Consider the following 226,986-nt stretch of genomic DNA (forward strand, 5'->3'; position numbering starts at 1 on the left):
CCCCATCTCCAACGCCGACCCCCACCCCGACACCGTCTCCAACCCCGACGCCCACCCCCACACCGTCTCCAACCTCGACCGCGGATCCGAATGAACACACCGCCGTCGTCGTCCGCATCATCGACGGGGACACCGTGGAGCTGGATTCCGGAGACACCGTGCGGGTCAGCGGGATCGACACGCCTGAACGCGGCGAGTGTCACTTCGACACCGCCTCCGCTCGGATGAGTGAACTCGTGCTGGGCAAGACGGTCACCCTGACCCGCGATGGCGAGGACACCGATCGCTATGACCGGATCCTGCGCTATGTCGACGTCGACGGCGACGACGCCGGCATCACGCTGATCCAGGAGGGCCTCGCCACCGCCCGCTATGACTCGCGGGACGGCTACGGCTTCCACACTCGCGAGCCGGACTACATCTCCGCCGACGACGGCGCTCCGCTGCAGACCTGCGCCCCAGAGCCGGCACCGGCACCCGCTCCAGCCCCGGCACCTGCCCCCGGCCCGGCCCAGCAGGGCGCGAACTGCGATCCCAACTACACCCCCTGCATCCCGGTCTTCCCGCCGGACATCAACTGCGGCGATCTCGATGTCTCGGTCCGAGTCATCGGCATCGACGTCCATGGCCTGGACGGCGATGGCGACGGCTTCGGATGCGAGGCCAATGGCTGAGGCACTATCGTGCTGACATGGCACAACGGCCCACATCCAGCGAAAATCAACCTGTGGAGCAGTTCACCGCTGATCCCGCTGTGCTCGAGTGGGCCACCGGCGGAAGGTTCTGGACCCGCTGGCAGAGCGCGGTCGCGATCATGGGCATCCCACTCATCGCGTGGATGTACCTCGCCCCCTCGGAGCTGCAGCTGACCCCGGTCTGGTACCTGGTGTCCTGGGTGGCGATCTTCCTGGTCGCCACCGTCGCGGGCCGGGTGCGTCGACGCTTCTGAGCCTGCGCCTGCGCCTGAGTCTGCGCCTGAGTCTCAGCCGCGTCGCATCGGCACGTGCGGGATGTCGTCTTCCAGGAACGGCTCCCCCGACCGGGAGAACCCGAAGGACTCATACCAGCTCTGCAGCGGGGCCTGCGCGTCGAGCGTCACCGAAGACTCGGCCGACTGCGCGGCGCAGAGCTCCAGCGCTCGACGCATCAGCTCCCCCGCCACCCCGGTCCCGCGCACCGCAGGACTCGCCACCACACGTCCGATCCGGAAACCCTCCGGCTCCCGGAGCACCCGCAGCGTGGCGGTGGGTGCGCCGTCGTCCTCGGTGGCCGGCTCGGCAGACGTCCCGCCGACCGCCCAGAGCATCACCGCTCCCGGTTCGAGGTCCCGGCCATCGAGCTCCGGATACGGGCACTGCTGCTCGACCACGAACACGTCGGTGCGCAGCTGCAGGATCCGGTAGAGCGTGATGGGATCCATCTGGGCCACCGGGGCGGCGTGAAACGAGGCAGGCATGGGATCCATCCTAGGGTTGCCGGTAGTCTCGGGCGTATGACCATCACCGCCCTGGCCATTGGCAAGAAGCACGAGAAATGGGCCGTGGAGGGGATCGAGCGCTACACCAAGCGGCTGCGCAAGCCCTATGACCTGGACTGGAAGCTGCTCCCGCATTCCTCCCGCGAGCACGATGCCGCCCGGCAGGAGGAGTCCGAGCGGATCCTCGCCGCGCTCAAGCCGAAGGACCACGTCATCCTGCTCGACGAGCGCGGCAAGAACATCAGTTCCACCAGCCTGGCCGAGCACCTCCAGGGCAGCTTCGACGCCGGGCAACACGTGGTGGTGATCATCGGCGGGGCCTACGGGGTCACCGATGAGCTGAATCACCGCGCCGACTTCGTCTGGTCGCTCTCCAGACTCGTGTTCCCGCACCAGCTGGTGCGGATGCTCCTCGCCGAGCAGGTCTACCGCGCCCAGGAGATCTCCGGTGGACGGTCCTATCACCATGTCTGAGCCCGAAGCAGTCGTCGGGATCCTTGGTGCCGGCCGGGCCGGCACCGCCTTCGCCCGGGCACTGCTGCGCGCCGGGATCGACGTGGACATCGCTTCGACCCGACCGCCCCGCGCGCTGCAGCATCATCTCAAGATCTACGCCCCGGGCGCGACGCCGGTGGTGGCCGAGGACATCGCCGAGCGCGCGCGGGACTCCAGCGGCCTGGTGATTCTGGCCGTGCCGCAGGAGGAGCTCGATGAGGTCGCCCCGGCCTGGGTGGCCGGGACCGTGCTGGTCGACGCGACCAACACCTGGCAGGACGAGCTGCTCCCGAGTTGGCTGCAGGCCGCCGTGGATGAACAGCTGCCCACCTCGATGGCGCTGGCCGGCCGGTTCGGCTCCGCCCGGGTGGTCAAGGCGCTGAACCACATCGCCCACTCCGAGATCGACGACGCCGCCATGCCCGAGGCCGAGCTCTCCCAACGCCGCGCACTCGCCGTGGCCGGAGACGACGACGCCGCCCGAGGGCTGGTCATGGGGCTGCTGGTCCGCATGGGCTTCGACCCGGTCTCGCTCGGCGCGCTGGCCGCGGGCCGGGTCATGGAGCCTGATGGGCCGCTGTTCAACCGCCCGCTGCGCCGCGAGGATCTGCTGCGCTTCGCTCGCTGAGCCCCCGGTGTTCTGGATCCCCTCACCGGGTGCGACGGGTGAAGATCAGATGCACGACTCCGCTCGGTGACGGGGTCGCTTCCACCTCGAAGCGCGCTTCGATGCCCTCGAGCCCGTCCCAGAGCCGTTCGCCGCGGCCAAGAATGATCGGCACCAGGACCAGGTGCATGACGTCGACCAGATCCGCCTCAAGGAACTGCCGCAGCGTGGCGACCCCGCCGCCGATCCGGACGTCCAGGCCCCCGGCGAGGTCCCGGGCCTGGGCCAGGGCGGAGACCGGGTCGGCGTCCACGAAGTGGAAGGTCGTGCCGCCGTCCATCTCGAGCATCGGCCGCGGATGGTGGGTCAGCACGACCACCGGGGTATGGAAGACCGGGTTCTCACCCCACCAACCCCGCCATTCCTCGTCCGCCCAGGGGCCGCGCTGCGGACCGAACTTATGCCGTCCCATGATCTCGGCACCGATCCGGGTTCCCCACTGGCTGGCGAACGCCTCGTCGACCCCGCGGGATCCCTGGGTCTTCCCCGGCAGGCCCATCTCCCGGAAGGTCCGGGTCTCGAAGGCCCACTCCATCAGGCGCATCCCGGCGTGACCGAAGGGCGCCTCCAACGACTGACCCTCCCCTGCGCCGAAGCCGTCGAGGGAGATCGAGAAGTTGTGCACGCGGACCAGTGACATGGCATCTCCCGAGCCTTCTCTCACGTCTTCACTCCCGCGTGATCGCCTGCCGGTGATCACGCCAGCCTTCTCGAGCCTCAAGCTACTCGCGCTCAGGTGCGGATGACCATGGTGGGAACGCTGGCAGATCGTGGGCGGCTCACGGGGAAATGGGTGCTGCGGCGAGCGCGCACTCCACCGCCTCGGCACCGATCGACCTGTGGCGAGATGCGTCAGGCGATGTCCGTGGCGGCCTCTAGAGTTAGACCATGACCGCCCTGGCCCCTTTCACCGAGCCCACCCGGCGTTGGTTCCAGGCATCCTTCGGGCAGCCCACGTCCGCGCAGGCCGGTGCCTGGGACGCGGTGGCGCGGGGCAAGAACGCGCTGGTGGTCGCGCCCACCGGTTCGGGCAAGACGCTCTCAGCCTTCCTGTGGTCGATCGACCAGCTCTTCGCCGCACCCACCGCGGGCACCTCGGTGCTCTACATCTCCCCGCTGAAGGCGCTCGGCGTGGACATCGAACGGAACCTGCGCAGCCCGCTGGTCGGGATCGCGCACACCGCCCGTCGGCTCGCCGCCGAGGGCTCCGCCCAGGAGCCGGCGGAGATCACGGTGGGGGTGCGCACCGGTGACTCCACGCCCAAGGAGCGCCGGGACCTGGTCCGGAAGCCCCCGCAGATCCTGATCACCACCCCCGAATCGCTCTACCTGATGCTCACCTCACAGGCACGCAACACCCTGTCCGGGGTCAAGACCGTGATCCTGGACGAGGTGCACGCCCTGGCCGGCACCAAGCGCGGCGCCCACCTGGCGGTCTCGCTGGAACGGCTGAATAACCTGCTGGAGACCCCGGCCCAGCGGATCGGACTCTCCGCCACAGTGGAACCCCGGGAAGAGGTGGCCCGCTTCCTCGGCGGCACCGCAGCGGTGGAGATCGTGGCGCCGAAGTCGGAGAAGACCTGGGACATCACCGTCTCGGTGCCGGTGGAGGACCTCGCCTCCCCCAGCACCGCGCCGCCCGAGAGCGCAGCTGCCCTCTCCGGCGCCGCCTCGAACGGGCGCGCAGAGCCCGAGTCTGCGGCGGAGATCCCCGCCCTCGGTGCTGGAATCGAGGTCCTGCCGGAGGACGTCCTGTCCAGCGACCAGCCGCTGCAGCCCAGCATCTGGCCGCATGTGGAGCACCGGGTGGTGGACCTGGTCACCGAGAACCGCTCGACCATCGTCTTTGTGAACTCCCGCCGGCTCGCTGAGAAGCTCACGGGCCGGATCAATGAGATCTGGTCCGAGCGCCAGCCCCCTGCCGCCCACGACGAGGCCTCGACCTCGGCCTCCGGGGGCGAGTCGGAGACCGAGGAGCCGGCCCCGCTGGCCCGGTCGCACCACGGCTCGGTCTCGAAGGAACAGCGCAAGCTCACCGAGGAGGCGCTGAAATCCGGCCAGCTGCGCTGCGTTGTGGCCACCTCCTCCCTGGAGCTCGGCATCGATATGGGCGCCGTGGATCTGGTGATCCAGGTGGAGGCGCCCTTCGCCGTCTCGGCCGGGCTGCAGCGGATCGGCCGCGCCGGACACCAGGTGGGTGAGGTCTCGGTGGGCTGGTTCTTCCCCAAGCACCGCGGAGACCTGGTGAGCACCGCCGTCATCGTGGAACGGATGCTCGCCGGGCAGATCGAAGCGCTGCACATCCCGCGCAACCCGCTGGACATCCTGGCCCAGCAGACCGTGGCCGCCGCCGCGATGGACCCGCTGGATGTGGAGTCCTGGTTCGAGACGCTGCGCCGCAGCGCCCCCTTCGCGACCCTGCCCCGCTCCGCCTATGAGGCCACCCTGGACCTGCTCGCCGGCAAATACCCCTCCGACCGGTTCGCCGAGCTGCGCCCCCGGGTGGTCTGGGACCGCGACGCCGGCACCGTCACCGGGCGCCCGGGCGCGCAGCGGATCGCGGTCACCTCCGGCGGCACCATCCCCGACCGAGGGCTCTTCGGGGTCTACCTCGCCGGCGGAGAGGACTCCGGCTCGGCCCGCTCCGGCGGTCGCCGGGTCGGGGAGCTCGATGAAGAGATGGTCTACGAGTCCCGAGTCGGTGACGTCTTCGCGCTGGGGGCCACCAGCTGGCGGATCCAGGAGATCACCTTCGATCGGGTGCTGGTCGTGCCGGCCTTCGGGCAGCCCGCCTCGCTGCCGTTCTGGCGCGGGGACGGCTTCGGCCGCCCGGCCGAGCTCGGCCGCGCACTGGGCCGGTTCACTCGCGAGGTCCACTCCGGAGCGGCCGAGCCCACCGCGGAACGGCTCACCGCGCTGGGCATGGACACCTGGGCGCAGGAGAACCTGCTGCGCTACTTCACCGAACAGCAGGAAGCCGCCGGGGTGCTCCCCAGCGACACCACCCTGGTGGTGGAACAGACCAAGGACGAGCTCGGCGACTGGCGGATCGTGCTGCTCTCCCCCTACGGCCTGCAGGTCCACGCCCCCTGGGCGCTCGCGGTCGGCGAGCGCCTGCATGATCGGTTCGGCCTCGACGGCTCGGCCATGGCCAGCGACGACGGAATCGTGCTGCGGGTCCCGATGATGGACGAGGATCCACCCGGCGCGGAGCTCTTCGCCTTCGACCCCGACGAGCTCGAGGACCTGGTCACCGGCCAGGTCAGCTCCTCGGCCCTGTTCGCCGGCCGGTTCCGGGAGGCCGCCGCCAGGGCCCTGCTGCTGCCCAAGCAGAACCCCGGTCAGCGGACCCCGCTGTGGCAGCAGCGCCAGCGCTCCTCCCAGCTGCTGGAGGTCGCCTCCGGGTATCCCGACTTCCCGGTGATCATGGAGGCCATGCGGGAGGTGCTGCAGGACGTCTACGACATGCCGGCGCTGCTGGAGCTGCTGCGCAGCATCGCCCAGCGCGGGGTCAAGATCGTGGAGACCACCACCTCCAAGCCCTCCCCCTTCGCCCAGTCGATCCTCTTCGGCTACATCGCCCAGTTCCTCTACGAGGGGGACTCTCCGCTGGCCGAACGCCGGGCCGCCGCACTCTCGGTGGACCCGGCGCTGCTGGGAGAGCTGCTGGGCAGGGTGGAGCTGCGCGAGTTCCTCGACGCCGCGATCATCGCCGAATCCGAGGCCTACGCCCAACGGCTGATCCCCTCCCGGCACCTGCGCGGAGAAGAGGGCGTCGCGGACCTGCTGCGCCTGCTCGGTCCGCTGACCTCCGAGCAGCTCGCCGCCCGACTCGAAGACGGCGAGCCGGCCGAGGAGCACGCCGAAGCGCTGGTCTCCCACCAGCGCGCCTTCCGGGTCATGTGGCGCACCGGCACGGCCGGGGCCGGGGAGTCCGAGCAGGACCAGACCGAGCAGCGCTACGCCGCGATCGAGGACGCCTCCCGGCTGCGTGACGGGCTGGGCACCCCGATGCCGGTCGGCATCCCCTACGCCTTCCTCGACCCGGTGGAGGACCCGCTCGGGGACCTCCTCGGCCGCTATGCCCGCACCCACGGGCCCTTCCTGGTGGAGGAGGCGGCCGCCGAGCTGGGGCTCAGCCGCGCCGTCGTGGTGGACACGCTGAACCGTCTGGTCCGTGAGCACCGGGTGGTGGAGGGGCTGTTCCGGCCCGACCGGGTCATCCCCGCCGACGCGCGCCCCGGGACGGTGGAGTACTGCGACACCGAGATGCTGCGCAGGATCCGGCGCCGCTCGCTGGCGGCCCTGCGCGCCCAGGTGGAGCCGGTGCCGACACCCGCCTACGCCCAGTTCCTGCTCGAGTGGCAGGGCATCACCGCCGCCCGGGGGAAGGGCTCCTCGGCCTCGGGGGTCTCAGCCGTGGCGGAATCTCTGGCCCAGCTCTCGGGGGCCGCGGCCCCGGCCAGCGCGTGGGAGTCCTATATCCTCCCGGCCCGGGTCCCCGACTACCGTCCGGGAATGCTCGATGAGCTGCTCTCCGCCGGGGAGTTCCTCGCCGTGGGCAAGGGCGCGCTCAGCGGACATGACGGCTGGCTGGCCTTCTACCCCCGCGAGGACGCCGAGGCGCTGCTGAATCAGCCCGGCAGCGCAGGGCTGGGCAGCAACGGTGAGGATTTCAGCCCCACCGCGCTGCAGGCCGCGATCCTCGAGGTTCTCACCCGGGGCGGCGCCTGGTTCATCGAGGCGCTGCACGACCAGCTCGACCCTGAGCTCACCGGCTCTCGAGAGACCACCAAGAACGCGCTCTGGGAGCTGTTCTGGGCCGGCCGGGTCGCCCCCGACAGCTTCACCGCGCTGCGCCGCTTCATGTCCACCGGGACCACTGCGCACAAGAAGCAGCCCACTCCGGCAAGGCCGAGGCACAGCTCCCGGCGAATGGCGCTGCGCCGAGCCACCGAATCCCACCGCGCCCGGGTCGGTGGGTCCGCAGCCTCCGGGCCGGGCGGGGCGGGCGGCCGCTGGCAGCTGGTCCCGACCGGGTCGGTGGATGCCACCGTTGCCGCGCACACTCGTGCCGAGATCCTGCTGGATCGCTACGGGGTGGTCACCCGCGGCTCGGTGATGTCCGAGCAGCAGTCAGGACTCGGCGCCTCCGCCAAGGGCGGTTTCGCGGCGGTCTACAAGGTGCTCTCGGCGGCCGAGGACTCCGGGCAGATCCGGCGCGGCTATTTCATCGAACAGCTCGGCGCCGCCCAGTTCACCTCCTCGGCGACCATCGATCAGCTGCGCTGGATCTCTGAACGCCTCGAGGACGCCGCCGAGCAGGACCGCGCAGAATCGGAGTCCGGGTCGCCCCGGGCGGGGAGCACCGGGACCTCGGGCGCCCGGAAGCAGCAGGACGCGGCCGTGGTGCTCGCGGCCACCGACCCGGCCAACCCCTACGGGGCCGCCCTGGACTGGCCGGAGCTGGAGAACTCCACGCACCTGCCCGGACGCAAGGCGGGCGCCGTCGTCGTGCTCTACCGCGGCCAGCTGGTACTCTACATGGAACGCGGAGGCCGCACCCTGCTGCTCTTCACCGAGGAGGAGTCCACCATGGATCTGATCTCCCGGGCCCTGGTGCCGGCGCTGCGCGCCGCGAAGACCGGTCGGATCGCGGTGGAGCGGGTCAATGGCGACCGCATCCTGACCCACCCGCTGGGACAGCTGCTGCGCGACGCCGGTTTCAACTCCTCCCCCTCCGGGCTGAGATTCGCGCCCTGACCATCCCCCATGAGCACCCCCACGGAGCACCCCCATGCCAGCTCACCCGCGCCGAGCCCGGTCACAGAGAACTCAGAAATTCCGGCTAGGCTGAAGCCATGACTCTTTGCATTCCGTTTCTGATGTTCCAGGGTCAGGCCCAAGAAGCGATCGAGCACTACCTCAAGGTCTTCCCGGACGCTGAGCTCTTGGAGATCGTGCACCACCCCGAGGGCACCGAGATCTATGACCCGGCCCCGCCGGCCTCCGCCGAGGACCTCGACGACGCCGTGGCGGTGGATCTCGCCGAGGTGGACCTCCCAGAGGACACCGAGGCCGGGGAAGCAAGCCACGCCGCAGCAGAGTCCGAGCCGGGGGACACCGGTGACCTGCCCGAGCCGACCCAGCCTGACTCGGGTGAACCCGAGTCCACTGAGACCACGCTGATCACGGTCGAGCATGCCGAGGACGCGTCAGATCCGGACGAGGTCCCGATCGCTCCGGTGCCTCTCGTGGCCACCGCGCAGCTGAAGATCGGCGGGCAGGTGCTGATGATCCAGGACAGCCTGATGAAGCACGAGTTCGGCTTCACCCCCTCGATCTCGGTGGCCGTGGTGGTGGACTCCACCGCAGAGTTCCATCAGATCGTGGACAGCCTGGCTCCGGGTGGGGAGTTCCTCATGGAACCCGGCGACTACGACTTCGCGGCCAACTTCGCCTGGATCAAGGACCGCTTCGGCATGTCCTGGCAGGTCAACCAGCCCCTGGGCCAGCCCGAGCCCACCGCGCAGGCCGAGGCGCCGGTCTGGGGCTGAGCCTCCCCGGCTCGCCGACCTGCACAGACCCTGACCTGTGACGCAGAAGTCTCCTCTCCCCGTGCGCGATGGCGTCAATGCCACGCGCCTGCGGGTACCGCTGACCGGGCCCTGGCCCACCGTCCATGACTACGTGCTGGAGACCTTCGGCCACATCGACCATGGCGGGATCACGCAGCGCTTCCACGACGGCGAGGTGGTCGATGTCCATGGCGCGCCGCTGAGCACCTCCACCCCGCTCGGGGAGCTTGAGTTCCTCTGGTACTACCGCTCGGTGAGCCACGAGGTCCGACTCCCCGTGACCGAGGAGCTCATCAATCAGGACGAACACCTGGTCGTGGTGGACAAGCCGCACTTCCTGCCCACCACACCCGCAGGACGCTACGTCCAGGAATCGCTGCTGGTCCGGCTGCGCAATACGCTGAACCTCCCGGACCTGGTGCCGATCCACCGACTGGACCGGGGTACCGCCGGCGTCGTGCTGTTCTCCAAGCAGCCTGACACTCGCGGGGCATACCAGCTGCTCTTCGAGAACCGGGTGGTGCAGAAGTCCTACGAATGTGTCAGCGCGATCCCGGCGGGGATGAGCCCCGAGACCATGGCCTCGCGGTTCCCACTCACCGTGCGCAACAAGATCGAAAAGACCAAGGGCGTGGTGGTCTCCCAGCTCGCCTCCTATGCCCCGGAGCACTCCGGGAAGCGCCCGCACGACCGCACGGCACGGCAGGGCAAGCGACGTACCGAGGCCATTCCCGGGGCGAACTCCTCCTCCCAGATCGAGCTGCTGAGCACCGGAGGCAGTCCCTCCGGGCACGAGGTCGGGCACTTCCGTCTCAATCCGCATACCGGAAAGACTCATCAACTGCGCATCCACATGGCGCTGCTGGGTCTGGGTATCCTGAATGATCGTTTCTATCCCGAACTACTTGATGACGCCCCTGATGAGTTCGACAAGCCGCTCCAGCTCCTGGCCAAGACGCTTGACTTCACCGATCCGCTGACCGGGGTGCCCCGCAGCTTCATCTCGTCTCGAACCCTCCAGGAGTCCCCGCAGTGAACCACCCTCCGATCGCCCTCGGCATCAATGACCTCGGCGATCCGGCGCTCTATCAGGAGTGGGGGCTGTACTACTTCGTGGTCCTGGCGGTGGCGGTGGCGTTCACCGCGATCGTGCCGCCGTTCCCCTCCGAGGTCATGGTGATCGCCTCCGGCACGATGGCCGCCGAGGAGATCTTCCCGCTCCTGCTGGTCCTCACCGTGACCTTCATCGGCTGCCTCACCGGTGACATCGGGGTCTACCTGCTCTTCCGCTATAAACTCATCCGGCTGCTCTACAGGTGGCGATGGGGACGTCGGCTGCACCGAAAGATGCTGCGGATCTCGCTGCGCGCCGGCGGCGCATCGACCTGGGCGGGCCTGCTGCTCATCCGAGGAATCCCCGGGGGTCGCTCCGCCTCCATGGCCACCGCGGGGATCATGCGGCTCGGCGGCCGCTCGATCGTGGCGCTGTGCCTGCTGGGAGCGCTCACCTGGAGCCTGTGGCTGGTCGGATTAGGTTACATTACGGGAACAACTACCGGGCTCCCACCCTGGGCGAGCACGGCGGCCGCCATCGTTGTGGGTACCCTGGTGGGGTTGGGAATCACCGTGCTGATGACCCGGCAGCGTTCGCGTCAGGGGGCCGAACGCGAGTCGGTCGCCCGTTGACCAGCAACGATCCGAGGACCGGGATCCAGCACCGAGTGCACATGACAGCCATGACCTAGAGGAGGAACACGGGCTTGACCGAGAAGTCCCAGGACGAGTCCGTCGAGACGCTCGCCGACGCCACGGATACAGGCGCCGAGACCGAGAGCTCAGCTGCGTCCACCGAGGACAGCTCCGCCGCGGATCACGCGGCCGAGCCCGCAGCCTCTGCCCGAAAACCGGCCCCCTCGCGCGAGTCGGGTGCCTCTGACGCATCGGCCTCCCCTGAGCCGTCCGCACCTTCTGAGCCCTCCTCAGCGTCTGAGCCGTCCTCCGCATCTGAGTCCTCCGCGCCTTCAGAAGCTTCCGTGCCTTCTGAAGCTTCCGCGCCTTCTGAGTCCTCCGCGCCCTCCAAGCCGTCGAGACCCTCGGTGCGCTGGAGCCGACCCACGCCGGCCCGGCCCACCCCATCCAAGACCGACTCCCCCAACACGGATCTCAGCAGCTTCTTCGACGACCTCGACGAGAAGTTCCTGGGCGCGGCCCGCCGAGTCGGTGCCGCCTTCCGCCGGTCCCCCGCTCCGGAGCAGCCCAGTCCTGCCTCGACTAGAGCCGCCCAGCGCCCGGCGGCTCCCACCGAGAACGTGGACAGCGCCCCGTTCGCCTTCGTGCACCCCGCGCCCGGGACGGAGTCGTCCCCGCTGAGTCTTCCTCGGCCTCGACGCGGTCTGGATGAGCAGCGGCAGCGCGAGGTGATCTTGGAGAAGGCTGCGGCGATCGAGGCGGCCACCGCGTGGAACCACCAGCCCAATGATCGTGAAGTCCTCGAGTCCGCTGACGACGAAGAGGACCTCTTCACCTACATCCCGCCCTACAACATGCCCTCCAGGGACCCTGATCCCGCACCGGTGCGCAGTGATCTCTACCGTCAGATCTTCGTGACCACGGGCGCCCTGGCCGCGCTGGCCTCGGTCCTCTGGATGTTCGGGATCTTCCCGGCGTCACCGGCCATCTTGGGCGGCAACGGGCTCGACGAGCTCGCAGGCGGCTGGTACTCCGGCGGACAGGCGCTGCTCTCTCCGAACGCGAACTTCTACTGGCTCTGGCCGGTCATCGTGCTGGGCCTGCTCGCGCACGCGGTCCACCAGTGGACCACCACCCAGATCTCCACTCCGCGGCAGCGCCGCTCCGGCTGGCAGGTCGGCTCGGCCTCGCTGTTCATGCTGCTCTGGACCTTCGCGGTGCACCAGGACATGCTCACCCTCGCGGTGCTTGCTTCGCTCGCCGCGGCACTGGCCCTGATCGACGCGATCCGGCAGTTCACCTTCCGCACCGCCCGGACCGGCATGGAACGCCGCTTCTCCGATACCACCACCGGGCTCTTCACCGGCTGGGCGATGGTCGCCGCCATGTCTTCGCTCTCGGTCTGGCTGACCGCCATGGGCTGGCGAGTGCCAGGCATCCCGGCGGTGCTCTGGGCGCTGCTGGGACTGGGCATCTGCATCTGGGCCGCGGCCTACTATGCAATGACCGAACGCGGCAGGATCGCAGTGGCCCTCGGCATGGGCTGGGGCATGTTCTGGCTGGTCTTCCCCCGTCTGCTCTCCGAGGTCACCTCCGTGTGGGTCGCGATCTCGGCAGCGATGGGCGCCTTCGTCGTCATCCTCGCGACCGAATCTCGACGACACAAGATCAACCACGCGGAGCGACGCGCCGCTATGGGGCGTCCGCTCGAAGACATCATCTGACCCAGCCTGGCGCGATCAACGCACAGACTGGACCACCGCACAGGAGGCACGATGAGGCACCCGCACCCAAGCCAGATCACCGCAATGGGAGCAGCCACCCTGCTCCTGCTCTCCTCCTGCGGCTCCCCCGAGGGAACTCAAGACCCCGCTCCCGCCGAGGACACGCAGCAGGCCGACCAGCCCACGCCGTCCTCTGAGTCCGACCCGGCTGACCAGACTGGCCAGCCGGACGAGACAGCCGAGCCCGAACAGCCAGAAGAGTCCGAGCAGGCGGAGGAGTCCGAGACCCCGGCACCGGCCGAGGACCAGGAGCCGGATCAGGCCGAGGACGCGGCCTCCGCCGACTTCCGGACCGACGCCCAGGAGTCTGAGGGCTTCCCGGGGGAGTTCACCCGCGGCGAAGACCCCAACCATCTGATCGACGTCCGTTCCGGCATCCACGAGGGCTACGACCGAGTGGTGTTCGAGTACACCGGTGACGGCGTCCCCAGCTGGCGTGGAGAGTACACCGACTCCGCGGCGGAGCTGGGCCGCGGCGAGCCTATCGAGGTCGCCGGCGACCACATCCTGGAGATCAACGTCAACGGGCCTTCCTGGGCGCCGGAAGACCCGCCAGAGGATGAGCTTCCCTCACAGGAATACTACGAACGCGATACTGGCGGGTCCTTCGAAGAGATCTTCATCCAGGGCCCGTACGAGGCTCACTCGCAATACCTGATCGGACTGGACCAGGAACGACCCTTCCAGGTTCAGCTGCTCGAGGACCCGACCCGACTTGTGGTGGACATCGCCAACGACGAATGACCCCAGGCCGAGCCCCGATCGGCGGCACGCCCCGTTGTGGTGCATGATGGGACTATGAGCATTCGAACCCCAGATCCGAACCCCGGATGGTTGAACGAGGATGACCTCTACGAGGCACGACGACGGCTGCCCATGGTCTACGTCGAGGCGATCCCGGTCCGGCTGGATCCCCTCGGCTGCATCACCGAGCTGGGGCTGCTCTACACCGCAGACGCCGAGGGCCACTTCTACCGCACCGTGGTCTCAGGACGGGTGATCTACCGCGAGACGATCCGCGCCGCGCTGCTGCGTAACATCGAGAAGGATCTCGGGTCCATGGTGATGCCGCAGATCCCCGCCTCACCGGTGCCGTTCGCCGTGGCTGAATACTTCCCCTACCCCTCCGAGACCGGGCTGGTCGATGACCGGCAGCATGCGGTCTCCATGGCGTACATCGTGCCGGTCTCCGGGGAGTGCTCACCGCGCCAGGATGCCCTGGAGCTGAGCTGGATGACGCCAGACCAGGTGCTCAGCCCAGATGTGCAGGCAGAGTTCCTCGGCGGCCGTGAGAAGCTCATCCGCCAGGCCCTGGCCCACCTAGGTCACACCGGCTGACCCTCACCGGCTGCGGCCGGTAGAATCAGGCCAATGACCACTCCCGCCCCAGAGAAGTCCGCCCGCCGCAGAAGGCCCTCCCGCAAGCAGGACGCTTCATCCCGTCCGGTGCTGCGGCTCGGCCTCACCGGGTGGATCGTCTCCTGGCTGGTGCCCACTGCCGTGATGGGTGGCCTGCTGCTCGCACTGGGCTTCCTCCCCGGCCTGAATGACGAGGGATTCCTGGCCCCGCTGATCCCCCTGATCGCGGCCGCGGCCGTAGTCGTCGGCATCCCCGGGACCCTCCTGGTGAGCTGGCTCTACCGGCACCAGCTGCGCCCGACCGTGCACATCCTCGGCTACGTCCTCGTGGGACTGCTCTATGGCCCTGTGGTGCTCGTGGTCGGGGCTTCAGGACTGATCCCGATGCTCATCCCGCTGATCGGGTTCCCAGCCGGCATCCTGCTCGGGATCGGCCGGTGGATGGCGCAGCCGCTCGCGCGGGTGGAGAACCCCGACGACGACTCTGAGCACCTCGAAACCCCCGAACCTAAGGACCCTGAGCATGCCTGAGACCAATGCGAAGCCCGCGATGACCTTGAGCATCGCCGGATCCGAAGCCACCGGCGGCGCCGGAGCACAGGCGGATCTGAAGACCTTCCAGGAGCTGGGCACATTCGGCATGGTCGCGCTGACCTGCATCGTGTCCTTCAACCCGCGTGACGAGTGGAATCACCGGTTCATCCCGGTGGAGACCCAGGTGGTGCAGGACCAGCTCGACGCGATCTTCGGCACCTACGGGCCCGAGGCCCTGGACACCGTCAAGCTCGGGATGATGGGCTCGCCCGCCATGATCTCCACCGTCGCCGCCGAGATGGCCGCAAGGAATCCTGGGCATCTCGTGCTGGATCCGGTGCTGATCTGCAAGGGCCAGGAGCCCGGTCACGCGCAGGACACCGATAACGCGCTGAAAGCCGAGCTGCTTCCGCTGGCCACCTTCGTCACGCCGAACCATTTCGAGACCGAGCAGCTCTCAGGAATGAAGGTCGAGACCCTGGAGGACCTGCAGGCAGCGGCCGCGGAGATCCACCGCCTCTCTGGAGCGGCGGTGCTCGCCAAGGGCGGGGTCCGGCTCGCCGGAAGCGAGGCCGTGGACGTCTTCGTCGACGCGGAGGGCATCGAGGTGCTCAGCGCGCCGAAGATCGGTGAGCATGCGGTCTCCGGGGCGGGCTGCTCCCTCGCCGCCGCGGTCACCGCGGAACTGGCCAAGGGCAGTTCGGCCCGTGACGCCGCACGTCGGGCCAAGGAATTCGTCACCGCGGGCATTCGCCAGCGCGTGGCCGGCAATACTCCGTTCGACGCGCTGTGGCAGGGCGGCCTGCGCGGTTGAGCCGCTCACACCACGCCGATGATCTTCGGCAGTTGACTGCTCGGCGCACCGAGCCCCGCGCAATCTTCGTACTGGGCCCTAGCCTTCCTGGCCCTCTTCGAGCTGTGGCTCGATCAGTCCCAGCTGGGTCGCCCGGATCAACAGCTGAACCCGGTCTCGCACCCCGAAGCGCGCGCAGAGCCGACCCAGGTGCGCCTTGACTGCTCCTTCGGTCAGCACCATGCGCAGCGCGATCTCTCGATTGCTGAACCCTCGTGCCAGAAGGTTCAGGACCTCCGTCTCCCGGGGCGGTATCCGCGGCAGGTAGTCGGAACCGGCGAGGGCTGCGGAGAACTCCCCCGCCTCACTGACCTCATTGAACTCGAGCTTGCGAGCCACGTCCGGCGAGATCGGCACCGAGCTGCCGTGCACCTGGCGAACAGCTTCCAAGACCTGCTCCGCCGTGGCGTCCTTGACGATGTAGCCCTTGGCTCCGGCGTTCAGGGCCTGCAGCGCATGGCCCTCTGAGCTGAACGTGGTGACCGCCAAGACCGAGGTCTCCGGGGCGATCGCCATGACCGCAGCGGTGGCCTCGACCCCGCCCATCACCGGCATCTTGAGGTCCATGATCACCACGTCGGGCTTCTCCTCCCGCACCCGTTCGATGACTTCGACCCCGTTCTGCGCTTCGCCCACGCAGACCATATCGGGGGCGGAGTCCACATAGGCGCGCAGGGCTGCACGCATGATCGGGTGATCGTCTGCGACAACAAGTCGGAGCATGGTTGCACCTGTTCTTCCTCGGCCTTTTTGGACTCGGCGCGGCTTCCTAGATTATCCGACCTCATCGCGGGCATCCCGCTTCGAGTCCTGCCAGGGCGGGATCCCTGCCAAATTCAAGCGCCACCACGTAAATTAGATACTTTAGTCTACTATGCCTAAATCTAGGCACACCCTAATCTAAGTGTACGCACTAAAACTTTGCAGGTACACCCTTGGAAGGAACAAAAAAATGTCGCTCGCTTTGTTTGCTTACCGAATCGCCATGGTTTCTACTTTAGTTCTTACCACTATTCTAGGATTCTTTGACATATCAGGTACGGTCGAGGTTGAAGGTTTTCTTCGTTCGTTCTTCTGCGCAGCCTTCCCAAGATCTTCATCCTGCTAACCCCTCCCCAGCCCAGGGCGTCAGGACGTATCCTTGAGAGTGACTTTTTCGAGTGATGTAGCGCCAAGCCGCCGAGTCCTGAGCATCCTCACTCTTGCCACCATCGGCGGAATCTCCGCAGACGTCGGTCTTGCTCTGATCTTCGACCCCGAGTACGGCAGCCCGACACTTCAGTACGGGTACGTGATCTGGATCCTCGCAGCCTCCTTGTTCTGGCTGCATCCAGCGGCGGGAGCCCTTGTTGCTTTGATCGGTGCGGCCATCGGGACCACAGTGCTCCCGGGACCGCCGCTCGAAAGTGTCATGCTGGTCGCACTCTTCAGCGGCCTGTGTGCGCTGTACTGCTCACCCTGGGTTCGACACCTCTATCTGGTGATGAGCCTGCTGATCGCCGTCAGCGTGGGTCTCTCAGAGAGCGTTCGAGTACTCGCCGTCGGACTGAGCCTGACATCAGGGATCTTGATGGGCTTGTCGTACCTTGCCGGTCGAGCCACTCGGAGACACCTCGCTTCGCGCCTGTCAGCCGAGCGCGAGCTCGGTGAGCTGCGCGCGGCACACGAGGAGGCGCTCTCCGGGGAGCGCCGCTCGATCGCCAGGGATCTCCACGACATCCTGGCCCACGACCTCACCGTCATCTCCATGCAGACTCAGGTGGCGACGGCCACCGGAACCCCGGAATCGCGCGCTGCGGCACTGGCCCAGATCTCCCAGTCCGCCAGCGCCGCGCTCCACGATCTGCGTCGCGTGCTGTTAGTGCTGCAGCGCGAGAACATCATCGGCTCCGGCCCAGGCGATGCGCCCGAACTCGATCTGGAGTCCGGCCTGCAACGCTTCACCGGGCGCCTGCAGGACCTCGGATTCTCCGTGGACACCTCGGTACACGGGGACCTCAGCTCGATCCCGCAGTCTGTGGAGGCCTGCCTCTACCGGATCCTGCAGGAGTGCACCACGAACGTGGTCAAGCACGGAGCTCGCGGCCACGCGATCAACGACTGCAGCATCGAACTCGAGGTCAAGGAGGCCACCGTGGACCTCGCCGTGACGAACCGGACCGACCCGAGTCAGGCACCGGCCCCGAAGTACGCCACCTCAGGAACCGGACTGATCAGCATGGAGGACCGCGCGGCCACGTTTGGTGGCACGATCGAGGCAGGCGCACCTGCTGACGGGATCTGGAGCGTGCAGGTCACTGGAATCCAGATGCGGCTGCTGCGCTGAGCGGGCCACCCTCGGGCCGCTGCCGAACCGAAAGGCCCTCAGACACAGAGAGGCTCGGGCGGTGCCGTTCCCACCGCCCGAGCATTAACACCCGCCGAGGTCCTGCTCCGAACCCTTGCACCGTAACTCGGAGCGCCTCAAGGCAGATGCCCTCTCCCTGAATCATGCACCTGTGGTGCACGTCCAGTTACTATTCTCCGGGCACTGAACCCGCCGCGTAAGTGGACTTATGTCTACAGTTTGCAGGTTCAACTAAGCCCCCCCCCTTGTGACTATCGAGTAACATGTGTGCCATGACACATCACGCTCCCGATGCCTCCGTTGATCCGATCTACGACGTCTCCACTGCACAAGATCTCGACTACTACGGCGTCTTCGATGACCTTCCCGCCGCGGACCGGCAGTGGTGGACCCGCGCCCGTGAGTTCTCCGCCGGCCTGGAGACTCGGATGGCCCAGCACTGGGAGCATGCCGAGTACCCCGTGGACCTGGTGCGCAAGGCCGGCGGGATGGGCCTGCTCACCGACGGCGTCGATGTCTCCGAGGCCTCGATGGAGACCCTCTCCCCCATGGCAGCCGGCCTGGTGAACATGGAGACCTCCCGGACGGACGGCTCCCTGGGCACCGCACTGGCGGTCCAGGGTGGGCTCGCACTGCGCACCCTGGCACTCTTCGGCTCGGCTGACCAGAAGGCGGAGCATTTCACCAAGCTGGCCACGGCGCAGACGCTGGGGTCCTTCGCGCTCACCGAGCCGACACACGGCTCCGACTCGGTCTCACTGGAGACCACCGCCCGGCTGGTGGGCGATGAGGACTCCGGGTACTACGTGATCAACGGGGCCAAGAAGTGGATCGGCAACGGCGCCTCGGGCGGGCTGACGTTCACCTGGGCCCGGGTGGCCGGCGGCATCCACGACGGCAATGTCCGCTGCTTCATGATCGATCAGGACACCCGTGGCTACCGGGCCGAGGTGATCCAGGGCAAGGCCTCGCTGCGCGCGATCCACCAGGCGCTGATCCAGTACGAAGACGTCGAGGTCCCCGCCCACGCCGTCCTGCCGGGGTCAAAGACCTTCAAGGATGCCTCCAAGGTGCTCTTCGCGACCCGGCTGGGGGTGGCCTGGTCCGCCGTCGGCCACGCCTCGGCGCTGGTCGAGGCGGCGCTGAGCTATTCCAAGCAGCGGGAGCAGTTCAGCCGTCCGCTGGCCAGCTTCCAGCTGGTGCAGGAGCGGCTGACCTGGATGGTCTCGGAGCTGACCTCCATGCAGCTGCATGTTCGAGCGGTCACCGAACGTGACATCGCCGGGACTCTGACCGGGCCGCAGGCCTCGCTGGCGAAGTATCACAACACCCGGAAGGCCCGGGCGATCGCCCAGGTCGCCCGGGACATGCTCGGCGGCAACGGGATCCTGCTCAAGAACAAGGTCCCGCGCCATATGGCCGACATCGAGGCGATCCACACCTATGAGGGCACCGAGTCCGTCCAGAGCCTGATCATCGGGCGCGACCTGACCGGGTATTCGGCCTTCGCCTAGGTCTGGTGTGCGGCGGCGCCTACGAGGCGGCGCCGCACGACAAGCCTCTGAGCCTCAGCACTCGACGACGTTGACCGCCAGCCCGCCCAGGGCGGTCTCCTTATACTTTGAGGACATGTCCTTGCCGGTCTCGCGCATGGTCACGATGACCTCGTCCAGGGAGACCCGGTGGTCGCCGTCGCCCATCAGCGCCATCCGCGCGGCGTTGACCGCCTTGGTCGCGCCCATGGCGTTGCGCTCGATGCAGGGCACCTGCACCAGTCCGCCGATCGGATCGCAGGTGAGCCCGAGGTTGTGCTCCATCGCGATCTCGGCGGCGTTCTCCACCTGTTTCGCGGTCCCGCCCAGGACCTCGCAGAGCCCGGCGGCGGCCATCGATGCGGCCGATCCGACCTCACCCTGACAGCCGACCTCGGCACCGGAGATCGAGGCCTGTTCCTTATAGAGCACCCCGATGGCGGCGGCGGTGAGCAGGAACCGCACGGCGATGTCCTCGCGGTCCTCCTCCCCCGCGTAGCTCGCGCCGGGCCCGTAGTGGGTGGCGTAGAACCCGACGGCAGGAATGATCCCGGCGGCACCATTGGTGGGCGCGGTGACCACCCGTCCACCGGAGGCGTTCTCCTCGTTGACCGCCAGCGCCACCAGGTTCACCCATTCCTGCCAGTAGGCGTGGGTGCGGCCCGGATCGTCCTTCCACATCCGGGCGTGCCAGTCGGGAGCGCGACGTCGGACCTTGAGTCCGCCCGGCAGGTGCCCCTCCCGCTCCAAGGCGGAGTTCTTGCAGTCCTCCATGACCTGCCAGAGGTGCAGCACCTTCGCCGTGATCTCGGCGTCGGCCTCTTCCGCGGTGCCGCCGTGGCGGGCGCGGTGCAGGGCGCGCTCATTGGCGAACATCACTCGGGAGACCGGAAGGCCTGAACGGGCGCAGTGCTCCATGAGCTGCGCCCCGGTGGTGAAGGGGTAGGGCACCTCGGCATCCGGGGTGGCGAGCGCCTCACCCAGCGAGGCGTCGGAGGCCACCGCATCGGATTCAGAGAGCACGAAGCCGCCACCGATGGAGTAGAAGATCTCCTTCGCGAGCTGGTCTCCCTCGGCATCGAATGCGGTGAGCGTCATCGCGTTGGTGTGCCGGTCCATGACCGTGAGCGGGCGCTGGATGAAGTCCTCCACCCGCAGCCGGATCTCCCGTCCGGCTTCCGGCGCGGTATCCGACGCGGTATCCGACGCCGGGTCCTGCCCCGGGTCCGTCGCCGGGTCCTGCGCTGGCTGCGCGCCGGCAGGATCGGACTCCACGCCGGCGTGCTCGCGCCGGGCTCCGAGCTGGATCATGCCGGAGGCTTCCATCGCGGCAAGCCGCGAGTCGACCTGCTCGGGCAGTATGGTCTCCGGGTCCCAGCCCTCCAGACCGAGCAGCACCGCGGTGAAGGTGCCGTGACCGCGTCCGGTGGCCGAGAGCGACCCGTAGAGGTCCACCTGCACCGTCTCGGTCCGGGCCAGCGCTTCAGCGCTGCCGAGCTGCTCGGTCACGAAGCGCCGCGCGGCGCGCATCGGCCCCACGGTGTGCGAGGAGGACGGGCCGATGCCGACCCGGAGCAGGTCGAAGATGCTGATGGTCATGGTGAGTCTCGAATCCTGTCCCGCTCAGCGGGCGCGGCGGTAGAAGGGCAGCGGGACCACTTCGAAGGGCTGGGGCTTGCCGCGCAGATCGATATCGAGCCGGGTGCCGGGCTCGGTGTGCTCCACGTCGACATAGGCCATCGCGATCGGGAAGCCCAAGGTCGGGCTGGGCAGCCCGGAGGTCACCGCACCCACGGTCTCACCGGCAGCCTCTCCCTCGACGGCGAGCACCGGGTAGCCGCCGCGGCCGGCCCGCCTGCCCAGTCCCTTGAGCCCGACCAGACGCTGACCCGAGGTCTTGCCGCGACCCTCGGCCTTGGCCGCCTCCAGGGCGGCGCGGCCGACGAAGTTCTCCGCCTTGCTGAAGGAGACCACCGGCAGCCCGGCCTCGAAGCTGACCCGTTCGGTGGAGAGCTCGTTGCCGTAGAGCGGCATGCCGGCCTCCAGGCGCAGCGAATCCCGGCAGGCCAGTCCGCAGGGCACCAGGCCGTCATCCGAGCCGGCCTCCAGCAGCGCCAGCCACAGGGCGTGGGCCTTCTCGTTGGGCAGGAACAGCTCGAACCCGTCCTCCCCGGTGTAGCCGGTGCGGGCCAGCAGGATCTCGTCGCCGCCGATGCTCACCGTGGTGAACGCGTAATAGCCCAGCTCTTCGACCAGGAAGGTCTCATTCGCGCGCACCACGGAGCTGATGATCTTCTGCGCGGCGGGTCCCTGCACCGCGATCAGGCTGATCCCCTCGGATTCGTCCCAGACCTCGACGTCGAAGCCGGCGCCGCCCGGGCCCGCGGCGGCACGTTCGCTGAGCGCGGCGGCGACCACCTCGCGGTTCGAGGCATTGGGCACCAGCAGGTACTCGTCCTCATCGATCCGATACGCGATCAGGTCATCGAGGATCCCGCCGTCCTCGCGGCAGATCAGCGAGTACTTCGCCTTGCCGATCTTCACCGCGGCGAGGTTGCCGACCAGCGCGGTGTTCAGGAAGGTCGCGGCGTCGGGGCCCACGATCCGGATCTCGCCCATATGGGAGAGGTCGAAGAGCCCGGCGGTGGTGCGCACCGCGTGGTGTTCCTCGAGTTCGGAGCTGTACTTCAGCGGCATCTTCCAGCCGCCGAAGTCGGTGAAGCTGGCGCCCAGTTCGGCGTGGGCGGCGCTCAGCGCGGTCTCTCTCATGCGGTGCTCTCCTCGAGCTCGAAGGCCTCCGGCGGTGGGCAGGAGCAGACCAGGTTGCGGTCCCCGTGGGCGCCGTCGATCCGGCTCACCGGCGGGAAGTACTTATCCTGGAGCAGGTTGCGCACCGGGAAGGCCGCCTGCTCACGGGGATAGGCCCGGTCCCAGGCGTCGCCGGCGACGACGGCGGCAGGGTGCGGGGCCAGACGCAGCGGGGATTCCGCGGCGCTGATCTTCTCCTCGATGATGTCCTGGATCTCGGCGCGCACCCCGATCATCGCGGCGATGAACCGGTCGATCTCGGCCAGATCCTCGGACTCGGTGGGCTCCACCATCAGCGTCCCGTTCACCGGGAAGGCCAGGGTGGGTGCGTGGAAGCCGTAGTCGATGAGCCGCTTGCAGACGTCTTCGGCGGTGATCCCCGAGGCCTTGGTGAGCTCGCGCAGATCCAGGATGCACTCGTGGGCGATCAGCCCGTGCTCCCCGGTGTAGAGGGTCGGGAAATGCTCCTTGAGCTTCGCTGCGATGTAGTTCGCACTCAGCAGCGCATGGGCGGTGGCGCTGGTGAGTCCCTCGGAGCCCATCATCGCCAGGTATGCCCAGGAGATCGGCAGCACTCCGGCGGAGCCGAAGGGGGTGGCGGTGACGGGGGCGCCGTCGCGGCCTTCTCCCTCATGCTCCCCGGTGGCCCAGGAGGCACCCACGGAGGTGCTGGGCAGGAACGGCTTGAGGTGCTCGGCCACGGCCACCGGGCCGACGCCGGGCCCGCCGCCGCCGTGCGGGATGCAGAAGGTCTTGTGCAGGTTCAGGTGTGAGACGTCGCCGCCGAACTCGCCGGGCTGAGCGAGCCCGACCAGGGCGTTGAGGTTCGCCCCGTCGATGTAGACCTGGCCGCCGGTGGCGTGGATCTTCGCGCAGACCTCGCGCACCTCGGTCTCATAGACGCCGTGGGTGGAGGGGTAGGTGAGCATGATCGCGGCGATCCGGTCCGGGTGCGCGGCGATCTTGGCGTCCATATCGGCCATGTCGATGGTCCCGTCCTCCGCGGTGGCGACGACGACGACCTGCAGTCCGGCGAGCACCGCCGAGGAGGCGTTGGTGCCGTGGGCCGAGGCCGGGATCAGGCAGATGTCCCGCGCGGCGTCGCCCTGGGCGAGGTGGTACTGCCGGATGGCCAGCAGTCCGGCGTACTCGCCCTGGGAGCCGGCGTTGGGCTGGATGGAGACCGCGGCGTAACCGGTGACCTCGGCGAGCCGGGATTCCAGGTCCGCGATCATCTCCCGCCAGCCGGTGGTCTGCGCCGCCGGGGCATAGGGGTGGATCCCGGCGAACTCGGGCCAGGAGATGGCTTCCATCTCGGTGGCGGCGTTGAGCTTCATGGTGCAGGAGCCCAGCGGGATCATGGTCCGGTCCAGGGCGAGGTCGCGGTCCGAGAGCCGGCGCAGGTAGCGCATCATCTGGGTCTCGGAGCGGATCTCGTGGAAGATCGGGTGGGTCATGAACTCGGAGGTGCGGGTCAGGGACTCGGGGAACGCGAAGCCCGGTTCCTGGGCGGCGGACTCTGCCTGCGCGGAGGTTGCGGACGGATCCGCGACCGGCAGGGCGTCCTTGACGCCGAAGGCCTGTGCCACGGCGGTGAGCTGCGCCGGCGTCGTCGTCTCGTCTACGGAGATCCCGACGACGTCCTCGCTGACCCGGCGCAGGTTGACCTCTGCGGCGTCGGCGGCGGCGATGACCTCTTCGGCACGATCGTGGGAGTCCAGACGGACCTGGACGGTGTCGAAGAAGGACTCGGCGACCAGCTCATGGCCTTCCTTGCTCAGCACTGTCGCGATCATCCGGGCGTGGCCGTGGACCCGCTTCGCGATCCGGGTGAGCCCTTCGGGGCCGTGGTAGACGGCGTACATCGAGGCCGCCACGGCCAGAAGCGCCTGGGCGGTGCAGATGTTCGAGGTGGCCTTCTCGCGGCGGATGTGCTGCTCGCGGGTCTGCAGGGCCAGCCGGTAGGCCGGGCGGCCCTCGGCGTCCTTGGAGACCCCGACCAGTCGGCCCGGGAGCTGGCGCTGCAGGCCGGACTTCACGGCCATGAAGGCCGCATGCGGGCCGCCGAAGAACAGCGGGACCCCGAAGCGCTGGGAGCTGCCCACCGCGATGTCGGCGCCCTGCTCGCCGGGCGAGGTGATCAGGGTCAGCGCGAGCAGGTCCGCGGCGATGGTGACCATCGCGCCGCGCTCCTTGGCCTCGGCGATGACCGCGCGGTGGTCCACGACGGCGCCGGAGTTCGCCGGCTGCTGCAGCACCAGTCCGCAGATCTCCCCCTCGGGCAGACCCTCGGCGGCGATGTCCACGGTCTGGAGCTCGATGCCCAGCGCCTCGGCCCGGCCGGCGACCACGGCGAGTGTCTGCGGGAAGATGTCCGCGTCGAGCACGATCTTCGCGGTGGCCCGCTTCTTGTTGCCGCGGCGCATCAGCAGGATGGCCTCGGCCACGGCGGAGGACTCGTCCAGCAGCGAGGCGTTGGCGATGTCCAGGCCGGTGAGGTCGGCGACCATGGTCTGGAAGTTCAGCAGCGCCTCGAGCCGACCCTGCGAGATCTCCGGCTGATACGGCGTGTAGGCGGTGTACCAGGCGGGGTTCTGCAGCACGTTGCGCAGGATCACCTGCGGGGTGTGGGTGTCGTAGAAGCCCTGCCCGATCATCTGGGCGTGCGGCTGGTTCTTCTGCGCGTAGCCCCGCAGCGCCTGCAGCGTCTCGGCCTCGGTGAGCGCCTCGGGAAGGTTCAACGGTCCGGGCTGGCGGATCGCCTCGGGCACCGCGGCGTCGAGCAGGTCGGCCAGCGAGTCGTAGCCGAGGGCCTCGAGCATGGTGGCTGCGGTCTCGGCAGTGGGTCCGATGTGCCGGGCGGAGAACTCGGTGGCATCGGGGGCGAGCGTGGAGCTGCGTCGGACGGATGTGACGGTCATAGAGGAACCTTCCAGGCATGGAGATGGCGCGGGTTCCTCCCCCGCTCTGTGATGGACCTGAGAGATTCACCGGTCACCGCTCCCGTCAGACGGGGCAGAGCCGGCTTGCACCTTCGGTGAGCCAGCCAGGACATCGTCCTGACGGGCTGCTTTCCAGAGTTGCCACCCCTGCACGGTACTGAGTGCCTGAGAGATTCCCGGGGAGGATATTGCTCCTTCGGCGCCGGATCCGCGTCCAGGGCTGCGGTGTGATCGCTGCTCTGGATGCCAGCCGGACTCTCCCACACAGGGGACATGGCGATGATTCAGTTTCCCTTCATTGTGCCACAGCAGTGTTTTCGGCCACGTTTCGGAATGCCCTCACCGGGATCCTGCGACAGGGGTGCGCGCGTGTTCCGGGAGCAGGCCTACCCCGATCAGGCGTGCGGTGATCCGGCGCGGCACCGGTGAACCGAGCCGAAGCAGGGCTGCGCCGGCGCGCGGGACGATGCGGCGGCCCTCGGTGGAGCGCGCAATCACTCGATGCCCCCGGCCCTGAATGGCCTGCATGAGCTTCACCGGGCGCTCTCGACGGGCTTGGACTCCCGCCAGCGTGCGGTCCGGGACCACCCCTTGCCGCAGTTCTGTCCCGACCGCGTTGGCGAGCGCGACAGCGTCCTGGATGGCGTAGTTCACGCCGACCCCGAACATCGGGGACATGGCGTGGGCAGCGTCGCCGATCGCGATGAATCCAGGCCGGTGCCAGCGTGGAAGCCGGTTGATCTGCACGGTGAGCAGCTTGATCTGCTCCCATTCGGTGAGGGTGTCCGCGACTCCGGCGAGCACCGGAGCCGCCTTCACCAGCCGGGTGCGGAACGCCTTGATCCCGGCCCGCTGCAGCGCGGGGAACGTGCCCTTCTTGATGATCAGACCGGATTGGTAGGTGTCGCCGCGATCGATGGTGATCACCATGCCGGCTGAGGAGAGGTGGCCCAGGGTGGCCGGCGGCGGGTCGGAGGGCTTCGGAAGGCTGAACCAGAGCACGTCGATGGGCACCCCGGCCTCGACCGGTCGCAGCCCGGCGGCCTTCCGCAGCGCCGAGTCTCGGCCGTCGGCGGCCACCGTGAGTCTGGCCCGAATCTGCTGCTCACCGGACGCCGAGCGGACGCGCACTCCGGCGACGGGGCCCTCCTCGCCGGCCGGGTCTTCGCCCGGCGGCGAGGGCTGATGCACCAGGCCGATCACCTCGGTGTCCATCCGCAGGTCGAACCCGGGCAGCCTCTGGGCCTCCCGGGCGAGGAAGTCCAGGAAGTCCCATTGCGGAGCGAAGACCAGGAAGTTATCCGGTGGGCGCAGCACTCCGAAGTCCACCAGAGTCATCCGCTCCCCCTCGATGACGGCGTCCAGGGTCGAGAGCCGGGTGAGGGGCAGGGACAGGAACTTCTCACGCAGCCCCAGCTCGCCCAGGAGCCTGATCGTGGAGGGGTGGATGGTGTCACCGCGGAAGTCACGGAAGAAATCGGCGTGCTTCTCGACCACGGTGACCTCCAGCCCGGCGCGGGCCAGCAGGTAGCCCAGCATCATCCCGGCAGGTCCTCCCCCGGCGATCACACAGTCACGCTGTGGCTGGATCATCGGTCTCGCCTCCTCGTGGCCCACGCTCAGGCAGGAGCCGGGCGGACCGGTTGAACCACGGAGGAGTCTGCGGGGACACCGTGCCAGATCACCGCGGTCTCACCGCTGCGAATCTGCTCCTGGAAGTCGCGGAACATGATCGGCACGCCCTGGGCCGATTCAAGGTCGAGGCGGTCCATGGCCTGGAGATGGATATGTGGCTGGGTGGAGTTTCCGCTGTTGCCGCATTCGGCGAGGATCTCCCCGGAGCTGAGCCGCTGGCCGGTGTGGACCCGGATCGAGCCGCGGCGCAGGTGCACCAGGGCGATGAAGCTCTGGCTGCGCGGATCCTCGATGATCACGTGGTTTCCCGCCACCGCAGCCGGTCCTTGCCGGACCCGGGAGGGCTGCCCCAGCATGTAGGGGATCATGCTCAGCTGCGAGCGCCTGGCCGAGTGGTCCTCCTCGCCGTCGTGGATCACCCGCACGGTGCCCTCACATGGCGCCAGCACCTTCTTTCCGAAGCCCAAGAACAGCTCCGGACGCTCGGTGGCGAGCAGACTGCGCCAGCTCCGCGAGTCGGCGGACCGACCGCGGGCGTTGACCGCGACGAAATCGATGGCGTAACGGATGCCGAAGAGGTCGGTCCCGTGGCTCGGAACGTGTGAGGCCGGACTGTTCTGCACCTTCCAGCTGCCGGTGAAGGGCAGGGAAAGCTCCAGGGGGTGCGACGCAGAGGACGCGGACCGCAGCGGCATGGTCCAAGCGTAGACCTGCACGGGTCTGAAGTCTTCAGGACCTGACCCGCTCGATCTCTCGATCGCGTTCCGTCACGACACCCCTTGTCAGGAGGCCAGACTCTGCGAGAATCGCGTCATGACGCTCCATGACTTCGTCCCTGCAGCGAACCAGGGCGGTGACCAGGCCGTCCATGAGCTCGAGAACGGCGCGATCGATCCGCAGGGGACGCTGTGGGAGGCACTTCGACGAGCCGCGGACTGGCGGCACAAGGTGCTGGTGGATCTCGGCTGCGGCGCGGGCTACTGGCTGCCGAAGTACTCCGAGGCGGAGAAGACCATCGGGATCGAACCCGACAGCAGCCTGCTGGAGGCCGCCCGGGCCCGCACCCGACGCGCCGCGGTCTTCCAAGGCTCGGCCGAACATATTCCGCTGGCGGATTCCAGCGTCGACGTGGTCCACGCCCGCTTCGCGTACTTCTTCCCCTCAGAGCACTTCGACCCCGCGGCCGGGCTGAAGGAGGTCGCTCGGGTCCTGCGGCCCGGGGGCAAGCTGGTGGTGATCGATCATGATCATGCGCTCGGCGAGTTCGCCGCACTGTTGCGCGCCGGCCCTCCCGCCGCCACACAGGGCCGGGACAGCTACCCCTCGATCTGGTGGCAGGAACAGGGCGCGCGCACCACCGCGGTGATGAGCCGCTGGCAGTTCCACCGCCGGAGTGACCTCGAGCGGGTTCTGCACCTGGAGTTCCCCACCGAGGTGGCCGAGGACTGGCTGCGTCGCCACCCGGATCGACTCGGCCTCTCCTATGGCTGCCTGCTGCATATCTGGACCAAGCCCTGAACCCCTGACATGCGCCGAGTCGGGCCGGCCCGCAGAGCCGAGTCCAGCCCGCTGCGACTGCCGCTGCCCCAGGTCACATTTCGAAGGCGGAGAGTTCCGACGCCGCTGCGCAGGCTATCTTTCAGAGCAGGGCACCGAGCCCAGCACCTTTGAAAGGTTTTCCGTTGACTCAATACCGTGTAGCTCTGACCATGGACCGCTCCCTGGATGAACAGGAGATCCGAAACCTCCGTGAACAGCGCAGCGAGCTGATCTCGGACTACGAGATGGATGGCGACAACGTGGTCCTGGCGAGCCTCGATGCCGCAGACTCGCTGGCCGCCCGTGACACCGCCGAGGTGCAGGTCTCACGCGCCACGGGGGTGGCGATCCGCGCCGCGCAGCTCATCCCCTGATCGCTCCCGAGACGGAGGAAGACGCCGATCCGGCTGGTAGATCAGACCCAGCGTGAAGAGTGTGACCGCCGCCGAGAGGTGCAGCAGCAGCCCCATCAGCGGAACCAGCCCAGGACCGATGCTCTCGGTGGGCATGGCGCGCACGAGTGCGTCGCCGCCGATGAAGAACACCGCGGCCAGCAGCGCCACCCCGCCCAGGAGCACCCGGAGGACCCTGCGCAGCGAGGCCAGATACAGCGCATAGATCGAGCACAGCGCCGCGGCGAGGGACCCGGTGCCGGCCACGAGGCTGAACTGCTCGTAGCTGAGGATGAAGAAGGCCAGCAGCAAGAAGGCCACGGCCGGCAGCAGGTTCAGCGCGGCGGCGATCAGCAGCAGCGCACGGGGCCGCCGGCCTGCCGCCGTCGTCGTGCTGCGCATCGGCGGTCTGGCCCCGGGGCTCGCCATCGCTAGCGCGCCTGGCGCTGGGACAACCGGTAGTCCAGCAGCACCAGCACCAGCACCACGGCGAACCCTGCGGCGCCCAGTCCCAGTGCCAGTCCCAGGTTCTCACCCGGGCCCAGCAGACCGCGGCCCTCGTCCTGCCAGGGCCACAGCGTGCGCAGTGCACCGACCATCACCCCGGCGAGCACCACCATGGTGATCCGGTGCCGGTGATCCAGCAGCCACTTCAAGCCCTTCACGATGGAGATCACGCCGAGCGCCAGGCCCAGCGCGAAGATGCCCAGGTAGGCGAGGTCGAAATCTGCCGCGGCGCGCAGCGTGGGCTCATACAGACCGAAGGTCAGCAGCAGGAAGGATCCCGAGAGCCCCGGCAGCAGCAGCGCCGAGACGGCGATGGCGGCTGCCGGCAGGATCACGTACCAGGTGGGCTCCACCGCGGTGGGCGGCAGCGAGACCAGCCAGAAGGTCAGACCGGCGGCGGCGATGCCGGCCACGAGGTGCGAGATCTTCAGCGGCCCCGACCGGTCGAACCAGGCCATCTGCAGCGGCACGAAGATCGAGGCGAGCACCATCCCGAAGAAGGTCGCCCGGGTGAGCTCGGGGTAGGTCTCCACGGCCTGGGACATCGGGCCGGCGACGGTGAAGACCGCGATGATCATCCCGATCATGACCGGCAGGATGATCTTCCAGTCCACCAGGCGCAGGTGACCCATGAAGCCGGCCCGGCGATCCGGTCCGGTGATCAGCGCCCGACCGGCGGAGACCACATGGGAGGCGGAGTCGATGAGCTGCCGGTAGATCCCGACCACCAGCGCCACGGTGCCTCCGGAGACTCCGGGGACGGTCTCCACGGTGCCGATCATGGCGCCGCGGATCAGGTTCCCCGGCAACGAGGTGCGACGCGCCGGAGGCGGGCCGACGGGGCCCTGGTGTGCGACGGCGGGAGCGACGTCGCCCCGACGGCTGGTCTGGGAGGCGGAAGACTCGGCAGAGATGATGGACTCCTCGGTCAGGCAGATAGGGGGAAGCGGGTCTGATGACCGCACCGGGGCACCACGACGTCGGCCATTATCTCACCGAGTGCTGCGCGCGCCCAGCGTCTCGGGGTCCACCGCCTGGAACCGCACCTCGGCGCCGGGTGAGAGCTGCGCCGCCAGTGAGAGATCCTCACGCACCACGACGCCCAGCACCGGTTCTGCACTGGTCACCGGGTGCTCCGCCAGCGCCACCGAGGGCTGACCGGATGCGGCGATGCTGATGGCCCCGCGCAGCAGCGGTTCCGCCGGCAGCGCCTCGGGCTGGGTCCGTGTGAGGGGATCATCGCCGTCCAGCAGCAGGCTGGACCGGTCAGAGCCGGCCAGGACCTCCCAGGGCTGTCCCTCGAGCCGGGACAGGCCCGCGGCCCCGGCGCGGCGGGTGCCGAAGTACTCGACCCTGGGGCCGGGCACGTAGCGCAGCACGGTGGCCTCCCCCGGCAGCGGCAGCGGGGTGGGCGCCACGGAGGCGATGCCCACGAACCGCGAGGCCGCGCCGGCCAGCCCGAAGCGATCCCCCACCTGCACCGGGGCCGGCCCGATCCCTGCCACCGTGTCCGTGGCGGAGCTGCCCAGGACCACCGGCGCCGCCAGGCCGCCGGAGATCCCCAGGTAGCTGAAGACCCCGCGACGTGGCGGTCCCAGGTGCAGCACCTCGCCGGGGAAGACCCAGAACGGGGCGCGGCCCGGGGCGGTGCGGCTGCGCTGGGTGGTCTGGGCCACCTCGGTGCCTCCCCGGGAGATCGGCACGGGTTCCTGCGTGAGGATCTCCAGGGAGACCTCGGCCCCGGTCACAGCGAGGATGGAGGTCTGGCACAGGCGCAGGCTGAGCCCTCCCCCGCAGATCTCCAGGACCGCAGCGGAGTCATCATTGCCGATCAAACGGTTCGCCTGACGCGCGGCGGAGAAATCGGCCGGTCCCGCGCGGCCGATGCCCAGGCCGCCGAAGCCATAGCGGCCCAGGTCCTGGATCAGGACCTGGCCCGGAGACTCGCAGGTAGCGTTCGGCAGCACCTCCACCACGGCCTCGCGCTCCTGAGGCCGCAGGCCTTCGGCGTAGGACTGCGGGATCTCGACGGCCGGGCCCCCGAGGTCCAGGGGCTCCTCGGGCGCCTCCCCGTCAGCTTCCGTGGCCGCGGAGCCGCTGGAAGCAGCAGACCTGCGCCGACGCAGCTTCAGCCGCTTGGCCTGCTTCAGCGCGGTCTGCGCGTCGCGGCGTCGGCGGAAGTCCACCAGGACCGTCCGAACCCCGGGAATCGCATCCAGCTGACCGGGGAAGGGCTGTCCGGCCAGGTGCGCCATCAGAAGAGAGCGATCTCTCTCCGCGGTGACCTCGAGGAGCAGGGCCCGCTGCCCTACTTCCCGGACGCTGTGAATCATCCCCCCAGCGTGCCACACCCAGGCGGCCATCCCCTGACCTGGATCATGAGCCAGAACACGCGCACCGGCGGTCGTTTCCCCTGCGAACCATGAAACAATCGGCCTGTGATCGCCGCCAAGAAGACTGCCGCCGCGCCGAAGGAACCGCTCTTCACCAAGGACTTCCTGCTGGCGATCGTGATCAACCTCTTCCTGGCGATCGTGTTCTTCGTCCTGGTCACCGGTCTGGCGGTCTACGCCGCCGAGGAATTCTCCGCCGGCGAGACCGCCGCCGGGTTCGCCGCCTCCGCCTTCGTGGTCGGCGCACTCACCGCCCGGATCTTCGCGGGAAAGTACGTGAACTTCTTAGGCCGGCGCCGCACGGTGCTGGCCTGCCTGGTGGTCTACGTGCTCGCCGGTCTGGCCTACCTCGTGGTGGACAGCTACGAGATGCTCATCGCGCTGCGCGCGGTGCATGGAATTTCTTTCGGCTTCGGGCAGACCGCGCTCAACGCCGGGGTCTTCGCGATGATCCCGCGCACGCGTCGCGGCGAGGGCGCTGGCTACTACCTGCTGGCGAACTCGCTGCCCCCCGCGATCGGTCCGCTGGCGGCGATCCAGCTGACCCAGCGCTATGACTTCTGGGCGATGTTCCTCGCGGTCACCATCGTCTCGGTGATCGCGCTGATCTTCTCGCTGTTCCTGCGTCTGCCCGAGGACAAGCCCTGGCGCACCAGTCTGCTCGAGAAGCTGACCCTGCGCCCGCGGGACATCATCGAGCCCCGCGCCTTCAAGATCTCCCTGGTGGCGATGCTGCTGGGCATCGGCTTCGCCTCGGTGATGACGTTCCTCAACGGCTACGCCCGAAGCCTCGACATGGTGGACGCCGCTTCGCTGTTCTTCGTGATCTACGCCGGCGCGGTGCTGGTCTCCCGGTTGTTCATGGGCAAGGTCCAGGACCGCTACGGGGACAACGCGGCGGTGTACCCGGCGGTCATCTTCTACATCATCGCCATGGGACTGCTCGCCTGGGCGCCGAATCAGGGGGTGCTGCTCACCGCCGGGGTGCTGGCCGGCTTCGGCTTCGGCTCGCTGCTGCCGGTGCTCCAGGCGATCATCGCCTCGGATCTGCCCGCGCACCGCACCAGCATCGGGATCTCGACCTTCTTCATCATGCTCGACGCCGGGTTCGGCTTCTCCCCGCTGTTGCTGGGCCCGCTGGTGAGCTTCGCGGACTACCGCTTCATGTACGCGGCCTGCGCCGGCGTCGTCGTGCTCTCGCTGGTGCTCTACTGGCTGGTCCACGGCCGTCACGACGTCCACCAGGGTGTGGCGCGCCGGATCCCCCGCTCGGGTCCGCGGGGTAAGGACGCCGACGACGCCGGGTCAGGTCCGTCGAGCAGCTGACCCGGGCGTCGGCGCACCGGCGGAGAGAGCTCCGCGGCGGCGTCAGGGTGTGGGCGTGCCGCCGTTGGCGTTGAGGGTCTCACCGCTGACGTAGCTGGACTCCGGCGAGGCCAGGAAGACGAAGGCCGGCGCCATCTCCACCGGCTGCCCCGGACGGCCCAGCGGCGTGTCGTGGCCGAACTCCGGCAGCTTCTCCTTGGGCTGACCCTGGGTGGGCTGGATGATCGTCCAGACCGGACCGGGGGCCACGGCGTTGACGCGGATGCCCCGGGGGCCGAGCTGCTGGGCGAGCCCCTTGGTGAAGTTGTTGATCGCGGCCTTGGTGGCGGCGTAGTCCAGCAGCATCGGGTTGGGCTGGTAGGCCTGGACCGAGGTGGAGTTCACGATCGTCGAGCCCGGGCCCATGTGCTTCAGCGCCGAGCGGCTCAGCGTGTACATCGACTTGATGTTGATCTGGAAGGCCTCATCGACCTGTTCGTCGGTCAGCTCCTCCAGGGAGTCGTTGACGATCTGCTTGCCGGCGTTGTTGACCAGGATGTCGAGTCCACCCAGCTGCTCGGCGGCGGAGTCGACCACGCTCTCGCGGTACGTCTGGTCCATCAGGTCACCGGGCAGCGCGACCGCGGTGCGCCCGGCATCCTCGATCGCGGCGATGACACGCTCGGCGTCCTTGCCCTCGGCAGGGAGGTAGGCGATCGCCACATCGGCGCCCTCGCGGGCGAAGGCGACGGCGGTGGCCGCACCGATGCCCGAGTCGCCGCCTGTCACCAGGGCTTTGCGGCCCTGCAGCCGACCAAGCCCGCGGTAGGACTCCAGGCCGATGTCCGGGACCGGCTCTGCGTCCACCTCGAGGCCCGGCTCGGGCTGGTCCTGCTTCGGCGGGGAGATCTTGCTGTGACGGGTGGTCGGATCGTCGAAGGCCAGCTGAGTGCCCTGCAGCTCAGCGGCGTCGGGAAAGGAAGCGGGAGTCGAATGAGTGCTCATGATTCCGACCCTATGACTGCACCCGAGTGACCCGCAAGGACCGTCATCCACTGAAGCTCATGAGGTTTCCCACACCGGGATCGGGAATGAATTCCCGCCCCGAGGCCCGCCCGAGGCCCGGTCCGGCGGGGCGTCCAGCTCGGGGTCGGCTGCGGCTCAGGGCACCTGGAGCGCGGCGTTGGGCAGGTCGGTGATCAGCATGTGCCCGGGGGCGTGGCTGATCGCGAGCTCCGGCCGGGACTCCATCACCGCCGCCTGCGGGGTGACCCCGCAGGCCCAGAACACCGGGGTCCATCCGGCGGGGATCTGCACCGGATCCCCGAAGTCCGGGTCGCCGAGATCGGTGATCCCCAGGTCTGCGGGGCTGCCGATGTGCACCGGGGCGCCGTGGACCCCGGGATAGCGCGAGGTGATCCGGACCGCGTCGGCGATCAGGTCCGCGGGCAGCGGGCGCATCGAGACCACGAGGGGTCCGCTGAGCCGTCCCGCCGGGGCGCAGCGAAGTGCCGTCTTGTACATCGGCACGTTCACACCCTGCTCGATGTGCGCGATCGGGATGCCAGCCTCGAGCAGCGGGGCCTCGAAGGTGAAGCTGCACCCGATCAGGAAGGCCACCAGGTCCTCGCGCCAGTACTCGAGCGCGTCGTCGGGTTCCGCGACCAGCTCCCCCTCGCGGTAGACCCGGTAGGCCGGGATGTCGGTGCGCAGATCGCCCTGCGCCAGCAGCGGTCTGCCGGCCCCGGCGTCGTGGAACTCTCCGGGCTCGAACACGCCGAGCACCGGGCAGGACTTCGGGTTGCGCTGGGCGAAGAGCAGCATGTCGAAGGCCAGTTCTCGGGGCAGCGCCAGCAGGTTGACCTGGGCGAAGCCCGGGCTGATCCCGCTGGTGGGCCGCCGCAGCCCGGCGCGGAACTGCGCGCGGGCCGCGGCTGGACTCAGCTGGGGCGTTGACCCTGGGGGGTGGCTCATCCTTCGGTCCAGAGGCTGGCCAGACCGCCCAGCGAGCTGTAGCCCATGAAGATGGTCAGCAGCCAGACCAGGACACCGAGGATCAGCAGCCACTTGGGGTACTTATAGCCCTGCAGCAGGTCCCGACGGCGCCAGGCGGCGTAGAGGATCACGGCGAAGCCCAGCGGAAGCACGGTGCCGTTGAAGGCGCCTGCCATGATCAGCAGGGTCTGCGGGGCCTGACCCAGAAGCAGGAACACCGTGGTGGTGAGCACCAGGAAGCCGAGGAAGTACCAGCTCTTGGTGCTGTCCTTGGTGTTCTTCGTGGTCAGGAAGGACACCGTGGTGTAGGTGCAGCCCAGGACCGAGGTGATCGCGGCGACCCAGAAGACCGCTCCGAAGACGCGCAGCCCGATCTCGCCGAGCGCCACCGAGAACGCGTCCGCGGCGACGTTGTCCTCAGCCAGGACCACACCGGTGGAGACCACTCCGAGCACGGCCAGGAAGAGCAGGAAGCGGATGATGGTCGCCACGACGATTCCCAGAATGGAGGTCTGGGAGATCGCCTTGACGTTCTCCACCCCGGTGTTGCCCGAGGCGATCAGCCGGTGCGCGCCGGCGTAGGTGATGTAGCCGCCGACGGTGCCGCCGATCAGCGTGGTGATCACCAGGAACTCCACCTCATCGGGGACGAAGGTCTGGCGCAGCGCCTCGCCCAGCGGCGGGGCGGTGGTGATCGCCATGAAGATCATCAGCAGGATCAGCACCGCGCCACAGGCGACGACGATCCGGTCCAGGGCGACCCCGGCCTTCTTGGAGAGGAAGATCAGCAGCGCGAGGATCACCGAGAGGCCGCCGCCGATCCGGGCGTCCATGCCGGTCATCGCGTTCAGGCCCAGACCCGCGCCGGCGATGTTGCCGATGTTGAAGACCACGCCGCCGAAGAAGATCAGCGCGGCGAGCGCCCAGCCGAGGCCAGGCAGGATCCGGTTGCCCAGGGTCTGGGCGTAGAGCCCGGAGACCCCGAGCACCCGCCAGACGTTGAGCTGCACGGCGATGTCCACCAGCACCGAGATCAGGATGGCGAAGCCGAAGGCGGCTCCGAGCTGGTAGGTGAAGGTGGCGGTCTGGGTGATGAAGCCCGGTCCCACCGCGCTGGTGGCCATCAGGAACATCGCGCCCAGCAGCGCGGTGCGGCGGGTGCGGATCAGCACCGGACCCTTGGAGTCCGTGCCGCTGGAGCCCGGGCCGCCGGAGCCCGGGCCGACCTCTGGGCCTGAGAGGTCTGCATGCTGCGGGCGCTCTTCGTGCTTCGGGCTGCGGGGTGCATCCGCAGAGGATCTGGGGGTTGAGGCGTCAGCCACAGGAGCCCTCCGTGAGTGAGTAGGGGGAACAACGCGGACACCGTGCGCAGTGCACATGTGACGTACGTCTATTCCGTGGATCACAGCTCACAGTACTGTTGTTCAACAATCCAAGCAAGGAATTGTGGAACAATCCGCCGACCTTTTACATGACTGTCACATGCGTCGGCCTCAGGTGTCGGCGAGGATCCGCCGATTGATCTCGTGTCCGAAGCCGAACCAGACGAGCGTGCCCCCGATCGGGAATCCGACCAGCACGATCACCCAGCACACCGTGAGCACCGGTGGCAGCCTGGGCTCCCGGGCCACCTGGATCAGCGCGATCACGATGAAGCCGATGATGGCGGCCACGGCCGCCGTTCCCAGGAGCATGAACAGGATGGACAGGACGCTGACGTTCATGCCGATGACCCTACGTCGGCGGCCAGCTCACCCTCAAGGGTCAACTGACCTGCAGTGACCCGGCGGTTCGGAATGCGGGTAGCGTTGAATCGGTTGTGGCCTGTGGGCTCGACGGTGCCGTCGCAGCCAGCCCGGCACCACGGAAGATCTTGGGGGTTTGTGCGTGAGCATGGAACGCGCGGCATGGGGCTCGCTCTACAGCATGACCCATGCGAAGAAGGACTATCGGCCGTTCAACCGGGAGACGCTGAGCCGCATCGGCCGGTTCGCTCGTCCACACCGGACCCGGCTGATCTGGTTCCTGATCCTCTCGGTGGTCACCGCGGCACTGGCCGTGGCGACCCCGCTGCTGGCCGGTCAGGTGGTCAACGCGATCACCAGCTCCGCGGAGGTGGCGGTCGTGATCCGACTGGCCGTGCTGATCGCGCTCATCGCCGTGGCCGATGCGGGGTTCAACATCCTGAGCCGCTGGCTCTCCTCACGGATCGGCGAGGGCCTGATCCTGGATCTGCGCACCGCCGTGTTCGACCACGTGCAGAAGATGCCGATCGCGTTCTTCACCCGCACCCGCACCGGTGCGCTGGTGAGCCGGTTGAACAACGACGTCATCGGCGCCCAGCGCGCGTTCAGCGGCACCCTCTCCGGCGTCGTCGGGAACCTGGTGATGGTCCTGCTCACCATCATCGCGATGCTCTCACTGTCCTGGCAGGTCACCCTGCTGGCCCTGGTCCTGCTGCCGGTGTTCGTGGTGCCTGCTCGTCTGATGGGCGGCCGGCTGGCCAAGCTGCAGCGCGAGGCGGCGAACCACAACGCCACCATGGGCACCCAGATGACCGAACGCTTCTCCGCCCCGGGCGCCACGCTGATCAAGCTGTTCGGACGCCCCGAGGAGGAGTCGGCGGAGTTCGAACGGCGCGCCCGCCGGGTCCAGGACATCGGGGTCAAGACCGCGATGCTGCAGTCCACCTTCATCACCGCGCTGACCCTGGTCTCCGCCCTGGCTCTGGCGCTGGTCTATGGCCTGGGCGGGTTCTACGCGATCCTCGGCGAGCTCGAGGCCGGCGCCGTGGTCTCCCTGGCGCTGCTGCTCACCAGGCTCTATGCGCCGCTGACCGCCCTGGCAAGCGCCAGGGTCGAGGTCATGAGTGCGCTGGTCAGCTTTGAACGCGTCTTCGAGGTACTGGACCTCAAGCCGCTGATCACCGAGAAGGAAGACGCCCAGCCGCTGCCCGAGGGCCCCACCGCCGTCGAGTTCGAGAATGTCACCTTCTCCTACCCCTCCGCGGAGAAGGTCTCACTGGCCTCCCTCGAGGAGGTCGCCACACTGGACCAGCGCGGCGGCGAGGAGGTGCTCCACGGCATCAGCCTGCGCGTGGAACCGGGCCAGACCGTGGCCATCGTGGGCTCTTCCGGGGCCGGCAAGTCCACCATCGCCGCGCTGCTGGCCCGGCTCTACGACGTGGACTCCGGTGCGGTGCGCATGGCGGGTGTGGACCTGCGTGACACCACCTTCGAGTCGCTGCGGGCCACCCTCGGTGTGGTCACCCAGGACGGACATCTGTTCCATGACACGATCCGGGCCAACCTCACGCTGCCGGCGCCAGATTCCACCGATGAGCAGGTCTGGGACGCGATCCGCCGGGCCCGGCTGGAGGCGGTGGTGCATTCCATGCCCGATGGCCTCGACACCGTGGTCGGGGAACGCGGCTACCGGCTCTCCGGCGGCGAGCGCCAGCGGATGACCCTGGCCCGGCTGCTCCTGGCCCAGCCGCAGGTGGTGATCCTCGATGAGGCCACCGCCGCGCTGGACTCCACCTCTGAGGCCGCCGTGCAGGCCGCGCTGACCGAGGCGCTGGTGGGTCGGACCGCCCTGGTGATCGCCCACCGGCTCTCCACCGTGCGCGCAGCAGATGCGATCCTGGTGGTCGAGGCCGGGAAGATCGTCGAGCGTGGCACGCACACCGAGCTGCTGGCTGCGGATGGGCGCTATGCCGAGCTCTACCGGACCCAGTTCGCCACCGAGGACTCCTGAGCAGCTCCCTGCCCAGGACCGACATTCGATCAAGGAGAGACCCCCGCATGAGTGCACGGTTCGAAGAGCTCGACTGGCAGCAGACGCCGATGGGCGAGCTGATGCTGCGCCGGCGCGCCGAGCCCGGCACCGGCACTCAGATCTATGAGGTGAAGCTCGGCGAGGAGTTCCTCATGTCGAGCCTGTTCACCGTGGCAGAGGAGCAGATGTCGCTTCTGGGCCTCGCCGCGACCAGGGGCGAGAAGCTCGACGTCGTCGTCGGCGGTCTCGGCCTGGGCTACACCGCGGTCACCGCGCTCGGCGACGCGCGGGTCCATCGGCTCGAGGTCATCGATGCGCTCCCGGCCGTCATCGACTGGCACCAGCGCAAGCTGCTGCCGGTCTCCGCGCAGCTCGTGGAGGACCCCCGGAGCAGCCTGCGCCAGGATGACTTCTTCGCCGTGATGCGGACACCCCCGGCACCGGAGGCACCCCGGCATGACCTGATCCTGCTCGACGTCGACCACTCGCCCCGGCACACCCTGCACCCCAGTCATTCGGACCTCTACACCACCGAGGGGCTCACCGCGCTCGCAGCGCACCTCGCCGATCACGGGGTCTTCACGCTGTGGTCCGACGATGCCCCGGACCAGGAGTTCATGGCCACGCTCGCCACGGTCTTCGATGACTGCCAGGCTCACCTCGTAGAGTTCGCCAACCACCTGACCGGCGGAGTCTCCTCGAACACCGTCTATGTGGGGATCAAGCCCGAACCGAGCAACGAGGCAACGCGTAATACAGCGTAATGTGTGATCAGCGGCACGTGAGGTCTTCCAAAAGCGGCTTCTGCGGGTGAAGATGACGGTGAGTGAGAGCTCACCCATCACCTGCCCCGCAGCGATGCGGAGCCGATACTGTTCAGGAGACACCGCCATGACCGAGAGCACCCGCACCGAGAGCGTGAACCCACAGGGAAACCAGCCCCACCAGATCGGCGACTGGGCCGATCTCGGCCAAGAGATGTGGTCCTATCTCACCGGCCGGGGCGCCGTGGTGAACTACACGCTCCAGGACATGACCGTGGAGGTCCCCCGCGACATCGGACCGGACGCGCCCCGGGCGGTCTGGAAGTTCAACGGCACGCTGCGGGTGACCACCAGTGACGACGCCAGCTGAGCATGTTCGGCTGCGGTGGAGACCGGAGGAGCCATGCGTCTAGACATCGACCTCGCCTTCAACGTCACCCAGGTGGAGCCGGATGGGACCTCGTCTGAACCGATCAACGCGACCATCACCGCGGCGGGCCGGCACATCGAGGTCCGCACCGAGGACTCTTCACTCCTCGACGGGATGCCGCGCTCGATCACCCGCGCGGCCGATGCCTTGGCCACCCAGTTGGCGGCGCAAGATCTGACGCTCAGCGTGATCGGTCCGGCGGGAGAGATCGTCTCCCTTGGTGCGGTGAAGACCACCATGCTGAGCCGAGCGCTCACCCGGTCGAAGCACATTCGGCTGGGTTCGCTGAAGTCGCTGCCCCGCTTCGCGGGCAGCGGTTCATCGGAGGCCCAGGGGTCCGGGTCGCTGATCCCGCCGGAGACGCCGTGGCCCCCGGCACCGACGTTCAACCGCAGGATCCGGCGACGGGTCACCACCACGCATGCTCCGCGCGGCGCCGGCCGTCCGCGGCTGGTGATGAGTCGCACCGATCAGCCCGGCGCAGGCCCGCTGGAGTTCAACCTGGTGGCCGATCGCACGCTGATCGGCAGTGACGAGTCCTCCGATCTGCTGCTGGCGGGTCTGGAGCCGCTGCACGCGGAGATCCTGCACGACGAGTTCGACGAGTTCGTGATCGTCCGCCATGGGTCCATCGGTGGCAGCCGCAGCGCCGAGCCCGGGGCGCCGGTCACGCTGCGCACCGGGTCCCGGATCGACCTCGGGATCTGGCGGCTGGTGTTCCTGCGCGCGGAGTATGCCGATCACGGCAGACCCTATGGAGGACGCCAGGGCGGGGAGTATGCGTATCAGAAGCCGCAGTACGATCCGTATCGACAGCGAAGCTGATCCGTCGACGGCAGTCACCGCACGCTGAAGGATCCGGGGCCAGGCTCGGTCGAGTCTGGCCCCGCCCTGCGTGGCGGGCCAGCTGGACTCAGCCGCCCAGGTGTTCGAGCAGCTCGGCCTCGGCCGCATCGAGGTAGCGCAGCAGGTGCGTCTCCGCGGCCTGCCGGTCCCCCAGCGCGAGCAGCCGGGCCAGTTCCCGGTTTCGGTCGATATAGGCGTGATGGAAGCTGGGCTGCTCGGACTTGGCATAGAACGCCAGACGCATCCGCGCCAGCACCTGCTCCATGAGCGCGTCGATCATCGCGCTGCGCACCTGCGCGGCAATGGTCCGGTGGAAGACCTGGTTCGCCTGGGCCATCGCGGGGATGTCCCCGCGCTCCCTCGCCAGCTCCGCGGCGGAGACGATCCGGTGCAGGTGCTCGAGCTCCTCGGCGGGGAATGCTGCGGTGCGCACCGCGCCGACCTCCAGCACCCGGCGCACCCGGTAGACCTCGGCGATGTCTTCCGCCGAGGGCTGGTGCACGAAGACGCCGCGGTTGGGATGCCGCTCCACGAGCCCCTCGGAGGCCAGGATCTGGAATCCGCTGCGCAGCGTGTGCCGCGAGATGTCGAGCTGTCGGGTCAGCTCGACCTCGGGAAGCTTGGTTCCTGGCCTGATGGTTCCGGCGGAGATCGCCCCGCGCAGCAGCTCCGCGACGCGTTCCGGCACCTGAGCATGCTCGCTGAGGCCCTTGGGGGATAAGGAGCTCCACATCACATCGGTCATGACATCAATCTAGCCGACACCGCAAAACTGCACCTCAACCTGGCATCACGTAGGTCATTCGATGGCGCCCAGCGCCTGGCCGGCGCGCAGCGCCGCACCGGGGGCAAGGTCCTCACGCCGGAAGCGTCCGCCGCGCGGGGCGGCCACGGTGGACTCCATCTTCATCGCCTCCACCACCGCGACCGGGTCCCCGGCGGAGACCTCGGCGCCGTCCTCCACCGCGAAGTTGACCAGGCTGCCGGCCAGCTTCGTCACCACGGCGCCGGGCGCGGCGTCGGTGGGGGCGTCCCTGGCGTCGTCGTCGGTGGCGTCGTGACCGGCCCCGGCACCTGCGCCGCCGCCGCTGCCGCCGCCGCTGCCGCTGCCGAGCAGGTTCAGCAGGGCGGCCGGCAGTCCCAGGCTCACCGCGCGGCCGTCGATCTCCACGGTGGTGCGACGCATCCGCTGCTCCCGGTGGCGCAGCGCGGCGACGAGATGCTCGGAGTCGACCATGGACTCGCCGTAGGCTTCCTCGAACTCGGTCTCGATCCAGCGGGTGTGGACCCGGAAGGTCTCCGCCCCGTCGGCGGCGAGGAAGTCCTCGGCCTCGAGCACCTGCCGGTGGAAGGGCAGCACGGTGGGCAGACCCTCGATGCGCATCTCGGCCAGAGCCATCCGGGCCCGGCGCAGCGTGGTGTCCCGGTCCGGTCCGGTGACCACGAGCTTGGCCAGCATCGAATCGAAGGCGCCGGAGATCTCATCTCCACTGCGCACCCCGGTGTCGACCCGGATGCCGGGGCCGGTGGGCGGGGCGAAGAGCGTCACCGGTCCGGGGGTGGGCAGGAATCCCTGGGCCGGCTCCTCAGCGTTGAGCCGGAACTCGATGGAGTGCCCGTGCGGCTGCGGGTCTTCTGTGAGGCGCAGCGGCTGCCCTTCGGCGATGCGCAGCTGTTCGGCCACCAGGTCCACCCCGGAGGTCTCCTCGGTGACGGGGTGTTCCACCTGGAGCCGGGTGTTGACCTCCAGGAAGCTCAGCAGGCCGGGTGTCTCGCCCTGGCCGGGGCTGAGCAGGTATTCCACGGTGCCGGCTCCGAGGTATCCGGCCTCGGCGCAGATCGCTCGGGCGGAGCGGTGGATGTCGGCGCGCTGGTCCTCGCTGAGGAACGGCGCGGGCGCCTCTTCCACGAGCTTCTGGTTCCGCCGCTGCAGCGAGCAGTCTCGGGTGCCGACGACGACGACGTTGCCCTGGGCGTCCGCGAGGACCTGGGCCTCCACGTGCCGTGGCCGGTCCAGGAACCGTTCCACGAAGCATTCTCCGCGGCCGAAGGCGGATTCGGCCTCGCGCGTCGCCGAGGCGAAGGCCTCATCGATCTCGGACTCCTCGCGCACGATGCGCATCCCGCGGCCCCCGCCGCCATGGGCGGCCTTGATCGCCACCGGCAGTCCGTGCTCGGCCACGAACTCGCGGATCTCCTCGCCGCCGGAGACCGGGCCGTCGGTGCCCGGGACCAGCGGGGCGCCGACCTTGACCGCGAGCGCCCGGGCGGTGACCTTGTTCCCGAGGGCTTCAATGGTCTCGGGCTTCGGGCCGATCCAGGTCAGTCCGGCGTCGATCACGGCGCGGGCGAAGTCGGCGTTCTCCGAGAGGAAGCCGTAGCCGGGGTGGATCGCGTCGGCGTCGAGCTCGCGGGCGGCGGCGAGGAGCTTCTGCTGGTCCAGGTAGGTCTGCGCCGGGGTGGTGCCGTGCAGCGCCACCGCCGCGTCGGCCAGCTGGACATGCAGCGAGTCCGCGTCCTGGTCGGCGTAGACCGCGGCGGCGCTGTAGCCGGATTCGCGGGCGCTGCGGATGATGCGGACGGCGATCTCGCCACGGTTGGCGATCAGGATTCGCTTCATGATGAGGGCTTCTTTTCTGCGTCAGGGGTCGCGGTGGTCTGGGGCAGCGGGGTCAGCGTGTCGGGATCCACGGGGACCAGGGTGATCTGGTCTCCGGGGGCGAGCTGGGCGGCACGCGGGAGGTCTTGGTCGATGACGACGCCGATCACCGGGTATCCCCCGGTCACCGGGTGGTCGTTGAGGAAGAGCACCGGGGTGCCGGCGGGGGGCATCTGCAGCGAACCGCGGACCACGCCCTCACTGGGAAGCTCACCCTCCTTGATCCGGCGCAGCGGGCGCGGGGAGTCCGGTGCGGGAGTCTCCGGTGCAGGAGTCTCCGGCTCGGGGACATCGAGCCGGATCCCGATCCGGTTCGAGGACTGGGAGACCGCCCAGGGCTGCGCCGCCAGCCGAGCGGCCTCCTCGGGGCTGAACCAGTCGGCCCGCGGACCGTAGGTGAAGCGCAGCGCGGTCGGCAGCCTGAGGGTGGGCGACTCAGCCGCGGAAGGCTCAGACCGAGGCTCGGCCACGGCGCCGGTGGCGACCCCGGCGGTGCGCAGCCGGTCTCCGGCCGCGAGCGGAGCCGGGCCCAACCCGGACATGGTGTCAGCGGAGACGCTGCCGAGCACCGGCGCGGCGGCGATGCCTCCGCGCAGCCCGATCACGCTGCGCAGTCCCCGTTCGGGGGCGCCGAGGCTCAGGGTCTCCCCCGCGGCGAGGGCGAAAGCGGTGCCCAGCGGGGCTCCCCGGCCGGACCCATCGGGGGCGGTGATGGTCAGCGGCGCCTGTGCCCCGGCGACCGCGAGCACCACGGTGGCTTCGGCGTGCAGGCTGAGTCCGCCATGCAGCGCTTCGAGCACTGCGGCCTGCGCGGGATTGCCCAGAAGCCGGTTCACCTCTCGGGCGGCGGCTTCATCGGCGACCCCGGCGCGGGAGACTCCGAGGTCGCTGAGTCCGCTGCGGCCGAGATCCTGGATCAGGGTCTGCAGACCCGGGTCCAGCACGGTGAGCGCGAGGTCCTCGCGACCGTGGGAGCCCTCGGTCGCGGTGTTCTCGGTTGCGGTGTCCTCGGTCGCGGCATCCTGCGGGTTCAGCGGGCCCGGCGGGTTCAGCGGGTTCGAGGGTGCATCGCGCGCGGTGGACTCGGTGGTCACCGCGCGGGCCGTGACGGGCTTGTACCGCACCGAGTCCCCTGGCCGGACCAGCGCCGGGGATTCGCCGTGGGCTTCTCGGGAGAGGTCCCACATGGTGGCCGGGGTGTGACCGATCAGCTGCCAGCCGCCCGGCGAGACCCGCGGGTAGACCGCAGAGAACTCACCGGCCAGCGCCACGGCACCGGCCGGCACCGCCGTGCGGGGGCTGCTGCGACGCGGCACATCGAAGGCGCCCGCAGGGCCGGAATCAGCGCGGCCGGAATCAGCGCGGCCGGAGTCGGCGCTGGAGTCGTTTCCGGAGCTGCGTTGAGCGGGCTCCCCCGAGGCCGGAACAGGCACGCAATAGGTGAACCCGGGGGCGAATCCGCCGAAGGCTCCGGTCCACGAGGTGGAACTGTGCCAGTCGATCAACGCCTCGACGCTCATCTCCAGATGCGAGGCCAGCTCCTGGAGGTCCTCCCCGTCGTAGACGATCTCCAGCTCCACGTGGCGAGAGTCTGCGGTCGAGAACTCCCCCAGCTCCAGGCTGGGCAGCCGGGTCCGGGCTTCGCGCAGGGCAGGGCGGGCGGTGAAGCGCAGCAAGATGGTGCGAGCCGCCGCCACCGCCTCGACCTGGCCGGGCAGCGGGTCTCGGCGCAGCTGCTGATGCCAGGTCAGCACCTGGTCCAGGGTGTCGAACTCCAGCAGCAGCGCGCGGGGGCCGGCCTCTCGGATGGCGCGGATCATGCGAAGCTGCGGATCTCGACTCCGGCGCCTTCCAGCGCGGTGCGCACCGCCTGGGCCATCGCCACCGCACCGGGGGTATCGCCGTGGGTGCAGATGGACTCTGCCTGGGTCTCGATGCGGGTGCCATCGCGGGCGATCAGCACCGACTCCTCGGCCAGGCGCAGCATGTTCTCCACGATCTGGTCGGTGTCATGCAGGACGGCGTCGGGCTCGCGCCGGGAGACCAGGGTGCCGTCGGGGTTGTAGCTGCGATCGGCGAAGGCCTCGGAGATCCCGCGCAGGCCGGCCTCGGCGGCGTAGTCCAGAGCGATCGAGCCGGGCAGCAGCAGCACCGGGAGGTCGCGCCCGGTGCTCTCGCGGTAGGCCGCGATGGTGTCGATGACCGCGTGGGCGTGCCCGGTGTGGGAGATCATCGCGTGATACAGCGCGCCGTGCGGCTTCACGTACCGGATGTGGGACCCCAGCCCCAGGGCGATCCCTTCCAGGGCGCCGAGCTGATAGAGCACGTCGGCGGCGAGCTCCTCGGGAGAACACTCCAGGTGACGGCGACCGAAGCCGGCGAGGTCGCGGTAGCCGATATGGGCTCCGATGACGACGTCGTTGGCCACTGCCTCGCTGGCGGTGGCCCGGATGGTCAGCGGGTCCCCCGCGTGGAAGCCGCAGGCGATGTTCGCGCTGGAGACGGTGCGCAGGATGGCGGCGTCGTCCCCGCTGGTCCAGTTGCCGAAGGACTCTCCGACGTCGCTGTTCAGGTCGATCTGTGCCACGTGAACCTCCTCGAGCCGATGTAGCCCACGTCTCAGTGTGAGCTGAGTCAAGGATGCCTGACTCGAGAGGATTGTTCAACAATCTGAGCGAGATTCATGGTCACCGTCCCCGCGCCGGACGGCGCTCAATCCTGACGCGAGTGCCGCTCCAGGAACTCGTAGACCTCCGTGGTGTCCACTCCGGGGAAGGCGCCCTGGGGCATGGCGGCGAGCAGGTGACTGTTGGCGCGCGCCGCCGGCCAGGCCTGGCCCTCCCAGCGGGCCGCAAGCGCCGCAGGGGGCTGACGGCAGCAGGTCGGGTCATCGGGGCAGCGCGAGGAGGATCGCGAGGTCGTGTCGGAGCCGCGGAACCATTTCACGTGCTCGAAGGGCACCCCGATGGAGAGCGAGTAGAGCCCGGAGGAGTGCGCCTCGGTCCGTGCGGTGCACCAGAACGTGCCGACCGTGGTGTCGGTGTACTGGTGGAAGGACCGGAACTTGTCGTCGACCTCGAAGACCTGCCGCGAGGTCCATTGCCGGCAGATCGTCTGGCCCTCGATGGCCCCGGAATGGTCCGCCGGGAAGTTCACCCCGTCGTTCTCATAGGCCTTGTGCAGGATCCCGGACTCATGGACCTTCTGGAAGTGACACGTGATGCCCAGATGCTCCGTGGCGAGATTCGTGAACCGGTGGGCTGCCGACTCATAGGAGACCGCAAAGGCGTCGCGCAGATCCTCGATAGCGATCTCCTTGCGCGCCTTGGACTCCTTGAGGAAGCGCACCGTGGTGGCCTGGGGCATCAGCAGGCTTGCGGCGAAGTAATTGGTATAGACGCGCTGTCGCAGGAACTCGGAATAGTCCTGGGGCTCGGTGTGGCCCAGCACCTGATGACCCAGCGCCTGAAGCAGCACCGAACGGGCGTCCCACTGCCGCGAGGTGCCCTGGGTCAGGTAGATGATCCGGTTCTTCTGATCCGTGACCGAGCGGGTGGATTCGGGCAGATTCTTCACGAAGCGCAGCGAGAACCCCAGGTGCGCGGCGATGTCGGCGGCCACATGGTGGGACAGCGGACCCTCGCGGTGGGCTACCGCGTCCAGCAGTCCTTGGGCGGCCGCCTCGATCTCAGGGTAATAGTTGTTCTTGGCGCGCATCTCCTCGCGCAGCTCGGTATTGGCCCGCCGCGCCTCCTCCGGAGTGGCGGCCTGCTCCTCGAGCTGACGGCGCAGCTCGCGCTGCAGAGCCACCAGTGATTCGAGCACATCCATGGGCAGCCGATTGCTGATCCGCACCGCAGGCAGGTTCAAGGCGGCATAGAGCGGGCCCCGCTGAGCCTTCTCCAGCTCGATCTCCAGGGCGGCGCGCTTCGAGGGCGGCTCGGCACCGAAGAGGTCGTCGAAGCTGACCTCCAACGCCTTGGCCAGCTGCTGCAGCTGAGAGAGCTTGGGCTCGCGGCGGCCGTTCTCCAGCAGCGAGAGCTGGCTGGGCGCGGTGCCCAACGCCTCGGCGAGCGCGTCGAGGGTCATTCCGGCCTGTTTGCGCAGGTGGCGCACGCGTCGACCGAGTGCGATCAGGTCGAATCCCTCGTCCTGGGCGTCCACCGAGGCGCGCTCAAGCGAGCGCAGCTGGGTGCGGTGGGACGCTTCCCTCGCCGTCGAGGTCTCTCGGACTGTCCGCATACCTATGGAGCATACCGCCCGGAGTCACATGGCCGGTGATGCACACCACTGCTGAGTGTACGCGAGTAGCGTGGAACACACCGCCGCATTCGACGTGCTGAAATCGCTCGTTAACAGGTTGTAAACAGGTTATATGCGGCTCCTGGTAAGGTCGAAGACCATTACTTCAACGGGGGAGAATCTTGAATTCCAGCACCACCGAGCCCGTAGTCCGAGCGCGGAACGTGTTCAAAGCCTTCGGCAAGCGCCCCGATGAGATCGTGCGGCGTATCAAGGACGGTGCCGATCGTGAGGACGTCAAGGACCTGGGCACCGCCGCGGTCATCGACGCGAGCTTCGACGTCCAGCCCGGCGAGGTCTTCGTCGTGATGGGCCTCTCCGGCTCAGGAAAGTCCACGCTGATCCGCATGGTCAACGGCCTGCTGCCGGCCACCTCCGGGAGCATCGAGGTCGGCGGTGAAGACATCGCGCGACTCTCGGCCAAGGAGCTGCGCCGGGTGCGCCGCGAGAAGGTCTCCATGGTGTTCCAGCACTTCGCGCTGCTCCCGCACCGCACGGTCGGGCAGAACGCCGCCTACGCACTGGAGGTCCAGGGCCTTAACCGCTCGGATCGGGAGCGCAAGGCCGAAGAGGCCCTGCAGATGGTCGGCCTCGACGGGTGGGGCGGATCCATGCCGGACGAGCTCTCCGGAGGCATGCGCCAACGAGTAGGTCTGGCCCGCGCCCTGGCGGCCGGCACCGACGTGATGCTCATGGACGAGGCCTTCAGCGCACTGGATCCCCTCATCAGGCGGGAGATGCAGGACCAGCTCGTGGAACTCCAGGAGCAGCTGGGCAAGACCATCCTGTTCATCACCCACGACCTCAACGAGGCCATGCGGCTCGGCGACCGGATCGCCATGATGCGCGACGGTCGAACAGTCCAGATCGGCACCTCGGAACAGATCCTCAACGACCCGGCCAACGACTACGTGGCCCAGTTCGTCCAGGACGTGGACCGCACCCGGGTCCTCACCGCAGGGGCCATCATGGAGCCTCCGGTGGCGGTGCTCGGCACGGAGCAGGGTCCCCGCACCGCGCACAAGCTGATGCGCGAACACCAGACCAACGTGCTCGCGGTCGTGGACCGAGGCAAGAAGCTGCATGGCTTCGTCCATGAAGCAGCTGTCGCTGCCGCGGTGGCGCAGGGCACGAACACTCTCGAGGGACTCCTGCAGCCGGCGCCCTCGGTGCACGCCGAGACCCCGCTGGCCGAGCTGATGACCCAGGCCGCGCAGAGCGAAGCCGGACTGGCCGTGATCGATGACGCCGGCCGGCTGGAAGGAATCATCGCCCGCGTGACTCTGCTCAACGCCCTGGCCGAGCCGAAGCACACCACCCACGACACTCCGGAGGCGGTGACGGCCCCATGATCACGACTGCAGAAGAGACCGAAGGAGTCGGGGTTCCCCGGCTGAACGTCGGCGAATGGATCGAGACCGGCTTCGACTGGATCAACGACAACCTCGGATGGCTTTTCGACATCATCCAGACGGTGGTCTCGACACTGACCGGCGGTCTGGACGGGGCGCTCAACACTCCCGATGCACTCCTGCTCGCGCTGGTGTTCTCCCTGCTCGGCTGGCTGGTCAAGGACTGGAAGCTCGGCCTGCTCTCGATCGTGATGCTGGTCTTCGTGATCAGCATCGATCAGTGGGAGAACGCAATGACCACGCTGGCGCTGGTGGCCGTGGCGGCCGCCATCGCCCTGGTGATCGCGATCCCGCTCGGCATCTGGGCCGCCCGGTCAGACCGGGTCAGTCAGACGATCCGGCCCGTGATGGACCTGATGCAGACCATGCCGGCGTTCGTCTGGCTGGTCCCGGTGGTGACCATGTTCAGCATCGGGGTGACCAGCGGCGTCGTCGCCACCATCATCTTCGCGCTCCCTCCCGGCGTGCGTTTCACCGAGCTCGGCATCCGCGGGGTCGACTCCGAGGTGGTGGAGGCGGGCCACGCGTTCGGCAGCACGCCCGGGCAGATCTTGCTGCGCATCCAGCTTCCGCTGGCGCTGAAGACCATCATGGCCGGCGTCAATCAGGTCATCATGCTGGCGCTGTCCATGGCTGTCATCGCCGGCCTGGTCGGAGCCGGAGGGCTCGGTGGCGAGGTCATGCGAGCCATCGGCAGCCTGGACATCGGTCTGGCGTTCGAGGCCGGGCTGGCCGTCGTCGTCCTGGCCATCTATCTGGACCGGGTCACCTCCGCCATCGGTCACGGCGGCATGGCCATGGGCCGGATGTCGAAGCTGCTGCGTCGGGGCCGTCCTCGACGAAGCCCTGAGCCCGTCCCCACGAACACCGCCTGATCCGGCCTCGCCCGCGCGCGAAGCCACTCCCGAGGCCACAGACCAGACACCGCACCGCACACAACAGATTGAGGCACATCATGAGTACACGCACTGGCACAGCATCGAAATTCATCGGCCTGACCGCCGCGGCAGCCCTCGCGCTGACCGCCTGCGGCGGTGGAGACGACGCCGCAGAGAACGGGGACGCTGCCGAGAGCTCCGGCACCATCACCCTGGGCATCATTCCCAGCTGGACCGATGGACTGAGCATGGCCTACCTCTGGCAGGCCATCCTCGAAGACGAAGGCTACGAGGTCGAGATCGAAGAGATCAATGACGCCGCCCCGCTCTACACGGGTGTCGCGCAGGGCGATCTCGACGTGTATCCCTCCGCATGGCCGGAGGTCACCCACGCCGAGTACATGGAGGAATACGGTGACGATCTGGAAGACCTCGGCGCCTATTACGAAGGCGCCGTGCTGACTCTGGCGGTCCCCGCATACACCGAGATCGACTCCATCGAAGAGCTGCCTGAGAATGCCGAGGACTTCAACGGTCAGGTCATCGGCATCGAGCCCGGCTCCGGTCATATGGGCGTGACCGCCAACGATGTGTTCCCTGCCTATGAATTGGATGCAGACTTCGAGCTCGTCGAATCCTCCACTGCCGCGATGCTGACCGAACTGGGCTCGGCGATCGATGCTGAGGAAGACATCGTCGTGACCCTGTGGCGTCCGTTCTACGCCTACGGCGACTTCGACCTGAAGGACCTTGAGGACCCGGAAGGCGCGCTGGGCGAGCCCGAGACGCTGAACTTCATCGCCAACTCCGAGTTCTCCGGGGAGTTCCCGGACGTGGCCGAGTGGATGGGCAACTTCACGCTCTCCGACGAGGAGTACGCGGAGCTCGAGGACATGATGGTCAACGAGTACGCCGACAACGAGGAAGAGGGCGCAGCAGCCTGGATGGAAGACAACGCCGAGCTGATCGACTCACTCAAGGAGTGATCTGCAGACGTTGATCAGCAGCGGCTGCTCAGCACCCGAAGACGGAGACCCCCGGCCCCGCGGCGAGTCATGGACTCGAGCGTGGGACCGGGGGTCTCCGTCTGTCGTGCCACGGCCAGCCGAGGTTCAGCGGGCCCGCTTCTGCAGCAGGACGGCGCCGCCGGCGTCGTCCTGCTCGGCGCTGAAGGTGATGGCCCGGATGGTGCCGGCCGGGAGGCCGACCAGCTCCTCGGCCCGGGTGAACATCTCCTGCCAGATCTCCAGCTCCGATTCGCCCTCGATGCCGAGCAGCGAGATGAACGGAGCCCTGCCCTCCGAGACCAGGCGGCGGGCCCGACGCTGGATGTGCAGCGCGAAGTCGACCAGCCCGGCCGAGAGCGGCTGCCCCTGCGAGAAGATCCGGTCCTCGGGCCGGGTCAGTCGCCGGGGAGTCGCAAAGGCCGCGGGAGGTTCCACCAGGTACCGCTCGACCAGCGCCTTCCAGGAGGCCTCGGCCTCCTCCGCACTTCCGCGCCGCCCCGTCGGGCTCGGCGCGAAGTTCCGCTGCGGCTGGAGCTCCGGTGCCTGGAGTTCGGCGATCCGTGTGCCGAATTCGCGGTGCAGGGTGCTCAGGAAGGTCAGCGCATCCGCGGTGAACACCTCGTTCTGCCGCGGTGCCCGCGGTGCCGTGAGGGTGATCCCGTTGATCGTGATGCCGCTGCTCGCACTGGCCTCGGTCGGATCGGTGATGCTTTCATTCCGGGGTTCGGTGCTGGAGTGCAAGGATGTGCTGGTCTGGGCGTTCATGGCTGACTCCTTTGTCAATGCCGGTGGATCAGTGGAATTGTCCTGCTTCGGTGGAACCCTTATAGGCCACCGTCGAGGACTCGGGGTTCAACGTGGTCGAGATGGCATCGAAGTATCCGGTGCCGACCTCGCGCTGGTGCTTGGTGGCGGTGTAGCCGTCTGCTTCGGCGGCGAACTCCTTCTCCTGCAGCTCCACGTAGGCCTTCATCTGGTTGTCCTTATAGCCGCGCGCCAGCTCGAACATCGAGTAGTTCAGCGCGTGGAAGCCGGCCAGGGTGATGAACTGGAAGGTGAAGCCCATGGCGCCCAGCTCACGCTGGAACTTCGCGATGGTCTCGTCGTCGAGGTGCTTCTTCCAGTTGAACGAGGGTGAGCAGTTATAGGCCAGCATCTGGTCCGGGAAGTCGGCCTTGACCGCCTCGGCGAACTGCTTGGCGTACTCCAGGTCCGGGGTGCCGGTCTCCATCCAGATCAGGTCCGCGTAGGGCGCATAGGCCTTCGCCCGGGAGATGCAGGGCTCGATGCCGTTGCGCACCTTGTAGAAGCCCTCGGCGGTGCGCTCCCCGGTGATGAAGGCCTGGTCGCGCTCGTCGACGTCGGAGGTGATCAGCGTGGCCGCCTCGGCGTCGGTGCGGGCGATGACCACGCTGGGGGTGTTGTGCACATCGGCGGCCAGGCGGGCTGACTGCAGCGTGCGCACGTGCTGTCCGGTGGGGATCAGCACCTTGCCGCCGAGGTGTCCACACTTCTTCTCCGAGGCGAGCTGATCCTCCCAGTGCACGCCGGCCGCGCCGGAGGCGATCATGGACTTCATCAGCTCGTAGGCGTTCAGCGGTCCGCCGAACCCGGCCTCGGCGTCGGCGATGATCGGGACCATGTAGTCCTCCACCGTGCGGGTGTTCTCGAGGTAGTCGATCTGATCCGCGCGCAGCAGAGCGTTGTTGATCCGGCGCACCACGGAAGGCACCGAGTTCGCCGGGTAGAGCGACTGGTCCGGGTAGGTGTGGCCCGAGAGGTTGGCGTCACCGGCGACCTGCCAGCCGGAGAGGTAGATGGCGCGCAGCCCGGCCTTGACCTGCTGGACGGCCATGTTGCCGGTCAGCGCACCCAGGGAATTCGTGTACTTGCCCTCGGCGTGCTCTGCGGTGAGCTGGCTCCAGAGCTTCTCGGAGCCGCGCTTGGCCAGGGTGTGCTCCTCCTGGACGTTGCCCTGCAGCTTGATGACCTCGGCTGCGGAGTAGTCGCGGGTGGTGTGTTCCCAACGGGGGTTGGTGTCCCAGTCCTGCTGCAGCGCGTCGACCTTCTGCTGGAAGACCTCTTTGGTCTCGGGGCTGAGCGTGCCCTGGGGCTGCGAGGTCTGCGATGTCTCGGACTGCGGAGTAAGTGTGTCGGTCATCTGAATCTCCTTTGAATCGTGGACCGTTTTTCGGGGACAACCCCAGTTCACGCCCTGTGCAACCCAAACGCCAGGGTTTTCTCATCAAAGATCCTCACTTCTTTGCGCAATCGAAGAAACGTCGAAAGATGCGGAGGACCCCCATCTTCTACACTGTGTAGAAGAGACAGGACACAGCACACCCGCACCACACCACCCGAGGAGGAGCACCATGACCAACCCCGCAACACCGCGGAACCCCACGACATCGACGACGACGGCCCCCGCCGCTCCGGCCAGCCCGATGCCGCGCCTGACCCTGATCGTCGGCGGCCTGCTGGTGGTGATCGGCATCGCCGGCTATGTGGCCACCAGCTTCGCCAGCGCGACCGCGCTGATCCCCTCAGTGGTCGGCGTGCTGCTGCTGATCAGCGGCGGCATCGCGCTGAAGAACCGCAAGCTCGGCGTGCACATCGCCCTGGTGGTCGCGCTGCTGGGCGCCTTCGGCATGATCATGCCGCTGATGAGCCTGCCCGAGCTCTTCGCCGGCGAGTCAGAGAACCCGGGAGCCGTGATCTCCTCGCTGGTCACCGTGATCGTGCTCGTGGTCTACATCGTCCTGGGCGTGCGCAGCTTCATCGCTGCCCGCCGATGGAAGAGCGCGCACTGAACTGACGCGGGCTGAGCTGGACGGGACTGAGCCGGCTCAGTCCGCAGAGCAGCGCAGGAGGCCGGGGACCAGATCGAGGTCCTCGGCCTCTTCCATGTCCTGGACCTCGAAATCGGAGCCCAGGATCAGGTCCACGCTGAAGTCACCGCGGTCATCGAGGTCCACCATGCTGCCGGGGATGTGCTGCTGCAGGGTGTAGGCCTGTCGCAGGCCCCGGTCCCCCACTCGGATGATCCCGGCGAAGCCCGTGTCGGCGAAGTAGTCGTTGTCGACCTCAGCCACCCGGAAGCCGCGAAGGCTGAGCTCGTCGGCCACCTGATGGGCCAGCCCGGGCGCGTTGGTGGTGTTGAACACCGAGATCCGGACCCGTTCGGGCACCACCGGCTGCTGGGTGCCGGAGGGGCACTGGTCCGCCGCGGGGATCGAGCCGCGGCCGAAGATGCTCACCGGCAGCGTTCCATTGATCATGAGCCAACTGGTCCCGCTGATCAGCCCGATCACGGCGAAGGTGCCCAGCCAGATCAGCAGCCGCTGGGTACGCGTGCTCGCAGGCCGGTGATCCATGGGACAAGTCTAGAAGCTTGCCGGGTGTGGAAGATTCATCAGACGGATGCGGCGAGCCGCGGCTCACCCTCTGCGATGCCGACGCGTCTCCCTTGCTGCTCCGGGGCGCCCCCGGTGGCTCCTGCGACCAGACCGCCCAGCACGGCCATCACGATCCGTGGCCGCGCGACGCCGAGTTCACGCAGCTTGTCCTCTATGGCGCCATCAGCCCACAGCGAGAAGCGCATGTACCCGTAGACCGATGCTCCGACGGTCAGCCCGACGCACCATAGCGCCATCCTGCCCCGAGGGGTCAAGGGCGGCTTCTGGTCCTGCGTTGCCTGGTCCTCCGGGGCCGGCGGCTCACCCCGCTCCCCCTGCTCAGGTTCCCCCTGTTCGTTCGTCCGATCCTCGGGCGACGTCCGGCCAGCGTCGGCCATGGCCTCCCAGATTCGCGGCGTGACCAGGACTGTGGTGATGCCCGCCGCAGGGACCCACATGATGGCTTGGCGCAGCCATTCCGGATACTTGCGCACCGGCACCAGGGTGAGGACGCCGGCAGCGGTCCCCTGGACCCATCGATTCTGGATCCAGGCTGGAACTCGACTCGGTGGCCGGTCAGAGAGGCGGGAAGCAGTCGCAGAAGAGTCCGCAGTCGGTGAAGTCATGCTCCCAGAGTAGGAATGCGGCGCCGACCGGGCATCCGCCCAGAGGCTGATCCTGCCGGGATGGTCTAGCCGATGGTGAGCTGCTGGAGACATTAAGAGCCCCACGTGCACCTGCCAGAGCCCACTTACCCTTGCTACCTTCCGGTCCTGGGGGAGTTCAGCAGGATGGCACCGCACGTGGGGCCAGGAGTCATCGTATCTCGGTCTCAGCCTCGAAGGCCAATGGAGCTCAGCGCTTGAGCGCGTTGGCCACGTCCTGGAGCAGCTGCGGGATGTCATCGCGGTCGGTGATCGCCTCGATGAAGACCAGCTTCTCGCGGTTGCTCATGGTGTCCTTGCAGGCCGCCAGCAGCTCTGCCTCGGTGCTGACCCGGCGGTAGAGGTAGTCCTCCTCCTCGGCGCCGAAGAGGCGGGGCACCAGTTCCCAGCGCCACGGGGCGATGTCGTTGTAGACCTCGTCGGGGCCGTGGATGGCGCGTTCCACGGTGTACCCGTCGTTGTTGACCAGCACCACGACCACAGGCAGCTTCTCCCGGATCATCACGCCCATCTCCTGGATGGTCAGCTGGGCTGAGCCGTCACCGATGAGCAGCACCGGCCGACGGCTGCGGTCAGCCAGCCCGGCACCGATGATCGCCGGCAAGGTATAGCCGATCGAACCCCACATGGGCTGCCCGATGAACGTGGACTTCGCCGGGAAGCGGTGGGAAGCCATCCCGAAGTAGCTGGTCCCCTGGTCGGCGGCGACGATATTGGCCGACTCCAGCTGTGAGGCCAGCACCGACCAGAGGCCGTCCTGGGTCAGCGGCCCCTCGGAGGGCTCCCGTGGGGTCTCCGTCGCCGGAGCCTCTGCAGCGGGCATGGGGACGACGTCGTCGAGCTCGGTGGTGACCCGATGCAGGACCGCGAGCGCGTCCTGCAGCGAGATCGGGGTGAAGACCTCATCACCGACCCGGGCGCCGAAGCGGGAGACGTCGATCATCCGGGCGGGATCGAGATCCATCGAGAACCCGGCGGTGGTGTTGTCGGTGTATTCCACACCGAGGGTGATCAGCGCATCGGCACCCTCGATGACCTCGCGCACCCGATCCTGAGATGCAGCTCCGGCGTAGATGCCCACGAAGTTCGGGTCCGACTCATCGACCAGGGTCTTGCCCCAGGCCAGGGTCGCGAAGGGGAGCTCGGACTCGGTGAGGAAGGAAGCCAGCTCCTCGGTGGCGCCGAGCCGGTGGACCAGCAGGTCGGCGAGCACCGCGGTGCGCCGCCCGGGCAGGAAGCGGCGCACCGCGTCTTCGAAGGCGGCGACGGCGCGCGGGGTGGTCACCGGCAGGTCGGTGGTCAGCGGTTCCGAGGGCGGGTAGGCGGCAACCTCGGCGACGTCGGCGGCCAGCATCAGATAGCCGGGGCGTCGGCGGAAGACCACATCGCGCAGGACCCGGTCGATCTCCCAGGTGGCGGTGGGGGCGTCGAGGTCGGCGTGCGCACAGGTGACCTCTTCGGCCATGCGCAGGAAGTGCTTGAAGTCGCCGTCGCCCAGCGAGTGGTGGATCTTGCGACCCGAGGCCTGGGTCTCCTTGGGCGGGGCGCCGACGATCTGGACCACCGGCACGGACTCGGCGTAGGAGCCGGCCACGGCGTTGATCGCGGAGAGCTCCCCGACCCCGTAAGTGGTCAGGAAGGCGCCGATGCCGCGGATCCGGGCGTAGCCGTCGGCGCTGTAGCCGGCGTTGAGCTCATTGGCGGAACCAACCCAGCGGATGCCGCGGTGGGCCACCACGTGGTCCAGGAAATGGAGGTTGAAGTCTCCGGGGACCCCGAACAGCTCGGTCAGGCCGAGTTCGGCCAACCGGTCCAGCAGGTAGTCACCGATGGTGTAGTTCTCCAGGGACGCATCCTGGGCGGCTTCGGACTGTACTTCTTCGGGCATGGGTCTCGCCTTCTGGTCGTGGCAGGCTCCAGCGATGCGGGTGGTTCGACTGGGCGGCCAACGGTCTACGGTGCGTTCAGTCTACGTGGGAGCCGTCACAGCAGGTCCTGATCAGGCCGCCGGGCGGGACGGTGAACGGAATAGCCCGCGGCGCAAAGCCGTTCCTCCACGCGTGACGCACGGACAGCATCGGCGTCACCGGCATCATGCAGCAGCACCCTACGGAAGGCAGAACATCATGCGCGCAGTCACCCAGAAGACCTTCGGCGAGCCATGGGACGTCCTCGACGTCGAGGAGGTCCCCACCCCGGACCCCGGCGCCGGAGAGGTGCGGGTGCGGACCCTGCTCTCCCCCATCCACAACCACGACCTGTGGACCATCCGCGGGTCCTACGGCTTCAAGCCGGAGCTGCCGGCTCGCACCGGGTCCGAGGCGGTCGGTGTCATCGATGCCCTCGGAGAGGGCGTGGAGAACCTTGCAGTGGGTCAGCGGGTAGCTGTCGGCGGCGCCTTCGGCGCCTGGGCCGAGTACTTCACCGCCCCGGCCGCGGGCCTGATCCCGGTGGATGAGAACGCCGCCGACGAGGTCGCCGCCCAGCTGGTCGCGATGCCCTTCTCCACCATCGCGCTGCTGGACTGGTTGGACCTGAACGAGGGTGATTGGATCATCCAGAACGCCGCCAACGGCGCCGTCGGCCGGATGCTCGCCCAGCTGGCCCCGACCCGAGGCATCAACGTGCTCGGCCTGGTGCGTCGCGACGCCGGCGTCGAGGAGCTCAGCGCCCAGGGCATCGACCGGGTCGTCTCCACGGAGTCAGCCGGCTGGCAGGACCGCGTCGCCGAGATCACCGGCGGCGCGAAGATCATCGCAGGCATCGACTCCGTGGGCGGAGACGCCAGCAACGATGTGCTCTCCCAGCTGGGCGAGGACGCCACGCTGGTGATCTTCGGCGCCATGGCAGGTGGCACGATGGCGCTGAACTCCGGGGCGATCATCTTCAAGAACGTCACGATCAAGGGATTCTGGGGCTCCCGGGTGATGAGCGATCTCGCGCCCCAGCGTCGAGGAGAGCTGTTCACCGAGCTGCTCACCCGGGTCGCGGACGGCACGCTTTCACTCACCGCCGAGGCGACCTATCCCTTCGATCAGGCACGCGAGGCGGCGAAGGCGAACTTCGTCCCGGGCCGCAAGGGCAAGATCCTGCTGCGCCCCTGAGCGCCTGCACGCGCTGACCGGGCGCGCTCAGCTGCCCGGCGGCTGGAACACCCAGGGCTCGCTGGGCAGCGCCTGGGGGTCGAAGGACCCCAGCGCCTGGTCCAGCGGGCCGGCCGGGAGGCCCAGCGAGACCAGCAGCAGGTCCCGCAGGGCCTCGGCATCGATCCCCTGCTCCTTCAGGGCAGCAAGGGTCACGGCACCGTCCCGCTTCGCCAGGCGCTCACCCTCGGTGTTGAGCACCAGCGGGACATGCGCGTACTGCACCTTCGCGGCCGCCTCCGTGCCGTAGAGCAGTCCGCGCAGATAGGCCTGGCTCGGTGTCGAGGAGGCCAGGTCGTCGCCGCGCACCACCTGGTCCACACCGGTGAGCTGATCATCGACCACCACGGCGAGGTTGTAGGCGGCGGCGCCGTCGTTGCGCTGGATCACGAAGTCGTCGACCTCGGTGGCGAGCTGGCCCAGCAGCATGTCTTCGACGGCGAACCGTTGCGCCGCCCCGGTCTCGGTGCGCGGGGTGCGCAGCCGCACCGCCGCGGGGCGCTGCGCTCGCCGTCGCGCCCGCTCGGCGGCGTCTAGGTCGCGACAGGTGCCCGGGTAGGCGCCGGTCGGCCCATGCGGGGCCCGCGCGGCCTCTCGAATCTCCCGGCGCGAGCAGAAGCACTCATAGGTCAGACCCGCCTGCTCCAGCGCCGCGATGGCTGCGGCATAGCGATCCGTCCGCTCGGACTGCCAGATCATCTCGGCGCCGTCCTGCGCGTCGAAGCTCAGTCCCATGGCCTGGAGGTCCTGGAGCTGCTGTTCCGCAGACCCGGGGACGGTGCGGGCGGCGTCGAGGTCTTCGAAGCGCAGCAGGAACGCCCGTCCGGTGGAGCGGGCGAAGAGCCAGGCGAGCATCCCGGTGCGCAGATTGCCCAGGTGCAGCTCCCCCGAGGGGCTGGGTGCATAGCGTCCAGCGGGCATCGGTGTCCCCTTTCCTCAGGTCAGATCGCGGCAGTGATCCATCCTACGGGGGCTCGATGTGCATTATGCGTCGGTTCTCCGCTAGTATGAAGTCTGCTCTCGAGGGCCGTGCCGATCAGGCAGGCCAGCGGAAGCAGCCAGGAGGATTCGCCTAGCGGCCTATGGCGCACGCTTGGAACGCGTGTTGGGTTCACGCCCTCGGGGGTTCAAATCCCCCATCCTCCGCCAGTTGAGGCCCGGAATCCCGCGGAAGTAGCGGGGTCCGGGCCTCTTTTCTCCCCAAAAGTCTCGAATCTGTCCCCACGGGCTCCGCAGACTGGCCTTATGGCAAGCATTGAAGTGCGTTCAGGGATCGCCGGAGACTCTTTCAGGGTCATCCGGCGGGTGAAGATCCGGGGCAAGTGGGTCAAGAATTCCGCCAGCGCGCTCCCAGACAAGCCGGCAGCCCAGCTGGCACCAGGGACTCATCGAGTCCCTCGACGGGGACCAAGAGGCCGCAGACCGACTGCTGATGGCGCACGCCTCCGAGGCTCCCTTGCTCTCCACGATCGCGGCCGAGCACATCGCCCGGCTGATCGACGTTGCCCCATACACGCGGCACAAGTATCGAAACCACATCCAGCACCACCTCCCCCACCTCGACATCCCGGTGGACCAGATCACCGAGGACGACGTCGCCCGCTGGGCCGCATGGCTGTCGAACGAGGCGCAGGTCCGCGGCCGCAAGACCCCCGGGTACGCGGCCAAGACGATCCACCACGCGCACGGCTTCCTCTACAGCGTGCTCGCCTACGCGGTGAAGCGAAGCTACTGCGCGAGCAACGCGGCCACCGACACGCATTTGCCGAGCACAGACGACGGCGACGGCGGCGAGAAGTTCCTCACCGCCGAAGAGGCCGGGGCACTGCTCCCCCACATCGCGCCCAAGTACCAGCCATATGCCCGATTCCTGTTTGCCACCGGGCTGCGCGCCGGAGAGCTCCTCGGCCTCAAGCCGGAGGAATTGACCGCCGTGGATGGCACCGCCTGCGTGCACGTGCTGCGGGCCATGAAGCAGGACGCGGACGGTGTGGGAGGTGCACGAGGGGGCACCCAAGACGAGGCAGTCACGGCGCACCCTCGAGATCGACGCGGAGACCATGCGGCACGTGTGGCCGCTCATCCGGGCGGCCGGCCACGGGAACTACGCCTTCCCCGCCGGGACGACGAAGGCGACACCGCGGTTGCGGCAGAACATGATCGAGGGCGCCCAGACCCGGGCGGCCAAGGCAGGGTTCTCCAAGAGGTTCGGGCTACACACGTTCCGCCACTCCCACGCCGCCCACATGCTCGCGCTCGGGTTGCCGATCCATGAGCTGCAGTGGAGGTTCGGGCACTCCAGCATTCAGGTCACAATCGACCGCTACGGTCGCCTGACGGCTCAGCGGCGCGGGACTGCCTCCCGCCTGTGCGCGGATGGCACGCGGGCGCTCAGCGCCGCCCACCCCGTGGCGCAGCTGGAACGGGCGTGAGTCAGTAACTACTTTCGTCTTCACTCTTTCTAATAGCTGAAGGAGTCGCCGATGATTGCCGTAGTTGCTGTTGCTCTCCCGCTTGTTGCCACCCTGGTGACCATCGGCGCGATCGGAGCTTCTCTGTTGGCGTGGCACTACTGGGGCCCACGCAAAGGTGAATGGGATGTCCCTCTGCGTTTAGGCCTGGCCGACGGCAAGACCGTTGACGAGTCGCACTCCTCGATGTTGGTCGTCTTTCGCGTGGCATGATGTCTCCGTGAACGCTCCTCGCCCGCTCCCGGAGCTGTTGATCTACGGAGAGCGCAGCATCCCCCCGGAAGAGGTGCAGTCTACCCCGTATCGTCGTGAGCCCTACGTCCGTGTGGAGCTCCCGGACCTTGGGGCGGTGGATGCGAAGGCGACCCGCTGGACGGACAGCCGCGTGCTGATCCGGTGGGTGGATGACGCCCACGACACCCGGGGCGCATGGGTGCCGGCCGAATGGGTGACCCGGATCAACGGGAGTGAGTCGTGTTGGCGGGATCCGTATGATCATGGTGAACGGAAAGAACTGCTCTAGCCACTCGACCTGGAGGCTTGCACGGTTCGGAAGGTTTGCATAGGATTCATATCGGTTGCAGGGATATTCCAGATCCCAGAGCGCCAATTCGTGAAGCCCACGCCCTTCCAGGCGTGGGCTTTTGCGTTACACGAAAGGTGCGGACTTGCTACTTGCCTACATCGATGAGATTGGTGAGCCTGGCGCGTTCGTGTCACGTGACCACGCCCGTTACAAGACCAGCGCCGCGTTCGGCTATGCGGGCTTCATCCTGCCGGACTGGAGTGCTCGCCTCTTTGGGCAAACCTTCACGAATGAGAAGCGCACCGCATTCAAGACTGAGGTCGGAGCCGCGCCGAACCCCGGTGCATGGGAGAAGAAGGGCTCAGACATCTTTCGTGCCAAGATGAAACCTGAGTATGCGTACCAGCTCCGAGTGGTCAACGGGCTCGTGGGTGCCCTACGTGCCCGCAAGGGGCACCTGTTCTACTACGCAGCCGAGAAGAATCGGGGCACCCCCAAGCAAGTGACCATCTCCGTGGAGGAGCGCAGGATGAATGCTCTCCGACAAACGGTTAATAGGCTCGCTAGGTATGCCGACAAGAAGCAGGAGAACCTGCTCGTCATGATGGACTCGGTGCAGGAGAAGGAGCGCCGGGACAACGTACAGCAGATGTACGCCCACATTTTTAGCCGGAGCGCCTCCCATCGGGAGATGGCACGCGTATCTGAGCCCCCAATGCATATCGATAGCGCTCTGTCATCCAATATCCAGTTCGCAGACTGGATTGCATCGTTAGTCGGGCGAGCGATTGACTACCAGCTCATCCACGACTCCGCCTTCGACTGGGTCGCATCCGGCAGTCACTTTCCGAACGTTTTTCGGAGCTTCACGTACGAGTCGAAATTGGATCTGTGGCAGAGATCCGTCCCTCATCTCCATCACTCTGAGGTCTTCCATCGAGAGCGACCGCTTTACCCGACCGTGACAGGTCAAGCACTTGGATCAGCTGTTAGCGACGACCGTATTGCAAAGATGCAGGCCATCGCACTGGCTTCTTCTCAATAGGCCTTATGCACGAAAACCGCCCCACCCTCGTCTGAGGATGGGCGGCTCTGTGTGATGCGGTGGTTAGTCTCCGAGTGCCGCGGGGATCTCGGTCACGGGCTTGGGCTCGTCGTCGCTGAGATTCAGCACTGCCAGTGCGTGCGGGACCAGTGCGGCGAGGGCGGCCGCGACCAGACCGATCTCGACCACCACGGTCTCGGTAGCCTGCCGAATCTGCTGGACACTCCCCGGCTCGAGGAGCTCCGCGACAACGGCGCCGACCAACACGAGGATGGCGACACCACCGATCGCGTAGAGGACCGTGCGTGGGGTCTTGGTGAGTAGGTGCTTCGTCGCCATGGTCTATCCCTTTCCATGGATGATGTCGGCCTGCCAGTTGAGCCAGTCGACGGTGGCGTTGGCGGTCTGCGGGCCCCGCTTGCCGTCGATGCGCCCGGTGTAGAAGCGGCGCCCGGTCTTGGGGTTGGTGCGCCGGGAGAGGCTGGTCTGCCACGCCCGGGTGCTGGATGGTCCCACCACGCTGATGTGAGTGATGAGTCCTCGGTAGGTGCCGTCCTTCTTGCACCACTTCTGGAGCCGCTGGGCGAAGGTACCCGTGTACCCGACCCGGCCGAGGAGGTCGTGCAGCGCCTTGTCCTGGTGCTTGTTCCGCTTGCCGGCGCGTGAGAGGTACGCGTCGGGCCAGGGGCGGCGGCCAGAGGGCCACGGCTTCGAGCTCTTCGCGGCGGGCTTGGACGCGGCAGGCTTGACCGGTGCGGGCTTCGTAGCGGCAGGCCTGGCCGCGGACCACGATCCGCGCTTGATAGCGGCACGGAGCGCAGACCAGCCACCGGGCACCCGCGTGGGGTCAGACCGGTCGGTGGGGTTCCAATCGCCGTGCATCATGTGCACCAGGTTGCCGCCCCAGTCTTCGGTCATAGCCTTCCCGACCTTCGCGGCCGACTCGAGCTGTGCCGCGGTGACCGGGTACTTGGAGCTGTTGGCGTCGAAGCTGAACGCGATCGCCTCACGGTTGACGTCGTCGCGGTCATGCCACCACGGGAACCCCGGCCAGCGTGGGCGCACGAGCCAGCGGCGACGATGTACGCCTTGCCGGAGCGGCCATAGAGCACGTTGTAGAGCGGATACCCCTGGCCGTCGACCACGTACCCCAGGGTCGGTGCGTCCTTGCCGCTGGCGAAGGCCGAGTCAACGGTCTCCGTGGTGTGATACGTCGCGGCCTTGATCTCATCGGCGAGGCCAGCGCGCCACAGACTGCGCTTCTCCCGGCCCGGCACCACCTCATACTCCACCCCCGCAGGCTGCGTAATCCGGATAAGTCCTGTGACGAACATGCATGCCTCTTGGGCATAGGAAAGGCCCCGACCAGTTGGTGCGGGGCCCTAACCAATGCGCGCTTGTTCTACTCCGTAAAGTTCACGGTGTTGAGGTGTTGCGCAAGGGCCTCCATGTCGGGATAGATGTAAGACCGGGTGAATCCGAACCGACTCTCGAGATAGGAGCGGATCTCGTTCTTAGCCTCCGCAGCGATTCTGAATCCGAATGTCGGAGCTAAGTTGTTTTTCCTCGGAACTGGCTTCCGGGAAGGCGAGTCCGCCTTCATGTAGATGGAGGAAACCGCTAGAAGGTCGGCACGCCGATAGTACTTTCCCAGCGCCTGGTCAGGTTGGGAGTTTTTGTGTGGCCAGAAGTAGCTCGACATTTTGTGGGACGTGATCGGGACTCCGTCCAGGAGGAAGCCTGCATTCTGGACAGTGATGCGCGAGTGGTAAGCAGGTGGGATCCAGTGCCACCTCCGGGAGCCAGTTCCCCAGTCGAATTCCTGCCTGGCTACATTGTCCGTCCACTGGTGCCATAAGGGTGTGTATCCGCCCCACGCAGGGTCCAGGCTGACCCGTGAGCTTACGGCAGCTTCATCCTCTACTGCTCGCACCGGTTCAGCGGAGAACGCCAGCAGGCGACTGTCGTGCTCATCGGTTTCTTCGTGGCGTTCGACAGCGAACCACGCCGCGACATACGGATTCAGTGTTATATCCAGCAATCTGGTTGGTCCTCCAAAGTGCTGAATTCGCGCAAAAATTTCCAGTGCCGACATGCCGTCGAATCGCCAGTCGTTTCTTGCGGTGGTGAGGATGCGCCGTTCAGCCTCGACCATCTGATCTTCATCGGGATAGTCCTGTTCACCCCTTGGGGAATCCCCGGGTGCAACTACACCGTTCTCTTTCATGAGCCGCCTAAAGAGCCCGCTGTGCACTCCCCACGAGACGCTCCTGGCTCCCCTCCAAAGTAACCTGAGGTCTGGGGCTCGTTTCACCAGGTTCTCGATTTCCTTGTTGAGATCGGAGACCGAACCAATAGTGGCCTCTCGCCCCTCGAAGTAACCCTCTACTCCATTCTTCAAGTGACCTGAGTACGGTCCACTCGGAGAATCCGGATTCCTGAAGTTCTTTTCTTCGCTGAGAGTTATCCACTTATCGATCAATTCCCGGAATCGATCGTTGTATGGTCTCAGAATCCGACTAGTCAATTCGGGACTGGCGACGCCCTTTACCAACTCAGACATCTGCCGAGTTACCCGGTCTGCACCGGTCATTTTCGACCAGTCGAAGTTGCCGTAGGGCCCCTCAGGAGTATCAGTCGACATAGGAGAACCCTAACCGGTCGCGGTCTCCGAGGGCAGTAATGGTGTGGGTGTACTCCGAGTGATTTACTGGGCTGTCAAAGGCACGCTGTGCCCTTTTCTGCGTCCCCGGGGAGAAGATCGGGCAGGGGTACCCCGACACCCCGTGACGTGTCCGACCTGGGCGTTACTGTCCAGTAGATGTGGATCTCGAACACTACGCACATGCTCTCGGCGTCCGCGTGGTGCGGCAGATCCCGGCAGGCAACCGCTGGGGCTCCTACTCGCATCACATGCGAGCCATCCGGCTCTACCCCGGCCTGTCCCCGATCCAAGAGCCGTACGTCCTTAGCCACGAGATCGCCCACGCCTACTACGGTCACGACGACCGCCTTCCCCGCTGGAATCATGACGCCGATGCATTCACCGCGACCCTGCTCATCCGGCGGCAGGATTGGCGCCGAGCCACACAGATGCACGCGACACTCGACGCCGTGACGCACGAGCTCGATGTGCATCCCCATGTGGCGATGATCTACTCCTCGCACGTGACCCACACACCCACCGAATCCATCTCCCCAGTGGGGACAGAATATGGGTCACAGAGGGTCGATACGTTCGTAGAAGATCGTCATGACCGTGGGCCTTCAATGCCCCTGCATCCCTTCATTTTCAAGGGATGCAGGGCGTCTGAGGTGGTCGTAACGTTGGTGGTTCAAATCCCCCATCCTCCGCCGAGTGAAGCCCGTCAGTCTGGACACCAGACCGGCGGGCTTCTTCGTGTCCGGCGGCACTGTGCGTCAAGGACCCGGGGTACCGTTGGCATGCGCGCCCTGCGGCATCCGCCGACACCCATCACTCACCCCTGGAGGGGTCATGCACAAGCCAGCCGCTGCCGGGATCGGTGTCCTCGCGATCCTTGGCCTGGTCAGCTGCGCCGGGGAGCCCGAGGAATCGGCGGGACCCGACGAGCAGCCGACCGCCCAGGCCACAGCCACGGCGACGCCGGGGCCCGGACAAGGCTCAGCGGCCGAGGCACCGGGCGCTGCCTGGTTGGCCGAGGCCCGGGATCTCCACCTGGACGAGCTCGAAGCATGGCACCGCGAGTACCTCCAGGCCGACTGCGTGGCCGCGGAACCCCGGTGCCACGACCTCTTCGCCGAGGCTCTGCCGCTCATGGCCGATTACAGCTACTGGATCCGAAATCAGACCGCGGACCTCCCCGAGTACGTCCCGGGGTCCTACCCCTCGGATCTCGGGGCGGCCGCGCGCGGCCTGGTCTCCTGGTCCTACGCCTGCCCCGAGGGCGAGGACTGCGCGGAGATCGCCCGAGACGCCGAATCCCGAGCATCTCAGGTGATCACGGAGGTTTCGGACTGGCCAGAGCAGTGAGCGTTGCCTGGCTGACCTGAGGGGCGACTCTCAGGCGACGCTCCAACGACCCTCAGCGACGCTCAGCGGCTGAAGAGCCTGCTGAGGAATCCGCCGGAGCGCGTGGGCTCATGTCCCGGGCAGCGCTGGGCGGGACTGACCCCGCGCATCACCTGATCGACATGCTGGCCGCATCCGGCCCAGGTGGTCTTGTGACAGGTCTGGCAGGTCACGGCTCGACACATGGTGGCTCCTCTGCTTGGTTGAACGGTACCCCATTATACCCCCGGGGGTATATTCTGCGCACCCTCATCATCCTCCCGCCCCGTGCTGCGCCGTCATCCTTGCAGGTCACATGCGGTGCTGGGTTTCCTCATCTGTAGCACGCCGTTCACATGACCCTGCTTGGATTCGATGGTGGGCTGGGTCTGCGGCGCTCTCTGCACGGCGGCCCGGTCCACGCTGACACCACTGACGTGACCATCGGTGAGCGCACGAGACGATCACCTCGAATGGAAGAAGACTCCACCTTGATGAGCATCCCCCACCAGACCGCCCCACCCGGGCGAGGACGTCCGCTGCCGCGGGCACTCGCCGCCCTGGGGCTCAGCGCAGCCCTGCTGGCCCCCGCCCCCGCCTTCGGCTCCACCGACTCCCCTGCCCCTGAGGAGGGCAGTCCCGCGGGTGCCGACTGCGTCGTGATCAACGAGGCCTTCCCGAACGGCGGGAGCGGATCCGCCGCCCTCTCCCACCGGTTCGTGGAGCTGCTGAACACGTGTGAGTACGCCGTGGACCTCAGCGACTGGTCGCTGCAGTACCGCGCCCGGACCTCCACGGGCGCCCCGAGCTCCACCGTCGAGCTCAGCGGCGAGATCGAACCCGGGGGGCACTATCTGATCCAGGGCGGCGGGAACAACGGCGACGGCGCAGCCCTGCCCACCCCGGACGCCCAGACCGGTGCGGCCATCGGCGCCGCCGCGGGAGGCACGTTCATCCTGGCCACGACATCCGAGGCGCTGGAGGAACTGCCGCTGGACTCGGTGGTGGACCACGACCAGGTGGCGGACCTGCTGGGCTTCGGCACCAGCAACACGTTCGAGACCGCACCGGCCACCGCCGCGACGAACACGACCTCGATCGGCAGGGCCGAGGGCGTGGACACCGATGACAACTCCGTGGACTTCACCCGCGGCGAGCCCTCCCCGACCAATGCCGCTGGAGAGACCCTCGGCGCGACGGAACCGACGGATCCCGAGCCCAGCGACCCGGCAGATCCCGAGCCGACCGATCCTGCAGATCCTGCAGATCCCGAGCCGACCGATCCTGCAGATCCTGAGCCCACAGACCCTGAGACTCCGACCGAGCCCAGCGAGCTGGAGATCGCCGAGATCAACGCCGCACTGGACTCCGATGGCGAGGACCGCCCGGTGACCACCCGTGGCGTGGTGACCGCGGTCTACCCCGCCGAGCAGAGCTTCAACGGCTTCTACCTGCAGACCGCAGGCTCCGGCGGCGATGTGGATCTGAGCAGCCACGAGACCTCGGAGGCGATCTTCGTGTACTCCCCGGACGCGATCTCCCAGGAACTCGTGCAGATCGGGGACTTCGTGGAGATCACCGGAGACGCCGAGATCTATTACGACGCTCCGCAGATCAGTCTCTATCCGGAGTCCACCCAGACCCCGCACCACGAGCTGGCGCTCATCGAGGACGAACCCTTCGAAGCGGTCAAGCCGGCCTCTCTCGAGGTTCCGGAGGATCCGCAGCAGCGCGAATCGCTGCTGGGCATGCTGCTGGACCCGCAGGGCAGCTACACGGTCACCGATCACTACACGCTGAACCAGTACGGCGAGATCGGCATCGTCCTGGGTGAGGAGCCGCTGATCAATCCCACCTCAGCCTTCCGCCCGGGCGCCGAGGCCGAGGCGCTGGCGGCGGAGAACGATGAGCGTGTGATCTATCTGGACGACGCGGCGTCGACCTCTTGGCAGGCCTGGAGCGATGATCGGGACCAGCCGCTGCCGTATCTGAGCATCGAGGATCCGATCCGGATCGGCGCCGAGGTGCTCTGGCAGACCGATGTGATCATGGACTACCGGTTCGAGGAATGGCGGCTCCAGCCGCTGAGCAAGCTCACGCCCGAGACGGCCGAGCAGGTCCAGCCGGCGCAGTTCGAGAACACCCGCGAAGGCAACGAGTCCCCTGCCGAGCGCGCCGGCGATGTGCGCATCGCCGGGTTCAACGTGCTGAACTACTTCGTCTCGCTGGGTGAGGACGAGCCCGGATGCGAGTTCTACACCGATATCGACGGCAATCCCACCACGAATGACTACTGCGACGCCCGCGGCGCCTACAACCAGGCCAGCTTCGAGCGCCAGGAGGACAAGATCGTGACCGCCATCAGCGGACTCGATGCCGACGTCGTGGCACTGCAGGAGATCGAGAACAGCCGCTACTTCGTGGAAGACGGTGATCGTGACCGCGCGCTGGCCGCACTGGTCGAGGCGCTCAACGGCGCCGAGGGCACCGCCGGCACCTGGGACTACGTCGAATCCCCCGAGGAGGTGCCCGCTGACGAGGATGTGATCCGCAACGGATTCATCTATCGCACCGATCGCGTGGCACCCGAGGGCGATTCACGGATCCTCTTCGAGGACGGGGTCGAGGACCTCGATCAGGAGGCCTTCGCCGGATTGGACCTCGAGGAGATCTTCTCCAACGCACGGGAGCCGCTGGCCCAGGAGTTCACCGCGGTCGAGGGCGGAGCCCAGAACGGCGGAACACAGGAGGACGAGAGCTTCCTCGCGATCGTCAACCACTTCAAGTCCAAGGGCGGCAGCGGCACCGGCGAGAACGCCGACACCACCGGGCAGGGCTCCTTCAACGGGGACCGCGTCCAGCAGGCGCGGGCGCTGGTGGCCTTCGCCGATGCGCTCGAGGAGGAGGTCGAGACCGAGAAGACCTTCCTGATGGGCGACTTCAACTCCTACGAGATGGAGGACCCGCTGCAGGTCATCGCCGAGGCCGGTTATACGAACCTCTCGGCTGAGACCGGTGGGTACAGCTACATGTTCGACGGCGCGGTGGGGTCCCTGGATCACCTCTTCGCCTCCGAGGCCGCCGTGGCCGATGTCGTGCAGACCGAGATCTGGAACATCAACTCCGTGGAGCCGCTGGCGCTGGAGTACAGCCGCTATAACTCCGTGGGCACCCTGCTCTACTCCCCGGACCAGTGGCGCTCCTCAGACCACGACCCGATCCTCGCTGACCTGGTGCTCTCAGGCTCCGAGGCTCCCGGGGACGGGGACCAGGACGAGGAGGAGTCTCCGGAGCACGAAGCCTGGAGCTCCGGGGCGGTCTACACCCACGGTGACACCGTGAGCCATGACGGCGGCGTCTACCGGGCGCTCTGGTACACCCAGAACCAGGAGCCCGGGGCCTCCCCATGGAGCGCCTGGTCCCAGATCGGCGCCCCCACCGCCTGCTCCGGTGAGACCTGGGCGCAGTGGGCGCCGAGCTCACAGTTCGACGGCGGCGAGACCGTCGTCCACGACGGGGTCCGCTACACCGCGAAGTGGCACACCCGGAACCAGGAGCCCGGAGGCCGCTACGGTCCCTGGGAGGAGTCCGGCAGCTGCTGAGCCGACCCGCCCCGACGTGAAAAAATCGTAGGGCTGGGGGATGTCGTAGAGCCCACGCCCTGCGACATCCCCACAGCCCTACGATTTTTTTGCCGAGAAGCAGGCTCAGCGGGTCTGCTGGCCCATCGGGGAGACGATCGCGTCCACACGCTGGAAGGACTTCAGATCCACGTAGCCGGTGGAGGCCATCGCGTGGCGCAGGCCGCCCATCAGGTTTGAGGAGCCGTCGGTGTGATGCGCGGGCCCCCAGAGCACCTCCTGCAGCGGTCCCACGGTCCCGACCCGGGTGCGATGGCCGCGCGGGAAGTCCTGGTGCACCGCCTCGAGTCCCCAGTGCCAGCCTTGCCCCGGCGCCTCTTCGGCGCGGGCGAGGGTGGTGCCGAGCATCACGGCGTCGGCGCCCATCGCAAGGGCCTTGACCAGGTCTCCGGAGGAGCCCATGCCGCCGTCGGCGATGACGTGGACGTAGCGGCCGCCGGACTCATCCAGGTAGTCCCGGCGTGCCGCGGCGACGTCGCTGATCGCGGTGGCCATCGGCACCCGGATGCCCATGGCGCGGCGGGTGGTGGTGGCGGCCCCGCCGCCGAAGCCCACCAGCACGCCGGCAGCGCCGGTGCGCATCAGGTGCAGCGCCGGGGTGTACCCCGCGACGCCCCCGACGATGACCGGCACATCGAGCTCGTAGATGAACTCCTTGAGGTTCAGCGGCTCACCGTTCTGCGCCACGTGCTCGGCCGAGACGGTGGTGCCGCGGATCACGAACATGTCCACCCCCGCCTCGATGACGGTGCTGTAGAACTCCTGGGTGCGCTGGGGAGTCAGCGAGCCGGAGACGACGACGCCGGCCTCCCGGATCTCGGCCAGCCGTGCGGTGATCAGCTCGGCCTTGATCGGCTCGGCGTAGAGCTGCTGGAGCCGGCGGGTGTTCTGCGCCGAGACCTCCTCGGCGCCCAGCGCCGCGATCTCGGCGAGCACCGGCTCCGGGTTCTCGTAGCGGGTCCAGAGGCCCTCCAGGTTGAGGACCCCGAGGCCGCCCTGCCGGCCGAGCTCGATGGCGGTGGCCGGGGACATCACCGAGTCCATGGGGGCGCCGACCACGGGCATGGAGAAGGAGTACGCGTCGATGCGCCAGTCCAGACTCACATCCGCGGGGCTGCGGGTGCGTCGATTCGGGACGATGGCGACATCGTCCAGCGCCCAGGCCCGACGGCCGTTCTTGGCCAGGCCGATGGGGATCTCGTTGCTCAAAGCTGCTCCTTTACTAGCGCCGGTAGTTCGGCGCTTCCACCGTCATCATGATGTCATGAGGGTGCGATTCCTTGAGTCCGGCGGAGGTGATCCGCACGAACTTGCCCTTGTACTTGAGCTGGTCGATGGTGTGCGCCCCCACGTAGAACATGGTCTGGCGCAGACCGCCGGTGAGCTGGTGGAACACCACCTCGAGCGGGCCGCGGTAAGGCACCTGCCCCTCGATGCCCTCGGGGATGAGCTTCTCATCGGTGGGGACGTCGGCCTGGAAGTAGCGGTCCTTGGAGAAGGAGGTGTTCTTCCCGCGGGTCTGCATCGCGCCCATGGAGCCCATGCCGCGGTAGGCCTTGAACTGCTTGCCGTTGTAGAAGACCAGGTCTCCGGGGGACTCGGCGGAGCCTGCCAGCAGCGAGCCGAGCATCACCGAGTCGGCCCCGGCGACCATCGCCTTGCCGATGTCCCCGGAGTGCTGCAGGCCACCGTCGGCGATCAGCGGCACCCCTGCCGGGATGGTCGCCTTGGATGATTCGTAGATCGCGGTGACCTGGGGAACCCCGACGCCGGCGACGATGCGGGTGGTGCAGATGGAGCCCGGGCCGACGCCGACCTTGACCGCGTCGGCTCCGGCGTCGACGATCGCCTGGGCTCCCTCGCGAGTGGCCGCCTGACCGCCGATCACATCGACCCCGGCCGCGGCCGGTTCGGCCTTGAGCCGGGCGATCATGTCCAGCACGCCGCGGGTGTGGCCGTTGGCGGTGTCCACCACCAGGGCGTCGACTCCGGCGTCGATCAGGGTCATGGCGCGCTCGAAGCCCTCACCGAAGAAGCCCACGGCCGCACCGACGCGCAGCCGGCCCTCTTCGTCCTTGGTGGCCTGCGGGTAGCGGTCGGCCTTGTCGAAGTCCTTGATGGTGATCAATCCCTGCAGCACGCCCTGGTCATCGACCAGGGGCAGCTTCTCCACCCGGTGCTCGGAGAAGATCCGCAGCACCTCCTCGTTGGGGATGCCCACGTGGGCGGTGATCAGCGGCTGCGGGGTCATCTTCTCGTAGACCTTGGTGGTCAGGTACTGCTCACGCGGGATGAACCGGGTGTCGCGGTTGGTGATGATGCCCAGCAGCTTGGACTCGGCATCGACCACGGGAAGTCCGGAGACCCGGTAGTGCGCGCAGAGCTCGTCGAGATCGGCGATGGTCGCGTCCGGGGTGATCGTCACCGGATCGCTGATCATGCCGGACTCGGAGCGCTTGACCTTGTCCACCTGCCGGGCCTGATCCTCGATGGAGAGGTTGCGGTGCAGGATGCCGATGCCGCCCTGGCGCGCCATGGCGATGGCCATCGGCGCCTCGGTGACGGTATCCATCGCGGCCGAGGCCACCGGGGACTGCAGCACGATGTTGCGTGAGAAACGGGTGGCGGTATCTGCTTCTGAGGGGATGACGTCGGTCGCGCCGGGGAGCAGCAGGACGTCGTCGTAGGTCAGTCCGACGAAGCCGAAGGGATCATGCTCCGGGCCTCCGGCCGCGCTCGGCTGCTGATGAGGTTCAGTCACGGTGGTGCCTCTCGGGGTCAAAAGCGGGTGGCTCGGGCCCAAGTCTACGTGTCGTCCACGTCCGCCCGGAGCCAAAGGCTTAGCACTCTGCTTGACCGAGTGCTAAGCCCGTCTATAAAGTTTCGTCTAGCACTCGAGACCCTCGGGTGCCAGCTTGTCCGCGGGTCGTCAACCCGCGGAGATCAGCCTGACGGGGCACCATCCGGCACCGCGACGACGGTTGGCCACTCCCAAGGCGTGCGACAGATCTCGGCTCGTCGAGCACCCCGGAAGCACCGGGAGTCTCTGGACGGGTCTGTGCTGATAAACCGAATCCACACCACGCAAAGGAGAGTACTGACGTGTCAGTCTCTATCAAGCCTCTCGAGGATCGCATCGTTGTTCGCCCCCTGGAAGCAGAGCAGACCACCGCTTCCGGGCTGGTCATCCCCGACACCGCGAAGGAGAAGCCCCAGGAGGGCAAGGTCATCGCGGTGGGCCCAGGTCGCTTCGACGAAAAGGGCAAGCGCATCCCGGTTGACGTCTCCGAGGGCGACGTCGTCATCTACTCCAAGTTCGGCGGCACCGAGGTCAAGGTCAGCGGCGAGGAGTACCTCGTGCTCAACGCTCGCGATGTCCTGGCCATCATCGAGAAGTAAGAACGGACCACTGAAGGTTCTTCACGGACCCGATCACGATCCGATTCTCACACTCTCAAAGGAGCACTAACCCATGGCAAAGCAGCTTGAATTCAGTGATGCTGCACGCCGCGCTCTGGAAGCCGGCATCGATAAGCTTGCAGACACGGTCAAGGTCACGCTCGGCCCGAAAGGCCGCAATGTAGTCCTGGACAAGTCCTGGGGCGCACCGACCATCACCAACGACGGCGTCACCATCGCCCGCGAGGTGGAGGTCGAAGACCCGTACGAGAACCTTGGCGTGCAGCTGGCCAAGGAGGTCGCCACCAAGACCAACGACGTCGCAGGCGACGGCACCACCACCGCAACGGTCCTGGCCCAGGCGCTGGTCAAGGAAGGCCTGCGCAACGTGGCCGCCGGTGCGGCACCGAGCGAGATCAAGCGCGGCATCGAGACCTCGGTCGCCGCCGTGACCCGCCGACTGCGCGAGAACGCCCGTGAGGTCGAGGGCCAGCAGGTCGCCAACGTGGCCGCGATCTCCGCACAGAACGACGAGGTCGGTGAACTCCTGGCTCGTGCATTCGACGCCGTGGGCACCGACGGTGTGATCACCATCGAAGAGGGGTCCTCGACCTCCACCGAGCTGGAGATCACCGAGGGCATGCAGTTCGACAAGGGCTACCTGTCCCCGCACTTCGTCACCGATCCTGAGCGCCAGGAAGCGATCCTCGAAGATCCGCTGATCCTGATCAACCAGGGCAAGATCTCCAACATGGCGGAGTTCCTGCCCGTGCTGGAGAAGGTCCTGCAGGCCAAGCGCCCGCTGTTCATCATCGCCGAGGACGTTGAGGGCGAGGCCCTCTCCACTCTGGTGGTCAACAAGCTGCGCGGCACGCTCAATGTGGTCGCGGTCAAGGCTCCCGGCTTCGGGGACCGCCGCAAGGCCATGCTCGAGGACATCGCCGTGCTCACCGGCGGACAGGTCATCTCTCCTGATCTGGGCCTGAAGCTCGATCAGGTGGATCTGGAATCACTGGGCACCGCACGTCGGGTGACCGTGACCAAGGACGCCACCACCATCGTCGACGGCGCCGGGTCCAAGGAGGATGTGGACGCTCGCGCGGCCACCATCAAGGCCCAGGCCGACGCCTCTGACTCCGAGTGGGATCGCGAGAAGCTCCAGGAGCGTCTCGCGAAGCTCTCCGGCGGCATCGGCGTCATCAAGGTCGGCGCTGCCACCGAGGTGGAGCTCAAGGAGCGCAAGCACCGCATCGAAGATGCCGTCTCCTCCACCCGTGCGGCTCTGGAAGAGGGCATCGTGGCCGGCGGCGGCACCGCGCTGATCAACGCCCTCTCCGTGCTGGACGAGGACGAAGACGTGCAGGCGCTCTCCGGGGATGCCGCAGCCGCTGTGGGCATCGTCCGCCGCGCGCTGGTCCAGCCGCTGCGCTGGATCGCTCAGAACGCCGGGGAGGACGGCTTCGTCGTCGCCTCCAAGGTCGCGGAGCTGGAGCCGAACCACGGCTTCAACGCCAAGACCGGCGTCTACGGCGATCTGATCGCCGACGGCGTCATCGACCCTGTGAAGGTCACGCGCTCTGCTCTGCAGAACGCCGCCTCCATCGCGGCCCTGGTGCTGACCACCGAGACCCTCGTGGTCGAGAAGCAGGAGGAGGAAGACGATCACTGATCGTCTCTGAGTCTTCCCTCACAGCTGGGGCCCTGACCGTTCTCGGTCAGGGCCCCAGCTGCGTTCGGGCTAGGAGAGCGCGATGAGCTGCAGCACCAGCGGGAAGGCCAGGAACGCGACCACGTCCAGCAGCAGGTGCGCGATCACCAGCGGCATCACACGGCCGTAGCGGTGGTAGATCCAGCCGAAGATGATGCCCATCAGCAGGTTCCCGATGCCCGGCCCGAAGCCCTGGTAGAGGTGGTAGGCCCCGCGCAGCAGCGCCGCCGCGAGGATGATCAGCCAGATGCTCACCCGGGGCCAGATCCGGCGGGCCCGGTCGAAGAGGTACGCGACCATGATCACCTCTTCGAGCAGCGAATGCCGCAGCGCGGCCAGGATCAGCACCGGAGTGGTCCACCAGTGCTCGCCGACGTCGGCCGGGATGATCTCGGTGGTGATCCCCGCCGCCCGACCCAGCCCGTAGACCACCAGCGTGCCCAGCCCGATGATCAGAAACAGTCCGACGCCGAGGCTGAGGTCCCGCACGGGACGGCGCAGGTCCAGCCCGAAGCGGCGGAACGGGTTCATCCCCTGCAGGAAGAACAGATAGCAGACCAACACCACCGGGAAGAGCGCGAACACCGAGTCCAGCACCTGGTAGCTGAAGTCGAAGAACTCCGCCCGGGATCGCGAGGACTGCACCGTGGCGCTCTGCTCGGACAGCGGCGCCAGGCTCAGCCGTTCCATGAGCCGCAGCACCGCGTAGACGGCGGAGCGGCCCAGCGAGAGGCCGAGCACGATCGCGAGCTCCCAGCCCAGGAACCGCCGACTCATCGGAGTGGGCGCTCCCTGCGCGCGCACAGGGAGCGCCGATCCCGATGAGTCGGTGGACTGCGGACCGGAGACCTCCGGCGTCGTTGGCTTCACGCTCAAGAGTCTAGATCTGACCAGCGTCGAGGAGTGTGGTCAGATGGAAGCCATGACTGAGACTTACACCCTGCTCGCCGTCTGCACCGGCAATATCTGCCGCTCCCCCGCCATGGACCGGCTGCTCGCCCATGAGTTGGGTTCCGAGCCTGGCATCACCGTGGGCTCCGCGGGCACCCACGCCCATGTCGGAGACGACATGGAGGCGCAGATGAAGGATCGGCTGGTGGAATACGGCGCCGACACCGAGAATTTCGAGGCCCAGCAGCTGGAGCCCGCGCTGGTCCGCAGCGCCGATCTGGTGCTCACCGCCACCCGGGGACATGTGCGCGACATCCTCGCCGATGTCCCCGAGAGCGGGCAGAAGGTGTTCACGCTGCGCGAGTTCGTCCGGCTCCTCGATTCCCTGGACCCCACCGCTCGTGCCGAGGCCCTGGAGAGCTCACAGACCGTGGCGGGGAAGCTTGCAGCCCTGCTGCCGCTGGTGGCAGACCAGCGCGATCAGACCCAGTCGCCCACGGCGCAGGACGATGTGGTGGACCCGTACATGATGCCCGAGGACGTCTTCGATGAGTCCTTCGCCCAGGTGCGCGAACCGATCACGACGCTGCGCGAGACCCTGCGAGGCTGAGCGGCCGGTCTCAACCTCCCGCGGCCCGCCCAGCGCACCGGCCCAGCGCCTGCGCTCCGCAGGTTCGCCCCGCAGGTTCGTGCCACTCAGAGCCGGAGCACGGCCTCGGCGGCGTTCAGCGTGGCCCCGCGATAGCTGGCTCCGAAGAGCAGCCAGTGCACCTCGAGGCAGAAGAGCTGGTGCAGCGGGATCCGCTCTCGCCAGCCCTCCCGCAGCGCGTGCTCCTGCTGATAGCCGCTGATCACCGCGTCCAGCTCAGGCAGCCCGAAGAGGTGCAGCAGCGCGATGTCGGTCTCCCGATGTCCGGCGTGGGCTGCCGGGTCGATCAGCACCGCCTCCACGGCGCCGGCCTCGGTGCTGGTCCAGAGCACGTTGCCGGCCCAGAGGTCCCCGTGGATCAGCGCGGGCGGCTCGTCGTCATCGAGCACCCCGGAGCCGATCCGGTCTCGCGCGGCGCGCAGCAGCTTCGCATCCTCTGCCGTGATGCTCGGCTCCAGGGCCTGCAGCACCGGGTCCAGCCGCTCGGTCGCGGTGAAGGCACCCCAGGAGTTGTGCACCCCGATCCCCAGGGCCAGCGGCCGCTCGGCGGGTCCGAAATAGGCCGGGGTGCCGACGGGATGCTCGGGGGGCAGCGCGCCGAAGCCAGCGGCTCCGGGGCGGGAGGCGAGCCAGGCATGGGTGCGGGCCAGTGCGGCGCCGAAGCGCTGCGCAGAAGCGGCATCCGGGGTCCTCGAGCTGAGCTCCTCCAGCTCCAGCGCGCCGCGTCGCGCATCGGATCCGGCTCCGGGCCCAGACCCGGGCTCGGTCCCCGGCGAGGCCCTGAGCACCGGCACCACCGGTGCCCCGGCGGCCTGGGCGAGCCAGCGCAGCCCGGCGGCCTCCACCATGGTGGCCTGCGGGTGAGCTGCGGGGGCGTGCTTGATGAAGACCATGTGCCACACCCTAGTCACGACTAGACTCAGACGAGTGAGCGAAACAACCCAGAACCCCGCCGCTGACTCCTCCGAGGCCGCCGCCGAGGCGGTTCCGTCACACGCGCTGCGCGCGGAGTACGTGGAGCTGGTGGAAGAAGTGCGCAAGCACCGGATCGCCTACTACCAGGACAACGATCCGATCATCTCCGACGCCGAGTTCGACGTCCTCTTCGAACGCCTGGAGCAGATCGAGGCGGAGCACCCAGAGATCATCGCCGCAGACTCCCCCACCCAGGAGGTCGGTGGCGAGGTGGCCGAGGCCTTCTCCCCGGTGCAGCACCTGCAGCGGCTGTACTCCCTCGAAGACGTCTTCACCGCCTCGGAGCTGCGCACCTGGTATGACCGGGCGAGCGCCTCGCTGGCCGCCCAGCGCCCCGAGGAGACCGTGAATTGGCTGGTCGAGGTCAAGATCGACGGCCTGGCGATCAACCTGCTCTACCGCCACGGCAAGCTGATCCGCGCGGCCACCCGCGGCGACGGCACCACCGGTGAGGACGTCACCCATAACGTGCTCACCATCAAGGACATCCCCGCCGAGCTCGCCGGAACGGACCACCCGGAAGAGCTCGAGGTCCGCGGCGAGATCTTCATGCCCACCGCGGAGTTCCATGCCTTCAACACCGGGCTCACCGAGGCCGGCAAGGCTCCGCTGGCGAACCCACGCAACGCCGCGGCCGGTTCGCTGCGGCAGAAGGATCCCGCCAAGACCGCCGAGCGGCCGCTGTCGATGTTCGTCCACGGCATCGGCGCGCGCACCGGCTTCGAGCCCGGCAGCCAGCACGCCGCCTATGACCAGCTCGCCGCCTGGGGGCTGCCGGTCAGCCCCTACACCGCCCTGCTGGAGGACTACGCGCAGATCGAGGCGTATCTCGACGAACATCAGGCCAAGCGGCACTCGCTGGTCCATGAGATCGACGGGGTGGTCATCAAGGTCGATGACTTCGCCCAGCAGCGCGGCCTGGGACACACCTCCCGGGTGCCGCGCTGGGCCGCGGCGTATAAATACCCGCCCGAAGAGGTCCACACCCGGCTGCTCGACATCATGGTCCACGTCGGACGCACCGGCCGGGTCACTCCCTTCGCCGTGCTGGAGCCCAAGAAGGTCGCCGGCTCGGTGGTCTCCCGCGCCACCCTGCACAACCGCGACGTGGTCAAGGCCAAGGGGGTGCTGATCGGCGACGACGTCATCGTCCGCAAGGCCGGGGACGTGATCCCGGAGGTGGTCGGACCGGTGCTGCCGGCGCGGAAGAACCGGGAGGACGAGCTCTTCGAGTTCAGCTTCCCCACCCACTGCCCGGTCTGCGGCACCGAGCTCGCTCCCGCCAAGGAGGGCGACGTCGACTACCGCTGCCCCAATGCCGAAAGCTGCCCCGCCCAGGTCAGCGAGCGAGTCATCCACATCGGTTCCCGCGGCGCCCTGGACATCGAGGCGCTCGGCGAGGAGGCCGGACTGGCGCTGACCAACCCGGACCTGCGCCGGCCCATCCCGGAGCTGATCGACTGGGCGGAGACCCGCGCCTCGGGCATCGGCCTGGAGCTCGACGAGGAGGGTGCCCCGACCCCGCAGGAGCCGGTGCTCCACGGTGAGGCCGGACTCTTCGACCTTCGGCTCCAGGACCTCAAGGACGTCTACGTCTGGCGCGAGACCCGACGCAAGAACGCCGAGACCGGGCAGCGTGAGTCCACCGGGAAGTGGGCGCCGTCGCTGTACTTCTTCACCAAGGCGCAGCTCGCCAAGGATGGAACGGTGAAGAAGGCCTCCGAGCCCACGGCCAACACCGTCCAGCTCTTCGCCGAGCTCGAGAAGGCCAAGGCCCAGCCGCTGTGGCGGGTGCTGGTCGCGCTCTCGATCCGGCATGTCGGACCCAGCGCCTCCCGTGCGCTGGCCAACGCCTACGGCTCCATGGCGAAGATCCGGGCGGCCAGCGAGGAGGAGCTCGCCGGGATCGACGGGGTCGGCCCCAGAATGGCGTCCACGCTCGTCGACTGGTTCAGCACCGACTGGCACTGCCGGATCGTGGATCGCTGGGCCGCCGCCGGAGTCCGGATGGTCGATGAGATCGACGAGTCCGCTCCGCGCACCCTGGAGGGACTCAGCGTGGTCGTCACCGGATCCCTGGAGGGCTACTCCCGGGATGAGTCCAAGGAGGCGATCATCACCCGAGGCGGCCGGGCCGCCGGATCGGTCTCGAAGAAGACCGACTACGTGGTGGCCGGCGCGAATGCCGGCACCAAGCTCGAGAAGGCCGAGGCGCTGGGCGTCCCGGTGCTCGACGAAGAAGCGTTCACTGTACTGCTGAACAAGGGTCCCGACGGATTGGACGATGCCTGACTATGCCGAAGCCTGAGAACGTGAACCCCGAAAGCGTGGACCCAGCGATCGTTGCCCCACAGAAGCTGAGCCCGCAGAAGCTGCAGGACCTGTTGGAGATCGCCCATGAGGCCGCCGCCGCCGGTGCCGGGGTCCTGGCCGAACGCCAGGACGTCTCCCCCTCCGGGCTGGTCCTGGGTCAGGAGCACTCCGGGGTGCAGACCAAGTCCTCGGCCTCGGATCTGGTCACCGACTTCGATCGGCGCGCCGAACAGGCCGTGCGCGAGGTGATCAACCGGCGTCGACCCTCCGATGAGGTCTCCGGTGAGGAGTACGGCACCACCACACCGGCTGAGCCCAGCGGCTACCGGTGGTCCATCGACCCGCTCGACGGCACCACGAACTTCATCCGCGGGATCGTCTACTACGGAACCTCGGTGGGTCTGCAGGGCCCGGACGGCAGCTGGCTGGCCGGCGTCGTCGTGGCTCCGGCGCTCTCCCGCATCTGGTGGGCCAGCGCCGGAGCCGGCGCCTGGAGCACCCACGGGGACTCCGAGCCGACCCGGCTGGGCGGACCCACCGGCGAGCTCGACGCCGGGCTGCTCTCCACCGGCTTCGGCTATGACCCCGCCCGACGCGCCGAGCAGACCCGTGCGGTCAGCGCGATGCTGCCGCACTTCGGCAATATGCGCCGACTCGGGGCCGCCGCTCTGGACATCTGCATGGTGGCCGATGGCACCCAGAACGCCTACGCCGAGTACGGCATCTGGGAGCACGACTGGGCCGCCGGGGCGCTGATCGCCGAAGAGGCCGGGGTCTTCGTGCGCCGCCCGATCGCGGCAGACAGCAGCAAGACCCCGGATTGGACCGTGATCGGGGACATCGGCATCGACCCCAGCGAGCTCTCCCCGGCTCCGCTGACCCGCTGAGCGCCATGGACCGGAACCACTCGCAGCCCAGCGGCGCCCGAACCGACTCGGGGTCGATGCACATCCGCCCCGCCGCCGTCGCCGACTGGGACCGGATCGCGGAGCTGACCGTGGCCGCCTATGTCGACGGCGGCTTCCTCAGCGCAGGAGACTCCTACGTCTCACACCTGAGCGACGTCGAGACCCGCGCCCGCGGCTCGCAGCTTCTGGTCGCCGAGGTGGACACCCTCGAGGGCCCCGCGGTGGCCGCCTCCGTGGCGGTCGCCGATGCCGGAGGCCCGATGGCCGAGGTGGCCCGGGCCGGGGAGATGGAGTTCAGGATGCTCGCCGTCGCGCCGGAGCATCAGGGCCGGGGCATCGCACGGGCCCTGGTGCGTCACATCATCGGCCTGGCCGAGTCGCGCCCGGAGATCCACGCGCTGACCCTGTGCAGCCTGACCTCGATGACCACTGCGCACGCGCTCTACCGCTCCGAGGGCTTCCGCCCGATGCCGGAGCGGGACTTCTACCTGCCCGAGAAGTCAGCACGGTTCCCGTTCTTTCGGCGTGAGGTCTGAGCCCGGCGCATGCAGGCACGAGAAAGCCCGGTGGTTCCTCTCCCCTCGAGAGGCACCACCGGGCTTCATCGTTCATCGCGACGTGTCGCGAAGAGCTGCTGGGATCAGCGGCGCTCTGCCAGCTCGTGGGGCAGCGGCTCCGGATCCTCCAGCAGACGACCCGCCTTGCGGTCCGCCAGGTACTGCTTCATCTCTTCCTTGACCTTCGGCGCCAGGATGACCAGGCCGATGACGTTGATGAAGATGCACATGAACAGCGCCGAGTCGGCGAAGTCGAAGATGTTCTGCGTGGAGACCAGGCAGCCCAGGACCACCAGGGTCAGTGCGATGATCCGGAAGATCGTGTCACCGACCTTGGTGGTGCCGAAGAGGTGCCGCCAGGCCTGGATGCCGTAGTACGCCCAGGTGATGAGCGTGGAGAAGGCGAAGAGCAGCACCGCGACGGTCAGCACGATGTTGAAGCCGGGCAGGAAGGAGTCGAAGGCCGCCGAGGTCAGGCCCACGGGGTTGTCTGCGCCACCGGCGTCCAGTGCTTCCTGGTACTCGGGGGTCCAGGCGAAGATGATGACCAGTGCGGTCATGGTGCAGATCAGGACCGTGTCGATGAACGGCTCGAGAGCAGCGTTGAAGCCCTCGGAGATCGGACGGCGCGTCTTCACGGCGGAGTGGGCGATCGGTGCGGAACCGATGCCGGCCTCGTTGGAGAAGGCCGCGCGGGTCACACCGATGATGATGACGCCGAGCACGCCGCCGGAGATGCCCTCAGGGGAGAAGGCGCCGCCGATGATCGCGCTGAAGGCCTCGCCGATGTTGGAGAAGTTCACCCCGATGACGATGAGGCAGGCCACCACGTAGATGATGGCCATGGCGGGAACCAGCTTGGCGGTGACCGCACCGATGGACTTGATGCCGCCGATGATCACCACGCCGACCAGTCCTGCGAAGACCAGGCCGAAGATCAGTGCGGCGAGGTCCGAGCCGAAGAGGCCTTCCTCTCCGCCGGTGGCGGCGCGCAGCTGGCCGAAGGCCTGGTTGGACTGGAACATGCCGCCGCCGACCACGCCGAAGAGCATGATGGCGATGGCGAAGAGGCCGGTGATGATGGCCACCGGGATGCGACCGAGCTTGTGGTAGGCGACCTTGAGGTACTGGAAGGGTCCGCCATGGACGATCCCGTTCTCATCGATGTAGCGGTACTTCACGCCCAGCGTGCACTCCACGAACTTGGTGCACATGCCGAAGAGACCAGCGACGATCATCCAGAAGGTGGCGCCGGGGCCGCCCAGTGAGACCGCGGCGGCCACACCGGCGATATTGCCGAGACCCACGGTCGCCGAGACCGCTGAGGTCAGCGCCTGGAAGTGGGAGACCTCGCCGGGGTCCTTCTCGGTGGTCCACTTGCCGCGGAGCACCTCGAGGCTGACCTGCGGGGTGCGGAACTGCACAAAGCCGAAGTAGATGGTGAAGCCGATGGCGGCCAGGATCGACCAGAGCACCACGACGGGTGCGTCGAAGCCGCCCAGTGGAACGGTGGCGAAGATGATTCCGGAGAAGAACTCCGTGATTCCGGCGAACCAGCCGTCCACGGTGTTGGCGGCCCCCTGCAGCGCGGATTCCTCCGTGGCTGCCGCCGAGATGTATGCACTCATGGTGCTCATGTGATTCCCTCACTCGATGATCGGTGCAAAGCGCGTGTGATGTGTTGGTGCGAAGCGCGTGTGATGTGACGGTCCGAGGTCAGGCCTCGGGTTGCGCAATAATCTACTCCCCCACTGTTACGGCCAGTTTGCGACACGCAATGATTGTGTATCGAGCATGTTGCCAGGTGGTGGAATATTGCACAAGAGAGAATTGTGCCATAGAACACAAAAACGGCCCAGAATCGCGCTCAGGGAGCGGATTCTGGGCCGTCTGTCAGGGTCTCGGTGGTGTGCCGGGGCGGCTGCGGCGCCGCGATGCGGCGGGCCGGTTCAGCCCTCGATCCCCAGCTTGGCCAGCACGATCTCGCGGACCTTGCCGGCGTCTGCCTGACCCCGGGTCTCCTTCATCACCGGGCCGATGAGCGCCCCGATGGCCTTGAGCTTGCCGGCGGCGATCTTCTCCACCACGTCAGGGTTCCCAGCCATCGCCTTCTCCACCGCAGCGGTGAGCGCACCGGAGTCATCCGAGACGACCTCCAGTCCGCGGACAGTGACGATTTCCTCCGGGGTTCCCTCCCCGGCGATCACGTGCTCCAGAACCTGGCGGGCGATCTTGTCGTTGATCCGACCCTGGGTGATCAGCCCGTTGAGCGCGCTGATCGTGCCGGGCTCCACGCCGAGGGCGGCGGGTTCGAGGTCGCGCGCGTTGGCCAGTCGGGAGATCTCCCCCATCCACCATTTGCGGGCCACGCTCGGGGAGACCCCGGCGGCCACGGTCTCATCGATCTCATCGAGCAGACCGGCGGCGACCACGTCGCGGAACTCCTGCTCGGAGAAGCCCCAGGCGGCGAGCAGTCGACGCTTGCGATCGGCGGGCGGCTCGGGCAGCTGCGCGCGCAGCTCCTCGACCCAGGCGGCGGTGGTCACGATCGGGACCAGATCCGGCTCCGGGAAGTAGCGGTAGTCATCGGCGTCGGATTTCGGGCGGCCCGAGCTGGTGGTGCGGCTGCCCTCCTGCCAGTGCCGGGTCTCCTGCACGATGGTGCCGCCGGCGGCCAGGATCCCGGCGTGGCGGCGCATCTCGTAGGTGACCGCATGCTCCACGGCGCGCAGCGAGTTCACGTTCTTGGTCTCCGAGCGGGTGCCGAAGGTGGTGGTGCCCTTGGGCATCATCGAGACGTTGGCGTCGCAGCGGACGTTGCCGCGCTCCATCTTCGCGTCGGAGATGTCGAGGCCCTTGACGATGTCGCGCACCGCGGAGACGTAGGCCCGCGCGAGCTCCGGCGCCCGAGCACCGGCACCGACGATGGGCTTGGTGACGATCTCCACCAGCGGGATCCCGGAGCGGTTGTAGTCCACCAGGGAATAGTCCGCGCCCTGGATCCGCCCGGAGGTGCCGGCGTGGGTCAGCTTGCCCGCATCCTCCTCCATGTGGGCGCGTTCGATCTCCACGCGGAAGACCTCCCCGTCGTCGAGCTCGATGTCGAGGTAGCCGTCGAAGGCGATCGGCTCGTCGTACTGCGAGGTCTGCCAGTTCTTCGGGGTGTCCGGGTAGAAGTACTGCTTGCGGGCGAAGCGGCAGCGTTCGGCGATCTCGCAGTTCAGCGCGAGCCCGAGCTTGACCGCGTACTCCACGGCCTTGCCGTTGACCACCGGCAGGGTGCCCGGGAGTCCCAGGCAGACCTCGTTGACGTTGGTGTTGGGCTCGTCGCCGAAGGCATTGGGCGCCGAGGAGAACATCTTGGTCTTGGTGTTGAGCTCCACGTGGACCTCGAAGCCGAGCACCGGGTCGAACCGCTCCAGTGCCTCCTCGAAGCTCAGCGGGGACGCGTCGGTCAGCGTGTCAGTCATGTCTTCCTTCACTTCCCGGCGGCGTGAGCCGCCGCTTCCGCAGTCTCCGCCAGCTCTGGGGCCTGGGCCCAGAGTGGTTCAGCGTCCTGGGTCAGCAGCTTCTCCAGCGCCGCGCCGGCGCGGTAGACCCGGGCGTCCTCTCGGATCGGGGCGAGGAACTGGATCCCCACCGGCAGGCCTTCGGAGAGTCCGCCGGGCACCGAGAGGCCGGGGATCCCGGCGAGGTTGGCGGGGATGGTGGCCACATCGTTGAGGTACATCGCCAGCGGGTCGTCGTCCTTCTCTCCCAGTGGGAACGCCACGGTGGGCGAGGTCGGGGAGATCAGCACGTCGGCCTTGGTGAAGGCCGCGTCGAAGTCCTGCTGGATCAGCGTGCGGACCTTCTGGGCGGACCCGTAGTAGGCGTCGTAGTAGCCCGCGGAGAGCGCGTAGGTGCCCAGGATGATGCGACGCTTGACCTCGTCGCCGAACCCGGCGGCCCGCGTGGAGCCCATGACCCGTTCGATGGTCAGCGGCCCGGCCTCAGGCAGCACCCGGGTGCCGTAGCGCACGCCGTCGAACTTCGCGAGGTTGGAGGAGGCCTCCGAGGGCATGATCAGGTAGTAGGCGCCCAGCGCGTATTCGAAGCTGGGGCAGTCGACCTCCACGATCTCGGCCCCGGCGGCGCGCAGCGCGTCCAGCGCTTCGTGGAAGCGGGCCAGCACGCCCTCCTGGTATCCCTCGCCCTGCAGCTGCTTGATCACCCCGACCCGCAGACCGGACACATCGGCGCCGCGGACGGTCTCGGCCAGGGCCGGGACCTCTCCGGTGAGCGAGGTGGAGTCCTTCGGGTCGTGTCCTGCGATCAGCTCGTGGAGCAGCGCGGCATCTTCGGTGGTTCGCGCCACCGGGCCGATCTGGTCCAGCGAGGAGGCCATCGCGATGGCCCCGTAGCGGGAGACCGCGCCGTAGGTCGGCTTGCCGCCCACGGTCCCGGTCATCGCGCCGGGCTGGCGGATCGAGCCCCCGGTGTCGGTGCCCAGGGCCAGCGGCGCCTCGAAGGCGGCGACCGCGGCCGCGGAGCCTCCCCCGGAGCCGCCGGGGATGCGGGTGATGTCCCAGGGGTTGCGGGTCACCCCGTAGGCGGAGTGCTCGGTGGAGGAGCCCATCGCGAACTCGTCCAGGTTGGTCTTGCCCAGGATCGGCAGCTTCGCGTCGCGCAGCCTGGTCACCACGGTGGCGTCGTAGGGGCTCATCCAGCCGTCGAGCATCTTGGACCCGGCGGTGGTGGGCTGGCCCTGCGTGACGATCAGGTCCTTGACCGCGATCGGCACCCCGGCCAGCGGGTGCAAGGCCTCAGCCTCGGCGCCGCCGGCGGCGCGGATCGCGTCGACCTCGGCGGCGGTGCGCAGCGCCTCCTCCTCGGAGACATGCAGGAAGGCGTTGATCCCGCGCTCGCCGCCGTCGACGGCGGCGATCCGGTCCAGGTGCGCCTGGGTCAGCGCCACGGAGGTGATCTCCCCGGCGCGCAGCTTCGCGGCCATCTCGGCGGCGGTGAGCCGGATCAGCTCATGGGTGTGGGTGGTCATATCGGGGGTCACTCCTCGTCCAGGATCGCCGGGACCTTGAAACGGCCGGCTTCAGCGTCAGGTGCATTGAGCAGCGACTGTTCAGCGGTGAAGACATGCCCGACCTCGTCCTCGCGGAAGACGTTGGTCAGCGGCAGCGGATGACTGGTGGCGGGGATCTCGCCGGAGACGGCCTCGGAGACGGTCGCCACGGAATCCACGATGACGGCCAGCTCGTGCGCCATCTTCTCCAGCTCCTGCTCAGTCATGCTGATGTGCGCGAGTTTTGCAAGATGCTCAACGTCTGCGCGCGAGATCTCAGACATGCAGCTCCCTCGGGGATCGGTGGTGGATGAACTCGGTCCAGTCTATCGGCCAGCACGACGACGGCGGCCGCGTCGAGCGACCACCCGCGAGGAGGCTGCCGAGATCACCTCCCGGGTCGAGCAGGTGGGCGGCCGCCGTCGTGGTGCCGGGCTGATCAGTCGATTCGACCGATGACTCGGTCAAGCTGGTCAGCCAGCCGGGTGGTGCTGGGGTGTCTGCTCAGTCGGCGACGTCCTGGACCGGGGCCTCGTAGCGCAGGACCGCGGCCGCGGCGCCGGAGACCGGCGCGCCGACCAGGCCGAAGGAGGCGCCGCTGGCGGAAGCGTCCGCCAGCAGCTGGTCCTCGCCCTCGGCGCGCTCATCCTGGCGCAGCAGAAGCGTGTCCACCGCGCCGAGCCGGATGGCCGCGCGGACCTCCTCGACGCCCTCTGCGGAGCGGCCGTGTCCGGTCGCCTCGCCGTAGCGGTCGGTCTGCTCGTTGCCGCGGGCGATGACGACGCGACGAGCGATCACGGTCAGCTCATCGCGCAGCGCCTGCTCGGTGCCTTCGTCTGCGTGGCCGGCGGGGATTCCGCCGCCGGTCTCGGCCTCGACGGTGAGCTCCTGGAGCGCCTTGGGCAGCTCCTCGTGCAGGGTCCGACGGCCCTGGGTCTCGCCGGCGACCACGATCACGTCCGGGTTCCAGGAGTCGGCGATCTTGGCGACCCGCTGGGTGATGTCCCGAATGTTCTGCGTGGCGGCCTCGTCGGCGGATCGCTGGATCTGCTTATGGCTCAGCGCACCCTGGCGGGGCTTGTGCACCGACTCGACGCTGCTGCCCTGGACCGACTCCTCTTCTCCTGACGCGAGCAGGTCCTCGCCGGAGACGACCAGGCGGCGGATGACGGCCTGCTGCTGGTCAGCGATGACCACCAGCATCCGGGCGGCCCCCAGGCGGTGGCGGACATAGTCGCCGAGCTGCGGCGGCTCGCCGACCGTAGCCAGGTCACCGGAGCCCTGGGCGGCGTCGAAGTGCTCGTTGAGGACCACACGGGTCTGATCGGCCACGAGGACGCGACCCTCGGTGTGGACCTCGGTAGGGGCTGGCCCGGTGACGGCCTCATCCAGCGCGGTCAGCGCGACATCGGGGGTTCCCGCGTCGGCCAGCTGAGTGCGAAGGTCCTGCCAGCGGAGCCGAAGCTGGTCCTCGGCATCGGCGGCGGGGGAACGTGCTTCAAGGTAGACGGTGGCGAACGGGCCCTGGGCCTCGTAGACGCCTCGGAGATTGGTCAGCTGCAACGGTGCTCCTTCCTGCATCCGACGGCGACGGAGACGCTGCTCCAGATCGCCGCCCGACGCGAGCTGTTGGTGACAACAGGTGACTGTCTCCGACGCTATCGACGACGGAAAGGCAGGGTCAAGCGATCTGTTCCTGCACGTCCACGACGACGACGGTGACGTTGTCGCGGCCACCGGCGCGCAGCGCCTGGTGGATCAGCCAATCCACGGTGTCCTGGGCGTTGCGGCCGGCGCCGAGGATGCGTTCCATCTCGGAGTCGTTCAGCTCTCCGCTGAGTCCGTCGGAGCAGATCATCAGCCGCTGACCGGCGCGCACCTCGGAGGTGAAGTAGTCCGCGTCCCACATGTCTCCAGCGCCCAGGGCGCGGGTGATGACATTGCGCTGCGGGTGGGTGTGCAGCTCCTCGGCGGTGATCAGGCCGGATTCGAACATGTCCTGGACCTGGGAGTGGTCGCGGCTGAGCTGCCGCAGCTGGGACTGCTCGAAGAGGTAGGTGCGGGAGTCCCCGATGTTGAAGACGATCCAGTTCAGTCCGGCGCCCTCGTCGGCCAGCAGCGCCCCGGAGACGGTGGTGCCGGCCTTGGAGTCGGTGGCCTCGCGGATCCGCTGATCGGCCTCGGCCAGAAAGGTCTGGATCTGGTCCCGGGCCACGTGTCCTTCGGCCCGGTTCCAGCCATCGGCGAGGGTCTGCACGGCAAGCGCCGAGGCGACCTCTCCTGCCTCGTGGCCGCCCATGCCATCGGCCACGGCGAAGAGCGTGTCGGTGATCACCGAAGAGTCTTCGTTGAGTTCCCGGCGCAGGCCCACATGGGACCCGTACCCATAGTCGAGGTAGAGGCCTGCGGGCGGGGTCTGCTGGACCCGGGGTTCCTCTGGACTTTCTGCGCTGGCTGCCACATCACCATCTTGTCACGGGGCCGGTCGCTGTGGTGACGATAGGGCGCGTTTCGCTCCACTCGGGCGCGGGTCGCGCACGGTTCGAGCGCTGCCGTCGTGAGCACCGGGTCTCGGCGCGGGTCGGGTCAGCGGCGCTCGGTGACGATCCCGGCGCCCTGGCCGCGCAGCAGCATATTGGGCTGGACCTCGCCGAAGCCGCGCACGATCCGGGGCGGCTGCGGCACCAGCAGATAGTCGGGATTGGACTCCAGCGTCTGGGCGGTGACCTGGTCCACCAGGATCGTGCCCGGATCCGCCAGTGAGGTGAGCCGGGCGGCGAGGTTCACGGTGGGTCCGTAGATGTCCCCCATCCGGGAGAGGACCCGTCCCCAGACCACCGAGACCCGCGCCTCGGGCAGGACGTCGTCGGCGGCGATGGACTCGGCCAGGGCGAGCGCGATCTCGGCGCCGGCCTCGGGGGTCTCGGCGTTGTAGAGCACCTCGTCCCCGACGGTCTTGACCAGCCGGCCGCCGCCGATGGAGATGATCTCGGCACATTTGGACTCGAAGTGCTGCACCATATGGGCCAGGGTGCGCTCGTTCATCTGCCGGGAGAGCGAGGTATAGGAGACCAGGTCGGCGAAGCCCACGGCGCGGGCCAGCGGCAGGGCGGCGTCGTCCTCGGCGCCGGTGCGTCCGTGCGCGGTGGCGGCCAGCCCGGATTCGACCCGGACGGTGAGCCGCTGCAGGGCCGCCGAGAGCTGGCGGCGCCAGGTGTAGCCCATGAGCTTTTGGATCGGTTCGATCAGCTGGGGCAGCGTCCCCACGACCTGGGTGCGCGCCACGGCGTCGGAGAGCTGGCCGTTGGCGATCTTGTCCTCCACCAGGGCCTCGATCTGCCAGACCACCATGCGGTCGGTCATCTGACCCACCGAGCGGGTCAGCGAGATCGCGGTCTCCTCGTTGAGGTGCCCGTCCCGGACCAGCTCGATCATTGTGGCCAGCGCCTCGACGTCGGTCTTGGTGAACGCCTTGACGTCGTCGTCGAGGTTGGGGAAGCCCAGCGCCCGCCAGAGCCGGCGGGCGGATCGGGTGGAGACGCCCAGCTGATGCGCCATCTCCCGGTAGGTCAGGGTGCGTTCAGCCCCGAGCAGCCGGTGTTCCAGTTCCCGGATGGTCCGGTGCCACTCCCGCTGCTCCATGCTCGGGATCGGGATCGCGGCGGTCTCCGGGGCACGCTCATGGCCGGTGAGCGGCGTGGCGCTCCGACTCGTCGCGGCGGCGGCCCCGGCGCTCTCGAACTGGGCGTCGCGCCCGTCGGGCGCCTCGCGGTCCGCGCGGCCGGCGCTCCGGTCGGCCAGTCCTTCGACGGGGACGGCGAGGTCGGGGCCGTCGGTGATGCTGCTCTCCCCCGCCTCCTGCAGCACGGTCTGGCGGACCTGACCCTGCAGCCGCGGAGAATTGAAGTCCGACCAGTCCTGGCGGGCGGCTTCGAGCTCGGCGGCAGAGTAGTGCGCCGACACCTCGGCGGGCGGCGCCGCGGCTCCCGCCGCCTCGGCCGATCCGGCGGCCTCCGGGGTGAGACGGGTGGGCTCGCCGCTGAGCTCGAGTCCGCGGCTGGCTCCTGGAGGCGTGTAGCGCACCGCCCGCCATGAGGCGTCGGTGTCCTCGCCGCCGAGGTAGACCGGTCTGCGGTCGGGTCCTGGCGGGTTCTCAGGCATAGTGCGCCTCTCCGTATCCTCCAGGAGCAGGAGCCTGGTTCGCGTATTGCGCCGCGACGTGACGCCGGTATTCACCCAGCTCCTCGGCGATGACGGTCTGGAAGTGCGCGGCATCGGGCATATTGGACAGCCGGGTCCGCTGGTGCTGGCCGTAGGCGCCGTGGAGCAGGATCAGGTCCCCAGCCTCGGACATGGACTGGATGCGGGACTGCTTGAGCTGCACCTCGGAGAGCAGCCCCAGCGGCACGACGCTGGCCTGGGCGGCCCCCAGCAGGTTCTTCTGCACCAGGCGATGGCTGGTCAGGTAGGTCATGCGGTTGCCCCAGCTCAGCAGGGGCTTGAGCGTGCCGAACGCGAACGCGAGGAGTCCGCCCGCCCAGATCAGGAAGACCCCGATGTGCTGGTAGTGCTCGACGAACGCGGGCTGGTCGGCCCGGGAGATATAGCCCAGCAGGAAGCTCATCACCGTCACGGTGACGAGCAGGTTCAGCAGGGCGGGCAGCAGCGCGCGGTAGTGCGCGCGGGTCCGGATGACCACCTGTTCGCCGTCGACCAGCTTGAGCTTCATCGTGAGCCACAGCCTCCTGCCGGTCTTCGTCCACGCCCCCTGAGCCCAGGGCGCGCCAGTAGTGCCGATGTCGATCGCCAGTCTACCGGCACAGCCCTGGGGTTCGTCCGGGAGGCCCACAAGCTGAATAGTTCGGGATCCCGCTCGTGCCACCTGCATGGCCAGAGAACTGCCTGGCGTGCACTGACCGCTGAATCTTGCATTCGGCTCAATCGAGCCACAGGTGACTCCTCAGCCAGACAGGTCCAAGCGGTCTGCTCAGCGGCTGCAGTTGATCGGGGTATAGGTCGTGGACGACCGATTCCAAGACATCGAGTCCCCGGTATTAACGGTTGTGCGCTGGTACAGGTCACACCCTCGGTACACGGCGTCCGAGAATTCACTGGGCCACTGCAACGTGTAGGCGACCTGGCAGGCATGACTGTAGCCAGCTGGAAGTCGGGTGCATGCCACGCGACCCAATGAACCGGCATTGTGAGCCGCTACAACCTCTTCATTGGGGAGGTAGTGGGTGATGACGTTGGGTGGGTTATCAACCCCGCCACCAGCCCAGTCCGCGGCACTGGCAGGCGCCGCTGCACCGAAGATCGCTCCAGCTCCAAGGACCCCTGCGGAGAACATCGATATTATTCGCTTCTTCATGAGTCTCAACTCCAAAACCAGTTTTGAATCATTATCAACCGTATAATCTCGTGCGTTCAACATAATATGCACGGTGGCCCAGTATTTCAACAGGTCCCATTATTTCTAATTCTAATTAATCCCTGATGCCGAATGGATCGAAACGACGCAGATGAACTACGTCGCCGGCCGAGAAGGCCTTGGGCTCCGGCATGCAGGACTGCCATCCCTGCTCGGTGGTGGCGCGCCGGGCAGTGACCTCCACCTGGAGCGCCCCCTGGGAGGTCAGCCGCTGCGCCACTCCGCGCTCGGCGCTGCCGTCGGGGAGCTCCACGCGGACCTGTTGACCCAGGGTGCTCAGCACCTGGGACACCATGGTGACCAGCACCTCCGAGACCGTCTCGGGAGCCCGTCGCGCAGCCGCTTCGACGGGGCCCAAGAGATCCGCGAAGCGCTCCAGGAAGCAGCACAGCAGCTCGGTGCGCAGCGCCCCGGGCTCCTGGCTCTCCGGTCCCTGGGCAGCCGAACCCTGGCCCTCCGGCCCCTGAGCGCTCTCAGCGAGCCTCGGGTCGAGCTGCGCCGCGCGGCGGCGCAGTTCGATCAGCACCGAGGTGGAGCCCTCGATGGGGAGCTGCTCGGGCGTGAGCAGCACGTTGATCCCGACTCCCAGCACGACGGTGCCCGGCGCTGCGGGGCGCCCGGGGACGGCGGAGGCGAGAATCCCGCTGATCTTCTTCTCCGGCCCCTCGGTCTGGGTCACCTGTACGTCATTGGGCCACTTGAGCACCGCGCGCTGGTCTGCGGCATCGAGTCCGAAGTCCTGGCGCAGCGTGTCCACCAGTGCCCGACCGGCGAGCATCGAGAGCCAGCCCAGGTGTTCCGCCGCCAGCTGCGGGCGCAGCACGATCGAGGTCGAGAGAGACGCCCCTTTCGGCGAGCTCCAGGCGCGCCCCAGCCGGCCGCGGCCGCCGGTCTGTTCCTCCGCGGTGAGCACCGAGAGGTGCGGCCACGCCGTCGGAACCTGCCGTCGCGGCGGCGTGTCCGAGTGCGAGCCCGGCTGCGCCTGCGTCTCGGCGGCCAGCGCTCGAGTCAGCCATTCATTGGTGGAACCGACGGACTCCACCCGTTGGATCCGCGCGTAGGCCCCTCCGGCCTCGCTGAGGAGTCGCCGGGCGAGCAGGGCGTCGTCGAGTGGTGGCAGTGCGGCGGTCATCAGCTCAGGCTAAGCCACCGGATCCTGGGTTCGCCGCGCAGCCGCAGCGCAGCGGTTGGGGCAGCCGCGGTGACAGTCGTGGTGGCAGCAGGGGTCGCAGTCGCCGTCGGGGTCGCAGGCTCAGCCGGGGTCGCAGGCTCAGAGGAAGGCGTCGGGGATCAGCTCGGCCTCGGGGTCCACCGCATAGTCGGTGAAGTCCTCGACGCCCAGCTGGCGCAGCACCTGCTCGTCGGTGAGGAAGGCCCCGCTGATCGGGTGCGGCGTCCCATCGGCCCCGGGGGTGCTCACCTGCCCGGAGAGCAGCGCCACAGCGGCGTCGGCCACGATCTCCACGCGGCGGGCCCCACGGATCATGGTCTCGCCCTGCTCACCGGCGAGCGCGGCGAGGTTGCGGATCGCTGCGGTGTCAATATAGGTGGCGGGCCAGAGCGAGTTCACCGCCACGCCGTCGGGCTCGAGCTCAGCGGCCAGGCCCACGGTGGTCATCGACATTCCGTATTTGGACATCGTGTAGCCCAGGTGCCGGCCCAGCCAGACCGGATCCAGCCCGGCCGAACTCAGCGCCAGCGGCGGGGAGAGGGTCAGGATCTGCGGGGTGAAGCCCGGCTCGGAGCCTTTTGAGGAGACGGCGTCTGCCGCCGCGCCCTCCGCGGCGGCCTGGTGCTTCGCGGCGCTGGTGCGCAGGTGCGGGGCCGCGGTCTTGGAGAGCAGGAAGGTGCCGCGGACGTTGATGTCGTGCATCAGGTCGTAGCGCTTCATGTCCAGCACCTCGGTGGGCGAGAGGTCGATCGCGGAGGCGTTGTTGATGACGATGTCGATCCCGCCGAAGGTCTCCACGGTGCGCTCCACGGCGGCGAGCACATCCTCGTCGCGGCGCACATCGCCGACCACGGCGAGTCCCTGGCCGCCGGCCGCACGGATGTCCTCGACCGCGGTGTGGACGGTGCCGGCGAGCTTCGGGTGCGGGGTGTCGGTCTTGGCCAGCAGCGCCACATTCGCACCGCGGGCGGCCAGAGCGACCGCAATGGCATGTCCGATGCCGCGGGACCCGCCGGAGATCAGAACAGTCCGCCCCCTGAGGTTCCCGGCGCGCTCGGCCGGTCCGGTGGCGGCGGGATCGGTGTGGGTATCGGTGTCGGGGTTGGTGTCGGCGGCGGGCTCAGACGTTGTGAACTGGGTCATAGCAGCACACTACCGGTGAGTAACCACGGGTGGAAGCAGGCAGCTCCGTCCAAGCCTGCAAGTCCGGGCCGGCTTTTTGTAGAGAGTCCACAGCGGAACCACCCTCTGCCGTGGATAGACTGGCCGCTGAATTGTGGACTTCCTCCAGCCTGCGATCGGAAAGGTGCCACCGCGCAGCCATGACGTCAGATCTCACCACCACCGCCGGCAAACTGGCAGACTTCCGCCGGCGACGCGACAAGACCCATGCCCCTGCCGGGGAGGAAGCCGTGGCCAAGCAGCACAGCCGCGGGAAGAACACCGCCCGGGAGCGCATCGACATGCTGCTGGACCCGGACTCCTTCGTCGAGCTCGACGCCATGGCGGTGCACCGCTCCACCTCCTTCGGGATGGAGACGCGCCACCCGCTGGGCGACGGCCTGGTCTCGGGCTACGGCACCATCGACGGCCGGCTCGTCGCGGTGTACTCCCAGGACTTCACCGTCTTCGGCGGCTCCCTCTCCAAGGTCAACGGCGAGAAGATCGTCAAGGTCCAGGAGTTCGCCGCGCGCAACGGCTGCCCGGTGATCGGGATCAACGACGGCGGCGGCGCGCGCATCCAGGAGGGCGTGTCCTCGCTGGCGATGTTCGCCGACATCTTCCGGAACAACGTCCACGCCTCGGGCGTGGTCCCGCAGATCACCCTGATCATGGGCCCTGCCGCGGGCGGCGCCGCCTACTCCCCCGCGCTGACCGACTTCGTGATCATGGTGGACAAGACCTCGCACATGTTCATCACCGGACCCGATGTCATCAAGTCCGTGACCGGTGAGGACGTCGATATGGAGACCCTGGGCGGAGCACGCTCGCACTCCACGGTCACCGGCACCGCGGCCTATATGGCCTCCGACGAGGCCGACGCGGTGGAGTTCGCCAAGGAGCTGCTGGAGTTCCTGCCGCTGAACAACCTGGCCGAGGCGCCCATCGAGGACCACGAGGAGCGGCCCAAGATCGAGGCTGGGGACGAGGCGTTGAACGCGCTGATCCCAGACTCCTCCTCCGCCCCCTACGACATGCGGATCCTGATCGAGCAGATCCTCGACGAGGGCCATTTCCTGGAGCTGCAGAGCCTCTACGCGCCCAACGTCAGCATCGGCTTCGGCCGGGTGGAGGGCCGCTCGGTCGGGGTGGTGGCGAACCAGCCCACGCAGTTCGCCGGCACCTTGGACATCGCCGCCTCCGAGAAGGCCGCCCGGTTCGTCCGCTTCTGCGACTCCTTCAACATCCCGATCCTGACCCTGGTGGACGTCCCGGGCTTCCTGCCCGGCACCGACCAGGAGTTCAACGGGATCATCCGGCGCGGGGCCAAGCTGCTCTACGCCTACGCCGAGGCCACGGTCCCGAAGATCACGGTGATCACCCGCAAGGCCTTCGGCGGCGCCTACATCGTGATGGGCTCCAAGAAGCTCGGCGCGGATGTGAACCTGGCCTGGCCCACCGCGCAGATCGGCGTGATGGGCGCCCAAGGCGCGGTGAACATCCTCTACCGCCGCGACCTGGCGGCGGTGGAGAAGTCCGGTGGGGACGTGGAGGGCCGGCGCAGATCCTTGATCGCCGACTATGAGGCCGAGCTGCTCAATCCCTACCAGGCGGCCGAGCTGGGGTACATCGACGCGGTGATCGAACCGGCGGAGACCCGCTGGCAGATCGCCAACGCGCTGCGCGCCACCCAGCACAAGCGTGAGGCGCTGCCGGCCAAGAAGCACGGAAACATTCCGCTCTAGAAGGGCTTCAGACCATGACTCACGCAACTCTGAGCACCGACCCGGTCCCCGGGACCGACGCTGCGGCCACCGACTCGACCGACCGGTCCGAGACGGTCGGGGCGGCCGATCCCGTGACGCCCGCCGAGGCAGAGCAGGGCTCCGAGAACCGGCAGGACGCGGAGAACCGGGAGGACTCTGAGCCCGAGTCGGATTCCGACGCTGAGTCGGATGCCGAGGACCTGACGGATCCGGCGGGCTCGGACCTGCAGCTGGCGGGAGGCTCCCTGACCGATGAAGAGCTCGCCGCGGTCACCGCCGTGCTGGGCACCCTCGCCGGGTCCCCGGAGGTCGAGCACAACGGCGCCGGCAGCGCCGGGCCCAGTGACCGCACCCTGCAGCGACGCCGTCGGCTCGGCCTGTGGGGACGCCCGGGGCCGGACTCCTGGAAGCATGCGGCGGGCCTGCGATGACCCGCCTGATCCTCGGCTCCGCCTCGACCAGCCGTGCCCGGATCCTGACCCAGGCCGATGTGCGCTTCACCGTGCGCGTCTCCGATGTGGACGAGCCCGCCGCGGTGGCGGCCGCTCAGGAGAAGCTCGGCGAGGAGCAGCTCACCCCGGCCCTGGAGGCTCAGCTGCTGGCTGACCTGAAGGCCGCCGCCGTCGCGGACCTGCCTGGCATCAACAGCCGGCCCTCCGTGATGGTGTTGGGCTGCGACTCGGTCTTCGAGCTCGACGGGGTCAGCTATGGCAAGCCCTATGAGGTCGACGTGGCGGTGCAGCGCTGGAAGCAGATGCGCGGACGCACCGGGGTGCTCCACACCGGCCACGCCCTGGTCGACGCCGCCACCGGCGCCCGAGCCCAGCGCACGGTCTCCACCCGGGTCAGCTTCGGGGAGCCCAGCGACGCCGAGATCCAGGCCTATGCGGAATCCGGGGAGCCGCTGAACTGCGCCGGGGGGTTCACCATCGACGGTCGCGGCTCAGCCTTCGTGGACCGCATCGAGGGCGATCACCTCTCCGTCATCGGAGTCTCCCCGGAGGCGCTGCACTCGATGCTCGCCGAACTGGGCCATTCCATCATCGACCTGTGGTCTCCGCCTCCGCGGTGAGCCACACCTGAGACACCCCAGGGGCGGCACTTCCCGCACCTGCAGACCCACCGAGCCAAGGTGGGTGACAGCGAAAGCAGAGAGAGGAACCATGACCGAGTTCACCAAGGTCCTGATCGCCAATCGCGGCGAGATCGCCGTCCGCGTGATCCGCGCCGCCCAGGATGAGGGGCTGGCCGCCGTCGCCGTCTATGCCGACCCGGACCGTGACTCGGTGCATGTGCGCATGGCCGACGAGGCCTATGCGCTCGGCGGCGCCAGCGCCGCCGAGAGCTACCTGAGCATCCCCAAGATCCTCGCCGCGGCCCGCGCCACCGGCGCCGACGCCGTGCACCCGGGCTATGGGTTCCTCTCCGAGAACGCCGAGTTCGCCCAGGCCGTGATCGACGCCGGACTGACCTGGATCGGTCCCCCTCCCAAGGCGATCGACACCCTCGGGGACAAGGTCTCCGCGCGGCAGCTGGCCGAACGGGTCGGCGCGCCGCTGGCACCGGGGACCAAGGAGCCGGTCAAGGATGCCAAGGAGGTCATGCGCTTCGCCGAGAAGCAGGGGCTGCCGCTGGCCATCAAGGCCGCCTACGGCGGCGGCGGACGCGGCATCAAGGTGGTCCGCGAACGTGACGAGATCGCCGAGCTCTTCGAATCCGCGGTGCGTGAGGCGGTCTCCGCCTTCGGCCGCGGCGAATGCTTCATCGAACGCTTCCTGGACTCCCCACGCCACGTCGAGACCCAGTGCCTGGCCGACGAACACGGCAACGTCGTCGTAGTCTCCACGCGCGACTGCTCGCTGCAGCGGCGCAACCAGAAGCTCGTCGAGGAGGCTCCGGCGCCGTTCCTGACCCGGGCGCAGAACCGGCAGCTCTACCGGGCCTCGAAGGCCATCATGCGCGAGGCCGGTTACGTCGGCGCCGGCACCTGCGAGTTCCTCATCGGTCAGGACGGCACCATCAGCTTCCTGGAGGTCAACACCCGGCTGCAGGTCGAGCACCCGGTCTCCGAGGAGGTCACCGGTATCGACCTGGTCCGGGAACAGTTCCGGATCGCCCGCGGCGAGCGCCTGGGCTACGAGGACCCTGAGATCCGCGGACACAGCATCGAGTTCCGGATCAACGGCGAGGATCCGGGCCGGAACTTCATGCCCGCACCGGGCACCCTGGAGACCTTCGACCTGCCGCACGGACCCGGGGTCCGGGTGGACTCCGGCGTCCACGCCGGGGAGACCATCTCCGGGGCCTTCGACTCGATGATCGCGAAGGTCATCATCACCGGCGCCACCCGGGAGCAGGCGCTGCGCCGGGCCCGGCGTGCGCTGAAGGAGATGAAGATCGAGGGCATGCCCACGGTGCTGCCCTTCCACCGCGCGGTGCTCGAAGACCCCGCCTTCGCCCCGGAGCTGGCTCCGGCCGCCCAGCCCGCCTCTGCACCCGGTGCGACGGCAGGCTCCGGCAGCCCGGTCTCCCAGGCCGCCGAGCGGCTGGCTCGACGCCGGGCCTCCGCCCCGGAGAACTTCCACGTGCACACCCGGTGGATCGAGACCGAGTTCGACAACCAGATCCCGCCGTATAACGCGCTGATGGCGCACCCGGCCCATGACCACGAGGAGCCGCGCGAGTCGGTGGTCATGGAGGTCAACGGCAAGCGCATCACCGTGAACCTGCCCGCCGCGCTGGCCGGCGGCAAGCTCGGCGGCAAGCCCGCCGGGGGCAAGAAGCGGCGCAAGTCACGCAGCAGCTCCGCCGCTGCGGTCTCCGGTGATGACCTGACCTCACCGATGCAGGGCACGATCGTGAAGGTCGCCGCGAAGGACGGCTCCAAGGTTGCCGAAGGGGACCTGGTGCTGGTGCTGGAGGCGATGAAGATGGAACAGCCGATCACGGCGCATAAGGCCGGCCGGCTCAAGGGGCTCAAGGCCAAGGCCGGGTCCACCGTGACCGCAGGCCAGGTCGTGGCCAGCATCGTCGACTGAGCCTCCCCACCCCGCGATCCCCCAGCCTGCCCCCACCCCACGGTCCGTCTGTCGAGGCCGCGGGAGAGGGGGCAGGAGCGGGGGCAGGTGGAGGACGCTCCTCGCGGCCCCGCCGCTAGCCCTGCCGCGCGGCGACCAGCTCGCGGACCCTGCCGTAGAGCGGATCCTCCGGCCGCAGCCCGGTGACCTGGGTGGTCAGTGCGTCGGCGTCAAGCTCGGTCAGCAGCTTCTGCAGCTGCTGGGTCTGCTCATCGGCGGCGGACTCGAAGTACAGTGCAGCCTCGACGACGGCGAGCAGCCCCGCCACGCTCAGCCCGCGCTCTTCGGCCTCCGCCGCAGGACCGACGAGCCGTTCGTTCCGGGAGAGCTTGCGCAGCGGCTGCCGGCCCACCCGGTCCACGGTGTCGGGCAGCTCCGGGTTACGGAAGCGCTCCAGGATGGTCTCGCGGTAGGCCGCCATCTCCTCGGCGGCGAAGCCGTGCTTGGCCACCAGCAGCGCCGAGGTCTCCTGAAGTGCCGCCCGGACTCCGGCGAAGACGGTCTCATCGGCCAGCGCTTCGGCGATCTTTCTGCGTCCGGCGCGGAAGCCCAGATACGCCGCAGCGGCATGCCCGGTGTTCACGGTGAAGAGCTTGCGTTCGATATACGGTCCGAGGTCCTCCACGAAATGGGCGCCAGGAATGTGAGGCCGGTCGGCACCGAACGGACCGGCCTCGATGGCCCATTCATAGAACGGCTCCACGGTGACGTCGACTCCCCCGTCGGCGGGCTGTCCCGGGACGATCCGGTCCACCGCAGTGTTGGCGAAGACCGCTCGGGCGGAGAGCTGCTCCCACTGGTCCCCAGCGAGCTCCTGCACGTGCCCACGCAGGGTGTCGGTGGCGCCCAACGCGTTCTCACAGGCCATCACCTGCAGCGGCTTGGCCTCGGCGGGACGCTGCTGCAGCCCGGCGAGGACATGCGGGGCGATGAATTTCAGGATGGCCGGGCCCACCGCGGTGGTGACCACATCGGCTGCGGCCACCTCGGCGGCGACCGTCTGCGGGTGCTCCGCGCTGTTGATCGCCCGGAAGTTCGTCACCTGCCGGTCCACGCCCCCGGCTCCGACCTCATGGACGGTGTAGCTCTCCGCTGCTGTGAGTGCATCCACCAGAGGTGCGGCGACGTCGGAGAAGACCACCTCGTAGCCTCCTTCGTGCAGCAGGGTTCCTACGAAGCCTCGACCGATGTTTCCCGCACCGAAATGGACTGCCAGCATGTTGACTCCCGAAGATTGAGTGCTCAGATTCATGTCGTGTGTACAGAGTCGAAGGGGGTGCGCCACCGGGTGATCCCGTGACACACCCCCTTCGACTCAACGGATGCCCGCAGGCACCTGTGTCAGCGGACTCAGCCCGCGTTGACCGCCGAGAGCAGCTCCAGCAGCTCCTCCTCGGAGGAGGCCCGCTTGAGCTTGGCGACCTCGGCCTCGTCGGAGAAGAGCTCCGCGATCTTGGAGAGGATCTCGAGGTGCTCGTCGCCGACCCCGGCGATGCCGATCACGAAGGTGACCGTCTCCCCGGACCAGTCCACGCCGCCGTCGTAGCGGGTCACCGACAGGGCCGAGGCCAGAATCGCTGACTTCGCGTCGTTGGTGCCGTGCGGGATGGCCAGCTCGTTGCCCATGTAGGTGGAGACCGTGGCCTCGCGCTCCTTCATGGCCGAGAGGTACTCACCGGTCACCGCGCCGGCCGCGCCGAGGATCTCGGCGGCTTCGGTGAGCGCCTCGTCCTGGCTGGCGGAACCGGAGTGGATCCGGACCTGTGAGCGGGTGAGGATCTGTGCCTCGCTGCGCACCCGGGTGTCCGTGGCGACGCCCCAGGCGGAGGACTCGCGTGATTCCGTGGTGTCATCGGCGCCGGCCACCGAACCGGAGCCCGAGGCGTTGGCCTCACTCTCGCGAATCAGCGTGACGACGTCGTCGTACTCCGGTGCGTTCATGAAGCTGTCCACGGAGACATGCACCGCCTGGGGCTCCTTGGCCCGTGCCCGATCGGTGAGCTGCTGCTGGGTGATGACCAGGTCAGCGTTGCCGGGCAGCGAGGCGACGGCCTTGTTGGTGACCGTGACGCCCTCGATGCCGGCGCCGCTGATCTTCTTGCGCAGCACCGAGGCGCCCATGGCGGAGGAGCCCATGCCGGCGTCGCAGGCGAAGATCACGTTGGTGATCTTCTGTGCCGGGACCTGGGTCGCAGCGGAGAGGTTCGCCAGATGCGAGGAGGACTTGCCCTTATTGGCCTCGGTCTTGGCCACCGCGGCGGAGAAGCTGTCCACCTCCATCTCGAGGTCGCGCTTGCGACTGGCGAGCAGGATCGCCGCAGCGACGGCGAAGGTGACACCCGCGGAGAGGATCACCGAGAGGGTGACACCCACGTAGGAGCCCGGGGCGGTCAGCAGCATCACGGAGATGATCGAGCCTGGTGCCGCAGCTGACTGCAGACCGGAGTCGAAGACCATGTTGGTGCCCACGCCGGTGGCGCCGCCGGCGACGACTGCCAGCAGCAGCGCCGGCTTCATCAGCACATAGGGGAAGTAGACCTCGTGGATGCCGCCGACGAACTGGATGAGCAGAGCGCCAGGGGCGGTAGCGCGTGCGACGCCGGTGCCAAAGATGGTGAAAGCGAGCAGCACCCCGAAGCCGGGGCCGGGGTTGGCCTCGAGCAGGAAGAGGATCGACTTGCCGTTCTCGGCCGCGTCCGCGACGCCCAGCGGGGTCAGCACTCCGTGGTTGATGGCGTTGTTGAGGAAGAAGACCTTCGCCGGTTCGATGATGATAGAGGTCAGCGGCAGCAGGTTCGTCTCGATCAGCCAGCGCACACCGTTGCCCATGACCTCCATGAGAGCGTTGATCACCGGCGCGACCCAGTAGAAGCCGGCGATGGCCAGCAACAGACCGCCCAGCCCCGCGGAGAACATGTTCACCAGCATCTCGAAGCCGGACTTGATCTTGTTCTCCCACAGCCCATCCAACGCCTTGATCGCATAAGCACCGAGCGGGCCCATGATCATGGCGCCGATGAACATATGCACCGGGTTGAGTGTGTCGGCACCCTCGGGAAGCGCGGCATTGAACTCGGCGACTAGCCAGTCGGAGCCGGCGATGACGCCCATGGTGGCGATCGCGCCGACCACGGCGCCGCGGCCCTCATAGACCATTCGGCCACCCTGCATCGCGATCAGCAGCGGCAGCAGGTAGTGGATCATCGGGTCCACGATCGAGGCGAGTGCCTCGTTCGGCAGGAATCCGACCTCGATGAACAGTGCGGTGATGACGCCCCAGGCGATCAGGGCTGGAATGTTGGGCATGATCATGCCCGATAGGAATGAGCCGAATCGCTGGACGGCCACACGTGCGCCGCCCCGATCCTTCGTCTCAGCTGACACCGTTGTCATGACGGAGCCTCTTTCTTATGGTGACGCCCCTTGTGGTGCGTCCAAGGTGGTGGACCCTCTGCTGAGAGACCAGTTAGGAGTGATTCAGCGGGTGGTTCAGGACTTCTGCGCCGCCCCCTGCGCGGCTTCCCGGGCCTGCGCCGCCGTGGCGGCGGTCAGCGCGGCGGCCGCGATGGAGCGTGCCTGCTCCAAGGTGTGCAGCTTCAGCTCGGCGCGCACCTCGGCGAGCGCGGCCGGGGACATCGACAGCGTGTTCACGCCGAGCCCGACCAGGACGACGGCGAGCAGCGGATCCGCGGCGGCCTCGCCACAGACTCCGACCGGCTTCTCCGAGGCGATGCCCGCCGCGCCGACTGTACGGATGAGCCGCAGCACCGCGGGGTGCCAGGGATCCTGCAGGGACGCCACGGAACCAAGCAGCCGGTCGGCCGCCATCGTGTACTGGGTCAGGTCGTTGGTGCCGATCGAGGCGAAGTCGGTGCGCGAGAGCAGCTCATCGGCCATCAGTGCGATGGAGGGAACCTCCACCATGACCCCTGCGGTGGCCAGACCGTGCTCCTTGGCCAGGGCGGTGAACGCCTCGGCCTCCTCCACGGTGGAGACCATCGGAGCCATCACCCAGACATCGGCCTCGGTGTTCTCCTGGGCCTGGGCCAGGGCCGTGAGCTGGTCGCGAAGGATCTGCTCATTGGCCATCAGTGCGCGCAGTCCGCGCAGTCCCAGTGCCGGGTTCTCCTCGTGTGCGTCGTTGAGGAAGCTCAGCGGCTTGTCAGCACCGGCGTCGAGGGCTCGGACCACGACCTTCTGGCCTGGGAAGGCCTCGAGCACCGACTGGTAGGCCTCGCGCTGCTCCTGCACCGAGGGCGCCTCGTCGGCGCTGAGGAACAGGAACTCGGTCCGGAAGAGCCCCACGCCTTCGGCACCGAGCGCCACGGCCTTCTCGGTGCTCTTGGCGGAACCGAGGTTCGCCAGCAGCGGCACCGCGGTGCCGTCTGCCAGGGCGCCGGGGGTGATCGGTGCCGTGGCCTGTGCGGCGTGTGCCGCGCGGCGGGCCTGGGCCTCGTCGAGCTGCTCCTGGCTGGGATCGGTGATCACGGTGCCGGCTCCGGCGTCGACGATCACCTGCTGGCCCTCGGTGAGGCTCTCGGCCTCGGCGACACCGACGATGGCGGTGATGGACTTCTCGCGCGCCAGGATCGCGGTGTGCGAGGTGGGACCGCCCTGGATGGTCACCAGGGCCTGGACCTGGTCCAGGTTCAGCAGCGCGGTGTCTGCCGGGGCCAGATCCTCGGCCACCAGGATGAACGGGTGGCCGGGGTCTGGCACGCCGGGGGCGGGGAGCCCGCGCAGGCTGGCGATCACCCTCTGGGAGACGTCGGAGAGGTCTGAGGCGCGCTCGCCGAGGTAGCCGCCGAGCTCCTCGAGCGTGGCGCGAAACTCAGCGAAGGCCTCATGCACGGCGTATTCGCCGGTCTTGCCCGCCTGCAGCCGAGTCGCGACCGCGTCATGCAGGGTGGGGTCCTGGGCCATCATGGCCTGGGCCTCAAGCACGTCGCGTGCCATGCCGCCAGCGGTGCGACCGCGGGCTTCCAGCTCGGCAGCCACCTCGGCGACCGCCCCCTGCACACGCTGCGTCTCAGCCTCGGCGCTCAGCGCGGAGGCTTCGTCGGCAGGTGCTGGCGGAGGAGGGGACATCCGGGCCACAGGCCCCGCAGCGATGCCCCTTCCCACGCCGATCCCGGAGAGCTCCGGCATCAGGAGGCCTCGTCGTGGTCGGTGGTGAGGAACGTCTCCAGGCTGTCCAGGGTCTGCTCCTCGTTCTCACCCTCGGCGGTGAGCAGCACCTGGTCATCGCGCTCCACGCCCAGCGAGAGCACCCCGAGGATGCTGGCCGCGTTCACGGACTTCTCGCCCTTGGCGATCGTCACCTGGGCGCCGGAGGCCTGGGCGGCCTCGACGAACAGCTTGGCCGGACGGGCGTGCAGTCCCTGCGAGGAGGCGACGGTGACAGTGCGAGTGGAGCTCATGAGAGTCCCTTTCGGGTTGATGCGGCGGCAGCCGCGTCGGGCATGGGGAAGACCTCGAGGATCAGCGCCAGGGCGCTGGTGCCCTCGAGGTCGGTGTAGATGTCTTCAGGAAGGAGCCTCACCACGGTGCCTGCCGGCGCGGTGAGTCCTCGGATGTCCTGAAGCGAGTCCGCGAGGTGCGGGCCGAGCAGGATCAGATCCGCGGAGTCGAGATCATGGAGCAGGGAGGCCTGATTTCCGGCGCGCACCGCGTAGGGGACGCCGCAGCGGCGCATCGCCAGCTTCAGGCGCTGTGCCACGAAGGTGCTGGACGCGCCAGCACCGCAGACCACCAGGATCTCCATTGATCGCACTCTCCTTCCTCCTCGATTGTGCAGTGATTCAGGGCACACTGCACCGGCCTGGGGCCGAGAGTTCTTTCCGCTGGGGAGGAAAAACGGGTGCCTCGAGAGGGCCGCCCGGTAAGGTTTGAGCGTGGACCGGATGAGCAAGCGCCAGGAGCAGCTGATCAATGTGCTCCTGCGTGAGCCCGGGTGGATCACCGCCGGTTCTCTCGCTGACCTGCTCGGGGTCACCCCGCGCAGCGTCCGGTCCTATATCGCGCAGCTCAATGCACGCGTCCCCGCCGGCGCACCTGCGGCGGATCCGCAGACGACTCCGATCGAATCCGGGCCCGCGGGATACCGAGCGGACCGGGCCGCGCTGGCGGCGCTGCGCAGCGACTCCGGCCGCGCCTCGACCCGGGACCGGCTCCACGGCCTGGTGCGCGAGCTGCTCGAGGCGCAGAACGGGGTCGATCTGCGCCGCGCTGCCGAACGGCTCTATGTCTCGGTGGCCACGCTGGAAGCAGATCTGGTGCGGGTGCGCGAGCTCCTCGCCGGAACCGGCAACACCGTCCAACGCTCAGGCTCGCGTGCGCTGCTCATCGGCGATGAGCTGGCCCAGCGTCGGCTGGTCTCGAAGCTCGCCCACGAGGAGATGGAGCACGGTTCCTTCGACGGGGAGGGCCTGCGCCGCGCGGCGGGGCTGGGCTCGTTGGAGGCGGAGGCCTTTGGTCCGTTCAAGCGGGAGCTGGCGACGCAGCTGGCCGAGCAGGGCTACTACGTCAACGAGTTCGCCTCCACGGACGTGGTCCTGCATGTGGCGATCGCCGCGGATCGGGTCAGTCACGGACACCCCTTGGCGGGCACCCACCTCGAGCCCAGCGCCCAGCAGGAGCGGCTGGCCGGCGTCGTCGGCAGGCTGGCCTCGGCGCATTTCGGAGTGAGTCTGGGGCAGGGCGACCTGCAGCATCTGGCCTCGCTGGTGCTGACCCGGGTGGTCGCCTCCGACGGCAGCGCCGGCACCGAGGTGCCGCTGGACGCCGAGGTGGAACGGGCGGTGATCCGCGCCGTGGGCCACGCCGCGGAGGAGTATCTGGTGGACATCGCTCACGAGGACTTCATCCGCCGGCTGAGCCTGCACGTGCAGAACCTGGTCCACCGGGCACGCGAGCAGGCGTTCTCCCGCAATCCGCTGACCAAGTCGCTGAAGTCCAGCTATCCGATGATCTTCCAGGTGGCGGTCTCCATCGCCAGCGACGTCTCGGAGCAGCTCGACGTGCTGATCCGCGAGGATGAGATCGCCTATATCGCCATGCATGTGGGCGGCCGGCTGGAGCGCAGCCGCCGCACCGAGGCGGCGCTGACCGCGACCATCGTGTGTCCTGGCTACTACGAGCTGCATGACCTGCTGCGCTCCCGGCTCGATGAATCCCTCGGTCCGGGCATCGAGGTCACCGCGGTGGAGACCCGGACCGATCCTGACTGGGCCGGAATGGACACCGATCTGGTGCTGACCACGATCGAGCCGCCGATGCCCGATGAGCGCACGGTGCAGCTGGCCCCGTTCATCACCGACGCGGACATCCAACGCATCGCTGCGGTGGCTTCGAAGCGGCGTCGCGCCCGGCGGCTCACCCGGCTGCGCGGAGAGCTTGAGCGCTATTTCAGTCCCGAGGCCTTCATCCGCCCGCTGAAGGCCAGAGATGAAGTGGACGCGATCCGCCAGCTCAGCGCGCCGCTGCTCGTGCAGGGCATCATCGATGAGGACTATGTGCTTGGCACCATCGAGCGCGAACGCCTCTCCTCCACGGCCTTCACCGAATCGCTCGCGGTCCCGCACGCGCTGACCATGACCGCTCGGCGCACCGCGCTCTCCATCGGGATCGCCGAGGGCTCGATCCGCTGGGGCGAAGGACGGATCCAGGTGGTCGCCCTGGCGGCGTTCTCCGAGTCCGAGCGCGAGGCGTTCCAGACCGTCTTCGAACAGCTCGTCGAGGTGCTCAGCGAACGCGAGTCGCTGCAGCGGATCCTGCGCCGCGGCACCGACTTCGGCGGATTCCTCGACGAGCTGGTCGCCGTCATCGACGGCTGATCCTGCCCGGCTGGCCCGGGGCCGGACACAGAACTGCCCCGTCCCTGACTCATGAGTCGGCGACGGGGCAGCTGGAGCCGTCTGACTACTTGGCGGCCTCGGTGTAGAGCGACTTCTTCGAGGTCTCCGGGGCCAGGATCAGCGCGATCAGCGTCAGCACGCCCAGGCCGGCCAGGTAGAGCCCGACCGCTCCGACGCCGAAGGCCTGGACGAGCCAGGCCGCCACGAAGGGGGTCAGCGCCGCGCCCAGGATGGAGGCGGCGTTATAGGCCACGCCCGATCCGGTGTAGCGGGTGTTCGTGGGGAACAGCTCCGGCAGCACCGCGGACATCGGTCCGAAGGTGAGCCCCATCAGGGTCATGCCGACGGCGAGGAAGGCCAGCATCTGCCAGACGTTGAGGTCCTCCCCCGTGCCCATGGAGTCTGCGGAGAGCCAGTAGCGGAAGCTCAGTCCGAAGGCCATGATCGCCAGGGTGACCACGATCAGCATCGGGCGGCGGCCGAAGCGGTCGGCCAGTCGGCCGGCCACCGGGACGAAGATCGCGAAGAAGGTGATCGCGATGATCTGCAGCACCAGGAAGTCCTGGTACCCGTAGCTCAGCCCGCCGACCTCGGCGCTGCCGATGGCGTAGGAGAGCACCCAGGTGGTCATCAGGTAGAACAGTCCGTAGGTGGCCAGCATGATGAAGGTGCCCAGGATGATCTCCCACCAGTTGCGCCGGAAGACCTCCCCGATGGGGGCCTTGACCCGCTCGTTGCTGGCCATGGCCTTGGCGAAGACCGGGGTCTCCTCGATCCGGAGCCGGACATAGAGTCCGACGGCGACCATGATCACCGAGAGCAGGAACGGCAGGCGCCAGCCCCAGACCAGGAACGGGTCGTTGAGGTCGCGTGCCGTGGAGTCGTAGGCGAACAGGGTGGCCAGCAGCAGGAAGAGCCCGTTGGCGAGCATGAAGCCGAAGGGGGCACCCAGCTGTGGCCACATGGCCGCCTGCGCTCGCTTGCCCGGCCGGGCGGTCTCGGAGGCCAGCAGCGCGGCACCGGACCATTCGCCGCCCAGGCCGAGGCCCTGGCAGAAACGCAGGATGGTCAGCATCGCCGGCGCCCAGAGCCCGACCTGGTGATAGGTGGGCAGCGCGCCGATCAGGAAGGTGGCGATGCCCATGGTCAGCAGCGCACCCACCAGGGTGGCCTTGCGCCCGATCTTGTCCCCATAGTGGCCGAAGATGATGGCACCCAGCGGCCGGGCCACGAAGGCCGCACCAAAGGTGGCCATCGAGGCCAGCAGCGCGGAACCCTCATCGCCGTAGAAGAAGAGCAGCGGGAAGATCGACACGGCCGCGGTGGCGTAGATATAGAAGTCGTAGAACTCGATCGTGGTCCCGATCAGCGAGGCCATGATGATCCGGCGGCGCGGGACTGTCAGGTTCTCATCCGCCACGCCGTCGACTTTTCGTTTCGAGGCGCCGGGCGCTGAGGGGTCAACAGAGGTAGACATTGCTGGGCATCTCCACAGAAGGGTTGATGGTGAGCGGCGCCGAGTGCGGCGCAGACCAGAAATGATAGGTCGGGGCCAGGAGCGTGCTGTACCCGGGTCACGGCAGTCTCAGCAGTTGAGACTTCAGGGACATCTCCCGGGGCCCGACCTACAACGAAGAGCGGTGCGAATTCACCGATTCGCCCGCAGCTTCCTCAGTAAATCTAGAGTTCGGTATTGCAAAGGACGCACCACCGTGAAGGCACCTCAGGCGCTGGTCGAACCGTGGATTTGGGCGAAGGTAAATTGTAGTTTCGGGGACTCCAGGCCGCGCCTGAAGAGCGTAGCTGCCAACCAAGTTGTGCGGCAGAAGTAGGTGAACCTTCAGGGTGCGCGGCCATCGAAGCGATCTTAGAAAGCTCCAAGCGCCTAAGCTGTACCAAATATTCATGAGCAAGGTAGTGATCGGCGCCATTCCTGTCGCGCTACCACAATGCGCATTCGACTAGGAGGCTTACATGTCCGGCACCGAAGCGCATGGAATCGTTCTGACAGACGAATTTAGAACGGCGCTTTCACTGCTTGAGCAGGGTGAAAGTATTTTCCTCACCGGAAAGGCCGGCACGGGCAAATCAACGTTGATCCGAGAGTTTCTCTCTCTAACTGCACGGACAGCGATAGTCGCCGCACCAACCGGAATCGCCGCACTGAATGTCAACGGATACACGATTCACCGTTTATTTTCGTTCTGGCCTGGTGTGACTGTCGAGCACGTCCGTTCAGATGCCTACTACCCGAAAAGGTTCGGACGAGTCCTTTCGAAGATCGACACACTGGTTATTGATGAGGCATCGATGGTCCGTGCCGACCTTTTCGATTGCCTGACGACTGCGCTTGAGCGCTTCGGCCCACGTCCAGGGGAACGTTTCGGTGGCGTCCAGGTAGTGCTTGTGGGCGACCTATTTCAGCTACCTCCAGTAGTAGTGGAAGCGGAGGAGCATTACTTCTCTGAGGTCTACGACTCGCCCTTCTTCTTCTCTGCTCGGAGCTACGAAGAGCATCGGTTCCCGGTTGTAGAGCTGACCACGGTCTTCAGACAAGTCGGCGATACACAGTTGGTCGACATACTTAATTCCGTCCGGAACGGATCTCTCGGCGACTACGAGCGGCAGGTGCTCAATCAAAGAGTGAATCCCTCGTTCGACCCACCGCTTGACGAATACTGGCTGACTCTCACCACTACGAATCGGATCGCGACTGCTCGGAACAAGGCAATGCTTGATCAGATCAGAGCGGAGACGTCGACCAGTTACGCCGTGATCACCGGCGAGCTGGATGGGTTCGACATTCCCACTGACGAGACGCTTGAGTTCAAGGTCGGGACCCAGGTAATGCTTCTGACCAATGATGGCGCAGATCGTTGGGTCAACGGCAGCATCGGCAAGATCGTGGAAGTCTTCGATGACACGGATGACCCCTCCATCTCTGTTCAACTAAACGACGGAAACACGGTTCGTGTGGAGCGACATGTCTGGGAAGTCACTCGACCTGTCGTAAACGGAAGTCGCCTCCAGCACGAGGTGGTGGGCTCGTTTACTCAGCTGCCCTTTCGACTTGCCTGGGCCATCACGATCCACAAGAGCCAGGGACAGACTCTAGACCAATGCCGTGTGGACCTATCGGGCGGCATCTTCGCTGACGGACAACTGTATGTAGCACTAAGCCGATGCACCTCTCTGAACGGACTCGTCCTGGCCCGAGCCGTGGAACCTAAACACCTTCGGGTCAATCAACGGATCCGTCGGTTCCTCGATACGGGCGGTCGATTGACGGGATCAAAAGGAGGAGCGTATCTAGGCGTGTCCCTCGTAGGAGATGTCGGTCGACAGTGGAAGCCCAGGATCGTAGAGCTTGCCGTCGTGACCGATGACGGACAAGAAGCCACGACCCTGGTGGCCCCGGGCCGTGATGTGGGAGATTCTCAGCAACGGTACGGAATCACGGCAACAGATGTGCATCTGGCTCCAACTCTGCATGAGGCTTGGAACGCGCTTTCTCCGCTGCTGGAAGGCAGGACTCCGGTTGGCGTCCGTATCGATGAGACCCTCGAGTACATCGACTTCGAACTTAAGCGCGGCGGGCTGGTCACCCACATCCCCGTGGGAGATGACGTCGCAGAGCTGATTTCCGAAGCAGCCGGCGCCAATTTCGAGTCGCTTCCGGCCATCGAGAAGGCGAGATCTGTTCGAGAGTTGGCCCTCGAAAATGGGGTCGCTTCCTCCTCAGATGTGTTCACCCCAGCGAAGCACACACCCGGTTTTCTCAAGGGTCGCGATCGAAGTTCTACCGGCATCGACTTCAGAGTCCGGTGTTCTCCTTCCGAGAACCCAGTGCAAGTTCTCGCCGAGCTCCTCAGCGAGCGGCCCCACCTGGCACACAGCGGCGTGCCCGACAGTGTCGAGATCCTCCGACAGCTTCAGGACGAGTCTGGCGTTGTCCTTGCGGCTGGTCTACACGAGGACGCACCCGACATTCGAATCGCGGACGTGTTGCAGCCAGGGGTACGGGTTTGCTTCACGGGTTCGGCCACGGATCGTGAGGGGAGGAAGATCCCCCGCGATGATCTAGAGGCGCAAGCTTCCTCAAGGGGCTTGGAAGCAGTAGATACCGTCACGAAAACCCGCTGCGACGTACTCGTAGTTGCCGAACGAGGAACCCAATCGGGCAAAGCGCGGCAAGCAGGTAAATTCGGGAAGCCGATCTTCACGGTTGACGAGTTCATCGACTGGCTCGAGGGAAACGTCGTCCCCCGTGAGAGACCAGCCGAAGGCAAGGCACAATTCACTATCGAACGGATATCAACCACAGAGGCGGAACCAAAGGACATCGCTCAGGTCCTCACCGGGGCTAGCGATCGCGTCGCCAACGAACGCCACTCCCCCGAACGAGACCGCATCACCGAATCCGAAGGAAGACCAGGAGCGCCGAACTCATTCAAGCAGGACGCAGTAGAGACGTATGAGGCACTTACGGCGAACGTCCAGAGACGTGAGCCTTTCGCCGTGGCTTACACAGATTCGAACCTAGATGAACTCCTCAGCCCAGGTTCAATAATCGCGTTCTCGGGAATCATCACCTCTCCCCGAACCGGACAGAGACTCACGCGCCCGGAGTTGGCAGGGCTCGTAGAACCAAGGGGACTCGTCGTAGATACTGCAGTAACCAAGGCAAGGACGAGCGTCCTCATTCACGTCGGTGCCAACCCTGACTCGGTCCAGGTGAGGGCAGCGGTCAAGTACGGAAAACCCATCGTTCCAGTGGGCGCCTTCTTCGCTTGGCTGGACCTCGCTGAACCGGCTTCGCACCCTCAGGGAGCTGACTGGAAGTCGGGCTCAGACCAGGGTGAAGCACCCCTTGCGCCTCGGTCTTCGGCGCCGCAAGTCCCGACAGACTCCCAGTTGATCGACTCCACCTCTTCGTTGCCAACATCTACCCATGACCACAGGCACCTGACGCCAAGCAGTAGGAACTTCGACGAGGCGGCGCGGACTGAACCTTGTGAGTCGGACGACTCTTCTGCCCCGAAACCGCACCGGCCTGCTCCGCGGTTCCATCTGAAGATGCTTGGACTTCTGCTCGCTCTCCTGGTTGCTCTGCCGTTCGTAGGTGCACTTATCGCCATCTCAGTTCCAGCGGTTGACACCGTGATGGCGGTGCTAGTATTCGCGTCCTTTCTGGCAGGGGCGCTTCTCATTCCCATATGGATAGTTATAGCTATCAGACGCTTGCGAAGAAGTCGTCGATAGTGAATGCAGGGTCAATCGACCGCAGCACGGGAAGGAACCCGTCCTCGTAGGGCGGGGTAGGTAGGCCGGCGGTCTGACTCCGACTACCCTCACAGGGGCATAGCTGCGTCCGAAGGGCAACAGCAACTTCGTTGACTTGTGATGCCTCGATCAACGCCAGTCAGCCGCGGCGAAAAGGAAATCCTAGCTCTGTCGAGTCTTGGTCGCCCACGGAGGCTCAGTAATACACCGCCAGCGGCCCGCGAGGACCCTCGATCACCGTGACCTCGGTGTCGAAGACCCGGGTCAGCACCGCATCCTGCATGATCTCCGCCGGTGTTCCGTGCTCGATGACCACGCCGTCCTTCATCGCCAGGATCTTGTCCGAGTAGCGGGCGGCGAAGTTGATGTCATGCAGCACGATCACCACGGTGCGGCCCAGCTCGTCGGCGGCGCGGCGCAGCTGCTGCATCATCTGCACCGCGTGCTGCATGTCCAAGTTGTTCAGCGGCTCATCGAGCAGCACATAGTCGGTGTCCTGGGCCAGCACCATGGCCACATAGGCCCGCTGACGCTGACCACCCGAGAGCTGATCCAGGTAGCGGCCCTCCAGCGCGGTGAGGTCCAGGAAATCGATGGCCTCGGAGATGTGCCGCTCGTCCTGGAGGGTGAGCCGGCCCCGGGAGTGTGGGAACCGGCCGAAGCCCACCAGCTGACGCACCGTGAGCCGGGTGACGAAGTGGTTCTCCTGGCGCAGGATGGAGAGAATCTTCGCGATGGTCTTCGAGGGCGAGCTCACAACGTCATGCCCGGCCACCTCGATCCGCCCGGAGTCCACATCGAGCAGCCGCCCGATCATGGTCAGGATGGTGGACTTTCCGGCACCGTTGGGACCCACCAGGGCGGTGATGCCGCCGGCGGCGATGTCCACGCTGACCGGGCCGATGGCCACGGTGTCGCTGGCCCCTTCTGTGCCGTAGTTCTTGGCGACCTCGGTGAGGCTGATCACAGGCGACCCTTTCGCATCAGGACTATCAGGAAGACGATTCCGCCGAGGAGCTCGATGATCAGGGTCACCGCGCCCTGGGCGTAGAAGATGTTGCGCATGATGAAGTACGCCCCGGTCAGGACGGCGTACCCGATGAGTATGGCCATCGGGAACAGCATCCGGTGCGAGTAGGTGTCGGCGAACTGGTAGGCCAGGGTCGCGACCAGGAAGCCCAGGAAGGTCATCGGGCCGACCAGGGAGGTGCTCATCGCCATCAGCACCGAGACCAGCGCCAGGATGATCAGCACTTCGCGCCTGTGGTGGACCCCGAGGTTGTTCGCGTTGTCACGTCCCAGCGCGACCACGTTGAGCCGTCGCGCCCGCCACCACAGCACCCCTGCGGCCACCAGCGCGATCGGGATCGCGTAGGGCAGGTACTCCCCGCGGGCGTTGCCGATATTGCCGAAGAGCCGCGCGGTGAGCACGTCGAACTCGCTGGGGGTCAGCACCCGCTGCATGAAGGTCGACAGCGAGCCCAGTCCCCCGCCGATCACCACACCCACCAGCAGCATGATGTGGATGTTGGAGAACTTCCCGCTGAGCAGCCAGGAGTAGAGGATCGTCGCGAAGAGCACCATCGCCCCGGCCTGCATCAGGAACTGCGGCAGCCCGGTGACCAGGGTGACCCCGGCGATGCCGAAGAAGAACACCGCACCGGTCTGGATCGCCACATACAGCGATTCGAATCCCATGATCGAGGGCGTGAGGATCCGGTTGTTGGTCGCGGTCTGGAACGACACCGTGGCCATCGCCTGGCAGAAGACGACGACGCCGATCACCAGCACGGTCTCTGCGCGCATCTTGGCGATCAGCCAGTACCCCTCGGAGCCCAACGGCATCGGGTTCTCGTAGCTGAGGATCCCCGCGGTGAAGAGCACCGAGAGACCGGCGAGCAGCGCCATGATGCCCCAGTAGCGCAGGCCGTGGCGCGTGGTGGTGATTGCCCCGGAGCGCCGGCCGTCCCGGTGCCGCGACCTGGGTGCCGCTGACCCGGCACCTCCGGCCGGGTCAGATGTGGCGCGGTGTTCGCGGTCGAGCTGCGTGGTCATGCGGGAAGCCCCCCTTTCTTGCGCTGCCGCAGCAGCAGTCCGACGAACACCACAGCGCCGACCAGGCCCAGCACCAGTCCGACAGGAATCTCGAACGGTGCGCGGATGGTGCGACCGATCAGGTCGCAGACGGTCACGGTCGCGATCCCGAGCAGCGCGACCCATGGCAGGTTGCTGCGCAGGTCATCGCCGCGGAAGAGTGAGACGATATTGGGCACCACGAGCCCCAGGAAAGGCAGCGTGCCGACCACTGTGGCGGTGACCCCGGTGGCCACCGCGACCATTGCGGTGCCCATGAAGAGCACGGCGGTGTAGTTCAGGCCCACGTTGGTGGCCATGTCCTTGCCGAGTCCGGCGACCGTGAACTGGTCGGCGGTGACGAACACCAGGATGCTCACCCCCAGCACCAGGAACATCAGCTCGTAGCGCCCCTCGACCACTCGGGTGAAGGAGCCCGCGAACCAGATGCCCAGGGTCTGCAGGTGGTCGGTCATCAGCGCGATATAGGTCGTGAAGGAGCTGACCACGGCGCCGAGCATGATCCCGATGATCGGCACGATCAGCGAGGACTTCAGGGTGACCCGTTGCAGGAAGAGGAAGAAGATGACGGTGCCGATGAAGGCCATCGTCACGGCCCCGCCCATCCGGGCGAGCATCGAGGCTCCGGGGAATAGCCAGAGCACCAGTATCAGCCCCAGTCCCGCCCACTCGGTGGTGCCGGTGGTGGTGGGCTCCACGAAGCGGTTCTGCGTGAGCAGCTGCATGATCAGCCCGCACATGGCCATCGAGGCGCCGGCCAGCACCAGTGCGATGGTGCGCGGGACCCGGGTGATGCCGAACATCCAGAACCCGTCTGCGGAGAAGACGTCGTACTGCCCGGTGGTCAGCGAGAGCACCAGCAGCCCTGAGGTGATCAGCGCGGCGATCAGCAGCGCCGGGGTGAGGAGTCGCTGTCGGCGAGTCTCGCGGGGGCCATGTGCGTCCGGAGTCGCGAGGTCCTCCCGACTCGGCGCCGCAGAGGGAGTGTCGGGCATCGAAGGGGCTTTCTATGATGAGCCGGAACTATGCAGTGGTCTGCATACTCCGCCCGCGGCGGGCCTGAATAGGTGATACAGGTATTTCGTATTGGAGACGGTCCCGCGCAGGTTGTCCAGGCCTGCGCGGGACCGTCGATCGACCATCATTCACCGACTGGCAAGAGAGTGAACTGCGGTCATTCCGCGGCTTCGAGTGCGTCTGCGAAGTCGCGGAAGAATTCGGTGTAGGCCTGGATGTCTTCGGTGAGGTAGAAGTTCTCCGGCAGGTACACGATCTGGTCGTTCTCCACGGCGGAGACGTTGGCCAGTGCGGCTGACTCCTCGACGATCTCGGCCGCGGGGCTGTACTCCTCCCCCTCGTCCAGGGAGAGCCGGGCATCGCGGTCCAGCACGAGCATCCAGTCTGGGTTCGCGGTGGCGATGGCCTCCACAGAGATGTCATCGCCGTGGGACTCGTTCTCACCCTCCTGCTCCAGGGCGGGAGTGAGGTCGAAGGTGTCGAAGACCGGACCGATGGCACGACCCTCAGGTCCTGGTGCCACGTAGCTCATGTCACCGCCGGAGGTGAGCAGCCCCATCACCGTGGACTCGCCGTCGTAGGCGTCCTGGACCCGCGCCATCTCGGCTTCGAGCTCTTCTACGAGCTCCGTGGCGACACCCTCCTCGCCGAAGACCTCGCCGAGCGATTCAGTCTTCCGAATCAGCTCTTCGACCAGGTCAGCGTCCTCCTGTGGCTCGAATTCCAGAACGGTGGCCTCGGGCGCAAGACCGCTGAGGTCCTGGTAGTACTGCTGGAAGCGCTGCCCGTTGATGATCAGATCGGGCTCCGCCGCGACCACATTCTCCAGGTCCGGCTCACGGTGATTGCCCAGGTCCAGGATGGACTCATCCTGGGCCCAGTCATGGGTCTGCGCGTCCATCAGGCTGCGCGCGGCGGCAGTGGGCTCGACGCCGAAAGCCTCCAAGGTCCGGTAGGACCTGTTGTCGGTGACGACGACGCTCTGGGGATCGGTGGAGACCTCGTGGGTGCCGTGGTCATCCTCGATGGTGACCGTGGCAGCGGCTTCACCCTCCGCCTCACCCTCGGCATCCTCCGCATCGGCCGCTTCCGCTTCGGTGGCCCCGGCCTCGGGCTCCTCAGCCTCGGCCTGCGAGCCGCAGGCCCCCAGGGCGAAGATCGCGATGAGACCCAGAGAGAGCGCACCCACGGTTCGGGAACGCGACGTCGGCGCCGCGCTGCGCGCCATGGGCTCAGGTGCTGCGGCCCCGACAGCGGGGCTCTTGGGCACAGTGCTCTCGGAGGCGGTGCCCTCGGGTGCGAAGTCTTCAGTGGGCATGGCCCTGCCTTTCACGGTGATTGCTCCGGGTACCCCGGAAGGAGATGTGGACTTAGTGTCCCCTAAGCTAAATAGAAACTACCGACTTATCTAATTGAGCGCAAATGGGGTGCAAATATGACGGGAGTGTGAGATTCGGTCATCAGTTCGTGATGTATTGCTTGGGATGAGGTCTCCAGTGCGCGGATTCACCCGGATCGGCAGGAAGCTACCGGTACCGTAGGAGCGGTGTCCTCCCCCACCGCTGATCCGCTCTCCCCAGTCCTCACCCCGGAGGGGTGGGAGCTGCTGAACTCGCTGCCGCCCTATGACGAGGAGTCGGCCTTCGGCCTGAACCTTCGACTGCGCGAGGCCGGCCACCCGCCGGACCGGGTGGCGGCGGCCCTGACCCAGTCCCGGCTTCGCGCGGCGGCGCGCAAGAAGTTCGGCGAGTTCGCCGGCCGGATGCTCTTCACCCACGAGGGTCTGCAGCAGTCGACCCGGCTGCCGGTGGCAGCGCGCCACGCCCAGCGTTTCCGCACCGCCGGTCTGGACCGGGTGATCGATCTCGGCTGCGGCTTGGGCGGTGATGCCATGGCAGCGGCCTCTCTGGGACTGGCCGTGACGGCGGTGGAGGCCGATGAGCGCATCGCGGCAGCGGCCACGATGAACCTGCACCCCTTCCCGGAGGCGGCGGTGGAGCACGGCACCGCCGAGGACTTCGCCGCGACCTTTGATCTGCTCGGCGCCGGGGCTCCCCCAGGCTGGGGCCTGTGGTTGGATCCGGCACGCCGCGACCCGCACGCGGCCCAGGATGCCGCCTCGACCGGGCCCTCTCGGCTCTGGGACCCGGAGTCCTTCTCGCCCCCGCTGAGCTTCGTGACCGCCCTGGCGAGCACCGGCGCCCCGATGGGGGTCAAGCTGGGCCCGGGGCTGCCGCATGACCTGATCCCCGCCGACTGTGAGGCCGAATGGGTCTCTGTGGATGGAGATCTGGTGGAGGTGGTGCTCTGGTTCAACGCCCTGGCCCGTCCCGGGGTCCGCCGTGCCGCGACGCTGCTGCCTGGCGACGGCGCCGCGCCCGTGGAGCTGATCAGCGAGACCGACTTCGGCTCCGGCGCGCAGCTGGAACCCGAGGGGCGAGCCGGGCTCTCCGGGGTGCTGCATGAACCGGACCCGGCGGTGATCCGTTCCGGGCTCGTCGCCGAGCTCGCCGACGCGTTGGATGCTCATCTGCTCGATGAGCACATCGCCTATTTCTGCGCCGAGGAGCCCGTGGGGGACCCCGCCTATCGGTTCTCCCGGCAGTTCCGGGTGCTCGAGGTCAGGCCCTACAACGTCAAGTCGCTCAAGGCCTGGGTGGCCGATTCCGGGGTGACGACCCTGGAGATCAAGAAGCGAGGGGTCGACGTCGTCCCGGAACAGCTCCGCCAGCAGGTCCTGCCGAAGAAACGCGCCAAGGGGCCCCGGCACCGGGCCACCGTGGTGGTCACCCGGCTGGGCGAGGAGCGGGTCTTCGCCGTGGTGGAACCGCTGTAGCCGCTCAGCAGGCGGAGTGGCCGCGGGGCAGCTCGCCCACCTCCACGGGGAGCGCTCCGGGCGCCTCGGCGCCGGCGAGCACCGCGGCGAGCGCCTCGAAGGATTCCTGGGTCCGGCCGTAGAGCGCGATCTGGGTGGGGGCGTCGGCCCCGGCCAGCACCTCGGGACGGTCCAGGGCCACGGCGACGTCACCGCCGGCGGCGCTGGACTCCCCGACCAGGTTCACCACCGCGCCGGTGCCCACGGTGAGCCCGGCCGCCTCGGCGGCCGCGGTCAGCCGGGAGCGGTCCTGTTCGCTGCCGCCGAGGATGGTGATCCCGGCATCGGCCAGATCTGCCTCACACTCTCCAGCGACAAGGGTCACCGCGGATTCGCTCAGCTCCGTCGCGGTCTCTTCGGGGCTGCCGGATTCTGATTCCTGGTCGGCGTCTGCTTCAGCATCTTCACCGCGCAGCTGCTCGGGCAGCTGAGCCCCGGGGCCGGCGGCGAGCTCTCCGGCGGCCAGCTCGGCCTGCCAGAGCTGCAGCGCGGCCACGCGTTCGGCCGCCTCCTGAAGGCGAGAGCGGTCGAGCTCGCCCGACTCCACCGCCGCGACGATGCCGGTGTGGGCGCCGCGGAGGTCAGCGGGCATCAGCAGCAGGTCCGCGCCTGCGCTCAGCGCGGTCACGGCGGCCTGGTCGCCGCCGTAGCCCTGGACGATGGCACCCATGTTCAGCGCATCGGTGACCACCACGCCCTCATGGCCCAGCTCGCGCAGCTCGGTGTAGGCGGCGGCGGAGAGCGAGGAGGGAACGCCTGCTTCCAGCGCGGGCACCTCGATGTGGCCCATCATGACCATCGGAACACCGGCCTCGGCAGCCTCGGCGAAGGGCGCCCAGTCGCGGGCACGCAGCTCCTCGAGGCTGGCGCCCTGGACGGGGAGTGTCTGGTGGGAATCCTCGGTCACGGAACCATGCCCGGGAAAGTGCTTGACCGAACCCGCAAGCCCGCCCTCGGCGAGACCCCGGATGCCCTCCATACTCAGTTCGGCCACGGACCCGGCATCCGATCCGAAGGACCGGGAGCCGATGGTCGGATCGGAGGCCCCGACGGTGACGTCGCCGTTGGGCGCGAAGCTGGTGGTGAACCCCAGGTCAGCCAGCTCAGCGGCGAGGAAGCGGTGTCCAGACCGGGTGAGCGCGCCGTCGTCGTCCTGCGCGTCCGCCTCCGGCTGTTCCTGCTCCGGATCGTCCTGGCCTGAGGCGGCGGCTCCGTAGGCCATCGGGGTGGGCCATTCGGTGAGCGGGGCGCCGACCCGGGTGACCAGGCCGCCCTCCTGGTCCACGCTGATCATCGGGGGCACCTCACGCTCCCCGGCGGCCTCGCCGAGTGTGCTCAGCGCGGCGGCCAGCTCCTGCGTGTCGACACCTCTCTGGGCGAGCGGGACGTTGGCGCCCATGATGATGGCACCGCCGAGGTGCAGCTCCTCGATCAGGGCCGCCATGCCCGAAGCATCGGGGGTCGCGTACTCCCCCACCAGCACGGATCCGGCCAGCTCGCTGAGGGAGTACTCCGCCACGAGCTCGGCGGCCCGTTCCTGGTGGTCCTCTCCGGGCCCGGCGAGCGCGGCCTCCTGGGCCTGCTCGGCCTCGACGCGGCGCTGCTCCTCGGCCTCCGCCGCGGCATCCTCGGCGCTCTGCTGGCTCGGCTCGCTCGGGTCCGACGGATCCCCGGAGGCCTCCGGATCGGAGCCTCCGGCGCAGGAGCTCAGCAGCAGGGAAGACAGCAGCACCGCCGCCACGAGGGGGCGAGGACGTGAGGAACCGGCAGAAGACATGTCAGCCAGGATATCCGCGCCGCCTGGACGGCCCAGCCGGACCTCGGACGCGAGTCCCGGGGGCCCGGGCCTCCAGGGGAACTTCGGGCCGTGCATCGGGGATCGTCCAGCCGGGGCAGTATTCTGTGTGTTGATGTGGCCGCCGGCCCTGACACCCTGAGGAGCCAAGTTGGAATTACCCTTCGCGCAGTCACGACGTTCCACCCTGGGCCTTGAGTGGGAGCTGGCCCTGGTGGATCGGCAGTCCGGAGATCTCCGGTCCGTGGCGGACCAGATCCTCAGGTCCTGCCACGCGGACCTGCCGGATCTGAGCCCGGAGGAGGAACACCCCTATGTGAAGCAGGAGCTGCTGACCAACACCGTGGAGCTGATCACCGATGTCTGCCCGGATGTGAACACCGGGGTGGATCAGCTGCGCGAGACCGCCAGCAACGTGATGCGCCACTGTGAGCCGCTCGACGTCGAGCTCTACTGCCAGGGCTCCCATCCCTTCGCCGCACCCACCGAGCAGGAGGTGACGGATAAGGAGCGCTACGCGGAGCTGATCCGGCGCACCCAGTGGTGGGGCCGGCAGATGGTGATCTACGGGGTGCACGTGCACGTGGGTCTCGATGACGTGGCTCAGGCGATGCCGGCGGTCAACGCCCTGTGCAACTACAACGCCCACTTCCAGGCGCTCACCGCCTCCTCGCCCTATTGGTCGGGTGAGGACACCGGATACGCGTCGCAGCGGGCGCTGGTCTTCCAGCAGCTGCCCACCGCCGGCGCGTCCTTCCAGTTCGAGGAATGGTCCGGCTATGAGCGGGCCGTCAGCGACCTGGAGCACACCGGCGTGATCAACGATGTCACCGAGGTCCGCTGGGACGTGCGTGCGGTGCCGCGGCTGGGCACCGTGGAGCTGCGGGTCTGTGACGGTCTCGCCACGCTCGAAGAGATCGCCGGGGTCGCGGCGCTGACCCAGTGCATCGTGCACTCCACGGTCAAGGACCTGGAGAACGGCGGCAAGGTGGTCTCGATGCCGCCGTGGTTCGTGCAGGAGAACAAATGGCGCGCCGCGCGCTACGGCCTGGACGCCGAGATCATTCTCAACGCCGAGGGCGACGAGATGCTGGTCACCGATCACCTTCAGCAGGAGCTGAACCGGCTGGAACCGGTGGCCAAGGAGCTCGGCTGCGCCGATGAGCTCGCCCTGGTCGAGCAGATGATGCGCGACGGCGCGGGCTATATCCGTCAGCGTCAGGTCGCGGAGACCCACCAGGGGGACCTGCGGCAGGTGGTGCTCGACGCGGCCGCCCGGACCCGGATGTCGATCAACGGTCCGCGGCGGGTCTGATCAGACGCTGATCCGCTGCACCGGTTGGGAGGAGTCGGCCGGGATCTGCAGCGAGGAGGGCGTGACTCCGGCGGCGACGAGCTGCGCGCCCAGGGCCGCGACCATGGCACCGTTGTCCGTGCACAGGCTCACCGGTGGAATCCGAAGCTCGATGTCGGCCTCCGCGCAGCGCTGGGTGAGCAGCTCGCGCAGCCGCTTGTTCGCCGCGACTCCCCCGCCCAGCATCAGCGTGGTGATGCCGTGTTCGCGGCTGGCGCGCACCGCCTTGGCGGTGATCACATCCACCACCGCCTCCTGGAAGCTGGCGGCGATGTCTGCCACCGGGACCGGCCGGCCGGCGACCTCAAACTGCTCCACCGCGCGCGCCACCGCGGTCTTGAGCCCGGAGAAGGACCAGTTGTGCCGATGCTTACCCGGGGTCTGCGCAGAGCCTTCGAACTTCGGCATGGTCAGGCCGCGCGGGAAGCGGAAGGCGTGTGGATCCCCGGCCACCGCGGCGGCGTCGATCGCTGGGCCGCCGGGGTAGCCCAGTCCCAGCAGCCGGGCGGTCTTGTCGAAGGCCTCACCGGCCGCGTCGTCGATCGTCGAGCCCAGCAGCTCCACGTCGCTGGTCAGCGAGCCGACTCGAAGGATCTCGGTGTGGCCGCCGGAGACCAGCAGCGCCCCGGTGTTCTCCGGCAGCCTGCGCATGCCGCCCGGCTCGGGCTCGGGCTCCGCATCCGGCTCTGCGTCGGGGCCTTCGGCGCGGTGCCCGGAGGGGTTCCCGTGGGAGTCCCCGTGGGAGTTCGCGTGGGGCTCGAGCAGCCCGACGCCCACGTGGGCGACCAGGTGATTGACTCCATAGAGCGGCTTGTCCGCGGCCAGGGCGAGCCCCTTCGCGGCGGAGAGCCCGACCATCAGCGCCCCGGAGAGCCCGGGGCCGGAGGTGACGGCGATCGCGTCCACCTCGTGCAGCTCGATCCCGGCGGTCTCCAGCGCCTCTCGCAGCGTCGGGAGGAAGGCCTCGAGGTGGGCGCGGGCCGCGATCTCCGGAATCACCCCGCCGAAGCGGACGTGTTCCTCCATCGAGGAGGCGACGGTGTTCGCCAGCAGCTCGGTCCCGCGGACGATCCCGATCCCGGTCTCGTCGCAGGAGGTCTCGATGCCGAGCACCAGCGGGGCCCTGCGGGCTGAGAGGGTCTCGCTCATGTGAAGGGGCTCCTGAGGTCTGCGGCCGAGCTGGGTGCGGTGAGGTCGATCAGCGGCTTCGCCATGATCAGCGCATCCTCGCCGTCCGGGTAGTACTGCGCGCGGGTATGGATGTGGCTGAAGCCCTCCCGGCGATACAGCGCCTGGGCCCCCGGGTTGTCGGAACGGACCTCGAGCAGGATCTGCTCGGCGGACTGCTCTCGGGCCGAGCTGATCAGCAGGCGCAGCAGCCGGGTGCCGAGTCCGTGACCCTGGGACTCGGGGGCCACTGCCAGGGTCTGCACATCGGCCAGCGGCAGCACGCACATCATGCCGGCGTAGCCGGCGAGCCGACCCTCGGCGTCTCGGGCCACCCAGTATCGACGGGTGGGCTCGGTCCCCGGGCCCGAGACGGTATGTGCCAGTTCGTCGTAGAAGAAGCTCTCGGGCCAGGCGTCCTGCGGGAAGAGCCGGCGCTCCAGGGCGAGCACCTCATCCACGTCAAGCGCCGTCATCGGGGTGAGGCCGTAAGCCTCGGCGGCAGGGTTGACGGGGTGCGGCGGGGTCGTGTCGGTCATGACGTCTGCTTCGCGCGCATGTGGGCCGGGACCTTGGCGTCGGATTCGCGCAGGTACAGCGGAAGCGGTTCGAGCAGCCCCGCCCCGACGGCTGTCGCGGCCGGTTCCCCGCGGCGCTGCGGCTCCGGGATCTGCCCCAGCCGACGCTGGGCGAGCTGGCCCAGCTCCACGGCATCGGGCAGCCAGTGCGATTCCGCCGTCCCACGGGCGGCGAGGTCCTGCGGATACAGGCTGGCACCCACCCCGACCACAGGGAGCTCCGGCAGCTCGCTGGCGGCGCTGACCCGGGGGCCCTCGAGCAGCTCGGCGAATCCCTGAGGCTCGGCACGGTAGCGCGCCCAGTAGACCTCGCGGCGGCGGGCGTCGCTGGCGACCAGGAACTCGTGCGATGTCGAGGTTCCCGAATCCGCCGGCTGGTTCACGGCGCGCTGCGCCAAGGAGTCCAGGCTGCACACTCCATAGAGCGCGACGCCCCAGACCTCGGCGAGCGACTGCGCGAGCGCGAGACCGACCCGCAGCCCGGTGAACGGGCCCGGGCCCACTCCGACGACGACGCCGCGGAGCCCGGCACCGGTCGCCTCGGCGTCGCGCATCGTGAGCGCCACCGCCTCGGCGAGCACCTCGGCATGGGTCGTGGTCTCGGCGGTGCGCCATTGGGCGCGCACCCCATCGGCGTCGAGCACCGCCACGGAGGCGCCGGCGGAGGAGTCGATCGCAAGAATCACCCCTCCATGGTAGTTCCTCACAGCTGCGGGGGCTGAACCCAGGCAGGCCCGTAGCCGCGCAGCACTGCGCGCCGCCGGGACCCCAGCACATCGGCCTCGGTTTCGGAGAAGTCGGTGATGATCTCGGCCGCCCGGTGGGCATCCTGCGGGGCGGCTTCCGTATGTGAATCCCTGATCAGCTCGAGATCCAGCCAGGACCCCGCCGTTCCGACCAGTGCCGCCTCGACCATTCCGCGGCCCCATTCCACCACGGTCACGGAATCGGCCATGGTGGAGCTCAGATCCAGAGATTCCAGGCCCTGCGCGTCGGTGCGGTAGGCGTCCACATGGACCAGGTCGGGTCCGAAACCCTGCGCACGGTGGATGCGGCTGAGGGTGAAGGTCGGGGAACTGATCATCCCGCTGACGCCCAGTGCGTCGCCCAGGGACTGGGTGAAGGTGGTCTTGCCCGCCCCGAGGCCTCCGGTGAGCACCAGCAGCGTGCCCGGCGTCAGCTGTCCGGCGAGATCTGCGGCGAACCTGGCTGTGGCCTGCAGATCCTCCAGGACCACCTCGATGCTCCACCGCTGCCCCTCCAGGGGGGCGGCGGGGCTCTGCAGGCCGCTCATGCGGAGCCCTGCTGCGAGGTGGCGGCGGCGGGTGCCTGCTCGGAGTCCAAGACCAGGCGGGGCACGCGTTCCCCGATCCGGGTGATGATCTCGTAGTTGATCGTGCCGGCCGCGCTGGCCCAGTCCGCGGCCTCGATCCCGGAGTCTCCCCCGAAGATCACCACCTCGTCCCCGACCTGGACCGGGGTGTCGAGCTCCTCGAGGTCCACCACGAACTGGTCCATCGCCACTCGGCCCACCGACTGGTAGCGCCGGCCGTTGATCCACACCGGGGCGTGGACCGCCACCCGGGGGATCCCGTCGGCATAGCCCAGCGGAACCAGCGCCAGGCTGGTCGGCCGGTCCACCCGGTGGGTGAGTCCATAGCTGATCCCCTGGCCGGTCGGGACCTGCTTGACGTTGGCCACGGTGGTGCGCAGCTCCATCGCCGGACGCAGTCCCAGGTCTTCTGCGGTCCGGTCCGCGAAGGGGCTGTGCCCGTAGACCCCGACCCCGACCCGCACCATGTCGAAATGCGCGTCCGGACGGGAGAAGGCGCCGGGCGTGTTCGCCACATGGCGAAGGTCCGGCACGATCCGGTGCTCCTGCGCCACCTCGAGCGCGTGGCGGTACACCTCCAGCTGGTCATCGGTCTCCCGACGGTCAGGCTCGTCGGCCACGGCGAGATGGGTGAAGATGCCCTCCACGCTGATCAGACCGCGCTCCTGGCACTGCGCGGCGAGGCTCAGCAGCTCGGGCCACTGCTCCACGGTGCAGCCGTTGCGGCCCAGTCCGGTGTCGATCTTCAGGTGCACGCGGGCCGGCTTCTGCAGGGCCTCTGCCGCACGCGCCACGTGGTGGATCTCCCAGCCGGAGATCCCCAGATCGATGTGTTCGGTGATGGCCGCGGCGAAGTCGGTCCCGCGGGTATGCAGCCAGGCCAGGATCGGCGCCTCGATGCCGGCTGCACGCAGCGCCAGCGCCTCGGTGACATGGGCGGTGCCCAGCCAGTCTGCTCCACCCTCGAGTGCGGCCCGCGCCGCGGTGACCGCTCCGTGCCCGTAGCCCTCGGCCTTCACAGCCACCAGCACCTTGGCCGGCTGCACGTAGGAGGCGATGGTGCGCACGTTGTGCCGGATCGCGGCGGGGTCGATCACGGCCGCACGCTCGGCGGCCTCGGGAAGACGGGGGGTGGCGCGGGGGTCGCCGATGATGCTCATGGAACCACCCTATCGAGAGCCACGGACACAGATGCGGTGCGGCGGCTACTCGCGCAGCGCGCCGATGAGCGCGCTGGCTCCGAACTGTCCCCGACCGTGGGGATCCAGACGCTGGGCCGCGGCGGCGTGCAGCCGGGCGCCCTCGGCGGCGATCCGGGAGAAGTCCAGGTCCTGCGCGCTCGAGGCGGTGGCCAACAGCGCCCCGATGATCCCGGTCAGGACGTCGCCGGTGCCTGCGGTGGCCAGACCGGGGGTCGCGGAGCGCACGATCAGCGGGGCGGCGCCGTCGGGACCGGCCACCACGGTGCTGGGTCCCTTGAGCAGGACCGTGGCGCCGAGGGTCTCGGCCAGCGCACGGGCGGACTCCAGGGTGTCAGGCTCCCCGGCGAGCAGCCGCTGCAGGGTCTGGTCCTCCAACGCCTCGGCGATTCGACGGGCCTCGCCCAGGTGTGGGGTCAGGATCAGCTGGGCGCCGAGTCCGCCGGAGCTGAGCAGGTCGCCGCGGAGCAGCTCCAGCCCGGTGGCGTCGAGCACGCAGGGCATCTGGGCCTCCACGGTGGCGCGCAGCATCGTCTCGGCCTCCACCTGGCGGGAGCGGTCGCGTCCGAGGCCCGGTCCGATCGCGGCGGCGGTGGCGCCCTCGATGGCCTTCTCGGCCCGGCCCTGACTCATCACGGCCTCGGGCCAGGACTGCAGCACTGCGGAGGAGACGCTGGGCTCGGCCTTCAGCCGGACCATCCCGACCCCGGAGGTGATGGCCGCACCCACGGTCAGCTCGGCGGCCCCGGGGAACTGCGCGGAGCCGGCCACCACCTGCAGGGTGCCGCGACTGTACTTATGGTCCCCTGGGCGTGGCCGCGGGGCGCTGGGCTCGGGACCGGTCAGGTCCCAGGCGGCGGGGGCTGGCAGCTGGTCGTCAAGCCCGATGTCCACGGTGTGGATCTCCCCGCTGAGCAGGCCTCCCTCCCCCAGCAGCAGTCCCAGCTTCGCGGCGCCGAAGCTGACGGTGTGCTGGGCGGGGATCGCGTCCCCGGGGCAGCGTCCCGTGTCCGCCTCGACCCCGGAGGGGATGTCGCAGGCGACGACGGTGCTGGTGCTCGCCGCGGCGCTCAGCCCTGGGACCTCAGGCAGGCTGAGCCCGCCGCGGGCGCCGGTGCCCACGATCGCGTCGATCAGCACCGTGGTATTCGCCGGGACATCCGCGCGCAGTCGGCCCCCGGCGCGAAGGAAGGCTTCCAGCGCCTGCGGGTGGGCACGCTCGGCCACCAGCACCGCCGCTGCGTCGACGCCGCGGGAACGCAGCTCGGCCAGCGCGAAGAGTCCATCGCCGCCGTTGTTTCCGGAGCCGATCAGGCCCACGACCCGGGCTCCGTAGATCCCGCCGCCGCGGCGCAGCAGTTCCAGGACCCGGCTGGCCAGTCCGTAGGCGGCCCGCCGCATCAGGGCAGGCCCCTGCCCGGCCTCGACCAGGGGCAGCTCGGCGGCGCGGACCTGGGTGCCGGAGTAGAGCGGAAGCGAGGCAGCGGTCATGATCAGCCCTCCGCGACCACCATGGCGGTGGCCACGTCGCCGTCGTGGGAGAGCGAGAGGTGCCAGCGTTTGACGCCCTTGGACTCGGCCACCTTTTCCACGGTCCCGGAGACCTTGACATGGGGTGCTCCGGCGGAGTCCATGACCACCTGGCAGTCCTGCCAGTTCATGCCCGCCGGGGCGCCCAGCGCCTTGGCCACGGCCTCCTTCGCCGCGAAGCGCGCGGCGAGCGAGCGGGTGTTGAGCTCACGCTCGGCGGGGACGAAGAGTCGCTGCCGCAGCGCCGGGGTCCGGCGCAGCTGATGTTCGAACCTGGTCACCAGGACGACGTCGACCCCTATTCCGACGATCATGTGCTGCTCCTTCTTCCGCAGGATCACGCTCAGCTGCAGGGGCACCCCCGCTGTACGGCTCGCGCCGCACAGCGGATCACCCCGTCTTGATGGTCACTCCACGGTGACCGACTTGGCCAGGTTGCGCGGCTGGTCGACGTCGTAGCCCTTCTCGGCGGCCAGAGCGCAGGCGAAGATCTGCAGCGGAACGGTGGTCAGCAGCGGCATCAGCAGCGGCTGGGTCTCCGGGACGTAGAAGACCGTCTCGGAGTAGTCCACGACGTCGGCGTCGCCGACCTCGGCCACGGTGATCGTCTTGGCGCCGCGGGCGCGGACCTCCTGAATGTTGGAGACCACCTTGGCGTGCAGCGAGTCGCGGCCGTGCGGGGAGGGGACCACCACGAAGACCGGCTGGCCCTCGTCGATGAGCGCGATCGGACCGTGCTTGAGCTCGCCGGCGGCGAAGCCCTCGGCGTGGATGTAGGCGATCTCCTTGAGCTTCAGCGCGCCCTCCATCGCGACCGGGTAGCCGACGTGGCGTCCGAGGAAGAGCACCGAGGGGGCCTGGGCCATCTCGCGAGCGAGCTCGCGGATCTGCTCGCCGCCGTCCAGGACTTCCTGGATCTTGGCGGGGATCTTGTGCAGGTCAGCCAGAATGTCCTCGATCTCGCCCTGGAAGAGCTTTCCGCGCAGCTGCGCCATGTAGAGGCCCAGCAGGTAGGAGGCGGTGATCTGAGCGAGGAAGGCCTTGGTGGAGGCCACCGCAATCTCGGGTCCGGCGTGGGTGTAGAGCACCGCGTCGGATTCACGCGGGATGGTGGATCCGTTGGTGTTGCAGATCGCCAGGGTCCGGGCGCCCTGCTCCTTGGCGTAGCGGACCGCCATCAGGGTGTCCATGGTCTCTCCGGACTGGGAGAGCGAGACGATCAGCGTGGAGTCATCGATGATCGGGTCGCGGTAGCGGAACTCGTGGCTGAGCTCCACCTCCACGGGCACGCGCACCCAGTGCTCGATGGCGTACTTGGCGACCATGCCGGCGTAGGCGGAGGTGCCGCAGGCCAGCACGATGATCTTGGAGATGGACTTGAGCTCTTCTGGGTCGATGCGCAGCTCGTCGAGCACCAGGCGGCCGGAGGCGTCGGTGCGGCCCAGCAGGGTGTCCTCCACGGCCTTGGGCTGGTCGTGGATCTCCTTCTCCATGAAGGTGCCGTAGCCGCCCTTCTCGGCGGCGGCGGCGTCCCAGTTCACCGAGAAGCGCTTGCCCTCCGCGGGGGTGCCGTCGAAGTTGATGATCGCGACGTCGTCGGTGGTGATGGTCACGACCTGGTCCTGCTCGAGCTCCACGGCTTCACGGGTGAAGTCGATGAAGCCGGAGACGTCGGAGCCGAGGAAGTTCTCTCCCTCGCCCAGGCCCACCACCAGGGGTGAGTTCCGGCGCGAGGCGACCACGCGGTCGGGCTGATCGGCGTGGACCGCGAGCAGCGTGAAGGCTCCTTCGAGCTCGCTGGCGGCCAGGCGCATCGCCTCGGTCAGGTCACCCGCGGCTGTGCCGGTGAAGTACTGACCGATCAGCTTCGCGGCCACCTCGGTGTCGGTCTGGGAGCTGAACTCCTCGCCGGTGGCCACGAGCTTGGCCTTGAGCTGTGCGAAGTTCTCGATGATGCCGTTGTGGATCACGGCGAGCTTGCCGCCGTCGGCCAGGTGCGGGTGCGCGTTCGCGTCGTTGGGCGCCCCGTGAGTGGCCCAGCGGGTGTGTCCGATGCCCACCGAGGCCTCGGGCATCGGGGCCTCCTCGATCTCCGCCAGGAGGTTGGCGAGCTTGCCGGACTTCTTCCGCGTCGAGACGCTCCCGGCCGTCACGGTCGCCACGCCCGCGGAGTCGTATCCGCGGTACTCCAGACGACGGAGGCCCTCTAGGAGCACGTCAAGTGCTGAGTGCTGACTGGTCTTCTCGGGCAGGCCTATATAGCCGACGATTCCACACATGAGGGATAGCGTATCGTGTCAACGTGTCTGAACGCCCATCCGAAGATCCTCATCCGCGCGCCTCCACGGGACCTCTGCCGGCCCTGGTGGCGGGCACCGCACCCTGGGCGGGCTCGCCGTTCAAGCAGGATCAGGCGAACACCTCGCACTCGCCCTTCGCGGAGCTTGACCGCCAGGCCTGGGCCCGGTTGGCCGACACCATAGAACAGCCGCTGAACCAGGACGACGTGGACCGGCTGCGCGGCATCGGTGAGCACCTCTCGCTCAACGAGGTCGAGCAGATCTACCTGCCGCTGAGTCGGCTGCTCTCGATCTATGTGGAGTCCGCCGCGCAGCTGCGCTCCGCGGCGAACGAATTCCTCGGCGAGCAGACCCTGCGCACCCCCTTCGTCATCGGGGTGGCCGGATCGGTGGCGGTGGGCAAATCCACCACCGCCCGCGTGCTTCAGGAGATGCTGCGCCGCTGGCCCTCGACCCCCCGGGTGGAGCTGGTGACCACCGACGGCTTCCTGTATCCCAACGCCGAGCTGCAGCGCCGCGGCCTGATGGACCGCAAGGGCTTCCCGGAGGCCTACGACCGCAGGGCGCTGCTGCGCATGGTCTCGGAGGTGAAGTCCGGCAAGCCCGAGGTGCGCGCTCCGTGGTACTCCCACCTGGTCTATGACATCGTCCCGGACCGTGAAGTGGTGATTCGCCAACCCGATGTGCTCATCGTGGAGGGCCTCAATGTGCTGCAGCCGGCGCGGGTGCGTGAGGACGGGACCACAGGTCTGGCGCTGAGCGACTTCTTCGACTTCTCGATCTATGTCGATGCCAAGCCCAAGCACATCGAGCAGTGGTACGTGGATCGGTTCATGCGCTGGCGCGACGGCGCGTTCGCCGATCCGCAGAGCTACTTCCACCAGTACTCCTTCCTCGACGACGAGCAGGCGCAGGCGCGCGCCTCCGAGATCTGGAACCGGATCAACGGCCCGAACCTGCGCGCCAACATCGCCCCGACCCGCTCCCGGGCGCGGCTCGTGATGGCCAAGGGCGAAGATCACTCGGTCTCCCGCGTCCTGCTGCGCAAGGTCTGACGCCTCGACCATGGTTCTGCCCCGCTTCGCCTGCACCCTTGACGTCTTCACCGCCTGCTCCTTCACCGCCTGTGCCTTCAGCACCGGTGCCCTGCTGTCCGGTCCTCGCCGAGGGGCCGCCTGATGTCGAAAGCACGGTTGGGCCCGGACCGGGGTCGTCAGTACCAGCAGCAGCAGGCCCGCCGTGCCCGGATGTACCGGCGACGTCGCATGGTCGTGGCCCTGCTGATCCTCAGCGTGCTCGCGCTGATCGGCTTCCTGCTGCCCCGGGCCTGGGACGGGATGCGTGCCGCGCTGGACGTGGACCAGACGCTCGCCGAGGTGCGCGGGGACCAGCTGCCGGAGGCCCCGGATGCGTCCCGGGACTCCGAGCAGACCCCCGAGCCCACTCCGGAGCCAAGCGCAGAGCCCGCACCAGAGCCGTCCCCCGAGCGCGCCAGCGAGCCCTCCTGGGACCCGGACTCCGTCCACGTGCTGGTGAACCCGCAGAACCCGCTGGAGCCCGAGGACTACGCCCCCACAGATCTGGAGGTTCCGGAGGTCCGCACGACCACCGAGAACCAGCTGATGCTGCGCGCACCCGCCGCCGAGGCGCTCGAGCAGCTCATCGCCGCCGCCGCCGAGGACGGTCAGGTCCTCGCCATGACCAGCGGCTACCGGTCCTACGACGCGCAGGTGAGCTTATATGCGAACCGCCACGCGGCGGTGGGCACCGAAGCCACGGACGAGCTCGTGGCCCGGCCCGGCTACTCGGAGCACCAGACCGGGCTGGCGGCCGATGTGATCAGCATCGAGAACCCCGAATGCATCCAGGGGCACTGCTTCGCGGAGACCCCGGAGGGCCAGTGGGTGGCGGAGCACGCCGCAGACCATGGATTCGTGGTGAGGTATCTGGAAGGGGCCGAGCAGATCACCGGCTATGAGTTCGAACCCTGGCACCTGCGCTATGTCGGCGAGCAGACCGCGCAGGAGGTCGCCGCCGAGGGTCTCACCCTGGAGGAATACTGGGACCAGCCGGGCGCCGCGGAGTACGACGACGCCGGGCCGGCCCTGCCCTGAGGCGCGCCGCGGGCCACCGCTGAGCACCTCCGGGAGCGCCCGCTGCCGATCCGGCCAGCGGGTTCTGGTGTCCTAGACTTCTTCCATGCTCAAGGGATTCAGACACTTCATCACGCGCGGAAACGTTGTGGACCTGGCCACCGCGGTGGTCATCGGCACCGCGTTCACCGCGGTCGTCACCGCACTGGTGGAGAGCGTGCTGATGCCGCTGATCTCCGCGCTGGTGGGCACCCCCGACTTCGATGACTTCGCGGTGGTGATGCTCAACGACACTCCGATCCGCTTCGGCGTGCTGCTGACCGCCCTGGTGAACTTCCTGCTGATCGCCGGCGCCGTCTACTTCGTGATCATCGCGCCGATGACGCGCATGATCGAGGCCAGGGAGCGCCGATCCAGGGCTGCTCCGCCGGCGGCGGAGGATGAGAACATCTCACTGCTGCGCGAGATCCGGGATCAGCTCAAGGCCCAGACCGAGGTCACCAATCCGGCGTTCCTGGCCTCCCTGGCGGAGGCTCAGCGGCAGGCGGCCGAGGACGCGGAGCAGCAGAGCACCCAGGGACCCAGGCGCCATCCGGTGCTGGGCAAGGCCAAGGACGTGGTCTGGGGCAAGGACTAGCCCCACCCCACCCTGCGTTGAGGGGCGGATTCTCCGACCAGTTGAGGCCTTTCCAGGGCTCAGATGCTCGGAGAATCGGCCCCTCAACGAAAGAGGGCACGCCCCTCAACGAAAGAGGACACGCCCCTCAACGAAAGGGGGCTATGGGGTCACAGCGCGAGTTCGGCCTTCACGACGTCGGCCAGCGCCTCGGACTCGGCCCGGGCGAGGTCTGCCGTCGGGGCCTCCACCATGACCCGGACCACCGGCTCCGTGCCCGAGGGACGCAGCAGCACCCGGCCGGTGGCGCCCAGTCGGGCCTCCACCTGCGCCACGGCCTCCTGGACCGACTGGTGCGTCTTGACCCGGGTTCGGTCCACACCCTTGACGTTGATCAGCACCTGCGGCAGCCGAGTCATCGACTCCGCCGCGAGGGTCCGGACCGACCTGCCGGTGGCCGCGACCCGGGCGGCGAGCTGCAGCCCGGTGAGCAGTCCGTCACCGGTGGTGGCGTAGTCCGCGAAGATCAGGTGCCCCGACTGCTCGCCCCCGAGGTTATAGCCCGCTGCGCGCATCGCGGCGAGCACGTAGCGGTCCCCGACCGCGGTCTCCACAAGCTTGATCCCTGCGGCCTCCATGCCGAGCTTCAGGCCGAGGTTCGACATCACCGTGACGACCAGGGTGTCATCGACCAGGGTGCCGGCTTCCTGCTGCGCGATCGCCAGGACCCCCATGATCTGGTCACCGTCGATGATCTCTCCGGTGTGGTCCACCGCCAGGCAGCGGTCGGCGTCGCCGTCGTGGGCGATGCCCAGGTCGGCTCCATGCTCGCGCACCGCGTCCTGCAGCGGACCCAGGTGGGTGGAGCCGTAGCCATCGTTGATGTTCAGACCGTCGGGCTCGGCCCCGATGACGATCACCTCGGCCCCGGCGTCGGTGAAGGCCTGCGGCGAGACCCCGGCGGCGGCACCATGGGCGCAGTCGAGCACGATCTTGAGTCCCTTGAGGCTCACACCGTTCAACGAGCGCAGCAGATGCACCAGGTAGCGGTCCTCCGCATCGGCGAATCGGCTGATCCGCCCGACGTCGGCTCCGGTGGGCCGCGGAGGCGTGCGCCCCATCTCGGTCTCGATGGCGTCCTCGGCGGCGTCGTCGAGCTTGTGCCCGCCCCGGGCCAGGAACTTGATCCCGTTGTCCGGGGCCGGGTTGTGCGAGGCGGAGATCATCACGCCGAAGTCCGCGCCGATGTCGGCGACCAGGAACGCCGCCGCCGGGGTGGGCAGCACGCCGGCGTCGAAGACGTCGACCCCGCTGCTGGCGATGCCGGCCTGCACCGCGGCGGAGATGAACTCCCCGGAGATGCGAGGGTCCCGCGCCACCACTGCGGTGGGCCGGGTGCCGGGGGTCACCTGCTGGTGGCCGAGGACGGTTGCTGCTGACTGGGAGAGGGTGAGGGCGAGTTCAGCGGTGAGCAGCTCGTTGGCCACACCGCGCACGCCGTCAGTGCCGAAAAGTCGTGCCATGATGTCGGCCAGTCTACTGGGCAGATCCCGCACAGACGCGAAGAACCCCGCCGGAGAGTCTCCGGCGGGGTTCTTCGAGCAGCTGGGGTCAGCACTGAGAACAGTGCTGGTTGATCAGCGCTTGGAGTACTGCGGTGCCTTGCGAGCCTTCTTCAGACCGGCCTTCTTGCGCTCCACCGCACGGGCGTCGCGAGTCAGGAATCCGGCCTTCTTCAGTGCCGCGCGGTTGTGGTCGCGGTCGATCTCGTTCAGTGCCCGGGAGATGCCGAGCCGCAGCGCGCCGGACTGGCCCGAGGGGCCGCCGCCGTCGATGCGGGCAATGACGTCGTAGGCGCCCTTGAGGTCGAGCAGGGTGAAGGGATCGTTCACTTCCTGCTGGTGCAGCTTGTTGGGGAAGTACTCCTCCAGGCTGCGACCGTTGAGGGTCCAGTTGCCGGTGCCCGGGGTGATGCGGACACGAGCACGTGCGCGCTTGCGTCGACCGATGGCGGCTCCGCCGACGGTCAACGGTGCACGCTCGGACTCGCCGGCGGTCTCCTCGGTGGGTGTTGATTCCGAGGTGTAGCTTGAAAGCTCCTCGGTTTCGGTGAGCTCTTCAGTGTTCTGAGCCACGATTCTCCTTGAAAATTCTAGTGTCGGGTGGCCAGGACTACTGAGTGACCTGGGAGATGTCGAACGGCTTCGGCTGCTGCGCGACGTGCGGGTGCTCTGCACCTGCATAGACGCGCAGCTTCTTCAGCTGGGCCGTTCCGAGCTTGTTATGCGGCAACATGCCCTTGACCGCCTGGTAGGCGGCGCGGGTGGGGTAGCGCTCGACCATCTCGTTGAAGGTCAGCGACTTGATGCCGCCGGGAAAGCCGGAGTGGCGCCAGTAGCGCTTCTTCTCGGCCTTGTCGCCGGTCATGGCGACCTTCTCGGCGTTGATGATGATGACGAAGTCGCCCATGTCCTGGTGTGGGACGAAGGTCGGCTTGTGCTTGCCGCGCAGCAGCGCAGCAGTCTGGGAAGCGAGCCGGCCCAGCACGACGTCAGTCGCGTCGATGACGTGCCACTGGGCGTCGGCGTCGCCAGGCTTCGGGGTGTACGTACGCACGTTGGTATGCCTTCGGTCGATGTTCTACGGTTCAGTGCACTGGACTCTCCGGTGTGTGAGAGGCACCGAGTGTCAGTGACTGTTTCTTCGCGAGTGCGACATCCGGATTCCCAGGTGAGGACTGGGAAAAGACCGGGCCCGTGAGTTCCCCTGCAGTCCGCGGAGGCTGACGACCATGCAACTGAGCCGCCTCGACACGAACCCACGCAAGGGTGGACACGCACAACAACCAACAACTATACAGAGCGCCCCCGCCTTTGAGCAAAGTCACCCTCAGATCGTCCAGCGGTGACCCTCGCTCCAGGCGGGGGCGACGCTCCCCCACGGGCGCTTCAGCGCCCGGAACGGGCGTGGCTTCAGCACCCATCCCAGGCGTGGCTTCAGCACCCATCCCAGGCGTGGCTTCTGCGCCCAGGATGGGCGTGGCCTCAGCGCCGGCTCAGCGGGCCTTCGTGGCCCGTGGAGCCTTCTCGTAGGCGCCGTCTGACATGTCTTCCAGCTCACGCCCATTGGTCTCGGGCACCCATTTGAGCACGAAGAACATCGAGAGCAGCGCCGAGACGGCGTAGAAGCCGTAGGCGAAGACCAGCGAGAACGCCGCCATCTCGGGGAACAGCATCGAGATCAGGAAGTTCGCGGCCCAGTTGGCCGAGGCGGTGACGCCCAGTGCCACCGCGCGGACCCGGTTGGGGAACATCTCACCCAGCAGGACCCACATGAACGGTCCCCAGGTGGCGCCGAAGAAGAGCACGAAGACATTCGCGGAGACCAGCGCGATCATGCCCCAGGCGCCTGGCAGGGAGACCAGCTCCTCGCCGTCGGCTCCGATCGTGATGATGGCCCGGCTGAATGCCACCGCCATCATGCCCAGGCCCAGGGCCATGCCGGCCGAGCCGACGGCCAGCGGGATCCGGCGGCCCACCTTGTCCACGATGATGATGCCGATGACGGTGGCCACGATGTTCACGCTCGTGGTGATGATCTGGACCAGGAACGCCTGATCCTCCGCGATGCCCACGGCCTGCCAGAGGGTGTTGGAGTAGTAGAAGATGACATTGATGCCGACGAACTGCTGGAAGACCGCCAGGCCCAGGCCCACCCAGACGATGGGGGTGAGTCTGCCGCTGACGATGAGGTCACGGAACTTCTGCCGCGCCTCGAGGTTGATCGTCTCCCGGACCTCCTTGATCTTCTGCGCGATCGCCGATTCACCCCGAACGCCCACGATCTCTTCGAGGACCTTCGCGGCCTGCTTCTCCCGGCCGCGGGAGATCAGGTAGCGCGGTGATTCGGGGATCGAGGAGGCCAGCAGGCCGTAGAGCAGCGCTGGGCCGGCCTCGAGCAGGAACATCCAGCGCCAGGCCTCCAGCCCGAGCCAGAGCTCCTCTGCCGCGCCGTCGGCGACATTGGCGACGAAGGCGTTGGAGGAGGCGGCCATGAAGATGCCGACCACGATGGCGAGCTGCCAGGTGGAGCCGAGGCGTCCACGCAGGTGGGTCGGGGCGACCTCGGCGATGTAGGCCGGGGCGATCACCGAGGCCATGCCGACGCCGATGCCGCCGAGCACGCGCCAGAGCACCAGGTCCACGGCGCCGAAGGCCAGCCCGGAACCGATCGCGGAGAAGCAGAACAGTGCGGCGGCGACCATCATGGCCCGCTGGCGGCCGATCCGGTCCGAGAGGCTGCCACCGGCCCAGGCGCCGATCATGCAGCCCAGCAGCGCGGAGGAGACCGTGAAGCCCACCGCGAGGTCAGAGAGGCCGAACTCGGCCTGGATGGGGCCCACGGCCCCATTGATCACGGCGGTGTCGAAGCCGAAGAGGAAGCCGCCGAACGCGGCCACCAGGACGACCCATGCGACGCCGCCGATTCCGGATTCCTGCGAACGAGAGGTGGTGCTCATCTGTGGTGGGTTCCTTTGCAGGTCAGGGATGAGGGCCTTCATCGGTGAAGGCGAGCCCGAACGAGTATGGCCCTCAACCGTGTTCCATGCCACCCCGGAACCCTGCAGCAGGCTGCCCGGGAAGCCCTGACAAGGCTCTGAAGCCCAGCAATGACAGGACCTCCAGGGTTCGAGGAACTGTCTGACACGATACCCGGCTGTGCCTGAGATCACAGCCGGGTAGCGTCATCCGTCCTGTTCTGCGTGCTGTTCTGCGTGCTGCCGGCGCGCTCGGGTCTGGGCCGAGCGGTGCCCCAGCTGCTCGTGCGGCGGATACGCGACGGACTCCAGGACCAGGCCACCGGGTGGGGCCAGTCGGACCCGCTGGTCCCAGATCGGCTCCTGGAGCCGGTGCATCAGCCAGCCGGGGGGCCGGCGCCCCTCCCCCACGTCCAGGCAGGCTCCCATCAGGGCGCGGACCATATGGTGGCAGAACGCATCGGCGGTGAGCTCGGCGATGATCACCCCGTCGACGTCGCGGCGGATGCTGAAGTCATGCAGCTCCCGGATCGTGGTGCTGCGCTCCCGAGGTCGGCAGAAGCTCCCATAGTCCTGGAGACCGGCCACTGAGGCCGCCTCAAGGCGCATCAGCTCGGCGTCCAGCGGCACCCGGTGCCACGCCGTCTCGACCCGGCGCAGCGGGTCCCGGCGGGCCGGAGCATCGGCGATCCGGTAGCGGTAGGTGCGGCTCAGCGCGGAGAACCTCGCGTCGAAGTCCTGCGGGACGATGGCAGCCGCGAAGACGACGACGGCTCCGCGCTCACCGTGCAGCACCCCGGCCAGACGGCGCACCAGCGCCTCCTCCGGGGCGATCCAGCGATCCCGACCCAGCTCGGTGTACTCGGCCTCGGTGAGGTCCAGGTGGACCACCTGGCCTCGGGCGTGGACGCCGGCGTCGGTGCGCCCGGCCACGATCAGCGGCACCTCGCGTCGAAGCAGGGTCGCCAGCCCCGAGCGCAGGGCACCTTCCACGGTGCGCAGCCCCGGCTGCATCGCCCACCCGTGGAAGGCGCTTCCGTCGTAGGCCAGGTCCAGACGTACCCGGAGGGTCGGGGTCTGGGGGTCTTCACGGAGGTTCATGGGCTCCCTCTGTCCATGCGAGATCAAGGTCTGAATATGAGGTGGATCTGGGCACAGACACGTCAGGCGCCCGCGATCGGTGAGATCGGGGGCGCCTGAGCGGTGCGTGCTGTGGGGTCTACTTCTGGCCCTCGGCCTCAGTGGACTCGACCTCTGAGGACTGCGCCTCAGTGGACTCGACCTCTGGGGTCTGCGCCTCAGTGGACTCGGCCTCGGGGGCCTGCGCGGCGGGGGTCGCGGTGGCCTGTTCGGCCTCCTTGACCACTGCCTGCTTCGGCGAGACCGGCTCCATGACGAGCTCGATGACAGCCATCGGGGCGTTGTCGCCCTTGCGGTTGCCGATCTTCACGATCCGGGTGTAGCCGCCTTCACGCTCGGCCATGGCCGGGGCGATGACGGTGAACAGCTCGTGGACGATCGCCTGGTTGGTCGCGCTGTTGGCGCTGATCTTGCCGACCACGCGGCGACGGGCGGCGATGTCGCCCTGCTTCGCCATCGTGATCAGACGCTCCGCATAGGGGCGCAGGCGCTTGGCCTTGGTCAGCGTGGTGGTGATCGAGCGGTGCTCGAACAGGTTGGCGGAAAGGTTCGCCAACATCATCTTCTCGTGCGACGGGCTGCCGCCCAGGCGCGGACCCTTGGTGGGGGTAGGCATGGTCTGGTTCTCCTTGAGTGGTGCGCAGTCAGTTCAGTTGAACGTCAGCGCGAATAGTTGTCGTGGGCCGCAGTTCTTCAGAACCGCTGCTGCTCTTCTTCGACGTAGTCCTCGTCGCCAGCTTCCTGGAAGCGAGCCGCGGTCGGGTCGAAGCCTGCCGGGGAGTCCTTGAGGCTCAGGCCAAGCTCGACGAGCTTGTCCTTGACCTCGTCGATGGACTTGGCACCGAAGTTGCGGATGTCCATCAGATCGGCCTCGGAACGAGCCACGAGCTCACCCACGCTGTGGATGCCCTCGCGCTTGAGGCAGTTGTAGGACCGCACGGTCAGTTCCAGATCCTCGATGGGCAGAGCCATGTCGGCGGCCAGTGCGGCGTCGGTCGGCGAGGGGCCGATCTCGATGCCCTCAGCGGCCACGTTGAGCTCGCGAGCCAGCGAGAACAGCTCGACCAGGGTGGTGCCTGCCGATGCCAGGGCATCGCGGGGCTCCATGGACGGCTTGGTCTCGACGTCGACGGTGAGCTTGTCGAAGTCGGTGCGCTGCTCCACACGAGTCGCCTCGACCTTGAAGGAGACCTTCAGGACCGGGGAGTAGATGGAGTCGACCGGGATCCGGCCGATCTCGGCGTCGGCCATCTTGTTCTGTGCCGCCGAGACGTAGCCGCGTCCGCGTTCCACGGTCAGCTCCATGTCGAGCTTGCCGTGCTCGTTCAGCGTGGCGAGGTGCAGCTCCGGGTTGTGGAACTCCACGCCAGCTGGCGGAGTGATGTCGGCCGCGGTCACAGGACCGGGGCCCTCCTTGCGGAGGTAGGCGACCACGGGCTCGTCATGCTCGGAAGAGACCGAGAGCCGCTTCACGTTCAGGATGAGCTCGGTGACGTCTTCCTTGGTGCCGGCGATGGTGGTGAACTCGTGGAGCACACCGTCGATCCGGACGCTGGTGACGGCCGCACCGGGGATGGAGGAGAGCAGGGTCCGGCGCATGGAGTTGCCGAGGGTGTAGCCGAAGCCCGGCTCGAGAGGCTCGATGACGAAGCGGGAGCGATTGTCGGCGACAACTTCTTCGGTCAGCGTGGGGCGCTGTGCAATGAGCACTGATTGTTCCTTTCAGAGTGCGTCCGCTATATGACGCATTCTCACTGAGTAATGATGCTCGGCCTGCCCCCGGCGTTGCGGCCAGGGGCAGGCTCTAATGTCTTGTAAAGAAGTTCTCGCTCAGACGCGACGGCGCTTGGGCGGGCGGCAGCCGTTGTGCGCGCTCGGGGTGACGTCCGAGATGGAGCCGACCTCGAGGCCTGCGGCCTGCAGCGAGCGGATCGCGGTCTCGCGTCCCGAACCGGGTCCCTTGACGAAGACCTCGACCTTCTTCATCCCGTGCTCCTGGGCCCGCTTGGCGGCCTGCTCGGCGGCCAGCTGTGCGGCGAAGGGAGTGGACTTGCGTGAACCCTTGAATCCGACCTCACCTGAGGACGCCCAGGACACTACGGCACCCTGGGGATCGGTGATGGAGACGATGGTGTTGTTGAAGGTCGACTTGATGTGAGCCTGACCCTGGGTGATGTTCTTGCTGACTTTGCGGCGCGGTTTGCGTGCCGCTGCGCGTGACTTTGGTGGCATTTCTTCTCCGTGACTAAGTTCTTCGGATCAACTGCTGACTCGCTGCGAGTCGGCGCTGCTGAACTACTTCTTCTTACCTGCGACGGTCTTCTTCGAGCCCTTACGGGTACGAGCGTTGGTCTTGGTGCGCTGACCGCGGACCGGAAGGCCGCGACGGTGGCGGATGCCCTCGTAGGAGCCGATCTCGACCTTGCGGCGGATGTCAGCAGCGACCTCACGACGAAGGTCACCCTCGACGGTGAGATTGCTCTCGATGTAGTCACGCAGAGAGATCAGCTGATCATCAGTCAGATCCTTCACGCGGGTACCAGCTTCGATACCGGTTGCTTCAACGGCTGCTTCGGCGCTGGTGCGCCCGACGCCGTAGATATAAGTGAGTGCGATCACCGTGCGCTTTTCGCGCGGGATGTCTACACCTGCCAGACGTGCCACAGTGGCAGTCCTCCTTGTTGTATTCCGAAGGTCTTCAGCAGTGCAATTCCCTCTGGGACCGGTGTGGTCCGACATCGGAGGTGATGTCATCAGCGGGTCCCCGGCCTTCGGAAACCGGGGGTGTGCTCGTCCAGCTCAGTGACGGGCTGCACTGCATATGATGTGAGCTGTCCAGCGCGGGTGCGCCCTCACTTACAGGTGTAAGTGAAGGACTCAGCCCTGGCGCTGCTTGTGGCGTGGGTTTGACTTGCAGATCACGCGGATCACGCCGCTGCGGCGGATGACTTTGCAGTCGGTGCAGATCTGCTTCACGCTCGGCTGAACCTTCATGGGTTCTCCTCTTATTCGGTCGCGTGCGACAGGTTTTTACGTTGACCGACGCGTTCGTCTGCTCACTTATAGCGGTAGACGATGCGCCCACGGTTGAGGTCATACGGGCTCATCTCCACCACTACGCGATCCTCGGGGAGGATGCGAATGTAGTGCTGGCGCATCTTGCCCGAAATGGTCGCGAGGACGACGTGCTCGTTCTCCAGACGCACGCGGAACATTGCATTCGGCAGAGCTTCAGAAACCCGGCCCTCTACTTCGATGACGCCTTCTTTTTTACCCATATGCTCCACATACCGTTCGCGACCCCCGAGGCCTCCGATGCCGACACTGCGGCGCAGTGCGATCTCGGGCGACCCAGGTGGTCTGATTCGATTGCTGCGGCGTCTCTCCCCGATGCGTACCGGCACTGGATGCAGGCACGCAGAACGACAGAGACAACCAGCAGTAAAGCCTACAGGACGGGTTCGCCCTGGACAACTTCGGAATTCTGCCGCGCTGAACCTCCGACGGCGCGGATGTTCCGGAGAGGTTCAGGCCGCGGGCAGCGGCACGGGCGTCACGCCCAGCGGTGCCAGCGCGGCCGCCCCACCGTCTGCAGCGGTCAACACCCAGATGCCCTCTTCGTGGCGGGCCACCGAGTGTTCCCATTGACTGGCTCGGGAGCCGTCGCTGGTCACCACGGTCCAGTCGTCGTCCAGGACCTTGGTCTCGATGCCACCGCGGGTGAGCATGGGCTCGATGGCCAGCGCCATGCCGGGGCGGATCTTCGTGCCCTTGGCGCCGGTGGAATAGTTGAACACATCCGGGGGCATGTGCATCTGCGAGCCGATGCCGTGGCCCACGTAGTCCTCCAGGATGCCGAGCTTCTTGCCGGGCTGGGCCGACACGTAGTCCTCGATGGCCTCGCCGATCTCTCCGGTGGCCTTGGCGTTGGCGAAGGCCGCGATCCCGCGCCACATCGCCGCCTCGGTGATCGCCGAGAGTCGCTCGTCCTCAGGATCTGCGGTGCCCTCCTGGGAGGAGCCCAGGATGCGGGTGCGCGCCGAGTCCGAGTGCCAGCCCTCGATGATGCAGCCGCCGTCGATCTTCAGCACATCCCCGGGGGCGAGGACCCGCTCCCCCGGGATGCCGTGGACGACCTCCTCGTTGACGGAGGCGCAGATATAGCCGGGGAACCCGTGGTAGTTCAAGAAGTTCGGCTTCGCGCCGCGGGCGGTGATGATCTCGGCGAACACATCGTTGAGCGCGCCGGTGCTCACCCCCGGGGCGGCTGCGGCGAGCGTGGCCTCCAGAGCCTCGTTGAGGATCGCGCCCGCAGCAGCCATATGGCCCAGCTGCTCCTCGGACTTCAGCTCGATCCGTGTGCGCGAGAACATCAGGGCTTCAGGGCTTCCATGATGCGTGCGTTGACCTCGTCCATCGGGCCCAGCCCGTCGACTCGGCGCACGAGTCCGCGTGATTCGTACTCCGCGATCATCGGCGCGGTCTCGGACTCGAAGATCTCGAGTCGACGACGAATGGCGGCTTCGTCCGCGTCGTCCTCTCGGCCCTCGATCTCCGCGCGCTTCTTGAGCCGGGAGATCAGCTCCTCGCGGTCTGCGGTGAGCTCCAGGACCACGTCGAGGCTCACGTCGAGACGGGAGAGCATCTCGTCCAGCGCGGCGACCTGCGTGCGGTTGCGCGGATACCCGTCGAGCAGGAAGCCGTTCTCGGCGTCCGCCCAGGTGAGGCGATCTTCGACCATCCGGTTGGTGACGGAGTCCGGCACCAGGTTCCCGGCGTCCACGTAGCCCTGAGCCTCGCGTCCGAGCTCGGTCTGCTCCTTGATGTTCACTCGGAAGATGTCACCGGTGGAGATGGCGACGATCCCGAGGTCCTCGGAGATCCGCTTCGACTGGGTGCCCTTGCCTGAACCGGCGGGTCCGACTATCAACATGCGCGTCATCGCAGCAACCCTTCATAGTTCCGTTGTTCCATCTGTGCGTTGATCTGTTTCACCGTGGTGAGTCCCACGCCGACCATGATCAGGATCGAGGTGCCGCCGAACGGGAAGTTCTGGTTCGCGCCGATCAGCACGAAGGCGATCAGCGGGATCAGCGCGATCAGGCCCAGGTAGAGCGCGCCGGGGAAGGTGATCCGGGAGATCACATAGGCCAGGTAGCTCTCGGTGGGCTTGCCCGCGCGGATGCCGGGGATGAACCCTCCGAACTTGCGCATGTTCTCGGCGACCTCGTTCGGGTTGAACGTGATCGTGACGTAGAAGTAGGTGAAGAAGATGGTCATCAGGAAGAACGCGGCCATGTACAGCGGATGGGTGCCGCCGACGAAGTACGTCTGGATGAACTGGATGAACCCCGAGGGCTCCTCGCCGGGTCCGGGCTGGTTGAACTGGGCCAGCACCGAGGGGAGCATCAGCACCGAGGAGGCGAAGATGACCGGGATGACCCCGGCCATGTTGACCTTGATCGGGATGTAGGTGGAGGTCCCGCCGACGGTGCGGCGACCCACCTGCCGCTTGGCGTACTGCACCGGCACGCGGCGCTGGGACTGCTCGACGAAGACCACTGCGGCGATGGTGACCAGACCGATCAGCATCACCATGCCGAAGGTGCGCCATCCCTGGGTGGTCCAGATCTCGCCCATGGCGCCGGGGAAGCCCGCAGCGATGGAGACGAAGATCAGGATGGACATGCCATTGCCGACGCCGCGTTCGGTGATCTGCTCGCCGAGCCACATGATCAGCGCGACACCGGTGACCATCGCCAGGATCATCAGCAGCACGACAGGAAGCACGTCGTTGGTGATGATCGGGATGTCACAGCCCAGCAGGGCGCCGGTGCGGGCCATGGAGACCAGAGTGGTGGCATTGAGCAGCGCCAGCGCGATGGTGAGATAGCGGGTGTACTGGGTGAGCTTGGACTGACCCTGGGCGCCCTCGCGCTGGAGGTTCTCGAAGCGCGGGATGACCACGCGCAGCAGCTGCACGATGATCGCCGCGGTGATGTAGGGCATGATCCCCAGCGCGAAGATGGACACCTGGAGCATTGCTCCGCCGGAGAACATGTTCACGAACGAGTAGAGGCCGCCCTCAGTGGTTCCCAGTGCCAGGCACTGCTGCACTGCTGAGTAGTCCACCCCGGGTGCCGGGATGAATGCGCCGATGCGGTAGATCGCGATGATCGCGATGGTGAACCAGATCTTTCGACGCAGGTCGGGTGTCTTGAACACCCTTGCGATCGCGCTGAACAAGCGGCCTCCTGAAGCGTGAATTGCCGTCGCGCGGCCTTCGGCCGCACAGTCAGTCATACTAACGCGCGGTGCGCACGGGGAAAGAATCCATGGCCGGGACCGGCCGGGACATGACAGGCCGGAACCGGCCTGGATATGACAAGACCCCCGTGGGAACCACGGGGGTCTTGATCATGGAGAGCCGATCAGGCCTGCTTGGAGGCGGCCTTCAGCGGGAGCTGCTCGGTGGAACCACCGGCAGCCTTGATCTTCTCCTCGGCGCTGGCCGAGAAGGCGTGAGCCTTCACGGTCACGGCCACGGAGATCTCCCCGGAGCCGAGGACCTTCACCGGGCGGCCCTTGCGAGCAGCCCCCTTGGCGATCAGGTCATCGGCATCGACGGTGCCGCCCTCGGGGAACATCTCGCCGAGCTTGGTCAGATTGACCGGCGAGTACTCCACGCGGAACGGGTTCTTGAAGCCGCGCAGCTTCGGAAGGCGCATGTGCAGCGGAAGCTGACCACCCTCGAAGCCGGCGCGGACCTGGTAACGGGCCTTCGTGCCCTTGGTACCACGGCCTGCGGTCTTGCCCTTGGAGGCTTCACCACGTCCCACACGGGTGCGGGACTTCTTGGCGCCGCGTGCTGGACGCAGATCGTGGACCTTGAGGACGTTGGAATCGTCAGCGGTGTTCTCTGGCATCCTTAGTTCGCCTCCTCAGCCTGCACTAGATGCTTCACACTGTTGAGCATGCCCACGGTCACGGCGTCGGCTTCACGGACCACGGTGTGGCCGATCCGCTTCAGACCAAGCGAGCGAACAGTCTCGCGGTGCTTGGGGTTGGCGCCGATCAGGGACTTCACCTGAGTGACGGTGAGCTTGTGCTCGCCGACCTTCAGGTTGCGCGCGGTGTTGTAATTGACGGTACTGCGCAAAGTCATGCACCTGCCTTCTGTGCACGGGCTTCGCGGTCAGCCGCCATGGTGCGCAGCATCCGGGCCGGTGCGATCTCGTCGAGAGCCTTGCCGCGGCGGGCTGCCACGGATTCGGGCTCTTCGAGCTGCTTGAGGGCATCGATGGTGCCGTGAACGATGTTGATGGCGTTCACCGAGCCCATGGACTTGGTCAGCACGTCATGGATGCCTGCGCACTCCAGGACTGCGCGGACCGGACCGCCGGCGATCACACCGGTACCGGGTGAGGCCGGACGAAGCAGGACGACGCCGGCAGCATCCTCACCCTTGACCAGGTGCGGGATGGTGGAGCCGACGCGCGGGACGCGGAAGAAGCTCTTCTTGGCCTCTTCCACACCCTTGGCGATGGCCGCCGGGACTTCCTTGGCCTTGCCGTAGCCGACGCCGACCAGTCCGTCGCCGTCTCCGACGATCACCAGGGCGGTGAAGCTGAAGCGTCGACCACCCTTGACGACCTTGGAGACGCGGTTGATGGTCACGACGCGCTCGAGGAACTTGTCCTTCTCCTCTTCACGTCCGCCACGGCCGCCACGACCGCCGCGGCCGCCGCTTTCGCTGCGACCACCACGACCGCCGCGGTTGTCACCGCGGCCGCCGCGCTCACCGCCAGCATTGCTCTTCTCACCGGCGGCCTGAGTCTGCGATGCAGTCTCGGGAGCGGCGGTTTCCTTGGCCTCAGTCACAGACGAGTCCTTCTCAGGGTTGTTTGCGTTCTCACTCACAGCTTCAGACCACCTTCCCGGGCGCCGTCGGCGACGGCTGCCACGCGACCGTGGTACTTGTTGCCGCCGCGGTCAAAGACCACAGCGTCGATGCCGGCTGCCTTGGCGCGCTCGGCGACCAGCTCGCCGATCTTCTTCGCCTTGGCGGTCTTGTCGCCGTCGAAGCTGCGCAGGTCTGCCTCCATAGTGGTGGCGGAGACCAGGGTCGTGCCCTCCAGGTCGTTGACGACCTGAGCGACCATGTGACGAGCAGAGCGGTTGACCACCAGGCGCGGACGCTCGGCGGAACCGTTGAGCTTCTTGCGCAGGCGCAGGTGGCGGCGGCCGCGGGCAGCGGACTTGGACTTGCCCTTGATACCAATAGCCATGGTTTACTTACCTGCCTTTCCAGCCTTGCGGCGAACCTGCTCGCCCTCGTAGCGCACGCCCTTGCCCTTGTACGGGTCAGGCCTGCGCAGTTTGCGGATGTTGGCGGCGACCTCGCCGACCTGCTGCTTGTCGATTCCGCTGACAGACAGCTTGGTGGCGCTCGCAACCTCGAAGGTGATGCCCTGAGGGGCCTTCACCGGGACCGGGTGCGAGTAGCCGAGTGCGAACTCCAGGTCTGAGCCCTTGGCCAGCACGCGGTAACCGGTGCCGACGATCTCGAGCTTCTTGGAGTAGCCCTCGGTGACACCGATGATCATGTTGTTGATCAGGGTGCGGGTCAGGCCGTGGAGTGAACGCGATTCGCGCTCATCGTTGGGACGGGACACCGTGAGGGTGCCGTCCTCTTCTGAGACGGTGATGCCTTCGGCAAGAGTGCGGGAGAGTTCGCCCTTGGGCCCCTTGACGGAGACCTGGCGACCTTCCAGCTTGACCTCGACGCCGGCAGGGATGGTGATCGGAAGACGACCGATGCGTGACATAGTGCTTCGACTCCTTCCGGTTACCAGACGTAGGCGAGGACTTCCCCACCTACACCCTTCTTGGCTGCCTGCCGGTCTGTGAGGAGACCGGAGGACGTGGACAGGATCGCGATGCCGAGGCCGCCCAGGACGTGCGGGAGGTTCGTGGACTTCGCGTAGACCCGGAGACCGGGCTTGGAGATGCGGCGCAGGCCGGCGATCGAACGCTCACGGTTCGGGCCGAACTTGAGGTCGATGGCCAGGGTCTTGCCGACCTCGGCCTCCTCTTCGCGCCATTCGGAGATGTAGCCTTCCGCCTTCAGGATGTCAGCCAAGCGAACCTTCAGCTTGGAGCTGGGCATTGAGACCTGATCGTGGAAAGCCGAGTTGGCATTGCGCAGACGGGTCAACATGTCTGCGACGGGGTCAGTCATTGTCATGAGGGGCTTCTGCCCTTCCTCGCCGTGGTTTCAGATCTCCGAAGGAACTCGATCCCCCGAGATGAGTCGGAAGGAGTCGGAACCTTTGGTGAAAGGACCTGCGGCGTAGTTGCTGTTATTCGGTCTTGAAGGGGAAGCCCAGCGCCTTGAGCAGCGCGCGGCCTTCCTCGTCAGTCTTCGCGGTGGTCACCACAGTGATGTCCATGCCGCGAGGGCGATCGATCTTGTCCTGATCGATCTCGTGGAACACCGACTGTTCGGTCAGACCGAAGGTGTAGTTGCCGTTTCCGTCGAACTGCTTGCCGCTGAGTCCGCGGAAGTCGCGGATACGGGGCAGCGCCAGGGTCACCAGGCGGTCCACGAACTCCCACATGCGATCGCCGCGCAGCGTGGTGTGCGTGCCGATCGGCTGTCCTTCGCGCAGCTTGAACTGGGCGATGGACTTCCGGGCGCGAGTCACCTTGGGCTTCTGACCGGTGATCTTGGTCAGGTCCTCGATGGCGCCCTGGATGAGCTTGGAGTCACGAGCCGCCTCGCCGACGCCCATGTTGACCACGACCTTGACCAGGCCGGGGACCTCCATGACGTTGGAGTATCCGAACTCCTCCTGCAGCGTGGAGCGGATCTCTGCGCGGTACTTGCCCTTGAGCCGGGGGGTGGTCTTCTCAGTCTCGCTCTGAACCTCAGTCATCACAGGTCCTTTCCGGAAGCTTTGGCGAAGCGGATGCGCACGGTCTTGCTGACGCCATCCCGCTCCACGGTCTCCTGCCGGTAGCCGACGCGAGTGGGCTTGCCCGTCTCGGGGTCGACCACGGCGACGTTGGAGATGTGGATAGCAGCCTCGGACTCCACGATGCCGCCCTCGGTGCTGCCGAACTGGCCGGCACGGAGGTGGCGCTTGACGCGGTTGACGCCTTCGACGATGACGCGTTCCTTGGCTGGCAGGACCTGCAGGACCTTGCCCTGCTTGCCCTTGTCTTTACCGGTGAGGATCTGGACGAGGTCGTCCTTCTTGATCTTGGCCATGGGTCAGAGCACCTCCGGAGCGAGCGAGACGATCTTCATGAACTTCTTCTCGCGCAGCTCGCGACCGACGGGCCCGAAGATACGGGTTCCGCGCGGCTCAGGAGTCTCACCCTTGAGGATCACAGCAGCGTTCTCGTCGAAGCTGATGTAGGACCCGTCGTTACGACGGATCTTCTTCTTGGTGCGCACGACAACAGCCTTGATGACGTCGCCCTTCTTGACGTTTCCGCCCGGAATTGCGTCCTTGACGGTGGCGACGAATGTGTCGCCGATACCTGCATAGCGGCGTCCCGATCCACCGAGCACCCGAATGACAAGGACTTCCTTGGCACCGGTGTTGTCGGCGATCTTGAGCCGCGATTCCTGTTGAATCACTTGTTTTCTCCTGTCGTCTCACTGGTTCTCGGACTCGTGCCGAGCCTTGTGGAACTTCTAGCCTGAGTCGGACACCCGTGGCGGCGATCAAACCGCTGCGGGCCTGTGGTCCGACTTACCTGACAAGTCCCCTGGCCGCTTACCCACACACTCTCCATCCCGTGAAGGGACGGGCAGTTGAATGCATGGCCGAGGCGGCGTTTCCCGGGGCCCCGGGGGGCCCTTTCGGGGACGTGCGCTGTCCTCTGAGGTGGATAGCCTCATCTACAAGGGCGCACAGCCTCAATATCCTACACGAGAGACGCCAAGGGCCCAACTTCTGCACCGGGAGGGTGCAGGAGTCGGGCCCTTGGAGGCACGCGGAGCGTGCACGCTGAGCGCGGCGGCAGCAGCTGCTGCCACTGCGCTCAGCGTGGGATCACTCGGCCTTCTCGACGATCTCGGCCAGCCGCCAGCGCTTGGCTGCGGACAGCGGGCGGGTCTCGGCGATCACCACGGTGTCGCCGATGCCTGCCTGCTCGTTCTCATCGTGAGCCATGAACTTCGTGTGCCGCTTCATGATCTTGCCGTAGAGACCATGCTTACGACGGTCCTCGACCTCGACGACGATGGTTTTATTCATCTTGTCGGAGACGACGACGCCGCGCAGGGTCTTGCGGTCATTGCGGGTCTCTGCAGTTGCTTCACTCATGCTCAGTCCTCAGTCTTCTTCTCGTTCTGCTCATCAGCCGAATCCGAGGAGTCCGCAGCGGCATCGACATTCTCGCGAATGCCCAGCTCCCGCTCACGCACCACGGTGTAGATCCGGGCGATGTCGCGCTTGATGTCCTTCAACCGGCTGGAGCTCTCAAGCTGGCCGGTGGCGGACTGGAAGCGGAGGTTGAACAGCTCTTCCTTGGAAGAGCGCAGCGCCTCTGCAAGGCCTGCTGAGTCCATCTCTGCGAGCTTCTCAACGGTCAGCTCTTTGGTTCCAACTGCCATTGTCACTCACCACTCTCTCGGCTGATCACGCGTGCCCTCATGGGCAGCTTGTGGATTGCCAGGCGGAGCGCCTCTTTGGCGACTTCCTCCGTGACACCGGACAGCTCGAACATGATCCGTCCGGGCTTGACGTTGGCGATCCACCACTCCGGGGAACCCTTGCCGGAGCCCATGCGGACCTCGGCAGGCTTCTTGGTGAGCGGCTGGTCCGGGTAGATGTTGATCCAGACCTTGCCGCCACGCTTGATGTGGCGGGTCATGGCGATACGCGCAGATTCGATCTGGCGGTTCGTCACGTAGGCGGGATCAAGGGCCTGGATGCCGTACTCGCCGAAGGCGAGCTCGGTTCCACCCTTGGCCCGCCCGCGGCGCTTGGGCCGGTGCGGCTTGCGGTACTTGACTCGGCGGGGCATCAACATCAGTTCTGCCCTCCTTCAGCACCAGATCCGGCTTCGGCGGGTGCCTGGGCACCAGCTTCGCGGCCGCGGCCCGGGCCACGACGACGACGCTCTTCGCCGCCTCCGCGGGGTCCACCACGACCGCCACGGGCTCCACCGCGACCTGAAGGCTGTGCAGCCTGCTGCGCGGCGAGCTCCTTGGCGGTGAGATCGCCCTTGTAGACCCAGACCTTCACGCCGATGCGGCCGAAGGTGGTCTTGGCCTCGTGCTTGCCGAAGTCGATGTTCGCGCGCAGGGTGTGCAGCGGAACGCGACCTTCGCGGTAGAACTCGGAGCGGGACATCTCTGCACCGCCGAGGCGTCCGGCGCACTGGATACGAATACCCTTTGCCCCTGAACGCATCGCCGAGGTGATGGCCTTCTTCATCGCGCGGCGGAACGCCACACGAGCGGCGAGCTGCTCGGCAACACCCTGGGCGACCAGCTGAGCATCGGTCTCGGGGCTCTTGACCTCGAGGATGTTCAGCTGGATCTGCTTGGCGGTGAGCTTCTCCAGCTCGCTGCGGATCCGGTCCGCCTCGGCGCCGCGGCGACCGATGACGATGCCTGGCCGCGCCGTGTGGATATCCACCCGGACGCGGTCGCGGGTGCGCTCGATCTCAACCTTCGAGATGCCGGCGCGCTCCACGGACTTGGCCAGGAGTTCACGAATCTGGACATCCTCTTTCACGAAGTCCTTGTAACGCTGACCGGCCTTGGTCGAGTCGGCGTACCAGTGCGAAACGTGGTCAGTGGTGATGCCCAGACGGAAACCATTGGGGTTGATCTTCTGTCCCACTACTGATCCCCACCTTTCTCTTCGGCGCCGACCACGATGGTCACGTGGCTGGTGCGCTTGTTGATGCGGAACGCCCGGCCTTGAGCCCTGGGACGGAACCGCTTCATGGTCGGGCCTTCATCGACGCGTGCCTCGGTGATGAAGAAGGCGTCCTCGTTAAAGGCGACTCCTTCCTTGTCTGCGTGCTGGCGAGCATTCGCCAGCGCAGAAGCGACCACCTTGGCCACCGGCTCTGTAGCGCCCTGAGGGGCGAACTTCAGAATTGCCAGTGCTTCGTTGGCCTGCTTGCCGCGGACAAGGTCGACGACGCGCCGGGCCTTCATAGGCGTCACACGCAGGTAGCGCGCAATTGCCTTGGCTTCCATTGCTTTCCTTCTCTCGTCTTGTGACACGAAGTACAAGCTCGCAGATCGTTCCTCCAAGGAGGAAGCGATCAGCGGCGCTTGCCCTTCTTGTCGTCCTTCACATGGCCGCGGAATGTACGCGTCGGAGCGAACTCGCCGAGCTTGTGCCCGACCATCGACTCAGTGATGAACACGGGGATGTGCTTGCGTCCGTCGTGCACGGCCAGGGTGTGGCCGAGCATGTCGGGGATGATCATGGAACGGCGGGACCATGTCTTGATGACATTCTTGGTGCCCTTTTCGTTCTCAGCGACGACCTTGAGGTACAGGTGCTGATCTACGAAGGGGCCCTTCTTCAAGCTGCGTGGCATGTCTCCAGGCTCCTATCGCTTGTTCTTGGTACGACGGCGACGCACGATGAGCTTGTCGCTTTCCTTGTTCGGACGGCGGGTGCGCCCTTCCGGCTTGCCATTCGGGTTGACCGGATGACGACCGCCGGAGGTCTTGCCCTCGCCACCACCGTGCGGGTGGTCGACCGGGTTCATCACAACACCGCGGACGGTCGGACGAACGCCCTTCCAGCGCATGCGTCCAGCCTTGCCCCAGTTGATGTTGGACTGCTCGGCGTTGCCCACCTGACCGATGGTCGCGCGGCAGCGAACATCGACGTTGCGGACCTCGCCGGAGGGCAGACGCAGCTGGGCGAACTTGCCCTCGCGGGCCACCAGCTGGATCCCTGCGCCTGCGGAGCGGCCAAGCTTGGCGCCGCCTGCTGGACGCAGCTCCACTGCATGCACCACGGTGCCGAGCGGGATGTTGCGCAGCGGCAGGTTGTTGCCGGGCTTGATGTCGGCGTTGGGGCCGGACTCCACGGCAGCACCCTGCTCCAGCTTGGCCGGGGCCAGGATGTAGCGCTTGGTGCCGTCGATGAAGTGCAGCAGCGCGATACGAGCGGTGCGGTTCGGGTCGTACTCGATATGAGCGACCTTCGCCGGCACTCCGTCCTTGTCTGCGCGACGGAAATCGATCACACGGTACTGGCGCTTGTGGCCACCACCCTTGTGACGTGTGGTGATCTTGCCCGAGCTGTTTCGGCCGCCGGTCTTGGACAGCGGACGCAGCAAGGACTTCTCCGGGGTGTCCCGGGTGATCTCTGCAAAGTCGGCCACAGACGAGCCGCGTTGGCCCGGTGTGTTCGGCTTGAGGTTACGGATAGCCATATTCTTCTTCCTCGATCAAGTGGTTCCGATCAGCCGATCAGGCTGCGGATCCTCCGAAGATGTCAATGTTGTGTCCCTCTTTGAGGGTGATGATCGCACGCTTGGTACCGGTGCGTGAGCCCCATCCGAACTTGGTGCGCTTGCGCTTGCCAGCTCGGTTGATGGTGTTGACCGAGTCGACGCGCACGGAGAAGATCTTCTCCACCGCGTACTTGATCTCGGACTTCGTGGCTCGGGGGTCCACCAGGAAGGTGAACTTGCCCTCATCGATCAGGCTGTAGGACTTCTCTGACACGACGGGTGCGATGACGACGTCGCGCGGGTCCTTGCTTGTCAGGACGCTCACTTGGTCTCCTCCTTCGCAGTGCCCTGTGCCAGGAAGGCGTCATAGCCGGCCTGCGTGAACACGATGTCATCAGAGACGATGACGTCGTAGGTGTTCAGCTGATCGGCATACAGGGTGTGGACGTGCGGCAGGTTGCGGGTCGACAGCGCGGCGATGTCATCGCTGCGGTCGATCACGACCAGCCAGTTGCGGTTCGCGCCGCCGAGATCCGCCAGCGCCGCCTTGGCCGCCTTCGTCGAGGCCTGGTCGGTGACCAGTGAGTCCACGACGACGATGCGGTCGTTGCGTGCCCGGTCCGAGAGGGCACCGCGCAGGGCGGCGGCCTTCATCTTCTTGGGCGTGCGCTGGGAGTAGTCGCGGGGCTGCGGTCCGTGGACCACGCCGCCGCCGACCATGTGGGGTCCGCGCAGCGAGCCCTGACGAGCACGACCGGTGCCCTTCTGCCGGAACGGCTTGGCGCCGGTGCCGGAGACCTCTGCACGAGTCTTGGTCTTGTGGGTGCCCTGGCGAGCCGCAGCTCGCTGAGCGACGACCACCTGGTGGATCAGCGCGACGTTGGTCTTGGCGTCGAATACTTCGGCGGGGAAGTCGACAGAAACCTTGTTGGCCATGTGGATCATGCTCCCTTCACTGCAGTGCGGACCAGGACGACCTGGCCGCGAGCACCCGGAAGGGCACCCTTGATGAGCAGCAGGTTCTTCTCGGGGTCCACTGCGTGGACGGTCAGGTTATGGGTGGTCTGACGGACGCCGCCCATCCGACCTGCCATGCGCAGACCCTTGAAGACGCGGCCCGGGGTGGATGCGCCGCCGATGGAGCCTGGCTTGCGGTGGTTCTTGTGGGAACCGTGCGAGGCGCCCACACCGGCGAAGCCGTGACGCTTCATGACGCCGGCGAAGCCTTTGCCCTTGGTCTTGCCGATGACATCGACCTTCTGGCCGGTCTCGAAGGACTCGACGGTCAGGTCCTGTCCGAGCTCGTAGGAGCCGGAGTCACCGGTGCGGATCTCCACCACGTGGCGACGTGGGGTCACGCCGGCCTTCTCAAAGTGACCTGCCAGCGGCTTGGTCACCTTGCGGGGATCGATGCGCCCGAAGCCGATCTGCACGGAGTTGTATCCGTCGCTGTCGGTGGTGCGGACCTGGGTCACGACGTTGGAGTCGGCCTGGACAACAGTGACTGGGATGAGAACGTTGTTCTCGTCCCAGACCTGGGTCATGCCGAGCTTCGTGCCCAGCAGTCCCTTGACGTTCAGTTCAACGCGGGAAATATTGGTCATAGTGTTCTCAGCACCTCCCTGCTAGAGCTTGATCTCGATATTGACGTCTGCAGGCAGGTCGAGTCGCATCAGGGAATCGACGGCCTTGGGCGTCGGGTCCACGATGTCGATCAAGCGCTTGTGAGTGCGCATCTCGAAGTGCTCGCGAGAGTCTTTGTACTTGTGGGGCGACCGGATGACGGCATACACGTTCTTCTCGGTGGGCAGCGGCACTGGGCCGACAACCGTTGCACCAGCACGTGTGACCGTGTCGACGATCTTCCGGGCCGAGGTGTCGATGACTTCGTGGTCATACGACTTCAGCCGGATGCGGATTTTCTGTCCCGCCATGCGTTGAGCCTCTTTCTGGTGTTCTGACATTCGTCTTACGTCGCAGCCCAAGACTGTGACGGAGCCATGGGGGCTCCCAGAGAGGCATCAGCGCTGGCTCCCTCGCGGGGCAGGCGGTGCTGACCTTCTGCAGTTATGGGCTGCGCACCCGCACCTGCATCCGCTCGGTCTCCCAAGTCTGACGATGCGTGGCGAAGATGCACGACCCGAACAGTCCGAATCCGTGCCTGCGAATCCTGCGTGAAGCAGGCCTCGACGGGTTCCTCGGGCTGACGGGCATCCGACCCCCGCGGTCGGGCGTGTCGCTTATATGAGCAGGGATCCTGCACACAGCGAAACACTGAACGGGTGTCGGCCTATAAGTTTTGGAATTCGCTCCACGCGGTGGACCCGAGGGCACACCGGGGCACAGGGCCCGTGAGCAACCTGTCTATTCTCACATAGATGGGCACCCATGACAAACACGAGACCCCGGTGGCTGATGCCACCGGGGTCTCATGATTTTGCTCAGCTCAGCTTCCGGGTTCTTCCCCCGGCAGCTGGGTCACGCAGAGGATCCGAAGATTACTTCAGGATCTTCACGACGCGGCCTGAACCAACGGTGCGTCCACCCTCGCGGATGGCGAAGCCGAGGCCCTCTTCCATGGCGATCTCCTGGATGAGCTCCACGGTCATCTCGGTGTTGTCACCGGGCATGACCATCTCGGTGCCCTCGGGCAGCGAGATGACGCCGGTGACGTCGGTGGTCCGGAAGTAGAACTGCGGACGGTAGTTGGTGTAGAAGGGGTTGTGGCGACCGCCCTCATCCTTGGAGAGGATGTAGACGTTGGCCTCGAACTGCGTGTGCGGGGTGATGGAGCCGGGAGCTGCCACGACCTGGCCGCGCTCGACGTCATCGCGCTTCAGACCGCGAAGCAGCAGGCCACAGTTCTCGCCGGCCCATGCCTCGTCGAGCTGCTTGTGGAACATCTCGATACCGGTGACGGTGGTCTTCTGCTTCGGACGGATTCCGAGGATCTCGATCTCGGAGTTGATCTTCAGCGTGCCGCGCTCGGCGCGACCGGTGACCACGGTGCCACGACCGGTGATGGTGAAGACGTCCTCGATGGGCATCAGGAACGGCTTGTCCTTGTCGCGCTCCGGCTCCGGGATGAAGCTGTCCACGGCTTCCATGAGGTCTTCGACGGTCTTGACCCACTCGGCGTCGCCCTCGAGAGCCTTCAGGCCCGAGGTGCGGATGACCGGTGCGTTGTCGCCGTCGTAGCCCTGTGAATCGAGGAGCTCGCGCACCTCCATCTCGACGAGGTCCAGGAGCTCTTCATCCTCGACCATGTCGGACTTGTTCAGTGCGACCAGCAGGGAGGGCACGCCCACCTGGCGGGCCAGCAGCACGTGCTCGCGGGTCTGCGCCATCGGGCCATCAGTGGCGGCGACGACCAGGATCGCACCGTCCATCTGAGCGGCACCGGTGATCATGTTCTTCACGTAGTCAGCGTGACCGGGGGCGTCCACGTGTGCATAGTGGCGCTTGTCGGTCTGGTACTCCACGTGGGAGACGTTGATCGTGATGCCGCGCTCGCGCTCCTCGGGAGCGTTGTCGATCGAGGCGAAGTCGCGGCCCTGGTTCAGGTCCGGGAACTTCTCTGCCAGGACCTTCGAGATCGCGGCGGTCAGGGTGGTCTTTCCATGGTCAACGTGACCGATGGTGCCGATGTTCAGGTGCGGCTTGTTACGCTCAAACTTTGCCTTGGCCACAGGTTCCTCCTATAGAACTTGAAACAGGTAAGAAGACTTACTCCAGCCGCACTGTCAACGAGGCTGAAACTCATGCAAGTCTACTAATCGCTAGGTATTTGGTGAAATTTCCCGAATGGTGCTGCGTGAGGAGCGGTGGAGGTCATTCGGGGACCTCGCTTCCTCGAAGCATTGCCGAGCCGCCTGGCTCGATCCCGGTCCGCCGAGCGGACTCAGCGGACCGGGGAGCCGAGTGGTGGATCAGGCGCCGCGGTTCTTCTCGATGATCTCTTCGGCCACGGCCTTCGGGACCTCGGCGTACGAGTTGAAGGACATGGTGAAGACTGCACGGCCCTGAGTGCGCGAGCGCAGTTCACCGATGTAGCCGAACATCTCGGACAGCGGCACGAGTGCCTTGATGACCTTCACGCCTGCTGCGTCATCCATCGACTGGATCTGACCGCGGCGGGAGTTCAGGTCACCGATGACCTCGCCCATGTACTCCTCGGGAGTACGGACTTCGACGGACATCATCGGTTCGAGCAGCACGGGATTGGCCCGGCGTGCGCCTTCCTTGAACACCTGGGAGCCGGCGAGCTTGAACGCCATCTCCGAGGAGTCGACGTCGTGGTAGGCGCCGTCGGTGAGTTCGGCCTTGACTCCGACCATCGGGTAGCCGGCGAGGACGCCGAGACCCATGGCGTCCTGGATGCCTGCGTCCACCGAGGGGATGTACTCGCGGGGGATGCGTCCACCGGTCACCAGGTTGGCGAATTCGTACATCTCGCCGTCCGCGGTGTCGAGAGGCTCGAAGTTCATGAGCACCTTGGCGAACTGGCCCGAACCACCGGTCTGCTTCTTGTGGGTGTAGTCGACCTTCTCCACACGCTTCTTGATGGTCTCGCGGTAGGCGACCTGGGGCTTGCCCACGTTGGCCTCCACGTTGAACTCGCGACGCATGCGGTCCACCAGGATGTCCAGGTGGAGCTCGCCCATTCCGCCGATCTCGGTCTGGCCGGTCTCGTCGTTCTGGGTGACGGTGAAGGTCGGGTCCTCGGCCGCCAGCTTCTGGATGGCCGTGGAGAGCTTCTCCTGGTCGGACTTGGACTTCGGCTCGATGGCCACGGAGATCACAGGCTCCGGGAAGGTCATCGACTCGAGCACGATCTGGTCGTTCGGATCGCACAGCGTGTCACCGGTGGTGGTGTCCTTGAGTCCGATGACCGCGTAGATGTGACCGGCCTGGATCTCCTCGACCGGGTTCTCCTTATTGGCGTGCATCTGGAAGAGCTTGCCGATGCGCTCCTTCTTGCCCTTCGTGGAGTTCACGATCTGCGCGCCGGCGGAGAGCTTGCCGGAGTACACGCGGATGAAGGTGAGCTGCCCGAAGAACGGGTGGGAGGCGATCTTGAACGCCAGCGCGGAGAAGGGCTCCTCCTTGCTCGGGCGACGGGTCAGGATCTGGTCCTCATGGTTGGGCTTGTGCCCCTCCATGGCCTCGACGTCTGCCGGGGTCGGCAGGTAGTCGATGACGGCGTCGAGCATCGGCTGCACGCCGCGGTTCTTGAAGGCAGAGCCGCAGAAGACCGGGTAGGCGGCGGAGGCCACGGTGAGCTTGCGCACGCCTTCCTTGAGCTCGTCGTTGGTGATCTCTTCGCCCTCGAGGTACTTGTTCATCAGCACATCGTCGGCTTCGGCAACCTGCTCGATGAGCGTGTTGCGGTACTCCTCGGCCTGCTCCTTCATGTCCTCGGGGATCTCCTGGGTCTCATACTGAGCACCCATGGTGACATCGCCCTTGGAGTCGCCGGGCCACACCAGGGCCTTCATCTGGAGCAGGTCCACGACGCCGACGAAGTCACTCTCAGAGCCGATCGGCAGCTGCATCACCAGCGGTGTTGCACCCAGCCGGGACTTGATGGTGTCCACGGTGTAGTAGAAGTCTGCGCCGAGCTTGTCCATCTTGTTGACGAAACAGATGCGCGGGACGTTGTACTTATCGGCCTGGCGCCAGACAGTCTCAGACTGCGGCTCCACGCCTTCCTTGCCGTCGAACACGGCGACGGCACCATCGAGGACGCGCAGCGCGCGCTCCACCTCGACGGTGAAGTCCACGTGCCCGGGGGTGTCGATGATGTTGATCTGGTTGTCGCCCCAGAAGCAGGTCACCGCGGCGGAGGTGATCGTGATGCCGCGCTCTTTCTCCTGCTCCATCCAGTCCGTCGTGGACGCACCGTCGTGAGTTTCACCGATCTTGTGGTTCATGCCGGTGTAGAACAGGATGCGTTCGGTTGCGGTGGTCTTACCGGCATCGATGTGAGCCATGATGCCGATGTTGCGGACCTTCTTGAGGTCAGTGAGCACGTCTTGTGCCACGGTGATTCCCCTTTTCTATTACCAGCGGTAGTGGGCGAAGGCCTTGTTGGACTCGGCCATCTTGTGAGTGTCCTCGCGGCGCTTCACAGCGGCACCAAGACCGTTGGAGGCGTCGAGGATCTCGTTCATCAGGCGATCCGTCATGCTCTTCTCGCGGCGATCCTTGGAGTAGCCGACCAGCCAGCGCAGGGCCAGCGCGGTCGAGCGACCGGGCTTGACCTCCACGGGGACCTGGTAGGTCGCGCCGCCGACGCGGCGGGAGCGGACCTCGAGTGCCGGGCGGACGTTGTCCATGGCCTTCTTGAGCGTGGTCACCGGGTCATCGCCGGACTTCTTCGCGACGCCTTCGAGTGCGCCGTAGACGATGCGCTCGGCGGTGGACTTCTTGCCGTCGACCAGGACCTTGTTGATCAGCTGCGTGACCAAGGGTGATCCGTGGACCGGATCCTGGACGAGAGGGCGCTTGGGTGCGGGTCCCTTACGTGGCATTACTTCTTCTCCTTCTTGGCCCCGTAGCGGGAGCGAGCCTGACCGCGACCCTTGACACCCTGGGTGTCGAGGGCGCCGCGGACGATCTTGTAACGGACACCGGGAAGGTCCTTCACACGACCGCCGCGCACGAGCACGATCGAGTGCTCCTGCAGGTTGTGTCCCTCGCCCGGGATGTAGGCGGTGACTTCGACGCCGCCGCCGAGGCGCACACGGGCCACCTTGCGCAGAGCCGAGTTCGGCTTCTTCGGGGTCGTGGTGTACACACGAGTGCACACGCCACGACGCATCGGGCTGCCCTGCAGTGCAGGGGTGTTGTTCTTGGTGCGCTTGGGATGACGCCCCTTGCGCACAAGCTGCTGAATAGTAGGCACTATGCGTTCTCCATACGTGTAGTGAGGGAAGCAGAGGTTTGAGGTCTGCCCGCGGTCGAGAGTTCTACACACGGTCCGCGGGTACTGGTCCCCAGGCGTGCAAAAATGTGGCATGTGTTGCGCAACTTCCCCGCAACCCGGACCGAGTCCCTCTGCCACATCAGAAACAATCACGTTAACACTAACAGCTGCGCCCCCGGAGCGCGAACGGGCCCGAGGACGCTTCAGACGAGGCAGGGCCCGGGAGAGCATCGCTCCCCCGGGCCCTGCCTGCCGCTCCGTCCTCAGCCCTCGATCTTCGGGGCCTCAGCGGAACCTGGTGTCAGCTCCGCTCAGCGGAAGTCGACGTCGGTGTTGTAGTCGTCGAGCGGGATGGCATGGAACTCGCCGTCGCCCTCGGCTCCTGCGTAGTCGAAGCTCGAGCCGTAGAGGCTCGGGCCGGTGAACAGATTGGCCTTGGCCTCCTCGGTGGGCTCCACCGTGGACTGCGTGTACCGATCCAGACCGGTGCCGGCCGGGATCAGCTTGCCGATGATCACGTTCTCCTTCAGGCCCAGCAGCGGATCGGACTTGGACTCCATCGCCGCCTGGGTGAGCACCCGGGTGGTCTCCTGGAAGGAGGCCGCCGAAAGCCAGGAATCCGTGGCCAGCGAGGCCTTGGTGATGCCCATCAGCTCGTCGCGTCCCGAGGCCGGCTGCGCGCCCTCTGCCACAGCCTTGCGGTTGGCGGCAGTGAAGCGGAACCGGTCCGCCAGCTCGCCCGGCAGCAGGTTGGTGCCTCCGGAGTCGATGACGGTGATCCGGCGCAGCATCTGCCGGACGATGACCTCCACGTGCTTGTCGTGGATGCCCACGCCCTGGGACTGGTAGACGTCCTGGACCTCGGAGACCAGGAACTTCTGCGCGGCGCGGGGGCCGAGCACTCGAAGCACCTGCTTGGGGTCCACGGCGCCTGCCACCAGCTGCTGACCGACCTCGACGGCTTCACCGTCGGAGACGAGCAGACGTGCACGGCGCAGGATCGGGTAGGCGTGCTCCTCGGAACCGTCGTCCGGAGTCAGCACCAGGCGCAGCTGCTTCTCCGAATCATCCAGGTGCACCCGTCCGGCGACCTCCGCGATCGGCGCCACACCCTTGGGGGTGCGGGCCTCGAAGAGCTCCTGGATACGGGGCAGACCCTGGGTGATGTCGTCTGCCGAGGCGATGCCGCCGGTGTGGAAGGTACGCATGGTCAGCTGCGTGCCGGGCTCACCGATGGACTGTGCGGCGATGATGCCGACAGCCTCGCCGATGTCCACGGTCTGTCCGGTGGCCAGCGAGCGGCCGTAGCAGCGGGTACACGTACCCACCGCGGACTCACAGGTCAGCACCGAGCGGATCTTGATCTCGGAGACGCCTGCGGCGAAGAGCTTGTCGATCAGCACATCGCCGACGTCGGATCCGCCCTCTGCGAGCAGGTTGCCCTCGGCGTCGTGCACATCCACGGCCAGCGTGCGGGCGTAGGCGGAGTTCTCCACCTCTTCATGCAGCTTCAGCTCGCCGTTGTCGTCGGCCACCGCGATCGTGACGGTCAGCCCGCGGGAGGTCCCGCAGTCTGCCTCACGCACGATGACGTCCTGCGAGACGTCCACCAGACGACGGGTCAGGTAGCCCGAGTTCGCCGTCTTCAGCGCCGTGTCCGCCAGGCCCTTGCGGGCGCCGTGGGTGGCGATGAAGTACTCGAGGACCGAGAGGCCCTCGCGGTAGGAGGACTTGATCGGCCGCGGGATGATCTCACCCTTGGGGTTGGTCACCAGACCACGGATGCCCGCGATCTGCCGGACCTGAAGCCAGTTGCCTCGGGCGCCGGAGGTGACCATCCGGTTGATGTTGTTGTGCTCATCCATGCCGGCCTGCATCGCTGCGGCCACCTCGTCGGTGGCCTTGGTCCAGATCTCGACAAGCTCGGAGTGGCGCTCGTCATCGCCGATCAGACCCATGTCGTACTGGGACTGGACCTTGGCGGCCTGGTCCTCGTAGACGTCCATGATCTTCTTCTTGTCCATGTTCGAGGTCACGTCGGAGATTGCGACGGTGACGCCCGAGCGGGTGGACCAGTAGAAGCCGGCGTCCTTGAGGTTGTCCAGGGTGCGGGCGGTGACGTTGTTCGGGAAGCGCTCGGCCAGATCGTTGATCAGGTTCGAGAGCTGGCCCTTGTCCGCCACCGAGTCCTGCCAGGGGTAGCCCTCCGGCAGCAGCTGGTTGAAGAGCACCTGGCCCATCGTGGTGTTCAGCGTGGCCGGGGTTCCCGGCTCCCAGCCTTCGGGAGCAGGCACCGCGGCTGAGGGCGTGTAGCCCTCCACGGTGATCTTGACCGGCGCGTTGATGTGCAGCTCACGCAGGTCGAAGGCCATCTGCGCCTCACCGATGGAGGAGAAGGCGCGACCTGCGCCGACCTCGTCCTCACGTTTGGTGGTGAGGTGGTGCAGACCGATGATCATGTCCTGCGAGGGCAGCGCCACCGGGCGGCCGTCCGAGGGCTTCAGGATGTTGTTCGAGGAGAGCATCAGGATGCGCGCCTCGGCCTGGGCCTCGGGAGACAGCGGAAGGTGGACGGCCATCTGGTCGCCGTCGAAGTCGGCGTTGAACGCCGAGCAGACCAGCGGGTGCAGCTGAAGGGCCTTGCCCTCCACCAGCTGCGGCTCGAAGGCCTGGATGCCCAGACGGTGCAGGGTGGGTGCGCGGTTCAGCAGCACCGGGTGCTCGGTGATGATCTCTTCGAGAACGTCCCAGACCTGGGGACGCTGACGCTCCACCATGCGCTTGGCCGACTTGATGTTCTGCGCGTGGTTGAGATCCACCAGACGCTTCATCACGAAGGGCTTGAACAGCTCCAGCGCCATCTGCTTGGGCAGACCGCACTGGTGCAGCTGAAGCTGGGGTCCGACCACGATGACCGAACGCCCGGAGTAGTCCACGCGCTTGCCGAGCAGGTTCTGCCGGAAGCGTCCCTGCTTGCCCTTGAGCATGTCAGAGAGCGACTTCAGCGGCCGGTTGCCCGGTCCGGTGACCGGACGACCGCGACGACCGTTGTCGAAGAGCGAGTCCACGGACTCCTGGAGCATGCGCTTCTCGTTGTTCACGATGATCTCGGGGGCACCGAGATCCAGCAGACGCTTCAGGCGGTTGTTGCGGTTGATCACACGACGGTAGAGGTCGTTGAGATCCGAGGTCGCGAAACGACCGCCGTCGAGCTGGACCATCGGACGGATCTCCGGGGGGATCACCGGGACGGCCTCGAGCACCATGCCGCGCGGGGTGGTGCCGTTGGCGAGGAACGCGTTGAGCACCTTCAGCCGCTTCAGGGCCCGGGTCTTGCGCTGACCCTTGCCGGTGGCGATGATCTCGCGCAGCCGCTCTGCCTCAGCCTCCATGTCATAGCTCGCCAGGCGACGCTGGATCGCCTCGGCGCCCATGGCACCTTCGAAGTACTGGCCGTAGCGGGTGCGCATCTCGCGGAAGAGCGCCTCATCGCCCTCGAGGTCGGAGACCTTGAGGTTCTTGAAGCGATCCCAGACCCGCTCGAGCTGCTCGATCTCGGCGTCGGCGCGCTTGCGCACCTGTGACATCTGCTTGTCGGAGGTGTCGCGCGCCTTCTTCTTCTCGGCAGCCTTGGCACCCTCGCCCTCCAGACGCTCGAGGTCACCCTCGAGGTCCTTGGAGATCGCGGCGATGTCGGAGTCACGCTGATCGGCCAGGTGCTTGAGCTCCTGGTCGATCTCGGCCTGCAGGTTGGGCAGGTCGTCGTGGCGACGGTCGGTGTCGACCTCGGTGATCATGTAGGCGGCGAAGTAGATGACCTTCTCGAGGTCCTTCGGCGCCAGGTCCAGCAGGTAGCCCAAGCGCGAGGGAACGCCCTTGAAGTACCAGATGTGAGTCACCGGGGCGGCGAGCTGGATGTGGCCCATCCGCTCACGGCGCACCTTGGCGCGAGTGACCTCGACGCCGCAGCGCTCACAGATGATGCCCTTGAAGCGCACGCGCTTGTACTTGCCGCAGTAGCACTCCCAGTCCCGGGACGGGCCGAAGATCTTCTCGCAGAAGAGTCCGTCCTTCTCGGGCTTCAGGGTGCGGTAGTTGATGGTCTCAGGCTTCTTGACCTCACCATAGGACCAACCACGGATTTCGTCACCGGTGGCAAGCCCGATACGCATTGTGCCGAATGAGGATTCTTGGGACATAGTCCGGTATCTCTCTTTTCTCTAAAGATTCGTGACGGAGTGAAGGTGCATCGGTGAGGCCCTCAGACCTCTTCGACCGAGCTGGGCTCTGCGCGGGAGAGATCGATGCCGAGCTCCTCCGCAGCGCTGAACCCGGTTTCCTCCGAGTCACGCATCTCGACCTTGCTGCCGTCCGCGGAGAGGACCTCCACGTTGAGGCAGAGCGACTGCATCTCCTTGATGAGCACCTTGAACGACTCCGGAACACCAGGCTCCGGAATGTTCTCGCCCTTCACGATGGCCTCGTAGACCTTCACACGACCGTGGATGTCATCCGACTTGATCGTCAGCAGCTCCTGCAGGGTGTAGGCGGAGCCATAGGCCTCCAGGGCCCAGACCTCCATCTCACCGAAGCGCTGACCGCCGAACTGCGCCTTGCCGCCCAGCGGCTGCTGGGTGATCATCGAGTACGGTCCGGTGGAGCGTGCGTGGATCTTGTCGTCGACCAGGTGGTGCAGCTTCAGGATGTACATGTAGCCGACCGCGACGCCCTCGGGGAACGGCTCGCCGGAGCGACCGTCGAAGAGCTGCGCCTTGCCGTTGGCACCCACGAGCTGCTCGCCGTCGCGAGACGGGTTCACAGACTCCAGGATGCCGGTCAGCTCGGCCGGCTCGGCGCCGTCGAACACCGGGGTGGAGACCTTGGTGGGTCCGGTCTCGCGGGGCAGGTTCGGGAGCTTCTTGATCCAGTCAGGCTCGCCCTCGATCTTCCAGCCCTGCTTGGCGGCCCACCCGAGGTGGACCTCCATGACCTGGCCGATGTTCATACGACCGGGCACGCCCAGCGGGTTCAGCACGATGTCCACCGCGGTGCCGTCGGGCAGGAAGGGCATGTCCTCCACAGGAAGGATCCTGGAGATGACGCCCTTGTTGCCGTGGCGGCCGGCGAGCTTGTCGCCGTCGGTGATCTTGCGCTTCTGAGCCACGTAAACGCGGACCAGCTGGTTCACGCCGGGGGGCAGATCGTCGCCCTCCTCCGCGTCGAAGATCCGGACGCCGATGACGGTGCCGGACTCGCCGTGGGGGACCTTCAGCGAGGTGTCACGCACTTCGCGGGACTTTTCGCCAAAGATGGCGCGCAGCAGGCGCTCCTCCGGGGTCAGCTCGGTCTCGCCCTTGGGCGTGACGCGGCCGACCAGGATGTCGCCTGCCGAGACCTCGGCACCGATGTGGATGATGCCGCGCTCGTCGAGCTGGGCAAGCATCTCCTCGGAGACGTTGGGGATGTCACGAGTGACCTCTTCGGCACCGAGCTTGGTGTCGCGAGCGTCGACCTCGTGCTCCTCGATGTGGATCGAGGTGAGCACATCGTCCTGGATCATCCGCTGGGAGAGGATGATCGCATCCTCGAAGTTGTGACCCTCCCAGGACATGAACGCGACCAGCAGGTTCTTGCCCAGAGCCAGCTCGCCAGCCTCGGTGGAGGGTCCGTCGGCGATGATCGACTGGCGCTCCAGTCGATCCCCCTCGGAGACCCGCACCCGCTGGTTGTAGGCGTTGCCCTGGTTCGAGCGCTGGAACTTCATGATCGGGTAGTGGATCTGCGTGCCGTCGTCGTTGAGCACGGTGACGATGTCGGCGGCCACGCGGGTGACCACGCCGGGCTTCTCCGCGGTGACCGAGTCACCGGCGTCGATCGCGGCGAACTTCTCCATGCCGGTGCCGACCAGCGGGGACTCCGACTCCAGCAGCGGCACAGCCTGGCGCTGCATGTTGGCGCCCATCAGTGCGCGGTTGGCGTCGTCGTGCTCCAGGAACGGGATCAGCGCGGTGGCGACCGAGACCATCTGGCGCGGTGAGACGTCCATGTAGTCGATCGCGTCCGGGACGGTCAGCACGGGCTCGCCCTGCTCACCGGTTCCGTCTGCACGGCCGCGGCAGAGCACGGTGGACTCAGCGAAGGTCCCGTCCTCGTTCAGCGGCGCGTTGGCCTGGGCGATCTGGGAGACCAGCTCGTCGTCGGCGGTGAGGTAGTCGATCTTCTCGGTGACCACGCCGCCGATGACCTTGCGGTACGGGGTCTCGATGAAGCCGAAGGCGTTGATCCGCCCGTAGGTGGCCAGCGAGCCGATCAGGCCGATGTTCGGGCCTTCCGGGGTCTCGATGGGGCACATGCGGCCGTAGTGCGACGGGTGGACGTCACGGACCTCCATGCCGGCGCGATCACGGGAGAGACCGCCCGGGCCCAGCGCGGAGAGGCGACGCTTATGCGTCAGTCCGGCCAGCGGGTTGTTCTGATCCATGAACTGCGAGAGCTGGGAGGTGCCGAAGAACTCCTTGATGGAGGCGACGACGGGGCGGATGTTGATCAGCGTCTGCGGCGTGATGGCCTCGACGTCCTGAGTCGTCATCCGCTCGCGGACCACACGCTCCATGCGGGACAGGCCCGTGCGGACCTGGTTCTCGATGAGCTCACCGACCGCACGGATGCGGCGGTTGCCGAAGTGGTCGATGTCGTCGACGCTGATGTGCACGTCGATCTCTTCCGCGTCGCGGACGCCCTTGATGCTCTCCTTGCCGGCATGCAGCGCGGCGAGGTAGTGGATCATCGCGACGATGTCGGCCTCGTTGAGCACCGATGCGTCGGCGTCGGTGAACGCCTTGTCCACGCCGAGCTTGCGGTTGAGCTTATAGCGGCCCACCTTGGCCAGGTCGTAGCGCTTCGGGGTGAAGTAGAGCCCGCGCAGCAGCGACTCGGCGGCCTCCACCGTCGGCGGCTCGCCCGGGCGCAGCTTGCGGTAGATGTCGATCAGCGCGTCGGCCTGGGTCTCGAAGGCGTCCTTCTCCATGGTGGCGCGGATCGAGTCGTACTCGCCGAACTCTTCCAGGATTCGGGACTCGCTCCAGCCCAGGGCCTTCAGCAGCGCGGTGACCGGCTGCTTGCGGCGCCGGTCCAGGCGCACGCCGACCTGATCGCGCTTGTCGATCTCGAGCTCGAACCAGGCACCGCGTGAGGGGATGACCTTGGCGGTGTAGATGTCCTTGTCGCTGGTCTTGTCCGGAGTGCGCTCGAAGTAGGCGCCCGGGGAACGGACCAGCTGGGAGACGACCACGCGTTCGGTGCCGTTGATGATGAACGTGCCGCGATCGGTCATGAGCGGGAAATCGCCCATGAACACGGTCTGCTGCTTGATCTCACCGGTGTTGTGGTTCATGAACTCGGCCTTGACGTACAGCGGAGCGGAATAGGTGGTGTCCCGCTCCTTGCACTCAGCGACCGGCATCTTGGGGTCGGCGAACTCAGGATCCGAGAAGCTCAGGGACATGGTGCCCTGGAAGTCCTCGATCGGTGACATCTCCTCGAAGATGTCGGAGAGTCCGGAGGTTTCGGAAACGCCCTTGATGCCCTTCTGTCGGGCCTCCTCGACGCGAGCAGCCCAGCTGTCGTTGCCGATGAGGCGGTCGAAGGAGTCGATCTGCAGAGCCAGCAGCTCTGGGACATCGAGGGGTTCGTGGATCTTTGCGAATGAGAGTCGGCCTGCGTATTCAGCAGTGCGGGCCGAGGCAGCGGTTTGAGTCGTTGAGGTGCTCGAGGCGACCAAGTTGGATCCTTCCACAGACCTTCGTAGCTTCCGTAGGAATCACGCATAAATTCAACTGCCCACCGCTATTTGAAGGCACTGATGTAGAGAAGATGCGCAAAAGTACAGAATAGACCACGAAGACAGCCCAAGGCAAGAGGAGGCCACTGGGGCATGAGACGCGAGGGCTGTGCCTGACGCCGAATGGGAAGGCCGGCGGAGAGTGTTGAGGGGGCTCCGGGCTTTCTGGGCAGTAACTGTACCAGCCTGTGTGCACCGGACGTGCGATGGGACACACCCCGGCGCGCCGGGCGTCAGACGTCGGACGCGCCGGGTCCAGGCCGCCGGGCGTCAGACGATGCGACGCCTCTCCGCCCAGCGGGTGAGTTCGTGGCGCGAGGAGAGCTGCAGCTTGCGCAGCACCTTGGAGACATGGGTCTCCACGGTCTTGATCGAGATGAACAGCTCGCCGGCGATCTCCCGGTAGGTGTAGCCGCGTGCGATCAGCCGCATCACCTCCACCTCGCGGGCCGAGAGCCGGTCCAGCTCCTCGTCGCGCACGTCCTGGACTCCCCCGGTGCCGAAGGCGTCGAGCACGAATCCTGCCAGGCGTGGCGAGAAGACCGCGTCTCCGGTGGCCACGTCCAGGACGGCCTGGACCAGGTCGGCGGTGCTGATGGTCTTGGTGACGTAGCCGCGGGCCCCGGCGCGGATCACCGAGACCACATCCTCGGCCTGGTCAGACACGCTGATCGCGAGGAAGCGCACCTCGGGGAGGTCGCGGCAGGCCCGTACGACCTCGGCCCCTCCCCCGCCGGTCCCCCCGGGCAGGTGCACGTCGAGCAGCACCACCTCCGGGCGTCCGGCCCGGACCGCGGCGATCGCGGACTCGACGTCGTGGCCTTCGCCGATGACCTCGACCCGGCCCGAGAGCTCCGACTTCAGTCCGGCGCGGAAGATCCCATGGTCATCGACGATGACCACCCGGCGCAGATCGCCGGTCGACTGCTCATCCATAGGTCTCCTCGCGCTGAGGCATCGGCTCGGTGGCGGATTCCGGGGCGGTCGTGGCAGTGACGGGCATGCGGAGCTGGACCTCGGTGCCGGTCTCGCTCGAGCGGATCCTCGCCGACCCGCCGGCCCGGTTCATCCGTCCGATGATCGATTCGCGCACGCCCAGCCGGTCGGACTCGATGCCGCCGGGGTCGAAACCGGCCCCGCGGTCGCGGATGAACACCGCATCCTCGGCAGGAGTGGACTCCAGGTACACCGAGGCGGGACCGGCGTGCTTGAGCGCGTTGACGATGCCCTCTCGGGCCGCGGCCACCAGGACCCGATGATCGCTGCGCTGCGATTCTCCGACGGCGACGACCTCCACGGGCACGCTGTGCAGCTCCTCGAGCTCGGCGGCGACGCCGCTCAGCTGCTCCTTCAGGGTCCCGGTCTCGGCGCTGTCCCGGCTGTAGAGCCAGCCGCGCAGCTGCCGCTCCTGTCGCCGGGCGAGCCGTTCCACGGAGGCCGGGTCGTGGCGCTGCTTCTGGATCATGGCCAGGGTCTGGAGCACCGAGTCGTGCAGGTGGGCCGCGATGTCGGCGCGCTCGGCCTCGGCGGCGGCGCGGGCACGTTCGGTGTTGGAGGTCCGGTAGAGCCGGATCAGCCACGGCGCGGTGACCAGGGCGACGCCGGCCAGCAGCATCGCCGCCACCATCAGTCCCAGCAGGAGGTCCGCCGCGGGCAGGAATCCACCGGCCAGGAGCAGCAGGGCCAGGATCACCAGCAGCGCCCCGATGGAGAACTGCCACAGGATGGCCTGCCGGGACCGAGCCCCGGGGGCGCGCTGGCCTGGCGCCTGGTCCGCGGTGCTGGGGCCGATGGCGTCCACCTGGGACCAGGCAAGCAGCACCCCGACCCCGAGGATCAGTGGAGGTCCGATGAGCCACCAGTTGATCTGTGCGCCCAGCAGCTGAAGCCCGATCAGCCCGGCCCCGCCCAGCAGCGCTCCGCCCAGCAGCACCTGAGGGGAGCTGGTCAGGGAATGCAGCAGCTCGCGTGCTCGGGCGCTGAAGTACTGCGCCGGTTCTGCCTTGGGGTCGATGCCGCTGGCGGCACGCCCCTGCGTCCCGGCGCTCTCCTGACCCTCGGCGTCCTCACCCTCGACGGCGGGGCCGCTGAGCCCCCGCGCCGCCGCATCGGGGCGCGGCTCGTCCTGAAGCGGGACGAAGATCCAGAGCCAGCAGTAGAGCAGCAGGCCGATGCCGCCGGCGATGCTGAGTCCGATCATGACGGTCCGCACCGAGGTCACCGAGACCCCCAGGTGACGGGACAGGCCCAGGCAGACCCCTGCCAAGGGGGTCTGCGCGGCGCGCAGCAGCGGAGGCCGCTGCGGGCGCGCGCTGTTCTGCGCCGGTGGCGTCGGGCTGGCGCTGTCCATATTCTCCATACTGCCACGCACACCGGTGCACTTCGATGGTCTGAGTCCCGTATCGGGGGCCCAAGGGCCAGGATTCAGGGTTTGATCAGGGTGCCCCCCAATAGCGGAGAGAGGCGGGCGCGGCGGAGACTGGAGGCATGGACAATCAGAAGCCTGAGACAGGCCGCCGCTTCTTCGACTGGATGCGCACCACAGGACTCGTCCGCCCCGAAGAAGGCTGGCTCGGCGGAATCTTCGCCGGAATCTCACTGAAGGTGGGATGGGACGCCGCCCTGGTGCGTGGGCTCGGCGTCGTCGCCCTCATCATCTTCTTCTCCCCCGCGGCCCTGCTCTACGGGCTGGCGTGGATGTTCATCCCCGATCGCGAGGGAAGGATCCATGCGCAGCAGGCGGTGCGGGGCGACTACACCTCGGGGTTCATCGGCGGCGCCGTCCTCACGGTCATCGGCGCACTGAACATCTTCACCCCGGTCAGCATCGCAGGACCGCTGGCGGTGCTGTTGAACCTGGTCATCCTGGCGGCCGTGGGCTGGGCCATCTACGTGATGGTCCGCAATCACCGGCGCCGCGCCGGCACGACCGGCGGGCAGGCATCAGCCTCCGGCGCCGCAGGCCGGTCGACCCCGGGGCGCTTCGACGCCTCGGGTCAGGGCACCGCGGGAAAAGCTGAGGCCGGGGACTCGAAGCCGCCGCGTGCGGACGGGAAGCCGGCCTGGTACCCCAAGGAAGAGTCGACCACGCCGAGCCCCGCCGCTCACACCTCCTCCGCTGCTTCCGCCGCAGCCCCGGCAAGCTCCGTCTCCGCCAGGACCCGGGAACCCCGCCCGCAGCCCTCGCTCCGAGAACAGGCCGCCCGGCGTCGTCGCCGTCAGCTGAGCTGGGGTCTGGCGATGCTGGCGCTGCCGGTCATCGTGGGGCTCGCCTGGCTCGGCGGAGGACTCGGCCTCTCCAGCACCACCGTGGCCATCGCGGCCACCGCCGGTCTGGTGCTGATCCTCGGGCTGACCCACTTCACCGCGGCGCTGCGCGGTCGTCCCGGCACTCCAGGACTGCTCGCGCTGAGCACGGCGCTCATGCTGGTGCTCTTTGCCGGACAGAGCGCCTCCGGCTTCGGCGGCGGATCGAACCACGCCTTCGGCGAATACACCACCACGCAGACCCAGGTGCAGAGCGTCTTCGCCAACACCACGGTGGACCTGCGCGAGCTTGAGACGCTGGGCGGACCGGCTGATCCCGTCGTCTGGGACGCCCAGGTCAACCAGGCCTTCTCCAACACCACGGTGATCATCCCGGATGAGACGCAGGTCCTGCTCAGCACCGGACAGGCGCTGAGCAACCTGGAGATCGCCACACAGGACCAGAGCCTGGAGCGTTCGGGCATCTCCGGCGACGACCTGGTCATAGGCCCGGAGGACTCCGAGGATCAGATCCATCTGGAGCTCAACTCCGCCTTCGGCAACACCACGATCTATGACTCCACCACCTACGAGCAGGAAGGTGAGCAGCGATGACCGCAGAGCAGCCCGAGCAGGACCCGCGCACCCACCCCACCCGACCGCTTCCGCCGGAGCCGGCCGACGTCGACGAGCTGCTGGCCGAGTCGCTGCGCGCGCAGAGCGAACGAGACTTCACCTGGAAGGAGCCCGAGCGCGGCCCCCGCTGGTTCGAGCGCGCCGAGCAGGAGGCCGCGCTCAGCGCCGGGACCGTTCCCCCGACCGGCACGGCGGCGGCCCCCGCCGCGAAGGGTCCGCTGGCGGCGACCTCCGGCGGCGCAGACTCGGTCCGCGGACCCCGCATCTCAGGGGCCATCTATGCCGCCATCGCGGTGGCGCTGGCGCTGTGGGTCTTGGCGAGCATCGTGCTGGGGATCTACATCGACTGGCTCATCGTGGCCCTCGGGGTCTTCGCCCTGGCCGGGCTCGCCCTGGTCGCGACGGGGCTGATGCCCAAACCTGGCAGCCGACTCTGATCGGGCATACGGAGTTTCTGGAGCATACAGAGTTTCAGGGACATACAGAGATCCCCCGGAAGGAAGCCTTCCGGGGGATCTCTGTATGCAGTCAAGACTGCCTGGATGCGGCTCTCGCCGCCCCGATCACTTGAGGGTGACGGTGGCGCCTGCGGCCTCCAGGGTCTCCTTCGCCTTCTCGGCGGTTGCCTTGTCGACACCTTCGAGAACTGCCTTGGGAGCGCTGTCGACGACGTCCTTCGCCTCCTTGAGACCGAGGGAAGTCAGACCGCGCACCTCCTTGATGACGCCGATCTTCTTGTCGCCGGCGGCCTCGAGGACCACGTCGAACTCGGTCTGCTCTTCTTCTTCCTCAGCTGCTGCTGCGGGAGCCGCTGCGGCTGCTGCGGGAGCAGCTGCAGTGACGTCGAAAGTCTCCTCGAAGACCTTGACGAACTCGGAGAGCTCGATCAGGGACATGTCCTTGAACTGTTCGATCAGTTCGTCGTTGCTCATCTTCGCCATGGGGGCGCTCCTTCTAAATGTTTAGGGGGTGTTGCTTGCGGATCAATGCTGAGCTCGAGCTCAGGCAGCTTCCTGCTTCTCGCGCAGCGCCTCGACCGTGCGAACGGTCTTGGACAGCGGCGCCTGGAAGACGGCAGCGGCCTTGGACTGGACGCCGATGAAGGCACCAGCCATCTTGCTGAGCAGAACTTCACGGGATTCAAGATCCGCGAGCTGCTTCATTCCTGCCTCGTCGAGGGCGGCGCCATCCATATAGCCGCCCTTGACGATCAGTGCAGGATTGCTCTTGGCGAAGTCACGCAGCGCCTTGGCCACGTCCACGGCGTCGCCGTGGACGAAGGCGATCGCGGAGGGTCCGGACATCTTGCCTTCGAAGGCGTCGATGCCGAGTTCCCGTGCCGCGATCTCTGTGAGCGTGTTCTTCACCACAGCGTAGTGTGCGTTCTCTCGCACGGACCGGCGCAGTGTCTGCAGCTGGCCCACGGAGAGGCCGCGGTACTCCGTGAGCACTGCGGCTGTCGAGTTGTTGAAGAGTTCCTTCAACTCGTCGACGGCGGCAGCCTTCTCAGGATTCGCCATGGCACTCCTTCCGATCATGTAAGCCGGTCACCACCCTCGGGCGGGCATAAAAAATGCCCCGCTGCGCAAGGCACGGGGCATGACTCCTAAAATTCGCCGCTCACGTCTCACCGCGGGCAGCATCTCCAGAAGAGCTGATCGTGTCCTGCGCAGGTCGCCCGATTCGGGTCTTTACGTTGCATCGCCTCACAGACATGATGTCTGCTGACCACGCAGATCAGCCAATGATCTGCGCACGAGAACAACGACCGGCGGTCTTTGGTCAAGACTCAGCCTACACGCGGATCCGCGGCTTCGCAAAGCCGCCGGGGAACAGGCAGGGCCCCCGTCCCATGGGACGAGGGCCCTGCCTGATGCCGCGGGAGCTGAGAGATCAGTCCGTGAGCACCTTGGTCACGTTCGGGTCCACCGGGATGCCGGGGCCGAAGGTGGTGGTCACCGTGGCCTTGGCGATGTAGCGACCCTTCGAGGCCGAGGGCTTCAGCCGCAGGATCTCTTCCAGGGCTGCGGCGTAGTTCTCCGCCAGCGCCTTCGCGTCGAAGCTGGTCTTGCCCACGATGAAGTGCAGGTTCGAGTGCTTGTCCACGCGGAAGGTGATCTTGCCGCCCTTGAGCTCGTTGACGGCCTTGGCGACGTCCGGGGTCACCGTGCCGGTCTTCGGGTTCGGCATCAGGTTACGCGGACCCAGGACCTTGCCCAGGCGACCGACCTTGCCCATCATGTCGGGCGAGGCGACGGCGGCGTCGAAGTCGGTCCAACCATCGGCGACCTTGGCGATGAGCTCATCGCCGCCGACGTAGTCCGCCCCGGCCTCTTCGGCCTTGGCGATGTTGTCGCCCTGGGTGAAGACCACGACGCGCGAGGTCTTGCCGGTGCCGTTGGGCAGGATGACCGTGCCGCGGACCATCTGGTCGGCCTTGCGCGGATCCACCGAGAGCCGCATGGCGACCTCGACGGTCGCGTCAGTCTTCGACGGGTTGATCTCCTTGGCCAGGGCTAGCGCCTCGGCCGGGGAGTACAGGTCATCTTCGTTGACCTTTTTTGCCGCTGCTTCATAAGCTTTGCTGCGCTTTGCCATCTGCGTGTTCTCCTTAGCAGTCGTGGTACGCGGGTCGCGCTCGACCCTTCCCACCGTCCGACTCATAGGCCGGACTGTTTGTCAGTTGATGGTGGGCGTGAGCCCGGTTCAGCCTTCGACCGTGATGCCCATGGAGCGGGCAGTTCCGGCGACGATCTTGGAGGCCGAGGCGAGGTCGTTCGCGTTGAGGTCCTCCATCTTGGTCTGAGCGATCTCTTCGACCTGTGACTGGCTGAGCTTGCCGACCTTCTCGGTGTGCGGCACGCCCGAGCCCTTGGCCACGCCTGCTGCCTTCTTGATCAGCTCGGCGGCCGGCGGGGTCTTGGTGACGAAGGTGAAGGAGCGGTCCTCGTAGACCGTGATCTCCACAGGGATCACATTCCCGCGCTGAGCCTCAGTCGCGGCGTTGTAAGCCTTGCAGAACTCCATGATGTTGACACCGTGCTGACCGAGTGCGGGACCGATCGGCGGGGCCGGGTTAGCGGCACCTGCCTTGATCTGCAGCTTGATCAGGCCGGAGACTCTCTTCTTCGGGGCCATGTTTAAGCGTCCTTTGCTTGCGTGGTGGCCTCAAGCCCTCGCGCCGCTGGAAGCCGCGCGTGAGCTTGAACCCTCACCTGGTGTCCCTGTGCCACAGGAGCGTGACGCAGGGGGGTGGTCATCATGGCGTGATGACCGGTTCGACGCCGCCGGCCAAAGCCACCTGCGGCATCGAAAGTCTTGAGTTTTCGCATGGACCGGACCGACGACGTCGTCGGTTCGGTCCATGCTGGTGAACCTCAGTAGATCTTTTCGACCTGGTTGAAGTTCAGCGTCACCGGGGTCTCGCGCTCGAAGATCGAGACCAGGACCACGAGCTGGCGCGAGTCTGCGTGGATCTCCGAGATCGAGGCCGGCAGCGTGGCGAAGGGGCCATCGGTGACGGTGACCGATTCACCGATCTCGAAGTCCACCTTGACGTCGGAGGCGGCCGGAGCCGCGGAGCCGTCTTCGCCGTGCTTGGGTGCATCGGGCTTGCCCAGGAGGTGGTCCGAGAGCATGTCGAAGACCTCTTCGGAGCTCAGCGGGTGCGGATCGTGGGCGTTGCCGACGAACCCGGTGACCCCCGGGGTGTGGCGCACGACGCCCCAGGAGGCGTCGGTGAGCTCCATGCGCACGATCACGTAGCCCGGGATGCGGACCCGGCTCACGACCTTGCGCTGAGTGCCCTTGATCTCCACGACCTCTTCCATGGGGACCTCGATCTCGAAGATGTGGTCCTCCATGTCCTGGGTCTGGATCCGGGTCTCCAGGTTGGACTTCACACGCTTCTCGTAGCCCGCGTAGGTGTGCACCACGTACCAGTCACCGAGCTGGCGGCGCAGCGTGGATTTCAGTGCGGCGGCGCGCTCCTCGTAGGACTTCTCCTCCTCGGGAACCTCGGCCTCGGCGGGAGCCTCGGAGTCGGCGGGGGCCTCGGGGCCGGCTTCGTCCTGCGCCTCGGTCTCCTCGGCGGCCACATCGGCGTCGGCGGAATCCTCGTCGGTCCCGGCTTCGGTCTGCTCAGCCGTCTCGACAGCGGCTGAGGTCTCCTCGGCCGCATCGGTGCCCGCTGCTGAATCGGCAGCGGCGTCCTGGGCGGCGTCGACCTCTTCGGTCTGCTGCGAAAGATCCTGTTCAGACACTGTTCTCCTGCTTTCCGTGGTGCTCACCGACGCACGGCGAGCTCTCGTTCACGTGGTGGATGCCTGGCTGCGGCATCTCGTCATGGTCATCTGGGCGGCCCGGCTCAGTCCTCGGCGCCGCCGCCGACTCCGGCGGGCGGCTCCACCGGCTGCTCGACGCCTCCGGTGGACCCGAAGAGCGCCTCGGCGCCCCGGCTGAAGACCGCGTCGAAACCGGTGACGATTCCGATCACGATGACCACGAAGACCAGCACCACCAGGGTGTAGTTGGTCAGCTCCCGGCGGGTCGGTACGACCACCTTGCGGAGCTCGTCGATGACCTGGCGAAGGAACAGCCACAGCTTCCCGAACGGGCCCTTCGGATCGCCGCCGGCAGGCGTGGAGCCCTGATCATGCGTCGAAGGCGACTGGGACACGAAGACTCCATCTGTTCACGGTTAAGGCGGGTGCCTAGCAGGGCAGACAGGACTCGAACCTGCAACCTACGGTTTTGGAGACCGTTGCGCTACCAATTGCGCCACTGCCCTAGGGGAATCTGACCCTCCGCCACATTACCGCATCGAGGACCGGAGCACCGGTTTCGGGGCACGATGGATCGGAGGTGCCGGAGACACCGAACGATCACTCTACGCCCTCGGCCCGGTGCAGGACAAACCGGTAGGCTTGGATCAGTCCATGAATCCCGAAAGGATCCCACAGACATGACTGCTCCGAGCTCCCGCATCTCCGACCGTATCGGCTCCATCGCCGAGTCCGCCACCCTTGCCGTGGACGCGAAGGCCAAGGCGCTGAAGGCCGCAGGTGAGGACGTCATCGGTTTCGGTGCAGGCGAGCCGGACTTCCCCACCCCGGGCTACATCGTCGAGGCGGCGCGTGAAGCGGCGCTGAACCCTCGATTCCACCGCTACTCCCCTGCCGCCGGGCTGCCGGAGCTGCGCTCAGCGGTGGCTCAGAAGACCACCCGGGACTCCGGCTACCGGATCCGGGGCGAGGCGCTGGAACCGGCGAACGTGCTGATCACCAACGGCGGCAAGCAAGCCGTGTACAACACCTTCGCCACGCTGCTGGATCCCGGGGACGAGGTGATCCTGCCGGCTCCGTTCTGGACCACCTACCCGGAGGCGATCAAGCTGGCCGGCGGCGTGCCGGTGGATGTCTTCGCCGGACCCGAGCAGGGGTACAAGGTCACCCTGGCCCAGCTGGAGCAGACGCTGAGCCCGGCGACGAAGGTGCTGGTCTTCGTCTCACCCTCCAACCCCACCGGCGCGGTCTACTCCGCCGAGGAGGTCCGGGAGATCGGCCGCTGGGCCGCAGAGAATGGCCTGTGGGTGGTCACCGACGAGATCTATGAGCACCTCACCTACGACGACGCCGAGTTCACCTCGATCGCCGCCGTCGAAGAGCTGGCCGATCAGGTGGTGATCCTCAACGGTGTCGCCAAGACCTATGCGATGACCGGGTGGCGCGTGGGCTGGATGGTGGGCCCGACCGACGTCATCAAGGCGGCGGCGAACCTGCAGTCCCATGCCACCAGCAACGTCGCCAACGTCTCACAGATGGCCGCCCTGGCCGCCGTCGAGGGGCCGCTGGACGCGGTCGAGGAGATGAAGACCGCCTTCGACCGGCGCCGCCGCGCCATCGTGAGCGGGCTCAACGAGATCACCGGGTTCTCCTGCCCCACCCCCGAGGGTGCCTTCTACGCCTACGTCGATGTGCGCGAGGCGCTCGGCCGCGAGATCGCCGGTCGCACCCCGCAGACCTCGGCAGAGCTGGCCGAGCTGATCCTCGAAGAGGCCAAGGTCGCCGTCGTCCCGGGTGAGGCCTTCGGACCCAGCGGATTCCTGCGACTCTCCTACGCGCTGGGCGACGAGGACCTGGCCAAGGGTCTGCGCCGGCTCCAGGACCTGCTCGGCTGATCCCCTCGCCGCAGAAAACCGGCTGGCCAGGGCCTCTGCGGATCCCACTGCACCCCATAGACTGAGGCGAAGCAACCTGCCGAGGAAGTCAGGCCTGAGATTTTTCCTGAAATCCATGAAGGGACGAGCTGAATCACCATGCGCATCGGACTGCTCACCTCCGGCGGCGACTGCCCCGGCCTCAATGCCGTCATCCGCTCCGCCGTGCTGCACGGCATCAAGAGCTATGGCGATGAGTTCGTCGGCCTCAAGGGAGGCTGGCGAGGGCTCATCGAGGGCGACTACATCGACCTTCCCCGACAGTCCGTGCGCGGACTCTCCCGCGAGGGCGGCACCATCCTCGGCACCTCCCGCACCCACCCGTACAACCACCCGGGCGGCGGGCCGGAGAACATCGCCAAGCAGCTCAAGCGCCATGACATCGACGCCGTCATCGCCATCGGCGGCGAGGGCACCCTCGCCGGCGCCAAGCGGCTCGCCGACGACGGGATCCCCGTGGTGGGCGTGCCCAAGACGATCGACAACGATCTCAAGGCCACCGACTACACCTTCGGCTTCGACACCGCGATCTCCATCGCCACCGACGCGATGGACCGGCTGCGCACCACCGGCGAATCCCACCACCGCTGCATGGTCGCCGAAGTCATGGGTCGCCACGTCGGCTGGATCGCGCTGCACTCCGGCATGGCCGCCGGGGCCCACGCCATCCTGATCCCGGAGCACAAGGTCTCCATGGACCAGGTCTGCGAATGGGTGGAGCAAGTCCACTCGCGCGGACGCTCACCGCTGGTCGTCGTCGCCGAGGGCTTCATCCCCGAGGACGCCGAGTCCGCGCTGGCGGGCAAGGGCGAGGAATCCGACGGGCGCCCCCGACTGGGCGGCATCGGGGAATGGGTGACCCACCAGATCGAGACCAAGACCGGCATCGAGTCCCGGAACACGACCCTGGGCCACATCCAGCGCGGCGGCAACCCCACCGGCTATGACCGGGTGCTCGCCACCCGATTCGGCATCCGCGGCCTGGACCTCGTGCACGAGCAGGCCTGGGGCCACATGGCCGCGCTGCGCGGCACCGAGATCGTCAAGGTCGATCTCGCCGAGGCGCTGGACGGACTCAAGACCGTGCCCCAGGAGCGCTATGAAGAGGCCCAGATCCTCTTCGGCCGCTGAACCGGTGCCGCGGACCACGCACCCGAGAGCTCTCCCGGCCCGGCCCCCAGCACGGGGGTGCACCGGATGAGCCTGACGGAGCATACCCGCAACATCATCGCGCTGTCCTGGTCTCGGATGCTCGGACTCGAGGACGAAGCCCTGCTCGGCGCGGGATCCCATCATGAGGTCCCCGCCTCCGAGGGCTCGCCGGCGACGTTCCTGCGACTCTTCGATCACACGGTGCTCAGCGCGCCCACCGAGGTGCTGCGCCAGGCTCGCGGTCTCGCGCCGGTCGAGCTCGCCGAGGAGCGTCGCCTCCTGGAGATCTGCCACCGGCATGCCGTGGGCGCGCGCAGCCTGGGTGCCGCGAGGCTGCTCTACGCGGAGGAGCCGCCTGCCCTCGACGCTGCGCAGCGCGGGGCGGTCTCCTTCGACCCGAGGCATGTGAGCGCGGCGCTCGCGGCGTCACCTGCGGATGACGTGCAGGCCTGCGGCATCGCGGAGGCCCCCTGGAGGGCCGCGCTGGTGGACGAGGACACCGGGACGGTGCTCGGCGCCGCCGGGCGGGAGCTCTGGGCCGGGATGCTGGGGCACCTCGGGGTGCTCACCGTGCCGCAGCAGCGCCGCGGCGGGGTCGGTCTGCATCTGGCCGCTGTCGCCGCGGAGGAGGCCTTCACCGAGGGGCTGATTCCGCAGTGGCGCGCCCGCACCGAGTCCCCCGGGCCCCTGCGCATCGCCGCCGCGCTGGGGTTCAGCCCCGCCGGGGCGCAGATCACCGTGGCCCTCGACTGAGCCCTGGCCTCCGGGTGCCGAGCACCTGGTTGCGAAGCACCAGGTTGCCAGCACCTGGCGCCGAATACCTGGCGTCCGGGGCCAGGAGTCAGCTGCCAGTGGCCAGCAGCCAGGACGTGCCGGCTCGGCCGCCGTGGATCAGCGGCGCTGGCCGCGCAGGAAGTCTCCCTGCGGGCGTCCTACCGCCTGGCCGGCGTCGGGCCGGACGATGACCTCCTGCGCCGCGGCATAGTAGGTCGCCGAGTCGGCGTCGCCGTCGCGCACCACCAGCTGCAGCTCAGGGTCCACCTTGCGCTTGACCAGGGCCAGCGCGATCGGACCCATCTCGTGGTGACGGGCCACCGAGGTCAGCTTCCCGACCGGACGCTCCTGGGCCAGCTGCTCCGGGGTCGCCGAGGCGTCGGCGGCCAGGACGTCGGCGCCGAGGGCCGGAAGCGTGTGTTCGCTGCCGTCCAGGTGCAGGAAGACCAGGCGGCGCGGCGGGTGGCCGAGATTGTGCACCCGCGCCACGGTCTCCTGGCCCTTATAGCAGCCCTTGGACAGGTGCACGGCGGTGCGGATCAGGTCCAGCTCGTGCGGAATGGTCTTCTCATCCACCTCGCGGGCCAGCCGGGGCCGCCAGGCGGCGACTCGAAGCGCCTCGGCAGCCATGGTGCCGGCCAGGTTCCAGCCGGCCTGCTCCAGTCCGGCGACCGTGGCTTCCAGCGCGGTCCGCGGGACCACGCTCAGCCGCCAGGACCAGTCCGCGCCGGGGTGGTCTGCCTCGGCGACCTGGGCGTAGCTGGCTGCGCCGGGACCGAGCTGCGGCCACGGGTCCTCCCAGCCGACGAGGACCTCGGCGACGGCCGGAGCAGGCAGAGCGGCGGTGGATCCGAGCACGGCGTACTCGGCGGTGCGATCGGTGATCTCCACGCGGAGCATGAACTTCATCGAGTCCAGCCACTGGGCCAGCACTGCGCCGTGGGAGCTCTCGGTGATCAGCCAGGCGGTCTCGCCGTCGTCGACCACCGCGGCGTCGTGCTCGATGCGTCCGGAGATGTCCAGCAGCAGCAGCTCGGTGGACTCCCCCGGCTTCAGCCCGGCCACCTCCTGGGAGGACAGGGTGCTCAGCCAGCTCAGCCGGTCGGGCCCGGAGACCGTGACCACGCTGCGGTGGGAGAGATCGACCACGGCGGTGCCGCGGGCCAGGGCTCGCTGCTCCCGGGTGGGGTCCCCGTAGTGGGCGGCGACGGCGGCATCATCTCCGCCGTCGGCCACGGCACCGTTGCGGGCGAGCAGGGGCGACTTCGAGTTCTCATCCACGGGCGGACTCCTTCATCGGTGCGGCGCGTGCGCAGGGCACACGGCGCGGGGGTCCTGCCGCGGGTCGGGCGAGCGGCAGGCTCAGGCGGTGCGCTTGGCGCTGACCTCTTCGGCGGAGGCCGTGCGGTCCAGGATCGCGGACGCATGGGGAACCATCTCCCCATCGGCGGCCCGAAGGTCCCAGCGCCAGAACAGCTGGCTGTTCACCAGTCCGAACATGCGGGAGGCCCCGGGATATTCCGCGGCGTGCTCGCCGCGCATCACGGCGTCGGTGGCGAGCTGCAGCTGCGGGCCCTTGATCTTGCCGTAGTAGAGCTCGGAGATGCTGCCCGGGTGGGTGATGGTGGCGGTGATGGCGAAGGCGCCGTCCGGCTGCGCGAGCTGGTCGACGTCGGCGGCGCTCCTGTACGCCGGGACCAGGTCTGCCGGCGCCAGTCCGGGACCGACGTCGGCGTCGGTCCGGGCACGGTCCAGCGACCAGAAGCCGGTCTCCACCGTGAGCGGGCGCAGCGGCGCACCTGCCTCGTCGGCGAGCCAGGTTTCGGCGCGGTACTCCACGAACTCCAGTCCGGTGTCCCGGAAGGTGACGTCCTGGGTGAAGATCGGATCATCCTGCTCACCCAGGCCCAGGCGTCCCTGGCCGCGCCAGCGCCCGAGCAGCCAGTACAGCGGAGCCAGCTCCGGGGTCAGGTCGGTGGGAAGCTCGATCGGGGCCATGGGTTCAGCTCCTCAGCGCGCGAGTGACACCGGCGTATGCCGTGGGAGGGTTCCGGCGGATCAGCGCTGACCCTTGTACAGCCGGGAGATGACGGTCCAGGAGATCCCGGCGATCATCAGCGTCACCAGGACCAGCAGCCCGATGAAGAAGATCTCCAGTGCGAGCAGCGAGACGTTCTGCAGTGCGAAGTTCATGGAGCAAAGTGTACAACTTCACACCAGCAGAAGACGCTCCGTGAAGTAGGTCAGCGCGCCCATGGCCGCGATCGGGGCGGTGCCGACCGCGATTCCGGAGAGGATCCCCTGCGGCGGACCCTGCGCGAGCAGGAATCTGCGGAACGAGGCCAGCAGCAGTCCGGCCACCAGCCCGAGCGTCCCGGCGAAGAGCAGGGTGAGCTCCCCCCAGGCCAAGGTCATGCCGATGGCGGCCCCGACGCTTCCCAGGACCACCAGGAGCATCGCCCAGGCATTGGGCAGCGGGATCGCGGCCAGCAGCGTCGCGATGATCAGGGTGCCCGCGGCCAGCGTCACCACGGCAAGCTCCCCGGAGGCTCCGGTGACCGCCAGCAGCGTGGTGTCCTCCAGCGGCAGCAGCCCGCGCACGGCCAGCAGCCCGCCGGGGGCGCCGTCCCCGGTCGCGTCGGCGAGCTCCACGGGGTAGCGCAGGCCGGCCACCCAGCCGGCCCCGGTGGTCGCGATCAGCACCCCGGCGCAGGCCCCGATGGTGGACTCCAGCCGGTGCGGCCGACCGGTGCCGCGCAGCACCTGGATCAGGAAGACGCTCATCACCCCGAAGGCCAGCGCCACGGAGGACCAGAAGAAGAGCTCGTCGGCGGTGTCCACGATCCCGGCGCCGAGGGCCGCGATGACTCCGGCGCAGGCGATGACGGCCGAGAGCGAGCGTCGAGCCGCGACGCCCATCAGCTGGGGCCAGCCCAGCGCGATCAGGATCGAGAGCCCGCAGACCACCAGGGTCATCGCGAGGGTCCCGGCCCAGGAGGCCAGGGCGAGCGCTGTGGCTGCGAGCAGCGCGGAGGCTGCCACTGGGATGTACTTCACAACAGGCCATCCTAGAGGTCCACGCTTCGGACGTCGCATATACTCAACTGCAGATCGCTGAATAGTGTTTCCGCATTGTGAAATCACCGGCGTCGAAGACCGTAATCACCGCTGATGACCCTGCCGCACCCGGTGAAGATCGTGACCCAAGGGGAAGGAGTCATGCATGGCTCAAGTTCTGCTGCTCTCAGACACCCCCGACGACGCACTGCCGTCCCTGGAGCTGCTCACCCACCGCATCCGCAGCTTCCCCGCCGAGGCCTCCTCGATCGTGCGAGCTCCGAATGTCGATGTCACGCTGATCGACGCCCGCACCAAGCTCGCCCACGCCCGTTCGCTGTGCCAGCTGGTGAAGTCCTCGATGCTCTCCCCGGTGCTGGTGATCGTCACCGAGGCCGGCCTGGCCACGCTGAACGAGTCCTGGCAGGCCGATGACTTCATCCTCGGCGAGGCCAGCCCGGGCGAGATCGACGCCCGCATCCGACTCGCCGCCGTGGAGACCGTGGAGGAGACCCCGGTCGGGGAGATCCGCGCCGGTGGGATCACCATCGACGAGACCACGTATATGGCCACCATCAATGGACGCCTGCTGAACCTGACCTATAAGGAGTTCGAGCTGCTCAAGCACCTGGCTCTGCACCCGGGCCAGGTCTTCACCCGCGACCGGCTGCTCCACGACGTCTGGGGCTATGACTACTTCGGCGGCACCCGCACCGTGGACGTGCACATCCGCCGTCTGCGCGCCAAGCTCGGACCCGATCACGAGTCCCTGATCGGCACCGTGCGCAACGTGGGATACCGCCTGGTGATCAGCGGCACCGATGCGGTGACTCCCAGCGATGACGACCGGCGCGACGACGGAGCGGACGCCGCCTGAGCCGGTGACCTGAGGGTTCGGCTCGACTACAGTGAGCCTATGAAACCAGGCGATGTCACCCCCGAAGCCGTCGAGTCTGCCGTGGTCGAGCTCAGCGACGGCGCACCCGATGCCGATCTGCACCACGCGCTGCTGGAGCTGGCCGCCGTCGCCACCGAGGCGGACGCGAATCCGCCGTTCTCGGAGCAGACGCTCGTGGAGCTGCACCGCGCCGCCGAGCGGGGACCCACCGACTCAGCCGCCACGGACTCAGCCGCCACCGCCTCAACCGCCACCGGGTCCGCGCGTCGGGCCCCGCTGCGGATCGCCTACGCCTGGACCGACGCGCGGCCCGACTCGCGACTGCTCGCCGGGGCCGGCGTCGTCGTCGAGGGCCAGGACGGCGCGCCCGACGTGCTCGAGATGGTGGTCCGGCCCGACTGCCGGCAGCGTGGGATCGGCACCGCCCTGACCGAGGCGCTCACCACGAGCGCGCTCTCCCCCGAATCCGGTCGCGTGCAGCGGGCCTGGGCCCATGGCGAGCACGACGCCGCCGCTCGGCTCGCCCGACGCTACGGCTGGACCCCGGTCCGGGAGCTCTGGCGGATGCGGCTCACCGACCTCGACGAGGCTCCTGCCCCGGAGCTCCCGGAGACCGTCACCCTGCGCGGCTTCCGCCCGGGCGTCGACGATCAGGCATGGCTGGCCGCGAACGCGGCCGCCTTCGCCGATCACCCCGAACAGGGCCGGCTCACCCTGGAGGATCTGCACGCCCGGATGGCCGAGGACTGGTTCGACCCGGAGGGATTCCTGCTGGCCTGGGAGGGTGAGGAGCTTCTCGGGTTCCACTGGACCAAGGTCCAGGGCGCGGAGCTCGGCGAGGTCTACGTGGTCGGCGTCGTGCCTGGCGCGCGCGGGCGGGGTCTGGGCCGCAGCCTCACCCTGGCTGGGATCGAGCATCTGCACCGTGCCGGGCTGGCCGCCATCATGCTCTATGTCGACGCGGACAACACCGCAGCGGTGGAGCTGTACAAGAAGCTCGGATTCACCAAATGGGACGCTGACACGATGTACGCCCCGACCGTGGAGCCCGCCGCCGAACCAGCCTGATATCTTGGTCTCTCGTGAGCTCCCCCGAGACCATGAGCAAGGTCCCCCGCCGCAGAACTGTCACGGTCTCCGATGACGGGCCGGATGCCGAGATACTCGCCGCAGGCGCCCTGTGCTGGCGCCTCCGCCGCGGGGAGCTCGAGGTCCTGGTGATCCACCGCCCCCGCTACGACGACTGGTCCTTCCCCAAGGGCAAGCTCGACGAGGGCGAGACCCTCCCGGAGTGCGCGGTCCGCGAGGTCCGCGAGGAGATCGGGCTCAAGGTCCGGCTCGGGATGCCGCTGCCGGTCACCCGATACTCCGTGGGCAAGGCGCGCGGGGCCAAGAACGGCAACGGCGGCAAAGGCCGTAAAGATAAGGCCGTCTGGTACTGGGCCGCCCAGGTCGCTGAGGGCACCCCGATCCCCGACGGCGAGGAGGTCGACGAGACCGCCTGGGTCAGTGTGGACCGGGCCCGGGAGCTGCTGACCAACCGCGGTGACGTGCTGCCGCTGGACGAGCTGGCCCGCCTGAACGCGGACCGCCGGCTGCACACGCTGCCCTTCGTCGTGCTGCGCCACGCCAAGGCCAAGCCACGCTCCTCCTGGTCCCGCGCCGAGTCCGAGCGTCCGCTGGCGGCCACCGGAAAGCGCCAGGCCCGGTCCGTGGAGCGGCTGCTGATCTGCTGGCGACCCCGCCACCTGGAGTCCAGCCCGTGGAGACGCTGCGCCGAGACCATCGCCCCCTATGTCAAAGCCCACCGGAGCCGAGCCACCTACCGGAAGTCCTTCACCGAGAAGCGCGCCGAGGCCCACCCCGAACGGACCCGCACCCGGGTCCGACGCTGCCTGGAGCTGCTGCTGCCGACGCTGATCTGCAGCCACCGCCCGGTGCTGCCGCTGATCCTGGACACCATGGGCGGCTGGCTGCAGGACCCACAGCTGCTGGAGGCGATCCCTGACCAGGACCCCTACCTGCGTCCTGGTGCCGTGCTGGTGGCCCAGCAGGCCATGGACCGCGACGGGGAGATCGTCTCGATCGAGGTCTACGAGCCCTTCGAAGACTGAGCCGCGACGGGACTCCTGACATCGACAGGCTGTGACGGTAGTCTCAATACATGAGTGCGCCCAAGAACGTCCACCCGACCGCCGAGCTCAACATCGACGAGGACCGGGGCCGGGCCGAGCTCTGGGACACCATCAACGGCAGGCGCACGTTCATCGGGTTCATCGGCTTCACCCCCGAGACCCTGCGAGGCCAGGAGGTCACCCTTCTGCAGCACACCATCGTGCACCCGCAGTACGGCCGGCAGGGCTACGCCCGCTGCCTGGTCACCCTGCTGCTGGACCAGCTCCAGGCCGAGGGCCGGCTCTTCGCCTCCGAATGCACCTACGTGGACGCCTATCTGCACCGGTACCCCGAATACCGCTCCCTGCAGGCCACCTTCTCCTGAGCAGGCGGGCCGACCGGCCCTCCGACCGGCCCTCCGACGGATCGCCCGAGGGACAGCCTGACCGGCGCTCGGCCGCCACCGGTATGCTGATTCCGTGAACTCGCCGATCCCCACCCCGTACGAGGACCTGCTCGCAGACGTGCTGAACACCGGCACCGCCAAGTCTGACCGCACCGGAACCGGCACCAGAAGTGTGTTCGGGCGTCAGATCCGGTTCGATCTCGCGGAGTCCTTTCCCCTGATCACCACCAAACGAGTGCACTTCAAGTCCGTGGCGCTGGAGCTGCTCTGGTTCCTGCGCGGGGACTCCAACGCTGGCTGGCTTCAGGAGCGCGGCGTGCGGATCTGGAACGAATGGGCCGGCGAGGACGGCGAGCTCGGCCCGATCTATGGGGTGCAGTGGCGCTCATGGCCCACGCCCGACGGCCAGCACATCGACCAGATCGAGCAGCTGATCAGCTCGTTGAAGACCAATCCCGATTCCCGGCGCCACGTGGTGAGCGCATGGAACCCGGCGCAGATCGATCAGATGGCGCTGCCCCCATGCCACATCATGTTCCAGTTCTACGTGGCCGAGGGCCGGCTCTCCTGCCAGCTCTACCAGCGCAGCGCCGACATGTTCCTCGGTGTGCCCTTCAACATCGCCTCCTATGCGCTGCTGACCCGGATGGTGGCCCAGCAGGTGGGACTGACCCCGGGTGAGTTCATCTGGACCGGTGGGGACTGCCACATCTATGACAATCACGTGGAGCAGGTGCAGCAGCAGCTCTCACGCACCCCCTACCCGGCGCCCACCCTGGAGATCACGCGCACCCCGAACTCGATCTTCGACTACGAATTCGAAGACTTCGAGGTCCGCGACTACCAGCACCACCCCGCGATCAAAGCCTCCGTGGCCGTATGAGCGGCGACTCGGCCCCCGCCGAGATCGGCATGATCTGGGCGCAGACCCACACCGGTGTCATCGGCGATGCCGGGGCCATGCCCTGGCACCTGCCCGAGGACCTGGCGCACTTCAAGACCACCACTCGCGGCGCTCCGGTGGTGATGGGGCGACGCACCTGGGAATCCTTCCCGGAGAGGTACCGCCCGCTCCCTGGCCGCCAGAACATTGTGATCACCAGTGATCAGCACGCCGCCGAGCAGATCCGCGAGCGGGGTGGCCACCCGGTGGCAAGCCTGGATGAAGGGCTCGAGCTCGCCGCCGGCTTCGCACCGGAGCGCATCTGGGTCATCGGCGGCGGCCAGGTCTACTCCGAGACCGTGACCCGGGGGATCGCGGACCTCGCGGTGATCACCGTGATCCAGAGCTCAGCCTCCGGTGACACCTCGGCCCCGACGCTCACCGCCGATTGGGAGCTGACCCGGCGCGATCCCGCCGTGGGCACGCACCAGGGCGCCAATGGACTCCAGTACCACTTCGAGACCCACCGACGGAAGCCTGAGATGACCGAGACCTCCCGCGCCACCGCGACCCAGCCAGCCGGCCCGAACACCTCCCAGGCCGCCTCCCAGGCGACCTCCACGAATCTGACGATGCTGGGTCTCGGCGGATATCTGATCCTGCCGTTCCTGGCCCTGTTCACGGTGACTCTCGGCTTCGTCCTGGTGCTCAATGATCGGATCCTGCCCGGTCTGGCCTTCCTGTTCGTCGCGCAGCTCTGGGTGGCCGGAGGGCTGTGGGCGCATCTGAAGCGCCGTCGGCTGCTCCAGGAGATCAAGGAGGCCAGGGGCTTGGCGGAACGCCCGGAGGCCCCCGGCGCCGGGGGCTGACTCTGACGCGCTGAGCCGACTCCGCTACCCTGGAGGCATGACTTCTGCCGTGAACTCCTCCGTGTCCCCTGCCCTCTCCGCCGTGCCCGGCGAGACCCCCTCGGTGGGTCTCATCGGTTGGCGCGGCATGGTCGGTTCGGTGCTGATCAACCGGATGCTCGAGGAGGGGGACTTCGCCCACATCAACCCGGTGTTCTTCTCCACCTCCAACGCCGGGGGCCAAGCGCCGAGCTTCGAGGGCGTCACGCCCGAGGAGACCATCCTGCAGGACGCCTTCGATCTGGACACGCTGATCAAGCTGCCGATCATCGTCACCGCCCAGGGCGGGGACTACACCTCCGAGGTGTACCCGAAGCTGCGCCAGGCGGGCTGGGACGGGATCTGGATCGACGCCGCCTCCACCCTGCGCATGGCCGAGACCTCGATCATCGCGCTGGACCCGATCAACCGTGAGGTCATAGACGCCGGGCTGGCCGCCGGGGTCAAGGAGTTCATCGGCGGCAACTGCACCGTCTCGAACATGCTGATGGGCCTGGGCGGGCTGTTCACCCATGACCTGGTCGAGTGGGGCACCGCGATGACCTACCAGGCGGCCTCCGGCGGCGGCGCGAAGCACATGCGGGAGCTGCTGAACCAGTTCGGCACGCTGCATTCCACGGTCGCCGAGGACCTCAGCGATCCCGCTGCGGCGATCCTGGACATCGACCGCGCGGTGCTAGAGGCCCAGCGCAACGACCTCGACGCCACCCAGTTCGGCGTCCCGCTGGCCGGCTCGCTGATCCCCTGGATCGACGCGGATCTGGGCAACGGCGTGGCCAAGGAGGAATGGAAGGCCGGGGTGGAGACGAACAAGATCCTGGGCCGCGGTGAGAACCTCGCTCCCGGAGTGACCTCCCGCGGTGCGGCCGTGCCCTTCGACTCGCTCTGTGTGCGGGTGGGTGCGCTGCGTTCACACTCCCAGGCGCTGACGCTGAAGCTGCGCGAGGACCTGCCGCTGGCCGAGATCGAGCAGATCATCGCCTCGGGCACCGAGTGGTCCAGCTTCGTCCCCAACGAGAAGGACGCCACCGTGGCGCGGCTGACCCCGGTGGCGGCCACCGGCTCGCTGGAGATCCCGGTGGGGCGGATCCGCAAGCTGGAGATGGGTCCGGAGTACATCTCCGCGTTCACCGTCGGAGACCAGCTGCTCTGGGGCGCCGCCGAGCCGCTGCGCCGGATGCTGCTGATCACGGTGGGCAAGCTCTGATCCCAGGGCTGTAGAGCTGCGCTGTAGAGCCTCTGAGCCCGGCTCCGGGACGCCCCCGGAGCCGGGCTCAGCGGAGCCGAACTGAGATCTGGCTAGAGCGCGTGGCCGATCAGCACGGGTTCTTCATGCATCGTGATGCCGAAGGCCGTGCTGACCTGTTCCCGGGCGGCCCGGGCCACGGCGAGCAGGTCGTCTGTGGTCGCTGAGCCTCGGTTGGTCACCGCCAGCGTGTGCTTGGTCGAAAGTGAGGCCCGGCCTCCGGCGATGCCGGTCCCCTGCCTCCCGCGCCCGGCCTCCGGCCCGTCGGGCAGGCCGAATCCCTTTCCGCAGCCGGCGTTGTCGATCAGCCAGGCCGCGGAGAGCTTTACCAGCGGGGCACCCGCCTCATCGACCCCGGCGGAGAACTGCGGCGCCCCGGCGGGCAGCGCTGCGGCGACCTCGCGCGGGACGATCGGGTTGGTGAAGAAGGAACCCGTGGACCAGGTGTCATGGTCGCCCTCGCTGAGCACCATGCCTTTGCCCTCGCGCAGCCGCAGCACCGTGCTGCGGACCTCCTTCAGCGGGGCGCGACGCTCGTGGTCCGCGCTCTCGGCGTCGAGGCCCAGGGTCCGGGCCAGCTCGCCGTAGCGCACCGGGGCGGAGAGCCCGTCGGGGCGGTTCTGCAGCAGGAAGCGGACCTGGGTGACCACGTAGCGCGGTGAACCATGCACCGTGGTCTGCTTGAGCACCGAGTCGCGGTAGCCGAATTCCAGCTCGGCGTTGCTGAAGCGCACCAGCTCTCCGCGGGCTCGGTCCCAGGCCTGGATGTCCTTGAGCGTGTGGGCCACATCGGCGCCATAGGCGCCCACATTCTGCACCGGGACCGCCCCGGTGGCGCCGGGGATCCCGGAGAGCGCCTCCAGTCCGGTCAGGCCGCGGGCCACGCTGAACCGGACCACGTCGTCCCAGTTGTGCCCCGCGGCGACCGAGACCAGCACCTCACGGTCGCCGTGGAACTCGGTGCTGATCCCGTTGAACGCCAGCTGCAGCACGGTGCCGGGGAAGCCGTTCTCGGTGACCAGCAGGTTCGAACCGCCGCCCAGCACGATGAGGGTGTCCTCGCCGCGCTCACGTGCGGCGTGGTCTGGCAGCGGGTGCTCTCGCAGCACCTCCAGGGCCTGCTCGGGGGTCTCTGCGCGGACCCACCGGCCAGCAGGTCCGCCGACCCGGGCGGTGGTGTGATCGCTGAAGCGGCGCAGCGATGCGCGGGGGGAGGTCTCAACACTGGTCACAGCCCAGAAGCCTACCCGGCGTCGCTGAAATGGTCATCTGCGCGCCGCGCAGGTGCTGGCTACTCGCCCAGCGGGTGCAGCACGCGCCGCAGGAAGTCCTGGGTGCGTGGCTGCTGGGGGTCACCGATGACCGCAGCGGCGGGGCCCTCCTCGACCACGAGGCCCTGGTCCATGAAGACCACCCGGTCCGCCACCTCGCGGGCGAAGCCCATCTCATGGGTCACCACAAGCATGGTCATCCCGGCCTGGGCGAGCTTGCGCATGCTGGCGAGCACGTCGCCCACGGTCTCGGGATCCAGCGCGGAGGTCGGCTCGTCGAAGAGCATCAGCTGAGGCTTCATGGTCAGCGCCCGGGCGATGGCCACCCGCTGCTGCTGCCCGCCCGAGAGCTGGTCGGGCCGGCGCTCGGAGAGGTGCTCGAGCCCGACGGCGTCGAGCTGGGCCAGCGCCTCGGTCTCCGCCTCGGCCTTGGACTGTCCCAGCACCCGGCGCGGGGTGATGGTGCAGTTCTCCAGCACGCTCAGATGCGGGAACAGGTTGAACTGCTGGAAGACCATGCCGATCTGCCGGCGCATGGCGTCGAGATTGACGTCCGGGTGGGTGGCCTCGTGCTCGCCCACGGTGATCGTGCCAGCGTTGGGGGTCTCCAGCCGGTTCACGCAGCGCAGCAGCGTGGACTTGCCGGAGCCGGAGGCGCCGATCAGGCAGACCACCTCGCCGGGCGCCACGCTCATGTCGATGCCCTTGAGCACCTCGTTGTCCCCGAAGGACTTGTGCAGCCCGGTGATGGTCACCCCGGCTGCGGAGGTGCCGTGGCCGCCGGGCACACCCTTGGCCGGGCTGGTCTCAGGGCTTGTGGTCCCCGCTGCGTCGCTCTGGCTCTGGCTCATGTTCGCGTCCATCTCTTACTTCTTCGCCGTGCGGGGGTTGCGGTGCTCCATGCGGCGGGCCAGCAGCGACAGCGGCACGGTCAGCAGCAGGTAGCAGAATCCGGCCACCACCAGCGGGGTCAGTCCCGCCTGGTAGATGTTGATGCCGTCGCGGCCCATCTTGGTCAGCTCGGCGGCGCCGCCGGCCATGCCGACCACGAAGATCAGCGAGGAGTCCTTGGTCAGCAGGATCGCCTCATTGGTCAGCGGAGGCAGCACGATCCGGAAGGCCTGCGGGATCTGGATGGTGACCATGGCGCGCCAGGCGGGCATGCCCAGCGCGCGGGCCGCCTCGAGCTGTCCCTTGGGGACCGCCTGCAGGCCGGCGCGCAGGGTCTCCGCGATATAGGCGCTGGCCACGATGGCCAGCGCCGAGCCGGCGATCTGCAGGGTGGAGAGGTTCCACCCGAAGGCCAGCGACGCACCGAAACCGAGCGCGATGAACACCAGGATCGCAGGGATGCCTCGGAAGAACTCGATGTACGCGGTGGCCACCCACCGGTAGACCGGGAACGAGGACATGCGCATCAGCGCCAGCAGCGTTCCACCGAGCAGGCCGAAGACGAAGCCCACCACCGTGTATTGGACCGTGTTGAACAGTCCGACGGTGATGATCTCCGGGAACATCGGCCCGATGCTCTCGACGGCGAAGAAGCTGCTGCGGATCGCGGTCCAGTCGATCAGGATGGCCAGCACGATCACGACTGCAAGGAAGATCCCTGCCTGGATCCCGAGGCTCAGTCGCGCTCGGTCACGGGTTGTCATTGCCATGAGGGTTATTCGTCACCCTCGTCTTCGGTGGCCGCGTCCTCGGCGGGCTCCTCATCAGAAGCCTCGTCGGCAGCCTCGTCCTCGGCGCCTTCGCCCTCTTCAGGGGTGTCGCCCTCGCGGAACCAGCGGTCCTCGAGCTCCTCCATGCCGCCGGAGGCGTCCAGCTCGGCGAGGACCTCGTTGACTGCGTCGATCAGCTGATCGTTGCCGGTCGCCACGGCGATCCCGAGCTGCTCGCCGGTGTCGATCTCCTCGATGAACTCCGCCGTGTCTGATTCGCCGGCCTGGTAGCCCAGGATGGAGATGTTGCCGATGGCAGCCTCCACCTGGCCGGACTCCAGACCCTGAATCAGCAGGCCGGAATCGGAGTACTCGCGCACCTCGTAGCCCTGCTCCTCGGCGTAGTCGGAGCCCGTGGTCTCGGTCTGCACACCCACGGTGAGGCCCTCGAGGTCGTCGAGTGAGCTCACGTCGGCCTCGGTGGCGGCGAGCAGGCCCAGGTTGTCGTCGAGGTAGGGCTCGGAGAAGAGCATGTTGCCCGCGCGCGCCTCGGTGATGGACATGCCAGAGATCGCCAGGTCACAGGTGCCCGCGTCCAGCGCCACCCCGGACTGGATGCCTTCGAAGCCGGTCTGCACGACCTCCAGCTCGACCTCCAGCGCGCCGGCGATGACCTCGGCGATGTCGATGTCGAAGCCGACGACGGCGCCGTCCTCGTCGTAGTACTCGAACGGCGGGTAGGGAACGTCGGAGCAGACCTGCAGGGTGCCCTCGTTGTTCAGCTCGACCTCGCCGAGATCGAGGTCCACGGTGATCTCGTTCTGCGGCTCGGCCTCGAGGCTTTCGCCACCTTCTTCACTGTCGCCGCAGGCGGTCAGCAGAAGTGCTGCCAGCGCGGAGGCGCCTACGGCCTTGGCCGCGGTCTTGTGCATGGGCATGTTGGGATCCTTAGGTTGATCAGCAGAAACCGACATCAGGCGGTTTCCGCGAGTATACGGTGATGCTGTGTTTCCGCCCTATGTCAGCCGTGCGAGAGCTTGACGGCGTGTCCGCCCGGCAGACGCGCAGCCGCCTCAGCATCGCAGGCGACGCAGAGCCGCACCAGGGCTGACATGCGGCGAGGTCCTAGAGCTGCACCACGGCCTGCGACTTCGCGAGCACCTTGGTGCGGACCGGGTCTGGGTCCGCTTCGGCACCCGGTTCCTGCTCGGCGGCCGGTTCGGTCAGCAGCTCCACGCTCAGATCGATCCGGACCCGGCGCTGCTCGGCGTCCACCGCGCCGATCTTGCCGCTGAGCTGCAGCCGGGCGGTCGGGGTCTCCGGGGACCCCGAGGCCGCATCCGGGACCGGGACGGGTTTGGTGAACCGGGACTGGTAGTCCACGACGGCGCCCGGGTCGCCCGCCCAGACGCTGACCAGGTCCACGGCGGATCCCATGGTGAGCATGCCGTGGGCGATGACCCCGTCGAGGCCGACCTCCCGGGCGAAGCGGTCGTTCCAGTGGATCGGGTTGTGGTCCCCGGAGGCGGCGGCGTAGCGGATCAGGTCCGCGCGGGAGAAGCTCAGCTCACGGGTGCCGATCTGCTGGCCCTTCTCGAGCTCTTCAAAGACCGGGGTGCTCATGCGTCATCCTCCTCGTTGCGGACCAGCAGGCTGGAGGTCACGGTGGTCCGGGGCGAGCCGTCCTCGGCGCTGATCTGCACCACCGTGGTGACCATCGCGCCGGCGCCCATGGTGCGGATCCGGTCCAGGGTGACCTGGGAGCTCAACGTGTCTCCGGCCAGGATCGGGCTGTGGTGGGTGAAGCGCTCCTCGGCGTGGACCACGCGGGAGAAGTCGATGCCGGCCTCGTCGTCGTTCACCACGGCGGCCTCGGCGCGCTGGGCGATGACCACCGCGAAGCTCGGCGGTGCGACCAGATCGCGGTGACCCAGCTCCTGGGCGGCCTCGACATCGTGGTGCGCCGGGTGCTCGGCCTGCACCGCGAGCGCGAACTCGCGGATCGCTTCACGGCTGACCTGGTACGGCGCGGCGGGAGGGTACTGGTGGCCCTGGCGTTCTGGGTTGATCATTCAGTCGTCCTTCGCTCGGCGGGAGAGGATCTGGGCGGCCTGGCGTCGGCGCAGTCCGATGGCGATCAGGTGACTCAGGATTCCGGCGCCCAGGAAGACCAGGCCGGTGCGCTGCAGCGCGGCGGTCATCTCCTCGGCGTCGAGCAGGGCCGCCAGCACCACCAGGATCACGCCCACGGCGGTGGAGGCCATGCCCAGGACCAGGGTGACCCGGTAGGCGCGCGTCCCGCTGCTCCACGGGTCAAAGGACTGAGTGCTCACGGCGGCCAGCTTACAGGCCCCGAGGTGGCGAGCTCGAAAAACCTCACACCACCCGGAGCGGAGTATGAGCCTGGTTTATCGCGACCGAAACTCCCCGATCCACTGACCGAAACACGGTCTTGTCAGAGTGGGAGCGTCATCCCCGGACCACCGGAACACCGGACCCCCCAAGGGTCACCGTGCGGCCCAGCCCCGCGAGACGCCAGGAAGCAGGACATCGCGATGAATCCCCAAAGCTCCACCGCCACGGCTGAACACCACGGTCAACCCACCGAAACCGCCGCGACCGCCGCGACCACCGCGCCGACCGATCGGCTGGTCGTCGAAGAGGGTCGCTGGATCACCAACTGGCAGCCGGAGAACGACGAGTTCTGGGAGGGACCTGGCCGCCCGACGGCGCGGCGGAACCTGATCTGGAGCGTGTTCTGTGAATTCCTCGGGTTCGCCGTGTGGCAGCTCTGGTCGGTCACGGTGGTCTTCCTACCCCTGGTCGGCTTCGATCTGACCACCTCCGAGCAGTTCTGGCTGGTGTCACTGCCGCCGCTGGTGGGAGCAACCCTGCGGGTCCCCTACAGCTTCATGGTGGCGATGATCGGCGGACGCAACTGGACCATCATCTCCGCGCTGCTGCTGCTGATCCCCACCGTGGCGATGGCGCTGACGCTGGGGAACCCGGAGATCCCGAACTGGGCGCTGTTCGCCATCGCGGCGGCCGCCGGGTTCGGCGGCGGCAACTTCTCCTCCTCGATGGCCAACATCACCTACTTCTATCCGGCCAGGGAGAAGGGCGCGGCGCTGGGCGTCAACGCCGCCGGGGGCAACCTCGGGGTCGCCGTCGCCCAGTTCACCGTGCCGATCGTGGTCACCGCCTTCGCCTTCGGCGCGCTGCAGCCGAACCTGCCCGCCGCCGGGCTGTTCTGGATCCCGTTCATCCTGCTCGCCGCCTGGGGTGCGCGGAAGTACATGCACAACCTCTCCCACGCCAAGAACGACCTCAAGGGCTCGCTCTCGGCGCTGAAGGAGAAGCATCTGTGGATCATCTCGCTGATCTACATCGGCACCTTCGGCTCCTTCATGGGCTTCGGCTCGGTGTTCCCGACCCTGATCAACATCCAGTTCCCCGAGTTCTCCAGCATCCAGGTCCTCGGCGCCGCGCTCTCGCTGGCCTTCCTCGGCCCGCTGGTCGGTTCCCTGGCCCGACCCTATGGCGGCAAGCTCGCCGACCGGATCGGCGGCGCCCGGGTGACCATCACCAGCTTCCTGGCCATGGCGGGGGTCACCGCCGCCGTGGTGCTCACACTCTCGATGGCGAACTTCTGGGTGTACCTGCTGCTGTTCCTGGTGCTGTTCACGCTCACCGGTGTGGCCAACGGGTCCAGCTACCGGATGATCCCGGTGGTCTTCAGGCTCTCGGTCGACCCGGCCGACCGAGTGGGACACGAGCGCAAGGCCTCCTCGGCGCTGGGACTGATCGGCGCGATCGGGGCCTACGGCGGGTTCGCGATTCCGCAGATCCTGCGGATCTCCAACGAGTCCACCGGCTCCTTCGACATCGCCTTCTGGGTCTTCGCCGCCTGCTACATCGCCCTGGCCGGACTCACCTGGTTCGTCTACATGCGCCCCGGCACCGTCTTCGCCCGCGCCAACGTCTGATGCCGGCGCACAAGAGCACCCGCGAGGTCGGAACCCACTGCCCCTACTGCGCGCTGCAGTGCGCCATGACGCTGCAGATCACCGACAGGCCCGACGGCGCCGGGCCGGCGCATCCGGAGATCACGGTCCAGGGCGCGGAGTTCCCGACCAACCGAGGGCGACTGTGCCGGAAGGGCAGCACCGCCGCGGAGCTGCTGGGCTCCCGCCAGGACCGGCTCCGCTCCCCCTTGGTCGCCGAGACCGACGACGCGGGCGAGCGCGGATTCCGTGAGGCCTCCTGGGCGGAGGCGCTGGATCACATCGCGGACCGGCTGCGCAGCATCCAGGCCGCCCACGGCCTCGACGCCGTCGGGGTGTTCGGCTCCGGCAGCCTGACCAATGAGAAGACCTACGCGCTGGGGAAGTTCGCCCGGGTCGCGCTGGGGACCGCCCAGATCGACTACAACGGCAGGTTCTGCATGTCTTCGGCCGCCAAGGCCTCCACCGAGGTCTTCGGGCTCGACCGCGGACTGCCGTTTCCGCTCACGGATCTCGACGCCGCCTGCACGATCCTGCTGCTGGGCTCCAACGTGGCAGACACCATGCCGCCGTTCGTGCAGCATCTCGAAGGGGCCCGGTCCAAGGGCGGGCTGATCGTGGTGGACCCGCGGCGCAGCACCACCGCCGAGCTCACCGCGGAGGGTGCCGGCTTCCATGTGGCCCCGGCGCCCGGCGGGGACCTGGTGCTGCTGCTCGCGCTGGCCAACGTGGTCTTCGAGGAGGGTTACAGCGATCAGGGCTACCTGGCGCAGCGGGTGCGCGGCACCGAGGAGTTCCGCAGGTCCGCCGCCGCCTGGTGGCCCGAGCGGGCACAGGCCGCCACCGGGGTCGGCGCGGACCAGATCCGCTTCATCGCTCGCCGACTGGGCTCTGCCGCCGTGCGCGCCCGCCACGGCGGGGACCCGGTGTTCATCCTGACCGGGCGCGGAGTGGAGCAGCACCGCGACGGCACCGATACCGCCCGAGCGGCGATCAGCCTCGCGCTGATCCTGGGTCTGCCCGGCGGCCGTGGCGGCTACGGGACCCTGACCGGGCAGGGCAACGGTCAGGGCGGCCGTGAACTGGGGCAGAAGTCTGATCAGCTCCCTGGCCTGCGCTCGATCACCTCGCCCACCGACCGGGCGCACATCGCCGAGGTCTGGGGCGTGGCCCCGGAATCGATCCCCGGCCCCGGGACCCCGGCCACCCAGCTGCTGCACACCATGGGGACTCGGTCCGAGGAGGGGCCCGAGGGGATCCGCGCCCTGCTGGTGCATGGTTCGAACGTGGCGGTCTCCGCGCCGGACAGCTCCCGGGTGTTGGAGAATCTGCGCTCCCTGGACCTTCTGGTGGTGGCCGACTTCTTCCTCTCCGAGACGGCCGCCGAGGCCGACGTCGTCCTGCCGGTGCTGCAGTGGGCCGAGGAGGAGGGCACCATGACCAGCCTCGAGGGTCGACTGCTGCGCCGCCGTCGGGCGGTGGACCCGCCCCCGAGCTGTCGTTCCGAACTATGGATCTTCGCCGAGCTGGCCCGCCGACTCGGAACCCCCACCGGCTTTCCCACCGACCCGGCAGAGGTCTTCGAAGAGATCCGCCGGGCCACCGCAGGGGCGAGCGCCGACTACTCCGCCATGAGCTGGAAGCTGCTGGACACCGGCCACGCAGGCTACTGGCCGCACCCGGCGACCGGTGACCCCTCCGCAGACACCGGCGGGCCGGGTGGGCCGGAGCTCACCAGCACCGGGGAGCCGATCATCGGGACCCCGCGGATGTTCACCTCACGCTTCGCGCACCCCGACGGCCGGGCGGCGCTGCGCGGAATCCGCCCGCGCGGCCAGGCGGCGCCGGGCGCGGCGGAGCTGACCTTCACCACCGGCCGGCTGATGGAGCACTATCAGTCGGGCAACCAGACCCGCCGGGTGCCGGCCCTGGACGCCGCACACCCGCAGGTGACCGTTCAGGTCCACCCGGCCACGGCGCGCCAGTTCGGACTGACCGAGCACGGCGTGGCCGTGGTGGAGAACGCCCAGGGAGCGCTGACCGCGAAGGTCGTCCTCGATGCCGGGATCCGCGCGGACACGATCTTCTCGCCCTTCCACTTCGGCGGCCGCGGCGCCGCCAACCTACTCACCCGAGGCCTCACCGACCCGGATTCGAAGATGCCGGAGTTCAAGAACACCCCGGTGCGGATCCGTCCCGCCACAGCCCTGGAGGCCCCCGCATGAGCCAGAGGATTCCGCACCTGCTGGTGCTCGGCTTCGGCCCGGTCGCGGCCCGACTCATCGATGAGCTCCTCGGGGAGGTCACCGCGGGACGGTTGCGCCTGACCGTGATCGGAGCCGAGACCGACCCGGCCTATCAGCGCATCCGCATCGGAGACGTCTCCGTGGGCCGGATCCGGCCGGCCGACCTCGCGCTGACCGACCTGGAGTCCCTGCGTGCGGCCGGCGTCGAGGTGCGCACGGCGGTGTGCGCCACCGAGATCGACCGAGAGCACCGCCGGGTGACGCTCGACGACGGCGGCGCGCTCTCCTACGACCGGCTGGTGCTGGCCACCGGTGCGGAGCCGATGACGCCCAGCTTCGAGGTGGAGTCCCGACGCGGGGGATCCATCGACGCGGAGGTCAGGCCCAGCGGACTGCCGGAGGGGGTCCTGGCGCTGCGCGAGATGGGTGATGCGCTGCGCCTGGCCGAGGTCGTGCGTCGCGGCGAGCCGGTGATCGTGCTCGGCGGAGGCGTGCTCGGCGTCGAGGCCGCGCTGGCCATCGCCGAGGTCGGCGCCCCGGTGACCCTGGTCCATCGCGGCAACGTGCCGATGAGCCGGCAGATCGACACCGATGCCGGGATGTTGCTGCGCCGCGAGCTGATCCATGCCGGGGTCCAGATCCGGGCGGCGGCCGACATCACCACGGTCATCGCCGAGTCCGGCAGCCTGTGCGCCGTGCGGACCCCCCTGGGAGAGAAGCTGCCCGCCTCGCTGCTGGTCACCTGCATCGGAGTCCGTGCTCGGGACCAGCTCGCAGCGGCGGCCGGTCTCCCGACCCGCTGGGGAGTGCTCACCGATCGGGAGTGCCGCAGCGTCACCGACCCGCTGATCTACGCGATCGGTGACTGCGCCACCGTGGAGGGGAAGGTCTCCGCAGGCCTGATCACCCCGGGCTGGGAGCACGCCGCGACCGCCGCCCGGGTGCTGCGTGAGGACCTCGAGCTGGAGCAGGCGCTCGAACGCGACGCCTCCGGCGCCCCGGTGGATCTGGAGGCCCGGACCGGGCTGGACGTGATCCTGCTGAAGTCCCACACGCTCAACGTGGCCTGTGCCGGAAGCACCGACGTGGACCCCTGGGACCCCGAGTCGCCCACCGTGTCCACCTGGTCAGATCCCAAGGGGGGCCAGTACCTGCGCATCGTCGCGGAGGCGGACCGGCTGCTCGGGTTCGTTGCGGTGGGCATGCCGCGCTCGGCCGCCGAGCTGGCCATGCACGCCGGTCGCGGCACGCTCCCGGTGACCGACCGCACCGCGCTGCTGGCCGCCGAGCACGCCACCCGGGAGGCTCAGCTGGGCCCGCAGGATGTGCTGTGTCGCTGCGCCGGGACCACCCTGGCCCAGGTGCAGGAGGCGGCCGCCTGCGCCAGCACCGTGGAGGAGATCGGGGCGGCCTGCCGGGCCGGCACCGGCTGCGGCACCTGTCACGTGCGCATCGAGAAGCTGCTCTCGGCCGAGGCCGCCGAGCAGGCGCCGAAGGCGGTGCATGCCTGAGCCGCGCGGGGCGGACCGGCGCGCGGTTCGGCAGGCGGACCGGCAGGCGGGGGCGGGCCGGACGTGCCGCCGGGCGGAGGCTCAGACCGCGATCCGGTATCCGCGCTTGACCACGGTGCTCACCAGTCCGGTGACCGGCAGCGACTTGCGCAGCCGGGAGACCCACATCTCCAGGGCGTGCTCCGAATCGCACTGCCCCAGCACCTGCATCAGATGCTCGCGGGAGAGCACCGCCCCCTCGGCCTTGACCAGCGCTCGCATCAGGGACAGCGGGCCCGGCGGCAGCCGCACCGCCTCATCGGTGACCTGCGGCACCCGCACCTCGGAGCCGCGCATCTCCACCGGGCCGTGCCGTGTGGAGATCCGCAGCGTCTGGTGCTCCTCGAGGTGGTCGCAGACCAGCTTGATCATCGCGCCCAGACGCCAGCGGGAGGGGATGATCGGACTGAGTCCGGCGTCGTAGAGTGGTCCAGCGGTCACGGCGCCCACGGCCACCGAGACCACGTCGCCGCGCAGCGCGGCCACCAGCGCCTCGAACCTGCCGTACTGCCGGGCCACCGAGAGGAACGCCTCCACGGCCGGGGCCGCCGTGAAGGTGATCAGATCGAGCTGGCGTTCGATCACGGCGTCGATCATGCGCAGCAGGTCTGAATCCTCATCGGGCTTGGTCCAGGTATAGGGCAGCACGGTGACCACGGTGGCGCCGGCCGCCTTCAGTCGGTGGATCTGCGAGTCATCGCTGGCCCCATGCTGCTGCAGCGCCACGGTCTTGTCCCGCACGTCCCGGGTCAGCAGCATGTCCACCACGGTGGCGGTGCGCTCGTCCTCCGCGGAGCCGTCGTCGTCGAGTCCTGCGGCCCGGACCGCGCCGCGCGCCTTGGGACCGCGGACCAGGATCGTGGCCTTCTCCAGGGTCTCGAAGAGCTCGGTGCCCAGCCCGTAGGTGTCGGCCGCCTCGGACCAGCGGCGCATCCCGTAGGCGGTGGTGATGATCGCGAAGTCCGGGGCCGCCTCGATCACCCTGCGGGTGTCCTGCTGGAGGGTCACGGATTCGGTCAGCGCGACGATCCGCAGCGCGGGGGCATGCATCACCTCGGCGCCGCGACGTCGGAAGGCGCAGATCAGGTCTTCGCTGCGGCGATCCGAGGTGACCCCGATCCGGAAGCCGGCCAGGGTCTGCGGCACGGCGGCCGCGGCCTCCCCCGCAGGACCGGCGGGCATCGAGGCCGTGGAGGAGCTCGTCGTGGTCATCAGAGCACCACCCCGGCCATGGCGCGGATGACCTGTTCCCCAGCGACCGCCGGGGAGGAGTCGGTGTCGGTGCGCGCCTCCCCGGAGCATGGCTCGGTCGCGGCCAGCCGGACCACCTCCCCGATCACCAGCACCGCCGGCGAGCGCAGCCTGGCCTCCGCCGCGACGCCGAGGATCTCACCCAGGGGGGCGATGAGCACCCGCTGGTCGGGGCTGAAGCCGCGCTCCACGATGCCCACCGGGGTGTCCCCGGCGAGCCCGTGGCGCTGCAGCCCGGTCATGGTGTGCCCGAGCGTGCCCACGCCCATCAGGATCACAGCGGTGCCGCCCAGCGCGGCCAGCCCGGCGAGCTCCTGCTCCCCGAGCGGGTCGTGTCCGGAGATCACGGTGAAGGACTTCGAGACGTTGCGGGCGGTCACCGGGATGCCGGCCGCGGCGGGGACCGCGATCGCCGAGGTGATGCCCGGGACCACGGTGACCGGGATGCCGGCGTCGCGGCAGGCGGCGACCTCCTCGCAGCCGCGTCCGAAGACGAACGGGTCACCGCCCTTGAGCCGCACCACGCGGCGGCCGCGGCGCGCGGCGTCGGTCATCATCGACTGGATGTCCTCCTGGGTCACCCGGTGGTGGCCCGGGCGCTTGCCCACGTCGAAGAGCTCCGCCGCCGGGGCCCATTCGCGCAGCCCCTCGGTGGGTGCGAGCCGGTCGTAGAAGACGACGTCGGCGATCGCCAGCGCGTCTCGGGCTCGCACGGTCATCAGGTCGGCGGCTCCCGGCCCGCCCCCGATCAGTGTGACCTCTCCCAGATCCATCATGAGCTTCCCTCCGCCGGTGCCATATTGTCGGGGACCGGAGCGCCCTCGCGCGCCCGCACCGCCTCTTGATGCGCCGCGTCTTCTCGTGCCATCTCCTCGCGCACCGGGATCCGCGGCCCGGTCAGCAGCACCGGGCCGTCTCCGGAGGCGGCGTCGGCCTTCTCCTGCTCGGTGGCCGGGCGACGCTGACCACGTTCCAGCACGTAGGCCAGTCCGGTGTCGGGGGCGTCGGGGGCGTTGACGAAGCTGCGGAAGCGCCGCAGCCGCTCCGGGTCGCGCAGCGTGGCGGCCCATTCGTCCTCGTAGCCGTCCACGTGCTGGGCCATCGCCGCTTCCAGGTCCTCACCGATGCCCAGCGAGTCCTTGACCACCACGTCGTAGACATGCTCGACTCCACCGGGCAGCTCCTCGATCCAGCGGGCGGTGCGCTGGAGCCGATCCGCGGTGCGCACGTAGTACATGACGTAGCGGTCGATGTAGCGCAGCAGCGCCTCGTCGTCGAGATCCTTGGCCAGCAGCTGGCCGTGGGCCGGTGTGGCCCCGCCGTTGCCGCCCACATACATGTTCCAGCCGTCGCTGGTGGCGATCACCCCGACGTCCTTCGCCCGGGCCTCGGCGCATTCGCGGGCGCAGCCGGAGACGCCGAACTTCATCTTGTGCGGCGAGCGCAGCCCGCGGTACCGGTTCTCCAGCCGGATGCCCATGGCCACCGAGTCCTGGACTCCGTAGCGGCACCAGCTCGAACCCACGCAGGACTTCACGTTGCGCAGCGCCTTGCCGTAGGCCTGTCCGGATTCGAAGCCGGCGTCGACCAGCCGGCGCCAGATCTGCGGCAGCTGCTCCAGCCGGGCGCCGAACATGTCCACCCGCTGCGCGGCGGAGATCTTGGTGTAGAGATCGAAGTCGGCCGCGACCTCGGCGATGACCTTCAGCTTCTGCGGGGTGATCTCCCCGCCGGGGATCCGCGGCATCACCGAATAGCTGCCGTCCTTCTGCATGTTCGCCAGGGCCCGGTCATTGGTGTCCTGCAGCGAGCCGCGACCCGATTCCAGGATGTACTCGGCGCCGTGCTGGGCGGCCAGGATCGAGGCCACCACGGGCTTGCAGATGTCACAGCCGAGGTTGCGCTGCGCGTCCGCCGGGCTGCCGAACCGCTCGACGATGTCGGTGAAGGAGGTCAGCTGGGTGGCGCGCACGGCTTCGAAGAGCTCGGCGCGGGAGTGCCCGAAATGCTCACACAGCGCCTTGGAGACATCCAGGCCCAGGGAGAGCATCTGGGCCTCCATGATCTTCTTCGCCATCGGAATGCAGGAGCCGCACTGGGTGCCCACCTTGGTGCAGCTCTTCATGGCGGCCATATCGGTGCAGCCGGGTGTCGTGGCGTCCCCCGCCACGGCGGATCGGATCGTTCCGGCGCAGATGTCCTTGCAGGAGCAGACCTGGGCGTCGTCGGGCAGCTCCAGGTCCAGCTCCCCGCCACCCGCGGCGGAGAGGAAGGCGCCGGGGGCGGCGGGGAGCTCCCGGCCCAGCAGCGGGCGCAGTGAGGAATACGGACTGGCGTCGCCCACGAAGACCCCGCCGAGCAGGGTGGTGGCGTCGTCGGTGACCACGATCTTCTGGTAGATCCCGCCGACGGCGTCGGCGTAGACCACCTCGAGCGCGCCGGGGGTCTCGGCGAAGGCGTCGCCGAAGGAGGCCACGTCCATCCCGGCGAGCTTGAGCTTCGCGGCGGTGTCGAACCCGACGAAGGAGGCCGCTCCGCCGCTGAGCCGGTCGGCGACGACCTCGGCCATGGCATTGGCCGGGGCGACCAGACCCATGGAGATGCCCTGGTAGCTCGCGACCTCCCCGATGGCCCAGATGTTCGGCGCCGAGCTGGCGCAGGTCTCATCGATGACGACTCCCCCGCGCTCGGCGCAGTCGAGCCCTGCCGCGGCGGCGAGCTCGTCGCGAGCGGTGATCCCGATCGCGGCGACGACCAGGTCGGCCGGGAGGTCTTCTGCCTGCGCGAACTCCAGCGTATAGCGGCTGCGCTCGGGGCCCGCCTCCGGGTCCATGACCATGCGGGTCGGCCGGTGGCCCAGCTGCAGCCGGTACCCCTCCTGCTGCAGCAGTCGGTTCAGGGTACGACCGCCGTACTCGTCGACCTGGGCGTTCATCAGCCAGGAGCGGGAATGCACCACGGTGACCTCGGCGCCGAGGCCGCGCAGCCCTCCGGCGGCCTCCAGGCCGAGCAGGCCGCCGCCGATCACCGCGCAGCGGGCCGGGCGGCCCAGCTCGGCGCTGAGCTCGGCGGCCCGCAGGCGCAGCCAGTCGACGTCGTCCAGGGTGCGGTAGACCGCGATGTGCTCGCTGCCCTCGATCGGGGGGCGCGGCGCGGAGGATCCGGTGGCCAGCACCAGCTCGTCGAAGCCGATCAGCTCACCGGCCGCCGTGCGCAGCGTCTTCGCCTCCACGTCCAACTCGGTCACCGGGGTGCCGGTGTGCAGCTGAACCCGGGGGTCCTCCCAGAGCGCGGGGTCCCCCAGCAGCAGCTCATCGTCGAACTGGGCGAAGCGCCGGGACAGCGCCACCCGGTCATACGGCGCCGACGTCTCCTCGGTGAACACGCTGATCCGCAGCCCCTCCGGGTCTCGGGAGATCAGCGCCTCGGTCAGCCGGTGTGCGGCGGGGCCGCCTCCGACGACGGCGATGTGCCGCTCGACCCTGGCCTTGGCTGCGGCCTCGGCCGAGTGTGTGGATGCGTCCATGGGGGTTCACCTTCGCGGTAGACGATGAGTGCGATATGCCTTCACGTCGATCGGGCGGAGGTGCTCGGTGTTCCACAGGGTCCGCCGGACCGTCGAGGGTTCGCTTCAGCCTAGGAACCGGCGGTTTCTACGCGGTGTCGCATTTGTAACACCAATGTGACGAGGTTCTCATCGTGTTCTCAGCGTCGGTGAGATCAGTGTCATCAGGCCTTTACACACTGGCGCTCCGGGTGAAACCGGCCCGGCCTAGGCTGGGACGATGATCCCTGGGACCACGCCTTCATCCACCCCCGTCCACCGCGCCGAGCCCGGCTGGCATCGAGTGTGCCGCGTGGCAGACCTGGAGCCGATGTGGGGCGAGGCCGCCCTGGTCGAGGGCACGCAGATCGCGCTGGTCCGGCTGCATGGTGAGATCGTGCACGCGGTGTCCCAGTGGGATCCCTACGCCGGGGCGAATGTGATGTCTCGCGGTATCGTCGGGTCCAAAGCTGGTCGGCCCACATTGGCCTCACCGATCCATAAGCAGCCCTATGACCTGGCCACCGGTCGGTGCCTCAGCGATGATGCGCTGCAGCTGAAGTCCTATCCGGTCCGCGTCGAGGCCGGATTCGTCGAGGTGAAGGTCTGAGGTGTCCTGGATGAACCACGCCGCACCATCACCGGCCGCGCTGTTGGCGATCTCCCACGGCACCTCCAACCCCGAGGGGCAGCGCCTGGTCACGCAGCTCGCGGATCGGGTCCGTGAGGTCGCCGCCGCGCGAGGGCGGCAGGATCTGGTCAGGCTCGGACACGTGGACGTGCAGCAGCCCGACGTGCCCGCCAGCCTGGCCGCCCTGCCGCAGGAGCTGGCCGCCGTCGTCGTGCCGCTGCTGCTCTCCGCCGGGTTCCACGTCAACGTGGACCTCAGGGAGGACACCGCCGATCTGGACCGTCCGGTGACCGTCGGCGGCGCGCTGGGCCCCGATGACCGGCTGGTGGATCTGCTGCTGCGTCGCATGCAGGGATCCGGTGTGGACCCCGCGCGAGACGCTCTGATCTTCGCCGCCGCCGGCTCCTCGGACAGCTCGGCCGTGCGGGACTGCCAGGACATGGCGGCGCGGCTCCAGATGAGACTGGGCCGCCCGGTCCAGGACGCCTACCTCTCCTTCGCGCAGCCCTCGGTGAAGACCGCGGTGGCGCAGGCCCGGGAGACCGCACAGGGACGGATCGTGCTGATCAGCTATCTGCTGGCCCCGGGGTACTTCCAGAACCTGCTGCAGCGCGCGGGCGCCGATCTGGTCACCAGCTCGCTGCTCCCGCAGGGCTCGACCCAGGCTCCGGAGGAGCTGGTGGAGATCATCCTGGACCGGTTCACCGCAGGGCTGAGCGAGCTGTCAGCGGCCTCGCCGGCTGTGCGCTGACACCGCCGCACAGGGCCATTGGTCACTGGTGGTCGCCGGTGCATGGTCGTACGGTGATCGTGTACCGGCGAGGTGGTTCCGCACGCGGGTGCCGAAACGGGGGTCTGCCATGGGTGACATGCGCGCCGGGCGAGGGCCCGGCCCTCGGCCTGCGCCCCGCGACGCCCCAGCCGCAGGCCGGCGGGCACCGCCTGCTCGTGGGGCTCGGGACGACCGGCCCGTCACCCTTCGTCCCTTCACCCTTTGGTCGGTCTTCTTCGCCGTGCTCCTGGTGGCCGCAGCCGGGCTGTTGGCTGCCTGGGCCACTCCCCGCGGCCCGTTGAGCGCCGCGCAGGTGCTGTGGTCGATGCTGGGCGCTCTCGTGGTCGGGATCCTCGCCGGAGCCCTGCTGCGCAGCCGGTGGAGCATGCTGCTGGCCCCCGTGACCTTCCTGATCGTGTTCGAGCTCGCCCGGCTCGGCACCACTGGGGCCACCGTCGAAGAGATCCGCCTCGACTCCATCATCGGCGCGCTTGGCTTCTTGTCCGGGCGGGGCGTCCACGGGCTGCTGGTCCTGGTGCCCATGGTCCTGGGCTGCCGTCTCGGCGTCGAGGTCGCAGCACGCCGCGGTGTCGAGAGCCCCGCCCGGACGACGAGGCTGGGCTGGGCGGGGGTGCTGCTGGTGGGCGTGGCGGTGCTGGCGCTCGCCGCGCTCGTCGCGCGTCCGGGCTCGACGGCGCTGATCCTCGACGGCGCGGGCGAACCGGCCGCGGGGAGCGTCGCGGAGCTGGTCACCATCTCGGTGGGTGGATCGGAACAGACCCTGATGATCCGCGGGGCGAGCGCCGAGAGCCCGGTCCTGCTTCACCTTGCTGGTGGGCCGGGAGGCACCGATCTGGGGGCGATGCGACTGGATGCGTCCCTGGAAGAGGACTTCCTGGTGGTCACCTGGGACCAGCCGGGCACCGGCAAGTCCTACTCCGCGATCGATCCGGTCCAGGACATGACGCTGCAGCGGGTCACGCAGGACACGCTCGGGGTGACCGAATACCTGCGCGGCCGGTTCGACCAGGACCGCATCGTGCTCACCGGTCAGTCCTGGGGCACACTCCCGGGGGTGTTGGCGGTGCAGCAGCATCCGGAGCGTTATCGGGCCTTCGTCGGGACCGGGCAGATGGTCGACATCCGCGAGACCGACCAGATCTTCTACGAGGAGAGCCTGGAGTGGGCGGGTGGGACAGGGGATCAGGAGCTTCACGCGCAGCTTCAGGCGCAGGGTCCTCCGCCGTACTCGGACATGCTCGACTACACCGCGATCGTCGGCACCGAGCGAGCCATCTACTCCTACCCGGAGTTCGACGGCTCCACCGAGATGACCGCGACCATCTGGGTGCCGGAGAACACCTTCATGGACCGGGTCAACGCGATCCGCGGCCTGCTGGACACCTACTCGCTGCTGTACCCGCAGCTGCAGGAGCTGGATCTGCGCCAGGAGGCGCCCCGGCTCGAGGTCCCAGTCTACGTCGTCATGGGCGAACACGAAGCGCGCGGCCGGGTCGAACCGGCACGTGAATGGTTCGACCGGCTGGAGGCTCCCGAGAAGACCTGGGTGGAGTTCCCCGCGTCGAGCCACCGGGCGTCCTTCGAGCGGCCCCAGGAGTACGCCGCGCTGCTTCGACAGGTCCTGGCTGAGACTGACACCGGGGGCTGAAGGGCGTGTTCTACGCTCCGCACGCGAGCATGCTTTTGCCGGCTGACCCCTCGACGTGACCATGATGTCCACGAGACCATGGACCTGTCCGGGTGTGCTCAGCGTCATGAACGCCCGCCCGAGGGCTGAGATTCGCCCAGCACGCGGTACGCTGGCGGGGCCCTCCCGGCTGGGTACGTCCGACGCGTCGATCTCTTTGCGGATCCGCTGGACCAGCTTGTGCGCCGGGACGTCTCTGCCGAGACTGCTCGGACGTCCCTCGCCCCGCCGCGGGTGCAGTGCGGGCACCGTCCCGCCGCTATGAATGATCCATCGCTCCGAGGAGGACTCCGTGGCTCGAGGAGCCCAGCGTCAGAACGGCGCACGCACGCGCACCCGCCGGCGACCCCGCCGGCACGACGACGGCGGCATCATCGCGCTGCTCGCCAAGCTCGTCCGCGAGGTTGAATCCGCGGTCCAGCGTGGCACCGACCTGCCCTCGACCCGGACCAAGTTCCAGGTCGCGGCGCTCCTCACCCGCGAGGAACGCGCCCGGATCAAGGCCGTGGAGGCCAAGTCCGGGTCCCGGGGGGCCGAAGATCTGAAGCGCCTCGACGGCATCGCCACGATCCTGGCGACCACGGCGGCCCGCGACACCTCCCTGCTGGGGCTGCTCGCCGAGGACGCGGTCCTCTCCGACCGCGCCCGCTCGCTGCGCCGCGAGCTCCTCGAAACCGCTGGCCTCGAGGTCCCGGAGGAGCCCGCCGCAGCACCCGAGCCGGCCGCGCCCAAGCCGGACCTGCAGCGCCGCGTGGTGCCCGTGTCGGTGGAGTCCCGCCAGCTGGCGAATCCCTTCCTGGAGCCCGACTACTCCGCCGTCGCCAAGCGCACCGCGCAGCCCCGCCGCCTCGTGGGCTGGGAGCTCATCGAGCCGCTGATGAAGTCCTTCGCCGAGGGCGGCTCGCTGGCCTGCATGGACCTGCCGGAACCGGCCACCACCCGGTCGACCCGGGCGCTGGACCTCATGCCCCACCAGGGGAGGCTCGTCGCCGCCGCAGCGGCAGGGCACCGGACATTCCTGCTCGCCGACGAGCCCGGCCTGGGCAAGACGGCCCAGGCGCTGCTCGCCGCCGAGGCGGCCAACGCCTACCCGCTGCTCGTCGTGGTGCCCAACGTCGTGAAGATGAACTGGGCGCGCGAGGCCGAACTGTGGACCCCCAGACACCCCGCGACCGTGGTCCACGGCGACGGCGAGCGGATCGACGGCTTCGCCGACATCATCATCGTCAACTACGAGGTGCTGGATCGGCACGCGGGCTGGCTGCAGGACCTGGGGCTGCGCGGGATGGTGGTCGATGAGGCGCACTACATCAAGAACCGGAAGTCGCAGCGGTCGCAGAATGTGCTGCACCTCTCCGAGCGCATCCGAACCCGGATCGCCGACCCGCTGCTGATCGCCCTCACCGGCACCCCGCTGATCAACGACATCGAGGACTTCCGGGCGATCTGGCAGTTCCTCGGCTGGCTCGACGAGACCAAGCCGATCGGTGAGCTGATGGGCGCGCTGGAGAAGATCGGTCTGACCCCGGCTGACCGCGGCTTCTCCCCCGCTGCCCGTGCGGCCGTCATCGACCGCGGCATCGTGCGGCGGCGCAAGGTGGATGTGGCCGCCGACCTGCCCGCACGACGCGTGGCCGACGTCCCGGTCGAGATCGACGATGAGGCCGGGCGCTCCATCCGGGCCGCCGAGCAGAACCTCGCCCGTCGACTTCTCACGCGCTATGACCGGGCGCTGGCGGCGCGGCCGGCCGGTGAGGGTCTCGAGGGCATCGACCACGTCCTGGTGCGCCAGGTCGCCGCACAGGAGCGTGCGAGCAAGTCCACGAAGAAGTCGAGCGAGAACGTGTTCACCATGACGCGGCGCATCGGCCAGGCCAAGGCAGGCCTCGCGGCCGACTACGCCGCTCAGCTAGCCCGCAGCGCCGGCAAGGTCGTCTTCTTCGCCAAACACATCGATGTGATGGACACCGCCGAGGCGACCTTCGCCAAGCGAGGCATCCGGTACGCCTCGATCCGCGGCGACCAGAGCGCATCGGCTCGGCAGAAGCACATCGACGCATTCACCAACGACCCAGAGGTCGCGGTCGCGGTGTGCTCCTTGACGGCCGCCGGCGTCGGCCTGAACCTGCAGGTCGCCTCGAACATGGTGCTTGCGGAACTGTCCTGGACCGATGCCGAGCAGACCCAGGCCATCGACCGGATCCACCGTATCGGGCAGGAGGAGCCGGTGACCGCATGGCGGATCATCGCCGCTCAGACCCTCGACACGAGGATCGCCGAGCTCATCGACGCCAAGGCGGGGCTGGCCGCCCGGGCGCTCGACGGGGACGACCAAGAGATCCCTGATTCCGCAGACGTGCAGCTCGAGGCCCTCGTCACGCTTCTCGAAGATGCGTTGGGCTCACGGGCCGGCGGCCAGGAGGACTGAGACCCGAGGCCTCAGGCCCGCTCCGCCCGCGCCATGAGCGGGCGGAGCGGGCCTGGAGCGGGCCGGACATGTCGACAGAGACACCTCGCCGGAAACACCTCGGGCCCCCACGCTGTGAAGCGTGGGGGCCCGAGGTGTTTCTCTCGCCTGTGCGGCGTCTTCGGTAGCGGTGGGGGGGCTCGATCCCCCGACCTCACGATTATGAGTCGTGCGCTCTAACCAGCTGAGCTACACCGCCATCCCCGGTTCTCCACCCCGCTGGGCGGGAGGAAGATCGGTGTGAATGAGAAAGACCCGCACCGCGCAATATGCTGCGCTGCGCGGGCTCTCAATCAGAGCCCCAAGCGGGAATCGATCCCGCGACCTCAGTCTTACCAAGACTGCGCTCTACCACTGAGCTATTGGGGCAACAGCACTAAACTCTACCATCAGTTCAGCACCGCTCAAAAACCGGTCAGTGTGAGCTGCCTCTCCCTGACCGGGGGTCTCCGCCGCCTCGGATCGAGACCCTTGGCGGCGGAGACCGGACCCCCTTTCGGGGGAGGAATCACTTCCAGCGGGGCTTGCGATCCTTGTTGCCGAATCGGCTGTCGCCGGAGCCTGCGCGGCCGCCTCGATCGCTCGAGCCGCCCTCGCGCTTGCCGGCGTAGCCGCCGCGGGATTCGCCGTAGCCGCCGCGGGATTCGGTGCCGCCGGAGGGAGCGCCGGTGTCGCGCTCCATCTTCAGCAGCTCGCCACCGATGCGGGTCTTGGCCAGGGCGGCCCACTGCTCGGAGGAGAGCTTCTCGGGCAGCTCCACCAGGGAGTGCGTGGGCCGGATGTCGATGCCGCCGATCTCGCGGGCGCTGAGCCCGGCCTCGTTGGCGATGGCCCCGACGATGTGCCCGGGGTTCACCCCGTTGCGACGGCCGACCGCGATCTTGTACATCGCGTTGCCCGGACCTGCGGTGCGCGGTCCACGGTCACGCTGCGGGCGCTCGGGGCGATCGCCGCCGCGGTCCTCGCCGACCTCACGCTTGGACTCGCGGACGAGCTCGTCGTCGCGCTTCTCATCAAGCAGCAGCGGGCGCCCGTCGTGGACCATGGCGACCAGGGCGGCGGCCACGTCCTCGGCGGGGGTGTTGTGCTCCTGGGTGTAGGAGGCCACCAGTCCGCGGTACTCCTCGAGCTCCTCCGAGGCCAGGGTCTGGGTGATCCGCTCCGAGAAGCGATCCAGCCGCGAGGAGTTCACGTCCGCGATGGTCGGCATGGACATCTGCTCGACCGGCTGGCGGGTGGCCTTCTCGATGGAGCGCAGCATCCGCTTCTCGCGAGGCGTCACGAACAGCACAGCGTCGCCGGAGCGACCCGCACGGCCGGTGCGTCCGATGCGGTGCACGTAGGACTCGGTGTCCAACGGGATGTCGTAGTTGAAGACGTGGGTGATGCGCTCGACGTCGAGGCCGCGGGCGGCGACATCGGTGGCGACCAGGATGTCGATCCGCCCGGACTTGAGGTTCTCCACGGTCTTCTCGCGCAGGTTCTGCGGGATGTCACCGTTGATCGCCGCGGTGCGGAATCCGCGGGCCGCGAGCTTGTTCGAGACCTCCTCGGTGGCCGAGCGGGTGCGCACGAAGACGATCGCGGCGTCGTGCGGCTCGGTCTCGAGGATGCGGTTCAGCGCCTCGTTCTTCGCCGAGTGCTTGATCAGCACGAAGCGCTGGCGGGTGTTGGTGCCGGTGGAGGTCTTGGACTTCACCGAGACCTCGACCGGATCGTTGAGGTAGTCCGCGGAGATCCGGCGGATCGCCTTGGGCATCGTGGCGGAGAACAGCGCGACCTGCTTGGTCTTCGGGGTGCGGGCCAGGATCTGGTCCACCTCCTCGGCGAAGCCCATGCGCAGCATCTCGTCGGCCTCATCGAGCACCAGGTGCTTGATCGTGGAGAGGTTCAGCGAACCGCGGGTCATGTGGTCGATGACGCGGCCGGGGGTGCCGACGACGACGTGGGCGCCGCGGCGCAGGCCCTCGAGCTGCGGGCCGTAGGGTGAGCCGCCGTAGATCGGCAGCACGGTGATGCCGGGGACGCCCTGGGCGTAGGTGGCGAAGGCCTCGGCGACCTGGATGGCCAGCTCACGGGTGGGGGCGAGCACCAGGGTCGAGGGGGAGTTCCCCAGCTCTCCGGCGTCGTTGGCGCGAGCCATGTGGGACAGCGCCGGCAGCGCGAAGGCCGCGGTCTTGCCGGTGCCGGTCTGGGCGAGGCCGACGACGTCGCGGCCCTGGCTCAGCAGCGGGATGGTCTGCGCCTGGATCGGGGAAGGGGTCTCGTAGCCGAGCTTGGTCACCGACTGCAGCACCCGGGCATCCAGGCCGAGTTCGGAGAACTTCGGGCCGGTGGACTCCTCAGCAGCCTTGGGGGCCTGCTCTGCCGGGGCGGCGGGAGCCTGCTCTGCGGGGGCCTGCTCTGCCGGAGCTGCGGGAGCCTGCTCGGCGGGAGCCTGCTCCTCGGCAGCGGCGGGGGCGACCGTGACCGGGGCCTCGGTCACGATCGGGGCAGCCTCGGCCTCGACCGGGGCCGATTCAGCGGGGGCGGCAGTCTCCGGAGTCTGCGTCGCGCCAGACTCGGTGGTGGCTGCAGTCTGGGCCGCAGCGGCGGTCTCGGCCTCGGCCGGGTTCGGCTCTGCGGAGTTGTGGTCCTGGATCGTCATGGTGACTCCTCGTCAGATGTCATGCGACCGAGAGGACCCGCTGAAGATCCAGTCCCAGAAGACCTGCGCAATCAACCACCGCTGCTCGAAGAGGCTGGGCATGCCGAAGGGCACTGCACGCAGCATCTGCATGGGCAGGGCAGGTTGCTTAAGGTTCTAGGACGGGACTGGATCAGTCACAGGGACTCGGCCGGCTTGTCGGCTCCGGAGTCGACCCGTGGATACACACAACCCTCAACGAGCTTCCGGCCCCATGTGGATGGGGCACGCTCGGAGTCAGCAAGAGAAAACGGGAATATCCGGAGAATGCCTGTTCAGTCTAGCCCAGGTGGGCCCGGACTGTCGCCTTTGGAGACGAAGCTCACTCCCGCAGCGCTGAGCTGGGCCTTCAGTCGTTCGGCCGGGCCCGGGCGGGGCCCTCCCGCCGGGCGGTCTCCCGAATGCTCGCACCGGGGGCCTCCGCGACGGCGATCACGGCGGCGCGGTCCCCCGCCTGCACCGTACCGGGAGTGATGACCTTGAAGTAGGTGCCGGGCCGGCCGGCCGCGATGAATCGCTTCACCCAGCCGGGCTGGTCCAGCCAGCGCCCGAAGGTCGCACATGGAATCCGAGGAACCGTGGCCTCGAGCACCACCTGATCTCCGATCTGCCAGCGTTCACCGGGGTGGGCGCCGTCGAGATCGATCCCGGAGAGCCGCAGGTTCTCCCCGAAGCTGCCTGATGGGAGATCGCGGCCCAGTTCGGTCGCCCACCACGCGGCGTCCTCGGCGGCGTAGGCGTAGACCGCCTTCTCGGTCCCGCCGTGATGCTTCCGGTCGGCCTGCACGTCACCATGCAGCCCCAGGGTGCGCACCTTCACCGGGCCGGAGACCGGACGCTTGTCGATCCCGCTGACGCCGACCGTGCCGGCGGCGTCCTCGATCAGCTGGTGCACCACGCAGACCGCGTCCACCGTGCCGGTGAGTCCCAGCCGGTCCGCGGCGCCGGCCAGGCAGGTCGGCGAGGCCTCCGTCACCGGTCTAGAGCCCGGCGAGGGCGGTGTCGAGATCGTGGATCAGATCCGCCACATCCTCGATGCCCACCGAGAGACGCAGCAGGTTCTCCGGGACGGCGAGCTCGGTGCCGCGCACCGAGGCGTGGGTCATCTCATGCGGGTAGTTCATCAGCGACTCGATGCCACCCAGGGACTCCGCGAGGATGAACAGCCGGGTGCCCTCGGCGACCTTCCGGGCCGCCGCCTCGCCGCCGGCGAGCTGGATCGAGACCATGCCGCCGAAGCCGCTCATCTGCGCCTTCGCCAGCTCGTGGCCCGGGTGGTCCGGGAGTCCCGGGTAGAGCACCCGTTCCACGGCGGGGTGGTCCACCAGGTGCTCGGCGATCGCCTGGGCGTTGCTGCAGTGCCGGTCCATCCGCACCGCCAGCGTCTTGAGCCCACGGGTGGTCAGGTAGGCGTCCAGCGGGCCGGAGACCGCGCCCACGGCGAACTGCTGGAAGCCGATGGAGGCGGCCAGCTCGTCGTCGGAGGTGATCACGGCGCCGCCCACGACGTCGGAGTGCCCGCCGATGTACTTGGTGGTGGAGTGCACCACGATGTCCGCGCCCAGCGCCAGCGGCTGCTGGAGGTAGGGGCTGGCGAAGGTGTTGTCCACCAGCAGCAGCGCCTTGTTGGCGTGGGCGATCTTGGCCAGGGCCGCGATGTCGGTGATGGCCATCAGCGGGTTCGAGGGCGTCTCGACCCAGAGCAGCGTCGCGTCCGGCTTGGCCAGCTCGGCCTCGACCCGGTCGAGGTCGGTGAGATCCAGCGGGGTGTTCGCGATGCCCCAGTCGCCGTGGATCCGGCTGATCAGGCGGTAAGAGCCGCCGTAGGCGTCGTTGCCCATCACGATCCGCTGCCCGGGCCGGGTCACGGCGCGGATGATGGCGTCCTCGGCGGCCAGCCCGGAGCCGAAGCTGAACGCGTGGCGTCCACCCTCCAGCGCGGCCAGCTGGGTCTGCAGCGAGGTGCGGGTGGGGTTGCCGGCGCGGCCATAGTCGTAGCCGCGGCGCAGGTTGCCGATCCCGTCGGGGGCGTAGGTGGTGGAGAAGTGCAGCGGCGGCACCACTGCCCCGAAGACCTCATCGATCTCTTGTCCGGCGTGGATGGCGTCGGTGGCGAATCCGTGGCGGTTCTCGGTCATCGGGTCTCCTTCTCCTGGGCACCTGAGAGGTGCGCAAGCAGGTCATTGCGGGTGAGCACCCCGACGATGTCGCCGTCCTCGGCGACCAGCAGCGTCGGGTTGCTCCTGAGCTTCTTCAGTATCTGCGGGAGGGTCTCGGTGATTCCCACCAGCGGCAGATCGATGGAGAGGTGGTCGGCCACCAGCTCATCAGGGGTGGCGTGCCCGACGATCAGGTCCTCGGAGAGGTGGGCGACATCGACGACGCCGTAGACCTCCCCGATCCGGGCCACCCGGCCCGGCTGGTCGATCACCGGAACGATGTCGATGCCGTAGCGGTTCATCACCGAGACCGCCTCGCGCAGCGTGGTGTGCCGGGAGATCGAGACCACCTCGGGCATCGCCGAGGAGAACAGCGAGCTCTTGGCCAGCAGCACGTCGGAGGCCGTGACCGGCGCGGCGGCGCCCTGGGCCGTGGCGTCGTCGGAGTGATCAGCGGCCGGGTCGGCACCGATCAGCCCGGTGTCCACCGCCTCGCTGAGCTCCTCGGAGCTCTTCACACTGATCTCGACACCGGTGGAGTTCGAGACCACTGCACCGAAGCCGTGGTCGATCATCCACTGGTCGTTGAAGATCTTGCCCAGGTAGCCGCGACCCGAGTCGGGCAGCACCGCGACCACCACGTCCTCCGGGCCCAGGTCCTTCGCGACCCGCAGCGCCGCGACCACGGCGGTGCCGGAGGAGCCGCCGACCAGCAGACCCTCCTCGGTGGCGAGGCGTCGCGCCATGGCGAAGGACTCGGCGTCGGAGATGGCGTGATGCTCGTCGGGGATGGAGGCGTCGTAGTTCTTCACCCAGATGTCCTCGCCGACGCCTTCCACGAAGTACGGGCGGCCTTCACCGCCGGAGTAGATGGAGCCGTCGGGGTCAGCGACCACCACGCGCACCGGCCCACCCTCGCGATCGGCGGAGACCTCCTTGAGGTAGCGCCCGGAGCCGGTGACGGTGCCGCCGGTGCCGGCACCGACCACGAGGTGGGTGACCTTGCCCTCGGTGTCCTCCCAGATCTCGGGGCCGGTGGTCTCGTAGTGCGAGTTCGGCGCGGCCGGGTTGGAGAACTGGTCCGGCTTATAGCCGCCCTCGATCTCGGCTGCCAGCTGGTCGGAGATCCCGTAGTAGGACAGGGGGGACTCGGAGGGCACGCCGGCGGGGCCCACGACGACGTCGGCGCCATAGGCGCGCAGCACGTCGCGCTTCTCCTGGGCCACCTTGGGCACGGTGACGAAGACCGACCGGTAGCCCTTCTGCTGCGCCACCAGGGCCAGTCCGACCCCGGTGTTGCCTGAGGTCGGCTCGACCACCACTCCCCCGGGCTTGAGCAGACCGGCGGCCTCGGCCTCCTCGATCATCTTCAGCGCGATGCGATCCTTGATGGATCCACCGGGGTTGAGGTATTCGAGTTTCACAAGGACGGTGGCAGAGACACCCTCGGTGATCCGGTTCAGCTTCACCAGGGGGGTGCGGCCGATCAGCTCGACGACGGACTGGGCATATTTCATGTCGCCAACTCTACCGATGCCCCGAGCAGATCAGTCAGATTCCGTCTTTCGGCGAAACGTCGCGCTGCCGATCTGCGCCTGGCCGCACCGCCTCACCGCCTGTGCCACAGTGGATGCATGACCACGGGACCCAGCGCCGGAACGAGGATCGGGGCGAGCAACGGGGCGAGCAGGGCGACGCACCAGCAGGAGGTGCTGCTGGACCTCGGCGGCCCGGTGGACCTGCCCCGGACGCTGTCGGTGCTGCAGCGCGGAGCCGCTGACCCGAGCATCCGGGTGGACCCCGGCGCCCGGTCGATGACCGGGGGCCCGCGCGGAACGCCCGGAGCCGGGGCGTGGATGTGCCAACGCCTCTATGCTCCGACCGGGGCGGAGCTCGGGGCTGCGACGCTGCGCTTCGACCAGCTCCGGGCAGCCACCGTCCGGGTGCGCGTGGCCGCAGCCGGTCCGGGCATCACCGCCGAGGTGGTGGCCGATCTCGCCGCGCAGCGAGCGGCGCAGATCCTGGGGGTCCAGGACAGCTGGCTGGAGACCGAGCTGCTGCTCGATGCCCTGGGCGATCAGCTCTCCAATGCACTGGTCAGGGTGCGCCGGCGGCATCCGGGCGTGCGCCTGCCGGCCACCGGAGGACTCTTCGACCAGCTGGTGACGGCCACCTTCGAGCAGAAGGTCACCCACGACCAGGCGCGCACGGGCTGGCGCCAGCTGCTGCGCCGTCATGGGGAGGCGCCCCCGGCCTCGGCGCAGGTCCCGACCCCTGAGTGGATGCGGCTGCCGCTGACCGGAGCGCAGCTGCGTCGAATCCCCTCCTGGGAGTGGCATCAGCTCTGGGTCCAACCGGCCCTGTCCAAGACCATCCAGCGGGTGGCTGAACGCGCCCTCACGATCCATAGGCTCAGCGCCGACACCGGCGTGGACACGGAGTCGGTGGCCGAACTGGGCCTTCGGCTGCGCTCAATTCCGGGGATCGGCGAGTGGACGGTGGCCGAAGCGCTGCAGCGCTCACACGGAGCGGCAGATCTGCCCTCCGTCGGCGACTATCACCTGAGCAACTTCGTCGGAGCCGCGATGACCGGGGCGCGCACCGACGACGCGGGCATGCTGCGCCTGCTGAGCCCCTATGCCCCGCACCGGCAGCGCATCATTCGACTGCTGAAGCTCTCAGGCTTCCGGGATCAGAAGTACGGGCCGAAGCTGACCCCGGCCGATCACCGGGGCCGCTGAGCGGCGGGGATCGGGCCTGGAGATTCAGCCCTGCGGCTTGGTGTCCTGCTCAGCCGCGTCCTCGGCGATCTGCCGATGCACCTCGGCCATGTCGAGGTCCTTCACCGCGGTGATGACCTCGGTGAGCTGCTCGGCGTTCAGCGCACCGGGCTGGGAGAAGACCAGGACCTTCTCGCGGAAGGCCATCAGGGTCGGGATCGAGGTGATGTTCGCGGCGGCGGCGAGCTCACGCTCGGCCTCTGTGTCGACCTTGCCGAAGGTGACATCGGGGTGCTGCTCGGAGACCTGTGAGTACACCGGAGCGAACTGCTTGCAGGGGCCGCACCAGTCGGCCCAGAAGTCGACGAGCAGGATGTCGCTGTCCTCAAGGGTCTGCTGGAAGTCTGTTGTGGTCAGATCAGTGGTAGCCATGCCTCGCCACCTTACGCGAGGAGCGCCGCGTTGTCGGCCTCTCCCCCGACGCCCCGGGCCCACTTAAGCGCCCAGCGGAACCGGCCACGGACACACGAAAAAGGGCGGTCCGGATCCTTGAGATCCGAACCGCCCTAGAACGATGTGGTGGCAGATGAGGGATTCGAACCCCCGTAGGCGATGCCAGCTGATTTACAGTCAGCCCCCTTTGGCCGCTCGGGTAATCTGCCGTGCAACCACACGAATACTCCCAGAGGAGTTTTCGGTGCCCCGCATGAGGCACCCCATTACTTTAGCGACAACACCGGAAATTTTCGAATCGGTTTGTTGAACAAGGAGTATGGTTGGCCCCAACCACACATGCGTGCGGGACGGTCCCGTTCAGTTCGGCCGCACAGATGCATGCCCCTACCCAGCACCCACCCTCAAGGAGCACTGTGGCCGATATCGAGGCCGAGACACTGGCACGACACCTGAGCGAACGCAGCCCCAGCGGCATCGCGGAGCAGGTGCGCGAGCTGATCAGCGCGGGCACGCTCAGCGGCGGGATGCGTCTGCCCACCGTGCGTGACCTCGCCACCGAGATCGGGGTCAGCGTCGGCACCATCGCCCAGGCCTGGAGCCTGCTGCGCGAGTCCAACCTGGTCGAGACCCGCCGGCGCGGCGGGACCCGCATCGTGGAGCCCGGCGACGTCGGCGGGCCCAACTTCCGCAGCTGGTCCGGCGTCGACCTGCTGCACTGCAGCCCGGACCTGCGGCTCCTGCCCTCCCTGGAGGAGGCCATGGTGCGCAGCCTCAAGCAGCCGCAGCTGCACAGCTGGAGCCGGGAGCACATCCTGCCCGAGCTGCAGCGCGCAGTGGAGAAGAAGCTCGGTCAGCAGGCCCAGAGCACCCAGACCCGCAGCTTCGCCGCCATCTCCTCCGCCACCGAGGGGCTCTGGCTCGCGACCAAGTCCGTGACCAGCGGCGGGGACCTGATCGCAGTGGAGGAACCGGCCTCCCCCGGATACCTCTCGGTGCCCAAGAGCCTCGGGCTGCGCACCATCGGGGTCCCGGTGGATGAGCACGGCCCGGTCCCCGAGGCGCTGCAGCGAGCCCTCGACGCCGGCGCCGTGGCGTTCGTGCACAGCCCCGGCGGAGCCTTCTCGCCATGCCACATCCTGAGCACCGAGCGCACCCAGGAGCTCGCTCAGGTGCTGGAGTCCTCCCCCGAGACCGTCATCATCGAGGAGGACCCGCTGGGCCCGCTCGCCGAGGTGGACCCCTTCGCGCATTCCCTGGACACCCTGCTGCCTGAGCGCACCTTGCGCGTGATCGGCTTCGAACGCGCCTACGGCATGGACCTTCGCACCGCCGTGATGTCCGGGCCCAAGCAGCTCATCAATGGGGCGATCGCCGAGCGTTCGGGCGGGGTCAGCTCGAACAGCCGCATCCTGCAGAACACGCTGGCCTTCCTGCTGCGCGATCCAAGCGCCGGGCGACGGCTCAACAGCGCCAGGACCCGCTATGCGAACCGGCGTCGGATGGCGCTGGAGGCCTTCGCCGAGGTCGGCCTCACGGCCCACGCGGGCCCGGCGAGCTGGGCGATCTGGGTCCAGGTCCCCGACGAGCGCACCGCGGCGCTCACGCTCAGCGCCCAGGGCGTCATCACCGACGTCGGCAGCAGCTCGCATATGACCGAACAGCCCACCGGTCTGCTGCGGATCTCCTGCGCCCAGCTGCCCGAGGACAAGGAGCTGCTCGACGGTCTCGCCCAGCTGATCCTGCGCGCCACCGAGGATGGGCTGAACTCCACCTTCGTCTGAGCAGCGGCTTCGCGTGATCCACGACGCCAGGGTCGGCCCATCGGGGTCGACCCTGGCGTCGTCTCGGCTGGACGCGGATGGGACGGCGGGCCATGACGATTAGACTCGGCGGCACATATCCATGCCGATCAGGAGGTACCCATGGCTAAGGACTCGACGTTCGACGTCGTCTCGAAGGTGGACAAGCAGGAGGTCGCCAATGCGTTGAACCAGGCGCAGAAGGAGATCGCCCAGCGCTATGACTTCAAGGGCACCGGCGCGGAGATCGACTACTCCGGGGAGAAGCTTCTGATCAAGGCCAACTCCGAGGAGCGCGCCAAGGCCGTGGAAGACGTCTTCGGCTCCAAGCTGGTCAAGCGTGGCATCTCACTGAAGTCCTTCGACTCCGGGGAGCCCTACGCCTCGGGCAAGGAGTTCCGGATCGAGGGTGAGATCAAGGAGGGCATCGACCAGCCCACCGCGAAGAAGATCACCAAGCTGATCCGCGACGAGGGCCCGAAGACCGTGAAAGCCACGATTCAGGGCGACGAGCTGCGCGTGACCTCGAAGTCCCGCGACGACCTGCAGGAGGTCATCGCGATGCTGAAGAACTTCGAGGACGCCGACCTGCAGTTCGTCAACATGCGCTGACCCTCCCCCCACCTCCTCACCACGAACCCCGCCGGTTGAGTTCTCCGGTCGATACGTCTCGACCGGATGCTTCAGCTGGCGGGGTTTGTTGCCGCGGCAGGTGTTTCGCGGCGACTCTGGCGGCAGAGCAGCAGGACCAGGATCGGCCCGAGGATCGGAGCCGAGAGTGCCAGAAGGAGCAGCACGCCCTTCGCGGTGATGTCCAGGGTGTGAGTGCGCATGACCAGCACCACAGCCCAGATCGCGAGAGCCAGCGCGAGCAGCGGAAAGACCAGCAGGAACAGAGAGAACCCCAGTCCCATGACCTCCATCGAGTTGGGCACCATCGGATTGGCGTCGCCGGCGCTCAGCAGCGTGGTCAGGGTCATGGGGGCTCCTCGGAGTCGGTGTCATGGCGCTGACCTGCGCGATCAACGTCCAGCGCCCCAGGCTAGCGCGACTCGACGCACGAATGAACCCCGCTGGTTGAGTTCTCCGGCGGATACGTATCCACGGGAGAACTCAACCAGCGGGGTTGAGACGCGGGGTTGAGACGCGGGGATCAGAAGAGGATGCTCAGCCCGATCAGCGCCAGCGGGATCACGACGAACACGCCCAGGACCCAGGCGAAGGCGAAGACCTTCTTCTCTGCGGCCAGGTCGGCCAGCCAGGTGGCTCCGCGCGGTGGGAGGTCCCGCAGCCAGGGAGTGCAGAAGATGATCAGCGTCGCCAGCACGTTGAACAGCAGGTGCGCCAGCGCGGCGGTCAGCGCGATCTCACCGGCGGGACCATCGAAGGCGAAGGCCGCGATCAGCGCGGTGACCGTGGTGCCGATGTTCGCACCCAGGGTGAAGGGGTAGAGCTGCTTGAGCGTGAAGGCGCCTGAACCGGCCAGCGGCACGATCAGAGCGGTGGAGGTCGAGGAGGACTGCACCATCACGGTGACGGCTGCCCCGGAGCCGATGCCGGCGATCGGACCGCGCCCGATGGCCGCATGCAGCACCTGCTTGGCCTTGCCGACCAGCAGCACCTTGAGCAGCCTGCCGATGAAGTTGATCACCAGCAGGATCAGCACGATGGCGACGACGATCATCGCCACCCCGTGCCAGCTGCCCGGGATGAAGCTCAGCGTGTCCTCGATCAGGTTCGCCAGCGGCTTGGTGCCGGCCTTGATGGTGGAACCCACTCCGGCAAGCACATAGGCGACCGGGCCGCCGTCGGTTCCTACGGCCAGTCCGGCGAAGAAAGTGGAGAGCCGCTCGAGCAGGCTGAACATCATCTCCAGCGGGAGGAAGATCACCACGGCGATGAGGTTGAAGAAGTCGTGCACGGTCGCGGCGGCGAAGCCGCGGCGGAAGGACTCCTGCTCGCGCACCATGCCGAGGCTGACCAGCGTGTTGGTCAGGGTGGTCCCGATGTTGGCGCCGAGCATGATCGGGATCGCGACCCCCAGCGGCAGCCCGCCGGCGACCAGGCCCACGGTCACCGAAGTGGTGGTGGAGGAGGACTGGGTCAGCGCGGTGGCCGCGATGCCGATCATCAGTCCGATGATCGGGTTGGTCGCGAAGGCGAAGAGGCTCTCGGCCTGGTCACCGGTGGCGATGCCGAACCCGGTGCCGATGACGTTGACCGCGGTGATCAGCACGTAGATGGCCAGAGCCACGGAGAGCCAGTTCACGGCATCCAGGGCGCGACCGGAGAGTCCGAACCGTTCGAAGGGGCTGACGGGTCGCTTGGCGGGTGCTTCGTCTACGGTGCCGGCGACCCGCTGTGGGGCCTGGATCGACGGTGCGGACATGCAATCTCCTCTTGGAACACGAGCGTGGGTGAGCCTGCTGAAGTCGTAGCGCTGGCACTGCCTGGATCCGGTCCTGACAGCTGGCGCGAGGTGCATCACAGGGGCGGTTATCACTGCCGGATGAAGGGCCGTGGAACACTGTGCGCCGCGTGCCTGACGAGCGTCACACGGGAAGGTGAACTGCAGGTGAACGATCCGCCGAAACCCGGCCCGAGTAGAATGTTCTTGGTCACAAGCGGGCCGGCTTCACCCCTGAACCCCTCTGAGGAGAGTCCATGCACCAGCACCACGGACGGCTGCGCACCGCAGGTCTGCTCGCGTTCCTCTTCGCGATGCTCCTGCTCGTCGGCGCCGTGATCGCCTATGCCACCCAGACCCCCGGACTGATCTTCGTCTTCGGGCTGATCGGCCTGGTCTCCGTGGCCTACTCCTACTGGAACTCGGACAAGATCGCACTGAAGGCGATGAAGGCCTATCCGGTGACCCGGGAGCAGGCGCCCCAGCTCTACCAGATGGTCGAGGAGCTCGCGCAGCGCGCCCAGCAGCCCGCGCCGCGGATCTTCATCGCCCCGGCGCCCACGCCGAATGCCTTCGCCACCGGGCGCAACCCGGAGAACGGCGTGGTCTGCTTCACCGAGGGCATCCTGAACCTGCTCAACGAGCGCGAGCTGCGAGGGGTCACCGGCCATGAGCTGATGCACGTGTACAACCGCGACATCCTGATCTCCTCGGTGGCCGCCGCGGTGGCCGGGTTCCTCACCACGATCAGCCAGTTCTTCCTGCTCTTCGGCGGCGGCCGCGGCAACAACCAGGGCGGCAACCCGCTGGCGCTGGTCGGCGCGATCGTCGCGGTGTTCTTGATGCCGATCGCGGCCAGCCTGATCCAGATGGCGGTCAGCCGGACCCGGGAGTACGACGCCGACGCCGACGGCGCCGCACTGACCGGAGATCCGCTGGCGCTGGCCTCGGCCCTGGACAAGCTGGAGCGCGGCATCTCGCGCTACCCGATGAAAGAGGACCCCAAGCACGATGCGCACGCCCACATGATGATCGCCAATCCCTTCGGGGCTCGGGCGAAGAAGCTCTTCAGCACCCACCCGCCGATGCCGGAGCGGATCGCCCGGCTCGAGGCGATGGCCGGGCACAGCCCCAGCTGAGGCGCCCGGGCCGTGCCCGGTGATCCACGGCCGACACAGCAATGCCCCCGCGCCAGACGGCTCGGGGGCATTGCTGTGTCAGGAGGGCCCGTTGTGAAGCTCAGTCCTCCCGGGAGATCCGGATCATGTCCTCGCGCTCGACGACCTTGACCCGTTCCCTGGCGCCGCCGTCGGGCAGCGGACCATAGGCCTCGCCCAGCGAGACCTCGTGGGCGTCGAGCTTCTGCCAGCCGTCCCAGGTGGTGTACTCCACGCCGCGGGATTCCAGCAGCTCGATCACCGCGTCCTCGGCGGGCTCCGGGGCCACCGGCAGGTGGTGCAGGTCCTCGAGCAGGCAGCCGATGGTCTCCAGGGCGTCGCCCTTGGTGTGCCCGATCAGCCCGACCGGTCCGCGCTTGATCCATCCGGTGGCGTAGATGCCGTTCACGTGGGCGCCGTCCTGCTCGGTGACCCGTCCGGCCTCGTTGACCAGCACGCCGCGCCGCTCGTCGAAGGGCAGCCCGGGGATCGCGGAGCCCAGGTAGCCCACCGCACGGTAGACGGCCTGGACGTCGAAGTCCTGGAACTCCCCGGTGCCGCGCACATTGCCGGTGCCATCGAGCTCCATGCGCTCGAAGCGGATGCCCGCGACGGCGCCGGTGCCCTGACCTGAGGCATCGGTGCCTTCCAGGATCTTCACCGGCTGCAGCAGGAAGTGCAGGTGAAGCTTGCGGGAGGCCTCGGCCTCGCGCTCCTCCTGCTCCACCAGCCAGTTGCCCAGGGTGTTGACCATCGTCTTGACCTGGTTGTTGGTCTTGATCGCCTCATCGGAGCCCTCGTCGAAGTCGAAGTCCTCCTCGTAGAGCACGATGTCGACGTCGCGGCTGTGCGAGAGCTCGCGCAGCTCCAGCGGGGTGAACTTCACCTGGGCGGGGCCGCGCCGCCCGAAGACGTGGACATCGGTGACCGGTGAGGCCTTGAGCCCGTTGTAGACGTTCTCCGGGATCTCGGTGGTGAGCATGTCCTCGGCGTGCTTGGAGAGCACCCGGGCCACGTCCAGGGCGACGTTGCCGTTGCCGATCACGGCCACGCGTTCCGCGGTGAGCGGCCAGTCGCGGGGGTAATCGGGGTGGCCGTCGTACCAGGAGACGAAGTCGGCGGCGCCGAAGCTGCCCTGCAGCTCGATGCCGGGGATGTCCAGCTCGGCGTCCTTGATCGCGCCGGTGGCGAAGATCACGGCGTCGTAGTGCCGACGCAGGTCCTCCAGAGTGAGGTCCTTGCCGATCTCGACGTTGCCGATCAGCCGGATGTCGCCGCGGTCCAACACCTTGTGCAGCGCCTTCACGATGCCCTTGATCCGCGGATGATCAGGGGCGACGCCGTAGCGGATCAGCCCGAACGGCGCGGGATACCGGTCGTAGAGGTCGATGCTGAACTCAAAGTCGCTCTTCTTCTGCGCCTTGGCCAGGATGTCGGAGGCATAGACGCCTGCGGGGCCGGCGCCGATGACGGCGATTCGGATCGCCCGGTCTGCTGGCCGCTGCGAGGAATTCTGGGACACGGATGGGTTCCTTCTGATTGATTAACTCAGCACAGTATGCCGTATTAGGGTGAACGTCGGGGGCGAATGACTCTGTTCCCGGTCTTCTAGACTGAGTCCATGCCTGATATGTTCCTCGACAAGTTCCGCTCCCTGGTGCCCGCCTATCTCGACGCCAAGTGGACCCCCGCCGAGGGGCTCACCGTCGAAGAGCTGCGCCAGATGATCGCCGATTCCGAGCTGCCCGACGATCTCAAGGCGCGACCCCGGCTCCCGCAGGTGCTCGAGGAGTTCTACCTGGCGCTGGGCCGCTGCGAGGAGATCATGGAGGCCTATCACTTCTTCTTCGACCCCGATGAGCTCGTCGTCGAGGACGGACACCTGCTCTTCCTCGAAGATGAGGAGGAGCGCTGGGCCTGGGGCGTCGACGTGGACACGCTGGATGTCCCGGATCCGCTGATCGTGCGGCGCAGCAGCAACTCCGGCATGTGGAACGACGAGGGCGCGACGGTCAGCGAGTTCATCTTCGACCTGCTGGAGTTCTCCTTCGAGGAGGAGGCGTGAGCGTCCCGGAGCTGGCGGACCTGTGGAGCTCTCACGCCCCGGCGGGGTACAGCTGCCCGTTCTGCGGGCTGGCCCGCGGCGAGGTGGAGGATCCCGCGAACCGCTGCGAGCTCAGCGACCTGGTCTATCGGGATGAGGACCTGATGGTCTTCATGGCCTGTGACGGGTTCGGTCCGCACGAGGGTCACGCGATGATCTCCCCGGTGCAGCACCGTGAGGCGCTCTACGACCTCGACGATGCGCTGCTGGGAAAGATCGCGATCATGTCCCGCGAGGTCTCCAAGGCGATGAAGCTCGCCTGGGAGCCGGAGGGCACCTCGGTGCGGCAGCACAACGAGCCGGCCGGGAACCAGCACGTGTGGCATTACCACCTGCATGTGTTCCCGCGCTATGCCGATGACATGCTCTACCGGCAGGTCCGGCACCCGGTCGAGGTCGCGGTGCGTGCAGAGAAGGCGTTGGAGCTGCGCGCGGCGCTGCTGCAGGTGCTGGCCGGCGGCAGCGCAGGCTCGGCGGGATCGAGCGGCTGAACTCAGCCCTCGCGCTCGACCACCGCATCGGCGAAAGCGATCAGCGCCGACTTCACGGTGGACTCCGGGAGCTCGGCGATCGCCTGCTTGGCCCGCTCGGCCCAGCTGTGCGCCACCTGCCAGGACTGCTCGGTCACCGGATGGGCGACGACGGCGGCCACCGCCTGCGCCAGCGCCGCGTCGGAGCTGAGGTCGGCGTCGAGCATGGCCAGCAGCGCGACCGCGTCCTGCTGGTCCTGCGGCGCGGAGGCGTCCTGGGCCTGCTGGCGCAGCAGCAGCAGCGGCAGCGTGGGCACGCCCTCGCGCAGATCGGTCCCCGGGGTCTTGCCGGAGGACTCGGCGTCGGCGGTGAGGTCGATGACGTCATCGGCGAGCTGGAAGGCCACGCCGACCGCTTCGCCGTACTCCTGGAGCATCCCGATGGTCTGCGCCGAGCAGCCCCCGAAGTGCGCGCCGAGCCGGGAGGCCGCCGCGACCAGCGAGCCGGTCTTGTCCCCGATCACGCGCAGGTAGTGGGCGTAGGCGTCCTCATCCTCCCGCGGGCCCACGGTCTCGTGCAGCTGCCCCATGACCAGGCGCTCGAAGGTCTGGGCCTGGATCTCTGAGGCCTCCACGCCGAGCTCCGACATCAGCCGTGAGGCTCGGGCGAGGATCAGGTCACCGGTGAGGATCGCGACCGAGTTGCCCCACACCTGGTGGGCGGCGGGCGCCCCGCGGCGCACCGGTGCGGAGTCCATGACGTCGTCGTGGTACAGCGTGGCCAGGTGGGTCATCTCCATCACCGCGGCCGCCCGGCGGACCCGGTCATCGATGCCGTTGCCGAGCATCGAGGTCAGCACCGTGAGCAGCGGGCGGACCCGCTTGCCGCCGGCCTGGGCGAGGTAGCGTGCGGAGGCGTTGACCAGCTCGTCGGCGCTGGCCAGGGAGCCGAGGAGCTCCTCCTCGACCTGGGTCAGGGCCTCGGCGACCTCGGTGGCGAGCGCCACGTCGTCGGCCAGCACGTCGAACCCGGCCGGAAGCTTCGCGGTCAGGGGATCAGCTGGGGATTCAGTCATCGGTGTCTAGCCTATCCAGGGTCAGGAGGCGGGGAGGGCGCTGGGCTTGGTGGCGTGATGAATCGCGACGATTCCCCCGCTGAGGTTCCGGTAGAGCACCGAGGCATATCCGGCCTCGGAGATCTCCGCGGCCAGGTGGTCCTGGTCGGGCCAGGCGCGGATGGACTCGGCCAGGTACACGTAGGCCTCGGGATTCGACGACACCGCCCGGGCGGCCGGCGGCAGCGCGCGCATCAGGTACTCGTTGTAGACGGTGTTGAACACCTTGTTCACCGGGTCGGAGAACTCCATCACGGCGAGCCGTCCACCCGGCGCGGTGACCCGGAGCATCTCGCGCAGCCCGGCCAGCGGGTCCACGATGTTACGCAGTCCGAAGGAGATCGTGACGGCGTCGAAGGTGTCATCGGCGAAGGGCAGGCTCATGGCGTCCCCGGCG

211 protein-coding genes, 5 tRNA genes, 1 other RNA gene, 1 pseudogene and 2 riboswitches (1 of these 220 only partly in view) are annotated in these 226,986 nt (G+C 67.8%); of the genes and pseudogenes, 78 read left to right on the forward strand and 140 right to left on the reverse strand.

Features of this window, described 5'->3' with window-relative positions; all coding sequences use genetic code 11:
• Positions 1-134: 134 nt before the first annotated feature.
• Both I2487_RS00005 and I2487_RS00010 read left to right on the forward strand, forming a co-directional pair.
• Complete coding sequence (locus I2487_RS00005; protein WP_207169757.1) at positions 135-674, forward strand: thermonuclease family protein; 540 nt, start codon at positions 135-137, stop codon at positions 672-674.
• 53 nt (positions 675-727) lie between these two features.
• Positions 728-949, forward strand: coding sequence for a hypothetical protein (locus I2487_RS00010; protein ID WP_207169758.1), 222 nt, complete (start codon positions 728-730; stop codon positions 947-949).
• Positions 950-982: 33 nt separating this feature from the next.
• On the opposite strand, the gene I2487_RS00015 is transcribed toward I2487_RS00010, so the two are convergent.
• A complete protein-coding gene (locus I2487_RS00015; protein WP_255545804.1) occupies positions 983-1,456 on the reverse strand; it encodes a GNAT family N-acetyltransferase in 474 nt (157 codons plus the stop codon).
• Positions 1,457-1,492: 36 nt separating this feature from the next.
• Between I2487_RS00015 and I2487_RS00020 the strand changes: the two genes are divergently transcribed.
• Both I2487_RS00020 and I2487_RS00025 read left to right on the forward strand, forming a co-directional pair.
• Positions 1,493-1,951, forward strand: coding sequence for a 23S rRNA (pseudouridine(1915)-N(3))-methyltransferase RlmH (locus I2487_RS00020; RefSeq protein WP_207169760.1), 459 nt, complete (start codon positions 1,493-1,495; stop codon positions 1,949-1,951).
• Positions 1,926-2,600 (forward strand): NADPH-dependent F420 reductase, encoded by a 675-nt coding sequence (locus I2487_RS00025; protein ID WP_345941277.1) that lies wholly within the window; start codon positions 1,926-1,928, stop codon positions 2,598-2,600. Before I2487_RS00020 ends, I2487_RS00025 begins: the two co-directional genes overlap by 26 nt.
• Before the next feature lie 22 nt (positions 2,601-2,622).
• On the opposite strand, the gene I2487_RS00030 is transcribed toward I2487_RS00025, so the two are convergent.
• Positions 2,623-3,279, reverse strand: a complete 657-nt coding sequence (locus tag I2487_RS00030) for a dihydrofolate reductase family protein (RefSeq protein ID WP_207169761.1) — start codon at positions 3,277-3,279, stop codon at positions 2,623-2,625.
• A gap of 248 nt (positions 3,280-3,527) precedes the next feature.
• On the opposite strand from I2487_RS00030, the gene I2487_RS00035 reads away from it, so the two are divergent.
• From I2487_RS00035 to thiD, 9 genes are all read left to right on the forward strand, one after another.
• A complete protein-coding gene (locus I2487_RS00035) occupies positions 3,528-8,402 on the forward strand; it encodes a DNA glycosylase AlkZ-like family protein (RefSeq protein WP_207169762.1) in 4,875 nt (1,624 codons plus the stop codon).
• 98 nt (positions 8,403-8,500) lie between these two features.
• A complete protein-coding gene (locus tag I2487_RS00040) occupies positions 8,501-9,196 on the forward strand; it encodes a VOC family protein (RefSeq protein ID WP_207169763.1) in 696 nt (231 codons plus the stop codon).
• A gap of 61 nt (positions 9,197-9,257) precedes the next feature.
• A complete protein-coding gene (locus I2487_RS00045) occupies positions 9,258-10,253 on the forward strand; it encodes a pseudouridine synthase (RefSeq protein ID WP_345941278.1) in 996 nt (331 codons plus the stop codon).
• Positions 10,250-10,903, forward strand: a complete 654-nt coding sequence (locus tag I2487_RS00050; RefSeq protein WP_207169765.1) for a VTT domain-containing protein — start codon at positions 10,250-10,252, stop codon at positions 10,901-10,903. The genes I2487_RS00045 and I2487_RS00050 overlap by 4 nt, the downstream gene beginning before the upstream one ends.
• Before the next feature lie 74 nt (positions 10,904-10,977).
• The gene (locus I2487_RS00055) at positions 10,978-12,630 is read left to right on the forward strand and encodes a TspO-related membrane protein (RefSeq protein ID WP_207169766.1); all 1,653 of its coding nucleotides are present in this window, start codon (positions 10,978-10,980) and stop codon (positions 12,628-12,630) included.
• Between the two features lie 51 nt (positions 12,631-12,681).
• Positions 12,682-13,434, forward strand: coding sequence for an AMIN-like domain-containing (lipo)protein (locus tag I2487_RS00060; protein ID WP_207169767.1), 753 nt, complete (start codon positions 12,682-12,684; stop codon positions 13,432-13,434).
• Between the two features lie 54 nt (positions 13,435-13,488).
• Positions 13,489-14,028, forward strand: coding sequence for an NUDIX hydrolase family protein (locus I2487_RS00065; RefSeq protein ID WP_036473357.1), 540 nt, complete (start codon positions 13,489-13,491; stop codon positions 14,026-14,028).
• A gap of 33 nt (positions 14,029-14,061) precedes the next feature.
• A complete protein-coding gene (locus tag I2487_RS00070; RefSeq protein ID WP_207169768.1) occupies positions 14,062-14,580 on the forward strand; it encodes a hypothetical protein in 519 nt (172 codons plus the stop codon).
• Complete coding sequence (gene thiD / locus I2487_RS00075; protein WP_207169769.1) at positions 14,573-15,397, forward strand: bifunctional hydroxymethylpyrimidine kinase/phosphomethylpyrimidine kinase; 825 nt, start codon at positions 14,573-14,575, stop codon at positions 15,395-15,397. Before I2487_RS00070 ends, thiD begins: the two co-directional genes overlap by 8 nt.
• Positions 15,398-15,475: 78 nt before the next feature.
• Here the strand turns inward: thiD and I2487_RS00080 are convergent, their stop codons facing one another.
• Positions 15,476-16,159, reverse strand: a complete 684-nt coding sequence (locus I2487_RS00080; protein ID WP_207169770.1) for a response regulator transcription factor — start codon at positions 16,157-16,159, stop codon at positions 15,476-15,478.
• A 424-nt stretch (positions 16,160-16,583) separates the two neighbouring features.
• On the opposite strand from I2487_RS00080, the gene I2487_RS15655 reads away from it, so the two are divergent.
• Positions 16,584-17,762 (forward strand): histidine kinase, encoded by a 1,179-nt coding sequence (locus tag I2487_RS15655; protein ID WP_207169771.1) that lies wholly within the window; start codon positions 16,584-16,586, stop codon positions 17,760-17,762.
• Between the two features lie 293 nt (positions 17,763-18,055).
• Positions 18,056-19,297, forward strand: a complete 1,242-nt coding sequence (locus I2487_RS00090; protein ID WP_207169772.1) for an acyl-CoA dehydrogenase family protein — start codon at positions 18,056-18,058, stop codon at positions 19,295-19,297.
• Positions 19,298-19,351: 54 nt separating this feature from the next.
• Here I2487_RS00090 and I2487_RS00095 read toward each other — a convergent pair whose 3' ends face one another.
• The 5 genes from I2487_RS00095 to I2487_RS00115 all read right to left on the reverse strand — a co-directional run bounded on the left by I2487_RS00095 (position 19,352) and on the right by I2487_RS00115 (position 27,416).
• Positions 19,352-20,914, reverse strand: coding sequence for an L-serine ammonia-lyase (locus I2487_RS00095; RefSeq protein ID WP_207169773.1), 1,563 nt, complete (start codon positions 20,912-20,914; stop codon positions 19,352-19,354).
• 24 nt (positions 20,915-20,938) lie between these two features.
• A complete protein-coding gene (gcvT, locus tag I2487_RS00100) occupies positions 20,939-22,084 on the reverse strand; it encodes a glycine cleavage system aminomethyltransferase GcvT (protein WP_207169774.1) in 1,146 nt (381 codons plus the stop codon).
• Positions 22,081-25,044: an aminomethyl-transferring glycine dehydrogenase gene (gene gcvP / locus I2487_RS00105; RefSeq protein ID WP_207169775.1), complete on the reverse strand. Its 2,964-nt coding sequence runs from the start codon at positions 25,042-25,044 to the stop codon at positions 22,081-22,083. The genes gcvT and gcvP overlap by 4 nt, the downstream gene beginning before the upstream one ends.
• Before the next feature lie 36 nt (positions 25,045-25,080).
• Positions 25,081-25,206: riboswitch (glycine riboswitch) on the reverse strand.
• A gap of 1 nt (position 25,207) precedes the next feature.
• A riboswitch (glycine riboswitch) is annotated at positions 25,208-25,338 on the reverse strand.
• A gap of 66 nt (positions 25,339-25,404) precedes the next feature.
• Complete coding sequence (locus I2487_RS00110) at positions 25,405-26,658, reverse strand: FAD-dependent oxidoreductase (protein ID WP_207169776.1); 1,254 nt, start codon at positions 26,656-26,658, stop codon at positions 25,405-25,407.
• Positions 26,659-26,684: 26 nt separating this feature from the next.
• Positions 26,685-27,416: a M23 family metallopeptidase gene (locus I2487_RS00115; RefSeq protein ID WP_345941279.1), complete on the reverse strand. Its 732-nt coding sequence runs from the start codon at positions 27,414-27,416 to the stop codon at positions 26,685-26,687.
• A gap of 97 nt (positions 27,417-27,513) precedes the next feature.
• Between I2487_RS00115 and I2487_RS00120 the strand changes: the two genes are divergently transcribed.
• Together I2487_RS00120 and I2487_RS00125 are read left to right on the forward strand one after the other, a co-directional pair.
• Positions 27,514-28,218, forward strand: coding sequence for a class I SAM-dependent methyltransferase (locus I2487_RS00120; protein WP_207169777.1), 705 nt, complete (start codon positions 27,514-27,516; stop codon positions 28,216-28,218).
• A gap of 164 nt (positions 28,219-28,382) precedes the next feature.
• On the forward strand, positions 28,383-28,613 hold the full coding sequence (locus tag I2487_RS00125; RefSeq protein ID WP_207169778.1) for a hypothetical protein: 231 nt from the start codon (positions 28,383-28,385) through the stop codon (positions 28,611-28,613).
• Here I2487_RS00125 and I2487_RS00130 read toward each other — a convergent pair.
• From I2487_RS00130 to I2487_RS00140, 3 genes are read right to left on the reverse strand one after another with little or no spacing between them, the layout of a single operon-like run.
• Positions 28,566-29,060, reverse strand: a complete 495-nt coding sequence (locus I2487_RS00130; RefSeq protein ID WP_207169779.1) for a hypothetical protein — start codon at positions 29,058-29,060, stop codon at positions 28,566-28,568. The two genes, I2487_RS00125 and I2487_RS00130, sit on opposite strands and share 48 nt — an antisense overlap.
• Positions 29,061-29,062: 2 nt before the next feature.
• Positions 29,063-30,103, reverse strand: coding sequence for a DUF368 domain-containing protein (locus tag I2487_RS00135; RefSeq protein WP_345941280.1), 1,041 nt, complete (start codon positions 30,101-30,103; stop codon positions 29,063-29,065).
• 27 nt (positions 30,104-30,130) lie between these two features.
• On the reverse strand, positions 30,131-31,471 hold the full coding sequence (locus I2487_RS00140; protein WP_207169780.1) for a 5-oxoprolinase subunit C family protein: 1,341 nt from the start codon (positions 31,469-31,471) through the stop codon (positions 30,131-30,133).
• A gap of 105 nt (positions 31,472-31,576) precedes the next feature.
• On the opposite strand from I2487_RS00140, the gene I2487_RS00145 reads away from it, so the two are divergent.
• The gene (locus I2487_RS00145) at positions 31,577-32,857 is read left to right on the forward strand and encodes an MFS transporter (protein WP_207169781.1); all 1,281 of its coding nucleotides are present in this window, start codon (positions 31,577-31,579) and stop codon (positions 32,855-32,857) included.
• A gap of 42 nt (positions 32,858-32,899) precedes the next feature.
• On the opposite strand, the gene I2487_RS00150 is transcribed toward I2487_RS00145, so the two are convergent.
• From I2487_RS00150 to I2487_RS00165, 4 genes are all read right to left on the reverse strand, one after another.
• Positions 32,900-33,841 (reverse strand): SDR family oxidoreductase, encoded by a 942-nt coding sequence (locus I2487_RS00150; protein WP_207169782.1) that lies wholly within the window; start codon positions 33,839-33,841, stop codon positions 32,900-32,902.
• Between the two features lie 156 nt (positions 33,842-33,997).
• Positions 33,998-34,810, reverse strand: a complete 813-nt coding sequence (locus tag I2487_RS00155; protein WP_207169783.1) for a putative hydro-lyase — start codon at positions 34,808-34,810, stop codon at positions 33,998-34,000.
• Positions 34,807-36,003, reverse strand: coding sequence for an NRAMP family divalent metal transporter (locus I2487_RS00160; protein ID WP_345941293.1), 1,197 nt, complete (start codon positions 36,001-36,003; stop codon positions 34,807-34,809). Before I2487_RS00160 ends, I2487_RS00155 begins: the two co-directional genes overlap by 4 nt.
• Before the next feature lie 321 nt (positions 36,004-36,324).
• Positions 36,325-36,555, reverse strand: coding sequence for a hypothetical protein (locus tag I2487_RS00165; protein ID WP_207169784.1), 231 nt, complete (start codon positions 36,553-36,555; stop codon positions 36,325-36,327).
• A 163-nt stretch (positions 36,556-36,718) separates the two neighbouring features.
• Here I2487_RS00165 and I2487_RS00170 point away from each other — a divergent pair, with 163 nt between their 5' ends.
• From I2487_RS00170 to I2487_RS15300, 4 genes are all read left to right on the forward strand, one after another.
• Entirely contained in the window at positions 36,719-38,587 is a 1,869-nt protein-coding gene (locus tag I2487_RS00170; RefSeq protein WP_207169785.1) for an ABC transporter transmembrane domain-containing protein, read from the forward strand.
• A 47-nt stretch (positions 38,588-38,634) separates the two neighbouring features.
• Entirely contained in the window at positions 38,635-39,372 is a 738-nt protein-coding gene (locus I2487_RS00175) for a polyamine aminopropyltransferase (protein WP_207169786.1), read from the forward strand.
• 127 nt (positions 39,373-39,499) lie between these two features.
• A complete protein-coding gene (locus I2487_RS00180) occupies positions 39,500-39,742 on the forward strand; it encodes a hypothetical protein (protein ID WP_207169787.1) in 243 nt (80 codons plus the stop codon).
• A 33-nt stretch (positions 39,743-39,775) separates the two neighbouring features.
• On the forward strand, positions 39,776-40,627 hold the full coding sequence (locus tag I2487_RS15300; protein WP_218624121.1) for an FHA domain-containing protein: 852 nt from the start codon (positions 39,776-39,778) through the stop codon (positions 40,625-40,627).
• 88 nt (positions 40,628-40,715) lie between these two features.
• Here the strand turns inward: I2487_RS15300 and I2487_RS00190 are convergent, their stop codons facing one another.
• The 5 genes from I2487_RS00190 to relB form a co-directional block, all read right to left on the reverse strand.
• Positions 40,716-41,393 (reverse strand): GntR family transcriptional regulator, encoded by a 678-nt coding sequence (locus tag I2487_RS00190; protein WP_207169788.1) that lies wholly within the window; start codon positions 41,391-41,393, stop codon positions 40,716-40,718.
• A gap of 54 nt (positions 41,394-41,447) precedes the next feature.
• Positions 41,448-43,268 (reverse strand): acetyl/propionyl/methylcrotonyl-CoA carboxylase subunit alpha, encoded by a 1,821-nt coding sequence (locus I2487_RS00195; protein ID WP_207169789.1) that lies wholly within the window; start codon positions 43,266-43,268, stop codon positions 41,448-41,450.
• Positions 43,265-45,127: a 5-oxoprolinase subunit B/C family protein gene (locus tag I2487_RS00200; protein ID WP_207169790.1), complete on the reverse strand. Its 1,863-nt coding sequence runs from the start codon at positions 45,125-45,127 to the stop codon at positions 43,265-43,267. The genes I2487_RS00195 and I2487_RS00200 overlap by 4 nt, the downstream gene beginning before the upstream one ends.
• Positions 45,124-45,894: a 5-oxoprolinase subunit PxpA gene (locus tag I2487_RS00205; protein WP_207169791.1), complete on the reverse strand. Its 771-nt coding sequence runs from the start codon at positions 45,892-45,894 to the stop codon at positions 45,124-45,126. Before I2487_RS00205 ends, I2487_RS00200 begins: the two co-directional genes overlap by 4 nt.
• 125 nt (positions 45,895-46,019) lie before the next feature.
• Positions 46,020-47,549, reverse strand: coding sequence for a type II toxin-antitoxin system RelB family anti-toxin (gene relB, locus I2487_RS00210; protein WP_207169792.1), 1,530 nt, complete (start codon positions 47,547-47,549; stop codon positions 46,020-46,022).
• 182 nt (positions 47,550-47,731) lie between these two features.
• On the opposite strand from relB, the gene I2487_RS00215 reads away from it, so the two are divergent.
• The 3 genes from I2487_RS00215 (at position 47,732) to I2487_RS00225 (ending at position 50,885) form a co-directional block, all read left to right on the forward strand.
• Positions 47,732-48,961, forward strand: coding sequence for a quaternary amine ABC transporter ATP-binding protein (locus I2487_RS00215; RefSeq protein ID WP_207169793.1), 1,230 nt, complete (start codon positions 47,732-47,734; stop codon positions 48,959-48,961).
• Complete coding sequence (locus I2487_RS00220; protein ID WP_207169794.1) at positions 48,958-49,896, forward strand: ABC transporter permease; 939 nt, start codon at positions 48,958-48,960, stop codon at positions 49,894-49,896. The genes I2487_RS00215 and I2487_RS00220 overlap by 4 nt, the downstream gene beginning before the upstream one ends.
• Before the next feature lie 80 nt (positions 49,897-49,976).
• Positions 49,977-50,885: a glycine betaine ABC transporter substrate-binding protein gene (locus tag I2487_RS00225; RefSeq protein ID WP_207169795.1), complete on the forward strand. Its 909-nt coding sequence runs from the start codon at positions 49,977-49,979 to the stop codon at positions 50,883-50,885.
• Positions 50,886-51,011: 126 nt separating this feature from the next.
• On the opposite strand, the gene I2487_RS00230 is transcribed toward I2487_RS00225, so the two are convergent.
• Positions 51,012-51,671 carry an aldolase/citrate lyase/malate synthase family protein gene (locus I2487_RS00230; RefSeq protein WP_207169796.1) on the reverse strand — a complete coding sequence of 220 codons (660 nt, stop codon included), beginning with the start codon at positions 51,669-51,671 and terminating at the stop codon, positions 51,012-51,014.
• A gap of 28 nt (positions 51,672-51,699) precedes the next feature.
• A complete protein-coding gene (gene aceA, locus I2487_RS00235) occupies positions 51,700-53,067 on the reverse strand; it encodes an isocitrate lyase (protein ID WP_207169797.1) in 1,368 nt (455 codons plus the stop codon).
• A gap of 211 nt (positions 53,068-53,278) precedes the next feature.
• Here aceA and I2487_RS00240 point away from each other — a divergent pair, with 211 nt between their 5' ends.
• Positions 53,279-53,716, forward strand: coding sequence for a hypothetical protein (locus tag I2487_RS00240; RefSeq protein ID WP_255545805.1), 438 nt, complete (start codon positions 53,279-53,281; stop codon positions 53,714-53,716).
• Between the two features lie 36 nt (positions 53,717-53,752).
• Here the strand turns inward: I2487_RS00240 and I2487_RS00245 are convergent, their stop codons facing one another.
• From I2487_RS00245 to I2487_RS00260, 4 genes are all read right to left on the reverse strand, one after another.
• On the reverse strand, positions 53,753-54,280 hold the full coding sequence (locus tag I2487_RS00245; RefSeq protein ID WP_207169798.1) for a LytR C-terminal domain-containing protein: 528 nt from the start codon (positions 54,278-54,280) through the stop codon (positions 53,753-53,755).
• A 38-nt stretch (positions 54,281-54,318) separates the two neighbouring features.
• Positions 54,319-54,927 carry a hypothetical protein gene (locus I2487_RS00250; protein WP_207169799.1) on the reverse strand — a complete coding sequence of 203 codons (609 nt, stop codon included), beginning with the start codon at positions 54,925-54,927 and terminating at the stop codon, positions 54,319-54,321.
• Between the two features lie 91 nt (positions 54,928-55,018).
• Positions 55,019-55,115: signal recognition particle sRNA small type (gene ffs / locus I2487_RS00255), an RNA gene on the reverse strand.
• A gap of 41 nt (positions 55,116-55,156) precedes the next feature.
• A complete protein-coding gene (locus I2487_RS00260) occupies positions 55,157-56,854 on the reverse strand; it encodes an alpha-keto acid decarboxylase family protein (protein WP_207169800.1) in 1,698 nt (565 codons plus the stop codon).
• Between the two features lie 238 nt (positions 56,855-57,092).
• On the opposite strand from I2487_RS00260, the gene I2487_RS00265 reads away from it, so the two are divergent.
• Positions 57,093-58,070, forward strand: a complete 978-nt coding sequence (locus I2487_RS00265; protein ID WP_207169801.1) for a zinc-binding dehydrogenase — start codon at positions 57,093-57,095, stop codon at positions 58,068-58,070.
• A 27-nt stretch (positions 58,071-58,097) separates the two neighbouring features.
• Here the strand turns inward: I2487_RS00265 and gluQRS are convergent, their stop codons facing one another.
• Positions 58,098-59,030, reverse strand: a complete 933-nt coding sequence (gene gluQRS, locus I2487_RS00270) for a tRNA glutamyl-Q(34) synthetase GluQRS (RefSeq protein WP_207169802.1) — start codon at positions 59,028-59,030, stop codon at positions 58,098-58,100.
• Positions 59,031-59,170: 140 nt separating this feature from the next.
• Between gluQRS and I2487_RS00275 the strand changes: the two genes are divergently transcribed.
• The 6 genes from I2487_RS00275 to I2487_RS00300 all read left to right on the forward strand — a co-directional run bounded on the left by I2487_RS00275 (position 59,171) and on the right by I2487_RS00300 (position 62,151).
• A tRNA-Ser gene (locus I2487_RS00275) sits at positions 59,171-59,258 on the forward strand.
• Between the two features lie 283 nt (positions 59,259-59,541).
• Positions 59,542-60,384: a tyrosine-type recombinase/integrase gene (locus I2487_RS15345; protein ID WP_255545806.1), complete on the forward strand. Its 843-nt coding sequence runs from the start codon at positions 59,542-59,544 to the stop codon at positions 60,382-60,384.
• On the forward strand, positions 60,266-60,541 hold the full coding sequence (locus I2487_RS15800; RefSeq protein WP_518523684.1) for a tyrosine-type recombinase/integrase: 276 nt from the start codon (positions 60,266-60,268) through the stop codon (positions 60,539-60,541). The genes I2487_RS15345 and I2487_RS15800 overlap by 119 nt, the downstream gene beginning before the upstream one ends.
• Before the next feature lie 51 nt (positions 60,542-60,592).
• Positions 60,593-60,793: a hypothetical protein gene (locus I2487_RS00290; protein ID WP_207169805.1), complete on the forward strand. Its 201-nt coding sequence runs from the start codon at positions 60,593-60,595 to the stop codon at positions 60,791-60,793.
• Between the two features lie 7 nt (positions 60,794-60,800).
• Positions 60,801-61,103 carry a hypothetical protein gene (locus tag I2487_RS00295; protein WP_207169806.1) on the forward strand — a complete coding sequence of 101 codons (303 nt, stop codon included), beginning with the start codon at positions 60,801-60,803 and terminating at the stop codon, positions 61,101-61,103.
• A gap of 145 nt (positions 61,104-61,248) precedes the next feature.
• Positions 61,249-62,151: a DUF3800 domain-containing protein gene (locus tag I2487_RS00300; RefSeq protein ID WP_207169807.1), complete on the forward strand. Its 903-nt coding sequence runs from the start codon at positions 61,249-61,251 to the stop codon at positions 62,149-62,151.
• Between the two features lie 63 nt (positions 62,152-62,214).
• Here I2487_RS00300 and I2487_RS00305 read toward each other — a convergent pair whose 3' ends face one another.
• From I2487_RS00305 to I2487_RS00315, 3 genes are all read right to left on the reverse strand, one after another.
• The gene (locus I2487_RS00305; protein ID WP_207169808.1) at positions 62,215-62,490 is read right to left on the reverse strand and encodes a hypothetical protein; all 276 of its coding nucleotides are present in this window, start codon (positions 62,488-62,490) and stop codon (positions 62,215-62,217) included.
• 3 nt (positions 62,491-62,493) lie between these two features.
• Positions 62,494-63,216 carry an N-acetylmuramoyl-L-alanine amidase gene (locus tag I2487_RS00310; protein WP_207169809.1) on the reverse strand — a complete coding sequence of 241 codons (723 nt, stop codon included), beginning with the start codon at positions 63,214-63,216 and terminating at the stop codon, positions 62,494-62,496.
• Positions 63,217-63,553: 337 nt separating this feature from the next.
• Positions 63,554-64,795, reverse strand: a complete 1,242-nt coding sequence (locus I2487_RS00315; RefSeq protein ID WP_207169810.1) for an FRG domain-containing protein — start codon at positions 64,793-64,795, stop codon at positions 63,554-63,556.
• A gap of 852 nt (positions 64,796-65,647) precedes the next feature.
• Between I2487_RS00315 and I2487_RS00320 the strand changes: the two genes are divergently transcribed.
• Positions 65,648-66,163, forward strand: a complete 516-nt coding sequence (locus I2487_RS00320) for a hypothetical protein (protein WP_207169811.1) — start codon at positions 65,648-65,650, stop codon at positions 66,161-66,163.
• Positions 66,164-66,225: 62 nt separating this feature from the next.
• On the opposite strand, the gene I2487_RS15805 is transcribed toward I2487_RS00320, so the two are convergent.
• On the reverse strand, positions 66,226-66,387 hold the full coding sequence (locus tag I2487_RS15805) for a DUF8730 family Cys-rich protein (protein WP_518523682.1): 162 nt from the start codon (positions 66,385-66,387) through the stop codon (positions 66,226-66,228).
• 288 nt (positions 66,388-66,675) lie between these two features.
• Here I2487_RS15805 and I2487_RS00325 point away from each other — a divergent pair, with 288 nt between their 5' ends.
• Positions 66,676-69,783: an ExeM/NucH family extracellular endonuclease gene (locus tag I2487_RS00325; protein ID WP_207169812.1), complete on the forward strand. Its 3,108-nt coding sequence runs from the start codon at positions 66,676-66,678 to the stop codon at positions 69,781-69,783.
• Between the two features lie 105 nt (positions 69,784-69,888).
• Here I2487_RS00325 and I2487_RS00330 read toward each other — a convergent pair whose 3' ends face one another.
• Both I2487_RS00330 and guaB read right to left on the reverse strand, forming a co-directional pair.
• A complete protein-coding gene (locus I2487_RS00330; protein WP_207169813.1) occupies positions 69,889-71,031 on the reverse strand; it encodes a GuaB3 family IMP dehydrogenase-related protein in 1,143 nt (380 codons plus the stop codon).
• Positions 71,032-71,044: 13 nt separating this feature from the next.
• On the reverse strand, positions 71,045-72,583 hold the full coding sequence (gene guaB / locus I2487_RS00335; RefSeq protein ID WP_207169814.1) for an IMP dehydrogenase: 1,539 nt from the start codon (positions 72,581-72,583) through the stop codon (positions 71,045-71,047).
• A 341-nt stretch (positions 72,584-72,924) separates the two neighbouring features.
• Between guaB and groES the strand changes: the two genes are divergently transcribed.
• On the forward strand, positions 72,925-73,221 hold the full coding sequence (gene groES / locus I2487_RS00340; RefSeq protein WP_036473312.1) for a co-chaperone GroES: 297 nt from the start codon (positions 72,925-72,927) through the stop codon (positions 73,219-73,221).
• Between the two features lie 73 nt (positions 73,222-73,294).
• Positions 73,295-74,890: a chaperonin GroEL gene (gene groL / locus I2487_RS00345; RefSeq protein ID WP_207169815.1), complete on the forward strand. Its 1,596-nt coding sequence runs from the start codon at positions 73,295-73,297 to the stop codon at positions 74,888-74,890.
• A 69-nt stretch (positions 74,891-74,959) separates the two neighbouring features.
• On the opposite strand, the gene I2487_RS00350 is transcribed toward groL, so the two are convergent.
• Positions 74,960-75,799: a CPBP family intramembrane glutamic endopeptidase gene (locus I2487_RS00350; RefSeq protein WP_345941281.1), complete on the reverse strand. Its 840-nt coding sequence runs from the start codon at positions 75,797-75,799 to the stop codon at positions 74,960-74,962.
• Positions 75,800-75,851: 52 nt separating this feature from the next.
• Between I2487_RS00350 and I2487_RS00355 the strand changes: the two genes are divergently transcribed.
• Positions 75,852-76,430 carry an arsenate reductase/protein-tyrosine-phosphatase family protein gene (locus I2487_RS00355; protein ID WP_207169816.1) on the forward strand — a complete coding sequence of 193 codons (579 nt, stop codon included), beginning with the start codon at positions 75,852-75,854 and terminating at the stop codon, positions 76,428-76,430.
• Between the two features lie 86 nt (positions 76,431-76,516).
• Here I2487_RS00355 and I2487_RS00360 read toward each other — a convergent pair whose 3' ends face one another.
• Positions 76,517-77,380: a fructosamine kinase family protein gene (locus tag I2487_RS00360; protein ID WP_345941282.1), complete on the reverse strand. Its 864-nt coding sequence runs from the start codon at positions 77,378-77,380 to the stop codon at positions 76,517-76,519.
• On the opposite strand from I2487_RS00360, the gene ligA reads away from it, so the two are divergent.
• From ligA to I2487_RS00375, 3 genes are read left to right on the forward strand one after another with little or no spacing between them, the layout of a single operon-like run.
• A complete protein-coding gene (ligA, locus tag I2487_RS00365; RefSeq protein ID WP_207169817.1) occupies positions 77,361-79,736 on the forward strand; it encodes an NAD-dependent DNA ligase LigA in 2,376 nt (791 codons plus the stop codon). The two genes, I2487_RS00360 and ligA, sit on opposite strands and share 20 nt — an antisense overlap.
• 20 nt (positions 79,737-79,756) lie before the next feature.
• Positions 79,757-80,644 (forward strand): inositol monophosphatase family protein, encoded by an 888-nt coding sequence (locus I2487_RS00370; protein ID WP_345941284.1) that lies wholly within the window; start codon positions 79,757-79,759, stop codon positions 80,642-80,644.
• Positions 80,645-80,649: 5 nt separating this feature from the next.
• Positions 80,650-81,201, forward strand: coding sequence for a GNAT family N-acetyltransferase (locus I2487_RS00375; RefSeq protein ID WP_207169819.1), 552 nt, complete (start codon positions 80,650-80,652; stop codon positions 81,199-81,201).
• Positions 81,202-81,305: 104 nt separating this feature from the next.
• Here I2487_RS00375 and I2487_RS00380 read toward each other — a convergent pair whose 3' ends face one another.
• The 10 genes from I2487_RS00380 to I2487_RS00425 all read right to left on the reverse strand — a co-directional run bounded on the left by I2487_RS00380 (position 81,306) and on the right by I2487_RS00425 (position 94,026).
• Positions 81,306-82,859, reverse strand: a complete 1,554-nt coding sequence (locus tag I2487_RS00380; protein ID WP_207169820.1) for an alanine/glycine:cation symporter family protein — start codon at positions 82,857-82,859, stop codon at positions 81,306-81,308.
• 312 nt (positions 82,860-83,171) lie between these two features.
• Positions 83,172-84,692 carry an Asp-tRNA(Asn)/Glu-tRNA(Gln) amidotransferase subunit GatB gene (gene gatB / locus I2487_RS00385; RefSeq protein ID WP_207169821.1) on the reverse strand — a complete coding sequence of 507 codons (1,521 nt, stop codon included), beginning with the start codon at positions 84,690-84,692 and terminating at the stop codon, positions 83,172-83,174.
• Positions 84,693-84,700: 8 nt separating this feature from the next.
• Positions 84,701-86,260 (reverse strand): Asp-tRNA(Asn)/Glu-tRNA(Gln) amidotransferase subunit GatA, encoded by a 1,560-nt coding sequence (gene gatA, locus I2487_RS00390; RefSeq protein WP_207169822.1) that lies wholly within the window; start codon positions 86,258-86,260, stop codon positions 84,701-84,703.
• An 8-nt stretch (positions 86,261-86,268) separates the two neighbouring features.
• Complete coding sequence (gene gatC, locus I2487_RS00395) at positions 86,269-86,565, reverse strand: Asp-tRNA(Asn)/Glu-tRNA(Gln) amidotransferase subunit GatC (RefSeq protein WP_207169823.1); 297 nt, start codon at positions 86,563-86,565, stop codon at positions 86,269-86,271.
• A gap of 220 nt (positions 86,566-86,785) precedes the next feature.
• Positions 86,786-87,844: a baeRF2 domain-containing protein gene (locus I2487_RS00400; protein WP_207169832.1), complete on the reverse strand. Its 1,059-nt coding sequence runs from the start codon at positions 87,842-87,844 to the stop codon at positions 86,786-86,788.
• 118 nt (positions 87,845-87,962) lie between these two features.
• On the reverse strand, positions 87,963-88,742 hold the full coding sequence (locus I2487_RS00405) for a protein phosphatase 2C domain-containing protein (protein WP_207169833.1): 780 nt from the start codon (positions 88,740-88,742) through the stop codon (positions 87,963-87,965).
• Positions 88,743-88,867: 125 nt separating this feature from the next.
• Positions 88,868-90,442, reverse strand: a complete 1,575-nt coding sequence (locus I2487_RS00410; protein WP_207169834.1) for an adenylate/guanylate cyclase domain-containing protein — start codon at positions 90,440-90,442, stop codon at positions 88,868-88,870.
• Complete coding sequence (locus I2487_RS00415) at positions 90,435-91,010, reverse strand: PH domain-containing protein (RefSeq protein ID WP_207169835.1); 576 nt, start codon at positions 91,008-91,010, stop codon at positions 90,435-90,437. Before I2487_RS00415 ends, I2487_RS00410 begins: the two co-directional genes overlap by 8 nt.
• Positions 91,011-91,767: 757 nt before the next feature.
• Positions 91,768-92,844 (reverse strand): biotin--[acetyl-CoA-carboxylase] ligase, encoded by a 1,077-nt coding sequence (locus I2487_RS00420; protein WP_207169836.1) that lies wholly within the window; start codon positions 92,842-92,844, stop codon positions 91,768-91,770.
• Between the two features lie 138 nt (positions 92,845-92,982).
• Positions 92,983-94,026: an SDR family oxidoreductase gene (locus I2487_RS00425; RefSeq protein ID WP_207169837.1), complete on the reverse strand. Its 1,044-nt coding sequence runs from the start codon at positions 94,024-94,026 to the stop codon at positions 92,983-92,985.
• A gap of 179 nt (positions 94,027-94,205) precedes the next feature.
• On the opposite strand from I2487_RS00425, the gene I2487_RS00430 reads away from it, so the two are divergent.
• The 4 genes from I2487_RS00430 (at position 94,206) to I2487_RS00445 (ending at position 98,848) form a co-directional block, all read left to right on the forward strand.
• Positions 94,206-95,789 carry an acyl-CoA carboxylase subunit beta gene (locus I2487_RS00430; protein WP_207169838.1) on the forward strand — a complete coding sequence of 528 codons (1,584 nt, stop codon included), beginning with the start codon at positions 94,206-94,208 and terminating at the stop codon, positions 95,787-95,789.
• A 14-nt stretch (positions 95,790-95,803) separates the two neighbouring features.
• Positions 95,804-96,241 (forward strand): acyl-CoA carboxylase epsilon subunit, encoded by a 438-nt coding sequence (locus tag I2487_RS00435; RefSeq protein ID WP_207169839.1) that lies wholly within the window; start codon positions 95,804-95,806, stop codon positions 96,239-96,241.
• Positions 96,238-96,882 carry a Maf family protein gene (locus I2487_RS00440; RefSeq protein WP_207169840.1) on the forward strand — a complete coding sequence of 215 codons (645 nt, stop codon included), beginning with the start codon at positions 96,238-96,240 and terminating at the stop codon, positions 96,880-96,882. The genes I2487_RS00435 and I2487_RS00440 overlap by 4 nt, the downstream gene beginning before the upstream one ends.
• A 91-nt stretch (positions 96,883-96,973) precedes the next feature.
• Positions 96,974-98,848, forward strand: coding sequence for an acetyl/propionyl/methylcrotonyl-CoA carboxylase subunit alpha (locus I2487_RS00445; RefSeq protein WP_207169841.1), 1,875 nt, complete (start codon positions 96,974-96,976; stop codon positions 98,846-98,848).
• A gap of 115 nt (positions 98,849-98,963) precedes the next feature.
• Here the strand turns inward: I2487_RS00445 and I2487_RS00450 are convergent, their stop codons facing one another.
• The 5 genes from I2487_RS00450 to I2487_RS00470 form a co-directional block, all read right to left on the reverse strand.
• Entirely contained in the window at positions 98,964-100,106 is a 1,143-nt protein-coding gene (locus tag I2487_RS00450; RefSeq protein WP_207169842.1) for a mannitol-1-phosphate 5-dehydrogenase, read from the reverse strand.
• 131 nt (positions 100,107-100,237) lie between these two features.
• On the reverse strand, positions 100,238-102,280 hold the full coding sequence (locus I2487_RS00455) for a PTS mannitol transporter subunit IICBA (protein ID WP_207169843.1): 2,043 nt from the start codon (positions 102,278-102,280) through the stop codon (positions 100,238-100,240).
• A gap of 96 nt (positions 102,281-102,376) precedes the next feature.
• Complete coding sequence (gene ptsP / locus I2487_RS00460; protein WP_207169844.1) at positions 102,377-104,035, reverse strand: phosphoenolpyruvate--protein phosphotransferase; 1,659 nt, start codon at positions 104,033-104,035, stop codon at positions 102,377-102,379.
• Positions 104,035-104,307, reverse strand: coding sequence for an HPr family phosphocarrier protein (locus I2487_RS00465; protein WP_207169845.1), 273 nt, complete (start codon positions 104,305-104,307; stop codon positions 104,035-104,037). Before I2487_RS00465 ends, ptsP begins: the two co-directional genes overlap by 1 nt.
• Positions 104,304-104,651 (reverse strand): PTS sugar transporter subunit IIB, encoded by a 348-nt coding sequence (locus I2487_RS00470; RefSeq protein ID WP_207169846.1) that lies wholly within the window; start codon positions 104,649-104,651, stop codon positions 104,304-104,306. Before I2487_RS00470 ends, I2487_RS00465 begins: the two co-directional genes overlap by 4 nt.
• A gap of 139 nt (positions 104,652-104,790) precedes the next feature.
• Between I2487_RS00470 and I2487_RS00475 the strand changes: the two genes are divergently transcribed.
• Positions 104,791-106,722 (forward strand): BglG family transcription antiterminator, encoded by a 1,932-nt coding sequence (locus tag I2487_RS00475; protein ID WP_207169847.1) that lies wholly within the window; start codon positions 104,791-104,793, stop codon positions 106,720-106,722.
• Between the two features lie 85 nt (positions 106,723-106,807).
• On the opposite strand, the gene I2487_RS00480 is transcribed toward I2487_RS00475, so the two are convergent.
• A complete protein-coding gene (locus I2487_RS00480; protein WP_207169848.1) occupies positions 106,808-108,220 on the reverse strand; it encodes an MFS transporter in 1,413 nt (470 codons plus the stop codon).
• 497 nt (positions 108,221-108,717) lie between these two features.
• On the opposite strand from I2487_RS00480, the gene I2487_RS00485 reads away from it, so the two are divergent.
• Positions 108,718-112,005: an AAA family ATPase gene (locus I2487_RS00485; RefSeq protein ID WP_207169849.1), complete on the forward strand. Its 3,288-nt coding sequence runs from the start codon at positions 108,718-108,720 to the stop codon at positions 112,003-112,005.
• Positions 112,006-112,222: 217 nt separating this feature from the next.
• Here I2487_RS00485 and I2487_RS00490 read toward each other — a convergent pair whose 3' ends face one another.
• The 4 genes from I2487_RS00490 to I2487_RS00505 form a co-directional block, all read right to left on the reverse strand.
• Positions 112,223-112,993: an ATP-binding cassette domain-containing protein gene (locus I2487_RS00490; RefSeq protein ID WP_207169850.1), complete on the reverse strand. Its 771-nt coding sequence runs from the start codon at positions 112,991-112,993 to the stop codon at positions 112,223-112,225.
• Positions 112,990-114,081: an iron chelate uptake ABC transporter family permease subunit gene (locus tag I2487_RS00495; RefSeq protein ID WP_207169851.1), complete on the reverse strand. Its 1,092-nt coding sequence runs from the start codon at positions 114,079-114,081 to the stop codon at positions 112,990-112,992. Before I2487_RS00495 ends, I2487_RS00490 begins: the two co-directional genes overlap by 4 nt.
• Positions 114,078-115,115 carry an ABC transporter permease gene (locus I2487_RS00500; protein ID WP_207169852.1) on the reverse strand — a complete coding sequence of 346 codons (1,038 nt, stop codon included), beginning with the start codon at positions 115,113-115,115 and terminating at the stop codon, positions 114,078-114,080. Before I2487_RS00500 ends, I2487_RS00495 begins: the two co-directional genes overlap by 4 nt.
• Positions 115,116-115,294: 179 nt before the next feature.
• A complete protein-coding gene (locus tag I2487_RS00505; protein ID WP_255545809.1) occupies positions 115,295-116,455 on the reverse strand; it encodes a siderophore ABC transporter substrate-binding protein in 1,161 nt (386 codons plus the stop codon).
• 228 nt (positions 116,456-116,683) lie between these two features.
• Between I2487_RS00505 and I2487_RS00510 the strand changes: the two genes are divergently transcribed.
• Positions 116,684-117,973 carry a THUMP-like domain-containing protein gene (locus tag I2487_RS00510; RefSeq protein WP_207169853.1) on the forward strand — a complete coding sequence of 430 codons (1,290 nt, stop codon included), beginning with the start codon at positions 116,684-116,686 and terminating at the stop codon, positions 117,971-117,973.
• A gap of 4 nt (positions 117,974-117,977) precedes the next feature.
• Here the strand turns inward: I2487_RS00510 and I2487_RS00515 are convergent, their stop codons facing one another.
• Positions 117,978-119,789 carry a glycoside hydrolase family 3 N-terminal domain-containing protein gene (locus tag I2487_RS00515; protein WP_207169854.1) on the reverse strand — a complete coding sequence of 604 codons (1,812 nt, stop codon included), beginning with the start codon at positions 119,787-119,789 and terminating at the stop codon, positions 117,978-117,980.
• Positions 119,790-119,958: 169 nt separating this feature from the next.
• Between I2487_RS00515 and I2487_RS00520 the strand changes: the two genes are divergently transcribed.
• Positions 119,959-121,122 carry a glutamate--cysteine ligase gene (locus tag I2487_RS00520; RefSeq protein ID WP_207169855.1) on the forward strand — a complete coding sequence of 388 codons (1,164 nt, stop codon included), beginning with the start codon at positions 119,959-119,961 and terminating at the stop codon, positions 121,120-121,122.
• Here I2487_RS00520 and I2487_RS00525 read toward each other — a convergent pair whose 3' ends face one another.
• The 8 genes from I2487_RS00525 to glmS all read right to left on the reverse strand — a co-directional run bounded on the left by I2487_RS00525 (position 121,123) and on the right by glmS (position 129,247).
• The gene (locus I2487_RS00525) at positions 121,123-122,310 is read right to left on the reverse strand and encodes a tRNA (adenosine(37)-N6)-threonylcarbamoyltransferase complex transferase subunit TsaD (protein WP_207169856.1); all 1,188 of its coding nucleotides are present in this window, start codon (positions 122,308-122,310) and stop codon (positions 121,123-121,125) included.
• Positions 122,307-122,867 (reverse strand): ribosomal protein S18-alanine N-acetyltransferase, encoded by a 561-nt coding sequence (rimI, locus tag I2487_RS00530; RefSeq protein ID WP_207169857.1) that lies wholly within the window; start codon positions 122,865-122,867, stop codon positions 122,307-122,309. Before rimI ends, I2487_RS00525 begins: the two co-directional genes overlap by 4 nt.
• Positions 122,864-123,592, reverse strand: coding sequence for a tRNA (adenosine(37)-N6)-threonylcarbamoyltransferase complex dimerization subunit type 1 TsaB (tsaB, locus tag I2487_RS00535; protein WP_207169858.1), 729 nt, complete (start codon positions 123,590-123,592; stop codon positions 122,864-122,866). The genes rimI and tsaB overlap by 4 nt, the downstream gene beginning before the upstream one ends.
• A gap of 17 nt (positions 123,593-123,609) precedes the next feature.
• The gene (gene tsaE / locus I2487_RS00540; protein WP_207169859.1) at positions 123,610-124,200 is read right to left on the reverse strand and encodes a tRNA (adenosine(37)-N6)-threonylcarbamoyltransferase complex ATPase subunit type 1 TsaE; all 591 of its coding nucleotides are present in this window, start codon (positions 124,198-124,200) and stop codon (positions 123,610-123,612) included.
• On the reverse strand, positions 124,197-125,399 hold the full coding sequence (gene alr, locus I2487_RS00545) for an alanine racemase (protein ID WP_207169860.1): 1,203 nt from the start codon (positions 125,397-125,399) through the stop codon (positions 124,197-124,199). The genes tsaE and alr overlap by 4 nt, the downstream gene beginning before the upstream one ends.
• A gap of 45 nt (positions 125,400-125,444) precedes the next feature.
• A complete protein-coding gene (locus I2487_RS00550; RefSeq protein WP_207169861.1) occupies positions 125,445-126,929 on the reverse strand; it encodes an NAD(P)H-hydrate dehydratase in 1,485 nt (494 codons plus the stop codon).
• A gap of 2 nt (positions 126,930-126,931) precedes the next feature.
• Complete coding sequence (locus I2487_RS00555; RefSeq protein WP_207169862.1) at positions 126,932-127,282, reverse strand: holo-ACP synthase; 351 nt, start codon at positions 127,280-127,282, stop codon at positions 126,932-126,934.
• A gap of 93 nt (positions 127,283-127,375) precedes the next feature.
• Positions 127,376-129,247: a glutamine--fructose-6-phosphate transaminase (isomerizing) gene (gene glmS, locus I2487_RS00560; protein WP_207169863.1), complete on the reverse strand. Its 1,872-nt coding sequence runs from the start codon at positions 129,245-129,247 to the stop codon at positions 127,376-127,378.
• Between the two features lie 86 nt (positions 129,248-129,333).
• On the opposite strand from glmS, the gene coaA reads away from it, so the two are divergent.
• The 3 genes from coaA to mscL all read left to right on the forward strand — a co-directional run bounded on the left by coaA (position 129,334) and on the right by mscL (position 131,998).
• The gene (coaA, locus tag I2487_RS00565) at positions 129,334-130,323 is read left to right on the forward strand and encodes a type I pantothenate kinase (RefSeq protein ID WP_207169884.1); all 990 of its coding nucleotides are present in this window, start codon (positions 129,334-129,336) and stop codon (positions 130,321-130,323) included.
• A gap of 123 nt (positions 130,324-130,446) precedes the next feature.
• A complete protein-coding gene (locus I2487_RS00570; RefSeq protein WP_207169864.1) occupies positions 130,447-131,382 on the forward strand; it encodes a M15 family metallopeptidase in 936 nt (311 codons plus the stop codon).
• Positions 131,383-131,467: 85 nt separating this feature from the next.
• A complete protein-coding gene (gene mscL, locus I2487_RS00575; RefSeq protein WP_207169865.1) occupies positions 131,468-131,998 on the forward strand; it encodes a large conductance mechanosensitive channel protein MscL in 531 nt (176 codons plus the stop codon).
• Between the two features lie 149 nt (positions 131,999-132,147).
• Here mscL and glmM read toward each other — a convergent pair whose 3' ends face one another.
• From glmM to I2487_RS00785, 42 genes are all read right to left on the reverse strand, one after another.
• Positions 132,148-133,500 carry a phosphoglucosamine mutase gene (gene glmM / locus I2487_RS00580; RefSeq protein WP_207169866.1) on the reverse strand — a complete coding sequence of 451 codons (1,353 nt, stop codon included), beginning with the start codon at positions 133,498-133,500 and terminating at the stop codon, positions 132,148-132,150.
• 114 nt (positions 133,501-133,614) lie between these two features.
• Positions 133,615-134,112 (reverse strand): 30S ribosomal protein S9, encoded by a 498-nt coding sequence (gene rpsI / locus I2487_RS00585; RefSeq protein ID WP_207169867.1) that lies wholly within the window; start codon positions 134,110-134,112, stop codon positions 133,615-133,617.
• A 37-nt stretch (positions 134,113-134,149) separates the two neighbouring features.
• A complete protein-coding gene (rplM, locus tag I2487_RS00590) occupies positions 134,150-134,593 on the reverse strand; it encodes a 50S ribosomal protein L13 (protein WP_036473275.1) in 444 nt (147 codons plus the stop codon).
• Between the two features lie 439 nt (positions 134,594-135,032).
• On the reverse strand, positions 135,033-136,496 hold the full coding sequence (locus tag I2487_RS00595; protein ID WP_207169868.1) for a sugar porter family MFS transporter: 1,464 nt from the start codon (positions 136,494-136,496) through the stop codon (positions 135,033-135,035).
• Positions 136,497-136,721: 225 nt separating this feature from the next.
• Positions 136,722-137,615, reverse strand: coding sequence for a tRNA pseudouridine(38-40) synthase TruA (gene truA, locus I2487_RS00600; protein WP_207169869.1), 894 nt, complete (start codon positions 137,613-137,615; stop codon positions 136,722-136,724).
• Between the two features lie 118 nt (positions 137,616-137,733).
• Complete coding sequence (gene rplQ / locus I2487_RS00605; protein ID WP_207169870.1) at positions 137,734-138,270, reverse strand: 50S ribosomal protein L17; 537 nt, start codon at positions 138,268-138,270, stop codon at positions 137,734-137,736.
• 77 nt (positions 138,271-138,347) lie between these two features.
• The gene (locus tag I2487_RS00610) at positions 138,348-139,364 is read right to left on the reverse strand and encodes a DNA-directed RNA polymerase subunit alpha (protein ID WP_036473272.1); all 1,017 of its coding nucleotides are present in this window, start codon (positions 139,362-139,364) and stop codon (positions 138,348-138,350) included.
• Between the two features lie 120 nt (positions 139,365-139,484).
• Positions 139,485-139,886, reverse strand: a complete 402-nt coding sequence (gene rpsK / locus I2487_RS00615; RefSeq protein WP_036473271.1) for a 30S ribosomal protein S11 — start codon at positions 139,884-139,886, stop codon at positions 139,485-139,487.
• Between the two features lie 63 nt (positions 139,887-139,949).
• Complete coding sequence (gene rpsM / locus I2487_RS00620; RefSeq protein ID WP_036473269.1) at positions 139,950-140,318, reverse strand: 30S ribosomal protein S13; 369 nt, start codon at positions 140,316-140,318, stop codon at positions 139,950-139,952.
• A 213-nt stretch (positions 140,319-140,531) separates the two neighbouring features.
• Positions 140,532-140,648, reverse strand: coding sequence for a 50S ribosomal protein L36 (rpmJ, locus tag I2487_RS00625; protein WP_036473268.1), 117 nt, complete (start codon positions 140,646-140,648; stop codon positions 140,532-140,534).
• Between the two features lie 62 nt (positions 140,649-140,710).
• Positions 140,711-140,932 (reverse strand): translation initiation factor IF-1, encoded by a 222-nt coding sequence (infA, locus tag I2487_RS00630; protein WP_036473267.1) that lies wholly within the window; start codon positions 140,930-140,932, stop codon positions 140,711-140,713.
• 249 nt (positions 140,933-141,181) lie between these two features.
• Complete coding sequence (map, locus tag I2487_RS00635; RefSeq protein ID WP_207169885.1) at positions 141,182-142,030, reverse strand: type I methionyl aminopeptidase; 849 nt, start codon at positions 142,028-142,030, stop codon at positions 141,182-141,184.
• Positions 142,027-142,596, reverse strand: coding sequence for an adenylate kinase (locus I2487_RS00640; RefSeq protein ID WP_207169871.1), 570 nt, complete (start codon positions 142,594-142,596; stop codon positions 142,027-142,029). The genes map and I2487_RS00640 overlap by 4 nt, the downstream gene beginning before the upstream one ends.
• Complete coding sequence (gene secY, locus I2487_RS00645; RefSeq protein WP_207169872.1) at positions 142,593-143,900, reverse strand: preprotein translocase subunit SecY; 1,308 nt, start codon at positions 143,898-143,900, stop codon at positions 142,593-142,595. Before secY ends, I2487_RS00640 begins: the two co-directional genes overlap by 4 nt.
• A gap of 185 nt (positions 143,901-144,085) precedes the next feature.
• Positions 144,086-144,580 (reverse strand): 50S ribosomal protein L15, encoded by a 495-nt coding sequence (gene rplO / locus I2487_RS00650; protein ID WP_207169873.1) that lies wholly within the window; start codon positions 144,578-144,580, stop codon positions 144,086-144,088.
• 2 nt (positions 144,581-144,582) lie between these two features.
• Positions 144,583-144,819 carry a 50S ribosomal protein L30 gene (rpmD, locus tag I2487_RS00655; RefSeq protein WP_207169874.1) on the reverse strand — a complete coding sequence of 79 codons (237 nt, stop codon included), beginning with the start codon at positions 144,817-144,819 and terminating at the stop codon, positions 144,583-144,585.
• Positions 144,816-145,574 carry a 30S ribosomal protein S5 gene (rpsE, locus tag I2487_RS00660; protein ID WP_345941286.1) on the reverse strand — a complete coding sequence of 253 codons (759 nt, stop codon included), beginning with the start codon at positions 145,572-145,574 and terminating at the stop codon, positions 144,816-144,818. The genes rpmD and rpsE overlap by 4 nt, the downstream gene beginning before the upstream one ends.
• Entirely contained in the window at positions 145,571-145,942 is a 372-nt protein-coding gene (rplR, locus tag I2487_RS00665; RefSeq protein WP_207169875.1) for a 50S ribosomal protein L18, read from the reverse strand. Before rplR ends, rpsE begins: the two co-directional genes overlap by 4 nt.
• A gap of 3 nt (positions 145,943-145,945) precedes the next feature.
• Entirely contained in the window at positions 145,946-146,482 is a 537-nt protein-coding gene (rplF, locus tag I2487_RS00670) for a 50S ribosomal protein L6 (protein WP_036473258.1), read from the reverse strand.
• Positions 146,483-146,502: 20 nt separating this feature from the next.
• Positions 146,503-146,901, reverse strand: a complete 399-nt coding sequence (gene rpsH / locus I2487_RS00675; protein ID WP_036473257.1) for a 30S ribosomal protein S8 — start codon at positions 146,899-146,901, stop codon at positions 146,503-146,505.
• 115 nt (positions 146,902-147,016) lie between these two features.
• Complete coding sequence (gene rplE / locus I2487_RS00680; protein ID WP_036473255.1) at positions 147,017-147,592, reverse strand: 50S ribosomal protein L5; 576 nt, start codon at positions 147,590-147,592, stop codon at positions 147,017-147,019.
• Entirely contained in the window at positions 147,592-147,927 is a 336-nt protein-coding gene (rplX, locus tag I2487_RS00685) for a 50S ribosomal protein L24 (RefSeq protein ID WP_207169876.1), read from the reverse strand. The genes rplE and rplX overlap by 1 nt, the downstream gene beginning before the upstream one ends.
• A 3-nt stretch (positions 147,928-147,930) precedes the next feature.
• The gene (gene rplN / locus I2487_RS00690) at positions 147,931-148,302 is read right to left on the reverse strand and encodes a 50S ribosomal protein L14 (RefSeq protein WP_036473253.1); all 372 of its coding nucleotides are present in this window, start codon (positions 148,300-148,302) and stop codon (positions 147,931-147,933) included.
• 418 nt (positions 148,303-148,720) lie between these two features.
• Positions 148,721-148,993 (reverse strand): 30S ribosomal protein S17, encoded by a 273-nt coding sequence (gene rpsQ, locus I2487_RS00695; RefSeq protein WP_207169877.1) that lies wholly within the window; start codon positions 148,991-148,993, stop codon positions 148,721-148,723.
• A gap of 2 nt (positions 148,994-148,995) precedes the next feature.
• Positions 148,996-149,283, reverse strand: a complete 288-nt coding sequence (gene rpmC, locus I2487_RS00700) for a 50S ribosomal protein L29 (RefSeq protein ID WP_207169878.1) — start codon at positions 149,281-149,283, stop codon at positions 148,996-148,998.
• 2 nt (positions 149,284-149,285) lie between these two features.
• Positions 149,286-149,702: a 50S ribosomal protein L16 gene (gene rplP, locus I2487_RS00705; protein WP_036473248.1), complete on the reverse strand. Its 417-nt coding sequence runs from the start codon at positions 149,700-149,702 to the stop codon at positions 149,286-149,288.
• The gene (rpsC, locus tag I2487_RS00710) at positions 149,702-150,520 is read right to left on the reverse strand and encodes a 30S ribosomal protein S3 (protein ID WP_036473247.1); all 819 of its coding nucleotides are present in this window, start codon (positions 150,518-150,520) and stop codon (positions 149,702-149,704) included. Before rpsC ends, rplP begins: the two co-directional genes overlap by 1 nt.
• Positions 150,520-150,885, reverse strand: a complete 366-nt coding sequence (gene rplV, locus I2487_RS00715; RefSeq protein ID WP_036473246.1) for a 50S ribosomal protein L22 — start codon at positions 150,883-150,885, stop codon at positions 150,520-150,522. Before rplV ends, rpsC begins: the two co-directional genes overlap by 1 nt.
• Positions 150,886-150,953: 68 nt before the next feature.
• On the reverse strand, positions 150,954-151,235 hold the full coding sequence (gene rpsS / locus I2487_RS00720) for a 30S ribosomal protein S19 (protein ID WP_036473245.1): 282 nt from the start codon (positions 151,233-151,235) through the stop codon (positions 150,954-150,956).
• A 12-nt stretch (positions 151,236-151,247) separates the two neighbouring features.
• Positions 151,248-152,084, reverse strand: coding sequence for a 50S ribosomal protein L2 (rplB, locus tag I2487_RS00725; protein WP_036473244.1), 837 nt, complete (start codon positions 152,082-152,084; stop codon positions 151,248-151,250).
• Positions 152,085-152,121: 37 nt separating this feature from the next.
• Positions 152,122-152,430, reverse strand: a complete 309-nt coding sequence (gene rplW / locus I2487_RS00730; protein WP_106121796.1) for a 50S ribosomal protein L23 — start codon at positions 152,428-152,430, stop codon at positions 152,122-152,124.
• Entirely contained in the window at positions 152,427-153,041 is a 615-nt protein-coding gene (gene rplD, locus I2487_RS00735; protein ID WP_207169879.1) for a 50S ribosomal protein L4, read from the reverse strand. The genes rplW and rplD overlap by 4 nt, the downstream gene beginning before the upstream one ends.
• Positions 153,042-153,046: 5 nt before the next feature.
• A complete protein-coding gene (gene rplC, locus I2487_RS00740; protein ID WP_207169880.1) occupies positions 153,047-153,709 on the reverse strand; it encodes a 50S ribosomal protein L3 in 663 nt (220 codons plus the stop codon).
• A gap of 21 nt (positions 153,710-153,730) precedes the next feature.
• Complete coding sequence (rpsJ, locus tag I2487_RS00745) at positions 153,731-154,039, reverse strand: 30S ribosomal protein S10 (RefSeq protein WP_022871716.1); 309 nt, start codon at positions 154,037-154,039, stop codon at positions 153,731-153,733.
• Positions 154,040-154,603: 564 nt separating this feature from the next.
• Positions 154,604-155,794 carry an elongation factor Tu gene (gene tuf, locus I2487_RS00750; RefSeq protein ID WP_207169881.1) on the reverse strand — a complete coding sequence of 397 codons (1,191 nt, stop codon included), beginning with the start codon at positions 155,792-155,794 and terminating at the stop codon, positions 154,604-154,606.
• 240 nt (positions 155,795-156,034) lie between these two features.
• A complete protein-coding gene (gene fusA / locus I2487_RS00755) occupies positions 156,035-158,149 on the reverse strand; it encodes an elongation factor G (RefSeq protein WP_207169882.1) in 2,115 nt (704 codons plus the stop codon).
• Between the two features lie 18 nt (positions 158,150-158,167).
• Complete coding sequence (gene rpsG, locus I2487_RS00760; protein WP_036473239.1) at positions 158,168-158,638, reverse strand: 30S ribosomal protein S7; 471 nt, start codon at positions 158,636-158,638, stop codon at positions 158,168-158,170.
• Positions 158,638-159,012 (reverse strand): 30S ribosomal protein S12, encoded by a 375-nt coding sequence (gene rpsL, locus I2487_RS00765; protein WP_036473238.1) that lies wholly within the window; start codon positions 159,010-159,012, stop codon positions 158,638-158,640. The genes rpsG and rpsL overlap by 1 nt, the downstream gene beginning before the upstream one ends.
• Before the next feature lie 332 nt (positions 159,013-159,344).
• Positions 159,345-163,232: a DNA-directed RNA polymerase subunit beta' gene (locus I2487_RS00770; protein WP_207169887.1), complete on the reverse strand. Its 3,888-nt coding sequence runs from the start codon at positions 163,230-163,232 to the stop codon at positions 159,345-159,347.
• Positions 163,233-163,294: 62 nt separating this feature from the next.
• Positions 163,295-166,813, reverse strand: coding sequence for a DNA-directed RNA polymerase subunit beta (rpoB, locus tag I2487_RS00775; RefSeq protein ID WP_207169888.1), 3,519 nt, complete (start codon positions 166,811-166,813; stop codon positions 163,295-163,297).
• A gap of 330 nt (positions 166,814-167,143) precedes the next feature.
• The gene (locus I2487_RS00780) at positions 167,144-167,809 is read right to left on the reverse strand and encodes a LuxR C-terminal-related transcriptional regulator (protein ID WP_207169889.1); all 666 of its coding nucleotides are present in this window, start codon (positions 167,807-167,809) and stop codon (positions 167,144-167,146) included.
• Positions 167,802-169,223, reverse strand: a complete 1,422-nt coding sequence (locus I2487_RS00785) for an ATP-binding protein (RefSeq protein WP_207169890.1) — start codon at positions 169,221-169,223, stop codon at positions 167,802-167,804. The genes I2487_RS00780 and I2487_RS00785 overlap by 8 nt, the downstream gene beginning before the upstream one ends.
• 137 nt (positions 169,224-169,360) lie before the next feature.
• Here I2487_RS00785 and I2487_RS00790 point away from each other — a divergent pair, with 137 nt between their 5' ends.
• Positions 169,361-170,734, forward strand: coding sequence for a PspC domain-containing protein (locus I2487_RS00790; RefSeq protein ID WP_207169891.1), 1,374 nt, complete (start codon positions 169,361-169,363; stop codon positions 170,732-170,734).
• Positions 170,731-171,192: a hypothetical protein gene (locus I2487_RS00795; RefSeq protein WP_207169892.1), complete on the forward strand. Its 462-nt coding sequence runs from the start codon at positions 170,731-170,733 to the stop codon at positions 171,190-171,192. Before I2487_RS00790 ends, I2487_RS00795 begins: the two co-directional genes overlap by 4 nt.
• Before the next feature lie 126 nt (positions 171,193-171,318).
• On the opposite strand, the gene rplL is transcribed toward I2487_RS00795, so the two are convergent.
• The 7 genes from rplL to I2487_RS00830 all read right to left on the reverse strand — a co-directional run bounded on the left by rplL (position 171,319) and on the right by I2487_RS00830 (position 175,544).
• The gene (gene rplL / locus I2487_RS00800) at positions 171,319-171,696 is read right to left on the reverse strand and encodes a 50S ribosomal protein L7/L12 (protein WP_207169893.1); all 378 of its coding nucleotides are present in this window, start codon (positions 171,694-171,696) and stop codon (positions 171,319-171,321) included.
• 60 nt (positions 171,697-171,756) lie between these two features.
• Positions 171,757-172,275 carry a 50S ribosomal protein L10 gene (gene rplJ, locus I2487_RS00805; RefSeq protein ID WP_207169894.1) on the reverse strand — a complete coding sequence of 173 codons (519 nt, stop codon included), beginning with the start codon at positions 172,273-172,275 and terminating at the stop codon, positions 171,757-171,759.
• Positions 172,276-172,648: 373 nt separating this feature from the next.
• The gene (rplA, locus tag I2487_RS00810) at positions 172,649-173,353 is read right to left on the reverse strand and encodes a 50S ribosomal protein L1 (RefSeq protein ID WP_207169895.1); all 705 of its coding nucleotides are present in this window, start codon (positions 173,351-173,353) and stop codon (positions 172,649-172,651) included.
• Between the two features lie 108 nt (positions 173,354-173,461).
• On the reverse strand, positions 173,462-173,893 hold the full coding sequence (rplK, locus tag I2487_RS00815; protein ID WP_036473227.1) for a 50S ribosomal protein L11: 432 nt from the start codon (positions 173,891-173,893) through the stop codon (positions 173,462-173,464).
• Between the two features lie 239 nt (positions 173,894-174,132).
• Entirely contained in the window at positions 174,133-175,017 is an 885-nt protein-coding gene (gene nusG, locus I2487_RS00820) for a transcription termination/antitermination protein NusG (protein WP_207169896.1), read from the reverse strand.
• Positions 175,018-175,121: 104 nt separating this feature from the next.
• Positions 175,122-175,433: a preprotein translocase subunit SecE gene (gene secE / locus I2487_RS00825; RefSeq protein ID WP_207169897.1), complete on the reverse strand. Its 312-nt coding sequence runs from the start codon at positions 175,431-175,433 to the stop codon at positions 175,122-175,124.
• Positions 175,434-175,471: 38 nt separating this feature from the next.
• A tRNA-Trp gene (locus I2487_RS00830) sits at positions 175,472-175,544 on the reverse strand.
• Positions 175,545-175,718: 174 nt separating this feature from the next.
• Here I2487_RS00830 and I2487_RS00835 point away from each other — a divergent pair.
• The 3 genes from I2487_RS00835 to I2487_RS00845 all read left to right on the forward strand — a co-directional run bounded on the left by I2487_RS00835 (position 175,719) and on the right by I2487_RS00845 (position 178,877).
• Entirely contained in the window at positions 175,719-176,933 is a 1,215-nt protein-coding gene (locus I2487_RS00835) for a pyridoxal phosphate-dependent aminotransferase (protein ID WP_207169898.1), read from the forward strand.
• 138 nt (positions 176,934-177,071) lie between these two features.
• Positions 177,072-178,103: a 6-phosphofructokinase gene (locus I2487_RS00840; protein WP_207169899.1), complete on the forward strand. Its 1,032-nt coding sequence runs from the start codon at positions 177,072-177,074 to the stop codon at positions 178,101-178,103.
• Positions 178,104-178,169: 66 nt separating this feature from the next.
• Positions 178,170-178,877, forward strand: coding sequence for a hypothetical protein (locus I2487_RS00845; protein WP_207169900.1), 708 nt, complete (start codon positions 178,170-178,172; stop codon positions 178,875-178,877).
• A 138-nt stretch (positions 178,878-179,015) separates the two neighbouring features.
• On the opposite strand, the gene ygfZ is transcribed toward I2487_RS00845, so the two are convergent.
• The 4 genes from ygfZ to I2487_RS00860 form a co-directional block, all read right to left on the reverse strand.
• Positions 179,016-180,179 (reverse strand): CAF17-like 4Fe-4S cluster assembly/insertion protein YgfZ, encoded by a 1,164-nt coding sequence (gene ygfZ / locus I2487_RS00850; protein WP_207169901.1) that lies wholly within the window; start codon positions 180,177-180,179, stop codon positions 179,016-179,018.
• An 81-nt stretch (positions 180,180-180,260) separates the two neighbouring features.
• Entirely contained in the window at positions 180,261-180,896 is a 636-nt protein-coding gene (locus I2487_RS00855; protein WP_207169902.1) for a nitrobindin family protein, read from the reverse strand.
• A 60-nt stretch (positions 180,897-180,956) separates the two neighbouring features.
• The gene (locus I2487_RS15350) at positions 180,957-181,091 is read right to left on the reverse strand and encodes a hypothetical protein (protein ID WP_255342456.1); all 135 of its coding nucleotides are present in this window, start codon (positions 181,089-181,091) and stop codon (positions 180,957-180,959) included.
• 18 nt (positions 181,092-181,109) lie between these two features.
• Positions 181,110-181,955: a hypothetical protein gene (locus tag I2487_RS00860; RefSeq protein WP_207169903.1), complete on the reverse strand. Its 846-nt coding sequence runs from the start codon at positions 181,953-181,955 to the stop codon at positions 181,110-181,112.
• 166 nt (positions 181,956-182,121) lie between these two features.
• On the opposite strand from I2487_RS00860, the gene I2487_RS00865 reads away from it, so the two are divergent.
• The 8 genes and pseudogenes from I2487_RS00865 to asd all read left to right on the forward strand — a co-directional run bounded on the left by I2487_RS00865 (position 182,122) and on the right by asd (position 188,372).
• Complete coding sequence (locus I2487_RS00865; RefSeq protein WP_207169904.1) at positions 182,122-182,832, forward strand: response regulator transcription factor; 711 nt, start codon at positions 182,122-182,124, stop codon at positions 182,830-182,832.
• 39 nt (positions 182,833-182,871) lie between these two features.
• Positions 182,872-183,921 (forward strand): mycothiol synthase, encoded by a 1,050-nt coding sequence (gene mshD / locus I2487_RS00870; RefSeq protein ID WP_207169905.1) that lies wholly within the window; start codon positions 182,872-182,874, stop codon positions 183,919-183,921.
• A 14-nt stretch (positions 183,922-183,935) separates the two neighbouring features.
• Positions 183,936-184,967 carry an NUDIX hydrolase gene (locus tag I2487_RS00875; protein WP_345941287.1) on the forward strand — a complete coding sequence of 344 codons (1,032 nt, stop codon included), beginning with the start codon at positions 183,936-183,938 and terminating at the stop codon, positions 184,965-184,967.
• Between the two features lie 50 nt (positions 184,968-185,017).
• Positions 185,018-185,353, forward strand: a complete 336-nt coding sequence (locus tag I2487_RS00880; RefSeq protein WP_106121773.1) for a GNAT family N-acetyltransferase — start codon at positions 185,018-185,020, stop codon at positions 185,351-185,353.
• A gap of 94 nt (positions 185,354-185,447) precedes the next feature.
• Entirely contained in the window at positions 185,448-186,257 is an 810-nt protein-coding gene (locus I2487_RS00885) for a thymidylate synthase (RefSeq protein ID WP_207169906.1), read from the forward strand.
• Between the two features lie 29 nt (positions 186,258-186,286).
• Positions 186,287-186,790, forward strand: a pseudogene (locus I2487_RS15810) (dihydrofolate reductase); the annotation flags it as partial.
• A gap of 99 nt (positions 186,791-186,889) precedes the next feature.
• Entirely contained in the window at positions 186,890-187,126 is a 237-nt protein-coding gene (locus I2487_RS15815) for an NF038396 family protein (protein ID WP_518523685.1), read from the forward strand.
• 37 nt (positions 187,127-187,163) lie between these two features.
• Positions 187,164-188,372, forward strand: coding sequence for an aspartate-semialdehyde dehydrogenase (asd, locus tag I2487_RS00895; RefSeq protein WP_207169908.1), 1,209 nt, complete (start codon positions 187,164-187,166; stop codon positions 188,370-188,372).
• A 92-nt stretch (positions 188,373-188,464) separates the two neighbouring features.
• Here the strand turns inward: asd and I2487_RS00900 are convergent, their stop codons facing one another.
• The 7 genes from I2487_RS00900 to I2487_RS00930 form a co-directional block, all read right to left on the reverse strand.
• Complete coding sequence (locus I2487_RS00900; RefSeq protein ID WP_345941288.1) at positions 188,465-189,643, reverse strand: UDP-N-acetylmuramate dehydrogenase; 1,179 nt, start codon at positions 189,641-189,643, stop codon at positions 188,465-188,467.
• 59 nt (positions 189,644-189,702) lie between these two features.
• Entirely contained in the window at positions 189,703-190,533 is an 831-nt protein-coding gene (locus tag I2487_RS00905) for an amino acid ABC transporter ATP-binding protein (protein WP_207169909.1), read from the reverse strand.
• Between the two features lie 15 nt (positions 190,534-190,548).
• Positions 190,549-191,343, reverse strand: coding sequence for an amino acid ABC transporter permease (locus I2487_RS00910; protein ID WP_207169910.1), 795 nt, complete (start codon positions 191,341-191,343; stop codon positions 190,549-190,551).
• Between the two features lie 5 nt (positions 191,344-191,348).
• Positions 191,349-192,281 carry an ABC transporter substrate-binding protein gene (locus I2487_RS00915; protein ID WP_207169911.1) on the reverse strand — a complete coding sequence of 311 codons (933 nt, stop codon included), beginning with the start codon at positions 192,279-192,281 and terminating at the stop codon, positions 191,349-191,351.
• Between the two features lie 187 nt (positions 192,282-192,468).
• Positions 192,469-192,966: a MaoC/PaaZ C-terminal domain-containing protein gene (locus tag I2487_RS00920; RefSeq protein ID WP_207169912.1), complete on the reverse strand. Its 498-nt coding sequence runs from the start codon at positions 192,964-192,966 to the stop codon at positions 192,469-192,471.
• Positions 192,963-193,415, reverse strand: a complete 453-nt coding sequence (locus I2487_RS00925; protein ID WP_207169913.1) for an FAS1-like dehydratase domain-containing protein — start codon at positions 193,413-193,415, stop codon at positions 192,963-192,965. Before I2487_RS00925 ends, I2487_RS00920 begins: the two co-directional genes overlap by 4 nt.
• A complete protein-coding gene (locus I2487_RS00930) occupies positions 193,416-193,676 on the reverse strand; it encodes a hypothetical protein (protein ID WP_207169914.1) in 261 nt (86 codons plus the stop codon).
• 222 nt (positions 193,677-193,898) lie between these two features.
• On the opposite strand from I2487_RS00930, the gene I2487_RS00935 reads away from it, so the two are divergent.
• Genes I2487_RS00935 through I2487_RS00945 form a run of 3 tightly spaced genes read left to right on the forward strand, consistent with a single transcriptional unit; the run spans position 193,899 to position 199,104 of the window.
• Positions 193,899-195,329 carry an MFS transporter gene (locus tag I2487_RS00935; RefSeq protein WP_207169915.1) on the forward strand — a complete coding sequence of 477 codons (1,431 nt, stop codon included), beginning with the start codon at positions 193,899-193,901 and terminating at the stop codon, positions 195,327-195,329.
• On the forward strand, positions 195,329-197,572 hold the full coding sequence (locus tag I2487_RS00940; protein WP_207169916.1) for a molybdopterin oxidoreductase family protein: 2,244 nt from the start codon (positions 195,329-195,331) through the stop codon (positions 197,570-197,572). The genes I2487_RS00935 and I2487_RS00940 overlap by 1 nt, the downstream gene beginning before the upstream one ends.
• Positions 197,569-199,104, forward strand: coding sequence for an FAD-dependent oxidoreductase (locus tag I2487_RS00945; RefSeq protein WP_207169917.1), 1,536 nt, complete (start codon positions 197,569-197,571; stop codon positions 199,102-199,104). Before I2487_RS00940 ends, I2487_RS00945 begins: the two co-directional genes overlap by 4 nt.
• A gap of 81 nt (positions 199,105-199,185) precedes the next feature.
• On the opposite strand, the gene I2487_RS00950 is transcribed toward I2487_RS00945, so the two are convergent.
• Genes I2487_RS00950 through nirB form a run of 3 tightly spaced genes read right to left on the reverse strand, consistent with a single transcriptional unit; the run spans position 199,186 to position 203,920 of the window.
• The gene (locus tag I2487_RS00950) at positions 199,186-200,355 is read right to left on the reverse strand and encodes a uroporphyrinogen-III synthase (protein WP_207169918.1); all 1,170 of its coding nucleotides are present in this window, start codon (positions 200,353-200,355) and stop codon (positions 199,186-199,188) included.
• On the reverse strand, positions 200,355-201,170 hold the full coding sequence (cobA, locus tag I2487_RS00955; protein WP_207169919.1) for a uroporphyrinogen-III C-methyltransferase: 816 nt from the start codon (positions 201,168-201,170) through the stop codon (positions 200,355-200,357). The genes I2487_RS00950 and cobA overlap by 1 nt, the downstream gene beginning before the upstream one ends.
• The gene (gene nirB, locus I2487_RS00960; RefSeq protein ID WP_207169920.1) at positions 201,167-203,920 is read right to left on the reverse strand and encodes a nitrite reductase large subunit NirB; all 2,754 of its coding nucleotides are present in this window, start codon (positions 203,918-203,920) and stop codon (positions 201,167-201,169) included. The genes cobA and nirB overlap by 4 nt, the downstream gene beginning before the upstream one ends.
• A 259-nt stretch (positions 203,921-204,179) precedes the next feature.
• Here nirB and nirD point away from each other — a divergent pair, with 259 nt between their 5' ends.
• From nirD to I2487_RS00980, 4 genes are all read left to right on the forward strand, one after another.
• Positions 204,180-204,548: a nitrite reductase small subunit NirD gene (gene nirD / locus I2487_RS00965; protein ID WP_207169921.1), complete on the forward strand. Its 369-nt coding sequence runs from the start codon at positions 204,180-204,182 to the stop codon at positions 204,546-204,548.
• A gap of 10 nt (positions 204,549-204,558) precedes the next feature.
• The gene (locus I2487_RS00970) at positions 204,559-205,320 is read left to right on the forward strand and encodes a sirohydrochlorin chelatase (protein ID WP_207169922.1); all 762 of its coding nucleotides are present in this window, start codon (positions 204,559-204,561) and stop codon (positions 205,318-205,320) included.
• Positions 205,321-205,429: 109 nt separating this feature from the next.
• The gene (locus I2487_RS00975) at positions 205,430-207,010 is read left to right on the forward strand and encodes an alpha/beta fold hydrolase (protein WP_207169923.1); all 1,581 of its coding nucleotides are present in this window, start codon (positions 205,430-205,432) and stop codon (positions 207,008-207,010) included.
• Positions 207,011-207,341: 331 nt separating this feature from the next.
• Complete coding sequence (locus I2487_RS00980) at positions 207,342-209,477, forward strand: DEAD/DEAH box helicase (protein WP_345941289.1); 2,136 nt, start codon at positions 207,342-207,344, stop codon at positions 209,475-209,477.
• A 164-nt stretch (positions 209,478-209,641) separates the two neighbouring features.
• Here I2487_RS00980 and I2487_RS00985 read toward each other — a convergent pair.
• From I2487_RS00985 to I2487_RS01010, 6 genes are all read right to left on the reverse strand, one after another.
• Positions 209,642-209,715 (reverse strand) — tRNA-Met (locus tag I2487_RS00985).
• A gap of 98 nt (positions 209,716-209,813) precedes the next feature.
• A tRNA-Thr gene (locus I2487_RS00990) sits at positions 209,814-209,885 on the reverse strand.
• 139 nt (positions 209,886-210,024) lie between these two features.
• Positions 210,025-212,163 carry a DEAD/DEAH box helicase gene (locus tag I2487_RS00995; RefSeq protein WP_207169925.1) on the reverse strand — a complete coding sequence of 713 codons (2,139 nt, stop codon included), beginning with the start codon at positions 212,161-212,163 and terminating at the stop codon, positions 210,025-210,027.
• Between the two features lie 388 nt (positions 212,164-212,551).
• Positions 212,552-213,178, reverse strand: a complete 627-nt coding sequence (locus I2487_RS01000) for an MOSC domain-containing protein (protein WP_207169926.1) — start codon at positions 213,176-213,178, stop codon at positions 212,552-212,554.
• Positions 213,179-213,182: 4 nt separating this feature from the next.
• A complete protein-coding gene (locus I2487_RS01005; protein WP_207169927.1) occupies positions 213,183-214,340 on the reverse strand; it encodes a cystathionine gamma-synthase in 1,158 nt (385 codons plus the stop codon).
• On the reverse strand, positions 214,337-215,878 hold the full coding sequence (locus tag I2487_RS01010) for a pyridoxal-phosphate dependent enzyme (protein ID WP_207169928.1): 1,542 nt from the start codon (positions 215,876-215,878) through the stop codon (positions 214,337-214,339). Before I2487_RS01010 ends, I2487_RS01005 begins: the two co-directional genes overlap by 4 nt.
• A gap of 117 nt (positions 215,879-215,995) precedes the next feature.
• Between I2487_RS01010 and I2487_RS01015 the strand changes: the two genes are divergently transcribed.
• A complete protein-coding gene (locus I2487_RS01015; RefSeq protein WP_255545815.1) occupies positions 215,996-217,102 on the forward strand; it encodes a DNA-3-methyladenine glycosylase family protein in 1,107 nt (368 codons plus the stop codon).
• Between the two features lie 24 nt (positions 217,103-217,126).
• Here the strand turns inward: I2487_RS01015 and trxA are convergent, their stop codons facing one another.
• Both trxA and I2487_RS01025 read right to left on the reverse strand, forming a co-directional pair.
• The gene (gene trxA / locus I2487_RS01020; RefSeq protein WP_207169929.1) at positions 217,127-217,513 is read right to left on the reverse strand and encodes a thioredoxin; all 387 of its coding nucleotides are present in this window, start codon (positions 217,511-217,513) and stop codon (positions 217,127-217,129) included.
• 145 nt (positions 217,514-217,658) lie between these two features.
• Positions 217,659-217,743 (reverse strand) — tRNA-Tyr (locus I2487_RS01025).
• 207 nt (positions 217,744-217,950) lie between these two features.
• On the opposite strand from I2487_RS01025, the gene I2487_RS01030 reads away from it, so the two are divergent.
• Positions 217,951-219,318 carry an aminotransferase class I/II-fold pyridoxal phosphate-dependent enzyme gene (locus tag I2487_RS01030; protein ID WP_207169930.1) on the forward strand — a complete coding sequence of 456 codons (1,368 nt, stop codon included), beginning with the start codon at positions 217,951-217,953 and terminating at the stop codon, positions 219,316-219,318.
• A gap of 141 nt (positions 219,319-219,459) precedes the next feature.
• Complete coding sequence (locus I2487_RS01035) at positions 219,460-219,948, forward strand: YajQ family cyclic di-GMP-binding protein (RefSeq protein WP_036473196.1); 489 nt, start codon at positions 219,460-219,462, stop codon at positions 219,946-219,948.
• A 71-nt stretch (positions 219,949-220,019) separates the two neighbouring features.
• On the opposite strand, the gene I2487_RS01040 is transcribed toward I2487_RS01035, so the two are convergent.
• Both I2487_RS01040 and I2487_RS01045 read right to left on the reverse strand, forming a co-directional pair.
• On the reverse strand, positions 220,020-220,316 hold the full coding sequence (locus I2487_RS01040; protein ID WP_207169931.1) for a hypothetical protein: 297 nt from the start codon (positions 220,314-220,316) through the stop codon (positions 220,020-220,022).
• Positions 220,317-220,489: 173 nt separating this feature from the next.
• Entirely contained in the window at positions 220,490-221,725 is a 1,236-nt protein-coding gene (locus I2487_RS01045) for a Na/Pi symporter (protein WP_207169932.1), read from the reverse strand.
• A gap of 275 nt (positions 221,726-222,000) precedes the next feature.
• Here I2487_RS01045 and I2487_RS01050 point away from each other — a divergent pair, with 275 nt between their 5' ends.
• Positions 222,001-222,882 carry a M48 family metalloprotease gene (locus I2487_RS01050; RefSeq protein WP_207169933.1) on the forward strand — a complete coding sequence of 294 codons (882 nt, stop codon included), beginning with the start codon at positions 222,001-222,003 and terminating at the stop codon, positions 222,880-222,882.
• A gap of 100 nt (positions 222,883-222,982) precedes the next feature.
• On the opposite strand, the gene I2487_RS01055 is transcribed toward I2487_RS01050, so the two are convergent.
• A complete protein-coding gene (locus I2487_RS01055; RefSeq protein ID WP_207169934.1) occupies positions 222,983-224,422 on the reverse strand; it encodes an FAD-dependent oxidoreductase in 1,440 nt (479 codons plus the stop codon).
• Between the two features lie 99 nt (positions 224,423-224,521).
• On the opposite strand from I2487_RS01055, the gene I2487_RS01060 reads away from it, so the two are divergent.
• Together I2487_RS01060 and I2487_RS01065 are read left to right on the forward strand one after the other, a co-directional pair.
• Entirely contained in the window at positions 224,522-224,965 is a 444-nt protein-coding gene (locus I2487_RS01060) for a hypothetical protein (protein ID WP_207169935.1), read from the forward strand.
• Positions 224,962-225,495 (forward strand): HIT domain-containing protein, encoded by a 534-nt coding sequence (locus tag I2487_RS01065; protein ID WP_207169936.1) that lies wholly within the window; start codon positions 224,962-224,964, stop codon positions 225,493-225,495. The genes I2487_RS01060 and I2487_RS01065 overlap by 4 nt, the downstream gene beginning before the upstream one ends.
• A gap of 2 nt (positions 225,496-225,497) precedes the next feature.
• Here the strand turns inward: I2487_RS01065 and I2487_RS01070 are convergent, their stop codons facing one another.
• Entirely contained in the window at positions 225,498-226,550 is a 1,053-nt protein-coding gene (locus I2487_RS01070; protein WP_207169937.1) for a polyprenyl synthetase family protein, read from the reverse strand.
• Between the two features lie 21 nt (positions 226,551-226,571).
• Positions 226,572-226,986 carry the 3' portion of a demethylmenaquinone methyltransferase gene (locus tag I2487_RS01075; RefSeq protein WP_345941290.1) on the reverse strand. It continues 314 nt past the right edge of the window, so only the last 415 of its 729 coding nucleotides appear in the window; its start codon lies beyond the right edge, outside the window; the stop codon is at positions 226,572-226,574.

This window comes from Nesterenkonia sp. E16_10 (genome assembly GCF_017347085.1).
Lineage (GTDB): Bacteria > Actinomycetota > Actinomycetes > Actinomycetales > Micrococcaceae > Nesterenkonia.

What these genes read in the sequence shown, in the direction of transcription:
- rpsS (WP_036473245.1), bottom strand. Translation starts at nt 151,235, where the DNA reads ATGCCACGCAGCTTGAAGAAGGGCCCCTTCGTAGATCAGCACCTGTAC.
- I2487_RS00040 (WP_207169763.1), top strand. Translation starts at nt 8,501, where the DNA reads ATGACTCTTTGCATTCCGTTTCTGATGTTCCAGGGTCAGGCCCAAGAA.
- I2487_RS00195 (WP_207169789.1), bottom strand. Translation starts at nt 43,268, where the DNA reads ATGAAGCGAATCCTGATCGCCAACCGTGGCGAGATCGCCGTCCGCATC.
- I2487_RS00970 (WP_207169922.1), top strand. Translation starts at nt 204,559, where the DNA reads ATGAACCACGCCGCACCATCACCGGCCGCGCTGTTGGCGATCTCCCAC.
- I2487_RS00165 (WP_207169784.1), bottom strand. Translation starts at nt 36,555, where the DNA reads ATGAACGTCAGCGTCCTGTCCATCCTGTTCATGCTCCTGGGAACGGCG.
- I2487_RS00095 (WP_207169773.1), bottom strand. Translation starts at nt 20,914, where the DNA reads ATGACCATCAGCATCTTCGACCTGCTCCGGGTCGGCATCGGCCCGTCC.
- I2487_RS00435 (WP_207169839.1), top strand. Translation starts at nt 95,804, where the DNA reads ATGACTCACGCAACTCTGAGCACCGACCCGGTCCCCGGGACCGACGCT.
- I2487_RS00915 (WP_207169911.1), bottom strand. Translation starts at nt 192,281, where the DNA reads ATGCCCATGCACAAGACCGCGGCCAAGGCCGTAGGCGCCTCCGCGCTG.
- I2487_RS00320 (WP_207169811.1), top strand. Translation starts at nt 65,648, where the DNA reads ATGCACAAGCCAGCCGCTGCCGGGATCGGTGTCCTCGCGATCCTTGGC.
- rplD (WP_207169879.1), bottom strand. Translation starts at nt 153,041, where the DNA reads ATGGCCAACAAGGTTTCTGTCGACTTCCCCGCCGAAGTATTCGACGCC.
- I2487_RS00470 (WP_207169846.1), bottom strand. Translation starts at nt 104,651, where the DNA reads ATGGAGATCCTGGTGGTCTGCGGTGCTGGCGCGTCCAGCACCTTCGTG.
- rpsJ (WP_022871716.1), bottom strand. Translation starts at nt 154,039, where the DNA reads ATGGCGGGACAGAAAATCCGCATCCGGCTGAAGTCGTATGACCACGAA.
- trxA (WP_207169929.1), bottom strand. Translation starts at nt 217,513, where the DNA reads ATGGCTACCACTGATCTGACCACAACAGACTTCCAGCAGACCCTTGAG.
- I2487_RS00845 (WP_207169900.1), top strand. Translation starts at nt 178,170, where the DNA reads ATGAGCCTGACGGAGCATACCCGCAACATCATCGCGCTGTCCTGGTCT.
- I2487_RS00380 (WP_207169820.1), bottom strand. Translation starts at nt 82,859, where the DNA reads ATGAGCACCATGAGTGCATACATCTCGGCGGCAGCCACGGAGGAATCC.
- gcvP (WP_207169775.1), bottom strand. Translation starts at nt 25,044, where the DNA reads ATGACCGTCACATCCGTCCGACGCAGCTCCACGCTCGCCCCCGATGCC.
- I2487_RS00230 (WP_207169796.1), bottom strand. Translation starts at nt 51,671, where the DNA reads ATGAACGCCCAGACCAGCACATCCTTGCACTCCAGCACCGAACCCCGG.
- I2487_RS01010 (WP_207169928.1), bottom strand. Translation starts at nt 215,878, where the DNA reads ATGAAATATGCCCAGTCCGTCGTCGAGCTGATCGGCCGCACCCCCCTG.
- I2487_RS00785 (WP_207169890.1), bottom strand. Translation starts at nt 169,223, where the DNA reads ATGGACAGCGCCAGCCCGACGCCACCGGCGCAGAACAGCGCGCGCCCG.
- I2487_RS00030 (WP_207169761.1), bottom strand. Translation starts at nt 3,279, where the DNA reads ATGTCACTGGTCCGCGTGCACAACTTCTCGATCTCCCTCGACGGCTTC.
- I2487_RS00065 (WP_036473357.1), top strand. Translation starts at nt 13,489, where the DNA reads ATGAGCATTCGAACCCCAGATCCGAACCCCGGATGGTTGAACGAGGAT.
- cobA (WP_207169919.1), bottom strand. Translation starts at nt 201,170, where the DNA reads ATGATGGATCTGGGAGAGGTCACACTGATCGGGGGCGGGCCGGGAGCC.
- rplE (WP_036473255.1), bottom strand. Translation starts at nt 147,592, where the DNA reads ATGACTGAGGTTCAGAGCGAGACTGAGAAGACCACCCCCCGGCTCAAG.
- I2487_RS00440 (WP_207169840.1), top strand. Translation starts at nt 96,238, where the DNA reads ATGACCCGCCTGATCCTCGGCTCCGCCTCGACCAGCCGTGCCCGGATC.
- I2487_RS00770 (WP_207169887.1), bottom strand. Translation starts at nt 163,232, where the DNA reads ATGTCCCAAGAATCCTCATTCGGCACAATGCGTATCGGGCTTGCCACC.
- I2487_RS00595 (WP_207169868.1), bottom strand. Translation starts at nt 136,496, where the DNA reads ATGAGCACCACCTCTCGTTCGCAGGAATCCGGAATCGGCGGCGTCGCA.
- I2487_RS15815 (WP_518523685.1), top strand. Translation starts at nt 186,890, where the DNA reads ATGCTGGGTCTCGGCGGATATCTGATCCTGCCGTTCCTGGCCCTGTTC.
- aceA (WP_207169797.1), bottom strand. Translation starts at nt 53,067, where the DNA reads ATGACCGACACACTTACTCCGCAGTCCGAGACATCGCAGACCTCGCAG.
- I2487_RS01035 (WP_036473196.1), top strand. Translation starts at nt 219,460, where the DNA reads ATGGCTAAGGACTCGACGTTCGACGTCGTCTCGAAGGTGGACAAGCAG.
- I2487_RS00410 (WP_207169834.1), bottom strand. Translation starts at nt 90,442, where the DNA reads ATGCCTGAGAACCCGCCAGGACCCGACCGCAGACCGGTCTACCTCGGC.
- I2487_RS00500 (WP_207169852.1), bottom strand. Translation starts at nt 115,115, where the DNA reads ATGCCCGACACTCCCTCTGCGGCGCCGAGTCGGGAGGACCTCGCGACT.
- rplO (WP_207169873.1), bottom strand. Translation starts at nt 144,580, where the DNA reads ATGCCAGAGAACACCGCTGACGATTCCAACGTCCTCAAGGTCCACGAT.
- I2487_RS00570 (WP_207169864.1), top strand. Translation starts at nt 130,447, where the DNA reads ATGTCGAAAGCACGGTTGGGCCCGGACCGGGGTCGTCAGTACCAGCAG.
- I2487_RS00940 (WP_207169916.1), top strand. Translation starts at nt 195,329, where the DNA reads ATGCCGGCGCACAAGAGCACCCGCGAGGTCGGAACCCACTGCCCCTAC.
- rpmJ (WP_036473268.1), bottom strand. Translation starts at nt 140,648, where the DNA reads ATGAAGGTTCAGCCGAGCGTGAAGCAGATCTGCACCGACTGCAAAGTC.
- rplP (WP_036473248.1), bottom strand. Translation starts at nt 149,702, where the DNA reads ATGTTGATGCCCCGCCGAGTCAAGTACCGCAAGCCGCACCGGCCCAAG.
- I2487_RS00995 (WP_207169925.1), bottom strand. Translation starts at nt 212,163, where the DNA reads ATGACGATCCAGGACCACAACTCCGCAGAGCCGAACCCGGCCGAGGCC.
- I2487_RS01015 (WP_255545815.1), top strand. Translation starts at nt 215,996, where the DNA reads ATGACCACGGGACCCAGCGCCGGAACGAGGATCGGGGCGAGCAACGGG.
- I2487_RS00240 (WP_255545805.1), top strand. Translation starts at nt 53,279, where the DNA reads ATGACCAACCCCGCAACACCGCGGAACCCCACGACATCGACGACGACG.
- nirB (WP_207169920.1), bottom strand. Translation starts at nt 203,920, where the DNA reads ATGGACGCATCCACACACTCGGCCGAGGCCGCAGCCAAGGCCAGGGTC.
- I2487_RS00130 (WP_207169779.1), bottom strand. Translation starts at nt 29,060, where the DNA reads ATGGCGAGCCCCGGGGCCAGACCGCCGATGCGCAGCACGACGACGGCG.
- rplC (WP_207169880.1), bottom strand. Translation starts at nt 153,709, where the DNA reads ATGACCAATATTTCCCGCGTTGAACTGAACGTCAAGGGACTGCTGGGC.
- rplB (WP_036473244.1), bottom strand. Translation starts at nt 152,084, where the DNA reads ATGGCTATCCGTAACCTCAAGCCGAACACACCGGGCCAACGCGGCTCG.
- gcvT (WP_207169774.1), bottom strand. Translation starts at nt 22,084, where the DNA reads ATGAGAGAGACCGCGCTGAGCGCCGCCCACGCCGAACTGGGCGCCAGC.
- truA (WP_207169869.1), bottom strand. Translation starts at nt 137,615, where the DNA reads ATGAACCTCCGTGAAGACCCCCAGACCCCGACCCTCCGGGTACGTCTG.
- I2487_RS00035 (WP_207169762.1), top strand. Translation starts at nt 3,528, where the DNA reads ATGACCGCCCTGGCCCCTTTCACCGAGCCCACCCGGCGTTGGTTCCAG.
- gatA (WP_207169822.1), bottom strand. Translation starts at nt 86,260, where the DNA reads ATGACCACCCACACCCATGAGCTGATCCGGCTCACCGCCGCCGAGATG.
- gluQRS (WP_207169802.1), bottom strand. Translation starts at nt 59,030, where the DNA reads ATGCCCGCTGGACGCTATGCACCCAGCCCCTCGGGGGAGCTGCACCTG.
- I2487_RS00305 (WP_207169808.1), bottom strand. Translation starts at nt 62,490, where the DNA reads ATGGCGACGAAGCACCTACTCACCAAGACCCCACGCACGGTCCTCTAC.
- I2487_RS00265 (WP_207169801.1), top strand. Translation starts at nt 57,093, where the DNA reads ATGCGCGCAGTCACCCAGAAGACCTTCGGCGAGCCATGGGACGTCCTC.
- I2487_RS00945 (WP_207169917.1), top strand. Translation starts at nt 197,569, where the DNA reads ATGAGCCAGAGGATTCCGCACCTGCTGGTGCTCGGCTTCGGCCCGGTC.
- I2487_RS00090 (WP_207169772.1), top strand. Translation starts at nt 18,056, where the DNA reads ATGACACATCACGCTCCCGATGCCTCCGTTGATCCGATCTACGACGTC.
- glmM (WP_207169866.1), bottom strand. Translation starts at nt 133,500, where the DNA reads ATGGCACGACTTTTCGGCACTGACGGCGTGCGCGGTGTGGCCAACGAG.
- I2487_RS00140 (WP_207169780.1), bottom strand. Translation starts at nt 31,471, where the DNA reads ATGATTCACAGCGTCCGGGAAGTAGGGCAGCGGGCCCTGCTCCTCGAG.
- rplV (WP_036473246.1), bottom strand. Translation starts at nt 150,885, where the DNA reads ATGGAAGCCAAGGCAATTGCGCGCTACCTGCGTGTGACGCCTATGAAG.
- I2487_RS15300 (WP_218624121.1), top strand. Translation starts at nt 39,776, where the DNA reads ATGCGTCTAGACATCGACCTCGCCTTCAACGTCACCCAGGTGGAGCCG.
- I2487_RS00505 (WP_255545809.1), bottom strand. Translation starts at nt 116,455, where the DNA reads ATGCCCACTGAAGACTTCGCACCCGAGGGCACCGCCTCCGAGAGCACT.
- asd (WP_207169908.1), top strand. Translation starts at nt 187,164, where the DNA reads ATGACTTCTGCCGTGAACTCCTCCGTGTCCCCTGCCCTCTCCGCCGTG.
- rplQ (WP_207169870.1), bottom strand. Translation starts at nt 138,270, where the DNA reads ATGCCTACCCCCACCAAGGGTCCGCGCCTGGGCGGCAGCCCGTCGCAC.
- nirD (WP_207169921.1), top strand. Translation starts at nt 204,180, where the DNA reads ATGATCCCTGGGACCACGCCTTCATCCACCCCCGTCCACCGCGCCGAG.
- I2487_RS00080 (WP_207169770.1), bottom strand. Translation starts at nt 16,159, where the DNA reads ATGCTCCGACTTGTTGTCGCAGACGATCACCCGATCATGCGTGCAGCC.
- infA (WP_036473267.1), bottom strand. Translation starts at nt 140,932, where the DNA reads ATGGGTAAAAAAGAAGGCGTCATCGAAGTAGAGGGCCGGGTTTCTGAA.
- ptsP (WP_207169844.1), bottom strand. Translation starts at nt 104,035, where the DNA reads ATGCCGGAGCTCTCCGGGATCGGCGTGGGAAGGGGCATCGCTGCGGGG.
- I2487_RS00070 (WP_207169768.1), top strand. Translation starts at nt 14,062, where the DNA reads ATGACCACTCCCGCCCCAGAGAAGTCCGCCCGCCGCAGAAGGCCCTCC.
- I2487_RS00250 (WP_207169799.1), bottom strand. Translation starts at nt 54,927, where the DNA reads ATGACTTCACCGACTGCGGACTCTTCTGCGACTGCTTCCCGCCTCTCT.
- tsaE (WP_207169859.1), bottom strand. Translation starts at nt 124,200, where the DNA reads ATGAGCGGCCTGCAGAGCCCCGCCGCCCCCCTGGAGGGGCAGCGGTGG.
- thiD (WP_207169769.1), top strand. Translation starts at nt 14,573, where the DNA reads ATGCCTGAGACCAATGCGAAGCCCGCGATGACCTTGAGCATCGCCGGA.
- I2487_RS15345 (WP_255545806.1), top strand. Translation starts at nt 59,542, where the DNA reads ATGGCGCACGCCTCCGAGGCTCCCTTGCTCTCCACGATCGCGGCCGAG.
- I2487_RS00480 (WP_207169848.1), bottom strand. Translation starts at nt 108,220, where the DNA reads ATGTCTACCTCTGTTGACCCCTCAGCGCCCGGCGCCTCGAAACGAAAA.
- I2487_RS00905 (WP_207169909.1), bottom strand. Translation starts at nt 190,533, where the DNA reads ATGAGCCAGAGCCAGAGCGACGCAGCGGGGACCACAAGCCCTGAGACC.
- gatC (WP_207169823.1), bottom strand. Translation starts at nt 86,565, where the DNA reads ATGTCTGAGATCTCGCGCGCAGACGTTGAGCATCTTGCAAAACTCGCG.
- I2487_RS00200 (WP_207169790.1), bottom strand. Translation starts at nt 45,127, where the DNA reads ATGATCCGCGCCATCCGAGAGGCCGGCCCCCGCGCGCTGCTGCTGGAG.
- I2487_RS00180 (WP_207169787.1), top strand. Translation starts at nt 39,500, where the DNA reads ATGACCGAGAGCACCCGCACCGAGAGCGTGAACCCACAGGGAAACCAG.
- I2487_RS00120 (WP_207169777.1), top strand. Translation starts at nt 27,514, where the DNA reads ATGACGCTCCATGACTTCGTCCCTGCAGCGAACCAGGGCGGTGACCAG.
- I2487_RS00910 (WP_207169910.1), bottom strand. Translation starts at nt 191,343, where the DNA reads ATGGCAATGACAACCCGTGACCGAGCGCGACTGAGCCTCGGGATCCAG.
- I2487_RS00515 (WP_207169854.1), bottom strand. Translation starts at nt 119,789, where the DNA reads ATGTCTTCTGCCGGTTCCTCACGTCCTCGCCCCCTCGTGGCGGCGGTG.
- I2487_RS00795 (WP_207169892.1), top strand. Translation starts at nt 170,731, where the DNA reads ATGACCGCAGAGCAGCCCGAGCAGGACCCGCGCACCCACCCCACCCGA.
- I2487_RS01060 (WP_207169935.1), top strand. Translation starts at nt 224,522, where the DNA reads ATGCCTGATATGTTCCTCGACAAGTTCCGCTCCCTGGTGCCCGCCTAT.
- rplA (WP_207169895.1), bottom strand. Translation starts at nt 173,353, where the DNA reads ATGGCAAAGCGCAGCAAAGCTTATGAAGCAGCGGCAAAAAAGGTCAAC.
- I2487_RS00060 (WP_207169767.1), top strand. Translation starts at nt 12,682, where the DNA reads ATGAGGCACCCGCACCCAAGCCAGATCACCGCAATGGGAGCAGCCACC.
- I2487_RS00325 (WP_207169812.1), top strand. Translation starts at nt 66,676, where the DNA reads ATGAGCATCCCCCACCAGACCGCCCCACCCGGGCGAGGACGTCCGCTG.
- mscL (WP_207169865.1), top strand. Translation starts at nt 131,468, where the DNA reads ATGCTCAAGGGATTCAGACACTTCATCACGCGCGGAAACGTTGTGGAC.
- I2487_RS15800 (WP_518523684.1), top strand. Translation starts at nt 60,266, where the DNA reads ATGATCGAGGGCGCCCAGACCCGGGCGGCCAAGGCAGGGTTCTCCAAG.
- I2487_RS00375 (WP_207169819.1), top strand. Translation starts at nt 80,650, where the DNA reads ATGGACCGGAACCACTCGCAGCCCAGCGGCGCCCGAACCGACTCGGGG.
- rplR (WP_207169875.1), bottom strand. Translation starts at nt 145,942, where the DNA reads ATGGCTATTGGTATCAAGGGCAAGTCCAAGTCCGCTGCCCGCGGCCGC.
- rpsQ (WP_207169877.1), bottom strand. Translation starts at nt 148,993, where the DNA reads ATGAGTGAAGCAACTGCAGAGACCCGCAATGACCGCAAGACCCTGCGC.
- gatB (WP_207169821.1), bottom strand. Translation starts at nt 84,692, where the DNA reads ATGACTGACACGCTGACCGACGCGTCCCCGCTGAGCTTCGAGGAGGCA.
- rpmD (WP_207169874.1), bottom strand. Translation starts at nt 144,819, where the DNA reads ATGACTTTGCGCAGTACCGTCAATTACAACACCGCGCGCAACCTGAAG.
- I2487_RS00020 (WP_207169760.1), top strand. Translation starts at nt 1,493, where the DNA reads ATGACCATCACCGCCCTGGCCATTGGCAAGAAGCACGAGAAATGGGCC.
- I2487_RS00920 (WP_207169912.1), bottom strand. Translation starts at nt 192,966, where the DNA reads ATGAGCACCCCGGTCTTTGAAGAGCTCGAGAAGGGCCAGCAGATCGGC.
- I2487_RS00260 (WP_207169800.1), bottom strand. Translation starts at nt 56,854, where the DNA reads ATGCCCGAAGAAGTACAGTCCGAAGCCGCCCAGGATGCGTCCCTGGAG.
- I2487_RS00445 (WP_207169841.1), top strand. Translation starts at nt 96,974, where the DNA reads ATGACCGAGTTCACCAAGGTCCTGATCGCCAATCGCGGCGAGATCGCC.
- I2487_RS00555 (WP_207169862.1), bottom strand. Translation starts at nt 127,282, where the DNA reads ATGATCGTCGGAATAGGGGTCGACGTCGTCCTGGTGACCAGGTTCGAA.
- I2487_RS00450 (WP_207169842.1), bottom strand. Translation starts at nt 100,106, where the DNA reads ATGCTGGCAGTCCATTTCGGTGCGGGAAACATCGGTCGAGGCTTCGTA.
- I2487_RS00865 (WP_207169904.1), top strand. Translation starts at nt 182,122, where the DNA reads ATGGCTCAAGTTCTGCTGCTCTCAGACACCCCCGACGACGCACTGCCG.
- rpsK (WP_036473271.1), bottom strand. Translation starts at nt 139,886, where the DNA reads ATGCCACCAAAGTCACGCGCAGCGGCACGCAAACCGCGCCGCAAAGTC.
- I2487_RS00220 (WP_207169794.1), top strand. Translation starts at nt 48,958, where the DNA reads ATGATCACGACTGCAGAAGAGACCGAAGGAGTCGGGGTTCCCCGGCTG.
- relB (WP_207169792.1), bottom strand. Translation starts at nt 47,549, where the DNA reads ATGCGGACAGTCCGAGAGACCTCGACGGCGAGGGAAGCGTCCCACCGC.
- I2487_RS00790 (WP_207169891.1), top strand. Translation starts at nt 169,361, where the DNA reads ATGGACAATCAGAAGCCTGAGACAGGCCGCCGCTTCTTCGACTGGATG.
- I2487_RS00485 (WP_207169849.1), top strand. Translation starts at nt 108,718, where the DNA reads ATGTCCGGCACCGAAGCGCATGGAATCGTTCTGACAGACGAATTTAGA.
- I2487_RS00415 (WP_207169835.1), bottom strand. Translation starts at nt 91,010, where the DNA reads ATGAAGCTCAAGCTGGTCGACGGCGAACAGGTGGTCATCCGGACCCGC.
- mshD (WP_207169905.1), top strand. Translation starts at nt 182,872, where the DNA reads ATGAAACCAGGCGATGTCACCCCCGAAGCCGTCGAGTCTGCCGTGGTC.
- rplF (WP_036473258.1), bottom strand. Translation starts at nt 146,482, where the DNA reads ATGTCACGCATCGGTCGTCTTCCGATCACCATCCCTGCCGGCGTCGAG.
- I2487_RS00455 (WP_207169843.1), bottom strand. Translation starts at nt 102,280, where the DNA reads ATGACAACGGTGTCAGCTGAGACGAAGGATCGGGGCGGCGCACGTGTG.
- I2487_RS00245 (WP_207169798.1), bottom strand. Translation starts at nt 54,280, where the DNA reads ATGGATCACCGGCCTGCGAGCACGCGTACCCAGCGGCTGCTGATCTGG.
- I2487_RS00925 (WP_207169913.1), bottom strand. Translation starts at nt 193,415, where the DNA reads ATGATCAACCCAGAACGCCAGGGCCACCAGTACCCTCCCGCCGCGCCG.
- I2487_RS00465 (WP_207169845.1), bottom strand. Translation starts at nt 104,307, where the DNA reads ATGAGCTCCACTCGCACTGTCACCGTCGCCTCCTCGCAGGGACTGCAC.
- I2487_RS00225 (WP_207169795.1), top strand. Translation starts at nt 49,977, where the DNA reads ATGAGTACACGCACTGGCACAGCATCGAAATTCATCGGCCTGACCGCC.
- I2487_RS00315 (WP_207169810.1), bottom strand. Translation starts at nt 64,795, where the DNA reads ATGTCGACTGATACTCCTGAGGGGCCCTACGGCAACTTCGACTGGTCG.
- I2487_RS15805 (WP_518523682.1), bottom strand. Translation starts at nt 66,387, where the DNA reads ATGTGTCGAGCCGTGACCTGCCAGACCTGTCACAAGACCACCTGGGCC.
- I2487_RS00525 (WP_207169856.1), bottom strand. Translation starts at nt 122,310, where the DNA reads ATGAGCGAGACCCTCTCAGCCCGCAGGGCCCCGCTGGTGCTCGGCATC.
- rimI (WP_207169857.1), bottom strand. Translation starts at nt 122,867, where the DNA reads ATGACCGACACGACCCCGCCGCACCCCGTCAACCCTGCCGCCGAGGCT.
- I2487_RS01050 (WP_207169933.1), top strand. Translation starts at nt 222,001, where the DNA reads ATGCACCAGCACCACGGACGGCTGCGCACCGCAGGTCTGCTCGCGTTC.
- I2487_RS00175 (WP_207169786.1), top strand. Translation starts at nt 38,635, where the DNA reads ATGAGTGCACGGTTCGAAGAGCTCGACTGGCAGCAGACGCCGATGGGC.
- I2487_RS00550 (WP_207169861.1), bottom strand. Translation starts at nt 126,929, where the DNA reads ATGACCGCTGCCTCGCTTCCGCTCTACTCCGGCACCCAGGTCCGCGCC.
- I2487_RS00950 (WP_207169918.1), bottom strand. Translation starts at nt 200,355, where the DNA reads ATGACCACGACGAGCTCCTCCACGGCCTCGATGCCCGCCGGTCCTGCG.
- I2487_RS00355 (WP_207169816.1), top strand. Translation starts at nt 75,852, where the DNA reads ATGACTGAGACTTACACCCTGCTCGCCGTCTGCACCGGCAATATCTGC.
- I2487_RS00110 (WP_207169776.1), bottom strand. Translation starts at nt 26,658, where the DNA reads ATGATCCAGCCACAGCGTGACTGTGTGATCGCCGGGGGAGGACCTGCC.
- I2487_RS00015 (WP_255545804.1), bottom strand. Translation starts at nt 1,456, where the DNA reads ATGCCTGCCTCGTTTCACGCCGCCCCGGTGGCCCAGATGGATCCCATC.
- I2487_RS00780 (WP_207169889.1), bottom strand. Translation starts at nt 167,809, where the DNA reads ATGGATGAGCAGTCGACCGGCGATCTGCGCCGGGTGGTCATCGTCGAT.
- I2487_RS00190 (WP_207169788.1), bottom strand. Translation starts at nt 41,393, where the DNA reads ATGACCGATGTGATGTGGAGCTCCTTATCCCCCAAGGGCCTCAGCGAG.
- rpsG (WP_036473239.1), bottom strand. Translation starts at nt 158,638, where the DNA reads ATGCCACGTAAGGGACCCGCACCCAAGCGCCCTCTCGTCCAGGATCCG.
- I2487_RS15350 (WP_255342456.1), bottom strand. Translation starts at nt 181,091, where the DNA reads ATGAACTTCGCACTGCAGAACGTCTCGCTGCTCGCACTGGAGATCTTC.
- I2487_RS00640 (WP_207169871.1), bottom strand. Translation starts at nt 142,596, where the DNA reads ATGACGCGCATGTTGATAGTCGGACCCGCCGGTTCAGGCAAGGGCACC.
- I2487_RS00475 (WP_207169847.1), top strand. Translation starts at nt 104,791, where the DNA reads ATGAGCAAGCGCCAGGAGCAGCTGATCAATGTGCTCCTGCGTGAGCCC.
- rplL (WP_207169893.1), bottom strand. Translation starts at nt 171,696, where the DNA reads ATGGCGAAGATGAGCAACGACGAACTGATCGAACAGTTCAAGGACATG.
- I2487_RS01040 (WP_207169931.1), bottom strand. Translation starts at nt 220,316, where the DNA reads ATGACCCTGACCACGCTGCTGAGCGCCGGCGACGCCAATCCGATGGTG.
- I2487_RS01005 (WP_207169927.1), bottom strand. Translation starts at nt 214,340, where the DNA reads ATGACCGAGAACCGCCACGGATTCGCCACCGACGCCATCCACGCCGGA.
- I2487_RS00855 (WP_207169902.1), bottom strand. Translation starts at nt 180,896, where the DNA reads ATGGCCCCGATCGAGCTTCCCACCGACCTGACCCCGGAGCTGGCTCCG.
- I2487_RS00840 (WP_207169899.1), top strand. Translation starts at nt 177,072, where the DNA reads ATGCGCATCGGACTGCTCACCTCCGGCGGCGACTGCCCCGGCCTCAAT.
- rpmC (WP_207169878.1), bottom strand. Translation starts at nt 149,283, where the DNA reads ATGGCAGTTGGAACCAAAGAGCTGACCGTTGAGAAGCTCGCAGAGATG.
- I2487_RS00495 (WP_207169851.1), bottom strand. Translation starts at nt 114,081, where the DNA reads ATGACCACGCAGCTCGACCGCGAACACCGCGCCACATCTGACCCGGCC.
- I2487_RS01070 (WP_207169937.1), bottom strand. Translation starts at nt 226,550, where the DNA reads ATGACTGAATCCCCAGCTGATCCCCTGACCGCGAAGCTTCCGGCCGGG.
- ligA (WP_207169817.1), top strand. Translation starts at nt 77,361, where the DNA reads ATGTGCCACACCCTAGTCACGACTAGACTCAGACGAGTGAGCGAAACA.
- I2487_RS00935 (WP_207169915.1), top strand. Translation starts at nt 193,899, where the DNA reads ATGAATCCCCAAAGCTCCACCGCCACGGCTGAACACCACGGTCAACCC.
- rplK (WP_036473227.1), bottom strand. Translation starts at nt 173,893, where the DNA reads ATGGCCCCGAAGAAGAGAGTCTCCGGCCTGATCAAGCTGCAGATCAAG.
- I2487_RS00835 (WP_207169898.1), top strand. Translation starts at nt 175,719, where the DNA reads ATGACTGCTCCGAGCTCCCGCATCTCCGACCGTATCGGCTCCATCGCC.
- I2487_RS00425 (WP_207169837.1), bottom strand. Translation starts at nt 94,026, where the DNA reads ATGACCCAGTTCACAACGTCTGAGCCCGCCGCCGACACCAACCCCGAC.
- alr (WP_207169860.1), bottom strand. Translation starts at nt 125,399, where the DNA reads ATGAGCATCATCGGCGACCCCCGCGCCACCCCCCGTCTTCCCGAGGCC.
- glmS (WP_207169863.1), bottom strand. Translation starts at nt 129,247, where the DNA reads ATGTGTGGAATCGTCGGCTATATAGGCCTGCCCGAGAAGACCAGTCAG.
- groL (WP_207169815.1), top strand. Translation starts at nt 73,295, where the DNA reads ATGGCAAAGCAGCTTGAATTCAGTGATGCTGCACGCCGCGCTCTGGAA.
- I2487_RS00155 (WP_207169783.1), bottom strand. Translation starts at nt 34,810, where the DNA reads ATGAGCCACCCCCCAGGGTCAACGCCCCAGCTGAGTCCAGCCGCGGCC.
- I2487_RS00290 (WP_207169805.1), top strand. Translation starts at nt 60,593, where the DNA reads ATGATTGCCGTAGTTGCTGTTGCTCTCCCGCTTGTTGCCACCCTGGTG.
- rpsH (WP_036473257.1), bottom strand. Translation starts at nt 146,901, where the DNA reads ATGACAATGACTGACCCCGTCGCAGACATGTTGACCCGTCTGCGCAAT.
- I2487_RS00880 (WP_106121773.1), top strand. Translation starts at nt 185,018, where the DNA reads ATGAGTGCGCCCAAGAACGTCCACCCGACCGCCGAGCTCAACATCGAC.
- rplX (WP_207169876.1), bottom strand. Translation starts at nt 147,927, where the DNA reads ATGGCCAAGATCAAGAAGGACGACCTCGTCCAGATCCTCACCGGTAAA.
- rplJ (WP_207169894.1), bottom strand. Translation starts at nt 172,275, where the DNA reads ATGGCGAATCCTGAGAAGGCTGCCGCCGTCGACGAGTTGAAGGAACTC.
- I2487_RS00420 (WP_207169836.1), bottom strand. Translation starts at nt 92,844, where the DNA reads ATGACCGCCGCACTGCCACCACTCGACGACGCCCTGCTCGCCCGGCGA.
- I2487_RS00430 (WP_207169838.1), top strand. Translation starts at nt 94,206, where the DNA reads ATGACGTCAGATCTCACCACCACCGCCGGCAAACTGGCAGACTTCCGC.
- I2487_RS00150 (WP_207169782.1), bottom strand. Translation starts at nt 33,841, where the DNA reads ATGAGCACTCATTCGACTCCCGCTTCCTTTCCCGACGCCGCTGAGCTG.
- I2487_RS00975 (WP_207169923.1), top strand. Translation starts at nt 205,430, where the DNA reads ATGGGTGACATGCGCGCCGGGCGAGGGCCCGGCCCTCGGCCTGCGCCC.
- I2487_RS01045 (WP_207169932.1), bottom strand. Translation starts at nt 221,725, where the DNA reads ATGTCCGCACCGTCGATCCAGGCCCCACAGCGGGTCGCCGGCACCGTA.